Here is a 224769-nt window from a genome sequence, read left to right on the forward strand (position 1 = left end):
AGCAGGCCTTGTTCGACGAACGCTTCCAGCCATTGGTCGATCACGGCATCCAATTCATCCATGGACCAGCGAATGAACAGTTCCGATTGCAGGTACGGGTACAGCGCGCGGGTGTAGCGCAGGATCTGTTCGCGGCTCATGCGCGAGGCGCTCTGGAAGAAACTCGCCAGCAGCGCCGGCAACGCAAAGATGTGCAGGACGTTGTTGCGGTAGTAGGTCATCAGGACGGCGTTCTGCTCGTCCAGATACAAAATTTTGCCCAGAGCATCGCTCTGTTCGGACAGCAGATCCATGTCCTTCACATGTTCGATCAGTGTGCGACCGTCACCTTCGGGCAGCGTGGTGTGCGGCGAATACGGAACCTTGCGCAACAGCGCCAGATACAAATCGAGCACTCGTGCCATGGCGCGATCGTCCAGCGCCAGACGGCTGGTGGAGAGCAACGCCAGGGCCACCAGGTTCACCGGGTTGATCGCTGCCGCTTCGTTCAGATGCTGCGCGACTTTCTCGCCCAGGCGGTTAGTCGTTTCGGTGAGCCAGGCCGGTTTGAACTGCGGACCGAGTTCCTGTTGGCGCCAGTCCGGCTGTTCGCTGTCGAGGAATTCCGCCAGTTTGATTGGCTCGCCGAAGTTCACCGCCACTTGGCCGAAGCGTTGCTTGAGTGCGCCGATGACTTTGAAAATATCGAAGATCGATTCTTTTTTCTTGGTCGCACCACGCAGTTCGCCGAGGTAGGTCCGGCCTTCGAGCACGCGCTCGTAACCGATGTACACCGGCACGAACACGATGGGCATGCGCGACGAACGCAGGAAGCTGCGCAGGGTAATCGCGAGCATCCCGGTTTTCGGTTGCAGCATGCGCCCGGTACGCGAACGGCCACCCTCGACGAAGTACTCGACCGGGAAGCCTTTGGTGAACAGTATGTGCAGGTATTCGTTGAACACTGAGGTGTACAGCGGGTTGCCCTTGAACGTGCGGCGCATGAAAAACGCGCCGCCCCTGCGTAGCAGACTGCCGATCACCGGCATGTTGAGGTTGATCCCGGCGGCAACGTGCGGCGGGGTCAGGCCGTTGCGGAACAGCAGATACGAGAGCAGCAAATAATCGATGTGGCTGCGATGGCACGGCACGTAGATCACTTCGTGACCCTGGGCGACCTTCTGCACGCCTTCGATGTGGTTGACCTTGATGCCGTCGTAGATCTTGTTCCAGAACCAGCTCAGCACCACTTCCATGAAGCGGATCGCGGTGTAGGTGTAGTCCGAGGCGATCTCGTTGCCGTAGCGCAAGGCCTGGGCCTTGGCTTTTTCCGGGGAGATGTTTTCGCGCTCGGCTTCGTCGAGGATCGCTTGCTTGACCAGCGGCTGGTTGACCAGGCCCTTGACCAGGTTGCGCCGGTGGGAAATGTCCGGGCCGATGACCGCGGCTTTGAGGTTGCGAAAGTGTACCCGCAGGATCCGCTGGGCCATGCGCACGGTGCGCTCGTGGCCCTTGTTGTGATCGATCAGCTCGCGCAGGTGAATCGGCGCAGAGAACTGCACACGCGTCTTGCGCCCCAGCACGATGATACTGAGCAATCGACGCAGACGACCGGTGACGGCCCAGCTGTCGGCGAAGAGCAATTTCCACGGGCTCGATTCGCTGTCCGGCGACTGGCCCCAGAACACGCTGACCGGAATGATCTGCGCATCTTCGGCGGCGTTCTGGCTCAGGGCGCTGACCAAACGGGTGAGAGTCGGCGGCGCACCGCGTTTGTCCAGACGGCCGAGCCAGTCGGGCTCTGGTGTCAGGTAAAAGAACGCGGCAGGTTCCACCAACGTGCCCACCGAGACCGGCAACACCGGGCGGGGCAGGCCAGCCTTGCTGCATTCGGTGTCCACCACGGCGAGGTCGGTCAGCGAAGGGTTTTGCAGGACGTAGAACACCGGGCGACTGCGGTCGAGGTCAAGGGTGAACGACGACTGGTTGATCGTCTCCGAGCGAACCCAGAGATAGAGCAGTCGGCGCAGGGTGCCAAACACAAGACGGCGGAACGGGGAGCGGGTCATACGGCTTCTGCGTGAGTGAGTAAAACCGAGCAAATGCTCGGGCGGCCGATAGTGTGCCGTATTCATCGAAAATCGGCAAAAAAGCGCCTAAGTAAAGTGAGTTGAGAGTTTTGACGGCTGTCATATACTCGGCCGTTCAAAATAAAAACAAGGGGGTACTGATTCATGGCTACGCGCGAAACCGGCAACGTGAAGTGGTTCAACGACGCCAAGGGCTACGGTTTTATTCAACGTGAGGACGGTGTGGACGTGTTCGTGCACTACCGCGCGATTCGCGGCGAAGGGCACCGTTCGCTGGCTGAAGGTCAGCAGGTTGAATATGCCGTGGTGACGGGCGAGAAGGGCTTGCAGGCTGAGGATGTGGTGGGGCTCTAAACCCACTCTTCAGATCACACAAAATCAATGTGGGAGCGGGCTTGCTCCCACATTTGATCTGCTTCGTTTTTAAGCAGTTTTCCAGGTGATTTCTTCTTCACCGTCCGCGCTGATACGCATCCAGCGATCCGCAGTTTCTTCACCTTCTTCCTCGACCCACGTACCCGGTGCGCAACGCACTTCGATGTTCAGCGCGGCAAAGGCTGCGCGGGCGCAGGCGATGTCGTCTTCCCATGGGGTCTGGTCGCTGTCCAGGAACAGGCTGTTCCATTTGCCCACGGCTTTGGGAAGCCAGGTGACCGGCACATTGCCGGCCTTGCACTTGTACGTCTGACCTTTCTGAACCCAATCGGTGCACGGGCCCAAAGCAGTGCCGAGCCAGGCTGCGATGGCCTTGTAGTCGACGTCGGCGTCTTTCAGGTAAATCTCGATATCGGGTTGGCGCATGGATGTCCTCACTGCGGGTCTGAAAAATCCATTCGCGGATTTAGCCGGCCTCAAGCCGTTGCTCAAGACCAAAAAATTAAGATTGCTCTCTAACTATTACTGCAGTACGAAATAATCGTAGCGCATCGACACCGTGACCTCGAACGGCTCGGCCTGTTCGATGACCGCCGCGCGGCGTTCGGCACTGGCGCGCCAGCCATGGGGTGTCATGGCCAACAAGTTCGCGCGGTCCTGTCCCTTTGAAAGTGTCAGTTGGAATTCCAGGGTTTCGCTGTGTTGCAGCGCCATGCCTTCCGGCACCAACGCCAGATGCTTGTCGTCGGTGTATTCACGCACTTCGTCGTACAGCCGCTCGCGCAATTCCATCAGATGGCCGCTGGTCGGACCGACTTTCATCAAGCCGCCGCCGGGGCTGAGCAGACGTTTGGCTTCTTCCCAGTCGAGCGGGCTGAAAACACTCGCCAGAAACTGACAACTGCCCGAGGCCAACGGCACCCGCGCCATGCTGGCGATCAACCAGGTCAGTTGCGGGTTGCGTTTGCAGGCGCGTTTGACTGCTTCCCGGGAAATATCCAGCGCGTAACCGTCGGCGTTCGGCAAGGCCTCGGCGATTTGCGCGGTGTAGTAACCCTCGCCACAGCCGATGTCGAGCCAGCGTTGCGGCGCGTAGTGCGCCGCCAGTTCGGCCAGACGTTTGGCCACCGGCGCGTAATGGCCGGCGTTCAAGAAGTCGCGACGGGCTTCGACCATGGCCAGGTTATCCCCAGGGTCGCGGCTGTTTTTGTGCTGCACGGGCAACAGGTTCAGATAACCCTGGCGCGCACGGTCGAACCGATGCCCGGCGGGGCAAGCCACGCCGTTGTCCACCGCGTTCAGCGGTTCACTGCAGATCGGGCAAGCGAGCATCAGGCGAGCAACTTGATCAGAGTCTGGTAGTAAATTTCGGTCAGCACGTCGAGGTCCGCGGCCAGTACACGCTCGTTGACCTGGTGGATCGTCGCGTTGACCGGGCCCAGTTCAACCACTTGCGTGCCCATGGTCGCGATGAAACGACCGTCGGAGGTGCCACCGCTGGTGGAAGCCTTGGTTTCACGACCGGTAATGTCCTTGATGCTCGACGCAACCGCGTCCAGCAACGCACCCGGCTCGGTGAGGAACGGCAGACCGGACAGCGCCCAGTCGATGTGCCAGTCCAGGCCATGCTTGTCGAGCATCTCGGCGACGCGTTTTTGCAGGCCTTCAACGGTGGATTCGGTGGAGAAGCGGAAGTTGAACACCGCCACCAGGTCGCCCGGAATCACGTTGGTCGCGCCGGTACCGGAATTGACGTTGGAGATCTGGAAACTGGTCGGCGGGAAGAAATCGTTGCCGTGGTCCCAGTGCTCGGCGGCCAGTTCGGCCAAGGCCGGGGCGGCGAGGTGGATCGGGTTCTTGGCGAGGTGCGGATAGGCCACGTGGCCCTGCACACCGCGAACGGTCAGCTTGGCGCCGAGGGAGCCGCGACGACCGTTCTTGACCACGTCGCCCACCAGCGTGGTGCTCGACGGTTCGCCGACGATGCACCAGTCCAGACGTTCCTTGCGCGCGGCGAGGCGTTCAACCACAGCCTTGGTGCCGTGGTGCGCCGGGCCTTCTTCGTCGCTGGTGATGAGGAACGCGACCTTGCCCTTGTGATCCGGGTAATCAGCGACAAAACGCTCGGCGGCCACGGTCATGGAGGCCAGGCTGCCTTTCATGTCCGCTGCGCCACGGCCGCAGAGCATGCCGTGCTCGTCGATCAACGCGTTGAACGGGTCGATCTGCCAGGCGGTGACCGGACCAGTCGGCACCACGTCGGTGTGACCAGCGAAGCACAGCACCGGACCGTCGTGTTTACCGTGGGTCGCCCAGAAGTTATCCACATCTTCGATGCGCATCGGTTCCAGCATGAAACCGGCATCGCCCAGGCGCTGCATCATCTGCTTCTGGCAATCGGCGTCGACCGGCGTCACGGACGGACGGCGGATCAGGTCGATGGCGAGTTGAAGGGTCGGCGAAAGGTCGGCGTGGGCCGTCATGGAAAACTCCGGAAGCTAATTGTGTAGGAGCAAAGCTTGCTCGCGATGAACGATGATGAGGTCTTTCTGTTACACAGAGTCGCATCAATCGCGAGCAAGCTTTGCTCCTACAGGAATTGGTGCTGGGCGCGCAAAATGGCGGTTATCTTAAAGCAAAACGGCGACCATTGGCCGCCGTTTAGTGCATCTGTACAGATTTAGACGGCGGGTGCCGGCTCGGGCTCGGCGGCCGGTTTCGGCAGCGAAGACAGGAACGCCATGATCAGTGCCGCCAGGTACGGCAGCGACTGCACCAGCAACATGGTCACCCAGAAGCGCATATCGTTGCTCGGCAAGCCGTTCACCAGGAAGATCCCCAGCGCCGCGCCCCACAACAGCAGCATGATGAACATCTCTTCCCGCGCCTCCGAAATTGCCACCCAGAAGCCGTGGTTATCGGCGTTTTTCGGCGTGCGGAAGAACGGAATGCTGCTGGTGAAGAAACCGTACAGCACCGCTTTGGCGATGGTGTGCGACAACGCCAGCCCGGCCAGTGCCGCGCAGAATGCATCTTTCAGGTTCACGCCGACGGCACGGCGATAAAGGAAGATGATCTTGCCAACCTTGAACACGAACAGCGCCAACGGCGGGATCGCGAAAATCAGCAACGGCGGGTCGACCCGCTGCGGCACGATAATCATCGCCGCCGACCACAACAAGGCACCCACGGTGAAGAAGATGTTCATGCCATCCGCGACCCACGGCAACCAGCCCGCGAGGAAGTGATAACGCTGGCCACGGGTCAGTTCGGTGTCCTTGCCGCGCAGCAGGCTGGCGGTGTGACGCTTGATGATCTGAATCGCCCCGTAGGCCCAGCGGAAACGCTGTTTCTTGAAGTCGATAAAGGTATCGGGCATCAGGCCTTTGCCGTAGCTGGTGTGGTAATACGCCGCCGACAGGCCTTTCTCGAACACGCGCAGACCTAACTCGGCGTCTTCACAGATGCACCAGTCGGCCCAGCCGAGTTCCTCAAGCACCGAGCGCCGGGTCATGGTCATGGTGCCGTGCTGGATGATCGCGTCACGGTCGTTACGGGTGACCATGCCGATATGGAAGAAGCCTTTGTATTCCGCGTAGCAAAGCTTTTTGAAGGTGCTTTCGTTCTGATCGCGGTAATCCTGCGGCGACTGCACGACCGCGATTTTCGGGTTGGCGAAGTGCGGCACCATGTGCTTGAGCCAGTTCGGGTCGACGCAGTAGTCCGAGTCGATGACCGCGATGACTTCGGCATCCTTGGCGGTATGCGGGATCAGGTAGTTCAGCGCACCACCCTTAAAACCGGCCAGCGGTGCAACGTGGAAAAACTTGAAGCGCGGGCCGAGGGTTTCGCAGTAATCGCGCACCGGTTCCCAGACAGCCGGGTCCTTGGTGTTGTTGTCGATGATCAGGACTTCGAAGTCCGGATAGTCGAGGTTGGCCAGGGCGTTGAGGGTTTGTTTGACCATCTCCGGCGGCTCGTTGTAGCAGGGCACGTGGATCGAGACTTTCGGTCTGTAGTCCGAATCGCCCACCACCGGCAGGAATTCACGCCGGCGCTTGTGGGTCCACACTGCTTCGGCCAGTTCATGGGCCTCTGTCAGCAAAACGATAAAGACCCCGAGCGCGCCGAGCGCCAGGAGGAATCCGACCGTCAGGCTGAACCATGTGCTGTATTGCTGGCTGTAGTCGTAACCGATCCACACCAATACCGAACCGCAGAGGAACGCGATAAAGGTCAGGAAGGTGCGGCCACGCTGGCGCAGGGCCGAGCCGTCGATCATCAGCAGGGTCAGGGACAGCAACGCCAATACGGCCGAGCCGATCGCCAGCACCCGCCATTGCGGGATCGCAACCACCGGGCCTTCAAAGTTGAATTTCTGCTGGCGCGCGGCGTTGAACACGCCCCAATACGCGCCCACCGAGCCTTCGTCGCTGGCCTTCCACGGCTGGTCAAACGCTTCGATCACGAAGTAGTTGAAACCCTGGCGGTTGAGTTTGTTGACCAAGGTGCGCAGGTAGATCGCTTGATCCGCCGGGCTGGCATCAGTGCCGCCACGCATACGGCCGTTGCTCGGCCAGCCAACCTCCGAGAGCAGCAGCGGTTTTTTCGGGAACATCTTTTTCAGGTCGCGGGCGCGGTCGAGGACGAACTGGCCGGCCTTGTCCACCGGGATGAATTCCCAATAAGGCAATACGTGCGCGGCAATCAGGTCGACGTGTTTGGCCAGTTCCGGGTGTTCTTCCCAGACGTGCCACTGCTCGGACGTGGTCACCGGCACCTTCACGGCGGCGCGCACGCGATCCAGCAGTACGCTCAGTTCGGCGGCGGTAATTTCCTTACGGAAGATCGCCTCGTTGCCTACAACCACGCGAACCACGCTGCGGGAGGTGTTGGCGATTTCGATGGCACGAGTGATTTCGCGCTCATTGCGCTCCTGGTCCGGGCTGATCCAGATTCCCAGTGTCACGCGCAGGCCGAATTCTTCTGCCAGCTTGGGAATATCTCCCAGCGTACCGTCGACCGAGTAAGTACGGATGTTGTCCGTCAGCTTGCTCATGATCTCCAGGTCGCGACGCATTTGATCGTCGGTGGGGTATTGCTCTTTTTGTGGGTACTGGCCTTGCTGGAATGGCGAGTACGAGAAACCGGCGATCTGTTCAGGCCAGTTGGGGGCGGTGACCGGGCGATTGATCAGCGCCCAGAAGCCGGTAAACAAGGCTGCGATGGCGAGCACCACGACCAGGTTGAGTCCAAATTTGCGGGATGACATAGCTATTTCAGGTTCCAAAGACTGTGGAACGAAGGAACGGTTGGCGGTCGCCAAGGGGCGCGCATCCTACACCGGGCATTCTCTTTTCGTACAGCGGACAAGGAATTGCCGGACGTTGGGCAATTCGCTTTCACATAAGTTCTTACACTTGTAGATTGAAATTCAAAACTTGGCGCAGCGAAGCCCTATAATGCGCGCCGGTTTTTGGGGTATTGGTCATGAGCACAGAAGATCCGCGGTTTGCAGGCATCGCCCGTTTGTATGGCATCGAGGGGCTGGAGCGCCTGCGCGCGGCGCATGTGGCGATTGTGGGCGTCGGTGGTGTCGGTTCCTGGGCGGCAGAAGCCATCGCCCGGTGTGGTGTGGGCGAGATTTCGCTGTTTGACCTCGACGACGTCTGCGTCAGCAACGCCAACCGTCAGTTACACGCCCTGGACAGCACCGTCGGCAAACCCAAGGTCGAAGTGATGGCCGAGCGCCTGCGCGGGATCAACCCGGACTGCACGGTGCACGCGGTGGCGGATTTCGTCACCCGCGAGACCATGGCCGAGTACATCACACCGAACATTGACTGCGTGATCGATTGCATCGACAGCGTTAACGCCAAGGCAGCGCTGATTGCCTGGTGCAAGCGTCGAAAAATCCAGATCATCACCACCGGCGGGGCGGGTGGGCAGATTGATCCGACGTTGATTCAGGTGTGCGATTTGAACCGTACGTTCAACGATCCGTTGGCATCGAAAGTGCGCTCGACCTTGCGTCGCGATTATGGCTTCTCACGCACCGTGACCCGCCACTACAGCGTGCCGTGCGTGTTTTCCACCGAGCAACTGCGCTACCCGAAACCCGATGGCAGCATTTGTTTGCAGAAGAGTTTTGTCGGGGATGGCGTGAAGCTGGACTGTGCCGGCGGGTTTGGCGCGGTGATGATGGTGACGGCGACGTTCGGCATGGTCGCGGCGACCAAGGCTGTGGATAAGATTGTGGCGGGTGTTCGGCGCCCTTCGGATCGGGTTAAGCCTACGGCGTAGTTACAACCGTAGGAGCAAAGCTTGCTCGCGATGCAGGCGACGCGGTCCTTCAGGTAGATCGCGTTGATGCCATCGCGAGCAAGCTTTGCTCCTACGGGAGTGAGGCCAACTCATTCATCCGCTGGAGCACGGCATTCAGGCCATTACTGCGCGACGGCGAGAGCTGCCGCGAAAGCCCAAGCTGATTGAACCACTGCGGCAAGTCCACCTGCCGCAGCTCAGCCGCCGACAATCCGTTGACCCGCGCCAGCAGCAACGCCACCAAGCCGCGTATCAACCGCGCATCGCTGCTGGCACTGAATTGCCAATGACCCTCGTGCAGTTTTCCGATCAGCCACACCTGACTTTCACAGCCATGCACCCGGTTGGCGTCGACTTTATCCACATCGCTCAAAACAGGCAGGCGGTCGCCCCATTGCATCAACAATCGCGCACGCTGTTCCCAGCCAGCAGCATTCTGGAACGCATCGAGCGCCGTCACCGCATCGACAGGCAAACTCATCGCAACAGCTCCAGTGCCTGATCCAGCGCTTCAAAAAAACGCTCCAGATCTTCGGAGTCGTTGTACAGCGCCAGTGATACCCGAATCGCCCCGGCCAGCTCGAAGCTCTTGAGCAACGGCATGGCGCAGTGATGACCGGCACGCACGGCAATCCCCTGTTCCGTCAGCAGATGTGCCAGATCCGAGTTATGCACACCCTCGACGACAAAACTCGCCAGCGCCAGTTGCGGCTTGCCCAGCAGCCGAATGCCATTGCGCGCTTCAAGGCCTTTCAACAAATAATCATGCAACGCTGTTTCATGCGCAGATACTGCTTCCTGATCGAGGGCCGCCAGATAATCCAGCGTTGCGCCCAAACCAATCACACTGGCAATCGGCGGCGTTCCAGCCTCGAAACCCAGCGGGGCAGGGCGAAAGCGAGCACTGTGGTAATCCGCATCCAGCACCATTTCGCCGCCAAATTGCCAGTGGCGCAGTTGTTTCAGCGCTTCATTGCGCCCGTACACCACGCCGAGTCCGTCGGGACCGTAGAGCTTGTGACTTGAAAATACATAAAAGTCGCAACTCAGCGCCTGCACGTCATGCCGACCATGCACCACGCCTTGAGCGCCATCGACCACAGTCAATGCGTCGTTCGCCTTGGCCATCGCCAATAAAGCGGGCAACGGCTGCCAGGCGCCAAGCACGTTGGATAGCTGACTAACCGCCAACAGGCGGGTTTGCGGACCGATCAACTGCGCGGCGGCATTCAGATCGATCAAGCCGTCGGCATCCAGTGGCAGGATCACCAGTTTCAGCTCGCGCCGCTGGGCCAGTTGTTGCCATGGCAGCAAGTTGGCGTGATGCTCCAGGGCGCTGATGACAAGCTCATCGCCCGGATTGAAAAGAGGTTCCAGGCCATAGGCCAGGAGGTTCAGCGCAGAAGTCGCGCCGTGAGTAAAAATGATCTGCCCGCCATCGCCGGCATTCAGCCATTGGGCGACTTTGCTGCGGCTGGCCTCGAATGCCTGGGTGGCATGGGCGCCGGGCAAGTGTTGCGCCCGATGCACATTGGCGGCGCCGTTGGCGTAGTAATGCGTCAGTGCATCCAGCAGGGCTTGAGGCTTTTGCGTGGTGGCGGCGTTGTCCAGATAGGTCTGGCCTTGCCGTTGCAGAGCGGCGATGGCCGGAAAATCGGCGCGCCAGGGAGAGGGGATCATCATGTTATTCGGCCCTGGTAAACATGGGCGGGTGTACGCCTGACCCTGTAGGAGCAAAGTTTGCTCGCGATGCTTTTGGCGGCCTCATGGGCCCCATCGCGAGCAAGCTCTGCTCCTACACAGGTGAGCATTCGACGCTTAGTTGTGAGCGTGCAGTGCTTCGTTCAGTTCGATGGCCGATTTGTGGGTTTTGCATTCCACAGCACCGGTCTCCGAATTGCGGCGGAACAACAGGTCAGGTTGACCGGCCAGTTCACGCGCCTTGACGACTTTGACCAGCTTGTTGTGCTCGTCCAGCAGCGCCACTTTGGTGCCAGCGGTCACGTACAGGCCCGACTCAACGGTGTTGCGGTCGCCCAACGGGATACCGATACCGGCGTTCGCCCCGATCAGGCAGCCTTCGCCGACCTTGATTACGATGTTGCCACCACCCGACAGAGTGCCCATGGTCGAGCAACCGCCGCCCAGGTCCGAACCCTTTCCGACGAATACGCCTGCCGATACACGACCTTCGATCATGCCCGGGCCTTCGGTGCCGGCGTTGAAGTTGACAAAACCTTCGTGCATTACGGTGGTGCCTTCGCCCACATAAGCGCCCAGACGGATACGTGCCGCGTCAGCGATACGCACGCCAGCCGGAACCACGTAGTCGGTCATTTTCGGGAACTTGTCCACCGAGAACACTTCCAGCAACTCGCCACGCAGACGGGCTTCCAGTTGATGCTCAGCCAGTTCGGACAGGTCGATGGCACCCTGGCTGGTCCAGGCCACGTTCGGCAGCAACGGGAACACGCCGGCCAGGTTCAGGCCGTGCGGCTTGACCAGACGGTGGGACAGCAGGTGCAGCTTGAGGTAAGCCTCAGGCGTGGAAGTCAGCTGAGCGTCTTCGGCCAGAATGGTCGCGACCAGCGGCTTGTGGCTCTCGGCCAGACGGGTCAGCAGCGCGGCCTGGGCAGCGTCGACGCCTTTCAGGGCTTCAGCCAGTTGCGACGCTTGGGCGGTGCTGAACGCGATGGCCTGATTGCCTTCGGTGTAGCCCAGAACCGGCGCAATGGCCGCGACCAGTTCGGCCGAAGGATTGAGCAGTGGCTGTGCGTAAAACACTTCCAGCCATGCGCCTTGACGGTTTTGAGTACCAACACCAAAGGCCAGGCTAAACAGGGTAGTGGACATGTAAATAACCTCTAACAAAATTGAACGGGCTGGCTTACTTGAGCGCTGCCGCGTAGATATCTGGCTTGAAGCCAATCAGGGTTCGGTCACCGAGATCGAGCACCGGGCGCTTGATCATCGAGGGTTGTGCGAGCATCAGTTCAATGGCTTTCGGCTGGTCGAGATCGGCTTTGCGTTCGTCGTCGAGCTTGCGAAAGGTCGTGCCTGCACGGTTCAACACCACTTGCCAGCCGTGCTCGTCGCACCATTGGGTCAGGTGTTCACGGTCAATTCCGACCGTTTTGTAATCATGAAAGTCATAGCTGACAGCGTGTTCATCGAGCCAGGTGCGCGCCTTTTTCATGGTGTCGCAGGCTTTGATGCCGTGTATTGTATAAGTCATTGATTTAATTAGATTATTTCGGCTTCCCCAAAATATCCCCAATTCCTCCCCAAAACTGGATTCGAAATTATCCCTTATCCCAGCTGTTGGGGATAGGGCGAGCCGGGCTCGCAGTCGATTGCCTGCCAATAAATCCCCGCTAGCCAAGCCGATCTGTATGTCTTATGCTTCGTTTCTGTCAAAAACTGACGGATTATCGATTTAGCTGAGGTTCTAATGATTTATAGCTATGGTGCGCGCAATTACTTTTCCTTCAAGGAAGGTCTGAACGCTTCCTTCCAGCTCACAGCTAAAGTTCCCACCTCTATTTCGCAAGGTCGAAAGGTTGCGACTGTTCTTGGAATTAAGGGTGCGAATGCTTCTGGCAAAACTAATGTGCTTAAGTGTCTGACCTTTATCCGTCGTTTTGTTGCTGATTCCTTTGCGTTTGATGATCACGATAAAATCGATTTTGACCCATATTTTGATAATGAAAACGAGTCGGATTTTTATATAGATTTTAAAGTTGGTGATGTCAGATATATCTATGAGTTGACTGCTACGCGTGATGCCGTCATTCGCGAAGCGCTATATAAGAAACTTCAAAGAAAGACTTTGATTGTTGAGCGAAAAGGCGACGCGCTCTCTTACAGGTCAAACGAATATTCTGCTCTTGATTTGATTGAGCTTAAAACCCGTGCTTCGTTTATTTCTACTGTTGTTAAATATAAAATAAAAGAAATTCCTAGTGATTTTGATAATATCGTGGATTATTTTGGGGAGTTCTCCGGAAACGTATCAATGATGGGTGTTGTTCCTGATTCCGATATGTTCAAAAGAGAAAGTGCAACTTCATTTTATAACAAGGTTCCCGCAGCTTTCGAATTCGTTAAAGGTTTTATCAGAAAGTGCGATCTTGGTATCGTTGATATAGAAATACATAAACACGAATTGTCTGGTGGAAAGGTCGAATATTATCCGTTATTTTTGCATAAAATGGGTAGGACCGATGAAGTTAGGCGACTGACATCGTATGACGAGTCAAGCGGAACTATGGCCTTGTACAGGCGTTTGGCCATGTACTGGATGGTCCTCAAGGCAGGGGGAGTATTAATCATGGATGAGTTTGATCAAAACTGCCATCCTATGCTTCTTCCGCCACTGCTCGACCTGTTTAATAATAAAGAAACAAATCCCAATAATGCCCAGTTTATTTTTACAGCGCATAACTCTGATGTTATTGATGATTTAGGAAAATACAGGACAATTCTCGTAGCCAAGGAACATGGCGAAAGTTATAGCTACCGGCTTGATGAAATTTCTGGTGACTTGATTAGGAATGACAGGTCTATTGCTGCTCTTTATCGGGAAGGAAAGATAGGCGGGGTTCCGAGGCTATGAGCGGTAAATTTAATAATAAAAGAGCTAATGATTTCAAAAAAAATCTTCCTAAAAACAGCATGGAAAGCTCAGGCATCATTAAGCGAATAAAATTTAATCTACATTATCTGGATTTAGAACAGCCGCTTTTGTTAAAGGAAGAATTGTCGTTTGAGTTTCTGTCACTTCTATTGGAAAAGCTAAAGAATTTTAGCGAAGAGTCCTTGGCGCATTGGATCACAATGCCGGCCGGTAGAGGTAATGGTAATATTTATCAAATTTACGACAAGTTTCCATTGAAAAGCGAATTTGCCCATCCACCTTCAGTTCCGCACGATGCGGTATGGGGTCGGTTTAGGATTGATCGTACAATTCGCCTTGCAGGGTTTACCGTCCCCGCCGGCCTCAATCATCAGTTTTGCGAAAAAGAAAAATTTCGCTATTGCAGCAATACGTTTTATATCGTTTTCATTGATCTACATCATAAATTTTACGTGACTTAGTACCTAGGCTACGTCAGTCCATTCAGCGCCTCGATTATCTCGGTATAGGTCCGTCATGGTCGCTGAGCGATGACCGAGAAGTTTCTGGGCATCGCGGCCTTCGACCTCGTGAAGACGTGCGGCAAGCGAACGCTGTTCATGAAAGGACGGTGGTTGCCGCCCGAAAGTTATCCCCAGCTTCGCACCGGCCCTGTCTCGGGCTTCGGCAAATGCGGAGCTCAGTGTGTCCAGCACCACCGGCTGGCCAGCCTTGGCCCGCCCAGGGGCTTGCGCATGATGCACCAGGTGTTGTGACAGAACGCGGTCGCGGCATTGTTTGACTACGCCTGCGAGATCAAGGCCGACTGACTCAAGCCGAATGGCGGTGCTGATCCGGATCCGGGCGCCGGTCTTCGATTGCACGACATGCAGGAAGCCGTCGTGCACGTCCTTGAACAACATCGATGCGATATCGTCCCGCCGCTGGCCGGTAAGTACGGCCAGCTCCATTGCTCTGCGGAGCCACGGTTTCGTGGCCTCCTCGTAGATTGCCTTCCATAGCTCCAGCGTCAGCCGTTCGCGCTTGATGTTCACCCGCGCCGCCTTGGTCACCTCGACCGGGTTGGTGTCTGCCCAACCCCGAGCCTGAGCCTCAGCGAATGTGTCTCGCAAAAGCGAGCGCATTGCCCTGGCCATCTGCGCCTTTCCTTCTTTGGCCATACCAGTCAGGTAATCGGCCACATCCATCGTTGTGATGTCCTTGATCCCTTTAGAACCGAACACCGCATCCAGGCGGTTTATCCGCATGCCCACGTTTTTGTTACTGCTGGCCGAAAGCTTGCGCTCGGCGAACAGCTCGCGGTATTCATCCAGCCATTCCGAGAACAGCTTGCCCGGCGCTGGCGCCGGGGTGCTGATCCGTTCGGTGAGGGTTGGCTTGATGGAGTCGGCGTGGTTCGCGGCGACGGCCTCGCGAATGGCCGATTCCTTGTCTTTGCCCAGACCGAACACGCGACCACTGATTGGGTCGCGGTACGTGTAATAAGTGACGCCGTTGCGGGCATCGGTCTTGCGGTAGAGATTGGGCGGAAGATCCTTTGACCCGGTGTTACGCGGCCTGGGCGCCATTGCGTGCTCTCTCTATTCTGCTGACCAGGCTGCCGCCGACGATCCGGATTGGCTGCTGGTCAGGTTCTTGGTAGTGGGCGTCGGATTCTACATAGTAGTTGCGCCCGTGCTTGACCGGTACCGGAGCGATCCGGCCTTCTCGCGCCCATTTGCGCAAGGTGTTGGGGCTGGGCGGTGTCTTGAACTCGGCCGCCGCCCATTCGTCCAGGGTTACTTTGCTCATGAATGCTCCATGCCGCGCGTGGCGGCAGAAGGTGGTTATTGGGTGACTTTGGCGAGAGCGGCGTCTGCTACCTTCATCGCGGCTTGGGCATCGTTCACATAGGCCGGGTCGAACCCGCCACACAGGTGGATGGTTGCTTGGCAGGCGCGCAGGTTCTCGCGGGTGAGTTTCAGCGCCGCGGCCAACTCTTCGCACAGCGCACGTTCTTCTCGGCCGATATCCCAAAAGCGCTGCCCCCAATGCCAGGCCGGGGGCGGATTGCGGTTCTGCACGCCGAAGGCCATCGCACCCACGACGGAATCGAGCAAGTCGCGCTTATAAGCGTTGTCGCCGTCGATGCTCGCGCCCATGCGAGTGCAGACAGTGGCCGCTTCGTCGAGTCCGCAACTTCGTCCGTAGGCGATCAGCTTCTGGCGATCTTCTTGAAGGTCATCAGCCCGCTGATCCGCTGCGTTCAACGGCCTTGCCGTCGCATTCAGTGTCCGGATCACCGTCGAACACGTCGGTGGTGAAGTGCACGGCGCCCGGGTGATTCACGGTATGCATGCTGATCGCTTGGGGGCTGTGGTTTTTCGCGACATTCACCGCGCGACCCAAGCCCATTTCCAAGCCGGTACCAGCACCACCACCACCGCAAAAGAAGTCGACAACGATCTCATCGTCCTGAGTGCTGAAGCCGAGTCCGTATTGAGTTTTGAAATCGGTTACTCTTAAGTGGTAGGGGTTCATAAATTCAATTCTCTTTGGACTAAATATGGAAGATTTTGAAGTTGCTCTAGCGAAGGCAAACCGTTTGATCAACAGTTCGTTGATAATTGGGATGTTAATGTTGGGAGTTGGGTTCTTGGTTAGCGTTGGCTTGTATTTGCATACGTTTAACGGCGGACTCTCATATCAGTCAGCGGATTGGTCCGCGTTGGGATCTTTTTTTGGTGGGGTATTTGGTCCGATTATTTCAGTAGTCACTCTTATAGCTCTGCTTAAAACTCTTAAGCTTCAACATCAAACTCTAATGTCACAAAAAATTGACTCCGGGCGCGTAATAGCTTTGCAGGATCAGTCCTATCAGGCCCAAGCTGAGCAGCTGTTAATCGCCCAGGCAGAGTTAAAAAGTGCAAAAATAGCCGATTTCAAAAATTCAGTTATACGAGTTTTTGAACAGAGGATTTCTTATTACCAGCACTGCCAAGCTGACGCTTTAGGCAGAATGGACGTTATTAGGTCAATGGGCGAGACGGAAGATGTTTTCAATGGAATACAGGAAATGGCGAAGAAGTCTATTGCTTATAGAGCAGAGCTGGATAAGTTATTAAGGGCATCATTGTTACTTGCTGTTAAGGATTTTCAGTCAATTGAAGACGCGAAATCCTATGTAGCTGCACTGAAAATTCAAGATGCGGTCGCGTGAAACAGAGTTTTTTTAAAAAAAACGTTTGCGCTTCGGCCAGCGTTTTGTTTTACATATTTGTTTGGTGAGTGACCTGGAGCTCAGCGAACGCCTCAAGCTGTCGCGACCACTTTTCAGAAATAACGATTCCAGGTCGCGACATGCTGGCGAAGCGGGCGGATTCTTCGACGGGCACAGCGGCCAAGTTGATCAGGAACGTCGATACCGTCTCCTGCCATTCCTCAAAGTTGTGGCGCTCGCCCAGCACCTGAAGTGCATCAGCGAGCGCTTTCGACACAATCAGCGTGCGCTTCTCGGCGCCGATCCGGTCCAGCAGGGCTTTCTCCTTGGCGCGCTTGTCCCTCTGAATATCCGCGTTGCTCTTGGCCATGGCCTGTCTCTTCAATTCCGTGGGCTGGTAGATCCAGCCATGTTTGTCGTCGGCGCTGGCGCACCTGGTTGCTGATTCGTCTCACGGCGGGCCCGCGAACTTGATTTCGTTCTCACGGGCGATCAGCCTGGCGCGCTTTGTTTCCATGCCCATTTCCTTGGCGGCCTGGATCACTGTCTTGCCGGCGGCGGCGAGCTCCTTCAGGCGCGGCGCCTGCTTGTTGCGCTCGATCCGAAGCTTGTTACTGTGGGAGGTGCCGAACATGGCCTCCTTTTCACCAGATACGCCGGCGGCAATTTCCTGCACTGTGCGACCGGCTCCGAAGAACTGATCCAGCTGCTGGTTCAGGTTCCCGATGATCGAGTCTCGCGGGTTGGGCATTGGTACGCCGATCATTTCCGATCACCTGACAGCGAGAGCTTGATGCCATCGGCGCGCGCTTCCATCTGCTGGGCGAAATTGACTGCGGTCTTCCAGGTCCAGCGGAAACCTACGACCTTCTTGGTGGCGAGTTCGACGATGTGGTAAGCCTTGCCTTTGGCTTCAACCTGGTAGCGTATCTCTTGCACTGGCTGCTCCTTGCCGATCAGGGCGTAGAACGCGGCGGTGGCGATGGTTGAGCGAGCGTGCAGGGCAGCGACCCCGTCGACCCGCTGTTGTATTGATGGATGCATGGCGATTACCTCGATGGGGTTGCGTGTATTCGTCAGCACTCGGGCCGCCTGCTGGTTGCCGTTGGGCGCAGGGGAGAGTGCTGACGGATAAAGGCGACCAAAAAGAAAGGCCCGTTGGACGTTCGGGCCTTTCACAGATGCAGTGATCTTTGGGCTCTGGTCTATTGCATGATGGTCATCCTCCAATGCGCGCCGTTGGCATCTTGGCGGGCGCTCGCCGTTCTCTGGTTTGTTGTATGCAGGTGGCCGGCTTCACGGTATGGAGATGAAGCCGGCCGGAGCGACCATCAAACCGTTGCGAAAATTCCACGACCAATATCTGACAGTGAGCTATCACCGTGATCGAACTCTATCCGAGCAAGCTGGAAGGCCAGCCGCTGGAGCGCCACAAGACTGATTGCGTGATGACCATTGAAGGGTGGCTCGTCGCCTACGTGCCGAGTTACCAGGTACGTGAGTCGCCGCCAATCAGCATTGAGGTCAATGGCCTGTTTATCCATCCGTTGAGTTGGCCAAAGGTCGAGTTTGGACCCGCCGACACTGTCCGAATTTATCCTGAGCCGAAGGGTGTTGCCTTTGCAGCCTGGGCAGTCGTCGCCGCGATCGTTGCCGTCGGCGTGGTCATGCTCACACAGAAACCGCTGGTGACGCCTAGCTCGGCGAGCAATGCAGCATCAGGCAAGGCGCTCGGTTTGGCGAAGACCACCGCCAACAAGGTGAAGCTGGGCGATGTGATTCGCGAGTGCGCCGGCAAAAATGAGATTTTCCCCGATTACCTGACCCCAACGCGCCGTTACTTTGGCGACGACCCCAAGGTTCAATGGATTGAAATGCTGTTGTGCGTCGGCGTAGGCGAGTTCGACATCCCACCCGGTCAGGTCCGCATCGGAGGAACGCCGATCGCATCCTTTGGTAGCACGGCCCGTTACGCGATTTACGGCCCGGGCCAGTCGGTTGTGGCAGAGGATGCGTACTTGTGGTGGCACAACTCGGACGAGGTCGGCTCGACTTCAACCGGCAGTGCAGGCCTCACCCTGACGACCACCACCAGCATCGAGCAGCAACTCAACGCCGCAGCCGTACAGTTCAGTGACTATGTAGTATCCGTCCCAGTGGGGGCAGGGTGGTTTCCGGTGGGCTGGGATGCCGGACTGATCGCACGCATCGAGGTTCTGTATCCCTACCTGTTCACCGCGCCGGCAGATGGATCGGCGACCGTCATCAGCGGCGAACACGTAACGATGCTCAAGCCATTCGTTGGCATGAAGATCGAGATCACCGGCGCCAATGCTGGTGACTATGTGGTGGCGAGTTATGCGCCGTATGTGCCGGCCGTGCCAGCGGTAGCCGGTAGCGCGTCCATGGTCACTGGTAACGCCGCCCCGACGCGGTACGATTTCAATGTGACGCCACTGACGTTCACGGTAAGTCGGGGTGGGAGCACCTACTCGGTAACGCTGAACACGGCGACCACCAACCTTGCCGGTCTGGTGACAGCCGTAAACGCCAAGCTTGTCAGTACGGGCCTTACTGCCAGTGCCTCAGGCAGCTTTCTGCGGATCGCCGAGTCTGCGTCGCCGTTCAGCGGGGTGGCGCTCACGTTGGGTGGGTCTTCGTCGACAGTCTTCGGGTCGACACCGGTGTTCGTCACTGGAGTTAAGACAGTCACAGCCGCTGACGCCGTCTCTGCAAAAATCACCCTTGCTTACGATGGCGGGGCGCCTGCTATAGGGCTTCAGACCGGGACCTTATGGTCATGTATTGGCTACCGGGATCTGCGGTACAGAATTGCGTCGGTGTCGGGCGATGCGGTCGAGGATGACGAGGGCACGCCCGTAGATGAGGGGCACGGTCCGTCGTCGCTCACGGTTATTCGTCTGGATGATACCGGCGCCGAAGACACCGCATGGCTCGGGTTCGATGATATCCAAACCAATACGGCGAGCATCGTCCTTGACGGCTCGACCACCGAAGGTGATTGGGCGGGTCCCATCGCGGCCTGCCCGCTAGGTGAAGTGGTTCGGCGTATTGAGTTCGACTTTTTCTTTCCACAAGGCCTCGTCCGATATACTGAGAAAAACGGCAACATTCGCTCGCACTGGGCGAAGGTTGAAGTTCAGTACCGCGACATTGACACGGCGGGCGGCTGGACCAGTCACACATTCACTTACGAGGCGATGAGCCCGGACCAGCAGGGCTACACGGACTGGATCACCATACCGACCTATATGCGGCCCGAGGTTCGGGTGCGGAGGATCGGAGAGGAGTCTCCGGAAAACTTCAAGTTCAACCGGGTGCAGTGGTACGGGCTGCGCGGCCGAATTGATAAGGCACCGACCAAATACGAAGACTGCACAGTGATGGCGGTCTACGTTCGTGGCGGCGACAAGCTGTCAGCTCAGTCGCAAAGTCAGGTGTCGGTGATCGCCACAAGAAAGCTGCCAGTGCTATCTGGTGGCGCGTGGACCGCTCCCGTGGCCACGCGCGACATCGTGCCCTGGGTGAACTACGTCATGAAGTCGGCCGGGGGCACCGATGATGATTTGGATATCGAGGAATTCGGTCGCTATAACCCGATCTGGCAGAGCCGGGGTGACTACTTCGACTACGCGGTCGACGGTGACAGCACTGTCAAGGAGTGCATCAATGACGCGCTGCTCGCCGGATTTGCCGAATTCACGCTAGAACGCGGCCAGGTAACGCCAGTTCGCGATGAGCCAAAAACACAGTTTGGTCATATGTACACGCCACAGAACATGACCGAGCAGCTCAAGCGCAACTTCACTTTGCCGGCGCCCGACGACTACGACGGCGTTGATATCAAGTACATCGACGAGACGACCCACGCGATGGAAGTGGTCGAGTGCAGGCTGCCTGGCGATCAAGGATTGCGCGTTCAAGCGGTCACGCTAAAGGGGGTCACCAACCGCGATAAGGCGTGGCGAATCGGGATGCGCATGCGGCGAGCCCAGGTATACCGCAACAAAAGCTACAGCTGGAGCACAGAGTTTGACGCGTTGAACAGCGGCTATCTCAGTTACGACGCAGTGGCCGACGATATTCCTGGGTACGGGCAGAGCTCGATTCTGATGGATGTTACTGCCGGTAGTGGCTCTGTGATTCTGGAGAGCTCCGAGCTGCTGACCTGGAAGTCGGGCGTTTCTCATGTGGTTGGGCTAAGGCGTCCGGATGGCACCGTCAGCGGTCCATGGCCGGCAACGCGTGTCGACGACTTCAGGCTCAGCGTCCCTTCGCTGGATTTTGAACCTGATTTTTCATGGGATATTGATCCGCCACACCTGCTGTTCGGTGAATCGACACGCTGGTGTTACCCGGTGCTGATTACCTCAATTGACCCTGGCGACCACTCGGCGGACGTCGAGGCCGTTAACTACGACGTGCGCGTTTACGCGGACGACAACAACTTCGCCGACAACTAAGGAACGCGAATCATGCTGACAATGCCTGACGGCATTCCGCTGCCGTTGCGAGACGGTTACGGATTCAAGCCTACCAGCCCCATCGTCCGCACCCCCTTTGTCAGTGGCCGCGCCAGAAATAGGCGCCGCTACCGGAGCGTGCCGACTGAGGTTTCCGTTTCCTGGCTGTGCAATGCCGAGCAGGCCAAGTTGTTTGAGGGGTGGTGCAAGTGGGGGATTGGCTGGGCCGATTGGTTCATGTGCCCCATCAAGAGCCCGCTCGGCCTGATGCAGACGCAGGCCCAGTTCACGGACATTTACGACGGCCCGACGCTGGTGGGCGTCAACCTCTGGCGATACACCGCCGTTCTGTCGCTCTTTGAAATGCCGGTTGTCACCGAGGCCGAGCTGGTTGGGCTGATGTCCGGGATAGACATAGGCGTCATGAATTCCCGGCTGCGAACCCAGTTGCAGCACTGGTACACCAAGTCTTGGCCGGGCGCGTCATAGAGCCTCGATCCGCCAACCACTTTTCTTTCTATAGCCCGCCAACTGAGCGGGCTTTTTTTCGCCTGGAGTAAATATGAGCGGAGCAACTGATCTTGCCCGACTGACGGCAACGATCGACACAGCCAACGAACTGTTGCTGAGCGATCAAATCAAGATTATGGATGTGGGCGCCGGCGTCATGCGCCCAACCAACGCTAAGGTTCTAGCCGACCTCTCTACACAGATGAGCGGCGCAATGATCTACCTGACGACTGCGGCCGGCTTGAGTGGAACAGTCGTAGGCGGTTTCTTCAGTGTGCTCAGCGTCACCGCGGCCGGATACGTTGATCTTTATCAGAACGTCGCGAGCGCGGCAGTTTTCAAGAAGAGCTACCCGTCAACGGAAGCGGTCGCGGCGATTGACGCTGTCACTCAAGCCAATGTGTTGGCGTTGGCGAACCTGAATAAGCTGGTGCAGGACTTTCCCACCGAATCAGCTGAGGCAGAGATTCAGGTGATCACCGATCCGGAGGGTGGCGTATTTTCAACGCTCACAAACAGGCGCCTTCAGACCATTCCATTTGACATTATTTCGGAGCCAGGCCAAACGAGTATTGGGGATGGTGAGGGTGCCGCGCTGATCTATGCGGATGACGAAAGGATAGTTATTGGCGAACTGGAGATGCAGCATACTCCTTCGCCGGGAATTTATTTTACTGATGCGGAGGGCGGTGTTCTGCCGCTTGATGTGGCCGCGCCGAGCGAAGAGGAGCGATCACCATTCGACGGCGGGCTTCTGTTTTCTCCGATTATAGCAACGAGCGAGCTTCACGATTCTCGGATCTATGCGTCGGGTCTGCTTCCGCGCCGTGCGCAATCGAAAGAGGTTTCAGTCACGATTGCCAGTACCACCACCGCCGAGTCTCAGACTGGCGAGGTGGTGAGTGTCAGTGCAGCAAGATTGGGTGCCCAAGCGGTATTGAATGTTCGCTCTCTCGCCGAGCCTGACAAACGCAAGTTTCTCCCGGTAACGCTAAAACATGTACCGCTGCAATCGGTGCCAAGCAGTCCAAAAATTCTATTCATTGGTGACAGTATCGGGACCCGGCAAGGGGCTTTTTTACTTAAGGGTTTTTTAGAGGAGCTGGGGTTCACGCCTAAGTTTATTGGCACGATCCAGGGCTCCAAGTCACCGACAGATATTTGGAATAACCAGGGGCCGCTGGGCGAATGTCGTTCGGGTTGGCGTAGCGGTGACTTTACATACAGCTATGCGGATCGTGCTGTCATTGTTGAGCCTGGCGGTGAGGCCGCCTATCTCGCCCTCGATGTTCTCCCGCGCCGCGAGCGCAATGCCTTCTTGCGCTTGGCAACCGGTGCGGATTCGGCCGCCGTGATTCGTAATGGTTATGTGTTTGATCCGGCGTTCTACCAAGCGCGGTTTGGCCTCGAAACGCCCGACATCGTCATCAATGCCTTAGGCACCAATGATGCGGCGTTGGTCCCGGTCGCCAATATTTATGATGAGGTATTGAACAATGACAAACTTATTCATTCGCAACTAAAGGCCGCTTGGCCGCTGGCAAAAATCATCCGCACGCTGCCCACTAACGCCATCAGCGCGGTACACAACACGCGGTGGGAAACGCAATTCACCCCAGTGATTGCGGCCATGAAAGACGCGGCCGTCGCCGTCGCCAATAGCCGTTTAACCATCGCGCCCTTGTGGGCCATGACCAACGCTGAAAGCGGCTATGACTTTAGCCAGGTAACGCCTGATACGGATGGTTTTTACCCCGGCAACTGGACCGATGGCACCCACCCAATAGGCTCATCAAGAGCCGAACTGTATCGAACCATGGCGCCGTATGTTGCGGCTGCCGCACTCAATTTAATCTGAAAAGGATTCGTTTATGGGCGTCAAAATAATTGCAAATGATACTGTAGCACCGTGGAATTCCAAGGTTGTTCCGCCAGTAACAAGAGGGCTAGAGGCTTGGTTTACTTTTGATACTGATTCGGCTCGCTTTGCAGTGAATAGGGCGATTGGTAAACCAAATGCAGCGGTTGTAGGAACGCCAGCAGCTTTTGCTGGCTATGGCCGTTTTAAGGGCAACGCGGACTATCTGGTGACGCAAGTGAAGGACTCCGACGCGATCACCTTATTTGCGGTGGTGCGGGCCGCGGTTGCACCCACTAGCGATGCTGACGGCGTTGCTGTGGTCAGTACCTACGCGGGCTTTTCAGCGGTTCCCGAGCTTCCTGGGTATGCCGGTGGTACCAGTCTTTTGCTGCGTCAGCCGCTCGGTGTCGCGGCCGGCTCCCCCCGTTCTAGCGGTGGCGTGCCGACGTCCGCCGAAGTTATTGGGGTTTCCTCTGCCGGGGTGCCTACTACGTGGCGCCTGCTGGCCATGCGGACCAAAAGCGGTGACGTCACCAAGGCGTTTGACTTGACCAACAATCTGTCGGGTGTGGGTTCCAACATCACGCAGCGGCCTTTCATCAATGGTGTCTTCAGGATTGGCAGCCCTGCCTCAGCGCCGACTAACTTTATGGGCACCTCGGATATCTCCGCGGTCGCTATTTACTCGGCCTATTTGTCTGACACTGAGGTTGCGGCGGTGGCGGGCGCGATGCGCAAGCGCATGGCGCGGTTAGGCATCACTGTTTGACCTCCACCAAGGAATTCAGCGTGCCGCCATGAGCGGTTTTTTTTCGCCCCTGATTTTTATGGCCCGCCCAGTGCGGGCTTTTTTACGCACGGAGTAAAGCAATGAAAGCAACTGACAAAGACCGCGACATCCTCGCGCGAACGCTGTGGGGGGAGGCCCGTGGTGAGAGCGTGGCCGGCCAGATCGCCGTGGCCTGGACCATTCGCAACCGTGTGAACGATGGCAAGGACAAGTCGTGGTGGGGCGAGGGCTATGCCGGTGTCTGCCAGAAGCCGTACCAGTTCAGCTGCTGGAACAAGAACGACCCAAACTTCGCCTACTTGAGTGGAGCGAAGTCGATTCCGTTCCGCGAACTGGCTCAGGCACGGATCGCCGCTGACCAGGTGATCGACGGCAAGGTGCCGGATCCTACCGTTGGCGCCACGCACTATTACGCGACCACCATGAAGAAGGCGCCGACTTGGGTGAGGGAAGCCAATGAGACGCTGAGGCTCGGGCATCACGTCTTCTTTAAAGATGTGCCATGATCTATGCGGAGTCAGCGAAGAAATTCAAAAGTCGCGGGGCTTTATATGATCACGAATATAGGTCAGGTACTGCGATGCGTCGGATGCGAGAATTAATCAACGCTGCAAAGCTGGCACATCCAGATGACACGTTCTTTGATGGTCTAAGAAATACACTTAGCTATTCATCGCAGGCTCGCGCGGTCTACAGGGCGTACGACCGAGCGTTATCTTATTTAGATACAAACTCTTGGGGGATAATTTCTGATAAATCAATAGAGCACTTTTTAGATCATCGCGATGGGCAGTTGAAACAAGGATTCTTCAATCAATTGAATGAGGCTTTTGCTTACCAGTTTCTCGCTCGCAAAGGCTTCAATAATATCAATATTCTTAGAGAAGACGGGAGCAGAAAGCCAGATATTGGGTATTGCTGCGGAGAAGGTCGCAGGTACTGTGAGGTGAAGACGATCAGTGTGTCCAAAGAAGAGATTGACAGAATTTGTAACGCGGAGGCATTCGATACTTCTATATACAAGGATTTGTCAGTTGGTTTTCTCAATAAATTTACTGACACGCTAAATGTCGCGTATCGGCAGATTTGTAGTCAGCATGCTGAAGGTCTTATTTTTGTCATTGTTAAATTTGATGATTTTACTCTTGCTCACATTGATCGATATCAAGAGCAGATATCTCAACTATTGATTAGTCACGACGCCCCAGAAATATTTGTAAAGGTCGGCTTAATTGGTGGCAGATCGTTGCATAAAAGAAATCTCGAATCGACACATGATGTAGTGAGTCGATAGTTATGCAGTTGGAAACATTACCTATGGATCGGTCCGCCTTGAACGCCTCGGTCGTCTAGCCTTGGTGCATCACCATCTGCTCGGCGCGCTCCTTGGGCGTGGACGGGTCTAACCACTATCTAGCCAGCTAGAGCGTCAGATTAGATAGCGGTCTTCTTCGTGCCAGCTTGCAGTTCACGAATGATCCTGTTTTTTTGATCGAGGACCAGCGTCAGGCTTTGGATCTGGGAAAGCTGATCGCTGGTTTCTGCTTCAAGGTTTGCCATCCATGCCCGTTTCTTTTGGAGGTCAGCCGACAGCAGGTCATTCATTTCCACCAATCCGGAAATATTCTCCTGCGCCGCGCGGAGTTGTCGCTTCAGCTCTTGGATGTCTTCCTCAAGCATGCTTGCGTAATGTTTTACGGTTTCCAGCCTGGTCGGACTGCCGAGCCATTCACTGGTGTCTTCGATTTCGTAGGGGTCCACTGGTGGGTCTTCTCTGTACTGTTTTTATATACAGTATTCGAGATAAGGCTAGAGGGCGAGGTTGATTCGACGAACTGTAAGGAAGGGGATTTTGTGCGATCGGCAGAACGCCGGAGAGGGCTGGGCCAATTCTTGGGCCAATTGTTCGGGCGAGGTTGGGCGGATTCGGGGATTTAGAAGGGTTTGACGGCACTCGGTAGAAGGCTGAAACCCCGCATTCGCCCGAGTTGCCGTCATAATTAAATGTCGCGCCTTTCATGAGCGGGGGCCTGAAATGCAAAGCCCCGAAGGTTCGCGGCCCCGGGGCTTCTATTTTCGCCTGCATCCCTTAATGCCTGGCAAACGTGGCGGCGAGAATACCAGCGTTAGATCGGTGATTCACTACTGCGGTAGGGGATTATGTTCTATCAGCGGAAACGCCGTGAAGGGGGGAAATGCCGTCTAAAACTACCTCGACCTTGCTCGGTTTCATTGGCCCGAAAGGCGCCTATGTCGGGTTAGGGTTTTAGACAGTTGCCAGTGCATACCTTTGAAATACGTGACCTGTAGGCCAGTCCCGATAGTACTGCTGCATTATTGGTGTGTTGGATTTTGCAATGATCGGCAGGACGCCTGGAGTTTAGGTTTGGGTGGCCACGCCCGTGTACATGGCCTCCCTAGCCTTACAACATCGCCAAGACGACAGTAGCCCCAAGAGCCAGTGCAACAGCGGACACTGGATCAATGCCCATCAAGCCGAAGCCGATGGCCATGCTACCGAACGCACGAATGCGCTTGTGCAAAACTGCTGAACTAGCTTGTTTAGACATACCCATAGGTAATCCTCCCTCGCTTTTTCTCCCAGTCTCATACAGCAGCTGGCGGGGAGGGCTCAGACTTCATGCTGCCTATTCCCTGTTTACGGCCCATACAGGCAACCTCCAGCGAGGGGTGGCGGCAGCAACCCAACTGGACAGCCGCGAAAATGCCAGAAGACGAATCGGATTTCAACAGAAGTTTTAAGGTGGTAAGGGTGAGGTCGGCAGGACGCCGGCGGCGGGATTTGTAGCAGCGAGTTCTTCCCCAAAACGCAACCGTTTGAACCAATGTTTATTGGGTTTCAAAGAGTTGTAAAAGACACCGGTTTTCGTGGTTGTTTTTTGACTCAACGCCTTGATTATAAAGGCCTTTGGCGTTTTCTATGCGGCATCCCAGGCTTTGATGCCGAAAAGGTGCAACGTTTTGCTTGAAACGGTCAAGGAATTGCCCCCTTTGCAGGTGCTGGAAAAAAATGGTGACGGATTATGCCATGGAAGCGCAAAAGCTGTGGGAGCGAGCTTGCTTGCGATAGCGGCGGGGCAGTCAACATTGAGGGTGCATGTGGCATCGCAATCGCGAGCAGGCTCGCTCACACAAGGGTTGCGGTGTCTCGGGCGATGCGACATTGGTGCAATGCCCCCCGCAGTCTAAGTGGCTAATATGGCATTTCAATGCTGTCGATCGCCTGGGAGCCGCTGCCGATTGGCTGCAGCGGAATACGCTTGAAAGCGCTGCGGGCGCAGCGCTTTGGAGGTTTAACAGCCTGAACCGTCAGCAGCAGATCAGCGGTGACGTGCTGCGGGAGATGTGAAGTGAGCCGGATTTGACTGAGTTGAATCTGGGGCAGGTCAAATAGCGGCCTCCCGATTTTCCAGAAGCCGTTTAGAGATTCTTCCAAGGCACATCATTCGGATCTTCCGGATAAGAGCGTTTCGCCATTTTTATATCCAGCTCACTCAGTACGGTATTTTTGCCGACTTCCCACACACCGTCGGTCAGCTCTTTATCAACCTCGTAGTGCATGATGGAGTGTTTATCGTATTCGGTGTCGAATATCGTGCCCGAATAGGGCGTCAACACGTATTCATCTACGCGCTGTTTGTCCCATCCGTAATTCTCGAAATAATGTTCGTAAACTTTTTCTCGGTTCCAAGGGATGGTTGCGTCGCGGTGCAAGTGCTCGTGCAGGTAGCCAAGTGCATGTCCCATTTCATGGATCACGGTCGATTCAAAGTATTCGTCACTTGGGGTTGTTTCAAGGTACATCGTCGCTTCGTTTTGATTAAAAGTCAGGGCGTCGGTACCTATCAATGATTTGTTGTCTTCGCTGACAGTTGTGATTCGGATGTCTGCGTCGCCCTTGGATACTATTGAGAATGTTAGATTTACATGTTTTATCCAGTGGGTAATTGCCTTGGAAAAGTTTTGTAAGAAGCTTGATGAAACATCTTCAAGAAAGCGAATTTTCAGTTCGCGACCAGGTTTCCACAATTTTTGGTAGTCGCCAGTGCCTAATATGGATAATTCGTCGTTTGAGGCGTTGTTCGGATTTTCTGTAATGGCTGCTTTGTAGGATGCTAGTCGATCTTTTGGAGAAATTATAGAACAGGGTTTTGCGTTTTTCATTTTGGTTCGCATTAAATTTAAAGTCGTCTGGTTTGCTCGTTGTCCAGCGAAGCGGATCTTGGGTAAATCAAACAACTCTCCTTTAGTGGAAGGTTATTCGTTTTCCGCCGGGTAGGGATAAGCCTTCGCCATGAAGGCCTTGTCTTTTTCGCTGAGATCAAAGTTGAGAAAAATCTGGAAGTCGCCGTCGGTCCAGGATTGGTGGATGACGTAGTGCATGATCGACTTTCGGTCGTACTCTGAATAAATGCTTGCGTCGGGGTCTGCGCGATCCAGGTACCATTGGTGCAGTCTTTTTCGCGTCGTGCTGGCTTGGTAATCGTCTTCTTCAGGGTTATCGGTTATTCCATGTTTTGCATAAATGGCTGACGTGTTCCAAGGGATATGTGCTGTCGGATTGGTCTGCTCATGTTCTGCCCCCAGCATATGGCCGAATTCATGCATTACATTGGCTGCAAAATAACGGGCGTGGGTGGGTGGGTGTGGCCAGAGCGTCATTGTCGGCTCATCTGTAGATAACAGCGCGTCTGTGCCGACGTTAGACGAGAACATTCCTTCCTGGCTGAGTATGCGGATGTCGCCTTCCTCACCTTTGACGAATTCGAATTTTAAATTGATGTGCGGCAGCCAATTGTTGGCTGCTGAGATGGTCGCGGCCTTGAATTCTTCGGTGCCATTGAGAAAGGCGATGCGAAGAGTGCGGCCGGGAGTCCAGAATTTGGAAGGGTTTTTCTTGGCCCACATTACTCTGTTACTCCTGGGGAAAACTGAGCAGGGGGGTGCGCTGTAATTGCAAAGTTGCAGGGCGCTTCGAATTCTTTGGATGCTGTTATAGAAAAAGGTGCTGTGAAATACATGATTTAACTTCCTTGTTTTATTAGTGGGGTGGGCAGGTTTTTCTGCGGAAGTAGAATTTAGTGTTAATGCTGGGTTTGGTAAAGTGGGGAGCTTGCGGGATGTGTTACTTGGTGTTGTTAGAGTTGCCAGGCATTGCGCTCGGCAAGCAGTATGGCTTTATAAGAACTTCGGTGTCTTATAATGGAGTAGGGTTGGTTTTATTGAAGCAGGGTCTGATAATAAAAGTTGCCGTGCCAGATTGACTGGCACGGCAACTTGTATTACTGCTTGCGGGTAATAAACGCGCGAATACGTTCGGCGGCTTCCACGCATTCCGCCAGTGGCGCGACCAGCGCCATCCGCACCCGACCGGCACCCGGGTTGACGCCATCCACCTCTCGGGACAGGTAAGAACCTGGGACCACGGTCACATGCTCCTCGGCAAACAGATCTCGACAGAACGCTTCATCATCGCCGTCAACATCGGGCCACAAGTAAAAACCGCCATCCGGTCGCTGCACGTCCATCACCGGGCCGAGGATTTCCAGCACGGCATCGTACTTCTCGCGGTACAGCACACGGTTGGCGCGCACATGCACTTCGTCATTCCACGCGGCAACGCTGGCCAGTTGGGTCTGAACCGGCATCGCGCAACCGTGGTAGGTGCGGTACAGCAGGAAGCCTTTGAGAATATCGGCGTCGCCAGCCACGAAACCCGAGCGCAGGCCGGGCAAGTTGGAGCGCTTGGACAAGCTGTGAAACACCACGCAACGCTTGAAGTCCTTGCGACCCAGCTCCACGCAGGCGCTGAGCAGGCCGGCCGGCGGGGTTTGCTCGTCGAAGTACAGTTCGCTGTAGCACTCGTCGGCGGCGATCACGAAGTCGTATTCGTCGGCCAGGGCGATCAACTTCTTCAGGGTCTCAACCGGGATCAGTGCGCCGGTCGGATTGCCTGGCGAGCACAGGAACAGGATCTGGCAACGCTTCCAGATGTCCGGCGAAACGGCGTCGAAGTCCGGGTTGAAGCCGTTTTCATCCAGGCAGGGCAGGTAGTGCGGTTTGGCTCCGGCGAGAAATGCCGCGCCTTCGTAGATCTGATAGAACGGGTTCGGGCTGACGACCAAGGCGTCTTCGCCACGGTTGACCACGGTCTGGGTAAAGGCGAACAACGCTTCGCGAGTGCCGTTGACCGGCAGCACATTGCGCGCCGGGTCGAGCCAGCCGCTTGGGACGCTGAAACGGCGTTCACACCAGGCGGCGATGGTTTCACGCAGAGCCGGGATGCCGAGGGTGGTCGGGTACACGGCCATCTGATCCAGATTGCTGGCCAGCGCTTCGGCCACGAAGGTCGGCGAGCGGTGCTTTGGCTCGCCGATGGACAGCGCGATAGGGCGTTTGTCCGGGTTTGGCGTGACGCTACCGAGCAGGGCGCGGAGCTTCTCGAACGGGTAAGGCTGCAACTGGTTCAGAGCGTTGTTCATGGGGGCCTCGTTCAATGTGGGAGCCAGCTTTTGTGGGAGCCAGGCTTGCCCGCGATGCAGGCGCCTCGGTCTGTCAGGCGTACCGAGGTGATGCTATCGCGGGCAAGCCCGGCTCCTACATAAGCGCTTTCCCACAGGGGGATATTTGTTAGTTCAGATACTGAGTCGTGACAGTTTGATATCGGGCTCGTGGCTGACGCTCAGCTGCTCAACGATTGCATCCTGCAAGCGGCTGCACAGCAGCGGGTCGGACAACTGCTGGTTGTTGGCGTCGGTAATGAAGAACACGTCCTCCACTCGCTCGCCCAGCGTGGCGATCTTGGCGTTTTGCAGCGACAGGTCGAATTCCAGGAAAATCGTGCCAATGCGCGCCAACAGGCCCGGACGGTCGGGAGCTGTGAGTTCCAGCACGGTCACCGGGCGCTGGGCGTCGTTGTGGATCGTCACTTGTGGCGCAAAGGCGAAATGCTTGAGCTGGCGTGGCACACGGCGCTGGATGATGGTCGGGTAGTCAGCCGGGTTGCGCAGGGCTTCGGTCAGGCCGTCGCGAATCTGTTTGACCCGCGCCGGGTTGTCGCCAATCGAGTCGCCGTCAGTGTCGAGCACGATGTAGGTGTCGAGGGTGAACTGGCTACTGGAGGTGATTACCCGGGCGTCGTGAATGTTCAGGTTGAGTTGGTCCATCGCGGCCACGGTCACGGCGAAGAAATCGTGCTGGTCCGGCGCATAAATAAAGATCTGCGTGCCGCCCTCGAACTCGCGCTGGGTGGTTTCCTTGATCAGCACCAATGGCCCGCCGTCGGCCGGCTGCTGGAGAATCGCGTCACTGTGCCAGGCCACGTCGCCGGCGGTATGGCGCAGAAAATAGTCATCGCCCAATTGCGCCCACAATTGCTCGATATCGTCCGGGTCGGTGCCGCCGCGGACGAGGATGTCCAGCGCCGCGCTCTGGGTCTGGCGGATCTGCTCTTCGCGATCGACCGGGTTTTCCAGGCCGCGACGCAAGGCGCGCTTGGTCTCGGTGTAGAGCTGGCGCAACAGGCTGGCGCGCCAGGAGTTCCACAGGGTCGGGTTCGTGGCGTTGATGTCGGCGACCGTCAGCACGTACAGGTAGTCGAGACGGGTTTCGTCGACGACGGCCTGGGCGAAATCGTGGATCACCTGCGGATCGGACAAGTCCTTGCGCTGGGCCGTGGTCGACATCACCAGGTGATTTTGCACCAACCAGACGATCAGGCGGCTGTCCCAAACCGGTAACTGATGGCGCTGGCAAAAAGCTTCGGCATCCACTGCGCCGATTTCCGAGTGGTCGCCCAGCCGGCCCTTGCCGATGTCGTGGTACAGACCGGCCAGGTAAATTAGCTCGGGTTTGGGCAGTTTGCCCATGAGCTTGCTGGCCAGCGCGAATTTTTCTGACGCTTGTGTGTACTGCAATTTGCGCAGGTGTTTGATCAGGTTCAGGGTGTGAGCGTCGACCGTATAGATGTGGAACAGATCGTGTTGCATTTGGCCGACGATGAAACCGAACTCTGGCAAGTAACGCCCGAGAATGCCGTAACGGTTCATCCGGCGCAGGTTGCGGTGGATGCCGATCTTGCACTTGAACAGCTCGATAAACAGGCTGGTGTTACGAATGTCGTTACGGAAGTCGTCATCGATCAGGTGCCGATTTTCTCGCAGCAGACGGATGGTGTCGGCGCGCACGCCTTTGATTTCCGGCTGCTGGGCCATTAGCACGAAGATTTCGAGCATGGCGAACGGCGTGCGACGGAATACGTTGTCGTTACGTGCCTCGATGTAGCCGTCGTGCAACTGGAAACGCGAGTTGATCGGCTGCGGCGGCGCTTCATCTTCCGGGGCGAGGATGACTTCTTCGAAGTGCTGGATGATCAGGTCGCTGAGCTGGGCAATGCTCATCACCACCCGGTAGTACTGCTGCATGAAGTTTTCGATGGCTTGCTTGGCGTCATCGCCGACGAACCCCAGCAGCCCGGCAATCGAGCGCTGGTGATCGAACAGCAAGCGATCCTCGGCGCGACCGGCGAGCATGTGCAGCGCGTAACGGACTTTCCACAGAAATTCCTGGGACGAGGCCAACAGGGCGTTTTCGCTCTCGACCAGAAAACCTTCGCCAGCCAATGCGCGCAGGTTCAGGGTGCCGTATTCGCGACGGGCCACCCACAGAATCGTCTGGATATCCCGCAGGCCGCCGGGCGAGCCTTTGACGTTGGGTTCCAGGTTGTATTCGGTGTCGTTGTATTTGTGGTGACGGGCCTTCTGCTCGGCGCGCTTGGCCAGGAAGAAGTCCTTGCTCGGCCACATGTGCGCGGTGCTGGTGACGTCCAGCATGCGCTGGCGCAAGCGTTCAGGGCCGCAGATGGTGCGGCTTTCCATCAGGTTGGTAACAACCGTCAGGTCGGCGCGGGCCTCAACGGCGCATTCGTCCACCGAGCGAACGCTCTGACCCACCTCCAGGCCGATGTCCCATAGCAACGTCAGAAAACGCTCGATGGAATCGCGGAAAACTTCGTGGTCGGCGCTGTCCAGGAGGATCAGCAAGTCGATGTCGGAATACGGGTGCAACTCACCGCGACCGTAGCCGCCGACCGCGACCAGCGCGATGTCGGCGTCTTCACTCCAGTTGAACTGCTCCCAGGCCTTTTGCAGGATGTTATCGACGAACCAGGCGCGATCCTCGATTAACCGGCGAATGTCGCGGCCGCTGCGAAAGCGCCCGTCGAGCACCTCGCGGGCCTGGCGGATCGCCTTCTTGAAGGCCGCGATCGGGCTTGCCTTCAGGGCCAGTTCAGCCTGGAACTGGCCGCGGTCGAAGAGTTCGGGATCCACCTGCGGCATCGATTGGCTTTCCTGTCTGTCTATAACGCTGAGAGCGGTGCGGCTCGGCTCAGGCCGAGACGCGCGCGATGGTGTCGTCGGCGCGCAGGGTGAAGATCTCGTACCCGGTGTCGGTGACCAGCAGGGTGTGCTCCCACTGGGCCGACAGCTTGCGGTCCTTGGTGATTGCGGTCCAGCCATCGCCCAACACCTTGGTGTCGGCCTTGCCCTGGTTGATCATCGGCTCGATGGTGAAAGTCATGCCTGCTTTCAGTTCCATGCCGGTGCCGGCGCGGCCGTAATGCAGGATCTGCGGCTCTTCGTGGAACACCTTGCCGATGCCGTGACCGCAGAACTCGCGAACCACCGAGAAGCCGTTTTTTTCCGCGTGCTTCTGGATGATTTCGCCGATGTCGCCGAGGCGGCAGCCGGGTTTGACGATTTCAATCGCCTTGTACATGCATTCCTGGGTCACTTGCGACAGGCGCTCGGCCCAGACCGGCACGGTGCCGACGTGGAACATGCGGCTGGTGTCGCCGTGGTAACCGTCTTTGATGACGGTGACGTCGATGTTCAGGGTGTCGCCATCCTTCAACGGCTTCTCGTTCGGAATACCGTGGCAGACCACGTGGTTGATCGAGGTGCAGATCGACTTCGGGTAGCCTTTATAGTTGAGCGGGGCGGGAATGGCTTTCTGCTCATTGACGATGTAGTCGTGGCAGATGCGGTCCAGTTCTTCGGTGGTGATGCCCGGTTTGACATGTTCGGCAATCATTTCCAGCACATCGGCAGCCAGTTTGCCGGCGATGCGCATTTTTGCGATGTCCTCTGGGGTTTTGAGGGTGACGGTCATACAGGCTCTCTCTGCGCTCGATGGCGCTTGTTAAAACGAAATGGGCAGTGTGCGATCGATCTTTGCGGCCCTGAAAAACCTGATTCTATCAGACGATCAGCGCAAATCTGAGCCTCTGTGCGTCGCATCTCTCTATAGATAGGCGCATTCTTGAACGATTCCAGGGGGCAATTAAGGGCTCGCGTCAGGATTTGAGAATCCGGGTTCCGTTTTTTTCAGCCTTGTGGTATAAAATGCGCCGCTTTCCGGGGATACCCCGAAAGGCTTAAATCCACACACGTGTCGACACGATGACCTGGGTGCCTTCAGCTGATGCTGCTGGTTGGTCATTGGGATACGTGGAGGCCAAACCCGACTTATTAAGGAACTATCATGTCCCAAGTCAACATGCGCGATATGCTGAAGGCCGGTGTGCACTTCGGTCACCAAACCCGTTACTGGAACCCGAAAATGGGTAAGTACATTTTCGGCGCGCGTAACAAGATCCACATCATCAACCTTGAAAAAACCCTGCCAATGTTCAACGAAGCTCTGACTTTCGTAGAGCGTCTGGCCCAGGGCAAAAACAAGATTCTGTTCGTCGGCACCAAGCGTTCCGCTGGCAAGATCGTTGCTGAAGAAGCAGCACGTTGCGGTTCGCCGTACGTCGATCACCGCTGGTTGGGCGGCATGCTGACCAACTTCAAAACCATCCGTGCTTCCATCAAGCGTCTGCGTGACCTTGAAGTGCAAGCCGAAGACGGTACGTTCGCCAAGCTGACCAAGAAAGAGGCGCTGATGCGCACTCGCGATCTGGAAAAACTGGACCGTTCCCTGGGTGGTATCAAGGACATGGGCGGTCTGCCAGACGCTCTGTTCGTTATCGACGTTGATCACGAGCGCATCGCGATCACCGAAGCCAACAAGCTGGGCATCCCGGTTATCGGCGTGGTCGATACCAACAGCAGCCCGGAAGGCGTTGACTACATCATCCCAGGCAACGATGACGCAATCCGCGCTATCCAGCTGTACATGGGTTCGATGGCTGACGCTGTAATTCGCGGTCGCAACCACGTTGCTGGCGGCACCGAGCAGTTCGTTGAAGAAGCTCCGGTAGCAGCGGCTGAGTAATTGACGCCTTGGCGTTGACTCAGTAAGCAAAAAGGGGGCTTGGCCCCCTTTTTGCCACCTCGAAAACCGTTTGTCGGCCCCGCACTTGCAGAGCTGTAACGTGCAGCGGCTTACAACGGTGGTTCGGGAAGAATTGATCGCCCGTTCGATCGGGTGGAATGGTTGAAAACCTATCCAAGAGGATTTTGAAATGGCAGCAATTACTGCAGCGTTGGTTAAAGAACTGCGTGAGCGTACCGGCGAAGGCATGATGGATTGCAAGAAAGCCCTGGAAAAGGCTGACGGCGACATCGAAAAAGCCATTGATGATATGCGTGCTTCCGGCGCAATCAAGGCTGCCAAGAAAGCAGGCAACGTGGCTGCTGAAGGCGCTATCGCTCTGAAAGAAGACGGCAAATCTGCTGTTCTGCTGGAAGTAAACTCGCAGACTGACTTCCTGGCCCTGCAGGACGACTTCAAGGCATTTGTTGCTGCTAGCGTTGAAAAAGCGTTCGCCGACAAACTGACTGACGTCGCTCCGCTGATCGCCGCTCAAGAGGCTGATCGCCTGGTACTGGTTGGCAAAGTTGGCGAAAACGTCAACATCCGTCGCCTGGTACGCGTTGAAGGTGATGTTGTTGGTGGTTACCTGCACGGCAACAAGATCGGTGTTGCAGTTGTCCTGAAAGGCGGCAACGTTGAACTGGCCAAAGACATCGCTATGCACGTAGCGGCCAGCAACCCGGAGTTCCTGCTGCCTTCGGAAGTTTCTGCCGAAGCGATCGAGCGTGAAAAAGCTGTGTTCCTGCAGCTGAACGAAGAAAAAATCAAAGGCAAGCCAGAAAACATCGTTGAAAACATGGTCAAAGGCCGTATCAGCAAGTTCCTGGCCGAAGCCAGCCTGGTTGAGCAGGCGTTCGTCAAGAACCCTGAAATCAAGGTCGGCGAGCTGGCCAAGAAAGCCGGTGCTGAAATCGTTTCCTTCACCTACTTCAAAGTAGGCGAAGGCATCGAGAAGCCAGTAGACAACTTCGCTGAAGAAGTTGCTGCCCAGCTGGCTGCTGCCAAGTCGTAAGACGGTTTTTTAAACTGTCGCCCTGAAGAGGCTGCCCGCTTACGCGCGCAGCCTCTTTTCAGATGGGCTGCCAATTTTTTAATTGGTTTCCCTTTGGAACTGGCTTACAAAGCCATGTTCCGATGGCGTTGAAGCAGCGCCAAGCTAGAGTGAGCGCAGCTGTAAACAGCTCGCAAAGAATTTTTAAAATACGCCGCAGGAGAGATTCGCAATGGCTCAGCAGGGCAGTGGTTATCAGGCTCGCTATAAACGCATTCTACTCAAGCTTAGCGGCGAGGCCCTGATGGGCTCGGAAGAGTTCGGGATCGATCCGAAAGTTCTGGATCGCATGGCGCTGGAAGTCGGCCAACTGGTCGGTATCGGTGTTCAGGTCGGTCTGGTGATCGGTGGTGGTAACCTGTTTCGCGGTGCAGCGCTGAGCGCGGCCGGCATGGATCGGGTGACTGGCGACCACATGGGCATGCTGGCCACTGTGATGAACGCCCTGGCCATGCGCGATGCGCTGGAACGTGCCAATATCTCGGCCATCGTGATGTCGGCGATTTCCATGGTGGGCGTGACCGATCACTATGATCGTCGCAAAGCCATGCGCCACCTGAACGCCAAGGAAGTCGTGATTTTCGCGGCCGGTACCGGTAATCCGTTCTTCACCACGGATTCGGCGGCTTGCTTGCGTGCAATCGAAATCGATGCCGATGTCGTGCTCAAGGCGACCAAGGTCGATGGCGTCTACACCGCTGACCCGTTCAAAGACCCGCATGCCGAGAAGTTCGATCATCTGACTTATGATGAAGTGCTGGATCGCAAGCTGGGCGTGATGGATCTGACGGCCATTTGCCTGTGCCGCGACCACAAGATGCCATTGCGCGTCTTTAACATGAACAAGCCCGGCGCCCTGCTGAATATCGTGCATGGCGGCGCTGAAGGGACCCTGATCGAGGAAGGCCAACAATGATCAATGAAATCAAGAAAGACGCTAAAGAGCGTATGCAGAAATCCGTCGAATCGCTGATGCACAACTTCGGCCGTATTCGTACCGGTCAGGCGCACCCAAGCATTCTTGAAGGCGTGATGGTGCCGTATTACGGTTCCGACACCCCGATCAAGCAGGTGGCGAACATCACCGTCAAAGACGCCCGTACCCTGCAAGTCGTCGCCTTTGAACGCAACATGCTGGGTGCCGTCGACAAAGCCATCGGCAGTGCTGGTCTGAACCTGAACCCGACCAACCTGGGTGAGTTGTTGCTGATCTCCATGCCGGCCCTGACCGAGGAAACCCGTAAGGGCTTCACCAAGCAGGCTCGCGATGTCGCTGAAGATGCCCGTGTTGCGGTTCGCAATATCCGTCGTGATGCGAACAGCCAGCTCAAGGATCTGGTCAAGGAAAAGGAAATCAGCGAAGACGAAGAGCGTCGCGCTACTGGCGAAATAGATGATCTGACCAAAAAGTACGTGGCTGAAATCGACGCGAATTTGGCGCAGAAAGAAAAAGACCTGATGGCCGTATAAGGGTCAATCTTTCATGGAAAAGACCAAGCAGACTGTGTCGTCCGCGGTGCCGCGCCATGTCGCGATCATCATGGATGGTAATAATCGCTGGGCGAAAAAACGCTTTATGCCGGGTGTCGCCGGGCATAAAGCGGGCGTGGATGCGGTTCGTGCGGTGATCGAGGTGTGTGCCGAGGCCAAGGTCGAAGTGTTGACCCTGTTTGCCTTCTCCAGTGAGAACTGGCAGCGTCCCGCAGATGAAGTCAGTGCCTTGATGGATTTGTTCTTCAAGGCATTGCGTCGCGAGGCCAAGCGCCTCAATGACAACAACATCAGTCTGCGCATCATCGGTGATCGCTCGCGCTTTCATCCCGAGCTTCAGGCTGCCATGCGTGAAGCTGAGGCGATGACCGTCGGTGCCAACCGCTTTGTCTTGCAGATCGCCGCCAATTACGGCGGTCAGTGGGACATCGCGCAGGCCGCTCAGCGTCTGGCACGGGAAGTTCAGGCCGGGCATCTGCGTCCGGAAGACATCACCCCTGAATTGCTGCAAACCTGTCTGGCCACCGGCGATCTGCCGTTGCCGGACTTGTGCATCCGTACCGGTGGCGAGCACCGCATCAGCAACTTCCTGCTGTGGCAGCTGGCTTACGCCGAGTTGTACTTCTCCGACCTGTTCTGGCCGGACTTCAAACACGACGCCATGCGAAACGCGCTGGCCGATTTCGCTTCTCGCCAGCGCCGCTTCGGTAAAACGAGCGAGCAGGTCGAGAATGGAGCCCGGGTTTAATGCTTAAACAACGAATCATCACCGCCCTGATCCTGCTGCCGATCGCTTTGTGCGGGTTTTTCCTGCTCGAAGGTTCCAACTTTGCGTTGTTCATCGGGTTTGTAGTGATGCTCGGCGCTTGGGAATGGGCGCGGCTGGCCGGCTTCACTGCTCAGCCGATTCGCGTTGCCTATGCCGTTTTCGTCGCGTTGATGCTGTTTGTCATGTACATCCTGCCGGGGTTGGCGCCTTGGGTGTTGGGCGCTTCAGTACTCTGGTGGGGTGTGGCGACTTATCTGGTGCTGACGTACCCGCGCTCGAGCGAGCACTGGGCCAGCGCCGCCAGCAAACTGGTGATCGGTTTGCTGATCCTGTTGCCGGCCTGGCAAGGCTTGGTCCAGATCAAGCAGGAGCCCTTGGGGAACTGGTTGATCATGGCAGTGATGGTGTTGGTCTGGGGTGCCGATATCGGTGCGTACTTTTCCGGCCGGGCCTTCGGCAAGCGCAAGCTGGCGCCGCAGGTCAGCCCCGGCAAGAGCTGGGAAGGCGTGTACGGCGGTTTACTGCTGAGTCTGCTGATCACGGCGATTGTCGGTTTAGTGCGCGACTGGAGTTTCGCCCAGATGCTGATGGGGTTGATCGGTGCGGCAGTGATCGTCTTCATCTCGGTGGTGGGCGACCTCACCGAGAGCATGTTCAAGCGTCAATCGGGCATCAAGGACAGCAGCAACCTGCTGCCGGGGCATGGTGGTGTCCTGGATCGAATCGACAGCCTGACGGCTGCGATTCCAGTATTCGCTGTGCTGTTGTGGATGGCCGCACCGTGAGCCGCCCACAACAGATTACTGTCTTGGGGGCGACCGGTTCGATTGGTCTGAGCACCCTCGACGTGATTGCTCGTCATCCGGCGCGTTGCCAGGTTTTCGCCTTGAGCGGGTTCACTCGCCTGAGCGAGTTATTGGCTTTGTGCGTGCGTCATACGCCGCGGTTTGCTGTTGTGCCGCAAGCGAGCGCGGCCCGAACCCTGCAGGACGATTTGCGCGCAGCTGGTCTGTCGACTCGTGTTCTGGTGGGGGAGGAGGGGTTGTGTCAGGTTGCTTCTGACCCTGAAGTTGATGCGGTCATGGCAGCCATCGTTGGCGCGGCGGGCTTGCGTCCGACCCTGGCGGCAGTCGAGGCCGGCAAGAAAATTCTGCTGGCTAACAAAGAAGCGCTGGTGATGTCCGGAGCGCTGTTCATGCAGGCCGTACGCAAAAGCGGTTCGGTACTGCTGCCGATCGACAGTGAGCACAATGCGATTTTCCAGTGCATGCCACAGGATTTCGCCCGTGGGCTTGGCGCGGTCGGCGTGCGTCGGATTCTTCTTACCGCCTCTGGTGGTCCGTTCCGACAGACACCAATGGCCGAACTGGCGCATGTTACGCCTGACCAGGCGTGTGCTCATCCGAACTGGTCAATGGGGCGCAAAATTTCGGTGGATTCCGCCAGCATGATGAACAAGGGGCTCGAGTTGATCGAGGCCTGCTGGCTGTTCGACGCCAAGCCGTCCCAAGTCGAAGTCGTGATTCACCCTCAGAGCGTGATTCATTCTCTGGTCGACTACATCGATGGTTCAGTGCTGGCCCAGTTGGGCAATCCGGATATGCGCACGCCGATCGCAAACGCCCTGGCCTGGCCGGAACGTATAGACTCGGGCGTGGCGCCGCTGGACCTGTTTGCCATTGCGCGTCTGGATTTCCAGGCCCCCGATGAAGAGCGTTTCCCTTGCCTGCGCCTTGCGCGTCAGGCTGCGGAGGCTGGCAATAGTGCACCGGCGACGCTCAATGCTGCGAATGAAGTGGCTGTCTCGGCGTTTCTCGACGGGCGGGTTCGCTACCCGGAAATCGCGAGTATTATCGAGGAAGTGTTGAACCTCGAGCCTGTCGTTGTGGTGGAAGATCTCGAGGCGGTGTTTACGGCCGACGCGAAGGCGCGAGTTCTGGCCGGGCAATGGTTGAGTCGTCACGGGCGGTAAGTGCTGCAATACGTTGGCCCATGCGGCACTGAATAGGATTGCGGAGAAAGTAGATGAGCGCGCTCTATATGATTGTCGGCACCCTGGTGGCTTTGGGTGTGCTGGTTACCTTCCACGAATTCGGCCATTTCTGGGTCGCACGTCGCTGTGGGGTCAAAGTGCTGCGTTTCTCCGTAGGCTTCGGCATGCCGTTGCTACGCTGGCACGACAAGAAAGGTACTGAGTTCGTCGTGGCTGCCATTCCATTGGGCGGCTACGTGAAGATGCTCGATGAGCGGGAAGGCGAAGTGCCGGCCGATCAGATCGAGCATTCCTTCAATCGCAAATCTGTCCGTCAGCGTATCGCTATCGTGGCCGCAGGTCCGATTGCCAATTTCCTCTTGGCAATGGTGTTTTTCTGGGTGTTGGCGATGCTCGGCAGCGAGCAGGTGCGGCCAGTCATCGGCGCCGTCGAGTCCGGCAGTATTGCCGCCAGGGCCGGATTGAGCGCTGGTCAGGAAATCATTGCCATTGATGGCGAGCCAACTTCCGGCTGGGCGGCGGTGAATCTGCAGCTGGTTCGTCGTCTTGGTGAGAGTGGTTCACTTCAATTATTGGTGCGTGAGCAGGGCTCCACGACGGACTCTCCTCGCGAGCTGGCGCTGGATAAATGGCTCAAGGGTGCTGACGAGCCGGATCCGATTCGTTCGTTGGGTATTCGTCCCTGGCGTCCGGCGCTGCCTCCTGTGTTGGCCGAAATTGATCCGAAAGGGCCGGCGCAGACTGCGGGTCTGAAGACCGGTGACCGGTTGCTTGCTCTCGATGGCAAGGCGCTGGATGACTGGCAGCAGGTGGTCGACACCGTTCGTATGCATCCGGATACCAAAATCATGCTGCGCGTTGAGCGTGATGGTGCACAAATCGACGTCCCTGTTACGTTGGCTGCTCGCGGCGAGAGCAAGGCACCTACCGGTTATATGGGGGCCGGCGTGAAAGCGGTCGATTGGCCGCCAGAGATGATTCGCGAAGTCAGTTACGGTCCTGTGGCCGCGATTGGAGAGGGTGCGCGACGCACCTGGACCATGAGCGTACTGACCCTCGATTCTCTCAAGAAAATGTTGTTCGGTGAGCTCTCGGTAAAAAACTTGAGTGGACCGATAACCATTGCTAAAGTGGCGGGCGCTTCTGCCCAGTCGGGCGTTGCTGACTTCCTGAATTTCCTTGCATATCTGAGTATTAGCTTGGGGGTTCTGAATTTGTTGCCCATTCCTGTACTGGATGGGGGGCATCTGTTGTTTTATCTGATCGAGTGGGCGCGTGGTCGTCCCTTGTCGGATCGGGTGCAGGGTTGGGGGATACAGATCGGTATCAGTTTGGTGGTCGGGGTGATGTTGCTCGCTCTGGTCAATGATTTGGGCCGTCTGTAACACTTCGCTGAATTGCGAATCTGCCGCATTTTGCGGCAGTTTGTTTATTGCCAGTTGGAATAAGAAAGGACTTCATGAAACGTCTGCTGCTAACTGCGGTTCTCACCGTATTGATGATCGCCGAAGTTCACGCCGAGTCCTTCACTATCTCTGATATTCGCGTCAATGGCCTCCAGCGGGTCTCCGCGGGTAGCGTCTTTGGTGCTTTGCCGTTGAACGTCGGTGAACAGGCGGACGATCGTCGCCTGGTGGAATCCACTCGTGCGTTGTTCAAAACCGGGTTCTTTCAAGATATCCAGCTGGGCCGCGATGGCAACGTCCTGGTCATCACGGTAGTCGAGCGCCCGTCTGTCGCCAGTATTGAGATCGAGGGTAACAAGGCGATCTCTACTGAAGACCTGATGAAAGGCCTCAAACAATCCGGTCTGGCTGAAGGCGAGATCTTTCAGCGTGCCACGCTCGAAGGTGTGCGTAACGAACTGCAGCGCCAATACGTCGCCCAGGGTCGCTACTCTGCCACCGTCGACACCGAAGTGGTGCCGCAACCTCGTAACCGTGTCGGGTTGAAGGTCAACATCAACGAAGGCACCGTCGCTGCTATCCAGCACATCAACGTGGTGGGTAACACCGTCTTCCCTGAAGAAGACCTGATCGACCTGTTCGAACTGAAGACTACCAACTGGCTGTCTTTCTTCAAGAACGACGACAAGTACGCGCGTGAAAAGCTTTCCGGTGACCTGGAGCGTCTGCGCTCCTACTACCTGGACCGTGGCTATATCAATATGGATATCGCTTCGACGCAGGTGTCCATCACCCCGGACAAGAAGCACGTCTACATCACTGTCAACGTCAACGAAGGCGATAAGTACACCGTTCGTGACGTCAAGCTGAGCGGTGACCTGAAAGTCCCTGAAGATCAAATCAAGTCCCTGCTGCTGGTTCAGAAAGGCCAGGTGTTCTCGCGCAAGCTGATGACCACCACCTCGGAATTGATCACCCGTCGTCTGGGTAACGAGGGTTACACCTTCGCCAACGTCAACGGCGTGCCTCAGCCTCATAATGAAGACCACACAGTCGACATCACCTTTGCTGTGGATCCGGGCAAACGTGCTTACGTTAACCGTATCAACTTCCGTGGCAACACCAAGTCCGAAGACGAAGTGCTGCGCCGCGAAATGCGCCAGATGGAAGGCGGCTGGGCTTCGACCTATCTGATCGATCAATCCAAGACGCGTCTTGAGCGCCTGGGCTTCTTTAAAGAAGTCAACGTCGAAACCCCGGCTGTGCCAGGTGTCGATGACCAGGTTGACGTGAACTACGGCGTTGAAGAACAGGCTTCCGGTTCGATCACCGCCAGCATTGGCTTCGCACAAAGTGCCGGCCTGATCCTCGGTGGTTCGATCACTCAGAACAACTTCCTGGGTACCGGTAACAAGGTCAGCATCGGCTTGACCAAAAGCGAATACCAGAGCCGCTATAACTTCGGTTATGTCGACCCGTACTGGACTGCTGACGGTGTGAGCCTGGGTTACAACGCTTTCTATCGCACCACCAACTACGATGATCTTGATGTCGACGTAGCAAGCTATGCCGTAGACAGCCTGGGTGCTGGTGTGAGCGTCGGTTACCCGATCAGCGAGACATCGCGTCTGACCTTTGGTCTGACTGCACAGCAAGACAAGATCAAGACTGGTCAATATACCGTCGACGAGATTTTCGACTTTGTTAACACTGAAGGTGATGAGTATCTGAACTTCAAGGCGTCGGCTGGCTGGTCCGAATCCACCCTGAACAAAGGTGTATTGGCGACCCGTGGTCATTCTCAAAGCTTGACGGCGGAAGTCACCACACCGGGTAGTGACCTGTCGTTCTTCAAGCTCGATTACCGTGGCCAGTTGTTCCAGCCTTTGTCTGAAAATTACACCATGCGCCTGCACACTGAATTGGGTTATGGCGATGGGTATGGTTCGACCAACGGCTTGCCGTTCTATGAAAACTACTTTGCTGGTGGTTTCAACTCGGTTCGTGGTTTCAAGGACAGTACACTGGGCCCGCGCAGTACGCCGAGTCGCGGTCAGCCAGTCACGGGTAACGCCGGGACAATTCAAGACCCGGATCAGGATCCACTGCCATTCGGCGGCAACGTTCTGATTCAAGGTGGTGCAGAGGTTCTGTTCCCGCTGCCGTTCGTCAAGGATCAACGTTCCCTGCGCACTTCGGTATTCTGGGATGTGGGTAATGTGTTTGACTCCAAGTGCGAGCAGACCACCAATACCAACCCTCAGTCGAAGTCCAATACGCAATGTAACGATATCAGCTTCAACGACATGGCCAGCTCCGTGGGTGTTGGTGTTACATGGGTAACTGCACTGGGGCCGCTGAGTTTCGCACTGGCCTTCCCGGTAAAAGAACCGGATAACGCTGAGACTCAAGTGTTCCAATTCTCTCTTGGCCAGACGTTCTAAGCGTCTGACCCAAAATAACGACAATGGATTTTGTAGGAGTGCATCGTGCGTAAGTTGACTCAATTGGTTCTCCTCGCAACCGTACTGGTAGCAGGTCCGGCTTTTGCCGATATGAAAATCGCCGTTCTGAACTATCAGATGGCTCTGCTGGAATCCGACGCGGCCAAGAAATACGCCGTGGATGCCGAGAAGAAGTTTGGCCCGCAACTGACCAAGCTCAAGACGCTGGAAAGCAGCGCCAAAGGCATTCAGGATCGTCTGATGGCCGGTGGCGACAAGATGCAGCAAGGCGAGCGTGAGCGCCTTGAACTCGAGTTCAAGCAAAAGGCCCGTGACTTCCAGTTCCAGTCCAAGGAGCTGAACGAAGCCAAAGCCGTTGCCGACCGTGAAATGCTGAAGCAGCTCAAGCCGAAACTGGACAGTGCTGTGGAAGAAGTTATCAAGAAAGGTGCTTTTGACCTGGTCTTCGAGCGTGGCGCAGTGATTGATGTCAAACCTCAGTACGACATTACTCGCCAGGTTATCGAGCGCATGAATCAGCTGAAGTAATCATGACAGCGACTATAAAGCTCGGCCAGTTGGCCGAGTTCCTCGGCGCCACGCTACGTGGCGACCCGGCGAAAGAAATTACTGGGCTGGCCACTTTGCAAGAGGCTGGCCCAGCTCAGTTGAGCTTTCTCGCAAACCCTCAATACCGTAAATACCTGGCAGACAGCCGGGCCGCAGCACTGTTGCTGAAGGCCGCTGATGCCGAAGGTTTCGCCGGTAATGCGCTGGTGGTGCCTGATCCGTATCTGGCCTACGCGCGTATTTCCCACCTGTTCGATCCAAAGCCGAAAGCGGCTGCCGGTATTCACCCGACAGCAGTTGTGGCCAAGGATGCGGTGGTTGACCCGGCTGCGAGTATTGGTGCCTTTGCGGTGATCGAAAGCGCGGCACGTATTGCTGCCGGCGTGACCATCGGTGCCCATTGCTTCATTGGCGCGCGCTGTGAAATCGGCGAGGGCGGCTGGCTGGCCCCGCGGGTCACGCTGTACCACGACGTACGCATCGGCAAACGTGTGGTCATTCAGTCAGGTGCCGTGCTCGGTGGCGAAGGTTTCGGTTTTGCCAACGAGAAAGGTGTCTGGCAGAAAATCGCCCAGATCGGTGGTGTGTTGGTCGGTGACGATGTGGAAATTGGTGTGAATACCGCTATTGATCGCGGTGCGTTGGCCGATACCATTCTTGGCAATGGTGTGAAGCTCGACAACCAGATCCAGATCGCCCACAACGTTCAGGTCGGTGATCACACCGCCATGGCCGCCTGTGTGGGAATCTCCGGCAGTACCAAAATCGGCAAGCATTGCATGCTCGCTGGTGGCGTAGGGCTGGTGGGACATATCGAAATTTGCGACAACGTTTTCATCACCGGGATGACCATGGTGACCCACTCGATTACCGAAAAGGGTTCCTATTCTTCCGGTACGGCAATGCAGCCAGCAGCCGAATGGCGCAAAAGCGCGGCTCGCATCCGTCAGCTCGATGACATCGCGCGACGTCTGCGACAGCTGGAAAAGCGTGTAGGGGAAGTGACCCCTGACGGTAATGCTTCATCAGATGGCTGATACCATTTCCATATCAAGTGTGCACAGCCGTTAGACTGCTTGCTTGATTTGCTAGAGGGGCGCGTGTCAGTCGCGCGCTCCCAATCTTTACATAGGCTTCCCCCCGAAATGATGGACATCAACGAGATTCGCGAATACCTGCCTCACCGTTACCCGTTCCTGCTGGTGGACCGGGTCGTGGATCTGGATGTGGAAGGCAAGCGCATTCGCGCCTACAAGAATGTCAGCATCAACGAACCGTTCTTCAATGGTCACTTCCCTGCGCATCCAATCATGCCGGGCGTACTGATCATCGAGGCGATGGCTCAGGCTGCCGGGATCCTTGGTTTCAAAATGCTCGACGTGAAACCGGCGGACGGCACCCTTTACTACTTCGTGGGCTCTGACAAGCTGCGCTTCCGTCAGCCAGTGCTGCCGGGCGACCAGTTGATCCTTGAAGCCAAGTTCCTGAGCTGCAAGCGTCAGATCTGGAAGTTCGAATGCCAGGCTTCGGTCGACGGCAAACCAGTCTGCTCCGCTGAAATCATCTGTGCGGAACGCAAGCTATGAGTTTGATTGACCCTCGCGCAATCATCGATCCGACGGCCGTTCTGGCCGACGACGTCGAGGTCGGCCCATGGTCGATCGTCGGCGCAGGTGTGGAAATCGGCGAGGGAACAGTGATCGGGCCGCACGTGATTCTCAAGGGCCCGACCCGAATCGGTAAGCACAACCGCATCTATCAGTTTTCGTCGATAGGTGAGGACACGCCCGATCTGAAATACAAAGGTGAAGAAACCCGTCTGGTCATCGGTGACCACAACGTCATCCGTGAAGGCGTGACGATTCACCGCGGGACCGTTCAAGACCGTTCGGAAACGACCCTGGGCGATCACAACCTGATCATGGCCTATGCCCATATCGGCCACGACAGCGTCATTGGCAACCACTGCATCCTGGTCAACAACACTGCGTTGGCCGGGCATGTGCACGTTGAAGACTGGGCGATCCTCTCCGGTTTTACCCTGGTTCACCAGTATTGCCACATTGGCGCCCACAGCTTTTCCGGTATGGGGACTGCCATCGGCAAGGACGTTCCGGCGTACGTCACGGTGTTCGGCAACCCCGCCGAGGCCCGCAGCATGAACTTCGAGGGCATGCGCCGTCGTGGTTTCAGCGAAGACGCGATCCACGCACTGCGTCGTGCCTACAAGGTGGTTTATCGCCAGGGCCTGACGATCGAACAAGCGCTCACCGAACTCGCCGAACCCTCGGACCAGTTCCCGGAGGTCGCGGTATTCCGTGACTCCATCCAGTCTTCGACTCGCGGCATCACCCGTTAATCATGGCTAATCTGCGTATTGCGCTGGTAGCGGGTGAGGCTTCCGGTGACATTCTGGGCGCGGGCCTCATGCGTGCACTCAAGGCTCAGCATCCGGCGGTGGAATTCATAGGTGTCGGTGGCCCGTTGATGCAGGCCGAAGGGTTGACCTCGTACTTCCCCATGGAACGGCTATCGGTCATGGGCCTGGTGGAAGTGTTGGGGCGACTGCGTGAACTGCTGGCGCGTCGCAAAAAGCTGATCGCCGACCTGATCGCCGAAAAACCGGACGTGTTCATCGGTATCGATGCCCCGGACTTCAATCTCAATATCGAACTCAAGCTGCGTCAGGCTGGAATCAAGACCGTGCATTACGTCAGTCCGTCGGTGTGGGCGTGGCGTCAGAAGCGCGTGCTGAAGATTCGCGAAGGCTGCGACCTGATGCTGACGCTGTTCCCGTTCGAAGCGAAATTCTATGAAGAGAAGGGCGTGCCGGTGCGGTTTGTCGGGCACTCCCTGGCCGATGCGATTCCACTTGAGGCTGATCGAGCCGCCGCGCGGGCTGAGCTTGATTTGCCGGACGGCCCGCTGGTTGCACTGATGCCTGGTAGTCGTGGTGGTGAAGTGGGCCGGCTCGGCGCGTTGTTCCTCGACACCGCCCAGCGCCTGCGCGCCCTGCGTCCGGGCGTGCGATTCGTCATGCCGTGCGCCAGCCCCGAACGCCGCGCACAGCTTGAAGAACTGCTGGCCGGTCGCGATCTGCCGCTGACCTTGCTCGATGGCAAGTCTCATCTGGCCTTGGCAGCCTGCGACGCGGTGCTGATCGCTTCCGGTACGGCGACCCTTGAAGCGCTGCTGTATAAGCGGCCGATGGTGGTGGCGTATCGACTGGCGCCCCTGACGTTCTGGATTCTCAAGCGGATGGTGAAAAGTCCTTACGTTTCCTTGCCGAACCTGCTGGCCCAGCGCCTGTTGGTGCCCGAGTTGCTGCAGGACGACGCAACGGTCGAGGCCCTGGCTCAAACACTTTCACCCTTGATCGAAGGTGGCGAGGAACAGACTCGCGGCTTCGACGAAATTCACCGTACCTTGCGCCTGGATGCCTCCAATCAGGCGGCGGACGCAGTACTGAACCTGATCGGCAAACCACAATGAGCAAAACCAGCATTCAGATGGGCCTGGACTTCACCCTGGTCGCCGAAGTCGAAGACCTCGTGGCCGGTGTCGACGAAGTCGGTCGCGGCCCGCTCTGCGGTGCAGTGGTGACGGCTGCGGTGATCCTCGATCCAAACCGCCCGATCCTCGGCCTGAACGACTCAAAGAAGCTCACTGAAGCCCGCCGTGAAAAGCTCTATGACGAGATCTGCGAAAAAGCCCTGAGCTGGTGCATCGCTCGGGCCGAAGTCGAAGAAATTGATGAGCTGAACATCCTGCACGCCACCATGCTGGCGATGCAGCGCGCGGTCGAAGGCCTGCACATTCAGCCCAAACTGGCGATGATCGATGGCAATCGTTGCCCGAAACTGTCCATGCGCGCTGAAGCGGTAGTGCAGGGCGACGGCAAGGTCCCGGCCATTGCCGCAGCATCGATTCTGGCCAAGGTCAGCCGCGACCGCGAAATGGCCGCATTCGAACTGATTTACCCGGGTTTCGGCATCGGTGGCCACAAAGGCTACCCGACGCCCGTTCATCTGGAGGCGCTGGCCCGCTTGGGGCCGACGCCGATTCACCGTCGCTCGTTCGCCCCGGTGCGTCTGGCGTATGAGGCGCGGGAAAGTCTGACCGAGAATTAGTCGCAAGGCTGATGTTTTACTCAAGGCCCGGTACAATCCGGGCCTTGTTGTTTTCACGTTTACAGACAGGATCACTATGCCGGCTTCATTCGTTCACCTACGCCTGCACACTGAGTATTCCCTGGTCGACGGTCTGGTGCGGATCAAACCGCTGGTCAAGACCCTGGTCGGCATGAACATGCCTGCTGTAGCGGTCACCGATCAGAACAACATGTGTTCCCTGGTCAAATTCTATAAAGCCTCCATGGGTGCCGGAATCAAGCCGATCTGCGGTGCCGACTTGTGGCTGTCGAACAAGGATCCGGACAACGCCCTCAGCCGGATCAGTCTGCTGGCCATGAACGCTGTCGGCTATCGCAACCTGACCGAACTGATTTCCCGTGGCTTCATCGATGGCCAGCGCAATGGCTCGGTGATCATCGAGCGCGAATGGGTCGCCGAAGCCAGCGAAGGCCTGATCATGCTGTCGGCGGCGAAAGAGGGCGAAATCGGCCTGGCCATGCTCAGTGGCAACCCTGCTGAAGCTGAAAACCTCGCGCGCGAATGGATGGCGGTGTTCCCGGATCGTTTTTATCTGGAAATCCAGCGCACCAGTCGCCCCAACGACGAAGAACAGCTGCACGGCGCCGTGGCCCTGGCCGAGAAAATCGGCGCGCCGCTGGTCGCAACCAACGACGTGCGCTTCATCAAGCAGGAAGACTTCGCTGCACACGAAACCCGCGTTTGCATCGGTGAGGGTCGCGCCCTCGACGATCCGCGGCGTTCGAAGAATTACAGCGACCAGCAATACCTCAAAAGCGCCGAGGAAATGGCCGAGCTGTTCAGTGACCTGCCCGAGTCGCTGGAAAACACCGTCGAGATCGCCAAGCGCTGCAACATCGAAGTGAAGCTGGGCAAGCACTTCCTGCCCAACTTCCCGATTCCCGATGGCATGACCATCGACGAGTATTTTCGCAAGGTGTCCTTCGATGGCCTGGAAGAGCGTCTGACCGTTCTGTTGCCCAAAGACACCACGGAAGACTATGAAGCCAAGCGTCAGGTCTACGTCGACCGGCTGAATTTCGAGCTGGATATCATCATCCAGATGGGCTTCCCCGGGTACTTCCTGATCGTGATGGACTTTATCCAGTGGGCCAAGAGCAATGGCGTGCCGGTAGGTCCGGGCCGGGGGTCGGGTGCCGGATCGCTGGTGGCCTACGTACAGAAGATCACCGACCTCGATCCACTGGAATATGACCTGCTGTTTGAACGTTTCCTTAACCCGGAACGGGTATCGATGCCCGACTTCGACGTCGACTTCTGCATGGACGGTCGCGATCGGGTCATTGAGTACGTGGCCGAAAAATACGGTCGCAATGCGGTAAGCCAGATCATCACCTTCGGTTCCATGGCGGCCAAGGCTGTGGTCCGGGACGTGGCGCGGGTGCAGGGCAAGTCCTACGGTCTGGCGGATCGTCTGTCGAAGATGATTCCGTTTGAAGTCGGCATGACCCTGGAAAAAGCCTATGAGCAGGAAGAGATCCTGCGTGACTTCATCAAGGTCGATGAAGAGGCCGCCGAAATCTGGGAAATGGCGCGCAAGCTTGAAGGTGTCGTGCGTAACGTCGGCAAGCACGCCGGTGGTGTGGTTATCGCGCCGACCAAGTTGACTGACTTCTCGCCGATCTATTGCGATGAGGCCGGTGATGGTCTGGTAACCCAGTTCGACAAGGATGACGTTGAAGCCGCCGGTCTGGTGAAGTTCGACTTCCTCGGTCTGCGGACTCTGACGGTTATCGACTGGGCGCTGAAAACCATCAACCGTGACCGCGCAAAGGTCGATCAGCCGCCGCTGGACATCGCGTTCATTCCGCTGGACGACAAGCCGACCTATACGCTGCTGCAAAAAGCCGAAACCACGGCGGTGTTCCAGCTCGAATCCCGCGGCATGAAGGAGCTGATCAAGAAGCTCAAGCCCGACTGCCTGGAAGACTTGATCGCACTGGTGGCCCTGTTCCGTCCGGGCCCGTTGCAATCGGGCATGGTGGACGACTTCATCAACCGTAAGCACGGTCGCGCCGAACTCGCGTACCCGCACTCGGATTACCAGTACGAAGGCCTCAAGCCGGTACTGGCACCGACTTACGGCATCATCCTGTATCAGGAACAGGTGATGCAGATTGCTCAGGTCATGGCCGGTTACACCCTTGGTGGTGCGGACATGCTGCGTCGCGCCATGGGTAAGAAAAAGCCCGAAGAAATGGCCAAGCAGCGCGGCGGCTTCATTGAAGGTTGCGCGTCCAACAATATCGACGCCGACCTTGCCGGCAACATTTTCGACCTGGTAGAGAAATTCGCCGGTTACGGCTTCAACAAATCCCACTCCGCGGCGTACGGCCTGGTGTCGTACCAAACCGCGTGGTTGAAAACGCATTACCCGGCGCCGTTCATGGCGGCGGTGCTGTCGGCGGACATGCACAACACCGACAAGGTCGTGACCTTGATCGAAGAAATTCGCAGCATGAAGCTGCGTCTCGACGCACCGGATGTGAATGCCTCCGAGTTCAAGTTCACGGTGAATGACGAAGGCCGGATTATTTACGGCCTCGGCGCAATCAAGGGTGTGGGCGAAGGTCCGGTGGAAGCGATCACCGAGGCGCGCCAGGACGGTCCGTTCAAGGATCTGTTCGATTTCTGCGCCCGTGTCGATCTCAAACGTATCAACAAACGCACCCTGGACGGTTTGATCCGCAGCGGTGCGCTGGATCGTCTAGGGCCTTATTTCCATGACGAGCCAAAGGCTTATCAGGCGAGCATCGACCAGAATCGCGCGGTGTTGCTGGCCGCGATGGAAGGGGCGATCAAGGCCGCCGAACAAACCGCACGCACCCAGGACAGCGGCCATGCCGACTTGTTTGGCGGGTTGTTTGTCGAGGAAGACGCGGACGTCTACGCCAGTCATCGCAAAGCCAAGGAATTGACGCTCAAGGAGCGGCTAAAAGGGGAGAAAGACACCCTCGGCCTGTACCTGACCGGTCACCCGATAGATGAATACGAAGGTGAAATCCGTCGCTTTGCCCGTCAGCGCATCATCGATCTGAAGCCCGCCCGCGACACCCAGACGGTCGCCGGCATGATCATCGCCCTGCGCGTGATGAAGAACAAAAAGGGCGACAAGATGGGGTTCATCACCCTCGATGACCGCTCCGGACGGATCGAGGCTTCACTATTTGCAGAAGCGTTCCATTCTGCGCAGTCGCTGTTGCAGACTGATGCGATGGTGGTGGTCGAAGGTGAGGTCAGCAATGACGACTTCTCCGGAGGTCTGAAGCTGCGGGTCAAGCGCGTGATGAGCATGGAAGATGCGCGTACCAACCTTGCCGAAAGCCTGCGCCTGAAGCTGCAGACCAAGGATTTGAAGGGCGATCAGCTACGCTGGCTGGGTGAATTGTTCAAGCGGCATCGTGGCGCATGCCCGATCACCATGGAGTACACGAGCCCCGATGCGAAGGCCTTGCTGCAGTTTGGCGAGACGTGGCGAATCGATCCGGCGGATGCGTTGATTCAAGCCTTGCGTGACCAGTTCGGGCGAGACAACGTCTTCCTCCAATACCGTTGACGGTCAGGTGCCATTTCTTGTCATGAAGAGTGCGCCCTGATCTCGACCTGAATTTTTAATCTCGACCTGAACGCGCCTCTCCCTTAAGGTAGGGCGCGAATAGACAACCGGCCGGCCCAAGCTCTCTTGGACGTCGACCCAAGACGGACGCCTATGAACCCGAATTTTCTAGATTTCGAACAGCCGATCGCCGACCTGCAAGCCAAGATCGAAGAGTTGCGCTTGGTCGGTAACGACAATTCGCTGAATATCGGCGATGAGATCTCCCGCCTGCAGGATAAAAGCAGCACGCTGACCGAAGACATCTTCGGCAAGCTGACCAGCTGGCAGGTCGCACGTCTGGCGCGTCACCCGAAACGTCCGTATACCCTGGACTACATCGAACACATCTTCACCGAGTTCGACGAGCTGCACGGTGACCGTCACTTCTCCGATGACGCGGCCATCGTCGGCGGCATTGCTCGTCTGGACGACCAGCCGGTGATGATCATCGGTCACCAGAAAGGCCGTGAAGTGCGCGAGAAAGTTCGCCGCAACTTCGGCATGCCGCGTCCGGAAGGCTACCGCAAGGCGTGCCGCCTGATGGAAATGGCCGAGCGCTTCAAGATGCCGATTCTGACCTTCATCGACACCCCGGGTGCCTACCCGGGTATCGACGCTGAAGAGCGTAACCAGAGCGAAGCGATTGCCTGGAACCTGCGTGTCATGGCTCGCCTGAAAACCCCAATCATCGCCACAGTGATCGGTGAAGGTGGTTCCGGTGGTGCTCTGGCAATCGGTGTTTGCGATCAACTGAACATGCTGCAGTACTCGACCTACGCGGTGATCTCGCCGGAAGGTTGCGCATCGATCCTGTGGAAAACCGCCGATAAAGCGCCGGATGCCGCTGAAGCCATGGGCATCACCGCCGAGCGGCTGAAAGGCCTGGGCATTGTGGATAAGGTCATCGGCGAGCCATTGGGCGGCGCACACCGCAATCCAGCGGTTGCTGCGGCATCGATCCGTGCCGAGCTGACCTCGCAATTGGCGATGTTGAAGAAGTTCGACAATGACGCGCTGCTGGCCCGTCGTTACGCGCGATTGATGAGCTACGGTCTCTGATCGAACGCTCCTGCATCCTGTAGGAGCAAGGCTTGCCCGCGATTGGAGCGCCTCGGTTTATCAGACCGACCGCGTTATCGTTCATCGCGAGCAAGCTCTGCTCCTACAGGTTTTGGTGCGTCATGACTCTTTGCGCAACACTTCTCAAGCAACTTGCACCGTGGCGTAACGCGTCAACCTGGCGCATCGCCTTCAGCGGTGGTCTCGACTCCACTGTCCTGCTGCACCTGCTCGCCCACCTCGCAAAAAACCAATCCCTGCCAGCGCTCAGCGCCATTCATGTCCACCACGGCATTCAGGCGGCGGCTGATGCGTGGCCGGAACATTGTCAGGCCGTCTGTGATGCCTTGTGTGTGCCGTTAGAGGTGATTCACGTTCAGGTTCAGCCCGGCGCCAGCCTTGAGCGTGCCGCTCGGGATGCGCGTTACGGCGCATTCGTTGAAGCCACTCAGGCCAATGAACTGCTGCTGACCGCCCAACACCGTGACGATCAGGCAGAAACCCTGTTGTTTCGATTGGTGCGCGGGGCAGGGGTGAGAGGTTTGTCGGGGATGCCGAGCCAGCGCCCGCTGGGGCGGGGACATCTGCTGCGCCCATTGCTGGACGTCAGTCGCGCCGAACTTGAAGCCTATGCAACAGCCCGGCAGCTGAGCTGGATCGAAGACCCTTCGAACCAGGATCGGCAGTTCTCTCGCAACTACTTGCGGCATCAGGTGTTCCCGGTGTTGACCGAGCGTTGGCCTCAAGCAGTGGCGACCATGGCCCGTAGCGCTGCGCACTTGAGCGAAGCGCAGGCATTGCTTGATGAGTTGGCACAGATCGATCTGGCCGAAGCGACCACGGTCAATGATTTCGACTGGCTGGGCGTGCCCTCTCTGGAGCTGGCTTCCCTTGCAAGGCGCTCCGCCGCTCGTCAACGCAACGCGCTAAGCCACTGGCTCGCATCGCTGACGAGGTTGCCTGACAGCGACCATTGGTCGGGTTGGGAGGATTTGCGCGATGCCTCCGGTGATGCTCGCCCGGTCTGGCGATTGGCGGATGGCGAACTGCATCGTTCGGCGGGGCGGATTTGGTGGCTGTCGGGCTGTTGGCTATGCAGTCCGCCGCCTGCGGTCCAATGGGCTGATCCTTCGAAGTCGCTGGCGTTGCCGGAGAACGGCGTGCTCACGCTCACCGGGCAAATCCCCGATGGTCCGCTGCAAATCCGCTATCGTGAGGGAGGTGAGGTCATGGCTCTACCTGATCGCGGCCACCGCGACTTGAAGCGTTTGCTCAATGAGCGCGGTGTTCCGGGCTTCGCCCGTGGCAGATTGCCGCTGGTCTATCGCGACGGGCAATTGCTGGCGGTGGCCAACGTACGGGGCTTGAATGGCAGTAGGCAGGAAGGCTGGCATTTGCATTGGCTGCCACCGAGCGAAGATCAAGGTTTGAGCTGAAAGGGGCTTTCCGGTAGACTACGCTCCCTTCTTGATACAACTTCTGTGGATTCGCCTGAATTGCAGGAGTTGCCGATTACCAAGCAGTCTTTGCTGGGCGATTCCAAAAAATGTGTAGCGAGCAACGTACCGGTGTTTCATCTGCCGGTCTGTCCCAACGCGGCGGTTTTTTTGAAAGGTGCACTGTGATTAATGCAGGTGATCGGGGGCTTCGGCCTTCCTTCGCTTTCCCCGGCGGCTCGGACCGCTTTAACGCAGACTTCTAGGGTTTTTCATGACGCGCTACATATTCGTCACGGGCGGTGTTGTTTCTTCATTGGGGAAAGGCATTGCCTCGGCTTCATTGGCGGCCATCCTGGAGGCGCGGGGACTTAAGGTCACCATGCTGAAGCTGGACCCGTACATCAACGTTGACCCGGGCACGATGAGCCCGTTCCAGCACGGTGAAGTGTTCGTCACCCACGACGGCGCCGAGACCGACCTGGACCTGGGCCACTACGAGCGGTTCATCCGCACGACCATGACCCAGAACAACAACTTCACCACTGGCCGTGTCTACGAGCACGTGCTGCGCAAAGAGCGCCGTGGTGATTACCTGGGCGCCACCATCCAGGTGATCCCGCACATCACCGACGAAATCAAACGCCGGATCATCAAGGGCGCCGGCGATGCCGACGTGGCGATGGTCGAGATCGGTGGCACCGTGGGTGACATCGAATCGCAACCGTTCCTGGAAGCGATCCGCCAATTGCGTTTCGAAGTCGGCGCCAAGCGCGCGATGCTGATGCACCTGACACTGGTGCCGTACATCGCCACGGCCGGTGAAACCAAAACCAAGCCGACTCAGCACTCGGTCAAGGAACTGCGTTCCATTGGCCTGCAACCAGACGTGCTGGTCTGCCGCTCCGATCACCCGATCGACATCTCTTCGCGCCGCAAGATCGCGCAGTTCACCAACGTTGAAGAACGTGCGGTGATCGCGCTGGAAGACGCCGACACCATCTACAAGATCCCGGGCATTCTGCACTCCCAGGGCCTGGATGATTTCGTCGTCGAGCGTTTCGGCCTGCAATGCGGCAGCGCCGACCTGTCCGAGTGGGAAGCCGTGGTTGACGCCAAGCTGAACCCGGAGCACGAAGTCACCATCGCGATGGTCGGCAAGTACATGGAGCTGCTGGACGCCTACAAGTCGCTGATCGAAGCGATGAGTCACGCTGGCATCAGCAACCGCACCAAGGTCAACCTGCGCTACATCGATTCCGAAGACATCGAAAACCAGGGCACTGCGCTGCTGGAAGGTGTTGACGCGATCCTCGTGCCGGGCGGCTTCGGTCTGCGTGGCGTGGAAGGCAAGATCACCGCCGTTCAATACGCTCGCGAAAACAAGGTTCCGTACCTGGGCATCTGCCTGGGCATGCAAGTGGCCGTTATCGAGTTCGCTCGTAACGTGCTGGGCTGGAAAGATGCCAACTCCACCGAGTTCGATCGTGCCAGCGGCCATCCGGTCGTGGGTCTGATCACCGAGTGGGAAGACGCTACCGGCGCGGTCGAAACCCGTACCGAGTCGTCCGACCTGGGCGGCACCATGCGCCTCGGCGCTCAGGATTGCCTGCTGGAACCGGGTTCGCTGGTGCATGACTGCTACGCCAAAGACGTCATCGTCGAGCGTCACCGTCATCGCTACGAAGTGAACAACAACCTGCTGCCGCAGATCATGGCGGCCGGCCTGAAAATCTCTGGTCGTTCCGGTGATGGCGCGCTGGTTGAAGTGGTTGAAGCACCGGATCATCCATGGTTCGTCGCTTGCCAGTTCCACCCTGAGTTCACCTCGACGCCACGCGACGGTCACCCGTTGTTCAGCGGTTTCGTTAAAGCAGCTTTGGTTCAACACCAGAAGAAGGCGTAAATTTGATGGCGCAGAAAATCATCCGCGTAGGCGATATCGAGATTGCCAACGACAAGCCAATGGTGCTTTTCGGTGGCATGAACGTGCTGGAAAGCCGCGACATGGCGATGCAGGTCTGCGAAGAGTATGTAAAGGTCACCGAGAAACTCGGTATCCCTTATGTGTTCAAGGCCAGCTTTGACAAGGCCAACCGATCCTCCGTGACCTCTTACCGTGGCCCCGGCCTGGAAGAGGGCATGCGCATTTTCCAGGACATCAAGCAAGCCTTCGGCGTGCCGATCATCACTGACGTCCACGAGCCTGATCAGGCCGCGGTCGTGGCTGAAGTGTGCGACATCATTCAGTTGCCGGCCTTCCTGTCGCGCCAGACCGACCTCGTGGTCGCTATGGCCAAGACCGGCGCGGTGATCAACATCAAGAAAGCCCAGTTCCTCGCACCGCACGAGATGAAACACATCCTGAGCAAGTGCGTGGAAGCGGGCAACGATCAGTTGATCCTCTGCGAACGCGGTTCGAGCTTTGGCTACAACAACCTGGTCGTCGACATGCTCGGCTTCGGCATCATGAAGCAGTTCGAATACCCGGTGTTCTTCGACGTGACCCACGCGCTGCAAATGCCCGGTGGTCGCTCTGATTCCGCCGGTGGTCGTCGTGCCCAGGTGACGGACCTGGCCAAGGCTGGCATGAGCCAGTCCCTGGCCGGCTTGTTCCTCGAAGCCCACCCGGACCCGGACAACGCCAAATGCGACGGCCCTTGCGCCTTGCGTCTGGACAAACTGGAGCCATTTCTGGCCCAGCTCAAAGCCTTGGACGAACTGGTGAAGAGTTTTCCGACGGTAGAAACCGCGTAATCCTCATTTCTCCGGTAAAGTACCGCACGAATTAATGCTCAGGCCCGCTGGCCGCACTGCTCTTGTAGGAGCATGGCTTGCCAGCGATGGCGTCCTTGAGGGCCCCATCGCCGGCAAGCCGTGCTCCTACAGCGTTTTCGTCAACTTTGGAGTGTTTACAACAATGGCAAAAATCGTCGACATCAAAGGTCGTGAAGTTCTCGACTCCCGTGGCAATCCCACCGTGGAAGCGGACGTGCTTCTCGATAACGGCATCATCGGCAGCGCCTGCGCGCCATCCGGTGCTTCCACTGGCTCGCGTGAAGCACTCGAGCTGCGTGATGGCGACAAGAGCCGTTACCTGGGCAAAGGCGTGCTCAAGGCCGTCGCCAACATCAACGGTCCGATCCGCGACCTGTTGAAAGGCACCGACCCAAGCGACCAGAAAGCGCTGGATCACGCGATGATCAAGCTCGACGGTACTGAAAACAAAGGCTCCCTGGGCGCTAACGCGATCCTCGCCGTTTCCCTGGCCGCGGCCAAGGCAGCAGCACAGGACCAGGACCTGCCGCTGTACGCTCACATCGCCAACCTGAACGGCACCCCGGGTGTCTACTCGATGCCGGTTCCGATGATGAACATCATCAACGGTGGCGAGCACGCCGATAACAACGTCGACATCCAGGAATTCATGGTTCAGCCGGTTGGCGCCAAGTCTTTCTCGGAAGGTCTGCGCATGGGCACCGAGATTTTCCATCACCTCAAAGCTGTTCTGAAGGCCCGTGGTCTGAGCACTGCTGTCGGTGACGAAGGTGGTTTCGCGCCGAACCTGGCTTCCAACGAAGACGCTTTGAAAGTGATCTCCGAAGCCGTTGCCAACGCCGGTTATAAACTGGGCACCGACGTGACCCTGGCGCTGGACTGCGCCGCTAGCGAATTCTACGAAGACGGCAAGTACAACCTGTCCGGCGAAGGCCAGGTGTTCACCGCTGAAGGTTTCGCCGATTACCTGAAAGGCCTGACCGAGCGCTACCCGATCATCTCGATCGAAGACGGCCTGGACGAGTCCGACTGGGCTGGCTGGAAAATCCTCACCGACAAAATCGGCGAGAAAGTCCAACTGGTGGGCGACGACCTGTTCGTGACCAACACCAAGATCCTGAAAGAAGGCATCGATAAAAAGATCGCCAACTCGATCCTGATCAAGTTCAACCAGATCGGCACCCTGACCGAAACCCTGGAAGCCATCCAGATGGCCAAGGCCGCTGGTTACACCGCCGTGATCTCGCACCGCTCCGGCGAAACCGAAGATTCGACCATTGCCGACCTGGCTGTGGGCACCTCGGCTGGCCAGATCAAGACCGGTTCCCTGTGCCGTTCGGACCGCGTGTCCAAGTACAACCAACTGCTTCGTATCGAAGAGCAGTTGAACGGTAAAGCCAAGTACAACGGTCGTGCCGAGTTCCGCGGTTGATAGAGTGCCGTGCCTCGCCAATACTGCGCCTTTTTGACGGTGCCTGTTGTCGTCATACTGCGTTGCCGCTCCTCGCCATAGCCAGCTATGACTCGTCGCGGCGCCTTGTCTGACAACAACAGTCACTCGTCAAAAAGGCGCGTATTGGTGAGGCACGGCACTGCATGGTAAAAAGACACCGGATTGTGTCGGAAAAATCGCTACAGCGACGTTTTTGCCACTAATCTGATGCCTTATAAGCACAAGCCTGGATTTTCCAGGCTTCGTGCTATCAGAAGCTTCAAAGTTTTTGCATGGCTGTCTTTTTTCACTGGAAACCTGATATTCGATGCGCAGTCCCAATTGGTTGTTCCTCGTCTTGCTCTTGTTGCTGGCTGGCCTGCAATACCGCCTGTGGGTGGGTAATGGCAGTCTGGCGCAAGTGGCTGAGCTGACTCAGCAGATCAAGGATCAACAGGCTGAGAACGAAGGATTGCTGGAGCGCAATCGGGTCATGGACGCCGAAGTCAGCGAGCTGAAAAAAGGTATGGAGACTGTTGAAGAACGGGCTCGCCATGAGTTGGGCATGGTCAAGGACGGCGAAACCCTTTTCCAGTTGGCTCAATGAATTCCTCGTTACCGGCCTTCTGGGCCGTGATTCCTGCAGCGGGCGTCGGTGCCCGTATGGCCGCAGACCGTCCCAAGCAATACCTGCAACTGGGCGGACGCACTATTCTCGAACACAGCCTCGGCTGTTTCCTTGATCATCCTTCCCTGAAAGGGTTGGTGGTCAGTCTTGCTGTTGATGATCCTTACTGGCCAAGCCTGGCCTGTGCTGTCGATGCGCGAATTCAGCGGGTTGATGGCGGCGCCGAGCGTTCCGGGTCGGTGCTGAATGCGTTGCTGCATTTGCATGCGCTGGGTGCCGATGATGAGGATTGGGTGTTGGTTCACGATGCTGCCCGGCCGAATCTTAGCCGTGATGATCTGGACAAGTTGCTGGGTGAATTGGCTGATGATCCGGTGGGTGGCCTGCTGGCGGTTCCTGCGCGGGACACGCTCAAGCGGGTCGACAAGCGTGGGCGGGTGGTTGAAACCGTGGATCGCAGCGTGATCTGGCAGGCCTATACACCGCAGATGTTTCGCCTTGGCGCACTGCATCGGGCGTTGGCCGACAGCCTGGTGGCTGACGCGGTCATCACTGACGAAGCTTCGGCGATGGAGTGGTCAGGTCTGGCGCCACGATTGATCGAAGGTCGGTCTGACAACCTCAAGGTTACGCGTCCCGAAGATCTCGAATGGCTTCGTCAGCGTTGGGCGAATCGCCGCTGAATTGCTCGTCGGCCGTGCAGGCAGCGCATAAGTTAAGTTCGATACTCCGGCCGTTCAGCCAACCCTTCCTTCAAATAATCCACCAACTTTCGCACCTTCGGCGACAGATGCCGTTGCTGTGGATAAAGCGCCCAAACAGCCGTATTGGGTGGTTGATGCGCATCCAACAACGACATCAATGCGCCGCTTTTCAAATGCTTCAGCACGTAATAGTCCGGCAACTGACACAACCCCACGCCCTGTAGCGCCGCATCCAGCACCGCTTGCCCACTGTTGCAGCGCCAGTTTCCCTGGACCCGCTGCGAAAATTCCCGCCCGTTCTGTTCCAGTTGCCACAGGTCCGAGCTGCCAATGAGGCAGTTGTGGCGGCTCAGTTCCGACAAGCTGTGCGGCCGGCCATAGCGTTCCAGATAGGAGGGCGATGCGCACAGGTACATGCGTCGTGGTGCCAGACGGGTAGCGACCAGCCTTGAGTCTTGCAAACGACCGAGTCGGATCGCCAGGTCCAGGCCTTCATGCACCAGGTCGAGCGGGCGGTTGCTCAGTTCGATGTCGACACGCAGTTGCGGGTAGAGCCCCATGAAGCGCGTTACCAGCGGCACGATAAAGCGCTCGCCATACGCCACGGCGCAGGTCATGCGCAGCATGCCTTTGGGTTCGCTGGTCAGGTCGCCCACTGCGCGCAAGGCTTCTTCGCGACCGTCCTGTAGGCGCTGGCAATGTTGCAGGAAAGTTTGCCCGGCTTCCGTCAGCGTCACACGACGGGTGCTGCGGTAAAGAAGGCGGGTCTGAAGGCGCTCTTCAAGGCGTACGATTTGTCGACTGATGTGAGAGGAAGAAACCCCAAGGCGTTCGGCAGCGGCCGTGAATTGGCTGCATTCGGCCACGGCGACGAATTCGTCGATCCCTTCCCAGCGGCTCTCGGACATCGATGATTATCCCTGTATGGCAATAATGTTTTGCTTTTGTCCGGATTATTCATCGTAAGGCGCTGTATTACACTCCCTGTCTCGTTTTTTATTCATCGGAGAATCCACATGATCAAGTCGCGCGCTGCCGTTGCCTTCGAGGCCAAGAAACCCCTCGAGATCGTCGAAGTCGATGTCGCCATGCCCAAGGCCGGTGAAGTTTTGCTGCGTGTGGTTGCCTCCGGTGTTTGTCATACCGATGCCTACACGCTGTCGGGCGCTGACCCGGAAGGTATCTTCCCGTCGATTCTCGGTCACGAAGGCGGTGCGGTGGTTGAGGCGATTGGCGAGGGCGTGACGTCGGTGGCAGTGGGCGATCATGTGATCCCGCTTTACACCCCGGAATGCCGTCAGTGCAAATTCTGTCTGTCGGGCAAAACCAACCTGTGTCAGGCGATTCGCGCGACCCAGGGCAAAGGATTGATGCCAGATGGCACTTCGCGCTTTTCCTACAAGGGCCAGCCGATTTTCCACTACATGGGCACTTCGACGTTTTCCGAATACACCGTGTTGCCGGAAATTTCCGTCGCCAAGATTGCTAAAGAAGCGCCGCTGGAAAAAGTCTGCCTGCTGGGCTGCGGTGTCACCACCGGTATTGGCGCGGTGCTCAATACGGCCAAGGTGAAACCGGGGGATACCGTGGCCATTTTTGGTCTCGGCGGCATTGGTCTGTCGGCGGTTATCGGCGCGGTAAAAGCCAAGGCTGCACGCATCATTGCCATCGACATCAACCCGGCCAAATTCGAGATCGCCAAGCAGCTGGGTGCAACCGATTGTGTGAACCCGAAAGACTTCGACCGTCCGATCCAGGAAGTCATCGTCGACATGACCGATGGCGGCGTCGACTTTTCCTTCGAGTGCATCGGCAATGTGCAATTGATGCGCGCTGCACTTGAGTGCTGTCACAAAGGCTGGGGTGAGTCAGTGATCATCGGTGTCGCCGGTGCCGGTCAGGAAATCGCCACCCGTCCATTCCAGCTGGTCACCGGTCGCGTCTGGCGCGGTTCGGCGTTCGGCGGCGTGCGCGGCCGTACCGAGTTGCCAAGCTACGTCGAAATGGCCGCAACCGGCGAAATCCCACTGGATACGTTCATCACCCACACCATGGGCCTGGAAGATATCAACAAGGCGTTCGACCTGATGCACGAAGGCAAAAGCATCCGTTCTGTCATTCATTTCTGAGGTCGGTCATGAGCCTGGAAAATATCTCCTGCCAGAAAAGCTTCGGCGGCTGGCACAAACGCTACCGGCATCGCTCCGATGTGCTCGGCTGCGACATGGTGTTTGCCGTGTACCTGCCGCCGCAAGCGGAGCAGGGCGGCAAACTGCCGGTGTTGTACTGGTTGTCTGGCCTGACCTGCACAGACGAGAACTTCATGCACAAGGCCGGCGCCCTGCGCATGGCTGCCGAGCTGGGTTTGATCATCGTCGCGCCGGACACTAGCCCGCGCGGTCCTGATGTGCCGGGTGACCCAGATGGCGCCTGGGACTTCGGTCTCGGCGCCGGGTTCTACCTGAATGCCACCCAGGAACCCTGGTCGCGTCACTATCGGATGCACGACTATGTCGTGCAGGAATTGCCGGCATTGGTCGAGGCCCATTTTCCTGCGTCGGATAAGCGTGGCATCAGTGGTCACTCTATGGGTGGCCATGGCGCGCTGGTCTGTGCGCTGCGCAATCCGGGTCGTTATCAATCGGTGTCGGCGTTCTCGCCAATCAACAATCCGATGGACTGCCCGTGGGGTCAGAAGGCCTTCACGCGTTACTTGGGAGAGGACCGTTCGAAGTGGCGCGAATGGGATGCTTGCGCGTTGATCGCCGAGGCTGAAGAGAAGCTGCCGTTGCTGGTCGATCAAGGCGATCGCGATGATTTTCTTGCGACCCAGCTCAAGCCTGAAGCCTTGCAACAAGCCGCCAAGCTGGCCGGTCATCCTCTGTCGTTGCGCCTGCAACCCGGCTACGACCACAGCTATTTTTTCATCGCCAGCTTCATCGACGACCACCTGCAGCATCATGCGCATGCTCTAGGCGCCTAATGTCCGACAAAGCAGGTAGAATCACGCCCTGACAAAAATCGGGGCGTTTTTTTATGCGTATTGGCCACGGCTATGATGTGCACCGTTTCGCTGAAGGCGATTTCATTACTCTGGGCGGCGTGCGCATTGCACATGGCTTCGGGCTGCTCGCTCACTCCGACGGTGACGTCCTGCTGCACGCCTTGAGCGATGCCTTGCTCGGCGCGGCCGCGTTGGGTGATATCGGCAAGCATTTCCCGGACACCGATCCGACATTCAAGGGTGCTGACAGCCGGGGTCTGCTGCGCCACGTCGTCGCGCTGATTCACGCCAAAGGCTGGAAAGTCGGCAACGTTGATAACACCATCGTCGCCCAGGCGCCGAAAATGGCCCCGCATATCGAATCGATGCGCGCGCTGATTGCCGCGGATCTTCAAGTTGAGTTGGATCAAGTGAACGTGAAAGCTACCACCACCGAAAAGCTTGGCTTTGTCGGTCGCGAAGAAGGCATTGCCGTGCACTCCGTTGCCTTGTTGCTGCGCGCATGAACGAATCGCAATTGCTCGGCCCGCGGGCCTATGGCGAGGCGCTTGGCAGCGCCGTTCTGAAAGCCACGGCAGAAGATTTTCAGGTCGATGAAGTGCTCAATATTCCCCTTAGTGGTGATGGCGAGCATTTGTGGATCTGGGTGGAAAAGCGCGGTCTCAATACCGAGGAAGCGGCACGGCGGATCGCCAAGGCGGCGGGCGTGCCATTGCGCACCGTCAGTTATGCCGGGCTCAAGGATCGTCAGGCGCTGACGCGCCAATGGTTCAGCGTGCAACTGCCGGGCAAGGCTGACCCGGATTTGTCGGCGGCGGAAAACGACACGCTGAAAATCCTCAAGACCGGTCGACACAAACGCAAGCTGCAACGCGGTGCTCACTCGGCTAATGGCTTCACCTTGCGCCTGACGCAATTCGCTGGAGACAAAGCGGCGATTGAAGAGCGGCTTCAATTGATCGCCAAGCAAGGTATTCCCAATTATTTCGGCGCCCAGCGTTTCGGCTTTGACGGCGGTAACGTCGTCGATGCACGTGCCTGGGCAGCGCGCAAAGCGTTGCCGGAGCAGCGCAACGTGCGCTCGCGTCTGCTCTCCACGGCACGCAGTTTTCTGTTCAATCAGGTGTTGGCTGCACGGGTTGCCGATGGCAGTTGGCAGCGTGCTCAGGTCGGCGATCTGCTGGCCTTCACCGACAGCCGCAGTTTCTTTCCGGCCGGTGAAGCGGAATGCAGCGACCCGCGACTGGCGATTCTCGATCTGCACCCGACCGGCCCGCAGTGGGGCGAAGGTGACTCGCCAGCGACCGGCGTTGTCCATGTACTGGAGCAGGACATCGCCGCTCGCGAAGCGGACTTGCGAGATTGGTTGATTAACGCCGGTATGAGCCACGAACGTCGCATCCTGCGGCTGCCCATTGGTGGGTTGACGTGGCATTATCCCGAGCCTGACATTCTGCAACTGGAATTCGTCCTCCCGGCCGGATGCTTTGCCACCGTATTGGTGCGCGAGCTCGTTGATCTGGTGCCGGTGGGGCAGACGGACAGCCCATGCGTATTCTGATTTCTAATGACGATGGGGTAACTGCACCCGGTCTCGCCGCGCTTTATGCTGCGCTGGCGGATTACACCGAGTGTGTGGTTATCGCCCCGGACCAGGACAAAAGCGGCGCCAGCAGCTCGCTGACGCTCGACCGTCCGTTGCACCCGCAAACGCTGACCAATGGCTTCATCAGCTTGAACGGCACACCCACCGATTGCGTGCACCTGGGCTTGAACGGCTTGCTGGAACGCGAGCCGGACATGGTCGTTTCGGGGATCAACCTGGGCGCTAACCTGGGCGATGACGTGTTGTATTCCGGCACCGTGGCGGCCGCCCTCGAAGGGCGCTTCCTTGAGCGTCCTTCGTTTGCTTTTTCCTTGGCCTCACGCCAAGTAGAGAACCTTCCCACAGCCGCCTACTTTGCACGCAAGCTGGTCGAAGCCCATGGCGATCTCGACCTGCCGCCGCGCACGGTACTGAATGTGAACATTCCCAATTTGCCGCTGGACCATATCCGCGGTATTCAGCTGACCCGCCTCGGACATCGCGCACGCGCTGCGGCGCCGATGAAGGTGGTCGATCCGCGGGGCAAATCCGGTTACTGGATCGCCGCCGCCGGGGATGCAGAAGATGGCGGCCCGGGCACCGACTTCCATGCAGTCATGCAGGGCTATGTTTCAATCACTCCGCTGCAACTGGATCGCACCTTCAATGATGCCTTCAGAAGTCTCGATGGCTGGCTGGAGGGGCTGCGCTAATGACTCGTGAACAAGACGATATGCTGCGCCGTGGCATCGGGATGACCTCTCAAAGGACTCGCGAGCGCCTTATTCAGCGCCTGTATGAAGAGGGCGTTTCCAGCGCCAAGGTGCTGGAAGTCATTCGCCGGACACCGCGTCACCTGTTCGTTGACGAGGCGCTTGCCCACCGCGCCTACGAAGACACGGCGCTGCCGATCGGGCACAACCAGACCATCTCCCAGCCTTACATGGTGGCTCGCATGAGCGAGTTGCTGCTGGAGGCAGGTCCCTTGGACAAGGTGATGGAGATTGGTACCGGCTCGGGCTACCAGACGGCCGTGCTGTCACAGTTGGTCGAGCGGGTGTTTTCCGTAGAGCGCATCAAGGTTTTGCAGGACCGGGCCAAGGAACGCCTGGTGGAGCTGAACCTGCGCAACGTGGTGTTTCGTTGGGGCGATGGTTGGGAGGGCTGGCCAGCACTGGCGCCTTACAACGGCATCATCGTCACGGCAGTGGCCACGGATGTGCCTCAGGCCTTGCTCGATCAGTTGGCTCCGGGCGGGCGGCTGGTGATCCCGGTCGGCTCCGGCGAGGTACAGCAATTGATGCTGATCATCCGCGAAGAACAAGGCTTTTCCCGACGTGTTCTGGGGGCGGTGCGTTTCGTGCCATTGCTCAACGGGCCACTGGCTTGAGCATTTGTTTTTACGCGCTGAATTCTCTTCGATTGGCCTTGTCTTACAGCGGCATCGAATGGTTAAACGGTATTTATCGTCAGTAGGCAAACGTGTGCGCGAAGCGATTTTGCTTCATTAAAGGTAAAGCCGGTTCGGCCCGTATACTTGCGACATCTCGAGCCGGAACACGGCAATCCACAATTTCAGCCACCACATAGGGAGCGGCGGGTGAGTCTCACAGTCATTGCGCAGCGTATGAGTACAACGAGCTTTCAGCGCCTGGTGACTGGCCTCGTCTTGAGCACCTTGCTGGTCGGTTGCTCCAGCACCAAGTCGAGTAGCGTAGGCGTCGTCGAACGCAACAAGGCTGCGCCGCAACGTCCGGTAGTGACCACGGGTCAGTATGTCGTTCGACCAAAAGACACCCTGTTCTCGATCGCTTTTCGCTACGGCTGGGACTACAAAGCCCTCGCCGCACGCAACAACATTCCTACGCCCTATACGATCCATCCGGGTCAGATAATTCGCTTCGATGGTCGCACCGGATCAACGCCGACAGCGGTAGCCAATACGTCCGATTCGGCGCCTTCGTCGTCGCTGAAAACCACGGTAATCCGGCGCCAGCCGAATGGCGCAACCACGACAACAGAGGTGGTTACACCGTCCGTCGCCAGCAAGCAGCCCCCCGCTCCGTTGCCGCCTGCTGGTCCCGCCCCGACCGGCTGGGGATGGCCATCTAATGGTATTTTGATTGGAAAGTTCTCATCAAACGGTAGTTTGAATAAAGGAATTGATATCGCCGGAGATTTGGGACAGCCTGTTTTAGCTGCGTCTGATGGGACGGTGGTATACGCCGGGAGTGGCTTAAGGGGCTACGGCGAATTAGTCATCATCAAACACAGCGAAACCTACGTCAGTGCCTACGGACATAACCGCAGGCTTTTGGTTCGGGAGGGGCAGCAGGTCAAGGTCGGACAGACAATTGCCGAAATGGGGTCAACGGGTACAGACCGGGTGAAACTGCATTTTGAGATTCGCCGTCAAGGTAAACCTGTAGATCCACTGCAATTCCTGCCACGTCGTTGATTTGTTAGCCAGCTTGTTCCGTCACGTAGAGGGAACAAGCTCCAGCGTTGCCAAGGATAAAGGCGCCGCTTGAGCTTGAGGTCGAACTCACCAAAGGACTATAACAATGGCTCTCAGTAAAGAAGTGCCGGAGTTTGACATCGACGATGAGGTTCTCCTGATGGAGACCGGTATCGAGACGGATTCGATGTCGAATGATGAAGGGGCGGCTCCACCTTCTTCCGTTCGTGCCAAATCCAAACACTCCGCTTCGCTAAAACAACACAAGTACATCGATTACACGCGGGCACTTGATGCCACGCAGTTGTACCTCAATGAAATCGGCTTTTCCCCATTGCTCTCCCCGGAAGAAGAAGTTCATTTTGCGCGTCTGTCGCAAAGTGGCGATCCGGCCGGGCGCAAACGCATGATTGAAAGCAACCTGCGGCTGGTAGTGAAAATCGCCCGTCGTTACGTCAATCGTGGGCTGTCGCTGCTGGACCTGATCGAAGAGGGCAACCTCGGCCTGATCCGGGCAGTGGAGAAATTCGATCCTGAACGCGGCTTCCGCTTTTCGACCTACGCAACCTGGTGGATTCGTCAGACCATCGAGCGCGCGATCATGAATCAGACCCGGACCATCCGGTTGCCGATCCATGTGGTCAAGGAGCTTAACGTGTACCTTCGGGCTGCACGGGAGCTGACGCAAAAACTCGATCACGAACCCTCACCCGAAGAAATCGCCAACCTGCTGGAAAAACCAGTGGGAGAGGTCAAGCGCATGCTCGGCTTGAATGAGCGGGTTTCTTCGGTCGACGTCTCGCTGGGTCCGGATTCGGATAAAACCCTGCTGGACACCCTGACTGATGACCGTCCAACCGACCCCTGTGAGCTGCTTCAGGATGACGACCTGTCGCAAAGTATCGATCAATGGCTATCGGAGTTGACGGACAAACAACGCGAAGTGGTGGTACGCCGTTTCGGCTTGCGCGGACACGAGAGCAGTACGCTTGAAGACGTAGGCCTGGAGATCGGCCTGACCCGGGAGCGGGTCAGACAGATTCAGGTGGAAGGCCTGAAGCGTCTTCGGGAGATTCTCGAGAAGAACGGCCTGTCGAGCGAGTCGCTGTTTCAATAAGCGACAGGCTCAATCGGCAGTAAAAGACCCCGCTTGGTTCGGGGTTTTTTATTGCCTGCAAAGTGGGTAAGGATTGCCGCAGGTTTGTCGTCTTGCGCTGTAAGTCTTCGCTTACTCTTTCGTAAGTATTCACTATTTTACAAGATGCTAGTCGTACATTTTCCTACGCAGCCGCATGCTATCTACATGATTTATATGCATATTTTATTTTATCAAGAACGTATGACACACGTTTTTGACGATCCAGGCCAGTTGCTCTTGGTAGGGAACTCTCTAGTATCTGAACGGTGTCGACGGACAGGCACGCCCTTCAAGGATGAGGGGAACGGACATCGCAGGAGGCGATTCATCAGGACGATGAAAAGGAACATAGGAATAGGGAAAAAATGTGGGCGGGTCAAACCGCCCCTTTTTTTGCCTTCAGAAAAGCAAAAAGGCCCGCTAGGGGCCTTTTCGGGAACACGCGGAAAATCAGCGTTCGAGGTCTTTGATCTTGCCTTTGACGCCATCCCACTCTTCAGCGTCTGGCATCGATTCTTTCTTCTCAGTGATGTTGGGCCAGATTTCGGCCAGTTCAACGTTCAGCTGAATGAATTCCTGCATACCTTCCGGAACTTCATCTTCGGAGAAGATGGCCACGGCAGGGCATTCTGGTTCGCACAGTGCGCAGTCGATGCACTCATCCGGGTGAATCACCAGGAAGTTCGGGCCTTCGTAAAAGCAGTCCACCGGACAGACTTCTACGCAGTCGGTGTACTTGCACTTGATGCAGTTGTCGGTGACGACGAAGGTCATTTCTAATTTTCTCCTCAGGCGGCGGCAGCGGAGCCCCTTCACGTTGGGGTCGCCAGGTTTGGGAGCGATAGTCTGCTGGCCAGGCTATTAGCCAGCAGCATCCCAAACCGCGCGAGATTCTAACAGCTTGTAGGCAAGTGCGTTAGATCCGGTTCTTTAGTGCATAGAGCATTTCGAGCGCACGACGTGGCGTCATGTCGTCCAGATCCAGCTTGGCGAGATCATCCAGCACCGGATGCGGCAGGCTGGCGAACATGTCGCTTTGCTGCGGCGCGGCCGGCTTGCCCTTGGCAATCACAGGAACTTCATGGGGTAGGGCGGTGGCTTCCAGTCGACCGAGATGCTCACGCGCACGCACGATTACCTCGCTCGGCACGCCAGCCAACTGCGCCACTGCCAGACCGTAACTCTGGCTGGCAGGCCCGGGCAGCACGTGGTGCAGGAACACGATGCGTTCGTTGTGCTCGGTGGCATTGAGGTGAACGTTGGCCACCAGCGGTTGGGCCTCCGGTAGCACCGTCAGCTCAAAGTAGTGGGTGGCGAACAGCGTGTAAGCGCGCAGATGTGCCAATCGCTCGGCAGCAGCCCAGGCCAGGGACAGACCATCGAAGGTGCTGGTGCCGCGACCGACTTCGTCCATCAGCACCAGGCTGCGTTCGGTAGCGTTGTGCAAAATGTTCGCGGTTTCGCTCATTTCAACCATGAAGGTCGAACGGCCGCCCGCCAGGTCATCGCTGGAGCCGATCCGGGTAAAAATCCGGTCCACCAGGGACAGTTCACAACTGGCCGCCGGCACGAAACTGCCGATATGCGCGAGCAAAACGATCAGCGCGGTCTGACGCATGTAGGTGGATTTACCGCCCATGTTCGGACCGGTGATCACCAGCATCCGAGTGTTATCGTCGAGGCTCAGGTCGTTGGCCACGAACGGCGTGCTCAGCACTTGCTCCACCACCGGGTGACGACCCTGGGTGATGCGCATGCAGGGCTCGCTGACGAAACGCGGGCAGTTCAGGTCGAGGTTCAGGGCGCGTTCGGCCAGGTTGCTCAAAACGTCCAGCTCGGCCAGCGCAGCGGCGGTGTCCTGCAGCGGAGGCAATTGGCCGATCAGGTCTTCGAGCAGCGCTTCGTAGAGCATTTTCTCCCGGGCCAGCGCACGGCTCTTGGCCGACAGTGCCTTGTCCTCGAATGCCTTGAGTTCCGGGGTAATGAAACGCTCGGCACCTTTCAGCGTCTGGCGGCGGATGTAGTCTGCCGGCGCGGACTCAGCCTGTTTGCTCGGCAACTCGATGAAGTAACCGTGAATGCGGTTGTACCCGACTTTCAGGTGCGACAGACCGGTGCGCGCTTTTTCGCGAGCTTCCAGATCAATCAGGAACTGCCCGGCGTTTTCGCTCAGCGATTGCAGATCGTCGAGTTCGTTGTCGTAGCCGGTTTTCAACACGCCACCGTCACGGATCACCGCCGGCGGGTTGTCGATAATGGCTTTTTCCAGCAGCGCCGCCAGTTGCGGATAGGTGCTGGTGGTCTTGGCCAGTTGAATGATGTGCGGCGCTTCAAGCTCGGTCATCGCCACCTGCAACTCAGGCAACGCACCCAGCGCATCGCGCAGACGAGCGAGGTCACGAGGGCGGGCATTGCGCAGGCCGATCCGCGCCAGAATCCGCTCGATGTCGCCGATTTCCTTGAGTTGCGGTTGCAGTTTCTCGAAGCGGTAGCCGTCGAGCAGGCACGTGATCGAGGTCTGGCGCGCCAGCAATACGGTTAGATCCCGCAACGGACGGTTCAACCAACGGGTCAGCAAGCGGCTGCCCATGGCGGTCTGGCAACGATCGACCACCGATTGCAGGGTGTTGTCGCGGCCACCGGCCAGGTTGGTGTCCAGTTCCAGGTTGCGACGGCTGGCGCCGTCCAGCACCACGGTGTCATCCAGGCGCTCGTGACGCAGGCTGCGCAAGTGCGGGAGGGCGGTGCGTTGAGTTTCCTTGGCGTAGCTGAGCAGGCAACCGGCGGCGCCGATGGCCAGGGTCAGGTTCTCGCAGCCAAAGCCTTTCAGGTCCTGGGTAGAGAACTGCTGACAAAGACTTTTCAGCGCCGAGTCGCGCTCAAAATCCCACGGCGCGCGGCGACGAACCCCACGACGTTTTTCCGCCGGCAGGTCCTTTGGCCAATCGTCCGGGATCATCAGCTCGACCGGATTGACCCGCTCCAGCTCCGCCAGCAGGTTTTCCCAGCCCTTGATTTCCAGCACCGTGAAGTTGCCGCTGGTGATGTCCAGCACGGCCAGGCCGAACAGACGCTCGTCACCCAGCACCGCCGCGATCAGGTTGTCCCGGCGCTCATCCAGCAGCGCTTCATCACTGACCGTACCTGGCGTGATGATCCGCACCACCTGACGATCCACCGGCCCTTTACTGGTCGCCGGATCACCCACCTGCTCACAAATCACCACCGACTCACCGAGCTTGACCAGTTTCGCCAAGTAGCCTTCCGCCGCATGGTAAGGAATCCCACACATCGGAATCGCCTGACCCGCCGACTGCCCACGGGCGGTCAGGGTGATGTCCAGCAACTTGGCGGCTTTCTTCGCGTCTTCATAGAAGATCTCGTAGAAATCGCCCATGCGGTAGAACATCAGCTGGTCAGGGTGCTGGTTCTTCAGGCGCCAGTACTGCTGCATCATTGGCGTGTGGGAAGACAGATCGGAGATGGCTTTATTCATCGGAAATTCAGGAAAACTCGTTGAAAGGTGTAGGGCAAAGGAGGGGCATTGGCCCGGCTTTTCCGCAATGGGCGCAAGATTACCATGGGCGGTCCGCTCGACGCAGGCATGAAAGCCCTGCGGCACATTTCTGCTGGATATGCGTCGGATATGCAAAACAGCATTTGTTTTCGGCAAAAAGAACACGCACTATGCGCAGTATGCAAAAACGCAATGTTTCTACCGTCTTAAGAGCGCTGCTCGATCAACACGGGATCTCCCCCACGGAGCTTCACCGTCGCACCGGCGTGCCTCAATCCACACTCTCGCGGATCCTCGGCGGGAAGATCGTCGATCCTTCGGATAAACACATCTCGAAGATTGCCGAGTACTTCGCCGTCAGCACTGATCAGTTGCGTGGCCGCACGGATGTGTCGGTGAGCGCCAATAAGGGGCGCGAAGCAGTGCATTCCGAACTCAAGGATATAAGTCTGTGGGACGACGATACGCCCGTCGATGACGATGAGGTGTCGGTCCCCTTTCTTCGCGAGGTTGAATTGGCTGCGGGATCAGGAAGATTCGTCATCGAAGAGAGCGAACGCTCTAGTCTGCGCTTCGGCAAGCGCAGTTTGCGCCACAATGGCGTGCAATTCGATCAGGCAAAATGCGTGACGGTGCGCGGCAACAGCATGTTGCCCGTGCTGCGCGATGGCGCAACAGTTGGCGTGAACGCCGGCAAGTGCGGGATTGGCGACATCGTTGATGGCGACCTTTATGCGATCAACCATAACGGTCAGTTGCGCGTGAAACAGCTTTATCGCCTGCCGATCGGGATCCGCCTGCGCAGCTTCAATCGCGATGAACACCCGGACGAGGACTACACCTTCCAGGAAATCCAGGAAGAGCAGATTGTCATTCTTGGTCACGTCTTCTGGTGGGGCATGTACGCCCGCTAACCTCACCGCTTTCAGACAAAAACCGCCATTCAGCGGTTTTTTTTCGCCTGTCGAAAACCGCCAGCGCCTTTGTTTGTTGTATTTTTATGCATTGGTGCATTCTCTGCGAACAGGCAAATGCATTTACGCATTGACTGTGTATGCATCCATGCATATTCTTCCTCTCAAGCCGCTCAACAAGGCAGCGCTGAACCGGCCTCAACGGTTCAGATGGGTGGCTACTGAACGTTTGAAAGAACCCCTTATCACTCACATCAGGAGGCGAGACATGACGATCGAGCAACAAGCGTTGCTGGACATGCCGAGCTGGCTCGTCATCGTCCTAGCACTGGTGGGCGGGGTGTCTGGCGAAATGTGGCGTGCCGACAAGGACGGTGCTCGCGGCTGGTCACTGCTGCGGCGTCTGGCATTGCGCTCGGGGGCCTGCATGATCTGCGGGATCTCGGCCATCATGTTGTTGTATGCCGCTGGCTTGTCGATCTGGGCCGCAGGGGCTTTTGGATGCCTCACCGCCATGGCCGGGGCAGACGTCGCCATCGGGCTTTATGAGCGCTGGGCTGCCAAGCGGATTGGCGTTTGCGAAGTGCCGCCGCGCGATTCTCGTCCTGATCAACAGTGAACGGGCATCGCTGACCGCGGACTGATTGCCTTGCAGGCTTATCACGCCTATATCAGAGCCTTCGCACCCTCACATTTTGATTAATCCTGCGCCTTGCAAGCGCGATACGCTCGTGTACGGTAGTTCTAATTCCGCTTCCGTTCGCTCAGGAGATGACCGTGAAAGAAATCACCCAACTGGCCGCTGAACTGGGCAGACGCATGCAGGTTCTCAATGCTCACGTCACGGCGGCCGAGTCCTGTACCGGCGGCGGCATCTCGGAGGCGATCACTCGCATTCCGGGGAGTTCGGCGTGGTTCGAGGCCGGTTATGTCACCTACTCCAACCGGCAGAAAACCAAGCAATTGAACGTTCCGGTCGAGTTGTTTTCCACCTTGGGCGCGGTCAGTCGCGAGGTGGTTGAGGCGATGGTGCGAGGTGCGCAGGAAAAGAGCCGGGCGCATTTTGCCGTGGCGGTCAGCGGTGTGGCGGGGCCGGATGGCGGTTCTCCGAGTAAGCCGGTGGGCACGGTCTGGCTGGCCTGGGGGGTTGGCGAGCGGGTGTTCAGCGAGGAGCAACACTTCGCCGGTAATCGCGATGAGGTCCGCCGACAAACGGTGAAGGCCGCGCTAGAGGGGCTGCTGCGCCATGCCGCCACAGAAATCTCAAATCAGGGGTAGGCGATCCTGAAACGCTGTGGAATAATACTGGCTACTTATACAGGTGTTGGCCGTCAGGCCTTATTGATTACGTGAGGACTTTAATGGACGACAACAAGAAGAAAGCCTTGGCTGCGGCCCTGGGTCAGATCGAACGTCAATTCGGCAAGGGTGCCGTAATGCGTATGGGCGATCAGGACCGTCAGGCGATCCCGGCTATCTCCACTGGCTCTCTGGGTCTGGACATCGCGCTCGGCATTGGCGGTCTGCCAAAAGGTCGTATCGTTGAAATCTACGGTCCTGAATCCTCCGGTAAAACCACTCTGACACTTTCCGTGATCGCCCAGGCTCAAAAAGCCGGCGCGACCTGCGCATTCGTCGATGCCGAACACGCCCTTGATCCTGAGTACGCCGGCAAACTGGGTGTCAACGTCGACGACCTGCTGGTTTCCCAGCCGGACACCGGCGAGCAGGCCCTGGAAATCACCGACATGCTGGTGCGTTCCAACGCCGTTGACGTAATCATCGTCGACTCCGTGGCTGCTCTGGTGCCAAAGGCCGAAATCGAAGGCGAAATGGGCGACATGCACGTCGGCCTGCAAGCCCGTCTGATGTCCCAGGCGCTGCGTAAAATCACCGGTAACATCAAGAACGCCAACTGCCTGGTGATCTTCATCAACCAGATCCGTATGAAAATCGGCGTGATGTTCGGCAGCCCGGAAACCACCACTGGTGGTAACGCGCTGAAGTTCTACGCTTCGGTTCGTCTGGACATCCGTCGTACCGGTGCGGTGAAAGAAGGTGATGAAGTCGTCGGTAGTGAAACCCGCGTCAAAGTCGTGAAGAACAAAGTGGCTTCGCCGTTCCGTCAGGCCGAGTTCCAGATCCTTTACGGCAAAGGCATCTACCTCAATGGCGAGATGATCGACCTCGGTGTTCTGCACGGTTTCGTTGAGAAATCCGGCGCCTGGTACGCCTACAACGGCACCAAGATCGGTCAGGGCAAGGCCAACTCGGCCAAGTTCCTGGCGGACAACCCGGAAATCGCCGCGACGCTTGAGAAGCAACTGCGTGACAAGTTGCTGACCCCGGCGCCGGACGTCAAAGCATCGCCAGTCAAAGAGACTGCTGATGACCTGGCTGACGCTGATATCTGATTGATCCGATGACCGCCGTACTCGATACACTCGTCGCGGTGCGGCGAACCGCAATGGACCTGCTCGCACGACGCGAGCATGGTCGAGTTGAGCTGACGCGTAAACTGCGTCAGCGCGGCGCCCTCCCTGAAATGATCGACACCGCACTCGACCGCTTGACGGAAGAGGGCCTGCTGTCCGAATCCCGTTACCTCGAAAGCTTTGTTTCCTACCGTGCCCGTTCCGGTTATGGCCCTTTGCGTATTCGTGAGGAGCTTGGCCAGCGCGGCCTGCAACGTGCCGATATTGAACTCGCGTTACGCGAGAGCGGTATCAACTGGCAGGAGCAACTGGAGGATACCTGGCGGCGTAAATTTTCCGGACATCTGCCGATAGACGCTCGGGAGCGTGCCAAGCAGGGGCGCTTCCTGAGTTATCGGGGATATTCCATGGAGATGATCGGCCGCTTGTTCAGTGGCCGGGGAATGGATGATTGATAAAAAGTGGCCCGCTATTTCGATAGCGGGCCATTTTTTTTGCCTCAAATCACTTTTGAGGGCTCTCGCGTGCGCTGTTGCGCATGAGGTTTGGAGTGGGCCCAGTTTTCCGGCAGGTTGATGTAGTCCACCAGTTCGCGCAGCCGACCATGATCACGCGCATTGAAGTTGAACGCCAGTCGCGCCAGGTGGCTGAACTGCGCTTCGTCGTGCTCCTCGCCGCTGTAGGCGTGCTGATGAAAACGATCGCTCAGGCGCAGGTCGGCAAATGCCTCCTGCATGTGATCGAGCGCCTGGTCGCTGAGTGTGTGGTTCATGCGAATCACGAACTGATGCTTGAGCCAGCGGCTGGAGTGGAAGTTGCTGTAGAACTGGTTGATCTGCTCCACTGCTTCTTCGGCGCTGTAGACCAGGCTCACGAGCTTCATGTCGGTCGGCAGGATGTAGCGATTTTCCTCCAGTTGATGGTGAATGAAGTCCAGCGCGCCTTGCCAGAATTTGCCGCCCGGCGCGTCCAGCAATACCACCGGCACCAAGGGGCTTTTGCCGGTCTGAATCAATGTCAGCACTTCCAGCGCCTCATCCAGGGTGCCAAAACCGCCGGGGCACAGGACCAGCGCATCGGCTTCTTTGACGAAGAACAGCTTGCGGGTAAAAAAGAAGTGGAAGGGCAACAGATTCGCGGTGCCTTGCACGGTGGGGTTGGCATGTTGCTCGAAGGGTAGGGTGATGTTGAAGCCCAGGCTGTGCTCCCTGCCGGCCCCTTCGTGCGCCGCCGCCATGATGCCGCCGCCAGCGCCGGTGATGACCATCAGGTCCGAGCGCGCCAGCGCGGCGCCCAGTTCTCGGGCCAGACCATACAACGGGTGTTCGATGGGTGTTCGGGCCGAGCCAAACACGGTGACTTTGCGTCGGCCGCGGAACTGCTCGAGTACACGGAAGGCGTGCTCCAGTTCACGCAGGGCTTGGAGGGTAATCTTGGCATTCCAGCGGTTGTGATCTTCCTGGGCCATGCGTAGCACGGTCAGGATCATGTCGCGGTAGATGGGGATATTGGGGCTGTTGGGTGAAACCAGGTTGAGTTGTTCTTCGACCTTGCTGGTGAGGTCGTGGCCGCTTTCTTCAAAATGACGGCTTAGCAGGTCATTCGGTTGGTAAGGCATCAATTTCTCCTTCCATACAGGCTGTGTTTTCCCTTGATGCAGGAAACCTTCGCACAAATCGCACAACAAGACGCGTCGCAGCCGGCTCCTTTCCAGTCCGTAAAAGTGAATGGGAACACTATGAATCTAGACCCTCGCGAAGGTTTGCGCTGCCTTGATCATTGCGCCGCAAAGTCTTTCCTGGCAACCGCTTATTGACGATTTGCAAGGTGATTTCACCGCTCGTCTGAAGGCAGGCGGAGTGTCCAGCGCTCTGATTTACTAAGCTAAAGGTGTGACACGACAACTTTGCGTCAAGAGCAGGACGCGCGACTCAAGAAGTTGAAGGATTTTCGCTCAAGCAGGGCGAGGAGCAAGGAGGCGGGACGCTATGACCAGGGTCATTCTGGAGATCGATACGCAACTGTATCGATCGCTCAAGTCATCAGCCGAGACTCATCATGTGAGTCTCGAAGAGGAGTGCTGCCGACGCCTGGAGGAGACCAAGCGACGATCAAGTTACTTGCAGGCTTTGCTGGCAGAACTGCGCGCCGAGGATGAACAGCGGCGCGCCAATTCCGAGTGATTACTTTTTCTTGGTCGGAGCTGCTTTCGGGCAGTCCGATTCCTGATAGCTGGCGGAGCCGACCGCCTTGTTGGTTTTCACTTCCGTGAAGTCGTAACGCATAATCGCGCCCTTGGCCATCAGTTTGCGGTACGACGGGTTGTTGCAAACGGAGGCGCCAAGCTGGAAATACACGGCTTTCGGATCAGCACGCATCTTGTTGGCGTGGCTGCTCTGTACGCTCAGGTGGTTGATCAGCGTTTTGCCTTCGACGGTGTAGCCCTGATCAAGAATGTCTTCGTTGATCGCCCGTGGAGTGCCAACACTGCTTTGTGTGGCGACGTTTTGCAGCTCTCTGTTGAGATTCTGCTCACTCAAGGACGCAGCCTGAGCGCTGAAGGACGACGCCAGCAAAATGGCAGCGGTGGGGACGATAAGGCGCAGCATGAAACTCTCCTGGTTCAGTGACTGGTGCTTCGACCCGTCACATGACTGTGCGTTCAGTGGCGGCGAATTATAGGGGAGGAGCTCCGGACGGTACAGGCTTGCGCCGGCTGCTCTGATAAACTGGCGCCACTTTTTGCCCTGCCGAGTGCTTTTCGTGTCGATTTACTTTCCCTGCCGGCGCTGCCTGCGATGATCCCTGCCACCCCACACTTTGCTGCCAACGCCGTGGCCCGCTTGCGCGATGCGCGAGAGGAAGAGGGTATCAAGCCGATTCAGGCCCGAGGCTGGAGGGCGTCGCGTTGCCGTGCCTGCCGCGTGATCGAGAGCCATTGCCTGTGCGCCTGGCGCCCGCACGTCGAGGCACGCTCTGGTGTGTGCCTGATCATGACCAACAAGGAAGTGTTCAAACCGAGTAACACCGGTTGGCTGATTGCCGATGTGGTGCGCGACAACCATGCGTTTATCTGGTCGCGTAAAGAGGTTGATGAACAACTACTGGCGCTGCTGGCCGACCCGCAGTGGCAGCCGTATCTGGTGTTTCCGGGCGAGTACGTCGAACCGGAGCGTGTCACCAACAGCGTCGACACGGACAGTTCAAAGCGTCCACTGTTTATTCTGCTGGACGCCACCTGGACTGAAGCTCGAAAGATCTTCCGCAAAAGCCCCTATTTCGATCGCCTGCCGATCCTGAGCCTGCTGCCCGAAAAGTTGTCGCGGTACCGGCTGCGCAGATCGACCCGTAGCGAGCATTTGTGCACCGCAGAAGTGGCAGCACTGTGTCTGGATCTGGCGGGCGACACGGCAGCGGCATCGGCACTGGACGCCTACTTTGACGTATTCAGTCAGCATTACCTGGACGCAAAACATCAGCTGGACATGAACGTTGCAACACCCGCTCACGCCGAACTGATGCCCTTCGTGCAAAACACTGCGCCGGCCATCTGCCCGGAGACGCCCATACTGTAGAAAAATTGGGCCATTGGTCTAACGCCGCGCAGCTTGACCACCCCGGTTTCGCTGGGCATGCTTGGCGCCGATTGGGGCGCGGCCATGTTTGATACGCCGTGTTTTTACTTGAACAGCTATGTGATTGGCGTTGAACGTGCCCCGTGGGTACAGCTCCGTGGCTGTGCCTTGAGTTGTTTGAAAAAACAGGATCATTTGAAAAATGGCCACATACGAAATCCTGATTGCCGACGATCACCCGCTGTTTCGTAGCGCGCTGCACCAGGCCGTCACCCTGGGCCTGGGCCCGGATGTTCGTCTGGTGGAAGTCGCGAGCATTGCCGAGCTGGAAGCCCGACTGGGTGAAAAGTCTGATTGGGATCTGGTGCTGCTGGACCTGAACATGCCCGGCGCCTACGGTTTTTCCGGGCTCGTGCTGTTGCGCGGTCAGTACCCGCAAATTCCAGTGGTGATGGTCTCCGCGCAGGAAGAAGCGTCGATCATGGTCAAGTCCCGTGAGTTCGGCGCCAGTGGGTTCATTCCAAAATCGAGCGACCTGAGTGTCATCCAGAAAGCCGTACGCGCGGTGCTCGACGGCGATGTATTCTGGCCTCCTCAGGCGTTTGAAGCGGTCAGTGTTTCCGATGAGGCCAAGGCTGCCAGCGAGGGCCTCGCGAGCCTGACGCCTCAGCAGTTCCGGGTGTTGACCATGGTCTGTGAAGGCTTGCTGAACAAACAGATTGCTTACGAACTGAGCGTCTCCGAAGCGACGATCAAGGCCCACGTTACAGCGATTTTCCGCAAGCTGAATGTGCGAACCCGGACTCAGGCAGCGTTACTCCTGCAACAACTTGAGTCAATTGCGAGCCACTAAACGGCTACCTGTTCACGCTTTTTTAACCTTGCTTCATCTAGCGTTCCCATTCCTATCTGGTCAGTTGCCTACTCTATGTCACCTTTCAAAGGCCAAACCGGCCTAAAACGCATCCTCAACGCCTCCGGTTATTCGCTGGATGGCCTGCGCGCAGCTTTCACCGGTGAAGCGGCTTTTCGGCAACTGGTGTTGCTCAACGTCATCCTGATTCCGGTTACGTTCTTCTTGAATGTCAGCCGCGTCGAACAGGCGCTGCTGATCGCTGTCTGCCTGCTGGCGTTGATCGTCGAGTTGCTGAACTCGGCAGTAGAAGCGGCCATCGATCGCATCTCTCTTGAATTGCACCCGCTGTCGAAAAACGCCAAGGACATGGGCAGCGCCGCTCAATTCGTGGCGTTGACCATGATCGCGCTGGTCTGGGCCGTCATCCTGCTTTAAGCGATGCTCGGCAAAACGATCTCGTCGCTGCGCTGAACCCCGGCGGTGAAAGCGCGGCACAGATCGAGGAACTCGCGCATCGCCGACGTTTGATATTTCTGTTTGTGCCAGATGAAATAGAACTGCCGCGCCAGGTCCAGATCCGGTGTCTCCACCGGCACCAGGCTGCCACGGCGGAACGCATCGCGCAGTGCCAGCCGTGAAATACAGCCAATCCCCAATCCCGACTCCACCGCGCGCTTGATCGCTTCGGTGTGTTCCAGTTCGAGCCGGATATTCAATGCGCTGCGATGGTGACGCATGGCCTGGTCGAAGGTCAGCCGCGTGCCAGAGCCTTGCTCTCGCAAGATCCACGCCTCGTGACTCAGCTCCTCCATGGTCGCAATGCCGCGTTTGGCCAGTGGATGCTGGGGTGCGCAAAACACCACCAGTTCATCCTCGACCCAACTCTGCACTTCGATGTCCGGATGGCTGCAGTCGCCTTCGATCAGACCCAGATCAATTTCGTAGTGGGCGACTTGTTGCACGATATTGGCGGTGTTCTGTACGTGCAGCTTCACCTGGCTTTCCGGGTGGCGCTGCATGAAGCTGCCGATCAGCAGGGTGGCGAGGTAATTGCCGATGGTCAGGGTCGCGCCGACCGCCAGCGAGCCGAAACCGGACTTGCCGTTGAGCAGGTCTTCGATTTCCTTGGACTGATCGAGCAATGCCACCGCTTGTGGCAGCAACTGTTTGCCCAAGGCGTTAAGGCTCAGCCGTTTGCCGGCGCGGTCGAACAGCTGGCAGCTGGACTGGCGCTCCAGTTCGGTGATCGAGGTGCTCGCCGCCGATTGCGACAGGTTCAGCAAGCCCGCAGCACGGGATACGCTTTCCTGCTGGGCGACGGCGACGAATACTTGAAGTTGACGGAGAGTAAATCGCATATCTATATAACCGATAACCCTTATCTTAATAATCCATTTAACAGATATTGTCTCTGCCTTTAGAATGCGATGCAATTGCGCACATCGATGGCGCAGGCAAAATCTCCAGGAGTCCCACGTACATGAGCAACATGAACCACGAGCGTGTCCTCAGTGTTCATCACTGGAACGACACTCTGTTCAGCTTCAAGTGCACCCGCGATCCGGGCCTGCGCTTCGAGAACGGTCAGTTCGTGATGATCGGCCTGCAACAGCCCAACGGCCGCCCGCTTATGCGCGCTTACTCGATTGCCAGCCCGAACTGGGAAGAACATCTCGAGTTCTTCAGCATCAAGGTGCCTGATGGCCCGCTGACTTCCCAGTTGCAGCATCTGAAGGAAGGCGACGAGATCATCATCAGCAAGAAGCCTACCGGCACGCTGGTGCTGGATGACTTGAAGCCTGGCAAACATTTGTACCTGCTCAGCACCGGTACCGGTCTGGCGCCGTTCATGAGCGTCATCCAGGACCCGGAAACCTACGAGCGTTTCGAAAAAGTGATCCTGTGCCACGGCGTGCGTTACGTCAACGAAGTCGCTTACCGCGAATTCATCACCGAGCACCTGCCGCAGAACGAGTTCTTCGGCGACGCGCTGCGTGACAAGTTGATCTACTACCCGACCGTGACCCGCGAGCCGTTCGAGAACGAAGGTCGCCTGACCGACCTGATGCGCAGCGGCAAGCTGTTCAGCGACATCGGCCTGCCGCCGATCAACCCGCAGGACGACCGCGCCATGCTGTGTGGCAGCCCGAGCATGCTCGACGAGACCAGCGAAGTGTTGAACAGCTTCGGCCTGAAAGTTTCGCCGCGGATGCGCGAGCCGGGTGATTACCTGATCGAGCGTGCGTTCGTCGAAAAGTGACCGTAGGTCATTTGCAGGAGCTGGCTTGCCAGCGAAGACAGTCTGTCAGTAGGCGATAATGCCGGCAGACAAACCGCTATCGCTGGCAAGGTCTCTGTAGGAGCACGGCTTGCCGGCGATGGCGGTCTGGAGATCGCCATCGCGAGCAAGCTCAGCTCCTACAGAATTGATACCGGAATGACTTCGAGGACGCGAATCACTCCTGCCTCGGGATAATGCCAACGCACATCCAGGTCCCAGAACTGCGCGCCATATTCCCGTTCAGGCGTAGGAATCTGGTAGGCCGGGCGTGGGTCCTGTGCCAAACATTGTTCGATCAACGCCACCAAGGGCTCTTCAAGGCGCTGAGCATGGCCATGAGCCTGTTGCAGCGCTGTATCCGTCCACTGCACGGGAATCAGCTGCGGCGCGGCGCTGGCGATGCTGTTGGAGGCGGTGTCGATGATGTCGGCGTAAGGCACGTAGGGTTTGATGTCGAGAATCGGCGTGCCGTCCAGCAGGTCGATGCCGGATATCCACAGTCGATTGGCTTCGACCTTGTCCAGCTTGACCACGGATTGACCGATGCCATTGGGTCGATGCGTGGCGCGGGTGGCGAACACGCCCACGGATTTGTTGCCGCCGAGGCGAGGCGGGCGAACCTTCAAACGCGGCTTTTCCTCCAGAGCCTGATGAAACAGGAACAGCAACCAGACGTGACTGACCTGCTCCAGGCCTTGCACTGCGTCACCCTGATCAAACGGTGCGACCAACTCCAGAACACCGCGAGCGGCCGGGGCCAGTTGCGGCTGGCGCGGGATGGCGAACTTCTCCTTGAAGCAGGAACGCACGAAGCCGATGGGGGAAACGCTGTAGGTCATGGTTTGGGATCGAGGCGGGGTGAGAGGCGGGCATGATAACCCGACCGGCCTCTGAATCGGTGGTGGCAGGAAGGACCTCTTCGCGAGCAAGCCCGCTCCCACAGGAGATTTTCTGTGTTCACAAATGGCGTGACCACCATAGATCCAATGTGGGAGCGGGCTTGCTCGCGAAGGCCGCGCCGCCGATCTAGAGACTAAACCCACCATCCAAAGGAATAATATTCCCGGTCATATACGCCCCCGCCGTACTCGCCAGGCTGATCGCCAGCGCCGCCATCTCTTCCTCCCGACCCCAACGCTTCATCGGAATCAGCGCCGTATCCTCTGCCAACGCCTGTTCATCATTGCCAATGTGCTGGGTCATTTTGCTCGGGAAACGTCCCGGCGCAATCACGTTGACGTTGATGTGCTGGCTCACCAGCTCCCGCGCCAGAATCCGCGACAATTGGTGCAAGGCCGCTTTACTCGGGCCGTAGGCATAAGCCTGTTCACCAAAGGAAGAAATCCCGGCCACCGAGCCGATGTTGATGATCCGCGCTGGATTGGCCTCAGAACCGGCTTTGCGCAACAGCGGTAAAAACTGCTGAATGCAGTTGAACACTGACGTCACGTTGAGCTGCATGACCTTTTCCCAGCCCTTGACCGGGTAGCTTTCCAGCGGCGCACCCCAAGTGGTGCCGGCATTGTTCACCAGAATATCCAGATGAGTGATCTGTTCGCCTAGTCGCGTAGCCAGCTCAAGTACGCCTTCTTCGGTCGCCAGGTTGGCCGCCACCCCGTGGCAACGCCCGAATGCGCTCAACTCGTCAGCCGTTTGCTGGCAGGCTTCAGCATCCCGGGCGCAGACGTACACGGTAGCGCCGGCTTCGACATAAGCCTTGGCGATCATTTTGCCGATACCACGGGTGCCGCCGGTCACCAGTGCGGTGCGGCCTTGCAGGGAAAAATACGGGTGCATGGCGAATCCTGAGAGCTGAGGGTGAATACACCCTAGTCGTCTGCCTCCGTCAGCGGAGCCACTATTTTTGCGAGGAATGAGGGTCTATACAGCCTGACCTGCGGCAGCCTCTGTAGGAGCACAGCTTGCTGACGATGGCGATCTTCAAAACGCCATCGCCAGCAAGCTGTGCTCCTACAGGGGGCGGGGCGCTTACTGCGGGCGAACGCGCAGGGTCAGGCCTTTGAGGAAGTTGCGCAACAACTGGTCGCCACAGGTGCGGTAGTTGGTGTGGCCGAACTTGCGGAACAGCGCGCTCAGTTCAGGCTTGGACACCGGGAATTCGGCGGCCTTGAGGATCGCGTGCATGTCGTCTTCTTTCAGTTCGAAGGCCACGCGCAGTTTTTTCAGGATGATGTTGTTGGTCACCGGGATTTCGATCGGCTGTGGCGGACGGCTTTCGTCCTTGCCGCGCTTGAAGATCACCAGGCCATCAAGGAAATGCGCCATGACGTCGTCCGGGCAGCGGACGAAGCCTTCCTCGTCTTCTTCTTTCTTGTCGAGGTAAGTCAGCAGGTCGGCGAGGGTCACGTCCATGCCGCCGAGCTTGATGATCTCGATGACTTTCTTGTCGCTGATGTCCAGCATGTAGCGAACGCTGCGCAATACGTCGTTGTGAATCATGGTGTGCAATCCTGATATTCAGCAGTGGGCGCCGCATCAGACAGCGGCGCCGGAATGTGTGGCGGCGGGAGAAGTCTTAGAACTTCTCTTTGCCGGACAGGTAGCGCCATTGCCCCAGCGGCACTTTGCCGATGGATACGCCGCCGATGCGGATGCGGCGGATGGCGACGACCTTCAGGCCGACGGCCTGGCAAAACAGGGCGATCACACCCGGTTGCGGGTTCTTCATCGCAAAACGCAGGCGGTTTTCGTTCTGCCAGCTGGCTTTGACTGGCGGCAGTTCCTTGCCCTTGTAGGTCAGACCGTGGTTCAGGCGGTTGAGACCGTGTGCCACCATCTCGCCTTCAACCTCGACCACATACTCTTGCTCGATCTTGCTGGCATCGGCAGTAAGCTTGCGCAGGATCTTCCAGTCCTGGGTGAACACCAGCAACCCACTGGCATTGGCCTGCAGGTCGGTGCTGGCGGTCAGGCGCAGGAAATGGCCCTTGAGCGGACGTTTGCTGAAGCGATGTTCTTCGCTCAGGGTCTCGGCGCTCAGGGTGGCCATGGCGGTGTCCGCGTCCATGCCCACGGGCACGTTCAACAGGAGGGTCACCGGTTCTGGCGCAGTGGCTTTGGCCTCTGGATCAAGCTCGACTTTTTGAGTGTCGACCTTGAACTGCGGCTCGTCGATGACTTCACCGTCCACGGTCACCCAGCCGCCCTCGATGAACAGCTCAGCCTCCCGACGGGAACAGCCGACGAGTTCGATGAGGCGTTTGGAGAGACGAATCGGGTCAGTCATGACAGGGCCGTAACAAAAAAAGGGGTGGGCATTGTACCTGCCTGGCGCCGGTTAATCCCGGCTCCATTTCAGTGCGGCGGCATTTAGTGTAGGAGCTGGCTTGCCGGCGAAGAGGCCCGGGAGTCTTGCGGCGATCAATCGGACGCCTTCGCTGGCAAGCCAGCGCCTACACAAGCCAGTTCCTACAGTTGTTCTGTTTTGTATCAACCATGCCGCGAATGTTGCTGACTTTGGCGCAAACGCATGTGCAACAGCGGATAAGGCTGGCCCATGCCATCAAACTCGGAGCGGCCGATCACTTCGAAGCCTTGTTTGAGATAGAACCCCAGCGCTTGTGAGTTCTGTTCGTTGACGTCGAGCTTATCGGCATTCAGGTGTTCCAGGGCATAGCGTAGCAACTGTTTGCCCAGACCCTGGCCGCGATGAACCGGATCAATGAAGAGCATTTCGATTTTGCCGGCGGCGACCCCGGCGAACCCGGTGATGCGCTGGCGCGGGTCTTTGGTGCAAATCAGCATCACGGCATCGAGGAAGCGGGTCAGCACCAGTTCCTTGAGCAACTCAATGTAACTGTCCGGCAGAAAATCATGGGTGGCGCGCACCGAGGCTTCCCAGACTCGGGTGAGTTCTTCGTAGTCACTGTGTTTCGGTGTGTGGATGACCGAATGATGGCGCATGGCCGGATGCCCTATGTGCGGTTAATTATGCGAGTCCTTTCTCCCCCAAACGATAGACGTAAAAAAGCCCCGCATCTCGTCAAGAGAGCGGGGCTTTTCGTATTTTTTGCGTTTAGATCTGTTCAGCCCACAGGTCGTATTCGTCGGCGTCGGTCACTTTGCACCAGACTTTATCGCCTGGTTTCAGGTTGCTGCCGTTGTCGATGAACACGTTGCCGTCGATTTCCGGGGCATCGAAGAAGCAGCGGCCGACCGCGCCTTGCTCGTCGACTTCATCGACCAGCACTTCGATTTCACGGCCGACGCGCATTTGCAGGCGCGCCGAGCTGATGGCCTGTTGGTGCGCCATGAAGCGGTCCCAACGGTCCTGCTTGACATCGTCCGGCACGATGGCCGCGTCCAGCAGGTTGGCCGGTGCGCCTTCGACTGGCGAATACTGGAAGCAGCCGACGCGATCGAGTTGCGCTTCGGTCAGCCAGTTCAGCAGGTATTGGAAGTCTTCTTCGGTTTCGCCCGGGAAGCCGACGATGAAGGTCGAACGGATGATCAGGTCCGGGCAGATCTCGCGCCAGTTCTTGATGCGCGCCAGAGTCTTGTCTTCGAAGGCCGGGCGTTTCATCGCTTTGAGGACTTTCGGGCTGGCGTGCTGGAACGGGATGTCCAGGTACGGCAGGATTTTCCCGGCGGCCATCAGCGGGATCAGCTCGTCGACGTGCGGGTACGGGTAAACGTAGTGCAGACGCACCCAGACGCCGAGGGTGCTCAGGGCTTCGCAGAGTTCGGTCATGCGGGTTTTCACCGGCGCGCCGTTCCAGAAACCGGTGCGGTATTTCACGTCGACGCCGTAAGCGCTGGTGTCTTGCGAGATCACCAGCAGCTCTTTGACGCCGGCCTTGACCAGGCGCTGAGCCTCATCGAGCACGTCACCGACCGGGCGGCTGACCAGTTTGCCGCGCATCGATGGGATGATGCAGAAGCTGCAGCTGTGGTTGCAGCCTTCGGAAATCTTCAGATAGGCGTAGTGGCGCGGGGTCAGCTTGATGCCTTGTGGCGGCACCAGGTCGATCAGCGGGTTGTGATCCTGACGCGGCGGCACGGCGTCGTGCACGGCGTTGACCACTTGCTCGTACTGCTGCGGACCGGTCACGGCCAGCACGCTCGGGTGTATCTTGCGGATGTTGCCTTCTTCGACGCCCATGCAGCCGGTCACGATGACCTTGCCGTTTTCCTTGATGGCTTCGCCGATCACTTCCAGCGATTCAGCCTTGGCCGAGTCGATGAAGCCGCAGGTGTTGACCACCACGACATCAGCGTCCTGATAGGTGGACACAACGTCATAGCCTTCCATGCGCAGCTGGGTAAGGATGCGCTCGGAGTCGACCAGTGCTTTGGGGCAACCCAGGGATACGAAGCCAACTTTTGGATTGGCCGGCGCAGGAGTGGTGGACATGTCTAACCTCGGTATTTGTGACGCCTCCAGCCGAAGACGGCAAGGCGACAAACGGGCGCTTGGCGTCCTGCCTCGTGAATACGCTGCTTTTTGACGAGAGACTGTTGTTGCCAGGCAAGGCGCCGCGCCGAGTCATAGCTCGCTATGGCGAGAAGCGGCAACGCAGCATGGCAACAACAGGCACCGTCAAAAAACAGCAGTGATTCGCGAGGCAGGACGCTTTGCCTCTGATCAAAAAGTGCGCAATTCTAGCGATGAGTCGCTCACTTGACCAGCTTTATGCAGGGAAATACGACGAGTGCTGCGCTATGCTTCGCGCCGTTAGGCTTTATCGAATTTTTACAGTCAACAAAACGTCTGTAACCATAGGTAAAACAGCGCATGCTGCGTGGCAAAGCATAGTGCTTCTTCCAAAGAAGTCCGGTCTGGGTAGTAGGAGTGGTGGATGGGTCAGGCAAGTAGTCAGGCAGCTAGCGCGGAGCATTCGGCGACGAAGCCGATCGGCATGCTGGTCGCGGCGGTTGGGGTGGTTTACGGCGATATCGGCACGAGCCCGCTGTACACCCTCAAAGAGGTGTTCTCCGGCGGTTACGGTGTGCCGGTCAACCATGACGGCGTGTTGGGGATTCTGGCGCTGATCTTTTGGTCGCTGATCTGGGTTGTCTCGATCAAGTACATGATGTATGTCCTTCGCGCCGACAACCAGGGTGAAGGCGGGATCATGGCCTTGACCGCGCTGGCTCGACGGGCCGCGGCGGGGCATCCGAAGTTGCGAGGTTTTCTGGTGGTCTGCGGGCTGATCGGTGCGGCGCTGTTCTATGGCGACAGCATGATCACCCCGGCGATCTCCGTGCTCTCGGCGATTGAAGGCCTGGGGCTGGCCTTCGAAGGCATCGACCATTGGGTCGTCCCGCTGTCGTTGATTGTGCTGGTGGCGCTGTTTCTGATCCAGAGTCACGGCACCGCGCGCATCGGCATTCTGTTCGGGCCGATCATGGTCACCTGGTTTGTAGTGCTGGGGGCGCTGGGCGTCTACGGCATCCTGCAACACCCCGAAGTGCTGCAAGCGATGAACCCGGTCTGGGGCGTGCGCTTTTTCATGGACCATCCGGGCATGGGCGTGGCGATTCTCGGTGCGGTGGTGCTGGCACTGACCGGCGCCGAAGCGCTGTACGCCGACATGGGCCACTTTGGTCGCAAGCCGATTGCCCGCGCCTGGTTCATCCTCGTGTTACCGGCGCTGGTGCTGAACTACTTTGGTCAGGGTGCGCTGCTGCTCGGTGACCCGGAAGCCGCGCGTAACCCGTTCTACCTGTTGGCGCCAAGCTGGGCGCTGATTCCGTTGGTGGGCTTGTCGACACTGGCCACGGTGATCGCCTCGCAAGCGGTGATTTCCGGTGCGTTCTCCCTGACCCGTCAGGCAATCCAGCTCGGCTACATTCCACGTATGCACATTCGCCACACCTCCAGTGCCGAACAAGGCCAGATTTACATCGGTGCGGTGAACTGGGCGCTGATGGTCGGTGTGATCCTGTTGGTGTTGGGCTTCGAATCCTCCGGTGCCTTGGCTTCGGCCTACGGCGTGGCGGTGACTGGCACGATGCTGATGACCACGATCCTGGTATCGGCGGTGATGCTGCTGCTGTGGAAGTGGCCACCAGTGCTCGCGGTGCCGCTGTTGCTCGGTTTTCTGCTCGTCGACGGTCTGTACTTCGCCGCCAACGTGCCGAAAATCGTCCAGGGCGGTGCGTTCCCGGTGATCGCCGGTATCGTGCTGTTTGTGCTGATGACCACCTGGAAACGCGGCAAGCAACTGCTGGTCGAACGCATGGACGAAGGTGGGCTGCCCCTGCCGATTTTTATCAGCAGTATCCGCGTGCAACCGCCGCATCGCGTGCAAGGCACCGCCGTGTTCCTGACCGCGCGCCCGGACGCTGTGCCGCACGCGCTGTTGCACAACCTGCTGCATAACCAGGTGCTGCATGAGCAAGTGGTGCTGCTGACCGTGGTCTACGAAGACATCCCGCGCGTACCGCCTACCCGACGCTTCGAGGTCGACTCCTACGGCGAAGGGTTCTTCCGGGTGATCCTGCATTTCGGCTTCATCGACGAACCGGACGTGCCGCAAGCGTTGAAACTGTGTCACCTCGATGACCTGGACTTCAGCCCGATGCGCACCACCTACTTCCTCAGCCGCGAGACGGTCATCGCCTCCAAGCTCGAAGGCATGGCGCGCTGGCGAGAGGGGCTGTTTGCGTTCATGTTGAAGAATGCCAATGGCAACTTGCGGTTCTTCAATTTGCCGTTGAACCGGGTGATTGAGCTGGGTACTCAGGTAGAAATGTAAGCCCCAACAAAAAGCCCCCGTTGCCGTGAAGGTAGTGGGGGCTTTTTTGTGCCCGAACACATAACTTGAAGTCGACGGAGACTCAATGTGGGAGCGGGCTTGCTCGCGAATGCGGTGAGTCAGTCGATATCAATGTTGAATGTAAATCCGCCTTCGCGAGCAAGCCCGCTCCCACATTAGATTTGCGGTGTCTGGGGACTTACTTGCTTCGGGGCAACTCTTCTTCGGATTCGGTCTTCGTCCGGGCAGGTCGCGGGGTTAACACCTTCAGCACATCATCAATGACTGCCTTACCCATCGCCGTAAGGTAATGCGCCGCCGAGGCGTGGCGGTCGGTGTCTTTTGCGTAGGCGGCATCCTCGGCGAATGATTTGCCGAGGAAGAGGAGGTCGGAGGCTTGGGCTAATGCTTCGACGATGGGGACGCCGGCGCGGACGTTGAATAGGGCTTGATCCGAGCAGTAGATGAGAGGGGTGAAGCCGATGGTTTTTAGTTCTGAAATCGCGGAAGCATCAATTTTAGTCATGTCTATTCCCTAAGCTTGAGGAGCTGCCACGTTCGTTTCCAAGCGAATGGGTGGCAGCTGTGCGCAGGTTGGAAAACCGGGAGCCTAGGAAACCGGCACGTCCGAAGACGTCCCACGCACAGCCACCATGACACTAGATTGCAGCCGTGAAGGTCTGCGGTCATGTTGGGCACGTTGTTGCTATTCGCTCGTCGGGTTTCCAATCCCGATCGCTGAATGGTCAGCGACGTCCGGAGAGTATCCCGTCGAAGAAAAGCGCAACAAGGCGGCAAAGTGCCCAAAAGCGAAATTCGGAGTTTGCCTACAAGGTCTGCGGGCGTCATCCGATATTGCGACACGATAAGTTAAACGAAACTAAACGTGGTGAGGGATTAGATAAGTCGCTGCAGTTTCGCGTTGATGCAAATATCGAAAGGTCTTGACGGTTCAATATTTCCAATGAGACAAGTGTCCACGTTTTATGGAATGTGGACACTTGGAGTTCCTGGCTTCATGAAGAGTCAAGACATTTTGCTTTTGTTCAAGATGGTCAGCCTGCACGCCCAGGAAGAAAATCTCTTGGGGAGGATGGAGTCTGAGTCGAATTCGAACACGGTTGAGGAGTTGTTGAAGCCCCAGCAGATAAATCGAATGACGGCAGGTGGGCGAGTGGGGCAGTCGCTAGTCACCTACCCCGCTGAGGGTCAAGAAACTGCATTCCACCGCCAGGCGCCCGACTCATCCTTGGGTGATGAGGATGGCTGGGAAGGGTGGTCGGAGTCTGTGCCTTCTGCATCGCTGGCGAGCTGGAGCGAAGGCTACTCGTTGCGTGCGTTGTCTGCGTCTCTTGGGTTAAGCAAAAGCGAGGTTTCAAACGCTATAGCCAGGTGCCGTGAGTCCGGATTGCTCTCCAATGACTACGACACCGGGCTCCCGAAAGTTAATCGGCGGGAATTGCTGAAAATAACCGAGCATGCTCTGAAATACTTTTTTCCCGTGAAACCGGGCGCGATGGTTCGCGGGATTCCAACCGGCTTCGCTGCCCCTGCGCTGTCCAAAAGCATCAAGAGCGCTGGCGGGTTGATTCCGGTTTGGCCTGATGCACTCGGAGCTGAGCGTGGTCAGGCGATAGAGCCTCTCTACAAGACGGTGCCGGAAGCGGTGAAGCGGGACAGGATCCTTTATCACTATCTTGCGCTGGCTGATGCGATCCGTCTTGGTGGTCCGCGAGAGTGCGGTGTCGCGATTAACATTCTAAAAGCAGGGATGGGTCTGAAATAACATGTCATCAAACGCTGATCACAACTACGAGCTCATCGAATTTGTTGCAGACGGCTTGGGGGCGGCGTTTCTCTCTGAGGTTGCTTTTGTCGGCGGTTGCACCACAGCCATGCTGGTTACTGATACTGCTGTGCTGGACGACATTCGTTTCACCGATGATGTTGACTTGGTGATCGAACTGGCAGGCATTAGCGCCTGGCAACACCTGATCGAGCGGCTGGCAGCCAAGAACTTCAAGATCACTGGTGAGGATGAAGTTAACTGTCGTTTCCGCTTCAACGACGTCGTCGTTGATGTGATGCCTTCTGACCCCGCGGTTCTCGGATATGCCAACCGTTGGTTCGTGGAGGGGCTGGCGAAAGCCGAGAAATTTGCGTTGCCCAGTGGGACCGTCATCCAGATATTTAAACCGACCTACTTTCTTGCGACGAAACTAGAGGCGTTTAGCGGTCGCGGTGGGGGCGACCCTTATCACAAAGATGTTGAAGACATCCTCATCTTGATTGATGGTCGTACAGAGCTTTTGGAAGAGGTTCGCCAGGCTGAGCCTGAGCTCAAGGGATTCATCACCTCTGGAATTCGAGAACTCATGGTGCTCCGTGGTATCGACTACGTGATTGAAAGTTCGGGCTCGGTGCAGGCCAATCCGGATAGAGGTCGGATCATTTACATGCGTATGAAAGACCTGAGCAACGCATGAGATACATCACCAGATCGGTGACAGGACAGACCAGGAACGCCAATCATGATTCTGCTGGCGCTCGCTGTGACGGTGGTAGTGGGCTGTTCGTCGTTACGGATGGTACGTCGAAGCCCGGCAGCGGCCAGTTGGCTGAATGCTTCGTAAATGGTGTTTTAGCGGCCTACCCGAAACACATGGATCGAGGGGGCGACCTCACTGAGTACGGAGCAGTTGAGCAGCTACTTGGTTCTGTGCTGACGGAGCTTCACCCCACGTTGTTTGCGAAACAGACCGGGAGCATGTGTTACCTGATCGGTTTCGCTGCTCATGGAAAGCTCACGCTGGCGTATGAGGGTGACTGTTCGTGCGGTGTAGTGACATCGGCAGGCGCAATTGATTGGATTACGCAGCCCCACTGCAAGGCCAATTGGAGGCGTGACCGTTCGCACCGTGAGTTGGCGCAAGATCCCGCTCGAAACCGGGTAACCCGATGCCTGAAGCAAAATCGTGCCCCGGACCCTGACTTTGTATTTCACCCATTGGCTGTCGGTGAGCGACTGGTGTTCGTAACCGATGGTTTCTGGGCGGAGTTAACGGAGTCGCAGCAAAGCAGCTTGTTGGCAGCACCGGATAGCGACTTTATCGCTGTTGAAGATGACGTAACGTGGATAGATGTTCAGCTTTAATCTGGAAGTACTTCACGTCTGTAAATGTGAAAAAAAGCCCCCGCAACCAAACAGCTGCGGGGGCTTTTTTGTGCGCGACGCTCAGATTACTCCTGAACCGTCGCCTCTACCTTGGCCTGCCGCTTGACGATGATATCCACCAACCGCTGTGCCAGTGCCGGATAGTTCTCGTCGAAGTGATGGCCGCCAGGCAGTTTCATTGCTTCGCCCACGGCGGTCTTGTCAGTGCAGCCGCTCTCGTCGACTTCTTCTTCACCGTAGATGCACACCACTTTCTCAGGTGGCAGCTTGGCCATTTCCGGGCCGGTGCCGGCTTCTTTGCCGGCGTTGCCGAGCCAGCCTTCGACTTCGATTTCGAAGCTGCCGGTGCGGGCGAAGGCCAACAGGATAATGGCGTCGACGCGTTGCTGTTCCGATTCGGCCAGGCGGTTGTAGATCGCCGGCAGTACGTCGGCGCCGAACGAGTAGCCGGTCAGGATGAAGCGCTTGGTGCCCCATTTCTGCCGGTAGTGCTGCATCAGTTCGGCGAGGTCCAGAGCGCTTTGCTCAGGGCTCTTGTGCTGCCAGTAGTAGCGCAGGGTGTCGATGCCGACCACCGGATAACCGATCTTGGCCATCTCGCCCGCTACGTCACGGTCAAGGTCGCGCCAGCCGCCGTCACCGGAGAGGAACAGGGTGACGGTGTCTTTGGCTTGGCCAGCCGGTACTTCGACAACAGGGATTTGCAGGCCGCCGGCGGCTTTGTCGCCGCCGACGAGGATTTTGCGCAGTTCGTTGTTCAGGACTTGCGGCAGGTTGATGTCGTAGTCGCTGATGCTGGTTTCGGCGTTGGGTTGATCGCGCACGAAGCCGGCGCTGGTGTCGTCCGGGTTGTCGTTCCACGCCACCAGCCAGTGGCCGTGAGCAGCGGTTTTCGGCAGCAAGTGGGTGCAGCCAGGTTTTTCCAGGGCCAGGTCGACGGAGATGGCCTGAGCCTTGTCATTCTTCTGTTCGGACAACCAGCGCCAGGCCAGCACGGCGCCGGGGCCGATACCGCTGACCAAGGTTGCCGGGCCTTTGAGTTCTCTCAAGCCCGATTGCAATGCGCGGCTTTGCAGCAGGCAATCTTTGGGCAGAATGACTTGAACAATCTGCGCCGAACCGGAGCGGCTCAATGTCATTAGCTGTTGATCGCTGAGCTTCTGGTCTTCGTTGACCGCCACCAGCACTTGAGCCTTCGGCGTGGTGCCGGGAATCACGCGGGTCATCGCGGCGCCATCGGCCGGCGTCAGCTGTTCGAGCGTCGGTGCCGGTGCCGGGCGTTTCAGGTACCAGAAACCGCCACCGAGAATCAGGGCCAGCACTACCAGTGTGGCCAGTACGTACCGCAAGGAGCGTTGAATCATCAGCGTTTCACCAATCCAGTCAAGCCGCCCGCAATCAGGGCAGCAGTATCGGCCAGGGCAACCAGCGGATCGAGTCCGGCGGGCACGGCCATATAACGGGGTTCCCAGTCAGGCTGGAACTTGTCTTTGAAGCGGCGCAAGCCTTGGAAGTTGTAGAGCTGCTCACCACGGCGGAACACCATCGAGCCCAGACGCTGGGTCAGCGGTGCACCACGACGGGGTTGCAACCCCGACAACGGCACCATGCCCAGGCTGAAGCGCGCGTATCCATGTTTTTTATAATGTTGAATCAGGCCGACCATCATGAATTCCATGGTCAGCTTCGGCGCGTCCGGGTGTGCACGCATCAGGTCGAGGCTCGCCAGGTCATGGCCGTAGGTCTCGAGCAGATTGGCGAATGCCACCGGGCGTCCTTCGAAACGGATCACCGCGATGCGGAAGTGCTTGAGGTAGTCATCGCTGAAACGGCCGAGCGAAAAGCCTTTCTCGCGCACGTTCTTGCCGGTCAGCCAGGCATCGGAAATGACCTTGAGTTCATCCATCGGGGCGTGGCCCGGCTCAAAGATCTCCAGCGACAAGCCATCGCGGGTGCCACGGTTCCAGGTGTAACGCAGGTCTTTCATCTCTTTGCCCTTGGCTTCGAGATCAAAGCGATGCAGATCGACCCGGGCTTCTTCGCCGAGCTTGATCGCGGTCAGGCCGATGTCCATGTAGTACGGCAGGTTCTCGGCGCGCACTTGATAGAACACGGGGCGGGCGTGGTGGACGTCGCAGAGGTCGCGGAACTGCCAGATCATCTCGGCCCGTTGTTGCGTCGGACCAATCGGGTCGTACAGCGCCACCAGGCTGCGTCCACGGCGGGCGTACATCAGAAACGCCTCGTCGTTAGGGTGGAACAGCAGCGCCTTGTCACCGGTCAGGGCCAGGCCACCATCCGGTTGGGCGGAAGCCATGAGGATTTTTACAGCGCGGTCCAGTTCATCCGGTGTCGGCAGGTGAATGACTGGGCGGGCGGTGCGCAGCAGCCACGTCAGGGACACCACGACCAGCAGCACGGCGGCACCCAGCAGCGAGCGCAAACCACGCGGCGCATCGGCATCGAGGGTGAACTGCCACCAGAGTTGATGGCTGTACGGAACGTCCTGATACGCAAACAGCAGCAACCAGATCGAGGCGCCCAGCACGCACAGGCTGGACACCAGATACAGCGGCGAGAACGGCAGTTCGGTGAGGCGGCTCGGGCGATAGAACGAGCGACGGAACACCCCCAGCAGGCTGGCGGTGAGGGTCATCAGGCAGGCTTCTTCCCAGTCAAACCCCTTGAGCAGGGAGAGCAGGGCGCCAACCAGCAACAAAATAGTGGTCAGCATCCAGGCGGCAGACAGGCGTCGACGCAGGCCTTGAGCCAGCAACAGGCACAGCACGCCGATCAGGCTGGCGCCGAAGTGCGAGGCATCGACGAGGCGATGGGGGATCAGAAAACCGACGTGTTCCAGGCGGGTGTCGATTTCCGGGGTCACGCCAGAAAACAGCAAGACCACGCCGGACAGGAACACCAGCAACGCCAGAATCGGTGCCGCGAGGCCGGACGCTGCGCGCAGGGACTGACGCGACTGAAACAGGCGCTGGCCTTCGTTGATCAGCAGGAACAGGCAGGCCACCAGCAGGGGCAACACCACATAGATCAGTCGATACAACAGCAGGGCGGCGGCCAGTGGTGCCGCGCCGAGCGAATCGGCAAAGGCGGCCAGCAGGATCGCTTCGAATACGCCGACCCCGCCCGGCACGTGGCTGAGCACGCCCGCGGCCAATGCCAGCAAGTACACCAGCAGGAAGGCGCCGAAGGGCGGTGCTTCTGGCAGTAACAGATAGAGCACGGTCGCGGCGGCAGCCACGTCCAGGGCGGTGATGATCAGTTGCAGGAAAGTCAGGCGGCGGCCGGGCAGGCGCAAGGTGCGGCGGCCGACTTTGACCAGCAAGTTGTCAGGTGAGGGCTGTTCCGGCAGACGACGGCGGTAGATGCCGATGGCCAGGACGCTGAAGAGCAGCAGGACTGCCGCCGCAATCGCACCGAGCAATGTCTCGGACAGCCCCAAGGCAGTAGAGGCTGCAGTCAGGTTGCTGAGGGTTGCCAGGGCGGCCAGCGGTGGCAGGGCGCAACCGAGCGACAGGCTGGCAAACAACGTCATGTGAGCGACTTCTGAAGCCCCCAGTCCATGACGTGCATATAAACGGTAACGAACCGAGCCACCCGAAAGCATTGAAAGGCCAATGGCATTGCCGATCGCAAAGGCCGTGAACCCCCCGAGCGCCAAAATTCGAGGCGCCAGCGTCACGCCCGCATAGCGGCTGGCCGACCACTCGTAACCCAACAGAATAATGAAGCCGGCCACGGTCGCACCCAAGGCGCCCAGCAATGCCGGTTTCGGGACTTCCAGAATCGAGTCATGCAAAGCGTACAGATCGAGTTCGCTCAACAGGTGACGGCAGGCAATCAGCGCGATAGCGAACAACAGCAGAGTGACCGCCAGGCCGATGGGCTGACGATATTTGCTGATCAGATCGAGCAGGCGCAAGCGCTCGGCCTTGATCGGCTGTGTCGCTGTGACGGTGTCTTGTGGATCAGACGAGTTGGCGCGCATCAATCACCTCTTGGATCGTGCGCGACAGGATGGAGGTATCGAGCCAAGTTACCAATCCCTGTAGATAAAAATAATCACGAATATTAATGCCTCTCACCGGGTTCCGGCGATGGTGCGTCTTGAGTCGTAGAGGGGGGGCTGCCTGAGTTCCAGCATAGTCTGGACTCAGCAGTTTGAAGATCCCTGACGCTTCCCGGCACTGTGACAGCTCATTGTTGCGAAAGGACTTTTTCGGCAGATACAAAAAAGGCCACTCTTTCGAGTAGCCTTTTTTGATGTTTGGTTGCGGGAGCCGGATTTGAACCGACGACCTTCGGGTTATGAGCCCGACGAGCTACCAGACTGCTCCATCCCGCGTCTGTGTGGCGGCATTCTACAGGCGAACGGCGGAGTGTCAACCGTTAATCCCAAGATGGGTCAAATAAGTGTAAATGAGCGGCGAACGGTCGTAGGGGAGAGCTAAGTTTCGGAAATGAAACGATTTCTCATTTCGGGTCGCTTAAGCGTAAGTGCGTCATTTCTTCGCGCGTGCCTACAAAACAGGCACGCACAAAAAAGGCCACTCTTTCGAGTAGCCTTTTTTGATGTTTGGTTGCGGGAGCCGGATTTGAACCGACGACCTTCGGGTTATGAGCCCGACGAGCTACCAGACTGCTCCATCCCGCGTCTGTGTGTCGGCATTCTACAGAGGATCGCTGGGGTGTCAACCTCCAATATTGGAAAAACATGTTCCTGTTCAACCGCTTAGCTTGAAAACTGGGTGAGGTGAATGGCTGTAAGGCAGGCGTGGCAAGGCTTTCAGATCTATTGGCAGGTTGCGTTCGATTGAAAAAATAAATGCATGGCGTACTTTCCTACGGGTGAAAAAGAACATTCCGAGTACTGGTGCTATATACAGGTGTCGGTGAGATACTGCCTATCTGACTCGCCAACGCTCCTTTTCTTCGTCACGAACTGCGCTTTTATATGACCCAGCGAAAAATCATCCACGTCGACTGTGACTGCTTCTACGCCGCCATCGAGATGCGTGACGACCCGCGCCTGGCCGGTAAACCGTTGGCAGTGGGTGGTTCGGCGGATCGACGGGGGGTGATCGCGACCTGTAACTATGAAGCGCGGGCCTATGGCGTACGTTCGGCCATGTCTTCCGGGCATGCGTTGAAGCTGTGCCCGGACCTGACCATCGTCAAGCCGCGCATGGAGGCTTATAGAGAAGCGTCGAAGGAAATTCACACGATCTTTCGCGATTACACCGACATGATCGAACCGCTGTCCCTCGATGAGGCCTACCTCGACGTATCGGACAGCGCGCATTTCGGTGGCAGTGCTACGCGTATCGCCCAGGACATTCGTCGGCGAGTGTCCAATCAATTGCACATCACCGTGTCGGCCGGTGTGGCGCCGAACAAGTTTCTGGCCAAGATCGCCAGTGACTGGAAAAAGCCCAACGGCTTGTTCGTCATCACCCCGGATCAAGTGGAAGACTTTGTCAGCGGCTTGCCGGTGAGCAAGTTGCACGGTGTGGGTAAAGTCACTGCCGACAAGCTAGGCAGGCTCGGCATCGTTGAATGCTCGCATTTACGCGAGTGGGACAAATTGGCGCTGGTGCGCGAATTCGGCAGTTTCGGCGAACGACTCTGGAGCCTGGCCCGTGGGATCGATGAGCGTTTGGTCCACAACGACAGTCGTCGGCAGTCGATCAGTGTTGAAAACACTTATGACGTGGACCTGCCGGATCTGGTGAGCTGTCTGGATAAATTGCCCGAACTGTTGGAAACCCTCGCGGGCCGCATGGCGCGAATCGACAGCAGCTATCGGCCGGGCAAGCCGTTCGTCAAAGTGAAATTTCATGACTTTACCCAGACCACGCTGGAGCAGGCCGGGGCAGGGCGGGATTTGGGGAGTTATCAGTTGCTGCTGACCCAGGCGTTTAATCGCGGCGGGAAACCGGTGCGGTTGTTGGGGGTTGGGGTCAGGCTTGAGGATTTGCGGGGTGGGTTTGAGCAGATGGAGTTGTTTGAGCGGTAGTGGCAGGTTTTGATGTCTGGGTGAATGTCAGGCCGCCTTCGACTTGCTCGCAAAGGCGTTCCGACGAAGCTTTTAGCATTTGCTTTTAATTCGGTCCTGGATCAGCTACCAAGCGCCCGGCATTCTTGGTCAACGACTTGAGGAATTCGGTCTGCAACTCGGGGTCGTTGCGCGTCAGTTCGATCAGGCTTTGCTCCAGCTCGCTGGCTTCTTCTTCCAGACCCAGCTCCGACAGGCGCTTGACCCGGTGTACCCACTGGCTCACTTCGTCGTCTTCGAGATCGTCGTAAATCAGCCCGTGGGCTTCGAGCAACTTGCCACGCAAAGAACTACTGACTTCCAGGGATGTGTTGGTGTGCACATCGTCGTTGCCATCTTCGACGCTGATCAGCAGGCGGGTTAAATGGTTGATGTCATGTTCGGCGAACGGGCTGTCCAGCAGATTCACGCGCAAAACGCCGTTTTTGTCGGTGCTCAACTCGAACGTTTCCTTGCCGGCCTTGACCTCCACCGGACGCTCGCTCCATGGCAGGCTCGAATATTCGGTGCGTTTGTCGAGCTGAACTTCGTCGATGCCGGCCAGGTTTTGTTGCGCACGACCGTGAGACTGCACGTTCATGAACGGGTTGAGCCCGGCGAAACCGTAGCTCAGCCAATCCTTGGTCACGCTGTCCGGCAGGTTGCCAAGCGTAAACACGTTGACCACGTTCGCGCCGACACCGGCCACTACAGCCACCGCGCCCAGCGGGATCTCATAGACCTCCCGCCAGGGTTGGTAAGGTGTGTAGCGATCATAGTGGCGAGTGACTTCGAATTCGGTGACTTCGAAGGTCTTTTGCTCGTGGATTTTCACCCGACGTTGCGGCAGATCAAGCACCTTGGGATCACCGACATCGATCTGCAGGCTGTGATCGAGCAATTTGCGCTCGACACGTTCCTCGTGCTCGCTGCGTTGCGACATCTGATTGGCGCAGCCGCTGACCAGCAGGGTGCCGCACAGGGCGGCACCACCGAGGCCTAAGGTGTTTCGCTTGAACATGACTTCTCTATCTGGTGTCAGCGGCGGATACGGGCCTGGAGGAAAGACAGCACGTCGGCGACCGGCAGCGCATGCGCTTCAGGTTCGGTACGGCTCTTGTATTCCAGATTGCCTTCGGCAAGGCCACGATCGCTGACCACGATCCGGTGAGGAATGCCGATCAGCTCCATGTCCGCGAACTTGATGCCCGGGCTGGTCTTCTTGTCGCGGTCGTCCAGCAGAACTTCGAAGCCGGCTGCAGTCAGTTCTGCATAAAGCTTGTCGGTGGCTTCGCGAACCTGTTCGGTTTCGTAGCGCAGTGGCACCAGCGCAACCTGGAACGGCGCAAGCGTGTCGCTCCAGATGATCCCGTTGGCGTCGTTGTTCTGCTCGATGGCGGCCGCCACCACGCGGGAAACGCCGATGCCGTAGCAACCCATTTCCAGGGTGACCGGCTTGCCGTTCTCGCCCAGCACTTCGCACTTCATCGCTTTGCTGTACTTGTTGCCCAGCTGGAAGATGTGCCCGACTTCGATGCCACGCTTGATTTCCAGCGTGCCCTTGCCATCCGGGCTTGGGTCGCCGGCTACCACGTTACGCAGGTCAGCGACGGTCGGAACAGGCAGATCACGCTCCCAGTTCACGCCGAAGTAGTGCTTGTCGTCGATGTTGGCACCAATGCCGAAGTCGCTCATCAGCTCGACGGAGCGGTCGATGATGATCGGCAGTGGCAGGTTCAACGGGCCCAGAGAGCCAGCGCCGGCGCCAATGGCGTCGCGCAGTTCGCTTTCGGACGCCATGACCAGTGGGCTGGCAACGCCTGGCTGGTTGGCCGCCTTGATTTCGTTCAGTTCGTGGTCGCCACGGATGATCAGGGCAATCAGCTTGCCTGGCTCTTCAGCGTGAACCACCAGGGTCTTGATGGTCTTTTCGATCGGCAGGTTGAAACCTTCGACCAGTTGCGCAATGGTCTTGGCGTTCGGGGTGTCGACCAGGCGCAGCTCTTCGGCAGGCAGTGCGCGCGAGGTTTCGCGTGGTACCGCTTCGGCTTTTTCGATGTTCGCCGCGTAGTCGGAGCCGTTGCTGAAGACGATGTCGTCTTCGCCGGATTCGGCCAGTACGTGGAATTCGTGGGAGCCGGCACCGCCGATGGAGCCGTTGTCGGCTTCTACGGGGCGGAACTTCAGGCCCAGACGGGTGAACACGTTGCAGTAAGCCTGGTGCATGCGGTCGTAGGTGACTTGCAGCGAAGGCTGGTCAGCGTGGAACGAATAGGCGTCCTTCATGATGAATTCACGACCGCGCATCAAACCGAAGCGTGGGCGGATTTCATCGCGGAATTTGGTCTGGATCTGGTACAGGTTGATCGGCAGCTGTTTGTAGCTGCTCAATTCGTTGCGCATCAGATCGGTGATCACTTCTTCGTGGGTCGGGCCCGCGCAGAAATCACGACCATGGCGATCCTTGAAGCGCAGCAATTCAGGGCCGTATTCTTCCCAGCGACCGGATTCCTGCCACAGCTCAGCCGGTTGTGTGCTCGGCATCAACACTTCAAGAGAGCCCGCGGCGTTCATTTCTTCACGAACGACGGCTTCGACCTTGCGCATCACTCGCAAGCCCATCGGCAGCCAGGTGTAGAGGCCCGAGGCGAGTTTGCGGATCATGCCGGCGCGCAGCATCAGCTGATGGCTGATCACGACCGCGTCGGAAGGCGTTTCTTTCTGTGTGGCGAGCAAAAATTGACTGGTGCGCATGGTTGGCCGTTGTCGGTTGCTGATGACGAGAAATGACGGAGCATTGTACGGGCGAGATCCGCTGGCGTACAGGCATGCGGTCGGTGGTGTGGCAGGAGGGTGGGAATCACACCGCCCTTTGCGATGACTCCTGTGATTCCTTCCCGATCTGGGTCGGAGCCGGCTCTGGCGTCGGTGTCGGGCCTGCGCGACGGCTCTCCTGGTACCAGTGGAGGGCGATCAAGAGCAGTGTCGGAACGCCGAGCAGGGCGGTGATCAAGAAGAAATTGTGATAGCCGAACTTCTCTACCATGACCCCCGAGTAGCCGCCGATCAGGCGAGGCAGCAGCAGCATGATCGAGCTGAGCAGGGCGTACTGGGTGGCGGAGAACTTGAGGTTGGTCAGGCTCGACAGGTAGGCGACGAACGCCGATGTGGCAAGGCCCGAGCTGAAGTTGTCCAGGGAAATGGTGAGGATCAGCATGTTCAGGTTGGCGCCCATGTCGGCCAGCATCAGGAACAGCAGGTTGGTGCCGGCTGACGAAATGCCACCGATCAGCAGGATCGGCAGAATACCGAAGCGCACAATCAGCAGGCCGCCCATGCCAGCGCCGACCAGGGTCATGATCAGGCCGAAAACTTTACTGACCCCGGCAATCTGATCCTTGGTGAAGCCCTGATCGATATAGAACACGTTGGCCATGACGCCCATGACCGTATCGGACATCCGGTAGGTGGCGATCAGCCCCAGCAGCAGGAAAGCTTGCCAGCGATACCGCGTAATGAAGTCGTTGACCGGTGTCAGCACCGGTGCCAGACCGCGACGGCCCAGGGTCGACAGACACATGGCGGTCAGCAGGATGTAGAGGATCGCCCGCAGGAGTGCCCGGTCTTCGAGTACCAGGTCGAGCAGGCTCACGCCTTCGAACAGGACACTGGCGAAGTCGGTGTAGTAGAGCTGAGTGAACATGGCGGGCACGGACACCAGTAACACGATCAGCACAAACACGGACGCCAACTGATGCGCAAAGCTGTAGCGGCCGGCCTGAAGCTGAGTGCGCAGCGGCACGGGTGGTTCGCGCATGAACAGCGAGGTGATCAAGGCCGGAAGCATCAGCGCGCCGAACAGCACGTAGGTACCCGCCCAGGCCGAATGCTGATAATTGAAACCGGTGGAGCCGAAACCCTCGGCGAAGAACAGTGCGCCGGCCGTCGCAAGCAGCGCGGCGATCCGATAGCCCGACATGTAGCTGGCGGCGAGTGCCGCCTGGCGACTGTCTTCGGCGATTTCCAGACGATAGGCATCGACCGCAATGTCCTGCGTCGCCGAGGCGAAGGCGACGACCACCGCGATGGCGATCAGCCAGGACAAATGCTTTTGTGGGTCGCAAAAGCCCATGCCTACCAGGCCGAGGATCACCAGCGCCTGCGATAGCACCAGCCAGGAGCGTCGTCGCCCCAGCTTGCCGAGAAATGGCAGGCGCCATTGATCGAGCAGGGGGGACCAGACCCATTTAAAGGCGTAGGCCAAGCCAATGAGACTTGCATAACCAATGGTTTCACGAGCTACACCTGCCTCGCGAAGCCAGACGGAAAGCGTCGAAAACACCAGCATGTAGGGCAGGCCGGCGGCGAAACCAAGCAGCAACAACACGAGCGTCGATGGGCTGGCATAGGCGGCGAGCGCGGCGCGCCAGGTTTTACGGGGCATGGGCTGGAGTCTGCCTCAAGAATTACGGAAACAAAGCGCGCACTCTAACCGCTGTGCTCTACCGGGCGCCAGCCATGGCGCTGAATATCAACACGATTGTTCTGGATACTGACACCTTCCGAGCGCAATCGCGCGCGCTGCTCATCCCCTGAAGGGCTGCCCACAGGCAGGCTGATCCGACCGCCGGCACCGAGAACCCGATGCCAGGGCAGTTTGGTGTCACCTGGCAATTGGCTCAGCGTGCGTCCGACCCAGCGGGCAGCGCGACCGAGTCCGGCCAGCTCCGCAAGTTGACCATAGCTCACCACTTTGCCTTCAGGTACCTGTGCCAGTGTCAGGTAGAGAGCCGTGCGTCGGATTTGCGCCGCACTTTCGGTTTCAGAGGTTGGTTCGGTCACGTCCGCAATTCCTGAAAAAGGTCGCATTGCCGTTTGTAGAATAAATCCCGGATCACTGTTTGAGAAATGAACTCAATAGAAATAGTCGGGTCAGTCCTTGCTAGGGTCTTATTCCTGAGGATAATGCCGATTTTTTTCGCAAACTTGAGCCTGTTTTTGCTTATGTTGTCCAGAACCCTGCTTTGCCTCGCTGTCCTGAGTGCTTCCACACCCTTGCTCGCCGATACCGTGTGGTTGAAAAACGGTGACAAGTTGAGCGGCAAGATCACGTTATTCGATGGCGGCAAATTGGTAATCCAGACCGAGTACGCCGGCGCGGTCCCGATTGACTGGAAACAGGTCAAAACCCTGGAAAGCGATCAGGAGTTGCTGGTCAAGCAGGATGCGTACACGGGCGAGAAGGCCAAGTCGCTGCATGCGGCAGGCGAGGGCAAGGTAACGCTGGAAAATGGCGAGGCTCCCAAGACGGTGGAACTGGCCAGTATTCAGCAGATTCTCAAGCCCAAGCCGGTAGTCGAAGATCTGGTGTGGAAGGGGAACATCGACGCAGCGCTGGATTACCAGCGGGCGGAAAACGATACCGATGACTACAACATCGACTTCAAGACAACTGCGCGCCATGGCAAATGGCGGCACACGGCGGAAGGCGAATACAACCGCGAATTCCAGGATGACGTCGTTACGACTGACAACTGGCGGGCTGAATACTCGCTCGACCGCTTCTTGACCGAGAAATGGTTCTGGCAAGGCCGGGCAGTCTATAAGCGTGACAAAGTCGAAACCCTTTCCCGTCAGCGCACCGTCGGTACCGGTCCGGGTTACCAGTTCTGGGATGACGAATTAGGCGCATTCTCCCTGGGCTCGCTGGTCAACCGCACGGACTACGAGTTCACGGACGGCGGCAAGGACAACTTCTATGCGCTGGCAATGACGTGGGATTACAACCGTTACCTGATCGGCAAGAAGGTGGAGCTCTTCACCAATGGCGAAGTGGGCAAGCCGTTGTCAGGCGTGGCCAATTACGCACTCGATGCTGAATTGGGCTTGCGCTACAAGGTGACCGAATGGGCGTCGCTGAACCTGAAGGCTGAGCGAGACGTCGTCAGCGGTACCGAAGAAGCTGATTTGGACCAGGTCCGCTACACCGCCGGGTTTGGCGTAGCCTGGTAAGGCATAAAAAAATCGCAGCCATGGGCTGCGATTTTTTTTTGCCTGCAAAACAGTCGGGCACAAAAAAGCCCCGCTTTTAAGGGCGGGGCTTTTTACTAAAGCAAGTACAAGTTAGATAACTTGAACTTCTTCAGCTTGCATGCCTTTCTGACCGCGGGTAGCGATGAAAGAAACCTGTTGGCCTTCTTTCAGGCTTTTGAAGCCGTCGGATTGGATAGCTTTGAAGTGAACGAACAGGTCGTCACCGGATTGTGGAGTGATGAAGCCGAAGCCTTTTTCATCGTTGAACCACTTAACGGTACCGGTTTGGCGATTAGACATGGTGTAACTCCTTGAACAAAGATAACTGCGACTCAGGAAGAACCCTGGCCGAGACTGAGTGCAAAGAGCAGGAAAAATTCTTGTAGATGGTTGGATCGAAATTCAACATATCGTGTAGAGATTCTCAGTGACACAAGCAGCACAGTGGCGCCACCTTAACCCTTTTTCCCGAACGTGCCAATGCTTCTTGTGAAGGTTTCTCTGATTTCAGGACTGACGGTCCATAAAATTTGGGAAAAGGCCCTGAATTCAGGGGGGGGCGGGAGAATTGTGCCCCGGACTTTGAACCCGGAGCGCGCGCCCGGTAAGATGCCGGACAGAATTTTTCCACCTCGCTATTCAGGACACCCGCCATGAGCATCAAATCGGACAAGTGGATTCGCCGCATGGCGCAAGAGCACGGCATGATCGAACCCTTCGTTGAGCGCCAGATGCGCGGCGAAGGCGCCGAGCGCGTTATTTCCTACGGTGTTTCGAGCTATGGCTACGACGTGCGCTGCGCCGATGAATTCAAGGTGTTCACCAACATCAATTCGGCAACCGTTGATCCGAAGAATTTCGACGAGAAGAGCTTCGTCGACGTTAAAAGCGATGTTTGCATCATTCCGCCAAACTCCTTCGCCCTGGCTCGTACCGTGGAATTCTTCCGCATTCCACGCAACGTGCTGACCATCTGCCTGGGTAAAAGCACCTACGCGCGCTGCGGCATTATCGTCAACGTGACGCCGCTTGAGCCTGAGTGGGAAGGGCACGTAACGCTGGAGTTCTCCAACACCACGACACTGCCGGCGAAAATCTACGCCAACGAAGGCGTTGCACAGATGCTGTTCTTCGAATCCGACGAAGAGTGCGAAGTGTCCTATAAGGACCGTGGCGGCAAATATCAGGGCCAGCTCGGCGTCACCCTGCCGCGCACCTGATCCGTTCATCTGGACAGTCAGCGGGAATTCTGGAGCGGGTAGACACTCTATGGGGTGTACTGCCCGGTTCGCGCACAGCGACGGGGCCTTCGCCCAGGAGTGCTTTATGAAGATCGATCCGCGAATAAGTGCCGAACTGGCAAGGCTTGAGCCCAATCAGGTTGGCGTTTTGGCCTGGTCCTTGTTGGCACATCCGCCCGTCAGCATGGCGGGGGGCATCCCGGGTCAACCAGACCCCGATACCCCGAACGAACAGCCAACGGAACCCGGTGAACCCACCTTGCCGGATGAGCCGCCTCCGGCGCCCGTAGCCTGATACCCAAACGCGTGTAAGAGCAAAGCTTGCTCGCGATGAACGATAACTCGGTCGTTAATGGACCGAGTCGCCTTCATCGCGAGCAAGCTTTGCTCCTGCCGGGGGATGGATTATTTCAGATTGCCGCTTAGGAACTGCTTCAGCCGTTCACTCTTCGGATTGGCCAGCACGTCTTCAGGCGCGCCTTCTTCTTCCACCAGCCCTTTGTGCAGGAATAGCACCTGGCTGGAGACTTTGCGGGCGAAGCTCATTTCGTGCGTCACCATGATCATGGTCCGGCCTTCTTCGGCCAGGCCCTGGATCACTCGCAATACTTCACCCACCAGTTCCGGGTCGAGCGCCGACGTGGGCTCGTCGAACAGCATGACTTCCGGTTCCATGGCCAGCGCCCGGGCAATGGCGACCCGCTGTTGCTGGCCACCGGACAGGAACGCCGGGTACTGGTCGGCAACCCGCGCGGCCAGACCAACCTTGTCCAGATACCGTCGGGCGCGGTCTTCGGCCTCTTCCTTGCTGCAACCCAACACCCGGCGCGGAGCCATGGTGATGTTTTCCAGCACGGTCATGTGGCTCCACAGGTTGAAGTGCTGGAACACCATGGCCAGGCGGGTGCGGATCCGTTGCAGTTCATTGGCATCGGCCACGTGCATGCCGTGACGATCCTTGATCATGCGGATGTTCTGTCCGTCGAGGCTCATGGCGCCGTCGTTGGGTTGTTCAAGAAAGTTGATGCAGCGCAAAAAGGTACTTTTACCCGAGCCGCTGGCGCCGATCAGGCTGATGACGTCGCCGGTGTTGGCCTTGAGCGAAACGCCTTTGAGGACTTCATGATCGCCATAGCTTTTATGCAGGCCTTCGATGGTCAGTTTGTACATGGGGCATGCATCCTCAAGGCGAAAGTAGGTAGCCGCTGCGATAGGCTTCGGCGCCCGCGACGTGCGCGATCACCATGCCGGCAGTGGCCATGCGACGCAGCGAGCGGGCGTACATCAGCCCGGCGGCGGTGCAATGAACGGGGGTGACGCGATCATTGATCGGGTCAATGATTTCGGCGATCAGTTGCCCGGCTTCCAGGTACTCCCCCGGCAGCGCGGTGAACACCAGCAAGCCACCGACAGGAGTGGCTACAGGTTCCACGCCCGCCAGCGGCGTGGCCGGGTAGGGTAGGTCGGGCATTAGCGCCGGTTCGCCGGCAATGGCGCCGAAGTGAATCAGGTAATCGATCAGCGCCTGGCAATCGAGGCTGGCCAGCGGATGATTGACGTCACCCTGACCGCGCAATTCGACCGTCACCGAAAAACTGCCCAGCGGAATGTCGAAGCGTTCGCCGAAGCGCTCCTTCAACTGCCACCAGAGCAGGGTGAAACATTCATCGAATGATTGGCCGCCGGAGTCGGTGGCCAGCAAACTCGCCTCGGCACCGATGTATCGCGCCAAGGGCTCGACGTGCGGCCAGGCTTCCGGCGTGGTGTAAAGGTGCGCGACAGCTTCGAAATCGCAATGCAGGTCCAGCACCATGTCCGCATCGCAGGCCAGGCGTTGCAGGGTCAGGCGCTGGGATTGCAGTTGAGTGCTGGCGGTTTGCTTGGCCAAGGCGTTGCGCAAACTGTCGCGGATCAGCCCGAGGTTACGTTGCGGATCGTCACCGAGTTGGCCTTCGATCTCATTGCCGACCGCTTCGCTCACATCGACGAACCAGCGATTGAAGTTCTGACCGCTTTCGAGCTCGAAGCGCCCCAGCGGAACTTCCAACAATACTTGTTCCAGTCCGATCGGATTGGCCACCGGCACCAATACGATCTCGCTGCGCAGCCGGCCGGCGGCTTCGAGTTCGGCCAAGCGTTTCTTGAGGTGCCAGGCCACCAACATGCCAGGCATCTCGTCGGCATGCAGTGACGACTGGATGTAGATCTTGCCTTTGGCCGACGTGGGGCCGTAATGAAAACTGTGAATCTGTCGTGCGGTCCCCGGCAGCGGGGCCAGCAGGTCATGAATCTGGTGGCGCATGTCTCTTTATTCCTAAAGCGGGTCCTAGTGGGTCGGCCCGAGGAAGGCCAGCCATCGCCGTTCGGCGAGACGGAACAGGCCAACCAGTGCAAAGGTCACGGTCAGGTAGATCAGTGCCGCAATGCCGAACGACTGAAAGGTCAGGAAGGTCGCCGAGTTGGCGTCCCGAGCGACTTTCAAGACGTCCGGAATGGTCGCGGTGAACGCCACGGTCGTCGAGTGCAGCATTAGAATCACTTCGTTGCTGTAATAAGGCAACGAGCGACGCAGGGCCGACGGCATGATGACGTAGGCATACAGCTTCCAGCCGGTCAGACCATACGCTTTGGCGGCTTCGACTTCATCGTGGTTCATGCTGCGGATCGCCCCGGCGAAAATCTCCGTGGTGTAGGCGCAAGTGTTGAGGGCGAAGGCGAGGATGGTGCAGTTCATCGCATCGCGAAAGAACGCATCCAGTACCGGTTGTGCACGGATGGCGGCCAGGCTGTAGATGCCGGTGTAGCAAATCAGCAGCTGAATATAGAGCGGCGTACCACGGAACAGATAGGTGTAGAACTGCACCGGCCAGCGGATGTAGAAGTGCGGCGACACCCGAGCGATGGACAGCGGGATCGACACCAGGAAACCGATGACGATCGAGGCGGTCAGCAGCCACAGGGTCATGGCCAGGCCGGTGATGTTGTTGCCGTCGGTATAAAGGAAGGGTTTCCAGTATTCCTGCAAGAGTTCGATCATCGTACGGCCTCCCGGGAACCGGCGGCATAGCGGCGTTCGAGCCAGCGCAGGACAAAGTTGGAGGCGCTGGTGATCAGCAGGTAAATCACGGCAGCCAGCACCAGGAAATAGAACAGTTGATAGGTGCTTTTGCCGGCGTCCTGAGCGGCCTTGACCAGGTCGGCGAGGCCTATGATCGACACCAGCGCAGTGGCCTTGAGCATCACCATCCAGTTATTGCCGATCCCCGGCAGGGCAAAACGCATCATTTGCGGGAACACCACGATCCAGAAACGCTGGCCACGCTTTAGGCCATAAGCGGTTGCGGCTTCGACCTGGCCACGCGGGACCGCGAGAATCGCGCCACGGAAGGTTTCGGTGAAGTACGCGCCATAGATGAAGCCCAGGGTGATGACCCCGGCGCTGAACGGGTTGATCTCGATGTATTCCCATTCCATGAAGTCGGTGAACGACGTCAGCCAGGTTTGCAGGCTGTAGAAAATCAACAGCATCAGCACCAAGTCCGGCACGCCGCGAATCAGCGTGGTGTAGACCTGCGCCGGCACGCGCACCAGTTTGACTTTGGACAGTTTGGCACTGGCGCCCAGCAAGCCGAGCAAGACGGCCACCAAGAGCGACAACGCCGATAATTTGATGGTCATCCAGGTGCCTTCCATCAGCAACGGACCGAAGCCCTTGAGGCTGAAGGCAGAGAGCCCCAGATTTTGTAATAGGTTTTCGAACATAAATCAGCAACCTGATCGGATAAAAAAAGCGCCCATCGCGAGATGGGCGCCGGGCATTATTTGCCGCTGTACAGATTCAGATCGCCAAAGTGTTTCTTTTGAATCTCGGCGTATTTGCCATCATCGTGTAACGCTTTGATACCTTTATCCAAAAGCGCTTTCAGCTCGGTGTTACCTTTCTTAATACCGACAGCCGTTTTGGCCGGCAGCAAAGCGTTGTCGACTGGCTTGCTGACATCGTAATCGGTACCCTGTGGCGACTTCAGAAAGCCCAGTTCGGCTTGCAGCATGTCCTGAATCCCTGCGTCGAGACGACCGGACGTCAAGTCGGCATAGACCTGATCCTGGTTGGCGTAGGCCTGGGTTTTAACGCCGGCCTTGTCCAGTACGGCTTTGGCATAGGCTTCCTGGATCGTGCCTTGTTCGTAGCCGACGGTCTTGCCCTTGAGCGAGGCGACGTCTTCAGTCACGCCAGAACCTTTTTTGAACACGTAGGCGGTCGGGCCGGAGAACAGCTCGCTGGAGAAGTCGATGACTTTTTCGCGGGCTTCGGTGACGGTCATCGAAGAGATCACACCGTCGAATTTATTGGCCTTGAGGCCCGGAATCATGCCGTCGAAATCGCTTTCGACCCATTTGCACTTGACCTTCAGCTCGGCGCAGATCGCGTTCCCCAGATCGATGTCGAAGCCGACCAGGCTACCGTCGGCCGCTTTGGACTCGAACGGTGCGTAGGAAGGGTCAACGCCAAAACGCAATTCTTTGTATTCCTTGGCCAGTGCGGAGCCCGCAGCCATGCACAACGCCAGTGCAGAAAAGGTCAGCAATGCTTTTTTCATTATTCAATCCCTAAGAACCAATATGAGCGCTTGTGGCGCAGAATTATTGTTACTGGAAAGCGTAAGACCTGATGAAAGTAGCAATTTCCGAACCAGAGTCCCGAACAAGCGTTTTAAAAGGTCATACAAGAAATGACGGCGCAGGGATTGTGCACGAAAACGGGCGCGTTGAGTTGGGCGCACCAATGTGGTTCAGGTTGACACAAGCACTGTAGGAGCCGAGCTTGCTCGCGATGGCGCCGGGTCAGTACCAAAGGGCGGCTCACAGGGCCCCATCGCGAGCAAGCTCGGCTCCTACAGGGAATCGGGTTAGCTGAGCAGATTTTGCAATGTGCCGAGGTCGTCAGCCTCTTCAACCGTCTTGTCCTGACGCCAGCGCAGCATTCTCGGAAAACGCACGGCGATCCCGCTCTTGTGGCGTTTTGACAGGGCGATGCCTTCAAACCCCAACTCAAAGACCAGGCTCGGTTTCACGCTGCTGACCGGGCCGAATTTCTCCACGGTGGTTTTGCGCACAATGTTGTCGACCTGACGGATCTCTTCATCCGTCAGCCCGGAATAGGCCTTGGCGAAGGGCACCAGGTTGCGTTCGCTGGCATCGGGCGGCGCGTCCCACACCGCGAAGGTGTAGTCGCTGTAGAGACTGGCCCGGCGTCCATGTCCGCGTTGCGCATAGATCAGCACCGCGTCGACACTGAACGGGTCGACTTTCCATTTCCACCACACGCCCATGTCCTTGGTTCGGCCGACGCCGTACAGCGCATCTCGCGCCTTGAGCATCATGCCTTCGACGCCGAGACGGCGGGAGGCTTCCCGTTGGCGGGCGAGGTCGAACCAGTTTTCGCCGGTCAGTACCGGTGAGACGAGTAATGCCGGGCTGTTACAGGTGGTGACGACCGTTTCCAGCTGAGTGCGACGTGTGGCCTGCGGTTGATTGCGCCAGTCGGCGCCTTGCCATTCCAGCAGGTCGTAAGCGAGGACCACCACGGGTACATCGTCGAGGATTTTTTTGCTGAGGATTTTGCGTCCGATGCGCTGTTGCAACAGGGCAAACGATTGCACGGTTGGCGTGGCCGGTACGGTTGGGTCAAATGCATCCTCGGTGTCGGGTCGGGTCGTTTTCCAGGCAACGATTTCGCCGTCGATCACGGTGCCGTCGGGCAAACCATGCACCAGATGCTCGAGCTCGGGGAAGCGCTCGGTCACCAACTCTTCACCCCGCGACCAGATCCACAGACGCCCGTCGCGCTTGACCACCTGGGCACGGATACCATCCCATTTCCATTCCACCAGCCATTGGCTCGCGGGGCCGAGCAGCGCTTCGAATTGCTCGACCGGCTGCGACATCGCATGAGCCAGGAAAAACGGATAAGGCTGCCCTCCACGCTGGGCGTGTTCATCACCGGATTCAGCCGCGATCAATTTCAGGTAACTGGCAGCGCTCGGGCGATGGGACAGGTCGGTGTAACCGACCATTCGCTGGGCCACGCGCTTGCTGTCGAGCCCGGCCATGGCCGCCAGGGCACGGGTCACCAGCAGCTTGGAGACGCCCACTCGAAAACTGCCGGTGATCAGTTTTATGCAGAGCATCAGACTGGTGCGGTCCAGCTGCGACCAGAGTGTGGGCAATTGTTCGGCGAGCACTTCGGGGGACTCGCCTCGCAAGGGCAGCAGCTTGTCTTCAATCCATTGCGCCAATCCGTCGGTGGAACGATGCGGTGATTCGGGCAGCACCAGCGAGATGGTTTCTGCGAGATCGCCCACTGCCTGATAACTCTCTTCGAACAGCCAGGGTTGAAGGCCCGAAAACTCAACGGCCAGCTCTCGTAGCATGCGCACGGGCACTAATTGCCGGGGCCGTCCACCGGACAAAAAATAAACCGCCCACGCGGCGTCTTGCGGTGCGGCCTGCGCAAAGTAATCTTGCATGGCGGCCAGTTTGGCGTTGCTCGACGTGGTGGCGTCGAGTTCGGCATACAACTCGGCGAAGGCCTTCATGGCAACACCTTGTCTTGCTCGGGTTCGGCCTTGGCGTTTTCTTCCTCTTCGTCGCCGTACTCGGTGTTGAAACTCTGTGCATCCAGCCCCTGTTCACGCAGATGGCGCACCATGACGGCGACCGAACCGTGGGTCACCATTACCCGCTCAGCGCCGGTTTGTTCAATGGCCCAGAGCAGACCCGGCCAATCGGCATGGTCGGACAGCACAAATCCGCGGTCGACACCGCGTCGACGGCGGGTGCCGCGCACGCGCATCCAGCCGCTGGCGAAGCCGTCGCTGTACTCGCCGAAACGACGCATCCAGGTACTGCCGCCCGCTGACGGCGGCGCGATGACCAGCGCTTTGCGCATCATCGGGTCACTCTTTTGAACCTCACCGGCATAGATCGTTGGCGGCAGGTAAACGCCGCTCTGGCGGTACACCTGATTGAGCGGTTCTACGGCGCCATGCACCAGAATGGGGCCGAGGCTGGCGTCGATGCCGTGGAGAATTCGCTGCGCTTTGCCGAACGAGTAGCAGAACAGCACGCTGGCCATGTCAGCGGCGGCGTTGGCCAGCCACCACTGATTGATCTCGGCAAATACTTGCGCTTGAGGTTGCCAGCGATAAATCGGCAGGCCGAAGGTCGATTCGGTGATGAAGGTGTGGCAACGCACCGGCTCGAAGGGCGCACAGGTGCCGTCGGCTTCGGTCTTGTAATCCCCCGAGGCGACCCAGACCTCGCCACCCAATTCCAGTCGCACCTGAGCCGAACCGAGCACATGGCCGGCGGGGTGAAAACTCAGGGTGACGCCATGATGGTTGAGGGTCTGAGCGTACGGCAGGGTTTGCAGGTTGATGTCTGCACCGAGGCGAGCACGCAGGATGCCTTCGCCGGCTGATGCCGCCAGGTAGTGTTGATTGCCGCCGCGGGCATGGTCGCTGTGAGCGTGGGTGATGACCGAGCGTTCGACAGGCCGCCACGGGTCGATGTAGAAATCCCCGGCCGGGCAATACAGACCTTCAGGACGCGCGATAACAAGATCCATGTCGTTGCCAAGATGGAGGGACTTGTTAGCTATGAGGTTGGCGTGAAGCCAGAAGTTCTATCGAAAGTTCATAGAACAATCACATTCGCATGTGGGAGCGAGCCTGCTCGCGATGAGGTCGTGTCAGCACCATGTTTGGTGACTGTCACACCGCTATCGCGAGCAGGCTCGCTCCCACAGTAGGGCGGGGTTACTTGCCGGGTGTCAGGGTCAATTGCGTCTTGCCGTACACCTTGTCCAGGTTCTGCGGCTGCATCGGCAGGCTCATGTATTGCCCTTTGAGCCAAGGCTCGATGCTGTTGAGGTAGTTCGGGCTGGCAGGGTTGCCCGACTGACCGGTGCTGTTCTGGCCCATCAGCGGCTCGGCCTGGCCAAAGTCGACGATAAAGCGCATGGCCGGCGCCAGTGTGGTGTTGAAGTCCTGACCCCAAGCGAAGGCCGCCGTGTTCAGCGTGGTGTGGTCACCGCCCGCCGCGACTGGCCCGCGAACGGTCTGGCCGTTGGCGTTTTTCCATTCGTAGCGGTGCAGATTGCCCCACTGCCAGGCTTTGTGATCGCCGCCCAACTGACTGTCGCCTGCGCTGATCGCCGCTGCCAGACTGCGAGCGAGGATCGCCGGCTTGTCTTCTTTCTGCGGCGTGCGCGCGTCATCCCAGAACGGGCTGTCTTCGCGCCCCAGCAGATGATCGGCTTGAGCGGCGTAGGACAACTTGCCGTTGGCCACGAAGGCTTTCCACGCCGGGCTGCTTTGCGGGCCGAGTTCGTCGAGGAAGATTTGTTTCATGCTTTCCTGCAGAAACAATTCATACATCGCTGCATCGGCGGAAGTCGCGGCGAGCTTGCCGTCGAACGCCATCAGGCGCGTATACGCCTCGTGAGCCTTGGCTCGATCGGCAACTGGCAACGCTTCAATCGCCTGCTTGAGTGGCTGGGCCATGCCCGGTGCTTCAAACATTTTCTTCAGTTTGGCGGCGAAAGTGGTGGTCTGGTCATACTGCATCGCGATCACGCTGCGTGTGTCGTGTTTACCCGCGCCCGCCAGTTCGGCCAGGCGTTCGCCACGCTCCGGTGCCGCCCAGGAATTGGACAATTGCATGCCGTAGCCATGGGGAATGACACGCTGGTTGGCGGTGCCGAGCCAGCCTTGGGCCGGGTCCTGATCGTAGGGGTGCAGCATCGGATCGGCGTAACCGTCCCAATCGTATCGACCTTCCCAGCCCGGCGACGGCAGCAGGCCTTCGCCTTCGCGGCGGTTCGGGTAGCGGCCGGTGACTTGCCAGGCGATGTTGCTGGCATCGGCGAAGACCAGGTTCAGTGCGATGGCGCGGATTTCGCGGCTGGCGTCCGACGCTTTCTCGACGGTCTGGGCCCGGGACAGGTCGAAAAACGCGTCCAGGGTTTTATCGTCGGTGAAGTTCGGCATTTGCAGGGCCAGGCCGAAACCGTTCGCCAGTGTCGTGCCTTGGGCACTGTTGAGCAGCGGACCGTGACGGGTTTCGTACACCACTTCGCGAACTGGCCGCTGGCCTTTGACGAAGTAGGTTTCGTTGCGCACGACTGCGGGCTGCCATTTGCCGGCCACTTCGTACGTGAGGCCGTTGCCCTGGCGTTTGATCTTTTCCAGGAACAGGTCCTGGTTGTCGCCCATGACCGCGGTCATGCTCCAGGCCACTTTGCCGTTGAAACCTGCGAGCACCATCGGCAAACCGGCAATGGTCACGCCCGAGGCCTGATATTTCGGCGCGCGGATCTGCACGTAACTGAACAATGACGGCACACCGAGCGAGCCGTCACTGTCGCTGGCCAGCAGGCTTTTGCCACTGCGGCTGCGTTGCGGGCCGATCGCCCAGTTGTTCGACGAGCTGGCGCCCAACAGATTCAGGTCGGACAGTTGGCCCGTGGCTTTGTTGATCTCGGCCAACCCGGGGATGGCCCCGTTGAGCTTGATGCCTTGCAGTTTTTCGGCTTCAGCCAGCGGCAGCTTTTCATCGGGCGCGGACGGCGTCAGCCAGGCAAGTTTGTCGGTGGTGACGGTCTGAGCCAGCATCAACGAGGAAATTTCTTCCGGCAGGTTGGCTGATTGGCTGAAGTTCAGCAGGCAGAAAATCAGCGCCGAATCTTCCGGTTTCCAGTATTGCGGCTTGTAACCGGTGGCCGCGAGGTCCGCCGGCAGCTTGTCGCGGTAGCGGAACAGGTAGGCGTTGACGCCGCGAGCATAGACTTCGAAGAAGCGTTTGAGGCGCGGCGAAGAAGCTTTATACAGCTCGCCGGCATTTTTTTTCAGGTTGACCGCGCGCATATAGCGGTCGGCATCCAGCATGTCAGCGCCGGACATTTCCGCCAGACGTCCTTCGGCCAACAGGCGCAACGTCACCATTTGCGTAATGCGGTCGCTGGCGTGGACGTAACCCAAGGCGAACAACGCGTCGTGGAAGCTGTTGCTTTCGATCAGCGGCATGCCCATGGCATTGCGACGTACCGAAACGTTCTGCGCCAAGCCCTTGAGTGGCTGCACGCCGGAGGTGGGCGGGAGGGTGTCCTGAGCGTTCATGGTCTGACAACCGGTCAGACTCAAAACACTGGCCACTGCTGCGGCAACGCCGAACCGGGGAAGAAAATGTGTAAGGGCTGGCGAGGCCATGGCAAAGCTCCTGCGGGGGTAAAGGCGCAATAAAGGCGCTACGTTAGTGAGCAGGAGGAGGGCGCGCAAGCGGCGGGCGGGGTTATTTCAAGATTTGTCTGAAAAACCCCAAAGTCACGGCCATTGAGGTCATTGAGGTCATTGAGGTCATTGTGGCGAGGGGGCGCCGTCGTTCTCAGGATTCTGGAGTGATTGAGCCCACGCAATAGATTCGGGAAGTCCTCCAGCGTTCGATGACTTGCCTGTTAGAGGAGGTGATGCTGAAGTGCGTGAAACTCAACGACCCTGCATGAGAGAAACCAGCATGGAGCTCAAGACCCACGCAGCGCTGATCATCATTGATCAACAAAAAGGCATTCTGCATCCCCGACTCGGTCGCCGAAATAATCCACAGGCCGAGGAACGAATCCTTGAGTTGTTGGTGTTTTGGCGTCGAACCGGGCGACCGGTGATTCATGTGCAGCACCTGTCGCGCTCACCGGATTCAGTGTTCTGGCCGCAGCAATCCGGCGTGGAATTTCAGCAACGGTTTGAGCCATTGACTGGCGAGCAGCTGATTCAGAAACAGGTGCCGGATGCTTTTTGTGGGACGGGGCTGGAAGCGCGTTTGCGCGAGGCAGGAATTGATCAATTGGTGATTGTTGGCGTGGCAACGAACAACTCGGTGGAGTCCACGGCGCGAACGGCCGGAAACCTGGGGTTTGAAACATGGGTGGCGGAGGATGCGTGCTTTACCTTCGACAAGGCGGATTATTTTGGTAATGCCCGATCAGCCGAAGACGTGCATGCTATGTCGCTGGGGAATTTGCACGGGGAATATGCGACGGTTGTCAGCACTGCGCAGATTCTGGCTTGAAGGTGACTTCATGGGCCTCTTCGCGAGCAAGCTCGCTCCTGCATTCGATTGCATTCTTCCTGGAAGAACTCGTTTAAATGTGGGAGCGAGCCTGCTCGCGATAGCGATTCAACAGGCGGAAAATATCTTCGCCCGAAGCATCAAGCGCCGTGGCACTTCTTGAATTTCTTGCCGTTGCCGCATGGGCATGGGTCGTTGCGGCCGACGTCTTTCAGGGCGTTGCGCACCGGTTCCTGGGGAGCGTGGCCACAGTTCGGGCCGTGAACATGGCCATGGTCGTGATCATGGTGGTCGTGATGGTCATGATCGTGGTTGCAGTCAGGGCCATGGACGTGGGGTTGCTGGGTCATTGGGTGTGCTCCGGAATTAAATCGGCGGGGATTATCACGCCATTGCGCGCCAGGTGCACGTCATGAGGGATGAAAAAACCGGTTTTCAGTTCACCTTCCAGACGATAGGGAATGGGTTGGTCGGGTTTTTTCAGCATTTTCACCAGGTCTCGTACCTTGGGCCACAGGTTGGTACGAATAGGCACTTTTAAGTAGGCGCTGTGTTTGGGGCCGATCGTGAACCAGTTGTCGTACTCGCCTTCAGTCAGCAGGATGTCACCCAAGTGAATCCGGTATTCGAGGCTGCGCACGGTCAAGTCGCTGTCGTTGGGGTTGTCGATGCGAAAGTGCAGGAGAAATTTCTGTTCCAGCAGTTTTGCCCGCACGACTTCAACCTTGACCAGATGCACCTCGGGGTCCGGCTCATCGTCATCGAACCAGGACGCACAGCCGGTGAGCCCCAAAAACAGAAACAGGCTGAGCAGATAAAGTGCGTGTCGCCGGGTGATCATGGTCGTGTATCTCCCTTCAACCTGCTACAGGGGCGTCACCTCAATTGCTGAAATAACCTGCACAACACTTCTTGAATTTTTGCCCGCTGGCGCATGGGCAAGCGTCATTGCGCCCGGCCTTGAGTTGCACGGTGGGGTCGATGAAGTACCAGTGGCCGGCGTTCTGCACGAATGACGAGCGCTCGCGGTGGCTGTGTTCGCCGCTGCCATCGTGCCAGCGCGCGGTAAAGGTCACGAAGGCGTGTTCCGGCTGGCCGCCAAAGACTTCGGAGCTTTCGACTTCCAGACCCAGCCAGGTGCTTTGCGCACTCCAGTCGCTGATGGACTGACGATTGAGGCCGGTTTGTTGCGCAGGCAGGGTGGTCGCCACCAGATAGTCGATCAGTCCCAACACGTAGGCGCTGTAGCGCGAACGCATCAAGGCTTCGGCGCACGGCGCCGGATGCCCGGCATGGTAATGACCGCAACAGGCATCGAGCAGGGTGCCGCTGCCACAAGGGCAAATGGATGTACTCATTGCATTACCACCAATATTTCCCGAAGTTTTCCGGATTGGCCCAAAAGCGTGAGTTGAGCCAGTCGGGTACTTGCTTGTATTCAAGCAGATCATAGGTGAACAGGGTCAACACTTGCTCGTCACGCTGGAAGCGCTCGCTCGCTTGCAGGGCCAGGGAGAAAAAATCCGTCTCCTGCCAGCCACTGGCCGACAAGTCCGCCAGCACGGCAATGCGGCTGGCGTTGAGGTTGCGGATCCCGCCGAGCAGGTTCAGGCCATCGCGCTTGGGCAGATGTTCGAGGCAATCGACCGCCAGCGCCAGGTCAAACCGGCGCGCCGCCAGTTCTGCCGGCAATGGCCCTGGTGCCGCATGGGCCACACACGTATCCGGGTGGGCAAGCTTGAATGCCTCCAGTGCGGGGAACTCACTCGCGCCGATCAGCAAGAGCTGCGCGGGGGCGTAACGGTCCAGCAAAGCAGCCAACGCCTGCTGCGGCGTGCGCGAAGAAATACCTGCAATCATCAAAGATCCTCAATCAGAGCGCCAAGACTAGCCTGCCTGAACGTGCGGGCCTAGCGCAGGTTTACAGCAAATACGTCAATCCGTGGTGAACACGTTTACAACAGCCATGGCCTGTTGCTGGCGCAGATTAATACTCGGGTCTTTACTACCAGAATCGGTTCTAAGCCGATCCCTCAGGAGAAAACTAGATGAGCATAGTTCGGACAGCATTACCCTTGGTTCTGCTAACCAGTGTGTTGACTGGTTGCGCAGGTTTGCAGAAAACCGACTGGCCGACCTGTGCGGCTGTCGGTGGTGTCGTGGGTGCGGGTCTCGGCGCGACCGAGAGCTCCGCATGGGCAGGCTATGGTGCGCTGCTCGTCGGCGGCACGGCAGCGGCCTATTGCTGGGTTCACGGTGATGGCGACGAAGATGGCGATGGTGTACCGGACAGCCGCGACAAGTGCCCAGGCACACCTCACGGCGTGAAAGTCGATGCCAACGGTTGCCCTCCACCTGCGCCAGTGGTCGAGGAGGCCGTTGTGGTCAAGGAAGAAACGATCGTCATCCGCGATGTTCACTTCCAGTTTGACAAAGCCACGCTCACCGAATCCGACAAGGAGGTACTCGACAAGATTGCCACTCGCTTGAAAGCGGAAGCATCTACTGCTCAATTGACCGTTACCGGTTATACCGACAGCGTGGGCAGCGACGCCTACAACCAGAAACTGTCGGATAGACGCGCTCACTCGGTAGTTGAATACCTCATCGAGGAAGGCGTGCCACGCAGCAGCTTCGTGTCTGTGGCCGGTGCTGGTGAAAGCAATCCGGTCGCCGATAACAGCACCGCTGACGGCCGCGCGCAGAACCGTCGCACGGAAATCAAAATCAACCGCTAAGCCCCCTCCGCTCCGCGGCTTGTGTAGTCGCGGATGCGGGTCTTTACTCCTGTGTAACCGGTATAAGCCGGTAACACAGGAGCTTTCAATATGAGCGTTCTCACAAGGACCGTCTTGCCGGTTCTGCTGCTTGGCAGCCTGTTGACCGGTTGCGCAACTCACAGTGATGGCACTGCCCCTCTCAATCAAGAAAACTGGCCGATCTGCAGCGTTATTGGCGGTCTGGTGGGCGGAGGATTGGGCGCCATCGAAAGTGGTGCATGGGCGGCCGGAGGCGCAGCGCTCGGAATCTTGACCGGCGGCTTGATCTGTTACGCCCAGGATGGCGATCAAGATGGCGATGGTGTCTTCGATCGACGTGATCGTTGCCCCGATACCCCTGCCAATACGCCCGTCGAACATCACGGTTGTCCGCGGCCGCAATACCCGGGCGGCGTGAAAGAACCTGTTGTCCAATCGGAAGTCATCACCCTCAGCGATGCGGGCGATGTACTGTTTGCTTTCAACCAATCTGACCTGACCCCCGCAGCGAAGAGTCAGCTGGATGCCTTGATGTCCAGGTTGCAAGGCGCCGATGTGTTGAGTATCAAGGTGGTCGGCCATACCGACAACGTCGGCTCCGATGCCTACAATCAGGCGCTTTCGGAACGTCGCGCCAACAGCGTGTCGGACTACTTGCTGAGTCAGGGCGTGGCGCCGAACAAAGTCACCAGTGAAGGCAAAGGCGAAAGTGAGCCTGTGGCTGATAACAATACCGATGAAGGGCGCGCGAAAAACCGTCGCGTGGATTTGCACATCAATTTGACCTGAATCACGAAATAGAGCCGTCGACCACCCGCACGGCGGGACCGACGGCCATTCGGCGGTCTTCATGAAGATTTTTCTGTTGCCCTCTGGCGTATTCCTCGTGGAAGCCGCTACTGTGCTCGCAAAGAATAATGATCAGTGGGGGAGCGTATGAAGGTGTTTTGGGGGCTGGGGAAGTTATTGACCCTGCTGTTCTGGTTGGTGGTGCTGGTCAATCTGCTCGCGCCGTTTATCTATCCGCTGCACTCGTTGGTCGATCTGGCCGGAGGCGTGCTGGCACTGTTCCATCTTCTGGAGCTGGTGTTCTGCAACCGCAGCCTCAAAGGCCGCGCCCATCCTTGGCGTGATCGCCTTCAGATTGCCATTTTCGGCGTGTTTCACCTGCAAACCATTCCGGCTCCCTCCGTATCTAAGGCTTCCCATGCGTAATCTCTGTCTGCTCGCCGCCTTTATCAGTCCACTGGCCTGCGCTCAGGTTGTCAGCGTCGAAACCAACTCGTTGATGCGCCTGCCCAACACGGCCAGCACCTTGCAACTGGAACGGCTGGTAGTCGCCGATTACGGCACCTTGTTGATTCCTTCGAATGTGACCCAAGTGACGGTGGGCGAATTGCATCTGGGGCATGAGGCGCGAATTGCCATCGTGCCGAGTGAGCAGGCGCTGGAATTGAAAGTCCTGCGCGCCGAGTTGTCTGAGGGCAGCCAGATCACCGCGAGGGGCGCGCCAGGCAGCTTCCAGAAAGCTGCACGGTCGGGGCGTAACCTGAACTTGCAGATCAAGGCACTGAACGCACCGCAATTGTCGGTAGATGCTCGCGGCGGCGCGGGCGCACCGGGGTTTTTCGGTCTAGATGGCGGCAATGGCCAGGCACCGGGTTGCACCTGGGGGCAGGCCGGTCGCGGTGCCGATGGCAACGATGGCAGTGATGGTCAGCCGGGTGCTTCCGGTGCGCAGGTAAGGCTGGAAGTGCCGCGCGAATACCCGACGGATAAAATCAAGGTGCAGGTGGCGGGAGGTGCCGGTGGACTTGCAGGTCCTGGCGGCAAACCAGGGGCCGGCGGCAAGGCCAAGGGCTGTCTCGTGTACACCACCGAGGGTGGCCAGAGTGGCCGACCGGGTGCTGATGGCCAGCCAGGCCCTGCCGGTGCGGCGGGTTCGGTGACGGTTCAGCGGTTGTAAGCAGTTTTGATCGTTCCCACGCAGAGCGTGGGAACGATCAAGGGTTCAGAACATCGGTCGCGCCGCAGCAACCGCCACCAGCAACAAACCCACCAGCAGATTAATTCCCACCAACCGCCGAATTCTCCCTAGCACCGCCGCCCCTGCCGGCCAATCCTGCGCGGTCACCGCCGTGCGTAACTCCGGCAACATCAGCGCCTGAATCCGGATAAACAGCGCCGTCATCACCACGTATAACCCCATCATCACCTGCACATAGCGCGGCGCGGTCTCGAACCCGATGTGTTGCAGATGAATCATGCCGACACCGCTGATCGGCAACAGCACCACCGCAACCCAGACCCAGCGGAAAAACCCTTGAAACACTTCCACCCACAGCTTCAACCGTGCGGGGCCCTCCAGCGCCGTCATTGCAGCGGGGCGCAAGACCATCCAGGCGAAAAACATGCCGCCCACCCACACCAGGGCGGACAGGACATGCAGGGTATAAACGATGCCAAAAGGTGTCATTGGGGTACTCCGTTCTGCGCGGGATTAATTAGCGGGGTATGATAGCGGCCGAACCGAACCACTGAAAATTTATCCAGCGTTTTTTGCGCCCGACAATCCATGATCAGCACCGAACTCAAAACCACGATCCAGGGCGCCTACTCGCGTTTTCTCGAAGCCAAGAGCCTCAAGCCGCGCTACGGCCAACGCCTGATGATCGCCGAAATCGCCAAAGTCCTCGGTGACATCGACACCGACGACGAAGGCCGGCGCAGTGGCGACCCCGCGATTGTTGCGGTGGAAGCCGGCACCGGTACCGGCAAAACCGTGGCCTACAGCCTGGCGGCGATCCCGACCGCCAAGGCTGCGGGCAAACGCCTGGTGATTGCCACGGCCACCGTGGCCCTGCAAGAGCAGATCGTCTACAAGGATTTGCCTGACCTGATGCGCAACAGCGGGCTGAATTTCAGCTTCGCGTTGGCCAAGGGACGTGGGCGCTACATGTGCCTGTCCAAGCTCGACATGCTGCTGCAGGAAGGCCACGCACAAACCGCTACCGCGCAGTTGTTCGAAGAAGAAGGCTTCAAGATCGAGGTCGACGAGGCCAGTCAGAAGCTGTTCACCAGCATGATCGAAAAACTCGCCGGCAATAAATGGGACGGCGACCGCGACAGTTGGTCCACGGCACTGGAAGACGCCGACTGGGCGCGTCTGACCACCGATCACAGCCAATGCACCAACCGTCATTGCCCGAACTTCGGCCAGTGTGCCTTCTATAAGGCCCGCGAAGGCATGGGCAAGGTCGACGTCATTGTCACCAACCACGACATGGTGCTGGCCGATCTGGCCTTGGGCGGCGGCGCCGTGTTACCGGACCCGCGCGACACCATTTACGTATTCGACGAAGGTCACCACCTGCCGGACAAGGCCATCGGCCACTTCGCCCATTACACGCGCCTGCGCTCCACCGCCGACTGGCTGGAAACCACCGCGAAAAACCTCACCAAATTGCTCGCCCAGCACCCGCTGCCCGGCGACTTGGGCAAGCTGATCGAGCAAGTGCCGGAGCTGGCCCGCGAGATCAAGACCCAGCAGCAATTCATGTTCACCGCCTGTGAACAGGCTGCCGATTTCAAACCCGGCGAAGACGTCGAAGGTCGCGAGCGGCCGCGTCACCGATTCGTTGGCGGGGTGATTCCCGAGCACATGCGCGAGATGGGCATCGAGTTGAAGAAGGGTTTTGCCCGTCTGACCGACCTGTTCACCCGGCTCACCGAGTTGCTCAAGGAAGGCATGGACGGCGAGGTCAACATCGGCATCGCCAGCAATCAGGCCGAAGAGTGGTATCCCCTGTTCGGCAGCCTGTTGTCCCGTTCTTCGGGCAATTGGGAATTGTGGGGCGCGTTCACTGCGGAAGACCCGGAAGACAACCCGCCCATGGCCCGTTGGCTGACCCTGGCCGAAAGCGGTTCGCTGTTCGACATTGAGGTCAACGCCAGCCCGATCCTCGCGGCGGAAATGCTCCGTCGCAATTTGTGGAACGTCGCTTACGGCGCATTGGTGACCTCGGCAACGCTGACCGCCCTCGGCACCTTCGACCGTTTCCGCATGCGCGCCGGTCTGCCAAAAAAGGCCGTGACCGCCGTGGTTCCGAGTCCCTTCCACCACGCCGATGCCGGCGTGCTGCGAGTGCCGGACCTGAAAGCCGACCCGCGTGATGCACCGGCCCACACTGCCGCGATCATTCGTGATCTGCCGCAACTGGTTGAGGGCTCGCGGGGTACGCTGGTGTTGTTCTCTTCCCGCAAGCAAATGCAGGACGTGTTCGACGGCCTGGACCGCGACTGGCGCAAGCAAGTGTTCATTCAAGGCAACCTGTCGAAGCAGGAAACATTGAACAAGCACAAGGCACGCGTCGATGGCGGGGACTCCAGTGTGCTGTTCGGCCTCGCGAGTTTCGCCGAAGGGGTCGACTTGCCGGGCGCGTACTGCGAGCACGTGGTGATCGCGAAGATCCCGTTCTCGGTGCCGGACGATCCCGTCGAAGCGGCTCTGGCGGAATGGATCGAGGCCCGTGGCGGCAATCCGTTCATGGAAATCTCCGTGCCCGATGCCTCGCTGAAACTGGTCCAGGCTTGCGGTCGCTTACTGCGCACCGAAGAAGACCGCGGCACCATCACCTTGCTGGATCGACGTCTGGTTACCCAGCGTTACGGCAAAGCCATCCTCAATGCGTTGCCGCCATTCCGTCGCGAAATTTCCTGATACACCGGTGGGCACATTTGCCCACCGCGTTGTCTATCTCTCTACCATCGCTTTTCCACTGACCCTTGAAGGTCGTTAGGGAGAACCACGTTCCTATGATTCGCCGTTCGTTGCCCGCTGTATTTGCCCTGATGTTCGCAGCCCCTTTGCTGGCAGCCCCCGCCGGCCAACAAACGCTGTTCAACTTTGTACGCCCTGCCGACGTGGTCCAGGTGACGACTCAGGATGCCAGCCTGCCGCAATCCAACGCGGAGCAAACAGCCGAAGGCGAAGTGTTGCGCCGGGTTACTTTCAATCCGGTTGCCCAGCCGAGTCTGCGACTGACCCCGCAAACCGGCGCCTGGGACTGGTCGCAGTCGGGTGTCATGAGCCTGCGGATTCAGAGTGCGATGGACTGGGCCGTGACCCTTTACGTAAAAATCCAGAGCAATGACGGTAAGACACTGTTCAGTCGCGTCGATTTGCCGGCCGGCCCTGCGCAGACCTTGCTGGTGCCGTTGGTGGCAAGCTCACCCTTGAACCAGGGCATGAAAGCCGGGCCGCCCATGCCGATGACGGTCGACGGGCAGCGTATTTTGCTGGCCAGCAGCGCTGGGCAACTGGATCGCGGCCAAGTGGTGTCGGTGACCTTGTCGATGGATCAACCGAAAGTTGCCCAAAACATTTTGCTGGAACGTTTTGGCGTGCAGGACGGCGAGGCTGTGATCCAGGCGGTTTATGGCGGATTGGTGGATGCTTACGGCCAGTCGACCCGGGCCAAATGGCCGGAAAAGGTCAGCAGTGATGAGCAGCTCAAAAGCGCTGCCGCCAAGGAACAGCAACAACTGAAAACCTGGCTGGCCGAGCGCGAAAAATCATCCCTGGACACCTTCGGTGGCTGGACCAAAGGCCCGACGTTCAAGGCTAGCGGTTTCTTCCGGACCGAAAAGCGCGACGGTCGCTGGTATCTGGTGACCCCGCAAGGGCATCCGTTTTATTCGCTTGGGGTCAACACCGTGACCCCGGACGTTAACCAGACCTACGTCGCCGGTCGCGAGTGGATGTTCGAGTCCCTGCCGAAACCTGACGAAGCGCTGGCCAATCATTTTGGTGAAGGTAACAACCGTGGGGGCAATGGTGCCGATCAGGGCCGTAGCTACGACGCCGGTCGCTGGTACGACTTTTACGGCGCCAACTTGCAGCGTTTGTATGGCGAACCCTGTGCATTGGGCAGCGACACCAAGGCCGGCGTCGCCACAGCGGCCAAGGCTGACGCGGTCGAAGCGACGGTCGAGAAGACCGCCGAGCCAACTGTGATCCCGTCGACCGCTGAATCCGGCGTCGCCGAAGCCGCCAAGACCGGCGCCGTCGAAGCGACTGTCGCGAAAGCGGCTGAGCACACCCCCGCCGAACCCTGCAAAGCGATGGTGGATGAACAACGCTGGACCGGCCACACCCTGGATCGCCTGCAAGCCTGGGGTTTCAACACCATTGGCAACTGGAGCGCTGCGGCGCTAGGCAATGCTGATCGCGTGCCCTACACCTTGCCGCTGTCGATTGTCGGCGATTACGCGAGCATCAGCACCGGCACCGACTGGTGGGGCGGCATGCCCGACCCGTTTGACCCACGGTTCGCCATGGCCACCGAACGTGCCGTGGCCATTGCCGCCCGCGACCACCGTGACGATCCGTGGCTGATCGGCTACTACGCCGACAACGAATTGGCCTGGGCCGGTCCCGGTGATGACCCGAAAGCCCGTTACGCCTTGGCTTACGGCACCTTGAAAATGACAACCGACGTACCGGCCAAACGCGCGTTTCTCAAGCAACTGCGAGACAAATATCGCAATCAGGCCGGTCTGTCCAAAGCCTGGGGCATCGACTTGCCTGCGTGGGAATTGATGGAAGACCCGGGCTTCGTGCCGCCGCTGCCAAGCGCCGACCACCCGGAAATCGAGGCCGACTTCAAATACTTCCAGAAGGTCTTCGCTGATACCTATTTCAAAACCATCTCCGATTCGCTCAAGTGGCATGCGCCGAACCAGCTGTTGCTGGGCGGCCGCTTCGCTATCAGCACCCCGGAAGCCGTGGACTCCTGCGCCCAGTATTGCGACGTGTTGAGCTTCAACATGTACACCCTGCAACCGCAGGACGGTTACGACTTCGCCAAGTTGCGCAGCCTCGACAAACCGGTGCTGATCACCGAATTCAACTTCGGCTCGGCGGATCGCGGCCCGTTCTGGGGCGGTGTGACACAACTGGCCAAGGAAGAAGACCGTGGGCCGGCCTACGCGAACTTCCTTAAACAGGCGCTGAGCGAACCTTCGATTGTCGGTGTGCACTGGTTCCAGTACCTGGACCAACCCGTGACCGGACGTTTGCTGGACGGCGAGAATGGGCACTTTGGTCTGGTGGGCATCACCGATCTGCCGTTCCAGGGTTTTGTCGAGTCTGTGCGCAAGAGCAACCTGGCGACTGTCGACCAGTTGGGCAAAGAGGTCGCGAAAGCGGCGGCCGAGGCAGACAAAACCAGCCACGATGCCGAAGGCGGCAGAAAGGCTGAGGCCGGCAAAGGCCCGGGGAAGGGCGCCGGACATGCGGGTGGGCATTCGGGTAATGGTCATTAAGGACTGAAACCGCGTCATCGTTCATCGCGAGCAGGCTCGCTCCCACCCTGGACCTTGGCCACACCCAAGATCCCCCGGTAGGAGTGAGCCTGCTCGCGATGGCGTCCGCCAAGACATATTGAATGTCTGATCCAATCCATGGGCGAACGACCGCCCGGCCCAACCCTGTTCCCAAATCCCTCTAGGGCTGGAACAATGCGGGCCACTTTGTACAGCGATTATCCGGGAGCAATGCGGGTGCAGATTCAGGGTCATTACGAGCTCAAGTTCGAAGCGGTGCGCGAAGCGTTTGCGGCGCTGTTCGACGATCCTCAGGAACGTGGCGCAGCCTTGTGCATCCAGGTCGGCGGCGAAACCGTCCTCGACCTCTGGGCCGGCACCGCCGACAAGGACGGCAGCGAAGCCTGGCACAGCGACACCATCGCCAACCTGTTCTCCTGCACCAAGACGTTCACCGCCGTTACGGCCCTGCAATTGGTCGCTGAAGGCAAGTTGCAACTGGACGCGCCGGTTGCCCGCTACTGGCCCGAATTTGCAGCGGCTGGCAAAGAATCCGTGACCTTGCGTCAGTTGCTCTGCCATCAGGCAGGCTTGCCGGCGTTGCGCGAATTGCTGGCGCCGGAAGCCCTTTACGATTGGCAAACCATGGTCGATGCCCTGGCGGCCGAAGCACCGTGGTGGACGCCGGGTCAAGGCCACGGCTACGCCGCGATCACTTATGGCTGGCTGGTGGGTGAGTTACTGCGCCGCGCCGACGGTCGTGGGCCGGGCGAGTCCATCGTGGCGCGGATTGCGAAGCCATTGACGCTGGATTTTCACGTCGGCCTCGCCGATGAAGAGTTCCATCGCGTGGCGCACATCGCCCGTGGCAAGGGTAACGTCGGCGATGCCGCCGCCCAGCGCTTGTTGCAAGTGACCATGCGCGAACCGACTGCAATGACCACCCGCGCCTTTACCAATCCGCCGTCGATCATGACCAGTACCAACAAACCCGAATGGCGGCGCATGCAGCAACCCGCCGCCAACGGCCACGGCAATGCGCGCAGCCTTGCCGCGTTCTACGCCGGTCTGCTCGATGGCAGCCTGCTGGAAAGCGAAATGCTCGACGAACTGACCCGCGAACACAGCCTCGGCGACGACAAGACATTATTGACCCGGACCCGATTCGGCCTGGGTTGCATGCTCGATCAACCGGACGTACCTAACGCCACTTACGGCCTCGGCCCACGTGCGTTCGGTCATCCGGGCGCTGGCGGCTCCATCGGTTTTGCTGACCCGGAACGCGATGTAGCCTTCGGTTTTGTGACAAATACCCTGGGGCCGTACGTCTTGATGGATCCACGCGCGCAAAACCTTGCGCGAGTACTGGCCACTTGTCTGTAAAACCGGCTACCGGGTTCCAGAGGGGAACCCGGCAGCCTTTTCTGTTTCAAAGCGTCAGTTTGTGCGGGCCGATCTGGTCTGACTTTTCATTACTTCAATTTTGTGGATATCCAATGTCATCCAAACCAACGCTCGCCCTGGCCCTGTGCTTCGCTATCACCGGTTGCGCACAGACCCCACAAAGTGATTCCGATGGCAGCAGCTGGTGGCCGTTCGGTTCGTCCGACAAAGTCGCCGCTAAAGAACCGACCCCGGCCCCAGCCCCTCTGAAACCTGCCGCCACAGCCCCCGTCGCCGCTACACCCGTTGCCAAAAGTGAAAGCACCAGCCCTTGGTATTGGCCGTTTGGTTCCGATGGCGCCGCTGAAATGACTAATGCAGAGCTTGCAGTAAAACCTGCAGCCAAGCCGGCTCAAGTGGCCAAGGCTGATGCCGACGCGGGTAGCAAGTGGTACTGGCCGTTCGGTGGTGAAGAGAAGAGCAGCGCCAAAGCCGTGCCGATGCCAGACCCTAAAGTCACCCAGGCCTGGCTCGATGACTACGAGCCGCGCCTGCGCGAAGCGATCAAGGACAGCAACCTGAAACTTGAGCGCCGTGAAAACGTGTTGGTGGTCATCGCGCCGGTAGAAGGCTCGTTCAACCCGGATCGTCCGTCCATGCTGCTGCCTGTCACCCTCGGCCCGTTCACCCGTGTCGCGAAAATCCTCGAAGTCGACCCGAAAACTGCCGTGCTGGTCCTGGGCCATAGTGATACGTCGGGCGCCGCACCGGCCAACGTGAAACTGAGCCAGGAGCGTGCGCAAGCAGTTGCCGCGATTTTCCGTCTCAGCGGTTTGCAGCGTGATCGCCTGATGCTCCGCGGTATGGGCGGTGACGCCCCGCGTGCGGCTAACGACAGTGTCGAAGGTCGTGCCTTGAACCGTCGCGTGGAATTGCTGGTGACCCCGCAAAACACCATGGTGGCGCTGCTGGCCAAGTACAACATGCCGGCCCCGGCGCCAGTGACCATGGTCGTTGCCAAGGACATCAAGCCAGTGGCCACACCGGCCACACCGGTCACCCCGGCGCCTGCCGCGAAGAAAGCGGCTGTACCTGCCGCGAAAAAGGCCCCGGCCAGCAAAGCCACCGCCAAGAAAGCGCCGGCTAAAACAGCTACACCGGCGAAGAAGACTGCGCCGGCCAAAGCGGTTGCCGACACCAAGAAAGCCGATGTCGCCGCTGAAACCACCAAGAAATGATTCATTAACCAAAAGGAATGCGCCATGACCCAGCGCCTGGCTGATATGCGTCGTGACTACACCCGTGATGGCCTGACCGAGGCTCAAGCCCCGGCAGAGCCGTTCGGGTTGTTCCACCAGTGGTTTGCCGACGCGGTGAAAACCGAGCAAGCGCCGGTGGAGGCTAACGCCATGACCTTGGCGACGGTCGATCAGGACGGTCGGCCACATTGCCGCATTCTGTTGCTCAAAGGTCTGGACGCGCAGGGCTTTACGTTCTTCACCAACTACGAAAGTGCCAAGGGACAGCATCTGGCGGCGAATCCGTTCGCGGCCATGACCTTTTTCTGGCCGGCCCTGGAGCGCCAGGTGCGCATCGAAGGTCGAGTGGTGAAGGTCACGCCTGAAGAGTCCGACGCCTATTTCCAGGTCCGTCCGCTGGGCAGCCGACTCGGTGCCTGGGCATCCCCGCAGAGCCAGGTGATTGCTGATCGTGCGGAGCTGGAAGCGCTGCTCAAAAACACCGAGCAACGTTTCAGCGACACAGCGCCGCACTGCCCGGATCACTGGGGCGGTTACCGCTTGCTGCCGGAGCGCATCGAGTTCTGGCAAGGCCGCGCGAGCCGCCTGCACGATCGCCTCAACTTCCGTCTACAGGGCGCTGACTGGATTCTTGAACGTCTGGCACCTTAGGCAGTCTACCGTTCGGGATACCCTGCAGCAGCGGCTTCAAGCCACTGCTGCAGGTCCCGACGCTTGATTTTCTGTGCTTGAGCGTTTGCCAGTTGCTGGAGCATGAACGCTTTTTTCTGCTCGTCCTCCCCAGCCTGGGCTAACGCCAGGTCGCGATCCATCCAGCGTTTTATTCGCACGTACAGCCACCCATGGAAGTACAGACCCGCGATGGTCGTGACGACAATGATGAAGTAGTCCATGAAAATCCTTGGGGCGGCATGGATTGCGGAAGTTGCCGCTAAGCGGTTGGTGAGTTTTTCGGGGCGCCTGTACCGGTCCTGAATCAAACCACTTTTATCCGGGCGATGCCGTGACACGCGTCAAGCTGCGGGGTTTAATGAAGACCTGTCCTTTGGAGTCGATGTTATGCGTAAGTCTGTTTTGTTGGTTGCTTCCTTTTCCACGATGGCGATGTTGCTCACTGGCTGCCAATCGAGCCTGACCGGTGACGCCTACTCCCGTGATGAAGCGCGTCGTGTTCAAACGATTCGCATGGGCACCATCGAAGCGCTGCGCCCAGTGAAAATCGAAGGCACCAAAACCCCAATTGGCAGCGGTGCAGGTGCAGTGGTCGGCGGTGTAGGTGCTAGCGCCATCGGTCAAGGCAAAGGCAGCATCGTTGCTGCGGTAATCGGCGCAGTCGCTGGCGGCCTGGTAGGCGCGGCGGCCGAAGAAGGCCTGACCCGCACCCAGGGTGTTGAAATCACCGTACGCGAAGACGACGGCAGCATGCGCGCCTATGTTCAACAGGTTCAGGAGAATGAAGTGTTCCGCGTTGGCGAGCGGGTGCGGATTGCTACTGTTGATGGGACCAGCCGCGTTTCGCACTAAGCGGGAATGGGAAAAGGAAAACCCCGATCAGGTGACTGGTCGGGGTTTTTATTTGAAATGAAAATTGAGCGCAGATGTATCTAAACGTTGCAGGTCAGCTGAAATAGATAGGCAGGATCATAAATTTTCTTGCCGAGTATTCCTTCCAACGCACCAAGCTGCTCGGTGGTGAGGTTGTATCCCTCCCAGCCTTGTTGGTCCGCCGTCCATCCCATAATTTCTTTCAGTTCCTTTTCGTAGCCGCTCGGCAATTCTTCTTCGAATGCGATGAACTCGGTTTTTTTATCAAATGCTTCTATGACGTAAATCATGGTTCCACATTCCTAGTCTTATCTGCAGGTTTGGTCTGCTCGCCAGTGGTTGGATCATATTCACCGAGATGGCGGCCACGTTTGTCGTACATCTCGACAGCTCCGTGCTGTGAGTACCATTCGAAAATTATCCCTTTTGGGTTTTTCCATCGCTTCCGAAGACCGCCACCGCCTTTTACGGAAGTCTTGCGATTTGATTTTGTCGCGTCAGGAAAAGCAGTAAGGCCTGTCGGTGCCGGATGGTAATTGTGATCAGAAACACTGACCACAATGTAAACCGGCTTCACCCCAGAGTCCGCCGGAAACACAAGAATGAAATCCTTGTACTCAGGCGGATACACCGGGTTCACGATAATGCTGTCCGCCGCCGGCGTCGGCGGATACACCCAGATATGCGGCGCTTGCGGTGCAGCCTCCAGCGCTGGAATGCCGAGGATGTCTGAACCATCCACCGCTGGCGTCCAGATCAGCTCAACGCCATCGCCGAGATCCGCCACCTGCTGACTACCGCGCAGTGTGAACTGCACGACATCGACCATTTCCCAATCGCGGTTCTTCCCGGTGTAAAAGCCGTATCCCTTGAGACTGCCGTCAGCCTGTTGCTCGACCTGTAGCCGAACGCGCGTTCGCGCCTGTTTCAGGGCTCGCAGTTGGTCTTCGGTATAGAGCGCGCTGTCACCCAGGCTCGGCGTCCAGAACAGTGCGACGACACCGGCCAATGTGGCGGCTGCGGCAGCTTCAAGTGCCAGGGCCGGAGCAGCGAGAGCCGGGGCGTGTAGTGCAAGACGGCCAATGCCGAGCGAGACGGTACTGCCACTGATGATTTCGAGATTCAGCAGCCCGGCGTCGTCTGCTTTGCGAGCACCAAGCCAGGCGATTTCGCCGTAGTCCTTGAGACTGTCAGTCGGAACGACGCCCGAAGGATTCGAGTAATCAATGATGGCGTCAGGAAGTTTGCAGGACTTGGCGAAGACGCATCCCGCACGAGCGATTTCGGTCTTTTTCGCACAGACCTGAAGACGATCTTCAAAAGCCTGCTGCCGGGCGAGCATGGCCTCGTAGGCGCTTTGTCGCGCATCGCGCTCGGCCAGTTCGGTGGCCGTCATGAAGCGGTAGGTGACGTGGTGACCGTCACCGGAGGGTGGGTTTTTAACCTTGGGAACGTCCTTGTTGCCAGCCACTGATCTTCCTTGCGTTCGTCCGTCGACAGCTCCCGAAGAGGAGCTGTGCGACGTTAACGAACGAGGTTAATCGTGGCTGTAGGACGAATCCTGAATGCTGCTAAGAGAGTTCTCTATCGCTCAGGATTACAGCACGGCGCTCTTGCGACTCGCCATCGCCGTCACTGCATAACCGATCAAGGCCGCGAGAATCGAACCGGTCAGAATCCCCATCCGGTCCATCCCGGCGTACTCGCTGACGCCCGGCTCAAACGCCAGTGAGCCGACAAACAGACTCATGGTGAAACCAATCCCGCAGAGGATCGCCACACCCAGCACATGGCCCCAGTTGGCGCCTTGCGGCAGGGCAGCGATGCCGATTTTCACGGCCAGCCAGGTCAGGCCGAACACACCAACGGTTTTACCCAGCAACAGGCCCGTCGCAATGCCCATCGGTACGTGGTGGGTGAAGCTTTCAACGGTGACGCCGCTCAGGGACAGGCCGGCGTTGGCGAAGGCGAACAGCGGCAGGATGCCGTAAGCCACCCACGGGTGCAGGGCATGTTCAAGGGATAGCAGTGGCGAGGTCTCGGCGTTTTTGGTGCGCAGCGGTATGCAGAAGGCCAACGTCACGCCGGCGAGGGTCGCGTGGACGCCGCTCTTGAGCACACAGACCCAGAGGATCAAGCCGATGATCATGTACGGCCCAAGCTTCACCACGCCGAGCCGGTTCATGGCAATCAGCGCGATGATGCAGGCGGCAGCCAGTGCCAGCGACAGCGTCGACAGCGTCCCGGAATAGAAGATGGCGATGACGATGATCGCGCCCAGGTCGTCAATGATCGCCAGGGTCATCAGAAACAGCTTCAGCGACACCGGCACCCGCTTGCCCAGCAAGGCAAGTACGCCGAGGGCAAAGGCAATGTCGGTGGCCATCGGGATGGCCCAGCCACCCAGGGCTGCCGGGTCGTCACGGTTCAGAAACCAGTAGACCAACGCCGGCACGACCATGCCGCCAATCGCCGCGGCGCCGGGCAGGACGATCTGCGAGGGCTTCGACAACTGGCCGTCGAGGACTTCGCGCTTCACTTCCAGGCCGATCAGCAGGAAGAACATCGCCATCAGGCCGTCGTTGATCCACAGCAGCAACGGCTTGGCGATTTTCAGCGCGCCGATCTGAGCCACGACAGGGGTGTCCAGCAGCCCGCTATAGAGCCACGACAGGGACGAGTTGTTGATGATTAAAGCCAGGGCTGCAGCGGCGATCAGTAACAGACCGCTGGCAGCTTCCAACTGAAAGAAACGCGTGAAAGTGCTACGCAGAGGCAAGGTCGCTCTCCATCGATGAATTCAAAAGGTGGCACACCCTAACCCGTACCGTTAGTTGTTAAAACAAAAGTTATATTCTTTTTTGTTATATACCGTAACAACGTGAAGGACGGGGCTAGGTTTGAGCCTAGCAGTTGCCGGCCGTATTGAACGTCAGCTGTACCTGTGCGTGCTGTAGGTTTTTTCCTAAGCTTGAAGGCTGAGCCTTGCAAATAAGGCCGACTCAACGAGAAAACCATCATGAGCGACAACCGACAGTGGGCCCGCGAAGCCATCCGGATCATCGAAGCGGACTTCCAGCGCAGCGCCGATACCCACCTGATCCCCTTGCCGCTGCCGGGTTTTCCGGGCATCGAGTTGTATTTCAAGGATGAATCCAGCCACCCCACCGGCAGCCTGAAGCACCGCCTCGCACGCTCATTGTTCCTCTATGCCTTGTGTAATGGTTGGTTGAAGCCCGGTGCGCCAGTGATCGAGGCGTCCAGCGGTTCGACGGCGATTTCCGAGGCGTACTTCGCCAGCTTGCTGGGTTTGCCGTTTATTGCGGTGATGCCGGCGACCACCTCGAAAGAGAAGATCGCGCAAATTGCTTTCTATGGTGGCCAGAGTCATCTGGTCGACGACCCGACCCAGATCTACGCCGAGTCCGAACGGCTGGCGCGCGAGCATGACGGTCATTTCATCGATCAGTTCACGTACGCCGAACGCGCCACTGACTGGCGGGCAAACAACAACATCGCCGAATCGATCTTCCATCAAATGCGTTTCGAGCAGCACCCAGAGCCGAGCTGGTTGATTTCCAGCCCCGGCACTGGCGGCACCACCGCGACGCTGGGCCGTTACGTACGTTATCGCCAGCATTGCACCCGTGTGCTGTGCGCCGATGCCGAACGTTCGGTGTTTTTCGATTACTACCAGACCGGCGATGCCAGCCTGCGCCTGGACTTTGGATCGCGGATTGAAGGCATCGGCCGGCCACGGGTGGAAGCGTCGTTCCTGCCCAAGGTGATTGATGCCATGGTCAAAGTGCCCGACGCGTTGTCTCTGGCGGCCATGCACTACTTGGCACAGCGTCTGGGGCGACGGGTTGGCGGATCGAGCGGGACCAACCTGATCGGCGCCTTGATGGCGGCTCAGCAAATGGCGGCGGCGGGGGAGTCGGGGTCGATCGTGGCGATTCTGTGTGATGGCGGCGAACGCTATGCCACCACCTATTACGATCAGGATTGGCTCAAGGACCAGGGGTATGAATTGAGTGGTTTGATGGAGGTCGTCGCGGAGAGTGTCGAGCGCGGTGAACCGCTTCCGTCCAGCGTGCTTCGCGCCAATATCTGAAATCTTTCAATCACTGACTACCCCTGTGGGAGCCGGCGGTGCGGCGATCCGACTTGCCCGCGATGACGGACTCAAATTCAACAGAGATGTTGACTGATCCACCGCTATCGCGGGCAAGCCCGGCTCCCACAGGGTTTTCTGCTGTGTCAAATAATGCGTATCAGGCTTCCAGGCCAAGGATGTCGCGGGCCACGGCTTCGGCAATGCGAATACCATCCACACCCGCCGATAAAATCCCACCCGCATAACCCGCGCCTTCACCCGCCGGGAACAAGCCCTTCACGTTCAGGCTCTGCATCGACTCGTTACGGGTAATGCGCAATGGTGACGAGGTGCGTGTTTCGATCCCGGTCAATACCGCATCATGCAGCGAGTAACCGCGAATCTGCTTCTCGAACGCTGGCAACGCTTCACGAATTGCTTCGATGGCGAACGCCGGCAAGGCCAACGCCAGATCACCCAATGCAACGCCTGGTTTGTAGGACGGTTCAACGCTGCCCAGTTCAGTCGACGGCTTGCCGGCAATGAAGTCGCCGACCAGTTGCGCCGGTGCTTCGTAGTTGCTGCCGCCGAGCACAAAGGCGTGGGATTCCAGGCGTTCCTGCAATTCGATGCCGGCCAGCGGACCGCCCGGGTAATCGACTTCCGGGGTGATGCCGACGACGATCCCGGAGTTGGCGTTACGTTCGTTACGCGAGTACTGGCTCATGCCGTTGGTGACCACGCGGCCCGGCTCGGACGTCGCCGCGACCACGGTACCGCCCGGGCACATGCAGAAGCTGTAGACCGAACGACCGTTCTTGGCGTGGTGCACCAGTTTGTAGTCGGCCGCCCCGAGTTTCGGGTGGCCGGCGTACTTGCCCAACCGCGCGCGGTCGATCAGAGACTGCGGGTGTTCAATGCGGAAACCCACCGAAAACGGCTTGGCTTCCATGAACACGCCACGGCCGTGGAGCATGCGGAAAGTGTCTCGGGCGCTGTGGCCGAGGGCCAGAATCACGTGTTTGGAATGGATCTGTTCGCCACCATTGAGTTCGACGCCGACCAGTTGGCCGTCCTCGATCAACAGATCGGTGACGCGTTGCTGGAAGCGTACTTCGCCGCCCAAGGCGCGAATCTGTTCACGCATGTTTTCCACTACACCGGTCAGACGGAACGTACCGATATGCGGCTTGCTGACGTAGAGAATCTCTTCCGGTGCACCGGCTTTGACGAACTCGTGCAGGACTTTGCGACCGATGAATTTCGGGTCCTTGATCTGGCTGTAGAGTTTGCCGTCGGAGAAAGTCCCCGCGCCGCCTTCACCGAACTGCACGTTGGATTCGGGGTTGAGCACGCTTTTGCGCCACAGGCCCCACGTGTCCTTGGTGCGCTGACGCACTTCGGTGCCGCGCTCAAGGATGATCGGCTTGAAGCCCATTTGCGCGAGCAGCAGCCCGGCGAAAATCCCGCACGGCCCGAAACCGACGACGACAGGGCGTTGCTGCAGATCGGCGGGCGCCTGGCCGACCACTTTGTAGCTGACATCCGGTGCCACGTTGACGTTACGGTCATCGGCGAACTTGAGCAGCAACGCCGCCTCATCCTTGGCGGTGAGGTCGATGGTGTAGATGAAGCACAGTTCGGAGGACTTTTTGCGCGCATCGTAGCTGCGCTTGAACAAGGTGAAATCGAGCAGGTCATCGCTGGCGATGCCCAGGCGCTGCACGATGGCAGGGCGCAGGTCTTCTTCGGGATGGTCGATCGGCAACTTGAGTTCAGTGATTCGTAACATGGCAGGACCCGGTTCGCGGGGCGCACAACTGCGCCAAGGCGTTTGAAACCGGTGATTATAAGCCTCAAAGGAGGATTCCCGTGAGGCTTAAACGATCAGTCGTTACGCGAACCGCCGAAATACCCGCAACCGCGCTGTACCTGACCATTGATGCGCAGTTCGGCGCTCATGTGCTGGACGCTGCCGGTGGTGCTGTCGACGCACCGTTGCGGCGTGACCCACAGCTCGATGTGCTGGTTATTGGCTTCGGTGCCGAGGTTGAAACGGCCATCGCCCAGCTGTTCTTCCACGTACGGTAGGGCCAGAGGCGGTTGACCGGCGCGATCAATCACCATGCCTTTGCCGCTGACCTTGACGTTCCACTCAGGCGAGTGACCGGCCGCGCGCAAAATCTGCAGTTTGAAATTGGGATCGTCGCATGCGGTGCCCGAGCGTTCGACGCGGTACAGCTGCTCAAGATCGAGACGGCTGTCGACGATGCGTCCGCGCACGTCGGCGAACACCTTGCCCTTGGTATCGGCCAGTGACGCGGCCTGTTGCAGCACGCTGGTGTTGCCGGTGTCGTTGACCACGAAGCTGCATGTTTCATTGCACGGCTGGAACAGCAATTTGCCGTCCGCCGCTGTCAACTGGCCTTGCATGCGGGTCTGGCCCACGAGGGAAGAACTTTCACGCGGGCCGTCAAACAACTGACAGGCGGCAAACAGCGGCAGCAGGGCAACGACGACTAAGGAACGGGCAACACGCATCTTTGGCTCTCCAGACAAGTGCCGCCACGTTACTCAGGCACGCTCGTGATCACAAGGCTTGTGTGCCGGGGATTGAGTTGCCGGGTGCGTCCCAGCATAGTGGCGCCCTTGTCCAGGATCGGGCCCACTTGCGCATGAACCAACACCTGTCTGTTTTTCCCAAACGGTTGTACGCACTGGATGCGCTGCGCGGTGTCGCGGCGTTGGCGGTGGTGTTCTGGCATTGGCAGCACTTCTTTTTTCAAGGGGCGTTGCCTGGCCCGCTGCAAACCGAACAGCAACCGTTTTTCAGCATGTTTGCCTTGTTTTATCGACACGGTGGCGATGCGGTCGCGTTGTTCTTCAGCTTGTCCGGGTTCATCTTTTTCTGGTTGTTCGGTCACGCCGTGGCGCGAGGGGATCTGACCGCAAGACAGTTCTTCGTCGAGCGTTTCAGCCGCATCTATCCGCTGCATCTGGCGACCTTCGCCGCTGTTGCGCTGTTGCAGATGGCCTACACACGGTACACGGGCAACGCCTTTGTTTATCCGTTCAACGATCTCTATCACGGCGTGTTGAACGTGTTTCTCGCCCCAGCCTGGGGATTGGAACAAGGTTGGTCATTCAACGCCCCGGCCTGGTCGATTTCGGTTGAGGTGCTGCTCTACGCGGCGTTTTTCCTGCTGTGGCGCTATTCGCCCCTGCCCATGCTGACCAGCCTTTTCTTGATCGCCGTGGCCGCTTACGTGTTTCCTGCGCAGTACAAAATCACGCTGGGCGTGTTCAGTTTTTTCTGCGGTGGCGTTGGCTATGTGTGGGTGGGCCGGCTGCTGCATCGGTTGCCCCCGCGCTGGGTGGGAACGGGGTTGACGATCGGGTGTGTGGCGGGGTGGTGGTTGTTCGGCGCTGATCAGCCGTTGATCAAGTTTGCGTTGTTGTTCCCGCTGACGATCATGGCCATTGCAGCCTGTCATCAGGTACTGGAACCAGTTGCCCGACGCTTGGCGTGGCTAGGGGATATCAGCTACGCCTCCTATTTGCTGCATTTCCCGCTGCAAATTATCGCCGCGCTGTTGGCCGATAAATTCTTTCCAGGGCGAAGCGTCTTTTACCAGCCGTGGACGTTGCTGCTGTTCTTTGTGGTGCTGATCGGTGCCAGCCTGATCTGCCATCGCTGGTTCGAACGGCCAATGCAACAGTGGCTGCGCCAATTTGGGGGCAAGCGTCTGGCGAGCGGCGTGATCGCTCGCCAGTAACGCCTGTCAGAAAGGACGGTCAGCCGACGTGAAAGGTCTGACCTGTCTGCAAGCCTTCTACGCTTTTGGCGTAGGCCAATGCCACATCGGCTGCGGGAACCGGTTTGAATCCACGGAAGTAAGGCGCGTATTTGCCCATGGCTTCCAGCAGCACATTCGGGCTGATCGAGTTCACGCGCAGGCCGCGAGGCAGTTCGATGGCGGCGGCGCGCACGAAGCTGTCCAGTGCACCGTTGACCAGCGCTGCCGAGGCGCCGCTGCGAATCGGATCATGGCTGAGTACGCCCGTGGTGAAGGTGAACGAGGCGCCGTCGTTGGCGAACTCGCGGCCGATCAGCAGCAAATTGACCTGGCCCATCAGCTTATCTTTCAGACCCAGCGCGAAGCTGGCTTCGGACATTTCATCCAGTGGCGCGAAGGTCACGTTACCCGCCGCGCAGATCAGCGCATCGAACTTGCCGGTCTGTTCGAACAGCTTGCGGATCGAGGCGCTGTCGCTGATATCAACGTTGAAATCGCCGCTGTTACGACCGATGCGGATAATTTCGTGACGCTGCGACAGCTCTTTGTCGACCGCTGAACCGATGGTGCCGCCTGCGCCTATCAAAAGAATTTTCATCGTGCTGTTCCTCGAAGTGGTTGAACGAGGTTGCAGTCTAGAGTGGTTTTTTCCGTTGATAAGCGCGCTAATAGGCAACTTTTGGTTTTCAAATGGAAACAATCAATGAGCGAGATGGATGATCTTGCGGCGTTCGCGGTGTTGATCGAAGCAGGCAGTTTCACCCTGGCGGCGCAGCAGTTGGGTTGCAGCAAGGGGCAGTTGTCCAAGCGCATCAGCTTGCTGGAAACACGGTTTTGCGTGGTCCTGCTGCAACGCACCACTCGCCGCTTGAGTTTGACGGCGGCGGGCGCGGCGTTGTTGCCACAAGCTCAGGCGCTGGTGGTACAAGTCGAAAAGGCGCGTCAGGCGTTGGCGCGATTGAAGGACGACATGGCCGGGCCGGTGCGTATGACAGTTCCGGTCTCGCTGGGGGAAACCTTCTTCGATGGCTTGTTGCTGGAGTTTTCCGGCAAGTACCCCGAGGTGCAGATCGAGCTGGACCTGAGCAATCAGTATCACGACTTGTCACGGGATGGCTTCGATCTGGCGATTCGCTCCGAGGTGGGCAAGGATGAGCGTCTGGTGGCGCGGCCGTTGCTGGCCTGGCACGAAATGACCTGCGCCAACCCCGCGTATCTTGAACGGTTCGGCGAACCGCTGACGCCACAGGCATTGGCCGAGCATCGTTGCTTGCTCAACAGCCATTACAGTGGTCGCGAAGAATGGCTCTATCACCAGCAACACGAGTTGCTGCGGGTGCGGGTGTCGGGGCCGTTCGCCAGCAACCACTACAGCTTGCTGAAAAAAGCCGCATTGGCGGGTGCCGGTATCGCCCGTTTACCGTCGTATTTGCTGCAAGCAGAACTGGCTGACGGGCGTTTGCGCTGGCTCCTGCGCGACTATCAGACGCGGCGCATGCCGATGTACCTGGTTCACCCATATCAGGGCGGCCTGCCGAAACGCACGCAAGTGTTAGCGGATTACCTGATTGGCTGGTTCAAGCGCAGCGGTGAGGCGCTGGATCGCCTTCAGCGCTAGCGGCTCACCATCAATCCCCTGCGAGAGTTTGCTCCGGGCGGCGTTCCGACGATGACGGTGTGACATTCAGTATTGATGCTGGCTGACACTCCGCTAACGCGAGCAGGGGGAAAGTCATCGTCGATGGGTTTGTGGCAGGCACAAAAAACGGCCCGAAGGCCGTTTTTTGTTTACCGCAAAGACTCAACCACCCAGATACGCTTCGCGCACTTTCGGATCAGTCAGCAGCGCTTCACCCGTGCCTTGCATCACCACCCGGCCGTTCTCCAGAACGTACGCGCGGTCAGCAATTTTCAGCGCCTGGTTGGCGTTCTGCTCTACCAGGAACACGGTCACGCCATCCTTGCGCAGTTGTTCGATGATGTCGAAGATCTGCTGGATGATGATCGGTGCCAGGCCCAACGAAGGTTCGTCGAGCAGCAGCAGCTTGGGTTTGCTCATCAGCGCACGGCCGATGGCGAGCATTTGCTGTTCACCGCCGGACATGGTGCCGCCGCGCTGGGCGAAACGTTCTTTCAGGCGTGGGAAAAGTCCGAGAACCTTGTCCATCTGTTCCTGATAGTCGCCCTTGTCGGTGAAGAAGCCGCCCATGGCGAGGTTTTCTTCCACGGTCAGACGGGCAAACACCCGACGACCTTCCGGAACCACGGCGATGCTTTTGCGCATGATCTGCGACGAGCTCTGGCCGACCAGTTCCTCACCCATGTAGCGGATGCTGCCGCTGTGAGCTTGCGGCGAACCGCAAAGCGTCATCAGCAGGGTCGACTTGCCGGCACCGTTGGCGCCGATCAGGGTCACGATTTCGCCCTGACGGACTTCGACGTTGACACTGTGCAGGGCCTGGATCTTGCCGTAGAAAGTGGAAACGTTTTCGAATTGCAGCATTTACGCTTCCCCCAGGTAGGCTTTGATCACTTCGGGATTGTCGCGGATCTGTTCCGGCGTGCCGCTGGCCAGGGGCGTGCCCTGGTTGATCACGACGATGTGGTCGGAAATGCTCATGACCAGTTTCATGTCGTGTTCGATCAGCAGCACGGTGACGTTGTGCTCTTCACGCAGCATGCTGATCAGCGCCTTGAGGTCCTCGGTTTCCTTCGGGTTCAGGCCGGCGGCCGGTTCGTCAAGCATGAGGATCCGCGGGCGGGTCATCATGCAACGAGCGATCTCCAGACGACGTTGCTGACCGTAAGCCAGGGTGCCGGCCGGACGGTTGGCGAAGGCCTTGAGGTTGACCTTGTCCAGCCAGTACTCGGCGAATTCCATGGCTTCGCGTTCGCTTTTGCGAAAGCCCGGGGTCTTGAACAGGCCGGACAGGAAGTTGGTGTTCAGGTGACGGTGCTGCGCGATCAAGAGGTTCTCGACCGCGGTCATGTCCTTGAACAACCGTACGTTCTGAAAGGTGCGCACCACGCCTTTGAGGGCGATCTTGTGACCCGGCAGGCCTTCGATCGGCTCGCCGTCCAAAAGGATGCTGCCACCACTCGGCTTGTAGAAACCGGTCAGGCAGTTGAACACCGTGGTTTTGCCGGCGCCGTTAGGGCCGATCAGTGCAACCACTTGTTTTTCTTTCACGGTCAGGGCCACGCCGTTGACCGCCAGCAAACCGCCGAAGCGCATGCTCAGATTTTCGACTTTAAGGATCTCGCGGCTCATTTGCGCAGCTCCATGTGAGGACGTTGCATGGGCAGCAGGCCTTGAGGACGCCAGATCATCATCAGCACCATCAAGGCGCCGAACATCAACATGCGGTATTCGCTGAACTCACGCATCATTTCCGGCAGCAGGATCATCACTACGGCAGCGAGTATCACGCCCAGCTGCGAGCCCATGCCACCCAATACGACGATGGCGAGAATGATCGCCGACTCGATGAAGGTGAAGGACTCCGGTGTCACCAGGCCCTGACGGGCAGCGAAGAAGCTACCGGCAAAACCGGCGAAGCTAGCACCCAGGGTGAAGGCCGACAGCTTGATGACCGTAGGATTGAGACCCAGCGCACGGCAGGCGATTTCGTCTTCACGCAACGCCTCCCAGGCACGGCCGATGGGCATGCGCAGCAAACGGTTGATGACGAACAACGCGCCGAGGGCCAGCAACAGAGCAACCAGGTACAGGAAAATCACCTTGTTGATCGAGTTGTATGCAATGCCGAAGTACTCGTGGAATGTCTGCATGCCTTCGGCGGCTTTACGTTCGAAGGTCAGGCCGAAGAACGTTGGTTTTTCAATGTTGCTGATGCCGTTCGGGCCACCGGTGAGACCGGTCAGGTTACGCAGGAACAGACGGATGATTTCACCGAAGCCCAGAGTCACGATGGCCAGGTAGTCACCGCGCAAACGCAAGACCGGGAAGCCCAGCAGGAAGCCGAACGTGGCCGCCATCAAGCCGGCAATCGGCAGGCAGATCCAGAAGCTCAGACCGTAGTAGTGCGACAGCAGCGCATAACTATAGGCACCGACGGCATAGAAACCGACGTAACCCAAGTCGAGCAGACCGGCCAGGCCGACCACGATGTTCAGGCCCAGGCCCAGCATCACGTAGATCAGCACCAGCGTCGCGATGTCCACCGCCCCGCGCGAACCGAAGAACGGCCAGATCAGCGCACCGGCAATCAGCGCAATGATGACCCAGCGCTGGGTGGTCGGCAGGGTCAGGAAGTTACTGGCCTTGGCCGGAATCAGCGGCATGCTTGGCGAAGAACGCCAGGCCGAGCTGATCTGCTGATCGAACAACACGCGCAGGAACATCAATACCGAACACACCGCGATGGTGATCAGCGTTGCATTGCTGGTGCCATGGACTTCGAGGTTGATGCCGACGATGGTCAACTTCAGACCCAGTACCGGGTAGGCAACAGCCCACACCAGCAAGGCGCTGAACAACGCCTGTTTAAGATTCCTAGTCATACTTTCTCAACCTCCGGACGGCCCAGCAGGCCGGTTGGCCGGAACAACAACACCAGAACCAGCAGGCCGAACGCCACAACGTCCTTGTACTGGTCGCCGAAGATATCGGCACCGAAGGCTTCCGCGACACCGAGTACCAGCCCGCCGAGCATGGCACCAGGGATGCTGCCGATACCGCCCAGTACCGCGGCCGTGAAGGCCTTGAGGCCGACGAGGAAACCGGCGTTCGGGTTGATCACGCCGTATTGCATGCTCAACAGCACGGCCGCGATGGCCGCCAGTGCAGCACCGATGACGAAGGTCAGGGCGATGATGTTGTTGGTGTTGATACCCAGCAGGTTGGCCATCTTGATGTCTTCGGCACAGGCGCGGCAGGCGCGACCCAGGCGAGAGCGGGAGATGAACAGCGTCAGGCCGAGCATGGCGAGCAACGTCACCACGAACACCACGATTTGCATGTAGGAAATCAGCACTTCATGTGCGCCACCTGGCCCGAAAGCAATGTTGCCCGGAATCAGGTTGGGGATGGATTTGTCCTTGGAGTCTTGCGCCAGCAGAACCGTGTTCTGCAGGAAGATCGACATGCCGATGGCGGAAATCAGCGGGATCAGACGGTTGCTGCCGCGCAGGGGGCGGTAGGCGATCCGTTCGATGCTGTAACCGTAGGCACTGGTCACGACGATGGTCGCGAGAAAAGCGGCGGTCATCAACAGTGGAACACTGTCGAGTCCCAGCATGGCCAGCCCGGCGATGGCGATGAACGCCACGTAGGAGCCGATCATGTACACCTCGCCGTGGGCGAAGTTGATCATTCCAATGATGCCGTAAACCATCGTATAGCCGATGGCGATCAGGGCATACGTGCTGCCAATGGTCAGACCATTAACCAGCTGTTGGAAAAAGTGATAGATGTCAGGCATTACAGCGCTCCTAAAAACCTGATACGCATTTCACTGGTGGAGTCATTTTCCCGCTCGAGCCCCGTGGATCTGCATCCACTTCGAATTCGAGGTTTGCCAGCGAACCGCTGATGACGGTTTTGAGATTTTCAGGTGGGGAGACTGGCGGATCACGCCAGCGCGGCCCAAAACGTTCGTAAAACAAAGCCCACGGCACGCCGTGGGCTTTATTGGCAGTCAGTATGGCAAAGCCTTACTGAGGCGAAGCTTCAGTTTTTGGTTTGCCGAAGTGCCACTCGTAAACCACAAATTTGAAGTCTTTCAGGTCGCCCTTGTCGTCGAAAGCCAGGTGGCCGGTCGGAGTCTTGAACGTGCCTTTGTGGATAGCTTCAGCCACTTTGGCAGTGTCTTCGGACTTGGCAGCGGTGATGCCGTCAGCGATCACTTCTACAGCCGAGTAGGCCGGGAACACGAACGGACCGCTCGGGTCTTCTTTCTTAGCTTTGAACGCGTCAGCCAAGGCAACGTTGGCCGGATCCTGGTCGAAGGATTTCGGCAGCGTTACCAGCAGACCTTCGGAAGCGTCTTTGGCGATCTGCGAAATGGAGTCGTTACCCACGCCTTCCGGACCCATGAACTTGGCTTTCAGGCCTTTTTCCTGGGATTGACGCAGGATCAGACCCAGCTCCGGGTGGTAGCCGCCGTAGTAGACGAAGTCGACGTTGGCTTGCTTGAGCTTGGCGATCATCGACGAGAAGTCCTTGTCGCCGGCGTTGACGCCTTCGAACACGGCAACCTTGACGCCTTTCTTCTCGAGAGTCTGTTTAACGGCGGTGGCGATGCCTTCACCGTATTGCTGTTTGTCGTGCAGCACAGCAACGATTTTCGGTTTTACGTGATCGGCAATGTAGTTACCGGCGGCAGGGCCCTGGGCGCTGTCCAGACCGATGGTGCGGAACACCATTTTGTAACCACGAGCGGTGATGTCCGGGCTGGTGGCAGCCGGGGTGATCATGATCACGCCTTCGTCTTCGTAAATGTCCGAAGCCGGTTGAGTGGAGCTGGAGCACAGGTGGCCAACCACGAACTTGACGCCGTCGTTGACGACTTTGTTCGCGACCGCAACCGCTTGTTTCGGATCACAGGCGTCATCGTATTCAACGGCTACGAGTTTCTTGCCGTTGACGCCGCCCTTGGCGTTGATCTGTTCGATGGCCATTTTGGCGCCACTGAACTGCATGTCGCCGTATTGGGCTACAGGACCGGTTTTAGGGCCGGCGATGCCGATCTTGATCTCGTCAGCTGCGAACGAATGGCTGGCAACCCCGGCCAGAACCATAGCGGCAAACAGTTTGGAAATCTGCTTAGTAGCCTTAGTCATAGTGCTCCACTCTTACTGTTGTAGTTTTTATAGTCCTGGCGCCGTAGCAGCAGAACCGGGTCAGATATCTTCGATACCTTCCGGAAAATGCCCCCGACAACTGTACCGGTACAGTGTAGAGCGCCAATTGTTAGCCTGGGAAGCTGGCGCAAGGGGGCAAAACCAGAGGGTGTCGCTTTTTTGAAAGAAAAAGACAGAATCACAGCGGGATGTTAGCTGGCTAATTGCTTGATTCAGCAGCATTCCTTGGCTTTCCTGCGTTTTTTCAATCGGTGACTCAATTGCATCCGGGTTTTTCTGACGGACCACCAACGTTATCATTCGCGTCGATTTCTTTTCCGGACAGGACCCATGACTCAAGAACCTAGCACCCTCTATGCCAAGCTGCTTGGTGAAACCGCATCTATTACCTGGAAGGAGCTGGAGCCGTTCTTCGCCAAGGGTGCCCTATTGTGGGTCGACCCTGGTCTGGATTTGATCGCCGCCGCCGAAGCCGTGGCCCAGGATGAAGGCGAGAAAGTGGCTGCCTGGCTGGCCGCCGATCAAGTCGCCAAGCTCTCTGAAACGCGGGCGCTGGATCTTTTTGAACGCGATCCGCAGCTATGGGCGGTAGTGGTTTCACCGTGGATTCTGATCCAGGAAAGGGCGACGAGCTGAGTCTCTGCACTTCATTGGTGCGCCTTGTTGGCGGCCAAAAGTGTGTAGGTGAGTAGCGTGATGGCATGTTGCCGTAGAGAAAGGCCACAGGGGGGCCAGTATCACGGTGACGTAAACGTAACGGGAACAGTTCAGTGAGCAGCCGAACGGCTGCTTAATTGTTTCTGGATGTGGATTTGTGGCGAATCTGACGCCGCCATCGCGGGCAAGCCCGGCTCCTACAGGGTTCGGTGGCGTTCACAAATTTTGTGATCGACATCGTCCCTGTAGGAGCCGAGCTTGCTCGCGATTGGCCACGACGCGGTATTGCGCCGAGTCTTAGGCGGTCTTGCCAGTATGGTTATTGAGGGAAATAACCTTGGTCTTGCCAATCCGGTGACGGTAAATCTCACGCAGGTACTTGATCGCCTTCTTCACGCAATCACGTGACAAGCGAATGTCGTTGATCGAGACAAACTTGTCCTTGTCATTGATCAGTTCGCGGTACTTCTTCTCGTACATCGGTTTGATCGCGTACCAGTTGGTATCGAGGATCTTCGCCGGGTTCTCGAATTCGTTGAGCAAGTCGTCGATCCGGTCTTCGTCGAATTCTTCATTGATGATGAAGTCGAGGATAGAGTTGTCCAGCGTCTCGTCGAAGCGGTACGGGTTTTTCGCAAAGCAGCGTTTGATGAACGCGACGATCAGCGTCAGGAAGTCGTCCGACAGGCACGGGCTCTTGGCGATCAGGGTGGTCAGCGACAAGTTGGCCGATGCGCCGATTACCAGTGCGTAACGCTTGAGCGTGGTGTTCGGGAACAGGCTGTTGAGGTGGGTCTTCAACCGGTTCAGGTCCATGTAGGACAGCTTGTAGTCTTTCGGCAACGAAACAATCGACACCACCGACGAGCAGTTCTTGAAGAAGTGCAGGTCGTGCAACGCCGCCGCGTCGTAACCGGAATTCTTGTACTGCTCCAGCGAGGCGCGATAGCGCTTGGACTCGATCGGCAGCAGGCTGATGCCTTCAATCGCCTGGGTCACTTTGTTGAAGTGCGGCAGGTCGATGGAGCGGAAGAACAAATCGTCGATGTTCAGGCGCTGTGGTTCTTTCTCGAAGACCTTGAACTTGTCGCTGCTTGGCGGCGGTGTTTCCGGTACCACGGACTCGGCGTAGGCAATCGCCACCGGGCCGGCGAGGCTCATGAACAGGTCGTTGGCATCCAGGCGAATGGTTTCGCCGATGTCGATGCCGGCGCGGCGGAAATAGTTCTGGTCGTAGTCCGTCGTGACCGCTTGTGCTGTCAGGATGTTGAAGATCTGTTGCGAGATGTATTGGTTGGCGTGTTTTTCCATCGCATTGACGTCAATGTTCTGGATGTTGCCGTCATCGCTTTCTTCGGCATAACGCATGATGTCGTTGGAGATCAGCATCATGGCGTTCCATGGGCGGATACGCCCCATGACGCTGGCTTCGCTGCTGTCTTCGTTGGCGAAGTTGTAGGAGAAGTCCCACTCTTCCGACAAGTATTTACATAGCAGGCGACCGGCGTTGATGTGCAGCGCTTCGGACATTTCGCTGCGATGATCGGAAATGTTCGGCAGTACGCAAATACCGCTGGTGAAGATCGGCTCGAAGACGAAGGAATGACCGCTCTTGCTGTCATGCTCGTCCATCGGCTTGGTGTCGAACGTTTTGTTCATGTACGAGTGCTGCTGAGCCAGGCCGAACTCGGAAGCCATGCCCGAACCGGTACCGCCGCCGGCGCTGAAAATCGAGAAATACAGGCGCGACTGGTTGGCCTTGATCCCGCAACTGTCGATCAGGTACGAGTGAATCATCTTCCAGTCCGGGCTTGAGAAACGCTGGGTGTCCTTGTTCAGGATGATCTTGGCCAGGTACTGACCGAGAATCGGCGCGTTACCGGCACCACCGGCGTGGACTTCCGACAAGTCCATGATTTTCATTTTGCTGTAGTCGCGCAGGAAGCCGCTTTTTTCGCCCTTGCGCGAGAAACGGATGCGACCGGCAATGTCTTTGTCGAGGTCGCCGAGCATGACCAGCGGTTCCACCAGGAACACCGGTTTGGCGCCCTTGTTGGTACCCAGGCGCAGGTTGTTACGAATCCATTGTGCCGGGCTGTAGCCCTTTTCCGCATAGCGTTTGTCCGGCGACAGACGGTCTTCATTATTGAATTCGTTGAGATAAAACTTGCGGGCGTTGTACACCAGCTCCGCGACATCCAGCGCGATGTTGGAGCCGCAGCGGCCCAGACCAATCAGGCACACCGACGGGAATTCCTGGACGCTGTGCTGCTCGCTGGCGCCTTCCAGATGGGGCGGGCGCGGGAACACCATGTCGCGCAGGCCGTCGAGGTTATCGAGGATGCGGTCGGTATTGGTTTCGGTGAAATACAGGTATTGCTGAGTGGCCAGCGGGCGCGCCGGGGTCAATGGCTTCAACGGTGATGGGCTGTTCGCCGCAGGGCTCAGAAGCAGATCGGAGACCGCAGTGGCCGGGTTATTTTTAGAAGTCATTGTGCGCCGTCTACCTGGACTTGTTGGTTGAGCGACATCTGTCGTCGAACCATTCACGGAATGGGGGAGTCGCGTCTTTTTTGCGCGTATTTGGCCCAAGTCTCAGGGACTTGCCTGAGCAGCAGTGGGGGAATCCTTTCCTTAGTCAGGATGAATCGGCCACTATTCGCCGTTCTTTAATCAAAGGGAGGCTAAATGATGTCAACGCTACCTTCGTTGGGGTTCGCCGGGATCGGTCTGATGGGCCTGCCAATGTGCCGGCGCCTGTTGGCGGCGGGCTATCCGTTGACCGTGTGGAATCGCAATCCGGCCAAGTGCGCGCCGCTGGTTGAGGCTGGTGCCCGACAAGTGGCAACACCCGCTGAACTGTGTCAGCACGCCGACATTGTCATGCTGTGCCTTGCGGACACCGCAGTGGTGCGTGAAGTGGTTTTTGGCCCGGCCGGGGTGGCTGTGGGGGCGAATAGCGGTCAGTTGCTGGTGGACTTTTCCAGCCTGGAGCCCAGTGCCACACGAGAAATGGCCAAGCAGTTGATCGACACCACCGCCATGAGTTGGCTGGATGCGCCGGTGTCCGGCGGCGTGGTCGGCGCCGAGGCCGGCAGCCTGGCGATCATGGTGGGTGGTGAGGCTGGGGATCTGCAGCGAGTGCGTCCGCTATTGCTGACCCTGGGCCAGCGTGTCACCCACATGGGCGGTGTCGGGGCCGGGCAGGTGACCAAGGCGTGCAATCAGATGATCGTGGCGTGTAATGCGCTGGTCATTGCCGAAGTGGTGGCGCTGGCCGAGTGTTCCGGGGTTGATGCTCGACTGATCGCCGAGGCCCTCGCCGGTGGTTTTGCCGATTCAAAACCGTTGCAAATCCTGGCCCCGCAAATGACCCACAGCCAATTTGAACCAGTGAAATGGCATGTGCGTACGCTGCTCAAAGACCTCGACAGCGCCGTGAAGTTTTCCCGCGAACAGGGTTCGGCCACGCCACTCAGTGGGTTGGCAGCCCAGCTGATGCGACTGCATGGGAGCCAGGGTTTCCTGGAAAAGGATCCGTCGACGTTAGTGCAGATGTACCGCGAGCCAGATTCAAAGGCATGACGTTGCACGTAGGCTTGCGCTGGTTGATTTCGTTCAGTACCGAGCGCAACTCAACCAGTGGCACAGGGCGGCTGAGCAGGTAACCCTGAACAAAGTCGCAGCCAATGCGTTCGAGAAAGTCGTACTGCTCAAAGGTTTCGACGCCTTCGGTGACTACCTGTAAATGCAGGGTGTGGGCCATGATGATGATGGCGTGGACGATTTCCATGTCCTGGGTTGCGTTGGGGATGTCCTGGATAAACGTGCGGTCGATCTTCAGTGTGTTCAGTGGCAGGCGCTTGAGGTAAGCCAAGGAGGAATAACCGGTTCCGAAGTCATCGATCGACAAGGAAACCCCAATGGCTCGAATCTGGCGCAGCAGCAGCAACGTGTTGGCCAGGTTGCCTATCAGCGCATTTTCGGTGACTTCCAGCTCCAGCCGCTGCGGCGCAACTCCAGAGGCGTGCAGCGCGAATTTGATTTCATCAGCCAGCTCTTCACGCGCAAGGTTCAGCGGTGAACAGTTCACGGCGATCTTGAGTTCCTCGCAACCTTGGCAGGACAGTTCACCAAGGTCCTCGCAGGCTTTGCGCAGCACCCAGTTGTCGAGCTCGCGGATCAGACCGTTAGCCTCGGCAATGGCGATAAACCGATCGGGGGCCAGCAAGCCATGCACTGGATGTTGCCAGCGAATGAGGGCTTCGAGTTTGCTGACCTGGCCGGTTTTCAGGTCGTAGATCGGCTGGTAATACAGCATCAGCTCATCGTCTTTATGCAATGCGTGCCGCAGTTCTTCTTCTAGCTGGAGCTCAAGCGTGGCGCGGGTCTTGAGATTGGAGCTGAAAAAATGCAGGCTATTGCGGCCAGCGCCCTTGGACTGATACAGCGCCAGGTCGGCGTTCTTCAGCAATTCTTCACAGGTCGTGCCGTCTTGCGGGAACAGGCTGATGCCTATGCTGGTGGTCATGACCATATTGCGACCGGAGAGCTCGATGGGCTCCTTCATTTTCAACATGATGCGCTGGGCCACGAGCTGCGCTTCTTCAGGATCTTTCAGGTCGATGAGGATGCAGAATTCGTCCCCCCCAAAGCGGGCTATGACATCTTTGTGGCTGCGTACCGAACTTTTGATGTAACCGGCCAGTACCTTGAGCAGTTCATCGCCGGCGTCATGGCCAAGGCTGTCGTTGATACGCTTGAAGTGGTCGATGTCGAGGAATATCACCGCCAGCATCCCACATTCATTAGTCTTCTCGATCAGCTTCTCGGCGAATATCTGATTGAAGCCACGACGGTTGATCAAGTTGGTCAAGGCATCGTAATGCGCCACTTGTTGCAGCGACAGACGCGCCTGATCCAGTTGGCTGAGCAGTGAGTTGACTCGCTGCAGATCACGCTCTTTGTGCTGCAGCTTTTTGTCCGCCAGTGCCGCGCTGATGCTGCTGCCGATAATCAGCACCGTCATGACCGCCACCGTCAGCGCCAGTTGCAGGTGACCTTGCTCGCCGCCATGCATCATGTCGCTGTCGTTGGGCAGTGCCAGATTGAAGGCTGCCATGCCGGTGAAGTGCATGCTCAGGATGCCAGCCCCGAGGAGCAGGCAGGCGCTGTACTTGCGCAGTTGATGAAACATGCCAGAGCCATCGCGCAAAAATCTGGCAATCAATAGCGCCGCCAGACTGGCACCCATCGCGATGACAATGGACAAGGCGAACAACGCCGGTTGGTAGTAAACCGTGGCACTTGAATGCATCGCGGCCATGCCTACGTAATGCATGGTGGTAATGCCTAGCCCGATCCACACTGAGGCCTTGAGGCAATGCCAGACATTCAAGACAGGGAGGCTGAGAGTGTGCATCGCCAGCCATGAGGTGCACAGGGCGATCAACAGTGAGAGGAGGGTGATGGGAAGTTGGTAGTGAAGTTCGATCGGTGCCTGAAACGCCAGCATGCCGATAAAGTGCATGGCCCAGATTCCGCCCGCCAGGCATCCGCTACCCACCCAGCGCCAAATCCGTTGCGAAGCAGGACTTTCTGCATGAGCTACACGCTCAGCCATATCCAGCGTGGCGAAGCAGCCGACACAAGCGACCACATAAGCCAACAGCACCAGAAAAGGATCATGCGTGCAATTGAGTATGAATTGCCCGTTCTCGGGTAGCTCGGTAATCAAATGCAGACCAAGCCACTCCATCGCACGCCCCATTGTTGGCATCTTGGCCAGCGCAATGAGCGCTGGCGAATGTCATGCAGTATAGAGTCGGTGTATGGAGTGCAAGGGATGATGGCAAAATGGTCACATATTATTTTGGCATAATACTGATTTCTTTTAGTACTAAATCTCAGGTGCTTTGTTCGTAGGGCAAATCGAACTCCGGTTGCAAGGCGGCAAGGCCGAACGCTGCCCGGGCCGCGTCGCAATCCATATTAGCCTCGCCATTGGCCCAGGAAGCCTCGAACTCACGGCACGTGCTGGAACGTTCGTTGTAAATCGAGCATTTGACCTCGCTGCCGACTTCTCCCACCAGGCTGACACAGCGGGTGGGTTTGCAGTCGGTGCCGAGCATCGCCACCCGACTGGGGCTGATCGACGCGACCAGGTCGTCAGGCACCGTTCCCCCGGCCGAGGTGCATTCACCCCAGAAAAAAGACACACGGAAATGAGAACAGCAGGCACCGCAATTCAGACATGGACTGACTTCGGACATGGGCTTTTATCTAAGGAAGAGTGGGCACGCAGGGGGGGCGAGCAAGGTCGCTATTCTAGGCTTCGCAACGGGCTTTGGAAGAGGGTGCGAAAGGTATTTTTCAACGACGGACGGCACCGTGAAAACACCAGCCCGATGCCTGTGAAACCTGGGCCTGGCGGTCAGCCGGTCTGCTTGAATGCCATGGACTGATATCAGCCTTACAAATAATGACAGACAGTGTTGACGGGCCTGTCTAGATTGACGGTTCCGGGGACAGTGAGACCCCAATAACAATAAAAGAGACGGACCCCATGCAGAACTCGACCCAAGCGGCGAATGCCTGGCGCATTCTGTTCCTGTTGTTTCTGGCCAACCTGTTCAACTTCTTCGATCGCACCATCCCCGCCATCATTATCGAGCCGATCCGCATGGAATGGCACCTCAGCGACTTTCAGCTGGGGATCGTCGGCACCGCTTTCACCCTCGTTTATGCAATAGCCGGCTTGCCTTTGGGGCGGATGGCCGACACCGGTTCGCGCAGCAAGTTGATGGGATGGGGCCTGGCGGTTTGGAGCGGGCTGACGGCGGTCAACGGGCTGGTGGGCAGCTTCTGGAGTTTCCTGATCGTGCGCATGGGCGTCGGTATCGGTGAAGCCAGTTATGCACCCGCCGCCAACTCACTGATCGGCGATTTGTTTCCGGCGCATCGCCGGGCGCGGGCGATGGGTATCTTTATGCTGGGCTTGCCGTTGGGGTTGCTGCTGGCCTTCTTCACCATCGGCGCAATGGTCAAGGCGTTCGACAGCTGGCGCGCGCCGTTCTTTATCGCTGCGGTCCCGGGGCTGATCCTGGCGGTCTTCATGTTCTTCATCAAAGAGCCGAAACGCGGCGCAGCAGAAACAGTGCAGGTGTCCCAGGAACGCATAGACCGGCCGATCCGCCGGGTGCTGGCGGTGCCGACTTTCCTGTGGCTGGTGATGGCGGGGCTGTGTTTCAACTTTGCGACCTACGCCTGCAACTCATTCCTGGTGCCGATGCTGCAGCGCTACTTTCTGATGCCATTGCAGGAGGCTGCGGTGGCAACGGGTGTGATCGTCGGCGTCACCGGCCTTTTCGGCCTGACGCTCGGCGGTTGGGTCGCCGACAAGATTCACCAGCGGGTGGCCAACGGGCGGCTGTTGTTTGCAGCGTTCAGTCTGATTATCTCGACCCTGTGCACGGCGTGGGCGCTGCACTCCGGGCGAATCGAGATCGGCGTGTTTGTGGCGGTCTTCAGTGTGGGCTGGTTGTTTGCCTACAACTTCTACACCTGCGTCTACACCGCGATTCAGGACGTGGTCGAGCCACGTTTGCGCGCCACGGCAATGGCGCTGTTCTTTGCCGGCCTGTACCTGCTGGGCGGTGGATTGGGGCCAGTGGTGGTGGGTGGTTTGTCCGACCACTTTGCGCACACGGCGATGCTGGCCGCTGGTGCCGAGCAGATGACCGAGGCATTCAAGGCGGTCGGCTTGCATGACGCGATGTACCTGATCCCGGTGGCGTTGTTCTTCACCATGGTGTTTCTGTTTATGGCATCGCGGTGTTTTGTGCGGGATGCGAAGCGGATGAAGGAAGGGTTGGTGGCAGTGGTTGAGCCTGGAGTTGTTGTGGCGACTGCCTAAAGGGGTTCACTTTTGGTTTTGTCTGCTACCCGCTTAGGGGTGGCAGACACTAGCAGCCCGATTACACATAGATAAAGAATAATTCCCGCAATGCCAGCAATCGTATCGTATACGAATCCGGCGATCACCAGTATGCCCAGCAATGATGAGATAAATATCATTAAATTTGATGCCAGATAAACGAACAGCCTCAGGCCAAATGACCGGGGTCTGATAAATATTGAAGTAAGCATTCCTACAACTACGCAGGCGATTGCTAGAATTCCGATGCCTTGGAGTGCCACCGTAAGCATAATTGCCACGGACAACCCTTCTTTGTCCGATAAGTCTTCTATATTGGGGGGGGCTTGGACCGCTACTGAGAATAAGCAGAACCAAGCTCCTATAAATAGAGCGATAGCTGTCAGTAAGCGTTGATACGGGCGCATAAAAATCCTTGTTAGAAATGCGTTGCCGGTCGCGCAGCCTGCACGCGACCGATTTGAGTTAAAGTTAGTTTCCGATACAGCTAAATGGCAATCGGATCTATTTTGTAATTAAGTGTTGTTGATGCTAACGATCAATGGTGATTACGTGGGTTCCCTTGATTTTTTGGACTCTGGAACGGACCCTGCTTTGAAGTTGTTAGTTGCATAATGCAATGCTTGAGCAGGCGACAAATTCGGATTCAAGCAAATATAGTTGTCAGCAAATGGAATGGCTTGCATGTCACGGATTATGGATTGAACTATGCTGGTGGCAACTCCGTTTTTAATATAGGGCTTTTGTTCGTCAGTGATCTTTATGATCATTTCGCGCCACATGCCTTGGCTGTAGAAAACATTGCGCTCCTGTTGTTGAGCGGTGAAAACCAGTGCAGGGTTTGGCGATGGCCAAGTGACTCCTCGTGTTGATGAGGAATATCCTGGTGCAAAAGCGGTAATATCGAGGGAAGGGAGAGTTAATCCATTACTCATTGTATAATCCTAAAATATTCTATGGTTGTCAGTAGCGGGTGCTACGTGTGTCGCTCGTGCTTGGTGCGGTGGTCTGTGTTTTTATACTAGTGTGTTATTAGTAGGAGTGGGTCTGAGAGTGGAGTAGGAAAGTTCTTTTCGGGCGTGGAGATCAGGCGGCGTTAAACGTATTTTCTGCTGTTTTATGGATTTAACGAATTCTCCTATTTGGATGTTCGAAACGTCCTGCGTAATTATTAGAAAGCTCCGCTTGGAAGTATTAAATCCTGACCTGACAAGACCAAAAATCCGTCCAATAAAAAAGGCCCGCATCGCTGCGGGCCTTTTTTATTGGCGGGAGTAGAAGCGGGAGATTAACCCGCCACTAACACCCGAATCGCTTCCAGTCGCAACGCAGCCTTTTCAAGCATGGCCAACCCTTGCTCGCGCTGTTTACGCAGGGCAACCAGTTCGCTGTCGCGTACCGTCGGGTTGACGGCTTGCAACGCCGTCAGACGAGCCAGTTCTTCGTCGGTGTCAGCCGCCAGACGACGCTGCGCTTCGGCAACACGCTCGGCGTGACGCGGGAAGATCTTCTCTTCGCCAGAGTTGATCCGTGGCGTCAACTGATCACGCTGAGCCTGGATGAACTTGTTGGCGCTGGCACGCGGTACGCTTTCCAGTTGATCGTTCAAGGTCTCGAACGACACGCGGGCCGAGAGGTCATTGCCATTGGTATCGAGCAGGCAGCGCAGGGCGGCCGGTGGCAGGTAACGGCCCAGTTGCAGCGAGCGCGGAGCAACCACTTCGCTGACGTAGAGCAGTTCCAGCAACACGGTGCCAGGTTTGAGCGCCTTGTTCTTGATCAGCGCCACGGCGGTGTTGCCCATCGATCCGGACAAGACCAGGTCCATGCCTCCCTGAACCATCGGGTGCTCCCAGGTGATGAACTGCATGTCTTCGCGAGACAGCGCCTGGTTGCGGTCGTAGGTAATGGTCACGCCTTCGTCGTCGCCCAGCGGGAAGCTGGCGTCGAGCATTTTTTCGCTCGGCTTGAGGATCAGCGCGTTTTCCGAATGGTCTTCGCTGTCGATGCCGAACGCGTCGAACAGGGTTTCCATGTAGATCGGCAGGGCGAACTGATCGTCCTGCTCAAGAATGTCTTCAACCAGTGCGTCGCCTTCACCGGCACCGCCGGAGTTGAGTTCCAGCAAGCGGTCGCGGCCGGTGTGCAAGTCGGCTTCCAAGCGCTCACGCTCAGTGCGGGCTTCGTCGATCAGCGCTTGCCACTCGCCGTCGTCAGCCTCTTCGAGCAGCGGCAGCAGGCGCGGGCCGAACTGATGCTGCAAGGCGTTGCCGGTCGGACAGGTATTGAGGAAAGCGTTCAGCGCTTCGTGATACCACTGGAACAGGCGCTCTTGCGGGCTGGTTTCCAGATACGGTACGTGCAGTTCAATGGTGTGCTTCTGGCCGATCCGGTCCAGACGACCGATACGCTGCTCCAGCAAATCCGGGTGCGACGGCAGATCGAACAGCACCAAGTGGTGCGAGAACTGGAAGTTGCGACCTTCACTGCCGATTTCCGAGCAGATCAGCACTTGCGCACCGAACTCTTCATCGGCGAAGTAAGCGGCGGCGCGGTCACGTTCGAGGATGTTCATGCCTTCGTGGAACACCGTGGCCGGAATCCCGGAACGTACGCGCAGGGCGTCTTCCAGGTCCATGGCGGTTTCGGCGTGGGCGCAGATCACCAGTACCTTGGTGCGCTTGAGCATCTTCAGGGTGTCGATCAGCCATTCGACGCGCGGGTCAAACTTCCACCAGCGTTCTTCTTCGTTGGCGTCCGGCTGGGCCTGGAAGCTGACTTCCGGGTACAACTCGGCATGATCGCCCAGCGGCAGTTCGAGGTATTCGTCAGGGCACGGCAGCGGGTACGGGTGCAGTTTGCGCTCCGGGAAACCCTGCACGGCGGCGCGGGTGTTACGGAACAGCACGCGGCCGGTGCCGTGGCGATCCAGCAGTTCGCGCACGAGGCGGGCGCTGGCTTCGGTGTCGCCGTCGTTCACGGCGGCCAGCAGGGCTTCACCTTCGTTGCCGAGGAAACCGTGAATGGTCTTGTGTGCTTCAGGCGACAGGCGCCCCTTGTCCAGCAGCTCCTGAACGGCTTCGGCCACCGGGCGATAGTTTTCGCTCTCGGCGCGGAAGGCGGCCAGGTCATGGAAACGGTTCGGGTCGAGCAGGCGCAGACGGGCGAAGTGGCTGTCCTGACCCAGTTGTTCCGGGGTCGCGGTCAGCAACAGCACGCCCGGAATGGTCTCAGCGAGCTGTTCGACCAGGGTGTATTCCGGGCTGGCGTTGTCTTCATGCCACACCAGATGGTGGGCTTCGTCGACGACCAACAGGTCCCAGCCGGCGGCAAACAGCGCATCCTGAGCCTTTTCGTCTTCGACCAGCCACTCAAGTGCGACCAGCGCGAGCTGGGTGTCTTCGAACGGGTTGGCGGCATCGCTTTCGATGAAGCGTTCTTCGTCGAACAGCGCGACTTGCAGGTTAAAGCGGCGGCGCATCTCGACCAGCCACTGGTGCTGCAGGTTCTCGGGAACCAGGATCAGCACGCGGTTGGCGCGGCCCGAGAGCAGTTGGCGATGGATCACTAATCCGGCTTCAATGGTTTTACCCAGGCCTACTTCGTCCGCCAGCAGAACACGCGGTGCAATGCGGTCGGCGACTTCACGGGCGATGTGCAATTGGTGCGCGATCGGTTGCGCACGTACGCCACCGAGGCCCCAAAGAGCGGACTGCAATTGGCGGCTGGTGTGTTCCAGGGTGTTGTACCGCAGGGAGAACCATGCCAGCGGGTCGATCTGCCCGGCGAACAAACGGTCGCTGGCCAGACGGAACTGAATGAAGTTCGACAGCTGGGTTTCCGGCAGGGTCACCCCTTCGTTGTGCGCGTTGAGGCCGTGGTAGACCAGCAGGCCATCGATATCGTCGACTTCCTGGACGGTCAGTTTCCAGCCTTCGAAGTGAGTGATCGAGTCGCCGGGCGAAAACCGCACGCGGGTGAGGGGCGCATTCCGTAACGCGTACTGGCGAGTTTCGCCAGTGGCCGGGTAGAGCACGGTCAACAAGCGGCCGTCCTGTGCCAGAACGGTGCCTAAACCCAGCTCGGCTTCGCTGTCACTGATCCAGCGTTGCCCCGGTTGATACTGCTGCGCCATGCTGCCTGACTCCCACCTTGAAAAAGCGGGCTATCTTAACGGAATGAGACCTTCAGGGCCAAAGGACTCTCATAAAAACTCGCAGTCTTACGTTAGCCCAACGAAACCATGCCCGCAGGCCAGGGCACCCATTCGTGTCAAACGGGTCACAGTTTGCGACCGATGGCTCAAGTCACCATCCTCGCGGCCGACAGCCTGCTGACAGGAGACTAATAATTATGCTGCCACCGATGCTCCCCTTGAGTGCCGTGCCGATCACCTCACAGCAGGACCCGATACGCCAGCGCCCGGATATTCCGCCGGTGGTGCCGGTGCAGGAAAGCTCCAAAGAAAGCACGATCGACTTGCAGCAGCGCGATCCCGAGGAAGCCGCTTTTCAGCTGCGCGAGGAACAGCGTCGCAAGCTGGAACGCGAGCGTCGCCGTCGCGAGGCCGATGAAGACCCGGAGGAACATCTTGCGATTCCCGGTGACGAACTGAATGCCGACAACACGGTGCCGGTGGTGCCGTTGATGGAAGATCAGCCGCGTCAGGGCTTGTGGGTCGATATTCAGATTTGAGGTTGCGGCTGGTCAGCGCGGCCGTCAGACCGCATTATTACGACAACCCTGTCAAACGATGCACAGAGCACCATGAGCCAAGACGATAAGCTGATTGATCTCAATTCTGAACGCGCCAAGCGGGTTCACGACCTTAATGAAAAACGTCTGAACGAAGTTCGTCAGGCGTTTGAGCAGGCGATGCCATTGGGTAAAACCAAAAAGAAACCGAAGAACAAGCCGAAAAAGCGTTGAAGTACCCTGCATCTTTTGATGCAGGTCAGTTATTTCCCCTCCTTTACGTCCGGTCTCGGGCGACATTGATCCAGGTCAATTTTCTAATCTGCCTGTTTGGTTAACTTAGCCCTATCGCAACAGAGCAAGTCCTGGAGGCCAGTCATGTTTTTCGACAACGTGGTGTTCGCCGGAGTGCTGACTGTCAGCCTCATGGTTATGTTTTTCGCAGGATTAGGAGTTTTTATCTGGAAAGATTCGCACAAGCGCAAATCGTAGTTCTTTCCAGATGTAATGAGCACGCAAGGCATTTTGGGCAACTTAAGGTTGCCCTTTTTTTGTGCCTGAAAATCTATCGGAATACGCCGACCTATTGTAGGAGCCGAGCTTGCTCGCGATGGGGCCATAACATCCAACATCCATGTTGCCTGTAAGGCCGCTATCGCGAGCAAGCTCGGCTCCTACAGGTTCTGTGGAGTTTGTACGTTTCCGGCAGACATAAAAAAGGCGCGAACCTCACGGAACGCGCCTTTTCATTTAGCAGCGATGTATCAGCTGCCCAGTGCCTTTGATGCCAGCCAGAACAGGCCGGCCGACAGGGTCACCGTCGCAGGCAGCGTCAGGACCCAGGCCAGCAGGATGGTTTTCACCGTGCCGCCTTGCAGGCCGCTTTTGTTAGCGACCATGGTGCCGGCTACGCCCGAGGACAGCACGTGGGTGGTGGACACCGGCAGGCTGAAGATGTTGGCCAGGCCGATCATGCACGCGGTGGTGATCTGCGCCGACATGCCTTGGGCGTAAGTCATGCCTTGCTTGCCGATCTTCTCGCCGATGGTCAGTACCACGCGCTTCCAGCCAACCATGGTGCCCAGGCCCAATGCCAGTGCAACCGCCAGAATCACCCAGAACGGGGCGTATTCGGTGGTGGTCGTCAGGTCTTTGCGCAGTTTGTCCAGGTCAGCCTTTTCACGGGCATTGAGGGTAGGCAACTTGCCGACTTTCTTGGCCGTGTCATCCAGGCAGAGCAGGTAGCGACGCACTTCGATGCGGCTTTCCGACGACAGCGAGTGGTAGTCCGATACACCTTTAAGGGTGCCGAGCAGGGCAGTGATGGTCGGTTCGGTCTGTTGCGGGTTGCAACGGAATTTCTCCGGAAGATCACCTTCTATGCTTTTGCCCAGCGCCAGGTACTCACCCAAGGTGTCGGCGTTGCGCTTGTAGAACTGGCTCAGGTGCAGGGTCGCATCGCGGGTCCGTTCGATCTGGTACGTCGTGCTGCTCAGGTCGAGGACGAACTGCGCTGGCACGATACCGATCAGCACCAGCATGATCAGACCGATACCTTTCTGACCATCGTTGGAGCCGTGCACGAAGCTCACGGCCATGGCCGAGATCACCAGGACCAGACGGTTCCAGAACGGTGGGTGCTTCTTGTCGTCGAGCTTGCGGCGCTGGTCCGGTGTCTTGTGCATCTTGGACAGTGGACGCCACCATTTAAGGCCGATCAACACCAGCGCCGCGACAAGGAAGCCGGCCATTGGCGAGAACACCAGGGAAGCACCGATGTCGATCGCTTTCTGCCAGTTCACGCCATCCGCCAGCGGAATGTCGTTGATCAACGCGTTGGCCAGGCCGACACCGAGGATCGAACCGATCAGGGTGTGGGAGCTGGAGGCCGGGATACCGAAGTACCAGGTGCCCAGGTTCCAGGTGATGGCGGCAGCGAGCAGCGAGAACACCATGGCCAGTCCGTGACCGGTGTTCACATTGATCAGCAGTTCTACCGGCAGCAGGTGGACGATGGCGTACGCCACGCCAACACCGCCCAGCAGCACGCCGAGGAAGTTGAACACACCGGAAAAGAACACGGCCAGATGAGGTGGCATGGCTTTGGTGTAGATAACAGTGGCCACCGCGTTTGCGGTGTCATGAAAGCCGTTGATGAACTCGAAGGCGAGGACAAAGGCCAGGGCGAGCAAGAGGCTCACAAGCACCCAAGCATCAAGTCCGCTGAATAAATCGATCATGAAGGTTTTCTGACCCGGTCGTAAGGGGGCGCGATTATGCCAGAAAAGACTGCTAATCAATGCACTTGCTGCTCATCGGTAACATTCTTCAACGAATTAATTTGTGGCGACAGCCTATCTCCCAGTGTTTTGCCGGGTTTTGCAAGTCGTTGAATTCATGGGGAAATGCAGCAGCTACAAGGGTTTCTCCCGTGAAGTCGAGAGGTTTAAACGCCTGTGGGAAATATCTGAGAAGAGGGTCAGAAAGGAGCCATTTACCTCATCCGATGGGTAAGGTAGCCGCTGCCCGCTTGTAGCGGGCGCGAAAGGCGTCATCAATGCAACCCGCTTTTAACGGGAGCAGACGCAGACCCTTGAAAGGATTTGGACCGAGACGGTCAAGGCTCTTCGGCTTTGAGTTCCTTTTCCATCTTCTGCAATTCCTGAGTGAACGCCTGATCCTGAACGGTGGCGCGTTTACGCCAGGGTTTACGTTCCGGTTCGGGCTGGGCGGCGTAGGTGGTGACTTCCCCGCCGTAAACTTCCTTGTAACGTTGTTCCTGGCGCTCAAGTTCCGCGCGCAGTTCGTCTTTCGTCACAGTGCTACCTGTATGAGTTGAGATTAATTCTGGTGAAACGCGCTGCATCGAATCTATTGACCACACTCGCGGAAGGGACAATGCCAAAAGCATCGTTTTACGGCATGCGAACAATACTTCCATGTTGCAGGCGGCCACGGCACCAGAGAAAAACAGCTGACGTAGCATCAGTTACCTGTTTCAGCGAGGGCGTTGGCGGAGCATATGAATGAGCGCCAAGCGCTTGCTGCGGGCAGCAACGGTAGAATACCGGGCTGTCCAGTGGCGCAACCGGTACATAAAAACAGGGTTGCCACTGAGGTGCATTATAGCGGTCGATTCGAAGAACACTATCATTTGAGAGTTAAAAGTAGTTCTTTGTGTGTGACGGTTTTGTTAATCGCAACTTTCTACGTTAATAAGGTGGCCGATGATGTCACTTTGCAGTGATGTCTTTCTGGCGCCATGAAGTCGATAAGTCAGGCCGAATACATGACTTTTCAAGTCCGTGATTGAACACGATTAAAAACATCTAGTGGTCAGCGCGAAAATCAGCGGTGAACAGGCTGGCCCGTGTGCAGGGTTGATTGCGATTATCGGTCTGTGGTTCGATAATCGCCCAATCTCGACGATCCCTGTCTTGTGTGATGAAGCAGGGGCCGGATGTAATAACCGCTGATCCGCCTCGGAAAGGACCTGTCATGAACGATCAATTGCGCAACTCTTTCACTTCAGTCGCGCCGCCGATTGTCGCCTCACCCGCCAAGCGAATTCAGGCCTTGACCGGCGATCCCGATTTCATGACCTCTCTGGCTCGTGGCCTGGCGGTGGTACAAGCGTTTCAAGAGCGCAAGCGGCATCTGACCATTGCCCAGATCAGTCATCGCACGGAAATCCCCCGCGCGGCCGTGCGACGTTGCCTGCATACCTTGATCAAACTTGGCTACGCGACCACCGATGGTCGCACCTATTCGCTATTGCCCAAAGTGCTGACCCTGGGCCATGCCTACGTGTCTTCGACGCCTTTGGCGGTGTCAGCCCAGCCGTACCTGGACCGCATGAGTGAGCAACTTCATGAGGCGTGCAACATGGCCACGCTGGAAGGGGACGACATTTTATACATCGCCCGTTCGGCAACGACTCAACGGCTGATTTCCGTCGACCTTTCAGTGGGCGGCCGCCTGCCGGCCTATTGCACTTCAATGGGGCGGATTCTTCTCGCCGCGCTGGATGACACCTCGCTGCACGAATACCTCGATCATGCAGAGTTGCAAGCCAAGACCAGCCGCACCCTGCATACGCCCGAGGCGTTGCTCGAATGCCTGCAAGAAGTGCGGCAACAAGGCTGGTGCATCGTCGATCAGGAACTGGAACAGGGCCTGCGCTCGATTGCCGTGCCGGTGTACGACGCTTCTGGCCAGGTGGTGGCCGCCTTGAACGTCAGCACCCACGCCGGCCGTGTCAGTCGCAACGAGCTGGAACAGCGATTCCTGCCAGGACTGCTCAGCGCCAGCCGCGACCTCAGCGCGCAGCTCTTCGCCTAAGCCCCCGGACCAAGCCCTTCCTCTAAGTTGTTCGATAAACGCACAGACTTGCGTTTATCGAATTGACGCACTTTCCCCAGGATCATTACTGTCGCGGCAGCGCCGGCCCAGGCTGGCAAATGTCCGACTGCGTTCTTGTGTGGAATAAAAATAATGAACCAGCCCCAGTCTGCTGTAGGTAACTGCCTCGACGTGCAGTCCTTCATCAATGCTCAACCCATTTCGCGCTATCAGTGGCGAGTGGTGATCCTGTGTTTCCTGATTGTCTTTCTTGATGGACTCGATACGGCGGCCATGGGCTTTATTGCGCCTGCGTTGTCCCAGGATTGGGGCATCGACCGCGCCAGTCTCGGGCCGGTCATGAGTGCTGCGTTGATCGGCATGGTCTTCGGCGCACTGGGTTCCGGCCCGTTGGCGGACCGCTTCGGACGCAAAGTCGTCTTGGTCGGCGCGGTGTTGTTGTTTGGTGCCTTCAGTCTGGCGTCGGCCTACAGCACCACTGTCGATCAACTGCTGGTGCTGCGTTTTCTCACCGGTCTGGGCCTTGGCGCCGGCATGCCGAACGCCACGACATTGCTGTCGGAATACACCCCGGAGCGCAAAAAGTCCCTGCTGGTGACCAGCATGTTCTGCGGCTTCAACCTCGGCATGGCCGGCGGCGGGTTTATCTCGGCCAAGTTGATCCCTGCGTTCGGCTGGCACAGCCTGCTGCTGATTGGCGGGATTCTGCCGCTGATTCTCGCGGTCGTCTTGTTGTTCTGGCTGCCCGAATCGGCACGCTACCTGGTCGTCCGTAATCGTGGTACCGACAAAGTGCGCAAGACCCTGGCGCCCATCGACCCGACCATCGTCGCTCAGGCTTCGAGCTTCAGCGTGCCGGAATTGAAAACCGTAAAAGCGCGCAATGTGTTCGCGGTGATCTTCTCGGGCACCTACAGCACCGGCACCTTATTGCTCTGGCTGACCTACTTCATGGGCCTGGTGATTGTGTACCTGCTGACCAGTTGGCTGCCGACGTTGATGCGCGACAGCGGTGCGAGCATGGAGCAAGCCGCGTTCATTGGCGCACTGTTCCAGTTTGGTGGTGTGCTGAGTGCGGTGGGCGTGGGTTGGGCGATGGACCGGTTCAATCCGCACAAAGTCATCGGCATTTTCTACCTGCTGGCCGGGGTGTTTGCCTACGCGGTGGGGCAGAGCCTGGGCAACATCACGCTGTTGGCGACGTTGGTGCTGGTGGCGGGCATGTGCGTCAACGGTGCGCAATCGGCGATGCCATCGCTGGCGGCGCGGTTTTACCCGACGCAAGGGCGGGCGACCGGCGTGTCGTGGATGCTGGGGATTGGCCGTTTCGGCGCGATTCTCGGTGCGTGGATGGGCGCGACATTGCTGGGGCTTGGCTGGAATTTCGAGCAAGTACTGACAGCGCTGGTGATTCCGGCGGCGTTGGCGGCCACGGCGGTGGTGATCAAGGGCATGGTCAGTCATGCGGATGCGACTTGAGGGGCTGATCCAGATTTTTTGCTGAGCTTGGCGGCCTCTTCGCGAGCAGGCTCGCTCCCACAGGTATTGCGTGATCCCTGTGGGAGCGAGCCTGCTTGCGATGCTTTTGGGGATAGGTAGGCAGGCAACAATATGTTCGATAAACGAACACATAGTCGATTATCGGATTGTTTGGCGTTTTTCAGGGGCTTAATCTTTAGGCACTCCGGCGCTGCGCATCGCGCCTTTTTCTTTCACTGTCGGTTCACAACAAAACGGGAGCCTGCCCCATGGCTGAAATCCTTTCGCTGCACGACGCGGTGAAGCAATTCGTAAATGACGGCGATACCGTCGCGCTCGAAGGCTTTACTCACCTGATCCCTACGGCGGCGGGTCATGAAATCATTCGTCAGGGCAAGAAAGACCTGACACTGGTACGCATGACCCCGGACCTGATCTACGACCAGTTGATCGGCGCCGGTTGTGCTCGCAAGTTGATTTTTTCCTGGGGTGGCAACCCGGGTGTAGGTTCGCTGCACCGTCTGCGTGATGCCGTCGAAAAGCAGTGGCCGCACGCGCTGGAGATCGAAGAACACAGCCACGCCGACCTGGCCAATGCCTACGTCGCTGGCGCCTCCGGCCTACCGTTCGCGGTACTGCGGGCCTACGCCGGTTCCGACCTGCCAAAGGTCAATCCGCTGATCAAAACCGTCACCTGCCCGTTTACCGGAGAAGTGTTGGCAGCCGTGCCTTCGGTGCGCCCGGACATCACGGTCATTCACGCGCAGAAAGCCGACCGCAAAGGCAACGTGCTGCTGTGGGGCATTCTCGGCGTGCAGAAAGAAGCCGCACTGGCTGCCAAGCGTTGCATCGTTACTGTCGAGGAAATCGTCGACGACCTCAATGCACCGATGAACTCCTGCGTTCTGCCGACCTGGGCCTTGAGCGCGGTCTGCCACGTCCCAGGTGGCGCGCATCCGTCCTACGCTCACGGTTACAACGAACGTGATAACCGTTTCTACCAAGCCTGGGACCCGATTGCCCGCGACCGTGAAACCTTCACGGCGTGGATCAACGAATACATCCACGGCTGCGCTGACTTCAGCGAGTTCCAGGCCAAACTGGCCGCTGCTTCGGAGGCCAAGAAATGACTTACACCACCAATGAAATGATGACCGTTGCCGCCGCTCGCCGTTTGAAGAACGGTTCGGTGTGTTTCGTCGGCATCGGCCTGCCATCGAAAGCGGCCAACCTGGCACGTCTTACTTCCTCGCCAGATGTGGTCCTGATCTACGAATCGGGTCCGATTGGCGCCAAGCCAAGCGTACTGCCGCTGTCGATTGGTGACGGTGAGCTGGCGGAAACCGCTGACACTGTAGTCCCGACCGGTGAGATTTTTCGCTATTGGCTGCAGGGCGGGCGCATTGACGTCGGCTTCCTCGGCGCTGCGCAAGTCGACCGTTTCGGCAACATCAACACCACCGTGGTTGGCGATTACCATGCGCCGAAAGTTCGTCTGCCGGGTGCCGGTGGCGCACCGGAGATTGCCGGCTCGGCCAAAAGCGTACTGATTATCCTCAAGCAGTCAGCGCGTTCGTTTGTCGACAAACTCGACTTCATTACGTCGGTCGGCCATGGCGAGGGCGGTGATTCACGCAAGCGTCTCGGTCTGCCGGGCGCCGGTCCTGTCGGCATCATTACCGACCTGTGCATCATGGAGCCGGAAGCCGGCACCCATGAGTTTGTGGTCACCGCGCTGCACCCAGGCGTCACCCGTGAGCAAGTGGTCGCCGCCACCGGTTGGGCGATTCGCTTCGCTGACACGGTTGAAAACACGGCCGAGCCAACTGAGGTCGAACTCACTGCTCTCAGAGATCTTGAAGCCCGCACCGCTGCCGCCCACGGCCAAGCACCCGGAGAAGCCTGATGCGTGACGTTTATATCTGCGACGCCATTCGCACCCCCATCGGCCGTTTCGGCGGCGGTCTGTCGGCGGTTCGCGCTGACGATCTGGCCGCTGTGCCGCTCAAGGCGCTGATGGAACGCAACCCGTCGGTGGACTGGAACGCGGTGGACGAGGTGTTCTTCGGCTGCGCCAACCAGGCCGGCGAAGACAACCGTAACGTCGCCCGCATGGCGTTGCTGCTGGCCGGGCTGCCGGAATCCATTCCGGGCGTCACGCTCAATCGTCTCTGCGCGTCGGGTATGGATGCCATCGGTACCGCATTCCGCGCCATCGCCAGCGGCGAAATGGAGCTGACGATTGCCGGCGGTGTCGAATCGATGTCCCGCGCGCCGTTCGTGATGGGAAAGGCAGATGCAGCGTTCTCGCGCAACATGAAGCTGGAAGACACCACCATCGGCTGGCGCTTCATCAACCCGTTGATGAAAGCGCAATACGGCGTGGATGCGATGCCGCAGACCGCCGACAACGTGGCCGACGATTACGAAGTGTCTCGTGAAGACCAGGACGCTTTCGCACTGCGCAGCCAGCAGCGCACAGCCGCCGCGCAAGCCGCAGGATTTTTCGCTGAAGAAATCATTGAAGTGCGGATTGCCCACAAGAAGGGTGAAACAGTCGTTACGCAGGACGAACATCCTCGCGCCGACACCACCCTGGAGATGTTGGCCACACTCAAACCGGTCAACGGCCCCGACAAAACTGTCACTGCCGGCAACGCTTCGGGCGTGAACGATGGTGCGGCGGCGTTGATTCTGGCGTCTGCTGAAGCGGTGAAAAAACACGGTCTGACCGCCCGCGCCAAAGTGCTGGGTATGGCGAGCGCCGGCGTTGCGCCTCGGGTCATGGGCATTGGCCCGGTCCCGGCGGTGCGCAAACTGACCGAGCGTCTTGGCTTGACCGTCAGCGATTTCGACGTGATCGAACTCAACGAAGCCTTTGCCAGCCAGGGTTTGGCGGTGCTGCGTGAACTGGGGCTGGCGGACGACGCGGCTCAGGTCAACCCGAACGGTGGCGCCATTGCCTTGGGCCATCCGCTGGGCATGAGCGGTGCGCGTCTGGTACTGACCGCGCTGCATCATCTGGAAAAAACCGGTGGCAAGAAAGGTCTGGCGACCATGTGCGTCGGCGTGGGCCAGGGTCTGGCGCTGGCGATCGAGCGCGTCTGACACGCCGCGTCGACAAATAAAAACAGAGGAAAGCGAAATGACTGACAAGCCTGGTTACCGTCGCCCGCAGGAAGGCACCCAGCCGGAATACCTGCACCCGACGTATCAATCCACCAACCTTCGCTCGCCGTCCAAACCGTTGGTGTTTCTGCCGCACTCGCTCTCGGAAATCACCGGCCCGACCATCGGCGCCGAACGCGTCAACGAGAAGGACAGCGACCTGACCGCTCAACACCAGGGCGAGCCACTGGGTGAACGCATCATCATTCACGGCCGCGTGCTGGATGAAAACGGTCTGCCGGTGCCGGGGATTCTGGTGGAAATCTGGCAGGCCAACGCCGCCGGCCGCTACAACCATGCGCGCGACTTGCACGACGCGCCGCTGGACCCGAACTTCACCGGCACCGGCCGCACCGTGACCGACGCCGATGGCTGGTATCAGTTCCAGACCATCAAGCCCGGCGCCTACCCGTGGGGCAACCACCACAACGCGTGGCGCCCGGCGCACATCCATTTCTCGCTGTTCGGACCGAGCATTCTGACGCGCCTGGTCACGCAGATGTATTTCCCGGGCGACCCGTTGCTGGCCTACGACCCGATCTACAACTGCGTGCCCGATACCAGCGCCAAAGAGCGTCTGATCGCGACCTTCGATCTGGAAAAAACCATCCCTTCCTATGCCCTCGGTTATCGCTGGGACATCGTCTTGCGCGGCCGCGACGCCACGCCGATGGAGAAATAAGATGACGCTGAACGCGACCACGTCCCACACCGTCGGGCCGTATTACCACATCGGCCTGACCTGGCTGAACCGCGAAGACCTGACCGTTGCACAAACCCTCGGCGAGCGAGTGGCGATTACCGGGCAAGTCGTCGATGGCAACGGCGATGTCGTCAACGACGCGATGCTGGAAGTCTGGCAGGCCAATGCCGCCGGCAAGTACGACCATCCGGAAGACGATCAGGACAAACCGCTGGACCCGAACTTCGAAGGCTTTGGCCGGGTGCCGGTGGATGCCGAAGGGCGTTTCCGTTTCACTACCATCAAGCCGGGCACGGTTGAAGGCCTGAAAGGCTCGACCCAGGCGCCGCACTTGGTGGTGCTGGTGTTTGCGCGCGGGTTGGTCAAGCACTTGCTGACGCGGATTTACTTCGATGGGGAACCGGCCAACGTGGCAGATCCGCTGCTGGAATGTGTGCCGGCCGAGCGCCGCAGTACCTTGCTGGCGAAGAAAGATGCGTCGGGTGTCTATCAGTGGAATGTGATTTTGCAGGGCACTGATGCGGAGACGGTGTTCTTCGATTACTGAAAACCCCGCAAATCCCTGTAGGAGCGGGCTTGCCAGTGAAAGCGGTGTGTCAGTCAATATAGATGTTGCCTGGCACACCGCTTTCGCTGGCAAGCCAGCTCCTACAGGGGATCTGTGTTGCTGATGTATTTGCGGAACAGGACTGTTTCGAAGTGTGTCTAGACTCTCACTGTCCCCATTGAGTGAATAAAACAATGACAACGCCAACGGCTATTACAGCTCACTACACCGGTGAAGAACGCAGTAAGCGGATCTTTGCCATTGTTGGTGCTTCGTCCGGCAACCTCGTGGAATGGTTCGACTTCTACGTCTATGCCTTTTGCGCAATCTACTTCGCGCCGGCCTTTTTCCCGTCTGACAACCCCACGGTGCAGCTGGTCAATACCGCTGGCGTATTCGCCGCCGGGTTCCTGATGCGCCCCATCGGCGGCTGGATTTTCGGTAGGTTGGCGGACAAGCACGGGCGCAAGAGCTCGATGATGATTTCGATTCTGATGATGTGCTTCGGTTCGTTGCTCATCGCTTGCCTGCCGACCTACAAGGACATCGGCGTCTGGGCCCCGATCCTGCTGCTGTTCGCGCGTTTGATTCAAGGTTTGTCGGTGGGCGGGGAGTACGGCACCACCGCCACCTACATGAGTGAAGTCGCGCTCAAGGGCCAGCGCGGCTTTTTCGCCTCGTTCCAGTACGTGACGCTGATTGGCGGGCAGTTGCTGGCGGTGTCGCTGGTGGTGGTCCTGCAGCAGTTCCTCAGCGAGGATGAGTTGCGTGCCTACGGCTGGCGGATTCCGTTTGTGGTCGGTGCGCTGGCCGCGCTGATTTCGCTGTTCCTGCGCCGTTCGCTGAAAGAAACCAGCAGCAAGGAAATGCGCGAAAACAAGGACGCCGGCAGCATCAGTGCGCTGTTCCGCGACCATAAAGCCGCGTTCATTACCGTGCTCGGTTATACCGCCGGTGGCTCGCTGATTTTCTACACCTTCACCACGTACATGCAGAAGTATCTGGTGAACACTGCCGGCATGCAGGCCAAGACCGCCAGTTACATCATGACCGGCGCGCTGTTCCTTTATATGTGCATGCAGCCGTTGTTCGGCATGCTCGCCGACAAGATTGGCCGCCGTAACTCGATGCTCTGGTTCGGCGCCCTCGGGACGTTGTGCACCGTGCCGATTCTGTTGAGCCTGAAAAGCGTCAGCAGTCCGTTCCTGGCCTTTGTACTGATTACCGTGGCACTGGCGATCGTGAGCTTTTACACCTCGATCAGTGGCCTGGTAAAAGCCGAAATGTTCCCGCCAGAGGTGCGCGCCCTGGGTGTCGGCTTGGCCTACGCGGTGGCGAATGCGATCTTCGGTGGTTCGGCGGAATACGTTGCCTTGAGCCTCAAAGCCGTGGGCATGGAAAACTCGTTTTATTGGTACGTCACGGTGATGATGGCGGTGGCGTTCCTGTTCAGTTTGCGTCTGCCGAAACAGGCAAAGTATTTGCACCACGACCTTTGATCTTTACGCGCGGGCCTGACGGGCCCGCGCCTCCAGGGACTGTTTATGAACGAGCGACCGGGCAATCAATTGTTCGATGCCTATTTCACTGCGCGCGATATGCGTGAGGTGTTCTGCGATCAAGGCCGCGTGCAGGCCATGCTCGATTTCGAAGCTGCACTGGCCCGGGCCGAGGCGCGTGTCGGGCTGATTCCGCAAACCGCTGTCGCGCCCATTGAAGCGGCGTGTCAGGCCGGGCATTACGATTTCGCGGCCCTCGGTGAGGCGATTGCCACCGCGGGCAATTCTGCCATTCCCTTGGTCAAGGCATTGGGCAAGCAGATCGCCGCCAGTGATGCCGAAGCCGAGCGCTATGTGCATTTGGGCGCGACCAGCCAGGACGTGATGGACACCGGGCTGGTGTTGCAATTGCGCGGGGCGCTGGTGCTGATCGAAAGTGATCTGGCGCAACTGGGCGACACCCTCGCGATGCAAGCCAAACGTTATGTCGCCACACCCTTGGCCGGCCGCACTTGGTTGCAGCATGCAACACCGGTCACCCTCGGCATGAAAATCGCTGGTTGGCTGGGTGCGGTCACTCGCAGCCGTCAACGCTTGCAAGAGCTCAAGCCTCGTCTGTTGGTGCTGCAATTCGGCGGCGCCTCCGGAACCCTGGCGGCCCTCGGTGCACAGGCGATGCCGATTGCTGAAGCCTTGGCCGAGGAACTGCAACTGACCTTGCCGGATCAGCCTTGGCACACCCAGCGTGATCGTCTGGTGGAGTTTGGCTCGGTGCTGGGATTGATCGCCGGCAGCCTGGGCAAACTCGGCCGCGACATCAGCCTGTTGATGCAAACCGAGGCGGGCGAAGTCTTCGAACCGTCAGCACCGGGCAAGGGCGGTTCCTCGACCATGCCGCACAAGCGCAACCCGGTGGGTGCAGCAGTGCTGATCGGTGCGGCGACGCGTGTGCCGGGCTTACTCTCGACACTCTTCAGCGCGATGCCGCAGGAACACGAACGCAGCCTCGGTCTATGGCATGCCGAGTGGGAAACCCTGCCAGAGATTTGTTGCCTGGTGTCCGGCAGCCTCAAGCAAGCATTGCTAGTGACGCAGGGGCTGGAAGTGGACGCGAATCGCATGGCTCGCAACCTCGATTTGACGCAAGGCCTGGTACTGGCCGAAGCGGTTAGCATCGTCCTCGCCCAACGGGTCGGGCGCGACACCGCGCATCATCTGTTGGAACTCTGTTGCAAACGTGCGGTGGCTGAACAGCGTCAACTGCGCGCCATCCTCGGTGACGAACCGCAAGTGACCGCCGAGCTTTCTGCTGCTGAGCTTGATCGTCTGCTGGACCCCGCCCATTACCTCGGCCAGGCCCATACCTGGGTCGAGCGGGCGGCGGCTGAACATTCTGCGTTAACTGCCTGAAGGAGATTACTGTGGCATTTGTACAACTCGCCGAGGGCGAACTGCACTACCAAATTCAAGGGCCGCAACTCGATGGGCCTGTGGATGCGCCGGTGCTGGTGCTGTCCAACTCGCTGGGCACCGACCTGCACATGTGGGACGCACAGATTGCAGCGTTCACCGAACACTTCCGTGTGTTGCGTTTTGACACCCGTGGCCACGGACAATCGCTGGTGACACCGGGCCCGTACAGCATCGAGCAACTGGGCCGCGACGTCTTGGCGCTGCTGGATGCGTTGCACATTGAACGCGCGCATTTCTGTGGTCTGTCGATGGGCGGTTTGATCGGCCAGTGGCTGGGGATCAATGCCGCTGATCGATTGAACAAACTGGTGGTGTGCAACACCGCCGCGAAAATCGGCGACCCGTCGATCTGGAACCCGCGCATTGAAACCGTACTGCGCGACGGTCCGGCCGCCATGGTCGCGCTGCGCGATGCCTCGATTGCGCGCTGGTTTACCCCGGACTTTGCCGTAGCCAATCCATCCGCTGCGAAGCAGATCACCGACATGCTCGCCGCGACTTCGCCTCAAGGCTACGCGGCTAATTGCGCTGCGGTGCGTGATGCCGACTTCCGTGAGCAATTGTCTTCGATCAAGTTGCCGCTGCTGGTGATCGCCGGCACCGAAGACGCGGTCACGCCGCCGTCTGGCGGACACTTCATTCAAGAACATGTGCCAGGCGCCGAATACGCCGAGTTCTACGCTGCGCACTTGTCCAACGTCCAGGCCAGTGCCGCTTTCAGCGAGCGGGTCTTGGCGTTTTTGAACGCTCATTAAGGGGATTGTTGTGGACGAGAAACAACGTTACGACGAGGGCATGAAAGTCCGTCGCGCAGTACTCGGCGACCCTCACGTCGACCGCAGCCTGAACGCGCTGACCGAGTTCAACTCGGAATTTCAGGAGATGATCACTCGCCACGCCTGGGGCGACATCTGGACCCGCCCGGGACTGCCGCGCCACACCCGCAGCCTGATCACCATTGCCATGCTGATCGGCATGAACCGCAACGAAGAACTCAAATTGCACCTGCGCGCCGCCGCCAACAACGGCGTGCCCCGTGGCGAGATCAAGGAAGTGATCATGCAGAGCGCGATCTACTGCGGCATCCCGGCAGCGAATGCGACGTTCCACTTGGCGGAGTCGGTTTGGGATGAGTTGGGGGTTGAGTCGCGGGAGTGATCTCGGGATTTGATGGTGCCTGAACTGACGCCATCGCGGGCAAGCCACGCTCCCACAGGGGAATGCGTTTCAACTGTAGGAGCGAGCCTGCTCGCGATGGCGATGCCATGGCCTACACAGTGGCCACAATGAAAACCCGTTTGAACGGAAACAACGTATGCCCATCCCCCTCCTGCGGGTAATGCATATGCACCCGCATCATGAAGTGATAGACGAACCGCGCCTGTTCGTCATCCTTCAACCCCTGCATCACCGCCCGTAACGCCGACACCTTGATCCAGTCATAAATCGGCGACTTGCCATCGACGATCTGTAGCTGCTCGGTTTCCCAGATATCCAGCGTGGCGCAGAGCGGCGCCAGCAAACGGTAGTAGTCCTCCAGCGACAACAGCGGCCGCCGCGCCATGCTTTCACGTAGCTGCGGTGTGCCCAGCGGTTGACCGTTGTGGCCGCCGCTGTCGAGGGTGTCGAGCATCAGCTGATACCACACCGCATCGCGCCAATCGGGCATGTGCGCCGCCAGACAACCGCCCGGGTTCAAGTGCTTGAGCAATCGAGGCAACAGCTGTGGATGATCGTCGATGAAATGCAGCACGGCGGCGGCAAACAGCAGATCGGCGGGCTGTTCGGGCTGCCAGTTCTGTAGGTCGCACTGCTTCCATCGGGCCTTGATCGGCAAACACCTGGCCTCCTGCAGCATTTGCTCCGAGCTGTCGATGCCCATCAGGTGCGATCGAGGCCAGCGCTTTGCGAGAACTTGCGTCGCAATGCCTGTGCCGCAACCCAGGTCGTAGATGCGTTTTGGGTTTTTGATGTCGACACGGTCGAGCAATTCGTTGACCGGTCGTTGTCTGAGGCGGGAGAACTGCTGGTACGACTTGGCGTCCCAGTCGCCTTGGACGGGAGCCGCTTGCAGTGGGGGGATCATGAGGTGGTCCTCTGGTGATCAAGTGGTGTCTTCCGATGACAACCTGGCTCAAGTCTTGCGGACCAACATCAACAGATAACGGAAGTGGGGTGGGTTGGATATCGCCTGAATCCTGTCAGGTTTTGTCACTGTAATTGACCGTTGCCAAAGCGCCAGCCAGTCTGACAGGCGGCGCCGATCCAGTGCAGCAGCGGGCTTGCTCCGGGCGGCGTGCCGACGAAGGCGGTGTATCAGTCACTTTTCTGTTGGATGTGCCGACGCCTTCGCGAGCAAGCTCGCTCCTACCTTTTGATCGGTGTCTACAAGAGGCTGATCGGATAGTTGATGATCACCCGGTTCTCGTCGAACTCGTTGGTGCTGAAGCTCTTGCGGATGCTCGCGTTGCGCCATTTGACGTTGAGGTTCTTCAATGGACCGCTTTGTATGGTGTAGGCCAGTTCCGACTCGCGGCCCCATTCCGTGCCGTCAGTGATGGTGCCGGTGTGCACATTATCGCCGCTGATGTAGCGGTTCATCATCGTCAGGCCCGGCACGCCGAGGGCGACGAAGTTGTAGTCGTGGCGCACTTGCCAGGATTTTTCCTGGGCGTTGTCGTAGCTGGAGTTGTAGCTGTCGTTGGCCAGGGTTCCGCCGCTGGTGCCGTTGACGCGCATCCATTGATCGTCACCGGTGAGTTTTTGCAGGCCAACGTAGAAGGTGCTGCCGCCGTATTTGGCCGAGAGCATGGCGAACCCGGTTTTGTTGTCGAGGTCGTCGGCCAGGGCGCTGCCGTTTTCTTTGCCGATAAAATAGCCAAGGTTGGCGCCGAGGACCCAGTCGCCAATCGGCTGGCTATGGTTCAGGTTGTAATACTGTTGCTGGTAGAGGTCGCTGAGTTCTGCATACCAGGCACCGACCTGGGTGCGTTTGTCGTTGAACGTGTATTCACCGCCACCGAAGTTGAAACGGTCCGAAGTGAAGGCCGCGGATTTGCCGTTCATGAACATGTCTTCCATGCTCGCATCGTTACGCGGACTGTTCTGGCGGAACTGGCCGCCGTAGATCGTCAGGCCGCTGATCTCGGTGGACGTCAGCTGGCCACCCTGGAAGGTTTGTGGCAGTGAACGGCCATCGTCGGAACGCAGGATGGGCAGTACTGGCATCCACTCGCCGACCTTCACTTCGGTTTTACTCACTTTCATCTTCCCGGCCACCGCCAGACGGCCGAAGCTGTCAGCAGGGCGACCGTCGCTGTCAATCGGCAGCAGCTGGGTGCCGCCCGAGCCTTTACCGCCATCGAGCTTGACCGACAGCAGTCCCAGCATATCCGCGCCGAACCCCACCGGGCCTTGGGTGAAACCGGACTTGGCGTCGAAAATGAAGCTCTGCGTCCACTCCTCGGCCTTGCTCTGCGGGTAAGCCGGGTTGGTGTAGTTGCGGTTGATGTAGAAATTGCGCAGGTTCAAGTTGACCTTGGCGCCTTCGACAAAACCTGATTCCTCGGCTTGGGCGGGGAGGGCCGCAGTGGCTATGGCGATGGCAATCAGGCCGGGGAACAAATACTGCGCGGAAGAAGACGTCATGGGCTCGGGTCTCTCTAATTTTTGGGGATGAAACAGGGCGCTGCCGCAACGTCGGGTTGCAGTCAAAAGAACGGATTGGTTAAACGGAGTGGAATCAGCCGGACAGGGTAGGGCGCGGGGGCATAGGGTGAACCTGATGTTGTTGGTCTTGTGCGGAGGATGGTGCGGGGAATGTAGTGGATGGTTCAATTGGTGAAAGTGGGATTTGGGCGATTATCGAACGCAAGATGGGGCCAGGGATTTGTGTTGTCTGATGCGGCCTCATCGCGAGCAGGCTCGCTCCTACAGGGGATTTTCAGTGAACTCACGATTGATGAACCACAGAGATCAATGTGGGAGCAAGCCTGCTCGCGATGAGGCCAGTGATCACACCACACCTTTTCCCGCTGCCAACAAAAAGCCCACCAAAAAGGTGGGCTTCATTGTTTTCACCGCACTATCAGAACAACTTCATCTTCGGCGCTTCTTCTTTCAGCGGTTCGACCTTGGCGGTCTGCTGGTTCCAGCCACCACCCAAGGCCTTGTACAGGTTGACCGCGCTGACCAGTTGCGCCAGACGGTCGGTGATCAGCACTTGTTGGGCGTTGAACAGCTGACGCTGGGCATCGAGGAAGGTCAGGTTGCTGTCGACACCGATGAGGTAACGACGCTGGGCCAGACGGTAGTACTCCTGGTTGGCGGTGACGAAGTCGCGCTGCGCCTGCAACTGGTCGGTGTAGGTTCGGCGGGCGGCCAGGCCGTCGGCGACTTCCTGGAAGGCCGTTTGAATGGACTTCTCGTAGTTCGCCACGCCAATGTCTTTCTGGATTTTCGAATAATCCAGGCTGGCGCGCAGGCTGCCGGCATTGAAGATCGGCAAGTTGATTTGCGGCTGGAACAACCAGGTGCCCGAACCGCCCTTGAACAGACCGGACAAGTCCGGGCTCAGGGTGCCGGCGTTGGCCGTCAGGCTGATGCTCGGGAAGAACGCCGCCCGTGCCGCGCCGATGTTGGCGTTGGCGGCCTTGAGGTTGTATTCGGCCTGGAGAATGTCCGGACGACGTTGCAGCAAGTCCGATGGCAGGCCGGCTGGCACGTCGCTGAGCAAATCGTCAGACAACGGCTTGGCGGCTTGCAGGTTGGCCGGGATGCCGGTGCCGAGCAGCAGCACCAGACTGTTCTCATCCTGAGCGACCTGGCGGGTGTACTTCGCCAGTTGCGCCCGTGCGTTTTCCACTGAGGTGCGCGACTGGGCGACGTCCAGCGCCGACGCCACACCGACTTCGGCACTGCGCGCGGTGAGCTTGTAGCTCTCCTCGAACGCACCGAGGGTGTCCTGGGTGACTTTCAGCAGTTCCTTATCGGCTTGCCAAGCCATGTAGGCGTTGGCCACGCTGGCTACCAGACTGATCTGTGTGCTGCGTCGACCTTCTTCAGTAGCGAAGTACTGTTGCAGCGCTGCTTCGCTGAGGCTGCGAACCCGACCAAACATATCGAGTTCATAGGCACTGATACCGACCGTGGCCGAGTAGGAACTGACGATACCTGACTGGCCGGTCTGCGTAGCGTTTTCCGGAACGCGCTGGCGATTGCCGGTGCCATTGGCCGAGACGGCCGGGAACAGGTCGGCACGCTGGATGCGGTATTGAGCCGCAAAGGCATCGATGTTCAGCGCCGCGACACGCAGGTCACGGTTGTTTTCCAGCGCGACCTGAATCAGCTGTTGCAGTGCCGGGTCATGGAAAAACTGCTTCCAGCCTTGCTCAGCCGCAGCCTGGCTCGGCGCCTGGGCCGGCGAGTACGCCGGGCCCTGCGGGTATTGGCCTGCCACTGGTGCCTCAGGCTGTTGATAATCGGGTATCAGCGAGCAACCACCAAGCACAAACGCGGCGACGGCTAGGGAGAGTAGCGACTTGCTCATTGGCCAGCCTCTTTAGGAGTTTCAGTGGCGTCATCCTGGTCGACTTTTTTACGCTGACCGATGGACGACACGGTGACGAAGAACAGTGGGACCCAGAAGATCGCCAGAACGGTGGCGGTGATCATACCGCCAATCACTCCGGTGCCGATGGCATGCTGGCTACCCGAACCTGCACCGGTGGAAATGGCCAGGGGCACCACACCCAGGACGAAGGCGAGCGAGGTCATGATGATCGGTCGCAAACGCATCCGGCTGGCTTCAATCGCTGCATCGCGCAAGCTACGCCCTTGCTCATGCAGCTCCTTTGCAAATTCGACAATCAGAATGGCGTTTTTCGCCGCCAGGCCGATGGTCGTCAACAGGCCCACCTGGAAGTACACGTCGTTGGACAGGCCGCGCAGGCTGGTCGCCATTAGTGCACCGATGATTCCCAAAGGCACCACCAGCATCACCGCAATCGGGATCGACCAGCTTTCATACAGCGCCGCCAGACACAGGAACACCATCAGCAGCGACAGGGCGTACAGCGCTGGCGCTTGCGAACCGGACAACCGTTCCTCGTACGACAGGCCGGTCCAGGAAATACCGACACCCGGCGGCAGTTTGGCGGCAATGGCTTCGACTTCGGCCATGGCTTCACCGGTGGAATAACCCGGCGCCGGGGAGCCGAGGATTTCCATCGCTTCGACGCCGTTGTAACGGGCCAGCTTCGGCGACCCGTAAATCCACTCACCCTTGGCAAACGCCGTGAACGGAACCATGGTGCCGGCGCTGTTGCGCACATACCATTTCTTCAGGTCTTCAGGGCTCATACGGGAGCCGGGCTGGCCTTGTACGTAAACCTTCTTCACTCGACCACGGTCGATGAAGTCGTTGACGTAGCTACTGCCCAGCGCGATCGACAGTGTGTTGTTGATGTCGGCGATGGTAATGCCCAGGGCACTGGCCTTCTCGTCATCGATTTCCAGTTGGTATTGCGGTTCGTCGTTCAGGCCGTTCGGACGGACCTGGGTCAGAATCTTGCTTTGCGCTGCCATGCCGAGGAACTGGTTGCGTGCTTGCATCAGTTTTTCGTGACCGATACCGGCACGGTCCTGAAGGAACACGTCGAAACCGGTGGCGTTACCCAGTTCCAGTACCGCCGGTGGCGCGAAGGCAAACACCATGGCATCACGGAAGGTGAAGAAGTGCTGCTGGGCACGGGCCGCCACCTTGAACACGTTGTTGTCGGCGTTACGTTCGTCCCATGGCCGGAGCATGATGAACGCCATACCCGAGCTCTGGCCACGACCCGCGAAGTTGAAACCAGTCACGGTAAACACCGAGTTCACAGCATCGCCTTCACCGCCATCCTTGCCCGGACGCAACAGGAATTCACGCATCTCGTCCACGACCACCTGGGTACGCTGGGCGGTTGAACCGGCCGGCGTCTGCACCTGGGCGAACAGTACGCCCTGGTCTTCTTCAGGCAGGAACGCCGTCGGGATACGGGTGAACAACCAGATCATGCCGACAATGATGATGAGGTAGGCCAACAGGTACGGCGCCTTTTGCGTGAGCATGCTACCCACGCCGCGCTCGTAGCTTTTGACGCCCCGGTCGAAGTTGCGGTTGAACCAACCGAAGAAGCCGCGCTTGGGTGTGCCGTGCTCACCCTTGGGAATGGGCTTGAGCATGGTGGCGCAGAGCGCCGGGGTGAAGATCAGCGCAACCAGTACCGACAGGGCCATGGCCGAAACGATGGTGATCGAAAACTGCTTGTAGATCACGCCGGTGGAGCCGCTGAAGAACGCCATTGGCAGCAGAACCGCCGACAGCACCAGGGCGATACCCACCAGCGCGCCCTGGATCTGGCCCATGGATTTCTTGGTGGCTTCCTTGGGCGACAGGCCTTCTTCACTCATCACCCGTTCGACGTTTTCCACCACAACGATGGCGTCGTCCACCAGCAAGCCGATGGCCAGGACCATACCGAACATGGTCAGTGTGTTGATGCTGAAACCGGCTGCCGCAAGGATGCCGAACGTACCCAGCAACACCACCGGCACGGTCATCGTGGTGATGATGGTGGCGCGGAAGTTTTGCAGGAACAGGAACATCACCAGGAACACCAGAGCGACAGCTTCGACCAGGGTGTGAACCACGCCTTTGATCGACTCGGTCACCACCGGGGTGGTGTCATACGGGAACACCACTTCCATCCCTTCCGGGAAGAACGGCTTGAGGCTGTCGATGGTCTTGCGCAGCGCTGTGGCGGTATCCAGAGCGTTGGCGCCAGTGGCCAGCTTTACCGCCAGACCAGAAGCCGGGGCACCGTTGAACTGGGCATTGATGCTGTAGTTTTCACCACCCAGACCGACATCAGCGACATCTTTCAAGCGAACCTGCGAGCCATCCTTGTTGACCTTGAGCAGGATCTTTTCGAACTGCTCGGCAGTCTGCAGGCGGGTCTTGCCGATGATCGTGGCGTTCAGCTGTGTGTCGGGCAGGGCAGGCAAGCCGCCAAGCTGGCCGGACGACACCTGGACGTTCTGTGCGGCGATGGCGGTTTTGACATCGATCGGGGTCAGGTTGTAGTTGTTCAACTTGGCCGGGTCGAGCCAGATACGCATGGCGTACTGGGAGCCGAACACCTGGAAGTCACCGACACCGGCCGTCCGCGAGATCGGGTCCTGCATGTTCGACACGATGTAGTTGGACAGGTCGTCCTTGGTCATGCTGCCGTCACGCGAGACCACACCGATCACCAACAGGAAGTTCTTCACAGCCTTGGTGACGCGGATACCTTGCTGCTGCACTTCTTGTGGCAGCAACGGGGTGGCCAGGTTCAGTTTGTTCTGGACCTGAACCTGCGCGGTATCGGAGTTGGTGCCTTGCTCGAAGGTCGCGGTGATGGTCATGGTGCCGTCGGAGTTACTTTCCGAGGACACATAACGCAAGTGGTCGATACCGTTGAGCTGTTGCTCGATCACCTGCACCACGGTGTCCTGTACCGTTTGTGCCGAGGCACCCGGGTAGGCCACGGAGATGGCGATCGCCGGAGGCGCAATGCTCGGGTATTGGTTGATCGGCAGCTTGAGGATCGATAGTGCCCCGACCAACATGATCACCAGGGCTATCACCCAGGCGAAAATCGGACGGTCGATAAAAAATTTCGACATGGTTTACTCCCCTTTGCCGCTGGAAGCTTTGTCAGCTGCCTGTGCGGGGGCCGGGTTCTGTGCGCCAACGTTAGTCGCTTCACTGGCTTTGACTTCGATGCCAGGTTTGACAAATTGCAGACCTTCGGTGATCAGGCGATCACCTGCCTTCAGACCGTCCTCGATCAGCCATTGGCTCCCGACAGTGCGGTTAGCCTTTAGATGACGCAGTTCGACCTTATTGTCAGGGCCGACGACCAGTGCAGTCGGTGTGCCTTTAAGGTCGCGGGTCACACCTTGTTGCGGCGCCAGAATCGCTGCCGCGTTCACACCGGCCTGCAATTGAGCGTGAACAAACATGCCCGGCAGAAGGGTGTGCTCAGGGTTCGGGAACACGGCGCGCAGGGTAACGGAACCGGTGGTCTGATCCACCGAGATTTCGGAGAATTCCAGCTTGCCGTCCAGCTTGTACTGGCTGCCGTCTTCGAGGGTCAGCTTCACCGCCGCCGAATTGTCGCCAGCCTTTTGCAGACGACCGCTTTCCAGTTCGCGGCGCAGTTGCAGCAATTCCACCGAGGACTGGGTCACGTCGACATAGATCGGGTCGATTTGCTGGATCACCGCCATCGGATCAGCCTGGCCGCTGGTCACCAGCGCACCTTCTGTCACGTTGGAGCGACCGATACGACCGGTCAGCGGTGCGTAAACCTTGGTGTAGCGCACGTTGATCTGAGCGGTTTGCAGGGCGGCTTCCGACTGCATCCGGTTGGCCACGGCCGTGTCGTATTCCTGACGGCTCACCGCTTGTTCGGCGACCAGTTGCTTGTAGCGGTCGGAGATCGACTTGGTCTGTTGCAGGTTGGCTTCTGCACTTTTCAAGGTGGCGTCATAGACCGACGAATCGATCTGATACAGCTGCTGGCCAAGTTTGACGTCGCCGCCTTCCTTGAACATGCGCTTGAGAATGATGCCGTTCACCTGAGGGCGAACTTCGGCGATGCGGTATGCGCTGGTACGGCCTGGCAGGTCGGACGTCAGGGTGAAGGCTTGAGTTTGCAGGGTAACAACGCCGACCTGAGGAGGCGGTGCGGCTGGTGCGGCTTCTTCCTTTTTGCATCCGCTGAGCAGCGATGCCAAGGCGACGGCAGTGACCAGAGCGGTAACAACTGGCTTGAATTGCATGAAAATCCTCGGGTCAGGCGCGCACAATGCGCACGAGAAAGGTGGAAGGGTAAAAATGGGGGGCTGAGTGGATAAGTAGCTTGCTAATTAATATACTTACGTTCATGGTTGTTTGTAAACACCTTGGCTGTGTACTCACTTCGCTACCAAAGCCGTTCAAAGGTTTGAATTGTAAGACGGGGACGGCGCCCAAGAGCGCTCGCTCCACTTTTATTCAGCTGATGTTCAGACATCACTGAAGCACCCTGATTGAGGTTTTACTGCCATGGTCCGTCGCACCAAAGAGGAAGCTCAAGAAACCCGCAGCCAGATACTCGAAGCGGCAGAGAAAGCCTTTTATGAAAGGGGCGTGGCGCGTACGACGTTGTCGGACATCGCTACCCTGGCCGGCGTGACTCGCGGTGCTATCTATTGGCATTTCAGCAATAAGGCCGATCTGGTGCAGGCCATGCTCGATACCTTGCATGAGCCGCTGGATGAGATGGCCAAGGCCAGTGAAAGCGAAGATGAACTCGATCCGCTCGGCTGCATGCGCAAGCTGCTGATTCATTTGTTCCATCAAGTTGCGCTGGATCCAAAGACCCGACGTATTAATGAGATTTTGTTTCATAAGTGCGAATTCACCGATGAAATGTGCGACCTGCGCCAGCAGCGCCAAACGGTCAGCCTGGATTGCAATGTGCGAATCGCCCTGGCCCTGAGTAATGCCGTGAATCGGGGACAAATGCCTGAAGACCTCGACACGGCGCGCGCTGCCATCAGTCTGCATGCGTATGTCGATGGCATCCTGTACCAGTGGTTGCTGGCGCCCGACAGTTTTCAATTGCACACCGATGCCGAGCGTTGGGTGGAGACAGGGTTGGACATGCTGCGCTTGAGCCCAAGCCTGCGCAAATGAAACAAAAAGCGTATTTGGTTTCGTTTATGTCAGCTGTCAAGGCGGGCGCTGACGCCTTCGGCGCTCGCCTGATGACGTTGGGGTGCTTTTATATACGCACGTTCGCCAGGATGACAGGTAGCGAGCTACGTAATTTGTAGGAAATTTGTGTCTCGGGTGTGAATGCGTGTGCACGTCACTTGAAAACAACAAAGCCCCGGCTCTCACGAGTCGGGGCTTTTTTGTATTGCGGTGTTTGACGCTTACATCACCGGGTAGTCGATGTAACCCACCGGGCCTTTGCCGTAGAACAGTTCTGGGCGCGCTTCGTTCAACGGCGCATCGGCCTTCAAACGTGCAGGCAAGTCCGGGTTGGCAATGAACGGCACGCCGAAGGCGACCGCATCGGCCTTGCCGCTGGCCAGCCAGGCGTTGGCGCTGTCCTTGGTGAAGCGTTCGTTGGCGATGTACGGGCCACCGAAGGCTTCTTTCAGTTGTGGGCCAAGGCTGTCGCCGGCTTCTTTTTCACGCGAGCAGATGAACGCGATACCACGCTTGCCCAGTTCCCGAGCGACGTAGGTGAAGGTTTCGGCGAGGTTGTCGTCGCCCATGTCATGGGAGTCGGCGCGTGGTGCCAGGTGCACACCGACACGGCCGGCGCCCCAGACCTCGATGGCCGCGTCGGTCACTTCCAGCAACAGGCGTGCACGGTTTTCCAGAGAGCCGCCGTAGTTGTCGGTGCGCTGGTTGGTGCTGCTTTGCAGGAACTGGTCGAGCAGGTAACCGTTGGCACCATGGATTTCCACGCCGTCAAAACCTGCGGCCTTGGCGTTCTCGGCACCCGTACGGTAAGCGTCGACGATGTCGGCGATTTCAGCGGTTTCCAGAGCCCGCGGGGTTGGGTAATCCGCCAATGGGCGAACCAGGCTGACGTGACCTTTTGGCTGGATGGCGCTCGGTGCGACCGGCGCTTCGCCGTTCAGGTACGACGTGTGAGAAACCCGACCGACGTGCCACAGTTGCAGGAAGATCTTGCCGCCCGCGCCGTGGATGGCTTTGGTCACGTTAGCCCAGCCGCGGACCTGGTCGTTGGACCAGATGCCCGGGGTGTCCGGGTAGCCGACGCCCATCGGCGTGACCGACGTGGCTTCGCTGAGGATCAGGCCAGCGGAGGCGCGCTGGACGTAGTACTCGGCCATCAGCGCGTTTGGAACGCGGCCTTCGTCAGCCCGGCAGCGGGTCAGCGGCGCCATGATGATGCGGTTGGCCAACTCGATGTCGCCCAGTTTGATCGGATCGAAAATAGTCGTCATGAATGCACCCTCGTGAGGTCTCGGTGGTTTAGTGAGTCGCTGGAGCCAGTTCGGGATTGCCGCTCTGACGGAAAGTAATCAGGGTCACCAGCAGGGCGAGCACCGCCAGTGCGGCGGCCGCGAGGGGCACGCTGGTCAGGCCATAGCCGTGGGCGATCACGCTGCCGCCGACCCAGGCACCGAGTGCGTTGCCGATGTTGAAAGCGCCGATGTTCAGGGTCGACACCAGGTTTGGTGCCGCTTTGCCAAAGGTCACCACGTTCACTTGCAGGGCAGGGACGGCGGCAAAACATGCCGTGGCCCAGAGGAACAGGGTGATTTCGGTCGGGATCAGCGCGACGCTGGTCCACGTCAGTACGGTGGACACCACCGCCATGCTGATGAACACGCCGATCAGCGTCGCGGCCATGCCTTTGTCCGCCAGTTTGCCGCCGATAATGTTGCCGACGGTCAGGCCCAGGCCGATGAGCATCAGGGTCCAGGTCACGCCACGTGGCGAGACACCGGTGACTTCGCCCAGCAGCGGAGCGACGTAGGTGAACAGGGTGAAGACCGAGGCGGCGAACAGCGCAGTCATGCTCAGGGACAGCCAGATCCCGGCGCCCTTGAGTGCGGCCAGTTCGGCGCGCATGTCGAGTTTTTCTTCATCACGCTTGGCCGGCAGAAAACGGATCAGGCCAATCAAGGCGATCACACCGATCACGGTCACGGCCCAGAAGGTCGAACGCCAGCCGGCTTGCTGACCGAGCGCGGTGCCCAGTGGAACGCCGAGCACGTTGGCCAAGGTCAGGCCGGTAAACATCAATGCCACAGCCGAAGCGCGTTTGTTGGCCGGCACCAAACCTGCCGCCACCACCGAACCGATACCGAAGAAGGCACCGTGGCAGAGCGCCGTGACGACTCGTGCAAACATCAACACGTTGTAGTCACTGGCCAGAGCGCAGAGCAAGTTGCCGACGATGAAAATACCCATCAACGCAACCAGTGCAGCCTTACGCGGCAGCCGGGCGGTGGCCAGTGCCATGAATGGCGCCCCGATGGCCACGCCCAGGGCGTAACCGGTCACCAGCCAGCCGGCACCGGGGATCGACACACCGAGGTCCGCCGCCACATCAGGCAGCAGGCCCATGATGACGAACTCGGTGGTGCCGATGGCGAAGGCGCTCAAGGCCAGAATGAGGAGCGAGAGGGGCATTGTTGATTCCTTGTCGGCTGACTGACGTTAAGGGTCAGAGCTCTTTGCTGAAGGTCTTGAGGAACTCCTGAATGGTTTCCTCATTACGTTTGAAAAAATGCCACTGGCCGACTTTGCGGCTGCTGATGAGGCCGGCGCGCTGCAGGGTCGCCAAGTGCGCGGAAACGGTGGACTGCGACAAGCCGCAACGTTGATCGATCTGCCCGGCGCAAACGCCGTGCTCGTTGCTGTGGGGCTGGTCAGGGAATTCGACGTCCGGGTTTTTGAGCCAGTGCAGGATTTCTCGCCGTACTGGGTGTGCCAGGGCTTTTATTATTTCGTCGAGGTCGATGTTCATGGCTTGGGAGCTCGTGATTAGTAAAACGCTATATCGCGATGAGGCGAACTTTAAATCGGTATTTCGCGATATACCAATATGATTTTGCTCTGACGACCGCGTAAATCGGTATATCGGGTTATAACGATGCGTGGGTGTAAAGAAACAAAGGTGCAGTGCTAAGCTGCGCCCATGAACTATCTCGCACATCTTCACCTCGGTGGCCAGCGTCCCGGTCAATTGCTCGGCAGTCTGTATGGCGATTTCGTCAAGGGACGGCTGCAAGGGCAATACGATCCGGAAATTGAGGCCGCCATCCAGCTGCACCGCAGCATCGACGTGTTTACTGATCGCCATCCCTTGGTGGATGTTTCGTTGTCGCGGTTTTCCACGACGCGTCGGCGTTACGCCGGGATCGTGCTCGACGTGTTTTTCGACCATTGCCTGGCACGCGACTGGATGCTGTACGCCGACCGGCCACTGGCATTGTTCACGTCAGATGTGTACCGGGTACTGACGGCCGAGCCGCAATTGCCGGAGCGTTTGGCAAAGGTCGCGCCGCACATGGTGGCGAATGACTGGTTGGGTTCCTACCAGGAGTTCGAGGTGCTGGAGCAGGTGTTGCGGGGGATTTCGCGGCGGTTGACCCGGCCTGAGGAACTGGCGGGGGCGATGCAGGAATTGCGGGTGTTGTATGAGCCGTTGAGCGAAGACTTTCGGTTGTTCTATCCACAGCTTCAAGATTTCGCGCAGAACTACCAAACACCCTAACCCCCCTGTTGGAGCGGCGGTGCGGCGATCCGACTTGCCCGCTCCCACGGGGGATGTGTGTTTAAGCGGCGATTGCGGGGCGCATTGGCGCTTCCTGCTTCTCTGGAATCGCCCCAAACAACGCTTTCTGCACCGATTGCTGCGCCTCGAACGCCAGCGCGGCACGCTCCCGGCCTTCGCAAGCAATCGGCTTGAGCAGGTGGATCTCCACATTCCCCTGGTCATTGGCAAACAAACGCATCAAGTGCGACAGCAAATCATCGTCACCAATAAACGGTGCCAGCGAATCAAGCTTGCCACCGCGCAGGTAACGAATAGCCACCGGTTGCAGCTGCACCTCTGAATCAATCGCCGCCGACAGCAAGCGCCCATGAAACGTGCGCAACGAACGGCCATCGGTGGTGGTGCCTTCCGGGAACATCAGCAGCGGATGGGCCTGTTCCAGGTGGCGGGTCATTTGTTTGCGAATCAGCTGACTGTCGCCCGACCCACGACGGATAAACAGACTGCCGGCCTTGGCCGCCAACCAGCCCGCCACCGGCCAGGTACGCACTTCGGCCTTGGACAGAAATGACAGCGGCGTGAGCATGCCCAGCAGAGGGATGTCGGTCCAGGACACATGATTGCTGACCCAGAGCATCGGCGCTTTAGGCAACTCGCCATGCACGGTGACTTGGAAGGGCAGGGCATTGCTCAACCGCGCCATGAAAAATCGCGACCAGCGCTGGCGGCGGACCATCGAGTGGGCGATGCCCATCCGCTCGAACAATCCGAACACGCCGGCCATGCTCAAACCCAGTGCGACCACCACCAGCACTCGCGCAATCCGCGCGTACACCCGCAAGCGGTTCATCACATGGCCGCCTTGAAGTGCTTGGCGTAACGCGGGCAGAGCTCGTCGCGCTTGAGCAGGATGAACACGTCGGCGACCTGGAAGTCTTCGTCCCAGCACGGCTCGCCGCAGATCTTCGCGCCGAGGCGCATGTAGGCCTTGAGCAGCGGCGGCATTTCGGCGATGACGTTGGAGGGGATATCCAGGCTCGGCAGCGGCTTTTTCGGTTCGGCGCGCAGGTGTTCGGTGCACAGGTAGCGTTCGCGCAGACGCTGCATGATCGCGTGGGCCTGAATGCCGCCGTCCTGCATCGGAATGCTCGCGCACCCCATCAAATAGCTGTAGCCGCCCTGATTCAACACCTCAGCCAGTTCACCCCAGAGCACGGCGATGGTGCCGCCGTTACGGTAGGCCGGGTCGACGCAGGTACGGCCGATTTCCAGAATCGGGCCTTTGAGGTGCACCAGGCCGTGCAGGCTGAATTCTTCTTCGCTGTAGAACTTGCCCAGGCTGCTGGCCGCCGTGTGGTCGAGCAAACGGGTGGTCGCCACCAGACGACCGGTGTTCAAGTCACGCACACCGATGTGGGCGCAGTGAACATCATAGTCATCCATGTCCAGACCCAGCTCGGCGCCCTTCAGTCTGGCGTTGAATTCGCCACTGAACACGTTGAAGCGCAAGGCCTGAGCTTCCTGCAAGGCCTTGCTGCCGATCAGTCGTTCGGCTTGCAGGCGGCGGTCGTTGCCGGTGTCGCTGATGCGGGCGATCTGAGTCATTGCAAATCTCCTTGCGGGCTGTTCACCTGACGTGGGTTACAGCGGATCGACTTTCTTTATGTGGCCGTTTTGTGCAAGGTCAGGCTAAGTAGCCCCAGTGTCATCGCCATTAAGCTTTGGTGATGCTTATATGACAGCCCACGAGGAGCCTCTTATGCCCTGGCAAACCCTGTTGAAGCGCCGCGAACGCCTGCCCGCCAACCCGGACCTGGCGGAAGGTTTCGCGACCTTGTTGAATCAATTGGGCACGGTGACGCCGTTCGAGTTGGCAGTGGCGGGCGCACGCCTGATGGCCACGCCGGGGCTGGCGTTTCTGGTGGGGTATCAGGCGGCGCTGCGGATGCTCTGGCCGAGCGCGCCGCTGAGCCTCGGCGCGTTGTGCGCGACCGAACAGCGCAGCCTGCGGCCGGCAGACATGCAAACCCGCCTCACCGATTTGCGCCTGAGCGGGCGCAAGGATTTCGTCACCGCCGGTGATGCCGCCGAGTGGCTGTTGATCGCCGCCCGCAGCGAAGCGCCCGGCGAGGCTGCGCGCCTGAGCCTGGCGGTGGTCTACCCCGATGAACCGGGCGTGCGCCTGGAAAAACTCCCGGCCGTCGCACTGATACCGGACATCAGCCACGGCCGGTTGTTTCTCGACAATGCCCTGTGCGAGTTGTTGGCGGGGGACGGTTGGGATGCTTACGTCAAACCGTTCCGCACCCTTGAAGATGTGTACGTATTGAGCGCCCTGACCGCGTGGCTGTATGGCATTGGTCAGGACAGCGACTGGCCGCAAGCCTTGCAACTGCGGTTACTGGCGCTGCTGGCCGGGTGCGCGGAAGTCAGCCGTCAGGCACCGAACAATCCTGCCGGGCATGTGTTACTGGGTGGGTTATTTGCCCAGTTCGAGGGGCTCAAGGCCGAGATTGATCAGGCGCTGGCCGACGGGCCGCCGCATTGGGCGGCAATGTGGCAGCGCGATCGGCTGGTGATGGATTTGGCGGCGGGCGCCAGGGGTAAGCGATTGGACAAAGCGTTGGCGGTGATCTGACTGGCCCCTTCGTCGGAACGCCGCCCGGGGCAAGCCCGCTCCTACAGTTTGAAATGCATTCCCCTGTAGGAGCTGGCTTGCCAGCGAAGGCGGTCTGACAGACAACACAAACTCCAAAACTGTCATCAACCTCAACTAGGCTCTGCACGTTAATCCCTCCGAGCCCACGCCATGTTCAAAGGCTTGTCCCTGATTGTCCTGCTGCTGCTCAGTCTCACAGCCCACGCCGAAAACTGGCCGGCCGAGCAATGGACCATCGGCCCGAAAAGCACCGGGCCAGCGCTCCAGGCCCTGGAAACCTTCGCCTTCCCACTCCGCGATGACAGCACCCGAAAAGGCATCCGCACTGACGCGTTGCTGGTGATCCGCGACGGCCAGTTGATCTACGAACGCTACGCCGGCCCGACCACCGCCGACACACCACACCTGACGTGGTCCATCAGCAAAAGCCTCATGGCCACGGTGCTGGGGGTGGCGTATGGCGAAGGCCTGTTCAAACTCCAGGATTCGGTGCAGACGTTTTATCCACCGATGCAAAAACACCCCGGCATCACCATGGCCGACCTGTTGCATTGGGCCTCGGGCCTGGACTGGCAGGAAGACTACGAATATGCGCCGTTAAAGTCCTCGGTGGTGGCCATGCTCTACACCCGTGGACATCAGGACATGGCCGCCTTTACTGCCGATCACGCCGAGTACACTAAACCCGGTCAGGCCTTTCGGTACTCCAGCGGTGACAGCAATCTGCTGTCCGCCGCGCTGAAAAACATCGTCGGTCCGGCACGTTATCCGGACTATCCATGGACCGCGTTGTTCGAGCCATTGGGCATCCGTCATGCCGTTTGGGAAACCGATGCCACGGGCACCTTCGTTGCTTCGTCCTACGCCTACCTCACGGCTCGGGATCTGGCGCGAGTCGGTTTGTTGATGGCGCGCGACGGGCGCTGGCAGGACCGCCAATGGCTGCCCAAAGACTGGATCGCCTTCAATCGCGAACCGTTCGCCCACTATCAAGCCCATCAGGATGACGCCGTGCCCGGAGGTCAATGGTGGCTCAACCGCGCGGTGGAAGGGGCGGCACAACCCTGGGCCGACGCGCCTGCCGATACCTTCGCGGCGCTGGGCCATTGGGGCCAGGCGATGTATGTGATCCCCAGTGAAAACCTGGTGATCGTGCGCTACGGCGATGATCGCGACGGCAGCTACCAGCACAACGATTTGCTCAGGCTCGCGCTCAAGGCGTTTGCTCCAAGGGTGCAGCCATGAGTCTTCTTCGACGTAGACCGTTCAGCGCGTTGTTCCTGGTATTGCTGGTCGCGTTGCTCGGCTGGATCTGGCAGGAGGGGGTGGCGCTGTGGGCCTTCCCCGACATCATCAGCGCCTACACCGCCAAGGAATATTGCTCGTGCCGGTATGCGATGAACAACGAGGCCGGGTATTGCCACAGCTATGTAAAGCAGTGGCTGCCCACCAGCCGCTTTGTCGATGACGCCGCCAGCAAACGCGTGACGGTCAGTGGCATGGGCCGCAGCAACAGCGCCGCGTGGGTCGGCGAACGCCAAGGATGCCGCCTGATCCCGTAGCAAGTTTGCAATTGGCTCACGTGCGGTTAAGGTTCGTGCAGGTTTATCTGCCCCACGAGTCTCTATGTTCAACCGCTCCCTGCGCAAAACCCTCACGTTCCTGCTGTTGGCCGGCACCACGCTGTCGGCCCATGCCGATTGGTATCTGGACGGCGAGTCCTCGCGGCTGTCGTTCATCAGCACCAAAAACACCAACATCTCTGAAGTGCAGCGCTTTCTGGTGCTGCATGGCAAAGTCGATGCCAATGGCCTGGCCGAGGTGCAAGTCGAACTGGAGTCGGTCAACAGTGGCATCCCGTTGCGCGATGAACGCATGCGCAAGGAGTTGTTCGAGATCCAGACCTTCCCCGAAGCGTTGATCACCACGCAGATTGATCTACGCCCCATCAACGACCTCGCGCCTGGCGCGCAGTTGGAATTGCGCTTGCCGCTGACCGTCAACCTGCATGGCAAGCAACACTCATACAACGCCGAACTGCTGGCGACGCGTCTCGACGATCGACGCTTTCAGGTGGTAACGCTCGAGCCACTGGTCATCAATGCCGAAGACTTCGATTTGGCACCTGGACTGGAAGCATTGCGCAAGGTCGCCGGTTTGTCGGCCATCAGTCTGTCGGTGCCGGTGGGTGCGGTATTGATTTTCACGGCGCGCTGACATGGCCGGCGCAATCTTTCCCTGGCGTGAAGGCAACCATTTTGAACTGCTGGTCGACGGTCCGCAGTTCTTCCCGCGCATGCTGGTAGCAATTGCCCGCGCCGAAGAACAGGTCGAACTGGAGCTGTATCTGGTGGAGGCGGGCGCCTGCGCCGAGGCCATGGTGCAAGCATTGGTTTCGGCGGCTGAGCGCGGTGTGCGTGTGCGCTGCCTGTTCGATGACTATGGCAGCCTGGCGTTCACCCTGACCTTGCGTCAGCGCCTGATGGCGGCCGGGGTCGAACTGCGTTTCTACAATCGCCTGAGCTGGCGCCGTTGGGTCGGCAACTTTTACCGCGATCACCGCAAGCTGTTGCTGGTGGATCAAAGCCTGGCGGTGGTCGGTGGCACGGGCGTCACCGATGAGTTCTGGACGCCGGGTGAAGACACCAGCGAATGGCACGAGGTGATGGTGGAGATCACCGGGCCATTGGTCATTGACTGGCAATTGTTGTTCGACCGCCAGTGGATCGCCAACCGCCATCGGCGAGCCTGGAAGCCTGCCTCGCACTTCGGCTTGCCGCGCCTGCCGCGAGTGCCGTCGATGGGTGAGGGCATGGGCCGGGTGGCCTATGCCGACGCCCGCCAGCACCGCGACATTCTGCAATCGCTGGTTCGCGCGTTGAACAGCGGCCAGCAACGGATCTGGCTGGCGACGCCGTACTTCCTGCCGACCTGGAAAGTCCGCCGCTCACTGCGTCGTGCCGCCAGTCGAGGCGTCGATGTGCGCCTGCTGCTGACCGGGCCGCGCACCGATCACCCATCGGTGCGCTACGCCGGGCATCGCTATTACCCGCGACTGCTCAAGGCCGGGGTGAAAATTTTTGAATACCAGCCGTGTTTCCTGCACCTGAAAATGGTCTTGATCGATGACTGGGTGAGCATCGGCTCATGCAATTTCGACCATTGGAATTTGCGCTTTAACCTGGAAGCCAACCTTGAAGCGCTGGACCCAGGGCTGACGCTGGCAGTGGCGGGGAGTTTCGAGCGCGACTTTGCGCAGAGCCAGGAGGTCAGCCTGGAGGCATGGCAACGCCGACCGCTGTGGCGGCGGGTCAAGCAACGGATCTGGGGATGGGTGGATCGGCTGGTGGTGAACCTGCTGGATGGCCGCAGATAGCCGTAACACCAAAAAAAACACTGTGGGAAAACCACTGTGGGAGCCGAGCTTGCTCGCGATGGCGGTGTACCAGTCAACATAGGTGTTGGATGATATGGCCTCATCGCGAGCAAGCTCGGCTCCCACAGTGGGTATGCGTTGCCTGGGGGATTACAGCAATTCAAAGCTCTGCTGTGTCACGTCCTGGGAATCCAGGCCGATCTGCACATTGAACTTGCCCGGCTCGGCAGCATACTTGAGCTGGGTGTTGTAGAACTTCAGGTCATCCTCAGTGATGGTGAAGTGCAGGACTTTCTGTTCGCCGGCCTTGAGCATGACTTTCTGGAAGTTCTTCAGTTCTTTGAGCGGTCGGATCATCGAGCCGGTCACGTCCTGGATGTACAACTGCACCACGGTTTCGCCGTCACGCTTGCCGGTGTTTTTCACCGTGACGCTGGCGTCGAGCTTGCCGGTCTTGTTCAGCGTGGTCGACGACAGGGCCATATTGCTCAGGCTGAAGTCGGTGTAGCTCAGACCGAAGCCGAACGGGAACAGGGGGCCGGTGGTGTCATCGAGATACTGCGAGGTGTAGTTGCCCGGTTTGCCCGGCGTGAAGGGCCGGCCGATGCTCAGGTGGTTGTAGTAGGTCGGAATCTGACCCACCGAGCGCGGGATGGTGATCGGCAGTTTGCCCGATGGGTTGTAGTCGCCAAACAGCACGTCGGCGATGGCGTTGCCGCCTTCGGTGCCGCTGAACCAGGTTTCCAGAATCGCGTCAGCCTGTTCGTTCTCTTCGAGAATCGACAGCGGACGGCCATTCATCAACACCAGCACCAGCGGTTTGCCGGTGGCTTTCAAGGCGCGGATCAGTTCACGCTGGTTTTGCGGAATGTTGATGTCCGTGCGGCTCGACGATTCGTGGGACATGCCACGGGATTCGCCCACCGCTGCCACCACGATGTCAGCGTCTTTGGCGGCTTTCACCGCTTCGTCGATCAGCACGTTGGCCGGACGCGGATCATCCACCACTTCCAGGGCGTCGAAGTTGAGGAAGTTCAGGTAATCCAGGATCTTCTTGTCGCTGGTGATGTTTGCGCCACGGGCGTAGATCAGCGTCGATTGCGCGCCCAGTGCGTTGGTCATGCCGTCGAACAGGGTCACCGATTGCGCCGGTCTGCCATTAGCAGCCCAGCTGCCCATCATGTCGATAGGCGCTTTGGCCAGCGGGCCGACCAAGGCGATTTTTGCGCTTTTCTTCAGCGGCAGGGTTTCGTTCTGGTTCTTCAGCAACACCATGCTGCGGCGCGCGACATCGCGGGCCTCGGCGCGGTGCAGACGGCTGTCGGCGTTGGTGTCGGCCGGATCATCTTCAGCCTTGCCGATGCGCAGGTACGGGTCCTTGAACAGGCCCATGTCGTACTTGGCGGCGAGCACTTCACGCACGGCGTTGTCGATGTCGCGTTGCTCGATCTCGCCCGACTTCAACAGCCCCGGCAGCTCTTTGCCGTACAGGGTGTCGTTCATGCTCATGTCGATGCCGGCCTTGATCGCCAGCTTCGCGGCTTCGCGACCGTCAGTGGCGACGCCGTGCTTGATCAGCTCGAATATCGCCCCATGGTCGCTGACGGCCAGGCCTTTGAAGCCCCATTCCTTGCGCAACAGGTCGTTCATCAGCCAGGTGTTGGCGGTGGCCGGCACGCCGTTGATCGAGTTCAGGGCAACCATTACCCCGCCGGCACCGGCGTCAATCGCCGCACGGTAAGGGGGCAGGTAGTCCTGGTACATTTTGACCGGGCTCATGTCGACCACGTTGTAATCGCGACCGCCCTCGACCGCGCCATACAAGGCAAAGTGCTTGACGCTGGCCATGATGCTGTCGGCTGCGTTGGCACCGGTGCCCTGGAAGGCCTTGACCATGACGCCGGCAATGCGCGACACCAGGTAGGTGTCTTCACCGAAGCCTTCGGAAGTACGGCCCCAACGCGGGTCGCGGGAGATGTCGACCATCGGAGCGAAGGTGAGGTCGACGCCGTCCGATGAGGCTTCCTTGGCGGCGATGCGCCCGGACAGGGCAATGGCGTCCATGTCCCAGCTCGAGGCCAGGGCCAGCGGGATCGGGAAAATGGTGCGGTGGCCGTGGATCACGTCATAGGCGAAGAACATCGGGATCTTCAAGCGGCTGCGCATGGCCGCGTCCTGCATCGGACGGTTTTCCGGGCGGGTGATCGAGTTGAACGTGCCGCCGATGTTGCCGGCCGCGATTTCCTTGCGGATCAGCTCGCGTGGCATTTCCGGGCCGATGCTGATCAGGCGCAACTGGCCGATCTTTTCATCGAGGGTCATCTGCTCCATCAGGTTGCTGATGAAGGCGTCCTTGTTCTCTAGAGGTGCGGGCATCGTGGCGGCCAATACGTTATGACTGGCCAGGCTGACGAGCAGGCCCAGCAAACACAGCTTCTTCATGAATGGTTTTCTCAAAAGCCTAAACGGCCGTGAATACGCGCCGATCAGCCAAAAGTTAGGGAGCGACTATTGTTGTTCAAGTAAATGCATGCACACTTGCGCAGTGTCTTGCGCTGGGGGCATCTTTTAGCCCATTGGCTCGATGCAATCCAGTGGCGGCGGCAGATTATGCCCCAAGTGCCCAGTCAGAAGGGTACAGGTTGTTTTTCAACGGAATGTGCCAGGGAGTGACCCAGATGAATGCAAGACACCACTATCGCTCAAGCCTGCAGGTTGCAGCCTTGATGTTGCTGACCACATTGCTCGCGGGCTGTGGCATCAACACGATTCCGACCCTCGACGAACAGGCCAAAGCCGCGTGGGGCCAGGTGCAAAACCAGTATCAGCGCCGCGCCGATTTGATCCCCAATCTGGTGGAAACCGTCAAAGGCTACGCCAGGCATGAAGAAGAAACCCTGACCGCAGTGATCGAAGCACGGGCCAAGGCGACGTCCATTCAAGTGGACGCCAAGACGCTGGATAACCCGGAAAAACTCAAACAGTTCCAGCAAGCCCAGGATCAACTGACCGGTGCCTTGAGCCGTTTGATGGTGGTTTCCGAACGTTATCCGGACCTCAAGGCCAACCAGAACTTCCTCGCATTGCAGTCGCAACTTGAAGGCACCGAGAACCGCATCGCCGTGGCGCGGCGTGATTTCATCCTCGCGGTGCAGAAATACAACACTGAAATCCGCACCTTTCCCGGTCGCCTGTGGCACACCTTGATGTACAGCGATTTGCCGATCCGCGAAACCTTCGAGGCGACCACGCCGGATGCCGACAAGGCGCCCGAAGTGAAATTTTGATCGGCTGAAGCATCACCACGGATGAGGTCGTCAATGCGCGTGTTGAAAGTGGGGCTGATGCTGGCGCTCTGGGTGTGTGCCCTGACGGCGCAGGCCGAGTTGAAGTTTCCGTCACTGACCGGGCGGGTGGTCGATAACGCCCAGATGATCGAGCCGTCGGTGCGCGAGCAGCTGACCCAGCAACTCAAGGCCCATGAAACCGCCACCGGCGAGCAGTTGGTGGTGGTCACGCTGCCGGACTTGCAAGGCGCCGATATCGCGGATTTTGGCTACCAACTAGGTCGAGCATGGGGCATTGGCCAGAAAGATAAAAATAACGGCGCGCTGCTGATCGTCGCGCGCGATGAGCGTAAATTGCGCATCGAAGTCGGGTATGGCCTCGAAGACCGCCTGACCGACGCGCAAAGCTCGGTGATCATCAATCAGGTAATCACCCCCGCGTTCAAGGCCGGCAACTTCAGTAAAGGCATCAGCGACGGGGTCGCGGCGATGCTGGTGGTGTTGGGTGGCAGTTCGCTGGATGAACCGTCGACGGTCTATGAGCCGCGAGGTGATGAAAACAGCGACTTCGTTGCGCGGCATCCCGGTGTTGTTGTGTTTCTGGTGATGCTGTTCATCCTGACTTTTTTTGTCTTGCAGATGCTCGGAATTCTGCCCGCCGGCCGAGGAGGGTCGGGCGGTTCAAGCGGTGGTTTTGGCGGCGGTGGTTTTGGTGGTGGCGGCGGTGGAGGCGGGGGCTTCAGCGGCGGCGGGGGCAGTTTCGGGGGCGGCGGTTCGTCGGGCGGCTGGTGATAACAATAATGAGCAGGCACTTTTCAACATGGCATTACTGACTGAACACGAACAACGCAAAGTCGCCGAGGCGATTGCCCGGGTCGAGCGCGACACCGACGCCGAACTGGTGACTGTGCTTGCCGCCCGCGCCGACGACTATGCGTACATTCCGCTGCTGTGGGCCAGCCTGCTGGCGCTGATGGTGCCGGGTATCGTGCATTACCTGACCGGCTGGCTGACCCTGCACAGTTTGCTGCTGGTGCAATGGATCACCTTTGTCGTGCTGTGCCTGGTGTTCCGCCTCCCCAAAGTCACCACGCACCTTGTTCCGCGTTCAGTGCGGCACTGGCGCGCCTCGAACCTGGCGCGCCGGCAATTCCTGGAGCAAAACCTGCACCACACGGTTGGCAGCACCGGGATGCTGATTTTTGTCTGCGAGGCGGAGCGCTATGTGGAAATCCTGGTGGATGAAGGAATTTCCCAACGGCTGGACAACAAAAATTGGGATTCGATTGTGGCGGTGTTCACCCAGCAGGTGAAACAGGGGCAGACGTTGCAAGGGTTTGTGACCTGCATCGAGGCGTGTGGCGAATTGCTCAAAGTGCATGTGCCGGTGACGCAGGTGCGCAATGAACTGCCGAATCGATTGGTGGTTTTAGGCTGAGTCTTGGCCGCTACACATTCCTTGTAGCCGCTGGCGACGCCTGCGCCAGCGGCTACAGATCGCGCCGTTCGGGAAATTCCCCGTGCCCTGCATCCACATCCCCCCTAAAATACCCGCCATTCCCCGATCCGCTCCGCCCGAGGCCGTTTTTCCATGTCTGTCACCGTCACTCCCGCCAGCCTCGCGCCGGATCACCACGCCCAGTTCATCGACTTGCTGCAAACCAGCCTCGACGCCAACGCCTTCATCAAACTGGTACTGGCCAAGTACGTCGGCACTGAAACCGATTTGCAGCGCCTGATCATCAAGCAGCTGACGGTCAAGGATCAGCCTTGCCTGTCCTTCGTCTACCGTTACAAAACCCGCGACATCACCAAAAACTTGCCGCTTGAAGAGGGCGTCGCGACTATCGCTGCGTTGCTGCCAGTCTCGTTCAAAAATGCGCATTTACTGTCATTGACCGACGAAGCCCAGCTTGAATACAGCAAAAAGGGCAAGTCTTCGCTGTTCAAGAGCAAACCTCAGCAATTGCGTGAAGTGCCGTCCGCCGAGCATAACCGCGAGAAAAACCGCTTCCTCGACCTGAGCCGGCCGTTCCTCGCAGACCTCGGCGTGACCAATAGCAAGCACGAGCTGATCCCGGCGATGTCGCGCAAGTGGAAGCAGATCAACAAGTTCATCGAAGTCTTCAGCCATGCGCTGACCACTTCTCCGCTGGCGCTGGACAAGCCGGTGCAGGTGGCGGATTTCGGGTCGGGCAAGGGTTACCTGACGTTCGCCATCCACGACTACCTGCGCAACACCTTGAACGCCGAAGGCGTGGTGACGGGTGTTGAGCTGCGCGAAGAAATGGTCAACCTGTGCAACGCCGCTGCCGCGAAGCTTGAGCACCCGGGGCTGGTGTTCAAGTGCGGTGACGTGCGCAGCGTGGCGCCGAGCGAACTGGACGTGATGATCGCGCTGCATGCCTGCGACACCGCCACCGACTACGCGATCCACACCGGCATCCGTTCCGGCGCCTCGATCATCATGTGTTCGCCGTGTTGCCACAAACAGATCCGCCTGCAAATCCAGAGCCCGGCCCTGCTCAAGCCGATGCTGCAATACGGTTTGCACTTGGGTCAGCAAGCAGAAATGGTTACCGACAGTTTGCGCGCGTTGTTCCTCGAAGCCTGCGGTTATGAAACCAAGGTGTTCGAGTTCATCTCGCTGGACCACACCAACAAGAACAAGATGATCCTGGCGGTCAAACGCGCCGAGCCGGTTGATCCGGCCCAGCTGTTGGTGAAGATTCAGGAACTGAAGGATTTCTACCACATCAGCGAACACTGTCTCGAAACCCTGCTCCGTTCCGACGGCTACCTCTAAACACCGAAGTTCTGCAGGAGCCCGGCTTACCGGCGATGGCGATTTCGAGTACGCCATCGCCGGCAAGCCGGGCTCCTACAGTTTAGGCGGTGGCAATGCGTGCGGGTTTAACCGCGGTCTTGCGCCCCAGCATTACCGTCACAATCACCCCGGCAGCAAACAGCCAGGTGATCGGCTCGATGTGTTCGCCGAAGAACAGCGCCGAGAAGGCGATGGTGAAGAAGATCTGCAGCAGCTGAATCTGGCTGACCCGAGCAATCCCGCCCATGGCCAGCCCTGCGTACCAGGCGAAGAAGCCGAAGAATTGCGAAAACAGCGAAACGTAACCAAACGCCCACCAGGTCTTGGCCGAAATCTCGCCCTGATGTTGTAGCGCCAGGTACACCACCGGCCCGATCAACAGCGGCGTCGACAGCACCAGCGCCCAGCAGATCACCTGCCAGCCGCCCATCTCCTTGGCCAGGCGTCCGCCCTCGGCGTAGCCCAAACCACCCACCGCAATCGCCCCGAGCATCAGCAAATCACCGGTCTGAATACTGCCCGCACCGCTGATCAGCGCATAACCGAGCACCAACGCACTGCCCAGCGCGGCGCAGGCCCAGAAGGCTTTTGACGGTCGTTCATGGGACAACCACGCGGCGTACAGAGCCACGCACAGCGGTTGCAGACCATTGACCAAGGCACCATGGGACGCCGGCAAGGTTTGCATGGCCCACGCCGACAACACCGGAAAACCCAGAATGACCCCGGCGATCACCAACGTCAGGCCTTTGACTTGTTTCCAGCTCGGCCATTTCTCACGTCGCCACAGCAACAGCATCGCCGCCGGCACCGCCGCAAACAACGCACGACCGAGGCCGTTGAGCAGCGGATGCAATTCCTGCACGACGATGCGTGTGAAGGGCAGGGTGAGGCTGAAAATCACAACACCGAGCAGGCCGAGGGCCATGCCGGTGTTTTCGCGCGAGGACATGATGGCAACCAGAATTCAGAGTGGGGGAAGAGTCTTCATCTAGCCACAAACCGCGCCGGCTGCGCTGTTACAGCTACGCGCAGAGTTATCCGTACAGTTTGAGGACGCTCCCACATTAGATTTGTAAACACAGATCCACTGTGGGAGCGTGCGATGCGGCGATCCGACTTGCCCGCGATGAACGATGACGCGGTCCATCAGGTAGTAGCAGGTTATTACCCGACCCTCTGGATAAGGACTACCTTGAATATTCCTGCGAATGTTCCCCCAGAGGAGTCCTCCCCATGGCTGCTAAAAAAATCCTGATGCTGGTCGGCGATTACGTCGAAGACTACGAAGTGATGGTGCCGTTCCAGGCACTGCTGATGGTCGGTCATACCGTCCACGCCGTTTGCCCGGACAAAACCGCGGGCCAGACCGTGCGCACGGCGATCCACGATTTTGAAGGCGACCAGACCTACAGCGAAAAGCCCGGCCACTTGTTCGCCCTGAACTTCGACTTCGCCAAGGTCGCTGAAGCCGACTACGACGCGCTGCTGATCCCCGGCGGCCGTGCGCCGGAATACCTGCGCCTGAATGAAAAAGTTTTGGATTTGGTGCGCGCCTTCGACAAGGCCGGCAAGCCGATTGCTGCCGTGTGTCATGGCGCGCAACTGCTGGCGGCGGCCGGCGTTCTCGAAGGGCGAGAGTGCAGCGCTTACCCGGCCTGTGCCCCGGAAGTGCGACTGGCCGGCGGTACGTTCATCGATATCCCGGTGACGCAGGGCCACGTTCAAGGCAATCTGGCCACTGCCCCGGCCTGGCCGGCGCACCCCAGCTGGCTTGCCGGTTTCCTCGGGTTGCTGGGCACCAAAATCACGCTGTAACGAGGGACCTGTCCATGTGCGAGCTCTATGTCAAGGCCGATCCGATCCTCTACGAATCGCGCTCCCGCTCGCTGCGCATCTGCGGGGTGGTCACCACCCTGCGGTTGGAGAATCAGTTCTGGGACATCCTCTGCGAAATCGCCGAAGTCGACGGTATGACCACTAATCAGCTGATCGCCAAGCTGTATGAGGAGGTGATGGATTATCGCGGGGAAGTGGTGAATTTTGCGTCGTTTTTGCGGGTGAGTTGTATGCGCTATCTGAGTCAACGGCGGGTGCAATCGCCGGAGTTGTCGGTGGTTCGGGCGGTGGCGAAGTAGGGTGTTTTTGCTGCGACCCTGCCCGCGATGAGGTCGGTACAGGCGACAGATTTCCCTGGCTGGTCTTTACTCTGAAGCGCGAAGCCTCTCAATTGCCAAGGAGAAAGAGCATGTCCGGTTGGTACGAAGTGAGCAAAACCAGCAGCGGCCAGTTTCGGTTTGTCTTGAAGGCGGCCAATGCCGAAACCATTCTGTCCAGCGAGCATTACACCACCCGCAGCGCGGCCGACAACGGCATTGCCTCGGTGCAAAAGAACAGTCCGCTGGATGAACGCTACGAGAAAAAGACCACCAAGGATGGCCATCCTTACTTCAACCTCAAGGCCGCCAACCACGAAATCATCGGCAGCAGCGAAGCCTATTCCTCCGATGCCGCACGGGAAAAAGGCATCGCCAGTGTGAAGGCCAACGGGCCGACCACGGTGATCAAGGACAAGACCTTGCCGGTGCTCTGAACCAAACCACCGCTCCCACTTTCGACCGCATTTGTCCTGGATGAACGCGATTAAAGGTGGGAGCGACGGTGCGACGATTCGACCTGCTCGCGATGAGGCCAGCCGCGTCGCTACTAAACCTCGACTGGAACAGCCAGCTTCGGACTACCCAGCACATGCGTCTTCGAATCATAAAACCGCAATTCTGATCCGGTCCCCTCAAACACCTTCGCGTAATGCCGCTTCTGATGCTGAATAAACGCTTTGCTGCGCGGATAAATCGAAATCGCCACCACCGTTGGTTTTGCCTGGCGCAGCGCATGTACGATATGGCTGTCCTGCTCGCCCAACGCATGACCAAAGACACACAACCCGTCGCCATGCCCCAATAACTGGTCATAACAAAACGACAGATAATCCGAGCTGCGAATGGTCTTGAGCTTGTCCTGGGCCGGCCCTTCGTTCACAAACAGCGGCACGTCGTCCAGCGTCTTGATCGTATTGTTGATCGCGAAACTGCCGAGCAACGTGCCCTCGGTCGACATCAGTTTGCGCGCCGTGCCGTCCTGATTGCGCACCAGATGCAGCCCACCGTGCAAGTACAACAAACGGGTTTTATCGGTCGCCGTGGCGCTCAGGTCAAAGCCCGGCTCGGTGCCTTGGAACAGGTCGGTGATCGCGTCCGGCTGGTGCTGGATGGACCAGTAATTGAGCAAGTCATAGTTGGTGGTAAACACCGTCCGATAGTTGCCCAGTTCCTGGCTAATAGTCGCCAGGGTCGACGGCACCACCAGCCGCCATGGAATATGCACGGCGTGCACGGTGTTGATCAGCGCTTCCTTGATCGCGTAATAGCGATTGCGCGGTGCGGCCGAGCTGACGGCCAGCGCCTTGTTGACCCGGCTGGTGGTTTTCAGCGCGCTCAGGACTTGTTCGAAACTGCGCGTCTGCATCGCCTCGAACACGCTCAGCTCGGATTGGCTCAGGGGTTTTTCTTCGACGATGCGCGCATTCTCGAACAGCGAGTCGTAACCAAAATCGTCCCACACGGCGCGGCTGGCGCCGTTGCCTACCAGCAAACCGCTGAAAGAGGCGGTGGCGCGCAAGGCGTTCCAGTCTTCAAGTTGGGCATCAACATCCTGGAAATCGGTCATTGCGGTGGTCGTCTCGAAGCAAAGGGGCTAATGGGCGGCGACTTTATCACGGCCGGGCATCGAGTCAGATCAACATGTAGGTTGGCGACCCGGCGCGAGCATTACGCAGAGCATCGCGCCCACTGCCAGCAACGTGCACAACAGCGACAGTGGCCACGCCTGCGGACTGGCAATCAGGCTGGCGATCCCGCCAATCACGGCCGCCATCAGTTGATGAATAAAGCCGCTCAGGGCCATCGCATAGGCGCCGCCGACCGGTGAGCCGTCGTTGGCCAGCGACAGGCTGATCGGGTAGGTCAGCGACTGCCCGAATACCGCCACGCAATAGGGCAACCAGAACAGCAACGCAATGGCGGTGCCGGCGACGCTGCCCAATAACATCACCGCGCTGCCGGCCAGCACCAGCCCGACGCCGGCCGTCATCAATCGGCGCTGACCGGTGCGCAATACCAAGCCATTGACCCCCAACGCCCCCAAAAAATACGCCGCGCTGATCGGCCAGCCCAGCAGCCCGTATTCCACAGCCGACCAATTGAACGGACCTTGCAGAATCAACGGCGCGGCGGTGTTGAAGGCGACGATCACCCCATAACCGAGGCCGCCGGTGAGGGCCGGTAGCAGGAAGGCTCGATTGCGCAGAATGCGCCAGTAGCTTGGCCACGCAGACGACTGCACATTGTCCTCGGTCAGCAGCGCAAACGGGACCCGCGCCACAACCGTCGCCATCAACAGGCTCGCGCCCCCCAACAGATAGAAGATCGCTGACCAGCCTAGCGCCACCTGAATAATCGACCCCAGGTACTGGCCGATTCCCAGCGCCACCACGAACGAAATCGAAATCCACGACAACGCCTTCGCCAGCAGATCGCCGCGAAAGCTGTCGCGTATCAGCACCCGGGCCATCACCGAAATTCCGCTGGCGCCGATGCCCTGAATCAGTCGAAACATCAGGAATGATTCAAGGGTCTGACCCAGCGGCAGTGCAAGATTGCCCAGCCCATAAATGCCGAGCGCCGCGAGCAATACCGGCTTGCGACCGATGCGCTGACCGAGGCTACCCCAGAACAACATCGGCAGCGCCATCCCGATCAAGTACACCGCCAAGCCCCAGGACACTTGCGAGGCGTCGGCGGACAGATACCGAGCCATCTCCGGCAGCGCCGGCAAGTAAATACTCATGCCCAGTTGAGCAAGAAAAACCGTGCTGCAAGTGACGAGGAGGGTGGTGCGGCTCTTCATGACATCTTCCTTGGTGTTCAGTCGCCGACATCCCCGGCGGTTGTGCATAAAAGCTCAGTGACGAGCTCACAAAAATGGCGGATCAGCATGGGTTCCATGTCGGCCCGTAAAGTGATTTTCAGAGCAGCCTTGCCTTGTGCGACCACCGGAAAAAACACCGCCGAGGTAAAGAAGCCGAGATTGGCCAACTCGATGGCGATGCGGTTGGCCAGCGTCGCTTCACCGCAGTGGATCAAGCGAATCGCCATGTTGCTGCCGTGCTGTGCGGTTCGGATCAGGCTGTCAAAGAGCCGGATATTAACCTGAAGTTTTTCCTGCAACGCGGCAAATGCCGGCGTTTGATGCAACTGGATGGAGGCTATGCCCGCACCGATGGCCGCGCTGTTCAGGCTTTGCGACCAATTGCTGGGGCCGCCGTAGCGTTGAATCAGCTTTTTCTGCCGTTCATTGCCCAGCATCACCAGCCCGCCGCTGGCGCCAAAAGACTTGGCCAATGAGGCAACGATCAGGCCGTCATCTTCCAGCGCCTGAAACCTGGGGCGCACCAGGCCGGCACCGAATGTGCCAACGGTGGACAGCGCATGGGAGTCGTCGAGGTAGAGAAACAACCCATAACGGTCCTTCAGGTACAAAAGACTGTCCATGTCGGCGACCCCGCCCATGCTGTACGCACCGTCGGCAACGTACGCGACCCTGGTGTTTTGCTGGCACTGGGTTTCCAGAAAGTCCATGTCGTTGTGCGGACTGGTCACGACCCTGGTTTCATCGGCGCAGGCGGCTTTGAGGTGATTCATCGAGTAGTGCGCCAAGCGGTCAAACACCATCACCGGCGGCCGGTTCTCGGTGAACACGCCGCTGGCCAGCAGCGGCAGGATGCCGGCACTCGCCGCGCTGCACGACAAGGTGCTCAGGCAGGTGGCGCCGAACAACGCTGACAGCTCGGTTTCGTACTGTTCGAGGATCGCCAGTTTGCAGCGGTTTTTTGAGTTGGCGACGCGCAGGGTGCCGGTTTCCCACAAGGTGGTCATGGCGCCGTCGAGCAGATCGGGATGGTGATCCAGGCCCAGGTATGAGGTGGTGCAGAAGTGATGAAACGCGCGTCCGTGCTGGTCAACCATGCGGTTGCTGCTTCTGATGTCGACATTCAGTCCCGCGACTTTCCCGGTTTCTGCGACCTCCCAGTCGTGATCGGCCAGCGCGATCAGTTTTCGATAGTTGGTGAAGGTATTTGCCGCGTGCGTTGTCTGGTCCATTTGAAGTGTCTGTCCTTGAGTGGTGAAGCCGTCCGTGTGTGTTGCCAGACTTTACAGAGTGCGACATTGACGCTGAATCGGCCGTTTCCGCTTCGGTTGAGTGTTACAAGAGATTTATGTGTAGGGCGATGGCGGTGTGGATGTGGGGCAAAACCCGGTTATCCTGCCCATTCAGCCGCACAGAAGTCATCGAGCCCTCCATGCTGCAAAAAAGCCTGATCCGCCGTCTCGACCTGATCACCCTCCAGCTGTTCGTCGCCGTCCACGAAGAAGGCACGCTGACCCGTGCCGCCGTGCGTGAAGCCATCGCGGTGTCGGCGGCCAGCAAGCGCTTGATGGAGTTGGAAGAGGTGCTGGGGATCAGCCTTTTCGTGCGCCAGGCCAAAGGCATGACCCTGACGCCGGCCGGCGAAACCTTGCTGCACCATGCCCGACAGATGCTGTTCAACGTTGAAAAAATGGGCCTTGAACTGGGCGAACACCGCCACGGCATTCGCGGCTATGTGCGCATGCTCGCCAACCTGTCGGCGATCATTCAGTTTTTGCCCGAAGACTTGCGGGACTTTTCCGAGCGCCATCCGCAGGTCAAGACTGACCTTGAAGAACGCCCCAGCGGCGGGGTGATTCAGGGGGTGCTGGACGGTGTGGCGGACCTCGGTATTTGCTCCATCGACAGCGACATCAAAGGTTTGCACAGCGAGCTTTACCGGCAGGACAAGCTGGTGGTGTTGATGCTGCCTGATCATCCGTTAGCCAGCCGTTCGAGCCTGGCGTTTGCGGACACGCTGGACAGCGATTACGTCGGTTTACATGCCGCCAGTTCGATCAACATGCGCACCCATGCCGCGGCGCGCCAGGCGGGCAAAGTGTTGCGGTTGCGCATTCATGTGCCGGGTTTCGATGCAATGTGCCGGATGGTCCAGGCCAATATGGGTATCGGGATTTTGCCGCAGAAGGCTTATGAGTTGTTTGGCCGGGCGTTGGGGCTGCACGCGGTGCCGCTGACGGATGAGTGGTCGGATCGGGCATTGATCATTGTGGTGCGGGATGAAGCGGGTTTGTCGCCGGTGAGTCGGATGTTGTTTGAGCAGTTGCGCGGGGCGGTCTGAGATTATCGTTGGTAGGGCCGGCCTCATCGCGGGCAAGCCCGGCTCCCACATTGGATCTCCAGTGTTCACAAAACCACTGTAGGAGCAGGGCTTGCCCGCGATGGCGGACCTGAGGTCGCGGCAATCTCCCGGAGCGTTCGCATTTCACGAACGCCCGTTGCCAACTGAAGGTTGGATTCCTCACCCCACGCTCCTCTAGCCTTGGCACCTATTCCAAGAACAAGAGGTACCCCGCGATGACTGCCCCACTGAGCGCCATCAAAGTGATCGAGATCGGCACATTGATCGCCGCACCTTTCGCCGCGCGCATGCTGGCCGAGTTCGGCGCCGAGGTGATCAAGATCGAAGCCATGGGCCAGGGCGATCCCCTGCGCAAGTGGCGAAAGCTGCACGAAGGTACGTCGCTGTGGTGGTACCTGCAATCGCGCAACAAGAAGTCGCTGGCGCTCAACCTCAAATCCCCCGAAGGTATCGAACTGGTCAAGCAACTGGCGACCAGTGCCGACGTGCTGATCGAAAACCTGCGCCCTGGCGCGCTGGAAAAACTGGGCTTGGGCTGGGACGTGTTGCACGCCCTCAATCCCAATCTGACGCTGGTGCGGATTTCCGGTTATGGCCAGACCGGCCCCTACCGTGATCGGCCGGGTTTCGGTGCGATCGGCGAGGCCATGGGCGGAATTCGCTACACCACTGGCACCCCCGGTTCACCGCCAGCGCGGGTGGGCGTCAGCCTCGGCGATTCCCTCGCGTCGCTACATGCGGTGATTGGCGCCTTGATGTCGTTGCTGCGGGTCAAGACCGGGCAGGGCGGTGGGCAAGTGGTCGATGTGTCGCTGGCCGAAAGCGTATTCAATGTCATGGAAAGCCTGGTGCCGGAATACGACATGCTCGGCCATATTCGCGAGCGCAGCGGTGGCGCCTTGCCGGGCATCGCCCCGTCCAATACCTACCTGACGGCCGATGGCGCTTATGTGGTGATCGCTGGCAATAGTGACCCGATCTACAAGCGCTTGATGGAGGTCATCGGTCGGCGCGATCTGGCTGATGCAGCGGAGTTCGCCCATAACGATGGCCGTGCGTTGAAAAGTAATGTGCTCGACGCCGCGATCACCCACTGGACCAGCAGCCTGCCCATCGACGCTGTGTTGTCGGCGCTGGAAGCCGCCGAAGTCCCCGCCGGGCGCATCTATTCGGTGGCCGATATCGTCGCCGATCCGCATTATCAGGCGCGGGACATGTTGCTCAGTGCCGACCTGCCGGGCGGCGCCAAAGTGAAGATGCCGGGCATCGTGCCAAAGCTTTCGGAAACCCCCGGAGGGGTGAACTGGTCGGGGCCAAGCCTGGGTCAGCACACCGACGGGATTCTCGCTGGGCTGGGCCTGACGGACTCCGATATCGAACGCCTGAAAACTGAAGGGGTGGTGCAATGATCACTGACTTTTCCCAAACCCTGATTGTTCAAGAAGTCTCACCGCGCGACGGTTTGCAGATTGAGCCGACGTGGGTCGAAACCGCCGACAAGATTGCCCTGATCGATCAGCTGTCGCTGGCCGGTTTCAGCCGTATCGAAGCCGGCTCGTTCGTGTCGCCCAAAGCCATTCCGGCGTTGCGCGATGGCGAGTCGGTGTTCAAGGGCATCACCCGGCAACCGGGGGTGATCTACGTCGCGTTGATCCCAAATCTCAAGGGTGCGCAACGGGCATTGGCGACGCAAGCCGATGAGCTGAACCTGGTAATGTCCGCCAGCCAGACCCACAACCTGGCAAACATGCGCATGCGCTGCGAAGACTCGTTGGCCGCGTTCGGCGAGATTGTGCACTACATAAAGGGCATTCAGGTGCGACTCAACGGCAGCATCGCCACCACCTTTGGCTGCCCGTTCGAAGGCAAGATTGATGAGGATCGCGTGCTGCAAATCGTCGATGCCTATCAGGAACTCGGGATTCAAGGCATTACCTTGGCCGACACCACTGGCATGGCTAATCCGCGACAGGTTGACCGCTTGGTCCGTCGAGTCTTGCAACGGGTTGCGCCTGCGGATTTGACCCTGCATTTTCACAACACTCGCGGCCTTGGCTTGTGCAACGTGCTGGCGGCCTACGAGGCCGGTGCCCGACGGTTCGACGCGGCGCTTGGCGGGCTCGGTGGTTGCCCGTTCGCGCCGGGTGCTTCGGGCAATATTTGTACCGAAGACTTGGTCAACCTGTGCGATGAAATTGGCATCCACACCGGCATCGATCTGCCGCTGCTGCTGCGCTTGTCCCGAGGATTGCCCAAGCTGCTGGGCCATGAAGTGCCCGGCCAACTGGCCAAGGCCGGACGCAATTGCGACCTGCACCCAACGCCCTCCTGACCACACCGAAATCCCTGTAGGAGCCGAGTTTGCTCGCGATGACAGAGACACATCCAACATTGATGTCGACTGAACGACCGTTATCGCGAGCAAGCTCGGCTCCTACGCAACTCAACCAGACAACAAAAACAATCGGACACCCACGGGAAGTCCGCCTGGAGAACCACCATGAGCCTCAATGTACTGGAGGCGGGCGCGAGCCCGTCCGTTAGCCACGACGAAGAAAAAGCCCTGGTCAGCAAGGTCGCCTGGCGCTTGATGCCACTGATCATGGTCTGCTACCTGTTCGCATTTTTCGACCGCATCAACATCAGCTTCGCCAAGTTCCAGCTGCAAACCGACCTGAGCCTGAGCGACACCGCTTACGGCCTCGGCGCCGGGCTGTTTGTGGTCGGTTACGTGCTGTTCGAAGTGCCGAGCAACATGATGCTGTACAAGGTCGGTGCGCGGCGCTGGATCGCCCGGATCATGATGTCCTGGGGCCTCGCCACTGCCGCCATGGTCTTCGTCAACAGCGAATGGCAGTTCTACGCGCTGCGCTTTGTGATTGGCGCGATGGAGGCCGGTTTTGCGCCGGGGGTGCTGTATTACCTGACGCTGTGGTTCCCGCAGCACTATCGCGGACGCATTACATCCATGCTGTTTTTGTCCTCGGCGTTTGCCGGTCTGGTCGGCGCACCGTTCTCCGGGTTGGTGCTGCAACACCTCGATGGCTTCCTCGATATGCGCGGCTGGCACTGGCTGTTCCTGCTCGGTGGCGTGCCGTGCATCGGCCTCGGCTTACTGGTGTTGACGTTGCTCAAGGATCGCATCGAAGACGCCCATTGGCTGACGCCGTCAGAGAAGACGCTGCTGGCCAGCCGCATTGCGCAACATGAGCCGCACAAGAGTGGCGGCTCGCTGCTTGCCGCGCTGCGTATTCCGGGTTTCCTGACGCTGGGGTTGATCTACTTCCTGATTCAAGTGGCGTCCTACGGCTTGAATTTCTGGGCCCCGCAACTGATCCGCAGTGCGGGCACCGAAAGCCCGGTGATGATCGGTTTGCTGACTGCCATCCCTTACATTTGCGGCGCGATCAGCATGGTAGTGATCGGGCGCTTGTCAGACTCCACGGGTGAGCGTCGCAAGTTTGTCGCAGGGCTGGTGGCGGTGGGCGCGGTAGGGTTCTTCTGCGCCGGGATCTTCGCCAACCACACGACCTTCCTGATTGTTGCGCTGGGCTTGCTCGGAGCCGGGATCATTGCGTCAATCCCGAGCTTCTGGACCCTGCCGCCAAAATTGCTGGCCGGTGCCGGCGCAGGGGCTGCGGGCGGGATTGCGGTGATCAACACCCTCGGTCAGTTCGGCGGCATCGTCAGCCCGGTGATGGTCGGACGGATCAAGGACCTGACCGGCAGCACCACTCCCGCGCTTTACGTAATCGGCGTTGCCGCGTTGATCGCCGTTGCGTTGTTGATGTGGGGGTTGCCGCAGAAGCTGCGCACGCTCGACAAGTTCTAAAATCTGCGGTGCTAGGTAGACCGCTTTCGCGGGCAAGCTGCCCGCGAAGACGGACTGAAAGCCGACATTCTACTGTCAGTTGTCCCCTTCAACCCGCCGCCACCAAACCCTTGGCCGGCGTCCCACTGAACTGAATCAGCGCTACCCCCGCGACCAACAAAACCGCCCCAATCACCTGCGGCAATGTCATCTGCCGCTCCACCAACCCAAACAACCCAAAGTGATCCAGCACCAACGACGCCACCACCTGTCCCGCCAGCGCCAAAGCAATAAATCCCGACGCCCCGAGCTTGGGCAACAGCATCAGCGCCAACGAAATAAAACACACCCCAAACGCCCCTCCAGCCCACATCCACAGCGGCGCCTTGGTGATGAACGCCAGCGATGGCAATGGCAATCGCAGCGCCACAATAATCGGCAACAACACCACAATACTCACCAGCAATGACGCGAGCGTCGCCCACAACGGATGGCCCAAACCGCGCGTGAGGTTGGCGTTGATCGCGCTCTGAAAGGGCACCACCGCCCCGGCAATCACGGCCAGCAGCAACAAACCGGCCCAATGCAACGTACTCATGATCGTTCTCCAACAGGTTTTGCTGGACTCTAGAGTATTCGTCGCGCAGATTTAAATTCCAAATTGCTATCCAGAACATGCATCAGATGAATGATCTACGGCGCATTGACCTTAACCTGCTGGTGATCCTCGACGCCTTGCTCAGCGAGCAGCACGTGACCCGCGCCGCCGAGCGCCTGCACCTGAGTCAGCCTGCGGTCAGCCACGCCCTGGCGCGGTTGCGCGACATGCTCGGCGATCCATTGCTGGTGCGCGCGGGGGCAGGTCTCGTTGCCACTCCGCGAGCATTGGAGCTCGTCGCCCCGTTGGCCGAAGCGCTGGCCCAGGTGCAATCGCTGTTGGCGCCGAACACCTTCGATCCGGCTACCGCCAAGCGCAGCTTTCGCCTGGCGATGTCGGACTACGGCGCCGCGATTGTCTTGCCAGGGCTGATTCGAACCTTGCGCCGGGAAGCGCCCGGTATCGACCTGCAAATCAGCCACGCCAGCCGCGAAGGCATGCTTGATGGCGTGCTCAACGGCGACATCGACGTCGCGGCGGGCGTCTTTCCAGAGTTGCCGAACGAGTTACGCAGCACCCCGCTATTCGAAGAGCACTACGCCTGCCTCGTCGACCGCAACAGCCTGCCCGCTGACGGAGTCCTCGACCTGCCAACCTACCTCGCCCGACCGCATGTCTTGCTGGAAATGCGCGGCAGCGGCACCCCGGAAATCGAACGGGCTCTGACGGCATTGCGCGAGCGCCGTCGCGTCGCCATTAGTCTGCCGCACTGGAGCGTGGCGCCGGAATTCATCAGCGGCACGGATTTGATTCTGACTGTGGCGTCGCGTGGGCTGCGCGACATTGATGAGCGGTCGTTGGTGGTGGTGCCACCACCGTTTCATATTCCATCGTTTACGTTTGTGCTGGCGTGGCACAAGCGGCGGGGCGGGGATCAGGCGTTGAATTGGTTGAATGGGCGGATTGGGGACGTGATAGCGCGCAGTTGATGATTGTGGCGCGGGCTGGGATAGACTGGCGCCCATTCACCAAATAGTTCAAAAGGACTTCCCATGACCCCATCGCTGCTAATGGCTGTTCTCGCCTCGGGCTTCATCTACGGCATCACGCCGGGGCCAGGTGTGTTGGCGGTGTTCGGCATTGGCGCGGCGCGCGGTCGGCGGGCTGGGGCGGGGTTTTTGTGCGGGCATTTGCTTGGTGATGTGGTCTGGTGCAGCACCGCGTTGATCGCGATTGTCGGTGCGAGGGAAATCGGCAGCACGGCGTTCGATGTCTTGGGCGTGCTCAGCGGTCTCTATTTGTTCTGGCTCGGTTTGCGCGCCGTGCGGGCGAAACGCAGCAGTGCCGAGGCGCCTCAAGGCCCGGCTCGCCAGCCGTTCTGGCACGGCATTCTGTTCGGTCTGACCAATCCCAAGGCTTACCCGGTGGCGGTAGCCACGTTCACGGCGCTGCTGTCGAGCCGCGCGGAGCTGTTGCACTGGTCGATGCTGCCGTGGCTGATTGTCCTGAGCTTCGTCGGTGGCCTGATCGCCTACGCTATTCTCATCGGTATCGTTGGTGCGCGGCAGGTTCGCACCCTGTATCAACGCCACGAACTGGCGATCACCCGGTTGTGCGGGGTCATGTTTATCGGTTTTGCCATTAACGCCCTGGCGCACGCGTTGCCGGGGCTGGTCACGAACAAGGCTTGAGGCCACATGCAGGGCACCATGGCAAACAGAAACTCCGCGCCGTTGGCGAGCTACATCGACCTGTTGCTGGACGCCGTTTGTGCGGTCGACAAGCAAGGTCGCTTCGTTTTTGTCAGTGCGGCGTGCGAGCGCATTTTCGGCTACACCCCCGACGAACTGATCGGCCAGCCGATGATCGACATGGTGCATCCCGGCGACCGCCAGCGCACCCTCGACGCCGCTCGGGAAATCATGGGCGGCGAGCCCAAACTCAACTTCGAAAACCGCTACCTGCGCAAGGACGGCCAAATGGTGCATATCCTCTGGTCGGCGCGCTGGTCGGAAGTCGATCAGTTGCGCATCGCCGTGGCCCGGGACATCACCGAACGCAAGCAGGCCGAATCTCGGCAAGCGGCGTTGTATGCAATCTCCGAGGCGGCCCACGCGGCGGAAGATTTACTGACGCTGTTCAAACGCGTTCACTTGATCATCGGTGAATGGCTGCCCGCACTGAGTTTCTCCGTGGCGCTGTATGACGAACACTGCGCGCAGCTGAATTTCCCTTATCACGTCGACGACGATGAACTGCAACCCGAGCAGCCTGGCACCATGACCGGGCGCCTGTGTGCGGAAGTGATCCGCAGCGGTCAGCCGATTTTACTGTCCTCGGAACAGGACCATTCGCACGCAGGCTTCGAGACGTCAGTTGAAGGCCCGAATTCGCCGTGCTGGCTGGGTGTGCCATTGAACTCGAAAAACGGCACCATCGGCGCGCTCATCGTCAAAAGCGTACCGGGGGGCGAGCGCTATACGGAGCAGGACAAGGAACTGTTGCAATACGTCTGCGCTCAGGTCGCGACCGCCATCGAGCGCAAGCAATTGCATGCCAGACTGCAGCAAATGGCGCAGTACGACCAGCTGACTCAACTGCCCAATCGCGGGCTGCTGCGTGATCGTCTCAAGGCTTCATTGGCGCTGGCTCGGGCAGAGGGCGGGCGCATGGCGTTGCTGTACGTCGACCTCGATCGTTTCAAGGACGTCAACGACACCCACGGCCATACGGTGGGCGACATGCTGTTGCAAGCGGTGGCCAATCGACTAAAGGGTTGCGTACGTGAAACCGACACCGTGGCACGCATCGGCGGCGACGAGTTTGTGGTGTTGTTGCACAGCATCCACGCTTCGGAAGACGCCGACAGGGTGTCGGAAAAAATCCATCAGGTGCTGGCGCAGCCGCTGCGTCTGGACGGGCACAGCCTGAACATCCTGATCAGCATCGGCGTCGCTCATTTTCCCGAACACGGCACCGAAGAACAGCAGTTGCTAAGGCATGCCGACGAGGCCATGTACACAGCCAAACGCCAGCATCATCTGCGGCTCGAAGTCTGAAACTGCGCCGCCGTTCGTCGCGGCGTTTTCAGCTTTTCTAAACCTTTTGGGGCTCCTCGATTCTGATTTTATGCGGGCTGTTGCTCGCCTGGATCATAACCAAGAGGTAGAGAATCATGCCTAACTCAAGAAACTCGAACTCGGGAAACTTCGCCAACGATCGAACGAAAGCGTCTGAGGCCGGTCGCAAAGGTGGGAAAACTACCACCACGACTGTTGATAAAGACTCTTCGAAACCCGAAATGGGCCGCAAAGGTGGTCAGAAAACCAAGTAGTGGTGTTAATTGAGAGGCGGGGGTGAAAGCTCCCGCTTGAATTTTTTTACAAGGAGGGCGCGACCATGAACAGGATGGCCACCCGAATACGTCATGCAGGTTTTGTCACGTTACTGGGCCTGTATGCCAGCAGTGCTTTTGCCCAGTCCCCCGCAGAATTCATCAACGATGCCTCGGCCCAAGGCATGGCCGACATTGAAGCCAGTCGACTGGCACATCAGAAAACCGAATCCAAAGAGGTCAAGGACTACACCGTCGTCGTCATCAATGACCGCACTACCGCCAACCAGCACCTGGCGAAAATCGCCAAACAACTGGATTTGCCAGTGGCCCCGCGGGAAGCAGTGGTCGACAAGGCCAAAGCCTTGATGCCACAAGTGATGGACGGTGCAACCTTTGATCAGGCCTACGCCGCGAATCAGGTGAAAACCACCCAGGCAGCCATCAAACAACTTCAGCAGGAAGCGCAGACCACCGACGTTCCGGAAATCAAAGCCTTCGCTGAAGAAACCCTGCCCAAACTGCAAGACCATCTGCAAATGGCCAGGGCGTTGCGGGCCGGTCGCTAGTGGCATTTAAAGCAAACGGCGCGTGACTCACATCACGCGCCGTTTTATTTTGCTCAGCACTCATTCAAATTCTGTTTGCGCTGGCTCGACGTCGCCAGCCCCGCCAGGTCATGCACCTCTTTTTCGCCCATGGCGCGATAGTGCTTACGCAGTGCCTCCAATTGTTTGAGGTCCAGTACCTCCAGCCCCAGCATCGCGTTCTGCGCCTCCTCGTTCACCCGCAACAATTCATCGATTTTCAAATGCAGGATGTCGGTATCGCGGTTCTGCGTGTTCTGGATAAGGAACACCATCAGGAACGTGATGATCGTGGTGGACGTGTTGATCACCAGTTGCCAGGTGTCATTGAAACCAAAAATCGGCCCACTCAAGCCCCATAGAACAATAAGAAGCAACGCCGCCATAAATGTCTTGGGACTGCCGGCCCACAGGGCGAGTTTCTGCGAGATTTTTGCGAATTTCATTGCCGTGTTCCTTATAGGGATGCGCCTGAATTTCAGACAGCGACGGCATGTTGAAAATTCTACTTACGTTTCCATATTCGGCGGCGATACGTTTTTTTTAGCAGCTGGCGAAGCCTGCGTCTGGCTGCGCAGCAGTCGTGAAATCATGCGACGCGGTACTTCAGTAACACCGAGAGCTCAGGTTTTACGACTGCTTCGCAGCCGAACGCAGCTTCGCCAGCTGCTACAAGTTGCGTTTATTCATAGGGTAATTTCAACCGCCCAACTGAAGTAACCCAACGCCTCGCAGCTTGTATTGATCAGCATGAAGTTCAGCTCACACGCCTCCACCCCGGAGGACAGTCGCGTGCATTCCCAATAATGGTCGTCAGCCTGATGGCGACCCGGCTCGGTCGGGTTTGCAGGGTCTGGTGCAGGCACCGTAAGGTTGCCATGGACCACCAATTTCGGCGCTGACAGTACACCGGCATCGCCCACCGACATTTCGTAAAACACCACGCTGTGTTCGGCGAGCAAACTGACGGTTCTTCCACGGATATGGAACGTTGTCCCGTTATCCGTGTTTAACGTCATATTGCTGTCATTACTGGTACTTATCTGGCCGCCGATCCCGAAGATAAAACCGTCCTCGATCACTGTCGGCAGTTGCGGTTTGAGGCTGGGTTGCGGATAGCGTGAAAGTAACGATTCGGCATCGACGATCAGCAATACGTTGTTCGCGGTCACGACGCTGGATGAAGGGGATTTGATCGGTTCGGAAGTCATCATGGATTCCTTTCATGATGTTGGCACATGAAGGCAGCCGCTTCGGTTCATGCAAGACATCCCGTTCCTGTCGAGGCGGCAACTTGCGTGGCAAGCCCCTTGTTGCCAAGGGGCCAGACTCTCGTCAATTACGAATGGTAATGAACGGGTCCCACGAACAGCAGCCGACGATCTTGCAATCGCGGTCCACGATCAGGAAGTGGAAGTGATAGGTGACACTGCCGCACGAAAGCGTTTCCGAAGACCAGTAATGGTTATCGACTTTCTGGCAGCTTGGCACAGACGGGTTGCTGGTATTGGGGACGGCGACGCAGGCGGTAGCCTTGCGCGGCGTGGGTGTGGAGATCAGTTCGTTGCCGACGTTGCCAATGAATTTGTAGAAAATCACGGCGGTCTCGAAGCTCTGCGACAGGCTGGTTTCACGCCAGCGAATCAAATCGCCCACCTGGGCTTTCAAGTTGAGTTCACCACCGGCCTGGCCATTTATCACGTTGTCCCGGTTGGTGACCATGTACACATGATTGACGTCGATCAGCGTGGGTGAGGCAGGGTTTTTGCTGATGTTCGGGTAGTTTTTCAGGATGGTTTCAGTGTCGATTGAAACCAGTACATCCGTAACTCGAGACATAGTGAAGCTCCTTTTTCATAGTGAACGCCTGGCATCTTTCCAGGCTCAACAACGATTGTTTGCCTTGCGGTCGTTGCGCAAACACTACGGGCGGAATCCACCTGTCACGGGCATGAGCTGGCCTTGCTCCTTGCGTGCAAACCAACAGGTTCGGGTTCCTTCCGACGGGCCGCGATTGGACTATAGATGCGATATTCTGACTGTCAAAATCGCGTTATGGCTGGATCGACGAGCGGTCGATGTGTTGTGTTGGTCCAAGGTCGGGATAGAGCCGCGCGCCCCGGTCGAGGTATCGTGTCGAACCGGTTGTCTGCCTCTGGCTACAACAACGCACCGACAGGAGAACGCAATGAGTTGCTCCGCCAAACAATACGTCGCTTTTGAAGATGAACGCACACGCCCGGCACGAGACCTGCTCGCCGCTATCCCGCCCGTGGACGCGCGCTCGGCCATCGACATCGGTTGTGGCCCCGGTAATTCGACCGAGTTGCTGGTCGAGCGCTTCTCCAGCGCCACGGTGCGTGGCGTCGACAGTTCGACCGACATGATCGAAGCCGCTCGCAAGCGCTTGCCAAACGTGCGATTCGACACCGTTGATATCGGAACCTGGAACGATAGCGGCCCGTTCGACGTGATATTCGCCAATGCAGTGTTGCAGTGGCTGCCTGATCACGCGACGTTACTGCCGTCGTTGGCCGCCAAATTAACCCAGGGCGGCAGCTTGGCCATTCAGATGCCCGACAACCTCAACGAGCCGTCCCATCGCCTGATGCGCGAAGTGGCCTCCGAGGGGCCGTGGGCCAGCAAGCTGGCGGACGCCGCGGGGCAACGCACGGAAATGGCGAGTGCCAGCGATTACTACTCGATGCTGCGACCGCACTGTGCGCGCGTCGATGTGTGGCGCACCACCTACCATCATCCCTTGGCGGGCGGTGCGTCGGGCGTGGTCGAGTGGTTCAAGGGCAGCGGTTTGCGGCCGTTTCTTGAGCCGCTGGATGATGCGGAAAAGGCGCAATACCTCAAGCAATACCATGCTGCGATAGAGCAGGCTTATCCGGCGTTGAGCGATGGTTCGGTGCTGTTGCCGTTTCCGCGGTTGTTTATTGTCGCGACTCGGTAAGAACACACTGAACCTGTGGCGAGGGAGCTTGCTCCCGTTGGACTGCGTAGCAGTCCCCTTCTTTTTGGGTGAAGAGGGGGCCGCTTCGCAGCCCAGCGGGAGCAAGCTCCCTCGCCACAGTGATACATCACAATAGTCGGCCATGAAACGCAAAGGGCGCCCCGAAAGGCGCCCGCTATCACGTCTGGATGGTTCCGCATCCATGCGTCGAGCGATGACATCCAGCACATCGCAACCGTCGCGCAAGGGCACGCAGCAGAGCAATGCAAAATCGCTGAGGATGACCGAGTCAGTCGTGATGTCACCTTGCATTGCGAGGTTTTCGAGGACCTGCGTCACGGCCCGAATTCTGTAATTGGCCGTGCTGAGCAGTGCCGGAGCACGTCGACTGGACCTAAAGCTAACTCGAAAAACCTAAACTCAAACTCCATGAGTTGGGCCCTTTTTAGGGGGCTTCCCAAAGTGATGCCTGACAGCTTTGTGCCAAGGTCTTCAAAGGCTCCTCAGAGCCGCCTGTAGCGTATGAGATATTGAATAGCCATCATCGGCTGTGTTTAACTTATCGCTCGTGGGCGTGCATCAATACCACGAAAAATCGCGGTGGATCGCCGAAGATGATGGGAAGGAACCTGCAGTAAGGTCCGGCTTCGCCTATTCGAAGGCCGCAATCTGCCGCCGCATCCATTCAGAAAGAACTAAGGAAAGATATGCTAGCCAGCTTCAACATGTCGGACGAACGGGCGATCATCGGTGGTTACAAATCGCAAGGCTTGACAGACGCTGACGCGATCTACTCGCAGAAGCAAATGTTGCTCAAAGCTTTCAAGATGACCAAAGTGTTTGCTTGGTTCTTCATCGTATTCGGTGTGCCACTGCTGATCTTCATCATTCCAGGCATCTTTTTTATTGGTGCCGGTATTTTCATGCTGTTGCGCGCCAACAAGAAGATCAAACTGATCGAACAGGCAACTGAGACATATTGCCGCGAAATCGGTGTGCAACCGGTCTAACAATTTACACAACATTAGCGTCCCTTAGTTTTTGTATAGCTTCCAAGCCACATGCCCGCTGTATTGCGGGCATGTGAGCGCGGCTGCCTCCCAACTAAAAAACGTCAACAATCACTGTGACTCTTTTCAGGAATCTCTCAGATGCGCTTCAAAACGCTCTCTGTATTGGCATTGGCTATCACCCTCGCTGCCTGCGGGGACAAAGAAGACGAACACTCCAAATCCGCCGCGCATTCGCCTTCCCAGCCCATGACTCAAGCGGAAATAAACAAAGAGAAAGCCCGAAGAGTATATAACCCTACCCCCGAAGAGCGCGCTCAAGACGAAGCTGAACGTATGCAACGGGAGGCGAAGTTGCATGAGGATGACCCCGTAAGCTGGGCGCTGCCGTCGCCGAACAGCCAGCCCGACTTCAGTCAGTATGTAGAGCTGAAGTCCGGGACACAAATGCTCTACATCTACAATGGCAACAAAGAAACTCCGGATGATGCGCTGACCCTCGCCAATTCCTTTCGCTACGACCTGCGCGAGCAATACGACCTGGGCGATGAAAACCTCAGAAACATTTTGCAGAAGTTCGCGAGCACAAATGACCAGTTCAGCCAACGCGACATTGCTAAAAGTCTAGAGCCAATTTTCAGCAAACATATCCGCGATAGCCTCAACACCCGTTACGTAATGCTCGATATGCCACAAGCAATCCCGCTGTCGCAGTATGATTTCGACAAAAATGGATTCAGCTACGCACCAAGCGCTTTTAACGCCGTCAACACCCAATCGGCACATGAGCAATCCAGTTCTTACGCTTACGGCAACGAAGTAAAGAACAGGGGCGACATAAAGTTCGGAGATAACTCCTCCTACGCACTAACTTTCAGCAATGGTCAACAATTCAACTTCATCCCGGTTGAAGACGAAGCCGCCGCGCGAGTGCTCGAAAGCTATGTGAAACAACGCAAACCTTACACGGTCAAGGTATATGGCTACGTCGATTCGTTGATTCAAGGCAATGACAAAAAAACCGATCGCCAACGCACCACTGTTGTAGCTATTCAAAAGCTAGTGGTTGTAGATGCGGAACATCCGAGTACTGTGTTAGCGACCTTGAGTCACTGAACCGTGCGCTGAAGCCTTAATCAGGCACCCTGCTTACCATTCATTGCGTCATCGAGCGCCTGCTTCGGATTGTCGTTGCATCAACCGTTCTTGTAGATCGTCCAGGCCGGCTCATTGAGTTGGCCCGTCGGCCAGGCGATGTAGCGCACCTCAATACCCTTGGTCTTGAAGTCAGGCAAAGGGGGCGGCTCATGCGCAGCGCGCTGCGTTCTAGGTACCTCTCCAGGCCCTTAGCTGATTCAGACCACTGAAATGCGGGCCGATCACCGTGTCATTGAAAATTGATAGATCCCGAAATGCCGCTTTTAACAACTGACGTCCAAGCAGGGTTAAGTCAGCGGCGAATTTATCAATCAAAAGCCGGTGGTTTATGTCGGTGCCATTGATGTGCCACTGCTGGTGTGGTGAAATCAAATCACTTGTGAGTTCAGCTAATTTATTCGTACCAGCTACTGAGATGGATCTATTCAATTTCACACTAACTTAGGCAGCTTAGCCATTGTCAAGTTGAGATGTACTTTTCTTCAAGCTCAACTAAATACAAGTGGTTTGCTGAAATACTCAACCTACAATTTCGGAGGCGCGACTTTCGCGCAACATGGATGATTTTACCAAAAAGTTCGTTCTGCCTAGCTGGTCTCGGTCTTGTCGCAATTCTTGGTCTCACTTCACCGCCTGCCCAAGCTGAAGGTTTCGGCAGCTTCCTTTCTGAATTGACCCAGCCACCGGTACCCAAGCCGGCCCCTCAATTTCGGTTTTATCGGGATGCCCTGGGAACGCTGAAGGCGGAAGACTATATCTCCTTCAGTCCATCCAATCCCAAGGCACACGTCTATGTGTTTGCCGACGCCACCTGTCCGTATACTCGAGAACTGCACAAGTCGGTGCAGGAGATCAACGCCCGGGGTGTTGAGGTGCGTTACCTCGCTGCGCCGTCGGGGGAACTTAATGGTCCGGCCTGGACGCTTTACAAGAACATCTGGTGCAGCGACAACCCGAAGCAGGCGTTCGATGACGCTATGAAGGGTAAGCCTGTGAGGGCGCAGACTTGCAGCAAAAACGACTTGCGCACACTAGGTGCTCAGGATAACGCCCGTAGGACTATTAACATTGCCAAAACCCCAACGACTTTCTTCCAAGATGGTGTTTGGTCGATAGGCTCAGAGGCCGCCAAAGGTTTACCAGAACGTGCCATCCTGGGGGCCAGGATAATGGCAAATCAGCACTAACTCGGCTAAAGCTTACATGCGTTAAACAGAATAAAATTTCCACAAGCCGTGCTGACGCACGATGTCGTCCACGCCACCGAAACGCCGGTACAAATGCTGGCGCCTGGCGCAAATAAAGCGCATCGCGCTTACGTCTGGCCATGTTCGGTTTATCGCTCACCCCTTCGAAGACACGGCTGATTGAGTTTGGTCGTTTTGGTGGTTTTCGTTCAGCGGTCTGCCGTCTAAGGCGGCAAGCCCTCAAACGGCGCAGCCAGCGTAATAGGCTTCAATGGTCACGCTACGGACGCCTTGAGTGACAGGCGCCCCAAAAAAAGCCCCCATTCAATGGGGGCTTGGCTTAGGTTTTTGGTGACAGTTTTCGATACATTCGACGCGCCCAATATTGACCGGCAGCGGGATATCTAATTAACGCAATAATCAGCGCCCAACCCCAGATTTTCGGAACCATAACTCCCACGGCTGTAAGCGTCATCATCACTTCAACAACCTGGCTATAGGACGTCACATTTTCGAAGTTTAATCCTGCGTATGACGCCGGGAAAATCGCCATTAAGAAAGCGAGTATGACCATGCCTGGAATGGACAGAACAAGGCTTGCCATGACGTTTTTATTCCAATCCCAGAGGCGGGGGAAAAGAAGCGGAAGCGCAATTTTGTTGAATAAAATTGCACAAAATGGAAACAGCAGGGCTTGGAAGGGCCACGTATTGTATTGGTACTGGTAGTACATCCACTTGAATGGATGGATGAATTTTTGAAAGACGAACATCGGATTTTTAAGTACCTCGCTGAGGCTCAAAATCCGTGCTTCCTTCTTCCACTCCCCTAAAGGTGGCATATCAGATGCAATGTAGGCCACCAAGTAAAGCGTGAAAAGAAGGAGCGTTAATATCAAACTGAATTGGAAAATTCGTCCCGGATTGAAGATCTTTTGATTCTCTTCGATGTAGGTTTTGGCTTTCGCCCGCCCGTTTAAGAATTCAGTGGCTTGGTCTTCACTGATCACACCGCGCCGCACCGGTGTCGACGCAAACACCGGGTAAATCCCTTGCTCCACTTCAGTAATGAGCTCTCGAGCAATGTTGTTGCGTGATGCCTTTCCGACTGTACTAATTTTCTTCGAATCGGAAACGCCATCAATCGACTTCTGGAATTCCCCGGAAAGGACCCCGTCCAAATAGACCGGGATCAACGACTCCCCAATAAATTTACATTGTCCAACAGCCCCCTGGTACCCGACCGTTGCTTCGGAACCTATTGCATAACCTTTCCCAACGAAAATGTTTGGTTGGTCATATTTAGTCTCGTAGGTGGTGACATGGAAAACAGAATCCATCTCAGTTTTGTTGACTGCTTCCTTAAGAGAGGTCCGAAACCAATCCGGAATTGCACTACCCCAAGAGTAATCCACTGAAGTGCTTGCATAGACGTCCAGATGATACTCATACGACAAATCGCGGGCACCCTGACAAGTGCCGCAAGTGACCTGGCCACGTTTGCATGCGGTGCAGGGTAGCCGAGTAGTACCGCTACACCTGTCACAAGATCTCTTGCCAGTGGTTCCGCATGAGCCGCAAGGCGAGCCAGGTTTTCCTGTGCCATTGCAGCTACGGCAAAAAAGTCCGTCGCGCATGCCATTACCAGAACAATTATTGCAAGATGAACGACACGCTGTGTTTCCATATCCAGCGCATGTGGAACACGTAACCTTTCCGTCAGAGCAGTTTTTGCACGAAACCTTGGCTGTTCCACGACAAGTGGAGCAATCGCAGGTGCCTTGTCCGGAACACCCGTGGCAGGTCTCATTGCAATAAAAATTCTGGTCGTCACGTAGTAACGCGAAAGTACGTTCCTTTTTGAACAAGGCAGGCTCATCTACCAAACGGCCTAACATTTGCTCTCGGTAGGCCTTTCCTGGGTCGAGAAGCAGATAATTTTTTCGGGCGGCCAGTGCACGATGAAGATCTTCCTTGGAATAGGCGCCAACTGAGGCCCTACCAGATGGTTTACTCTCAATTTTGGTGGAGTATTCCGCAGTTACCGTGTAGGTCAGGTCCGCTTTGTGCGTCTGTATGTTCTCAACAGTAAATGGACCGGTAGGTGGTGCGTTGTAAGCATCCTGAACCTTGGCTTTCAGAACGTTGATGATTGCCTGCCCTGTGATGGGGGACTGTGTGCCCATTTTCTATCCTTAATGAGTAATACAGTGTAGTGGCATTGTGTCAGCAGTGGCGTTTTGAGCTTTTACCCGAAAGTGGCGGGTTATTCACTAGGAAAGTGATATCGACTGCTTGTATTTTTTGAGTGCGCGAAGTCGCTCCCACGCATTGCTTTACCGATGGCAGGACCGCTCAGGCCCCGCTCAACAAACGGATTCGCCAGAACTGTTCGTGCCTCCTCAGCCGCGCCTAGTAGATAAGTCCTCTGTGGATATTCACGGTCCTCGAAGCCTGCCCCCCACGCCTCCATCTAGCATGCGGCAACGAACGACTCCAGCTGTGCTGGGTTGTTGATGAGCTGGCCGGCGACCAACAGTC

General features: G+C 58.3%; 214 protein-coding genes, 2 tRNA genes and 4 pseudogenes (2 of these 220 cut by a window edge). 120 read left to right on the plus strand and 100 right to left on the minus strand.

The window, feature by feature from the left end; all coding sequences use genetic code 11:
* A protein-coding gene (gene plsB, locus ACA048_RS05545; RefSeq protein WP_497628270.1) for a glycerol-3-phosphate 1-O-acyltransferase PlsB crosses the window boundary here: on the minus strand, positions 1 to 2048 show its 5' portion. 436 nt of this gene lie to the left of the window's left edge; the window shows 2048 of its 2484 coding nt (coding positions 1–2048); the start codon lies at positions 2046 to 2048; its stop codon lies off the left edge, out of view.
* Between the two features lie 165 nt (positions 2049 to 2213).
* Here plsB and ACA048_RS05550 point away from each other — a divergent pair, with 165 nt between their 5' ends.
* Complete coding sequence (locus ACA048_RS05550; RefSeq protein WP_010462862.1) at positions 2214 to 2423, plus strand: cold-shock protein; 210 nt, start codon at positions 2214 to 2216, stop codon at positions 2421 to 2423.
* Positions 2424 to 2492: 69 nt separating this feature from the next.
* Here the strand turns inward: ACA048_RS05550 and ACA048_RS05555 are convergent, their stop codons facing one another.
* The 4 genes from ACA048_RS05555 to ACA048_RS05570 all read right to left on the minus strand — a co-directional run bounded on the left by ACA048_RS05555 (position 2493) and on the right by ACA048_RS05570 (position 7716).
* Entirely contained in the window at positions 2493 to 2870 is a 378-nt protein-coding gene (locus ACA048_RS05555; protein ID WP_497628271.1) for a hypothetical protein, read from the minus strand.
* 96 nt (positions 2871 to 2966) lie between these two features.
* On the minus strand, positions 2967 to 3776 hold the full coding sequence (locus tag ACA048_RS05560) for a putative RNA methyltransferase (protein ID WP_497628272.1): 810 nt from the start codon (positions 3774 to 3776) through the stop codon (positions 2967 to 2969).
* Complete coding sequence (gene dapE / locus ACA048_RS05565; RefSeq protein ID WP_497628273.1) at positions 3776 to 4927, minus strand: succinyl-diaminopimelate desuccinylase; 1152 nt, start codon at positions 4925 to 4927, stop codon at positions 3776 to 3778. Before dapE ends, ACA048_RS05560 begins: the two co-directional genes overlap by 1 nt.
* Positions 4928 to 5124: 197 nt before the next feature.
* On the minus strand, positions 5125 to 7716 hold the full coding sequence (locus ACA048_RS05570) for a glycosyltransferase (RefSeq protein WP_497628274.1): 2592 nt from the start codon (positions 7714 to 7716) through the stop codon (positions 5125 to 5127).
* Between the two features lie 218 nt (positions 7717 to 7934).
* Between ACA048_RS05570 and tcdA the strand changes: the two genes are divergently transcribed.
* The gene (gene tcdA, locus ACA048_RS05575; protein WP_497628275.1) at positions 7935 to 8747 is read left to right on the plus strand and encodes a tRNA cyclic N6-threonylcarbamoyladenosine(37) synthase TcdA; all 813 of its coding nucleotides are present in this window, start codon (positions 7935 to 7937) and stop codon (positions 8745 to 8747) included.
* Between the two features lie 91 nt (positions 8748 to 8838).
* On the opposite strand, the gene ACA048_RS05580 is transcribed toward tcdA, so the two are convergent.
* From ACA048_RS05580 to ACA048_RS05595, 4 genes are all read right to left on the minus strand, one after another.
* A complete protein-coding gene (locus tag ACA048_RS05580; protein WP_497628276.1) occupies positions 8839 to 9249 on the minus strand; it encodes a SufE family protein in 411 nt (136 codons plus the stop codon).
* Positions 9246 to 10451 carry an aminotransferase class V-fold PLP-dependent enzyme gene (locus ACA048_RS05585; RefSeq protein WP_497628277.1) on the minus strand — a complete coding sequence of 402 codons (1206 nt, stop codon included), beginning with the start codon at positions 10449 to 10451 and terminating at the stop codon, positions 9246 to 9248. The genes ACA048_RS05580 and ACA048_RS05585 overlap by 4 nt, the downstream gene beginning before the upstream one ends.
* A 135-nt stretch (positions 10452 to 10586) precedes the next feature.
* The gene (gene dapD, locus ACA048_RS05590) at positions 10587 to 11621 is read right to left on the minus strand and encodes a 2,3,4,5-tetrahydropyridine-2,6-dicarboxylate N-succinyltransferase (protein WP_223511932.1); all 1035 of its coding nucleotides are present in this window, start codon (positions 11619 to 11621) and stop codon (positions 10587 to 10589) included.
* A gap of 34 nt (positions 11622 to 11655) precedes the next feature.
* Positions 11656 to 12003, minus strand: coding sequence for an ArsC family reductase (locus ACA048_RS05595; protein ID WP_497628278.1), 348 nt, complete (start codon positions 12001 to 12003; stop codon positions 11656 to 11658).
* Between the two features lie 216 nt (positions 12004 to 12219).
* Here ACA048_RS05595 and ACA048_RS05600 point away from each other — a divergent pair, with 216 nt between their 5' ends.
* Both ACA048_RS05600 and ACA048_RS05605 read left to right on the plus strand, forming a co-directional pair.
* Entirely contained in the window at positions 12220 to 13383 is a 1164-nt protein-coding gene (locus ACA048_RS05600; RefSeq protein WP_497628279.1) for an AAA family ATPase, read from the plus strand.
* Complete coding sequence (locus ACA048_RS05605; protein ID WP_497628280.1) at positions 13380 to 13865, plus strand: hypothetical protein; 486 nt, start codon at positions 13380 to 13382, stop codon at positions 13863 to 13865. The genes ACA048_RS05600 and ACA048_RS05605 overlap by 4 nt, the downstream gene beginning before the upstream one ends.
* 3 nt (positions 13866 to 13868) lie before the next feature.
* On the opposite strand, the gene ACA048_RS05610 is transcribed toward ACA048_RS05605, so the two are convergent.
* From ACA048_RS05610 to ACA048_RS05625, 4 genes and pseudogenes are all read right to left on the minus strand, one after another.
* Positions 13869 to 14972, minus strand: a complete 1104-nt coding sequence (locus ACA048_RS05610; protein WP_497628281.1) for a phage integrase Arm DNA-binding domain-containing protein — start codon at positions 14970 to 14972, stop codon at positions 13869 to 13871.
* Positions 14953 to 15195, minus strand: coding sequence for an excisionase (locus ACA048_RS05615; RefSeq protein ID WP_497628282.1), 243 nt, complete (start codon positions 15193 to 15195; stop codon positions 14953 to 14955). The genes ACA048_RS05610 and ACA048_RS05615 overlap by 20 nt, the downstream gene beginning before the upstream one ends.
* Before the next feature lie 35 nt (positions 15196 to 15230).
* Positions 15231 to 15602, minus strand: coding sequence for a hypothetical protein (locus ACA048_RS05620; protein WP_497629803.1), 372 nt, complete (start codon positions 15600 to 15602; stop codon positions 15231 to 15233).
* A gap of 49 nt (positions 15603 to 15651) precedes the next feature.
* Positions 15652 to 15924, minus strand: a pseudogene (locus ACA048_RS05625) (DNA cytosine methyltransferase); the annotation flags it as partial.
* Positions 15925 to 15949: 25 nt separating this feature from the next.
* Here ACA048_RS05625 and ACA048_RS05630 point away from each other — a divergent pair.
* On the plus strand, positions 15950 to 16603 hold the full coding sequence (locus tag ACA048_RS05630) for a hypothetical protein (protein ID WP_497628283.1): 654 nt from the start codon (positions 15950 to 15952) through the stop codon (positions 16601 to 16603).
* 49 nt (positions 16604 to 16652) lie between these two features.
* Here ACA048_RS05630 and ACA048_RS05635 read toward each other — a convergent pair whose 3' ends face one another.
* The 3 genes from ACA048_RS05635 to ACA048_RS05645 all read right to left on the minus strand — a co-directional run bounded on the left by ACA048_RS05635 (position 16653) and on the right by ACA048_RS05645 (position 17647).
* Positions 16653 to 16973: a hypothetical protein gene (locus ACA048_RS05635; protein WP_497628284.1), complete on the minus strand. Its 321-nt coding sequence runs from the start codon at positions 16971 to 16973 to the stop codon at positions 16653 to 16655.
* Positions 16974 to 17054: 81 nt separating this feature from the next.
* A complete protein-coding gene (locus ACA048_RS05640; protein ID WP_497628285.1) occupies positions 17055 to 17369 on the minus strand; it encodes a hypothetical protein in 315 nt (104 codons plus the stop codon).
* Positions 17366 to 17647, minus strand: coding sequence for a hypothetical protein (locus ACA048_RS05645; protein ID WP_497628286.1), 282 nt, complete (start codon positions 17645 to 17647; stop codon positions 17366 to 17368). Before ACA048_RS05645 ends, ACA048_RS05640 begins: the two co-directional genes overlap by 4 nt.
* Before the next feature lie 338 nt (positions 17648 to 17985).
* Between ACA048_RS05645 and ACA048_RS05650 the strand changes: the two genes are divergently transcribed.
* The 6 genes from ACA048_RS05650 to ACA048_RS05675 all read left to right on the plus strand — a co-directional run bounded on the left by ACA048_RS05650 (position 17986) and on the right by ACA048_RS05675 (position 25542).
* Positions 17986 to 21087, plus strand: coding sequence for a host specificity factor TipJ family phage tail protein (locus ACA048_RS05650; protein WP_497628287.1), 3102 nt, complete (start codon positions 17986 to 17988; stop codon positions 21085 to 21087).
* Between the two features lie 12 nt (positions 21088 to 21099).
* Positions 21100 to 21576 (plus strand): hypothetical protein, encoded by a 477-nt coding sequence (locus ACA048_RS05655; RefSeq protein WP_497628288.1) that lies wholly within the window; start codon positions 21100 to 21102, stop codon positions 21574 to 21576.
* Between the two features lie 73 nt (positions 21577 to 21649).
* Positions 21650 to 23455: a hypothetical protein gene (locus ACA048_RS05660; protein WP_497628289.1), complete on the plus strand. Its 1806-nt coding sequence runs from the start codon at positions 21650 to 21652 to the stop codon at positions 23453 to 23455.
* A gap of 13 nt (positions 23456 to 23468) precedes the next feature.
* Complete coding sequence (locus ACA048_RS05665; protein WP_497628290.1) at positions 23469 to 24227, plus strand: hypothetical protein; 759 nt, start codon at positions 23469 to 23471, stop codon at positions 24225 to 24227.
* A 101-nt stretch (positions 24228 to 24328) separates the two neighbouring features.
* A complete protein-coding gene (locus ACA048_RS05670) occupies positions 24329 to 24754 on the plus strand; it encodes a cell wall hydrolase (RefSeq protein WP_497628291.1) in 426 nt (141 codons plus the stop codon).
* Positions 24751 to 25542: a hypothetical protein gene (locus ACA048_RS05675; protein WP_497628292.1), complete on the plus strand. Its 792-nt coding sequence runs from the start codon at positions 24751 to 24753 to the stop codon at positions 25540 to 25542. Before ACA048_RS05670 ends, ACA048_RS05675 begins: the two co-directional genes overlap by 4 nt.
* 140 nt (positions 25543 to 25682) lie before the next feature.
* Here ACA048_RS05675 and ACA048_RS05680 read toward each other — a convergent pair whose 3' ends face one another.
* The 8 genes from ACA048_RS05680 to map form a co-directional block, all read right to left on the minus strand.
* Positions 25683 to 26009: a hypothetical protein gene (locus tag ACA048_RS05680; RefSeq protein ID WP_497628293.1), complete on the minus strand. Its 327-nt coding sequence runs from the start codon at positions 26007 to 26009 to the stop codon at positions 25683 to 25685.
* A 662-nt stretch (positions 26010 to 26671) separates the two neighbouring features.
* Entirely contained in the window at positions 26672 to 26818 is a 147-nt protein-coding gene (locus ACA048_RS05685; protein WP_497628294.1) for a hypothetical protein, read from the minus strand.
* 644 nt (positions 26819 to 27462) lie between these two features.
* Complete coding sequence (locus ACA048_RS05690; RefSeq protein ID WP_497628295.1) at positions 27463 to 27705, minus strand: hypothetical protein; 243 nt, start codon at positions 27703 to 27705, stop codon at positions 27463 to 27465.
* Positions 27690 to 28433 (minus strand): M12 family metallopeptidase, encoded by a 744-nt coding sequence (locus ACA048_RS05695; protein ID WP_497628296.1) that lies wholly within the window; start codon positions 28431 to 28433, stop codon positions 27690 to 27692. The genes ACA048_RS05690 and ACA048_RS05695 overlap by 16 nt, the downstream gene beginning before the upstream one ends.
* Before the next feature lie 93 nt (positions 28434 to 28526).
* The gene (locus ACA048_RS05700) at positions 28527 to 29177 is read right to left on the minus strand and encodes a zinc metalloprotease (protein ID WP_497628297.1); all 651 of its coding nucleotides are present in this window, start codon (positions 29175 to 29177) and stop codon (positions 28527 to 28529) included.
* 374 nt (positions 29178 to 29551) lie between these two features.
* Complete coding sequence (dapC, locus tag ACA048_RS05705; RefSeq protein ID WP_497628298.1) at positions 29552 to 30751, minus strand: succinyldiaminopimelate transaminase; 1200 nt, start codon at positions 30749 to 30751, stop codon at positions 29552 to 29554.
* 153 nt (positions 30752 to 30904) lie between these two features.
* Entirely contained in the window at positions 30905 to 33607 is a 2703-nt protein-coding gene (locus ACA048_RS05710; RefSeq protein WP_497628299.1) for a [protein-PII] uridylyltransferase, read from the minus strand.
* A gap of 49 nt (positions 33608 to 33656) precedes the next feature.
* Positions 33657 to 34439, minus strand: a complete 783-nt coding sequence (map, locus tag ACA048_RS05715; RefSeq protein ID WP_140666356.1) for a type I methionyl aminopeptidase — start codon at positions 34437 to 34439, stop codon at positions 33657 to 33659.
* Between the two features lie 372 nt (positions 34440 to 34811).
* Between map and rpsB the strand changes: the two genes are divergently transcribed.
* From rpsB to ispD, 23 genes are all read left to right on the plus strand, one after another.
* Positions 34812 to 35549, plus strand: a complete 738-nt coding sequence (rpsB, locus tag ACA048_RS05720) for a 30S ribosomal protein S2 (RefSeq protein ID WP_003219330.1) — start codon at positions 34812 to 34814, stop codon at positions 35547 to 35549.
* 190 nt (positions 35550 to 35739) lie between these two features.
* Entirely contained in the window at positions 35740 to 36603 is an 864-nt protein-coding gene (gene tsf / locus ACA048_RS05725; RefSeq protein ID WP_007949329.1) for a translation elongation factor Ts, read from the plus strand.
* A 211-nt stretch (positions 36604 to 36814) separates the two neighbouring features.
* Positions 36815 to 37558: a UMP kinase gene (gene pyrH / locus ACA048_RS05730; protein ID WP_003172271.1), complete on the plus strand. Its 744-nt coding sequence runs from the start codon at positions 36815 to 36817 to the stop codon at positions 37556 to 37558.
* The gene (gene frr, locus ACA048_RS05735; RefSeq protein WP_008028968.1) at positions 37555 to 38112 is read left to right on the plus strand and encodes a ribosome recycling factor; all 558 of its coding nucleotides are present in this window, start codon (positions 37555 to 37557) and stop codon (positions 38110 to 38112) included. Before pyrH ends, frr begins: the two co-directional genes overlap by 4 nt.
* A gap of 13 nt (positions 38113 to 38125) precedes the next feature.
* Positions 38126 to 38881 carry a polyprenyl diphosphate synthase gene (gene uppS / locus ACA048_RS05740; RefSeq protein ID WP_497628300.1) on the plus strand — a complete coding sequence of 252 codons (756 nt, stop codon included), beginning with the start codon at positions 38126 to 38128 and terminating at the stop codon, positions 38879 to 38881.
* Complete coding sequence (locus ACA048_RS05745; protein WP_497628301.1) at positions 38881 to 39687, plus strand: phosphatidate cytidylyltransferase; 807 nt, start codon at positions 38881 to 38883, stop codon at positions 39685 to 39687. Before uppS ends, ACA048_RS05745 begins: the two co-directional genes overlap by 1 nt.
* The gene (gene ispC, locus ACA048_RS05750; RefSeq protein ID WP_497628302.1) at positions 39684 to 40874 is read left to right on the plus strand and encodes a 1-deoxy-D-xylulose-5-phosphate reductoisomerase; all 1191 of its coding nucleotides are present in this window, start codon (positions 39684 to 39686) and stop codon (positions 40872 to 40874) included. The genes ACA048_RS05745 and ispC overlap by 4 nt, the downstream gene beginning before the upstream one ends.
* 53 nt (positions 40875 to 40927) lie before the next feature.
* Positions 40928 to 42280, plus strand: a complete 1353-nt coding sequence (gene rseP, locus ACA048_RS05755) for a sigma E protease regulator RseP (protein ID WP_497628303.1) — start codon at positions 40928 to 40930, stop codon at positions 42278 to 42280.
* A 74-nt stretch (positions 42281 to 42354) separates the two neighbouring features.
* Positions 42355 to 44745: an outer membrane protein assembly factor BamA gene (gene bamA / locus ACA048_RS05760; protein ID WP_497628304.1), complete on the plus strand. Its 2391-nt coding sequence runs from the start codon at positions 42355 to 42357 to the stop codon at positions 44743 to 44745.
* 45 nt (positions 44746 to 44790) lie between these two features.
* A complete protein-coding gene (locus ACA048_RS05765) occupies positions 44791 to 45294 on the plus strand; it encodes an OmpH/Skp family outer membrane protein (RefSeq protein WP_008028980.1) in 504 nt (167 codons plus the stop codon).
* Positions 45295 to 45296: 2 nt separating this feature from the next.
* Positions 45297 to 46352 carry a UDP-3-O-(3-hydroxymyristoyl)glucosamine N-acyltransferase gene (gene lpxD / locus ACA048_RS05770; protein ID WP_497628305.1) on the plus strand — a complete coding sequence of 352 codons (1056 nt, stop codon included), beginning with the start codon at positions 45297 to 45299 and terminating at the stop codon, positions 46350 to 46352.
* Between the two features lie 108 nt (positions 46353 to 46460).
* Positions 46461 to 46901 (plus strand): 3-hydroxyacyl-ACP dehydratase FabZ, encoded by a 441-nt coding sequence (gene fabZ / locus ACA048_RS05775; RefSeq protein WP_007907157.1) that lies wholly within the window; start codon positions 46461 to 46463, stop codon positions 46899 to 46901.
* The gene (gene lpxA, locus ACA048_RS05780) at positions 46898 to 47674 is read left to right on the plus strand and encodes an acyl-ACP--UDP-N-acetylglucosamine O-acyltransferase (protein ID WP_497628306.1); all 777 of its coding nucleotides are present in this window, start codon (positions 46898 to 46900) and stop codon (positions 47672 to 47674) included. Before fabZ ends, lpxA begins: the two co-directional genes overlap by 4 nt.
* A 2-nt stretch (positions 47675 to 47676) precedes the next feature.
* A complete protein-coding gene (gene lpxB / locus ACA048_RS05785) occupies positions 47677 to 48807 on the plus strand; it encodes a lipid-A-disaccharide synthase (RefSeq protein WP_497628307.1) in 1131 nt (376 codons plus the stop codon).
* Between the two features lie 11 nt (positions 48808 to 48818).
* On the plus strand, positions 48819 to 49445 hold the full coding sequence (gene rnhB / locus ACA048_RS05790) for a ribonuclease HII (RefSeq protein WP_497629804.1): 627 nt from the start codon (positions 48819 to 48821) through the stop codon (positions 49443 to 49445).
* Positions 49446 to 49521: 76 nt separating this feature from the next.
* Entirely contained in the window at positions 49522 to 53043 is a 3522-nt protein-coding gene (dnaE, locus tag ACA048_RS05795; RefSeq protein WP_497628308.1) for a DNA polymerase III subunit alpha, read from the plus strand.
* A gap of 153 nt (positions 53044 to 53196) precedes the next feature.
* Entirely contained in the window at positions 53197 to 54144 is a 948-nt protein-coding gene (locus tag ACA048_RS05800; RefSeq protein WP_497628309.1) for an acetyl-CoA carboxylase carboxyltransferase subunit alpha, read from the plus strand.
* A 122-nt stretch (positions 54145 to 54266) separates the two neighbouring features.
* On the plus strand, positions 54267 to 55580 hold the full coding sequence (tilS, locus tag ACA048_RS05805) for a tRNA lysidine(34) synthetase TilS (RefSeq protein ID WP_497628310.1): 1314 nt from the start codon (positions 54267 to 54269) through the stop codon (positions 55578 to 55580).
* Positions 55581 to 55854: 274 nt separating this feature from the next.
* Positions 55855 to 57486 (plus strand): CTP synthase, encoded by a 1632-nt coding sequence (pyrG, locus tag ACA048_RS05810; RefSeq protein WP_007949349.1) that lies wholly within the window; start codon positions 55855 to 55857, stop codon positions 57484 to 57486.
* 5 nt (positions 57487 to 57491) lie between these two features.
* On the plus strand, positions 57492 to 58337 hold the full coding sequence (kdsA, locus tag ACA048_RS05815) for a 3-deoxy-8-phosphooctulonate synthase (RefSeq protein WP_007949350.1): 846 nt from the start codon (positions 57492 to 57494) through the stop codon (positions 58335 to 58337).
* Positions 58338 to 58500: 163 nt separating this feature from the next.
* Positions 58501 to 59790, plus strand: a complete 1290-nt coding sequence (eno, locus tag ACA048_RS05820) for a phosphopyruvate hydratase (protein ID WP_410921440.1) — start codon at positions 58501 to 58503, stop codon at positions 59788 to 59790.
* Between the two features lie 328 nt (positions 59791 to 60118).
* On the plus strand, positions 60119 to 60397 hold the full coding sequence (gene ftsB / locus ACA048_RS05825) for a cell division protein FtsB (protein WP_007949352.1): 279 nt from the start codon (positions 60119 to 60121) through the stop codon (positions 60395 to 60397).
* Complete coding sequence (ispD, locus tag ACA048_RS05830; protein WP_497628311.1) at positions 60394 to 61101, plus strand: 2-C-methyl-D-erythritol 4-phosphate cytidylyltransferase; 708 nt, start codon at positions 60394 to 60396, stop codon at positions 61099 to 61101. The genes ftsB and ispD overlap by 4 nt, the downstream gene beginning before the upstream one ends.
* Before the next feature lie 32 nt (positions 61102 to 61133).
* Here the strand turns inward: ispD and ACA048_RS05835 are convergent, their stop codons facing one another.
* Positions 61134 to 62030, minus strand: coding sequence for a LysR substrate-binding domain-containing protein (locus ACA048_RS05835; protein WP_497628312.1), 897 nt, complete (start codon positions 62028 to 62030; stop codon positions 61134 to 61136).
* Positions 62031 to 62138: 108 nt separating this feature from the next.
* Between ACA048_RS05835 and ACA048_RS05840 the strand changes: the two genes are divergently transcribed.
* The 8 genes from ACA048_RS05840 to rpoS all read left to right on the plus strand — a co-directional run bounded on the left by ACA048_RS05840 (position 62139) and on the right by rpoS (position 69286).
* A complete protein-coding gene (locus ACA048_RS05840; protein ID WP_007949355.1) occupies positions 62139 to 63251 on the plus strand; it encodes an S-(hydroxymethyl)glutathione dehydrogenase/class III alcohol dehydrogenase in 1113 nt (370 codons plus the stop codon).
* Between the two features lie 8 nt (positions 63252 to 63259).
* Positions 63260 to 64105, plus strand: coding sequence for an S-formylglutathione hydrolase (fghA, locus tag ACA048_RS05845; RefSeq protein ID WP_497628313.1), 846 nt, complete (start codon positions 63260 to 63262; stop codon positions 64103 to 64105).
* A 53-nt stretch (positions 64106 to 64158) separates the two neighbouring features.
* Positions 64159 to 64632, plus strand: a complete 474-nt coding sequence (gene ispF / locus ACA048_RS05850; protein ID WP_007949357.1) for a 2-C-methyl-D-erythritol 2,4-cyclodiphosphate synthase — start codon at positions 64159 to 64161, stop codon at positions 64630 to 64632.
* Entirely contained in the window at positions 64629 to 65687 is a 1059-nt protein-coding gene (gene truD / locus ACA048_RS05855; RefSeq protein WP_497628314.1) for a tRNA pseudouridine(13) synthase TruD, read from the plus strand. The genes ispF and truD overlap by 4 nt, the downstream gene beginning before the upstream one ends.
* A complete protein-coding gene (surE, locus tag ACA048_RS05860) occupies positions 65675 to 66424 on the plus strand; it encodes a 5'/3'-nucleotidase SurE (RefSeq protein WP_497628315.1) in 750 nt (249 codons plus the stop codon). Before truD ends, surE begins: the two co-directional genes overlap by 13 nt.
* Positions 66425 to 66465: 41 nt before the next feature.
* Positions 66466 to 67101 carry a protein-L-isoaspartate(D-aspartate) O-methyltransferase gene (locus ACA048_RS05865; protein ID WP_497629805.1) on the plus strand — a complete coding sequence of 212 codons (636 nt, stop codon included), beginning with the start codon at positions 66466 to 66468 and terminating at the stop codon, positions 67099 to 67101.
* Positions 67102 to 67311: 210 nt separating this feature from the next.
* Positions 67312 to 68169 (plus strand): peptidoglycan DD-metalloendopeptidase family protein, encoded by an 858-nt coding sequence (locus ACA048_RS05870; RefSeq protein ID WP_497628316.1) that lies wholly within the window; start codon positions 67312 to 67314, stop codon positions 68167 to 68169.
* A 106-nt stretch (positions 68170 to 68275) separates the two neighbouring features.
* Positions 68276 to 69286, plus strand: a complete 1011-nt coding sequence (gene rpoS, locus ACA048_RS05875) for an RNA polymerase sigma factor RpoS (RefSeq protein WP_223512322.1) — start codon at positions 68276 to 68278, stop codon at positions 69284 to 69286.
* A gap of 471 nt (positions 69287 to 69757) precedes the next feature.
* Here the strand turns inward: rpoS and fdxA are convergent, their stop codons facing one another.
* Together fdxA and mutS are read right to left on the minus strand one after the other, a co-directional pair.
* Positions 69758 to 70081 carry a ferredoxin FdxA gene (gene fdxA, locus ACA048_RS05880; RefSeq protein WP_007949364.1) on the minus strand — a complete coding sequence of 108 codons (324 nt, stop codon included), beginning with the start codon at positions 70079 to 70081 and terminating at the stop codon, positions 69758 to 69760.
* A gap of 142 nt (positions 70082 to 70223) precedes the next feature.
* Entirely contained in the window at positions 70224 to 72791 is a 2568-nt protein-coding gene (gene mutS / locus ACA048_RS05885; RefSeq protein ID WP_497629806.1) for a DNA mismatch repair protein MutS, read from the minus strand.
* A 212-nt stretch (positions 72792 to 73003) separates the two neighbouring features.
* Between mutS and ACA048_RS05890 the strand changes: the two genes are divergently transcribed.
* From ACA048_RS05890 to recX, 5 genes are all read left to right on the plus strand, one after another.
* On the plus strand, positions 73004 to 73738 hold the full coding sequence (locus ACA048_RS05890) for an XRE family transcriptional regulator (protein ID WP_497629807.1): 735 nt from the start codon (positions 73004 to 73006) through the stop codon (positions 73736 to 73738).
* A 268-nt stretch (positions 73739 to 74006) separates the two neighbouring features.
* Positions 74007 to 74357: a phage holin family protein gene (locus ACA048_RS05895; RefSeq protein ID WP_223512318.1), complete on the plus strand. Its 351-nt coding sequence runs from the start codon at positions 74007 to 74009 to the stop codon at positions 74355 to 74357.
* Positions 74358 to 74515: 158 nt separating this feature from the next.
* Complete coding sequence (locus ACA048_RS05900) at positions 74516 to 75016, plus strand: CinA family protein (RefSeq protein WP_497628317.1); 501 nt, start codon at positions 74516 to 74518, stop codon at positions 75014 to 75016.
* Positions 75017 to 75099: 83 nt separating this feature from the next.
* Positions 75100 to 76152 carry a recombinase RecA gene (gene recA, locus ACA048_RS05905; RefSeq protein WP_007947175.1) on the plus strand — a complete coding sequence of 351 codons (1053 nt, stop codon included), beginning with the start codon at positions 75100 to 75102 and terminating at the stop codon, positions 76150 to 76152.
* An 8-nt stretch (positions 76153 to 76160) separates the two neighbouring features.
* Positions 76161 to 76628, plus strand: coding sequence for a recombination regulator RecX (gene recX, locus ACA048_RS05910; RefSeq protein WP_223512315.1), 468 nt, complete (start codon positions 76161 to 76163; stop codon positions 76626 to 76628).
* Positions 76629 to 76672: 44 nt separating this feature from the next.
* Here the strand turns inward: recX and ACA048_RS05915 are convergent, their stop codons facing one another.
* On the minus strand, positions 76673 to 77791 hold the full coding sequence (locus ACA048_RS05915; protein WP_497628318.1) for an LOG family protein: 1119 nt from the start codon (positions 77789 to 77791) through the stop codon (positions 76673 to 76675).
* A gap of 370 nt (positions 77792 to 78161) precedes the next feature.
* Between ACA048_RS05915 and ACA048_RS05920 the strand changes: the two genes are divergently transcribed.
* Complete coding sequence (locus ACA048_RS05920) at positions 78162 to 78356, plus strand: hypothetical protein (protein WP_497628319.1); 195 nt, start codon at positions 78162 to 78164, stop codon at positions 78354 to 78356.
* Here the strand turns inward: ACA048_RS05920 and ACA048_RS05925 are convergent, their stop codons facing one another.
* Positions 78357 to 78782, minus strand: a complete 426-nt coding sequence (locus tag ACA048_RS05925) for a PA3611 family quorum-sensing-regulated virulence factor (protein ID WP_497628320.1) — start codon at positions 78780 to 78782, stop codon at positions 78357 to 78359. It lies immediately after the preceding gene.
* Between the two features lie 189 nt (positions 78783 to 78971).
* Between ACA048_RS05925 and ACA048_RS05930 the strand changes: the two genes are divergently transcribed.
* The 3 genes from ACA048_RS05930 (at position 78972) to ACA048_RS05940 (ending at position 81039) form a co-directional block, all read left to right on the plus strand.
* Complete coding sequence (locus tag ACA048_RS05930; protein ID WP_497628321.1) at positions 78972 to 79748, plus strand: tRNA-uridine aminocarboxypropyltransferase; 777 nt, start codon at positions 78972 to 78974, stop codon at positions 79746 to 79748.
* Between the two features lie 202 nt (positions 79749 to 79950).
* Positions 79951 to 80601, plus strand: coding sequence for a response regulator transcription factor ErdR (gene erdR / locus ACA048_RS05935; RefSeq protein ID WP_497628322.1), 651 nt, complete (start codon positions 79951 to 79953; stop codon positions 80599 to 80601).
* 75 nt (positions 80602 to 80676) lie between these two features.
* Positions 80677 to 81039, plus strand: a complete 363-nt coding sequence (locus ACA048_RS05940) for a diacylglycerol kinase (protein ID WP_223512309.1) — start codon at positions 80677 to 80679, stop codon at positions 81037 to 81039.
* On the opposite strand, the gene ACA048_RS05945 is transcribed toward ACA048_RS05940, so the two are convergent.
* Complete coding sequence (locus ACA048_RS05945; protein ID WP_497628323.1) at positions 81036 to 81962, minus strand: LysR family transcriptional regulator; 927 nt, start codon at positions 81960 to 81962, stop codon at positions 81036 to 81038. The two genes, ACA048_RS05940 and ACA048_RS05945, sit on opposite strands and share 4 nt — an antisense overlap.
* A 122-nt stretch (positions 81963 to 82084) precedes the next feature.
* Between ACA048_RS05945 and fpr the strand changes: the two genes are divergently transcribed.
* Entirely contained in the window at positions 82085 to 82864 is a 780-nt protein-coding gene (gene fpr, locus ACA048_RS05950) for a ferredoxin-NADP reductase (RefSeq protein WP_008054100.1), read from the plus strand.
* Positions 82865 to 83022: 158 nt separating this feature from the next.
* On the opposite strand, the gene tsaA is transcribed toward fpr, so the two are convergent.
* The 6 genes from tsaA to rimO form a co-directional block, all read right to left on the minus strand.
* A complete protein-coding gene (tsaA, locus tag ACA048_RS05955) occupies positions 83023 to 83724 on the minus strand; it encodes a tRNA (N6-threonylcarbamoyladenosine(37)-N6)-methyltransferase TrmO (protein ID WP_497628324.1) in 702 nt (233 codons plus the stop codon).
* A gap of 187 nt (positions 83725 to 83911) precedes the next feature.
* Complete coding sequence (locus ACA048_RS05960) at positions 83912 to 84682, minus strand: SDR family oxidoreductase (protein WP_497628325.1); 771 nt, start codon at positions 84680 to 84682, stop codon at positions 83912 to 83914.
* Between the two features lie 192 nt (positions 84683 to 84874).
* Entirely contained in the window at positions 84875 to 85345 is a 471-nt protein-coding gene (locus ACA048_RS05965) for a YehS family protein (protein WP_223512306.1), read from the minus strand.
* A gap of 76 nt (positions 85346 to 85421) precedes the next feature.
* Positions 85422 to 86132 carry an rRNA pseudouridine synthase gene (locus tag ACA048_RS05970; RefSeq protein WP_497628326.1) on the minus strand — a complete coding sequence of 237 codons (711 nt, stop codon included), beginning with the start codon at positions 86130 to 86132 and terminating at the stop codon, positions 85422 to 85424.
* A gap of 203 nt (positions 86133 to 86335) precedes the next feature.
* Positions 86336 to 86809, minus strand: a complete 474-nt coding sequence (locus tag ACA048_RS05975; protein WP_497628328.1) for an acetyltransferase — start codon at positions 86807 to 86809, stop codon at positions 86336 to 86338.
* A 112-nt stretch (positions 86810 to 86921) separates the two neighbouring features.
* On the minus strand, positions 86922 to 88259 hold the full coding sequence (gene rimO, locus ACA048_RS05980) for a 30S ribosomal protein S12 methylthiotransferase RimO (RefSeq protein WP_497628329.1): 1338 nt from the start codon (positions 88257 to 88259) through the stop codon (positions 86922 to 86924).
* A gap of 445 nt (positions 88260 to 88704) precedes the next feature.
* Between rimO and ACA048_RS05985 the strand changes: the two genes are divergently transcribed.
* On the plus strand, positions 88705 to 90606 hold the full coding sequence (locus ACA048_RS05985) for a potassium transporter Kup (protein WP_497628330.1): 1902 nt from the start codon (positions 88705 to 88707) through the stop codon (positions 90604 to 90606).
* Between the two features lie 199 nt (positions 90607 to 90805).
* Here the strand turns inward: ACA048_RS05985 and ACA048_RS05990 are convergent, their stop codons facing one another.
* On the minus strand, positions 90806 to 91132 hold the full coding sequence (locus ACA048_RS05990) for a DUF3077 domain-containing protein (protein ID WP_497628331.1): 327 nt from the start codon (positions 91130 to 91132) through the stop codon (positions 90806 to 90808).
* Positions 91133 to 91624: 492 nt separating this feature from the next.
* Between ACA048_RS05990 and ACA048_RS05995 the strand changes: the two genes are divergently transcribed.
* Genes ACA048_RS05995 through ACA048_RS06005 form a run of 3 tightly spaced genes read left to right on the plus strand, consistent with a single transcriptional unit; the run spans position 91625 to position 93760 of the window.
* The gene (locus ACA048_RS05995; protein ID WP_497628332.1) at positions 91625 to 92392 is read left to right on the plus strand and encodes a MarR family transcriptional regulator; all 768 of its coding nucleotides are present in this window, start codon (positions 91625 to 91627) and stop codon (positions 92390 to 92392) included.
* Position 92393: 1 nt separating this feature from the next.
* A complete protein-coding gene (locus tag ACA048_RS06000; protein ID WP_497628333.1) occupies positions 92394 to 93092 on the plus strand; it encodes a hypothetical protein in 699 nt (232 codons plus the stop codon).
* On the plus strand, positions 93089 to 93760 hold the full coding sequence (locus ACA048_RS06005; protein ID WP_497628334.1) for a PP2C family protein-serine/threonine phosphatase: 672 nt from the start codon (positions 93089 to 93091) through the stop codon (positions 93758 to 93760). Before ACA048_RS06000 ends, ACA048_RS06005 begins: the two co-directional genes overlap by 4 nt.
* A gap of 86 nt (positions 93761 to 93846) precedes the next feature.
* Here the strand turns inward: ACA048_RS06005 and ACA048_RS06010 are convergent, their stop codons facing one another.
* The 4 genes from ACA048_RS06010 to ACA048_RS06025 all read right to left on the minus strand — a co-directional run bounded on the left by ACA048_RS06010 (position 93847) and on the right by ACA048_RS06025 (position 98453).
* A complete protein-coding gene (locus tag ACA048_RS06010) occupies positions 93847 to 95145 on the minus strand; it encodes a virulence factor family protein (RefSeq protein WP_497628335.1) in 1299 nt (432 codons plus the stop codon).
* Positions 95145 to 97787: a bifunctional lysylphosphatidylglycerol flippase/synthetase MprF gene (gene mprF, locus ACA048_RS06015; protein ID WP_497628336.1), complete on the minus strand. Its 2643-nt coding sequence runs from the start codon at positions 97785 to 97787 to the stop codon at positions 95145 to 95147. Before mprF ends, ACA048_RS06010 begins: the two co-directional genes overlap by 1 nt.
* Before the next feature lie 280 nt (positions 97788 to 98067).
* Positions 98068 to 98144 (minus strand) — tRNA-Met (locus tag ACA048_RS06020).
* 232 nt (positions 98145 to 98376) lie between these two features.
* Positions 98377 to 98453: transfer RNA gene (locus ACA048_RS06025), tRNA-Met, on the minus strand.
* Positions 98454 to 98753: 300 nt separating this feature from the next.
* Here ACA048_RS06025 and dinB point away from each other — a divergent pair.
* Positions 98754 to 99815, plus strand: coding sequence for a DNA polymerase IV (dinB, locus tag ACA048_RS06030; protein WP_497628337.1), 1062 nt, complete (start codon positions 98754 to 98756; stop codon positions 99813 to 99815).
* Positions 99816 to 99900: 85 nt separating this feature from the next.
* Here the strand turns inward: dinB and ACA048_RS06035 are convergent, their stop codons facing one another.
* The 4 genes from ACA048_RS06035 to ACA048_RS06050 all read right to left on the minus strand — a co-directional run bounded on the left by ACA048_RS06035 (position 99901) and on the right by ACA048_RS06050 (position 104702).
* Positions 99901 to 100854 (minus strand): hypothetical protein, encoded by a 954-nt coding sequence (locus ACA048_RS06035; RefSeq protein WP_497628338.1) that lies wholly within the window; start codon positions 100852 to 100854, stop codon positions 99901 to 99903.
* A gap of 17 nt (positions 100855 to 100871) precedes the next feature.
* A complete protein-coding gene (locus ACA048_RS06040) occupies positions 100872 to 102587 on the minus strand; it encodes a proline--tRNA ligase (protein WP_497628339.1) in 1716 nt (571 codons plus the stop codon).
* Positions 102588 to 102693: 106 nt separating this feature from the next.
* Positions 102694 to 104277 carry an AmpG family muropeptide MFS transporter gene (locus ACA048_RS06045; protein ID WP_497628340.1) on the minus strand — a complete coding sequence of 528 codons (1584 nt, stop codon included), beginning with the start codon at positions 104275 to 104277 and terminating at the stop codon, positions 102694 to 102696.
* A 44-nt stretch (positions 104278 to 104321) separates the two neighbouring features.
* Positions 104322 to 104702 (minus strand): MGMT family protein, encoded by a 381-nt coding sequence (locus ACA048_RS06050; protein WP_497628341.1) that lies wholly within the window; start codon positions 104700 to 104702, stop codon positions 104322 to 104324.
* A gap of 135 nt (positions 104703 to 104837) precedes the next feature.
* Between ACA048_RS06050 and ACA048_RS06055 the strand changes: the two genes are divergently transcribed.
* A complete protein-coding gene (locus ACA048_RS06055; protein WP_497628342.1) occupies positions 104838 to 105845 on the plus strand; it encodes a DUF481 domain-containing protein in 1008 nt (335 codons plus the stop codon).
* 111 nt (positions 105846 to 105956) lie between these two features.
* Here the strand turns inward: ACA048_RS06055 and ACA048_RS06060 are convergent, their stop codons facing one another.
* Entirely contained in the window at positions 105957 to 106166 is a 210-nt protein-coding gene (locus tag ACA048_RS06060; RefSeq protein ID WP_002554837.1) for a cold-shock protein, read from the minus strand.
* 353 nt (positions 106167 to 106519) lie between these two features.
* Between ACA048_RS06060 and dcd the strand changes: the two genes are divergently transcribed.
* Both dcd and ACA048_RS06070 read left to right on the plus strand, forming a co-directional pair.
* Positions 106520 to 107086, plus strand: a complete 567-nt coding sequence (dcd, locus tag ACA048_RS06065) for a dCTP deaminase (RefSeq protein WP_090187649.1) — start codon at positions 106520 to 106522, stop codon at positions 107084 to 107086.
* 106 nt (positions 107087 to 107192) lie between these two features.
* Complete coding sequence (locus ACA048_RS06070; protein ID WP_008060697.1) at positions 107193 to 107402, plus strand: hypothetical protein; 210 nt, start codon at positions 107193 to 107195, stop codon at positions 107400 to 107402.
* Between the two features lie 110 nt (positions 107403 to 107512).
* Here ACA048_RS06070 and ACA048_RS06075 read toward each other — a convergent pair whose 3' ends face one another.
* From ACA048_RS06075 to ACA048_RS06110, 8 genes are all read right to left on the minus strand, one after another.
* Positions 107513 to 108277, minus strand: a complete 765-nt coding sequence (locus ACA048_RS06075) for an ABC transporter ATP-binding protein (protein WP_497628343.1) — start codon at positions 108275 to 108277, stop codon at positions 107513 to 107515.
* A 13-nt stretch (positions 108278 to 108290) separates the two neighbouring features.
* Positions 108291 to 109409, minus strand: coding sequence for a succinylglutamate desuccinylase/aspartoacylase family protein (locus ACA048_RS06080; protein WP_497628344.1), 1119 nt, complete (start codon positions 109407 to 109409; stop codon positions 108291 to 108293).
* A 24-nt stretch (positions 109410 to 109433) separates the two neighbouring features.
* Entirely contained in the window at positions 109434 to 110144 is a 711-nt protein-coding gene (locus ACA048_RS06085; protein WP_497628345.1) for an ABC transporter permease, read from the minus strand.
* Positions 110141 to 110869 (minus strand): ABC transporter permease, encoded by a 729-nt coding sequence (locus tag ACA048_RS06090; protein ID WP_033058975.1) that lies wholly within the window; start codon positions 110867 to 110869, stop codon positions 110141 to 110143. Before ACA048_RS06090 ends, ACA048_RS06085 begins: the two co-directional genes overlap by 4 nt.
* A gap of 56 nt (positions 110870 to 110925) precedes the next feature.
* Positions 110926 to 111708: a transporter substrate-binding domain-containing protein gene (locus ACA048_RS06095; protein WP_497628346.1), complete on the minus strand. Its 783-nt coding sequence runs from the start codon at positions 111706 to 111708 to the stop codon at positions 110926 to 110928.
* Between the two features lie 309 nt (positions 111709 to 112017).
* A complete protein-coding gene (locus ACA048_RS06100) occupies positions 112018 to 113706 on the minus strand; it encodes an ATP-dependent DNA ligase (RefSeq protein ID WP_497628347.1) in 1689 nt (562 codons plus the stop codon).
* The gene (locus tag ACA048_RS06105) at positions 113703 to 114737 is read right to left on the minus strand and encodes a ligase-associated DNA damage response exonuclease (RefSeq protein WP_497628348.1); all 1035 of its coding nucleotides are present in this window, start codon (positions 114735 to 114737) and stop codon (positions 113703 to 113705) included. Before ACA048_RS06105 ends, ACA048_RS06100 begins: the two co-directional genes overlap by 4 nt.
* Positions 114738 to 114927: 190 nt before the next feature.
* On the minus strand, positions 114928 to 117378 hold the full coding sequence (locus tag ACA048_RS06110) for a penicillin acylase family protein (RefSeq protein ID WP_497628349.1): 2451 nt from the start codon (positions 117376 to 117378) through the stop codon (positions 114928 to 114930).
* Between the two features lie 304 nt (positions 117379 to 117682).
* Here ACA048_RS06110 and ACA048_RS06115 point away from each other — a divergent pair, with 304 nt between their 5' ends.
* Positions 117683 to 118234 carry a cysteine hydrolase family protein gene (locus tag ACA048_RS06115; RefSeq protein ID WP_497629808.1) on the plus strand — a complete coding sequence of 184 codons (552 nt, stop codon included), beginning with the start codon at positions 117683 to 117685 and terminating at the stop codon, positions 118232 to 118234.
* Positions 118235 to 118374: 140 nt separating this feature from the next.
* Here ACA048_RS06115 and ACA048_RS06120 read toward each other — a convergent pair whose 3' ends face one another.
* From ACA048_RS06120 to ACA048_RS06135, 4 genes are read right to left on the minus strand one after another with little or no spacing between them, the layout of a single operon-like run.
* Complete coding sequence (locus tag ACA048_RS06120; protein ID WP_150780435.1) at positions 118375 to 118584, minus strand: SEC-C metal-binding domain-containing protein; 210 nt, start codon at positions 118582 to 118584, stop codon at positions 118375 to 118377.
* On the minus strand, positions 118581 to 119075 hold the full coding sequence (locus ACA048_RS06125) for an LEA/WHy family protein (protein WP_497628350.1): 495 nt from the start codon (positions 119073 to 119075) through the stop codon (positions 118581 to 118583). The genes ACA048_RS06120 and ACA048_RS06125 overlap by 4 nt, the downstream gene beginning before the upstream one ends.
* 40 nt (positions 119076 to 119115) lie before the next feature.
* Positions 119116 to 119592 (minus strand): YchJ family protein, encoded by a 477-nt coding sequence (locus tag ACA048_RS06130; RefSeq protein WP_497628351.1) that lies wholly within the window; start codon positions 119590 to 119592, stop codon positions 119116 to 119118.
* A gap of 4 nt (positions 119593 to 119596) precedes the next feature.
* Entirely contained in the window at positions 119597 to 120094 is a 498-nt protein-coding gene (locus tag ACA048_RS06135) for a DUF6231 family protein (RefSeq protein ID WP_497628352.1), read from the minus strand.
* A 188-nt stretch (positions 120095 to 120282) separates the two neighbouring features.
* Between ACA048_RS06135 and ACA048_RS06140 the strand changes: the two genes are divergently transcribed.
* From ACA048_RS06140 to ACA048_RS06155, 4 genes are all read left to right on the plus strand, one after another.
* Entirely contained in the window at positions 120283 to 120972 is a 690-nt protein-coding gene (locus ACA048_RS06140) for a PA1041 family peptidoglycan-binding anchor lipoprotein (RefSeq protein ID WP_497628353.1), read from the plus strand.
* Between the two features lie 90 nt (positions 120973 to 121062).
* Positions 121063 to 121782, plus strand: a complete 720-nt coding sequence (locus tag ACA048_RS06145) for a PA1041 family peptidoglycan-binding anchor lipoprotein (protein WP_497628354.1) — start codon at positions 121063 to 121065, stop codon at positions 121780 to 121782.
* A gap of 147 nt (positions 121783 to 121929) precedes the next feature.
* The gene (locus ACA048_RS06150; RefSeq protein WP_497628355.1) at positions 121930 to 122208 is read left to right on the plus strand and encodes a DUF1145 domain-containing protein; all 279 of its coding nucleotides are present in this window, start codon (positions 121930 to 121932) and stop codon (positions 122206 to 122208) included.
* Entirely contained in the window at positions 122201 to 122959 is a 759-nt protein-coding gene (locus ACA048_RS06155) for a collagen-like protein (protein WP_497628356.1), read from the plus strand. Before ACA048_RS06150 ends, ACA048_RS06155 begins: the two co-directional genes overlap by 8 nt.
* Before the next feature lie 45 nt (positions 122960 to 123004).
* Here the strand turns inward: ACA048_RS06155 and ACA048_RS06160 are convergent, their stop codons facing one another.
* The gene (locus ACA048_RS06160; protein WP_497628357.1) at positions 123005 to 123469 is read right to left on the minus strand and encodes a CopD family protein; all 465 of its coding nucleotides are present in this window, start codon (positions 123467 to 123469) and stop codon (positions 123005 to 123007) included.
* A gap of 99 nt (positions 123470 to 123568) precedes the next feature.
* Here ACA048_RS06160 and dinG point away from each other — a divergent pair, with 99 nt between their 5' ends.
* The 5 genes from dinG (at position 123569) to pdxH (ending at position 131612) form a co-directional block, all read left to right on the plus strand.
* Positions 123569 to 125713, plus strand: coding sequence for an ATP-dependent DNA helicase DinG (gene dinG, locus ACA048_RS06165; RefSeq protein WP_007947234.1), 2145 nt, complete (start codon positions 123569 to 123571; stop codon positions 125711 to 125713).
* A gap of 95 nt (positions 125714 to 125808) precedes the next feature.
* The gene (locus ACA048_RS06170; protein WP_497628358.1) at positions 125809 to 128319 is read left to right on the plus strand and encodes a beta-agarase; all 2511 of its coding nucleotides are present in this window, start codon (positions 125809 to 125811) and stop codon (positions 128317 to 128319) included.
* A gap of 237 nt (positions 128320 to 128556) precedes the next feature.
* Positions 128557 to 129702, plus strand: coding sequence for a serine hydrolase domain-containing protein (locus tag ACA048_RS06175; protein WP_497629809.1), 1146 nt, complete (start codon positions 128557 to 128559; stop codon positions 129700 to 129702).
* 113 nt (positions 129703 to 129815) lie between these two features.
* Positions 129816 to 130940 (plus strand): OmpA family protein, encoded by a 1125-nt coding sequence (locus tag ACA048_RS06180; RefSeq protein WP_497628359.1) that lies wholly within the window; start codon positions 129816 to 129818, stop codon positions 130938 to 130940.
* 24 nt (positions 130941 to 130964) lie between these two features.
* Positions 130965 to 131612: a pyridoxamine 5'-phosphate oxidase gene (pdxH, locus tag ACA048_RS06185; RefSeq protein WP_497628360.1), complete on the plus strand. Its 648-nt coding sequence runs from the start codon at positions 130965 to 130967 to the stop codon at positions 131610 to 131612.
* A 5-nt stretch (positions 131613 to 131617) separates the two neighbouring features.
* Here the strand turns inward: pdxH and ACA048_RS06190 are convergent, their stop codons facing one another.
* Positions 131618 to 131854, minus strand: coding sequence for a hypothetical protein (locus ACA048_RS06190; RefSeq protein ID WP_497628361.1), 237 nt, complete (start codon positions 131852 to 131854; stop codon positions 131618 to 131620).
* A gap of 166 nt (positions 131855 to 132020) precedes the next feature.
* Here ACA048_RS06190 and ACA048_RS06195 point away from each other — a divergent pair, with 166 nt between their 5' ends.
* Positions 132021 to 132485 carry an outer membrane lipoprotein gene (locus ACA048_RS06195; RefSeq protein WP_497628362.1) on the plus strand — a complete coding sequence of 155 codons (465 nt, stop codon included), beginning with the start codon at positions 132021 to 132023 and terminating at the stop codon, positions 132483 to 132485.
* A gap of 80 nt (positions 132486 to 132565) precedes the next feature.
* On the opposite strand, the gene ACA048_RS06200 is transcribed toward ACA048_RS06195, so the two are convergent.
* From ACA048_RS06200 to nhaA, 3 genes are all read right to left on the minus strand, one after another.
* A complete protein-coding gene (locus tag ACA048_RS06200; protein WP_452625184.1) occupies positions 132566 to 132796 on the minus strand; it encodes a DUF7683 domain-containing protein in 231 nt (76 codons plus the stop codon).
* The gene (locus tag ACA048_RS06205) at positions 132793 to 133977 is read right to left on the minus strand and encodes a colicin E3/pyocin S6 family cytotoxin (protein ID WP_497628363.1); all 1185 of its coding nucleotides are present in this window, start codon (positions 133975 to 133977) and stop codon (positions 132793 to 132795) included. The genes ACA048_RS06200 and ACA048_RS06205 overlap by 4 nt, the downstream gene beginning before the upstream one ends.
* 126 nt (positions 133978 to 134103) lie before the next feature.
* Complete coding sequence (nhaA, locus tag ACA048_RS06210) at positions 134104 to 135285, minus strand: Na+/H+ antiporter NhaA (protein ID WP_497628364.1); 1182 nt, start codon at positions 135283 to 135285, stop codon at positions 134104 to 134106.
* Positions 135286 to 135522: 237 nt separating this feature from the next.
* On the opposite strand from nhaA, the gene ACA048_RS06215 reads away from it, so the two are divergent.
* On the plus strand, positions 135523 to 136620 hold the full coding sequence (locus ACA048_RS06215; protein WP_497629810.1) for a PLP-dependent cysteine synthase family protein: 1098 nt from the start codon (positions 135523 to 135525) through the stop codon (positions 136618 to 136620).
* 160 nt (positions 136621 to 136780) lie between these two features.
* Here ACA048_RS06215 and ACA048_RS06220 read toward each other — a convergent pair whose 3' ends face one another.
* The gene (locus ACA048_RS06220; RefSeq protein WP_497628365.1) at positions 136781 to 138394 is read right to left on the minus strand and encodes an NAD(P)/FAD-dependent oxidoreductase; all 1614 of its coding nucleotides are present in this window, start codon (positions 138392 to 138394) and stop codon (positions 136781 to 136783) included.
* 95 nt (positions 138395 to 138489) lie between these two features.
* Positions 138490 to 139143 (minus strand): COG3650 family protein, encoded by a 654-nt coding sequence (locus ACA048_RS06225; protein ID WP_497628366.1) that lies wholly within the window; start codon positions 139141 to 139143, stop codon positions 138490 to 138492.
* A 134-nt stretch (positions 139144 to 139277) separates the two neighbouring features.
* On the opposite strand from ACA048_RS06225, the gene ACA048_RS06230 reads away from it, so the two are divergent.
* Positions 139278 to 140378, plus strand: a complete 1101-nt coding sequence (locus ACA048_RS06230) for an acyltransferase family protein (protein WP_497629811.1) — start codon at positions 139278 to 139280, stop codon at positions 140376 to 140378.
* Positions 140379 to 140397: 19 nt separating this feature from the next.
* Here ACA048_RS06230 and ACA048_RS06235 read toward each other — a convergent pair whose 3' ends face one another.
* Positions 140398 to 140997, minus strand: a complete 600-nt coding sequence (locus tag ACA048_RS06235; protein WP_497628367.1) for a short chain dehydrogenase — start codon at positions 140995 to 140997, stop codon at positions 140398 to 140400.
* A 105-nt stretch (positions 140998 to 141102) separates the two neighbouring features.
* On the opposite strand from ACA048_RS06235, the gene ACA048_RS06240 reads away from it, so the two are divergent.
* Positions 141103 to 142017, plus strand: coding sequence for a LysR family transcriptional regulator (locus ACA048_RS06240; RefSeq protein ID WP_497628368.1), 915 nt, complete (start codon positions 141103 to 141105; stop codon positions 142015 to 142017).
* Positions 142018 to 142200: 183 nt separating this feature from the next.
* On the opposite strand, the gene ACA048_RS06245 is transcribed toward ACA048_RS06240, so the two are convergent.
* The 5 genes from ACA048_RS06245 to ACA048_RS06265 all read right to left on the minus strand — a co-directional run bounded on the left by ACA048_RS06245 (position 142201) and on the right by ACA048_RS06265 (position 147203).
* Positions 142201 to 142902, minus strand: a complete 702-nt coding sequence (locus ACA048_RS06245) for an ABC transporter ATP-binding protein (protein ID WP_497628369.1) — start codon at positions 142900 to 142902, stop codon at positions 142201 to 142203.
* Entirely contained in the window at positions 142903 to 143670 is a 768-nt protein-coding gene (livG, locus tag ACA048_RS06250; RefSeq protein WP_497628370.1) for a high-affinity branched-chain amino acid ABC transporter ATP-binding protein LivG, read from the minus strand. It abuts the gene before it with no gap.
* The gene (locus ACA048_RS06255; protein WP_497628371.1) at positions 143667 to 144923 is read right to left on the minus strand and encodes a high-affinity branched-chain amino acid ABC transporter permease LivM; all 1257 of its coding nucleotides are present in this window, start codon (positions 144921 to 144923) and stop codon (positions 143667 to 143669) included. Before ACA048_RS06255 ends, livG begins: the two co-directional genes overlap by 4 nt.
* Complete coding sequence (gene livH / locus ACA048_RS06260; RefSeq protein ID WP_497267864.1) at positions 144920 to 145843, minus strand: high-affinity branched-chain amino acid ABC transporter permease LivH; 924 nt, start codon at positions 145841 to 145843, stop codon at positions 144920 to 144922. The genes ACA048_RS06255 and livH overlap by 4 nt, the downstream gene beginning before the upstream one ends.
* A 232-nt stretch (positions 145844 to 146075) precedes the next feature.
* The gene (locus ACA048_RS06265) at positions 146076 to 147203 is read right to left on the minus strand and encodes a branched-chain amino acid ABC transporter substrate-binding protein (protein WP_497628372.1); all 1128 of its coding nucleotides are present in this window, start codon (positions 147201 to 147203) and stop codon (positions 146076 to 146078) included.
* Between the two features lie 351 nt (positions 147204 to 147554).
* Between ACA048_RS06265 and ACA048_RS06270 the strand changes: the two genes are divergently transcribed.
* Positions 147555 to 147860, plus strand: coding sequence for a DUF2288 domain-containing protein (locus tag ACA048_RS06270; RefSeq protein ID WP_497628373.1), 306 nt, complete (start codon positions 147555 to 147557; stop codon positions 147858 to 147860).
* A 318-nt stretch (positions 147861 to 148178) separates the two neighbouring features.
* Here the strand turns inward: ACA048_RS06270 and ACA048_RS06275 are convergent, their stop codons facing one another.
* Positions 148179 to 150374: a hypothetical protein gene (locus tag ACA048_RS06275; RefSeq protein ID WP_497628374.1), complete on the minus strand. Its 2196-nt coding sequence runs from the start codon at positions 150372 to 150374 to the stop codon at positions 148179 to 148181.
* A 195-nt stretch (positions 150375 to 150569) separates the two neighbouring features.
* On the opposite strand from ACA048_RS06275, the gene ACA048_RS06280 reads away from it, so the two are divergent.
* Entirely contained in the window at positions 150570 to 151466 is an 897-nt protein-coding gene (locus ACA048_RS06280; RefSeq protein WP_497628376.1) for an NAD(P)-dependent oxidoreductase, read from the plus strand.
* Here the strand turns inward: ACA048_RS06280 and ACA048_RS06285 are convergent.
* Both ACA048_RS06285 and ACA048_RS06290 read right to left on the minus strand, forming a co-directional pair.
* Positions 151357 to 153639, minus strand: a complete 2283-nt coding sequence (locus ACA048_RS06285) for a putative bifunctional diguanylate cyclase/phosphodiesterase (RefSeq protein WP_497629812.1) — start codon at positions 153637 to 153639, stop codon at positions 151357 to 151359. The two genes, ACA048_RS06280 and ACA048_RS06285, sit on opposite strands and share 110 nt — an antisense overlap.
* 148 nt (positions 153640 to 153787) lie before the next feature.
* Positions 153788 to 154153: a YkgJ family cysteine cluster protein gene (locus ACA048_RS06290; protein WP_497628377.1), complete on the minus strand. Its 366-nt coding sequence runs from the start codon at positions 154151 to 154153 to the stop codon at positions 153788 to 153790.
* 293 nt (positions 154154 to 154446) lie between these two features.
* Between ACA048_RS06290 and ACA048_RS06295 the strand changes: the two genes are divergently transcribed.
* A complete protein-coding gene (locus tag ACA048_RS06295; protein ID WP_497628378.1) occupies positions 154447 to 155796 on the plus strand; it encodes a spinster family MFS transporter in 1350 nt (449 codons plus the stop codon).
* On the opposite strand, the gene ACA048_RS06300 is transcribed toward ACA048_RS06295, so the two are convergent.
* The 3 genes from ACA048_RS06300 to rapA all read right to left on the minus strand — a co-directional run bounded on the left by ACA048_RS06300 (position 155793) and on the right by rapA (position 159952).
* The gene (locus tag ACA048_RS06300; RefSeq protein ID WP_497628379.1) at positions 155793 to 156224 is read right to left on the minus strand and encodes a hypothetical protein; all 432 of its coding nucleotides are present in this window, start codon (positions 156222 to 156224) and stop codon (positions 155793 to 155795) included. The two genes, ACA048_RS06295 and ACA048_RS06300, sit on opposite strands and share 4 nt — an antisense overlap.
* 141 nt (positions 156225 to 156365) lie before the next feature.
* Positions 156366 to 156752, minus strand: coding sequence for a lipid II-degrading bacteriocin (locus ACA048_RS06305; protein WP_497628380.1), 387 nt, complete (start codon positions 156750 to 156752; stop codon positions 156366 to 156368).
* 353 nt (positions 156753 to 157105) lie between these two features.
* Positions 157106 to 159952 carry an RNA polymerase-associated protein RapA gene (gene rapA, locus ACA048_RS06310; protein WP_497628381.1) on the minus strand — a complete coding sequence of 949 codons (2847 nt, stop codon included), beginning with the start codon at positions 159950 to 159952 and terminating at the stop codon, positions 157106 to 157108.
* A gap of 218 nt (positions 159953 to 160170) precedes the next feature.
* Here rapA and ACA048_RS06315 point away from each other — a divergent pair, with 218 nt between their 5' ends.
* The 3 genes from ACA048_RS06315 (at position 160171) to ccoM (ending at position 161004) form a co-directional block, all read left to right on the plus strand.
* Positions 160171 to 160512: an aspartate-semialdehyde dehydrogenase gene (locus ACA048_RS06315; RefSeq protein ID WP_497628382.1), complete on the plus strand. Its 342-nt coding sequence runs from the start codon at positions 160171 to 160173 to the stop codon at positions 160510 to 160512.
* Between the two features lie 72 nt (positions 160513 to 160584).
* Positions 160585 to 160746, plus strand: a complete 162-nt coding sequence (locus tag ACA048_RS06320; protein WP_223512222.1) for a hypothetical protein — start codon at positions 160585 to 160587, stop codon at positions 160744 to 160746.
* A 144-nt stretch (positions 160747 to 160890) separates the two neighbouring features.
* Complete coding sequence (gene ccoM, locus ACA048_RS06325) at positions 160891 to 161004, plus strand: cytochrome c oxidase subunit CcoM (RefSeq protein ID WP_497628383.1); 114 nt, start codon at positions 160891 to 160893, stop codon at positions 161002 to 161004.
* Positions 161005 to 161276: 272 nt separating this feature from the next.
* Here ccoM and ACA048_RS06330 read toward each other — a convergent pair whose 3' ends face one another.
* Both ACA048_RS06330 and ACA048_RS06335 read right to left on the minus strand, forming a co-directional pair.
* Positions 161277 to 162752, minus strand: a complete 1476-nt coding sequence (locus tag ACA048_RS06330; protein WP_497628384.1) for an inorganic phosphate transporter — start codon at positions 162750 to 162752, stop codon at positions 161277 to 161279.
* A 377-nt stretch (positions 162753 to 163129) separates the two neighbouring features.
* Complete coding sequence (locus ACA048_RS06335) at positions 163130 to 163330, minus strand: hypothetical protein (RefSeq protein WP_007935837.1); 201 nt, start codon at positions 163328 to 163330, stop codon at positions 163130 to 163132.
* Between the two features lie 680 nt (positions 163331 to 164010).
* On the opposite strand from ACA048_RS06335, the gene pcaR reads away from it, so the two are divergent.
* The 11 genes from pcaR (at position 164011) to pcaC (ending at position 174901) form a co-directional block, all read left to right on the plus strand.
* Positions 164011 to 164853 carry a pca regulon transcriptional regulator PcaR gene (gene pcaR / locus ACA048_RS06340; RefSeq protein ID WP_497628385.1) on the plus strand — a complete coding sequence of 281 codons (843 nt, stop codon included), beginning with the start codon at positions 164011 to 164013 and terminating at the stop codon, positions 164851 to 164853.
* A gap of 153 nt (positions 164854 to 165006) precedes the next feature.
* Entirely contained in the window at positions 165007 to 166353 is a 1347-nt protein-coding gene (pcaK, locus tag ACA048_RS06345) for a 4-hydroxybenzoate transporter PcaK (protein ID WP_497628386.1), read from the plus strand.
* A 269-nt stretch (positions 166354 to 166622) separates the two neighbouring features.
* Complete coding sequence (locus tag ACA048_RS06350; RefSeq protein WP_497628387.1) at positions 166623 to 167483, plus strand: CoA transferase subunit A; 861 nt, start codon at positions 166623 to 166625, stop codon at positions 167481 to 167483.
* Positions 167480 to 168259, plus strand: a complete 780-nt coding sequence (locus tag ACA048_RS06355) for a CoA-transferase subunit beta (protein ID WP_007947286.1) — start codon at positions 167480 to 167482, stop codon at positions 168257 to 168259. The genes ACA048_RS06350 and ACA048_RS06355 overlap by 4 nt, the downstream gene beginning before the upstream one ends.
* Positions 168256 to 169461 carry a 3-oxoadipyl-CoA thiolase gene (gene pcaF / locus ACA048_RS06360; protein ID WP_497629813.1) on the plus strand — a complete coding sequence of 402 codons (1206 nt, stop codon included), beginning with the start codon at positions 168256 to 168258 and terminating at the stop codon, positions 169459 to 169461. Before ACA048_RS06355 ends, pcaF begins: the two co-directional genes overlap by 4 nt.
* Before the next feature lie 37 nt (positions 169462 to 169498).
* Positions 169499 to 170203 (plus strand): protocatechuate 3,4-dioxygenase subunit beta, encoded by a 705-nt coding sequence (gene pcaH / locus ACA048_RS06365; RefSeq protein WP_497628388.1) that lies wholly within the window; start codon positions 169499 to 169501, stop codon positions 170201 to 170203.
* Between the two features lies 1 nt (position 170204).
* Positions 170205 to 170771, plus strand: a complete 567-nt coding sequence (pcaG, locus tag ACA048_RS06370; RefSeq protein WP_497628389.1) for a protocatechuate 3,4-dioxygenase subunit alpha — start codon at positions 170205 to 170207, stop codon at positions 170769 to 170771.
* 194 nt (positions 170772 to 170965) lie between these two features.
* The gene (locus ACA048_RS06375; RefSeq protein WP_497628390.1) at positions 170966 to 172270 is read left to right on the plus strand and encodes an MFS family transporter; all 1305 of its coding nucleotides are present in this window, start codon (positions 170966 to 170968) and stop codon (positions 172268 to 172270) included.
* Between the two features lie 45 nt (positions 172271 to 172315).
* Positions 172316 to 173680, plus strand: coding sequence for a 3-carboxy-cis,cis-muconate cycloisomerase (locus ACA048_RS06380; RefSeq protein WP_497628391.1), 1365 nt, complete (start codon positions 172316 to 172318; stop codon positions 173678 to 173680).
* Between the two features lie 11 nt (positions 173681 to 173691).
* On the plus strand, positions 173692 to 174498 hold the full coding sequence (gene pcaD, locus ACA048_RS06385) for a 3-oxoadipate enol-lactonase (RefSeq protein WP_497628392.1): 807 nt from the start codon (positions 173692 to 173694) through the stop codon (positions 174496 to 174498).
* Positions 174499 to 174508: 10 nt separating this feature from the next.
* Positions 174509 to 174901, plus strand: a complete 393-nt coding sequence (gene pcaC / locus ACA048_RS06390; protein ID WP_497628393.1) for a 4-carboxymuconolactone decarboxylase — start codon at positions 174509 to 174511, stop codon at positions 174899 to 174901.
* A 112-nt stretch (positions 174902 to 175013) separates the two neighbouring features.
* Here pcaC and ACA048_RS06395 read toward each other — a convergent pair whose 3' ends face one another.
* From ACA048_RS06395 to ACA048_RS06415, 5 genes are all read right to left on the minus strand, one after another.
* Positions 175014 to 175829 (minus strand): methyltransferase domain-containing protein, encoded by an 816-nt coding sequence (locus ACA048_RS06395; RefSeq protein ID WP_497628394.1) that lies wholly within the window; start codon positions 175827 to 175829, stop codon positions 175014 to 175016.
* 299 nt (positions 175830 to 176128) lie between these two features.
* On the minus strand, positions 176129 to 177391 hold the full coding sequence (locus ACA048_RS06400; RefSeq protein WP_497628395.1) for an OprD family porin: 1263 nt from the start codon (positions 177389 to 177391) through the stop codon (positions 176129 to 176131).
* A gap of 439 nt (positions 177392 to 177830) precedes the next feature.
* The gene (emhC, locus tag ACA048_RS06405; RefSeq protein ID WP_497628396.1) at positions 177831 to 179291 is read right to left on the minus strand and encodes an efflux RND transporter outer membrane subunit EmhC; all 1461 of its coding nucleotides are present in this window, start codon (positions 179289 to 179291) and stop codon (positions 177831 to 177833) included.
* On the minus strand, positions 179288 to 182452 hold the full coding sequence (gene emhB, locus ACA048_RS06410; protein WP_497628397.1) for an efflux RND transporter permease subunit EmhB: 3165 nt from the start codon (positions 182450 to 182452) through the stop codon (positions 179288 to 179290). Before emhB ends, emhC begins: the two co-directional genes overlap by 4 nt.
* A 3-nt stretch (positions 182453 to 182455) precedes the next feature.
* On the minus strand, positions 182456 to 183613 hold the full coding sequence (locus ACA048_RS06415; protein ID WP_497628398.1) for an efflux RND transporter periplasmic adaptor subunit: 1158 nt from the start codon (positions 183611 to 183613) through the stop codon (positions 182456 to 182458).
* A 265-nt stretch (positions 183614 to 183878) separates the two neighbouring features.
* Here ACA048_RS06415 and emhR point away from each other — a divergent pair, with 265 nt between their 5' ends.
* Entirely contained in the window at positions 183879 to 184511 is a 633-nt protein-coding gene (gene emhR / locus ACA048_RS06420) for an efflux system transcriptional repressor EmhR (RefSeq protein WP_497628399.1), read from the plus strand.
* Positions 184512 to 184753: 242 nt separating this feature from the next.
* On the opposite strand, the gene ACA048_RS06425 is transcribed toward emhR, so the two are convergent.
* Genes ACA048_RS06425 through ACA048_RS06435 form a run of 3 tightly spaced genes read right to left on the minus strand, consistent with a single transcriptional unit; the run spans position 184754 to position 187335 of the window.
* The gene (locus ACA048_RS06425) at positions 184754 to 185803 is read right to left on the minus strand and encodes an alkene reductase (RefSeq protein WP_497628400.1); all 1050 of its coding nucleotides are present in this window, start codon (positions 185801 to 185803) and stop codon (positions 184754 to 184756) included.
* Between the two features lie 28 nt (positions 185804 to 185831).
* Positions 185832 to 186998: an MFS transporter gene (locus tag ACA048_RS06430; RefSeq protein ID WP_497628401.1), complete on the minus strand. Its 1167-nt coding sequence runs from the start codon at positions 186996 to 186998 to the stop codon at positions 185832 to 185834.
* Positions 186999 to 187032: 34 nt separating this feature from the next.
* Positions 187033 to 187335, minus strand: coding sequence for an ArsR/SmtB family transcription factor (locus tag ACA048_RS06435; RefSeq protein WP_497628402.1), 303 nt, complete (start codon positions 187333 to 187335; stop codon positions 187033 to 187035).
* A 171-nt stretch (positions 187336 to 187506) separates the two neighbouring features.
* Between ACA048_RS06435 and ACA048_RS06440 the strand changes: the two genes are divergently transcribed.
* Complete coding sequence (locus tag ACA048_RS06440; protein WP_497628404.1) at positions 187507 to 188085, plus strand: acyl carrier protein phosphodiesterase; 579 nt, start codon at positions 187507 to 187509, stop codon at positions 188083 to 188085.
* Between the two features lie 61 nt (positions 188086 to 188146).
* Here ACA048_RS06440 and ACA048_RS06445 read toward each other — a convergent pair whose 3' ends face one another.
* Both ACA048_RS06445 and olsB read right to left on the minus strand, forming a co-directional pair.
* Positions 188147 to 188938: a lysophospholipid acyltransferase family protein gene (locus ACA048_RS06445; RefSeq protein WP_497628405.1), complete on the minus strand. Its 792-nt coding sequence runs from the start codon at positions 188936 to 188938 to the stop codon at positions 188147 to 188149.
* Positions 188938 to 189693 carry an L-ornithine N(alpha)-acyltransferase gene (gene olsB, locus ACA048_RS06450; protein WP_497628406.1) on the minus strand — a complete coding sequence of 252 codons (756 nt, stop codon included), beginning with the start codon at positions 189691 to 189693 and terminating at the stop codon, positions 188938 to 188940. The genes ACA048_RS06445 and olsB overlap by 1 nt, the downstream gene beginning before the upstream one ends.
* A 154-nt stretch (positions 189694 to 189847) precedes the next feature.
* Between olsB and ACA048_RS06455 the strand changes: the two genes are divergently transcribed.
* The 5 genes from ACA048_RS06455 to ACA048_RS06475 all read left to right on the plus strand — a co-directional run bounded on the left by ACA048_RS06455 (position 189848) and on the right by ACA048_RS06475 (position 194123).
* Entirely contained in the window at positions 189848 to 190726 is an 879-nt protein-coding gene (locus ACA048_RS06455; protein WP_497628407.1) for an acyl-CoA dehydrogenase middle domain-containing protein, read from the plus strand.
* A 171-nt stretch (positions 190727 to 190897) separates the two neighbouring features.
* Entirely contained in the window at positions 190898 to 191992 is a 1095-nt protein-coding gene (locus ACA048_RS06460) for a serine hydrolase domain-containing protein (RefSeq protein ID WP_497628408.1), read from the plus strand.
* On the plus strand, positions 191989 to 192309 hold the full coding sequence (locus ACA048_RS06465; protein ID WP_497628409.1) for an amidase: 321 nt from the start codon (positions 191989 to 191991) through the stop codon (positions 192307 to 192309). Before ACA048_RS06460 ends, ACA048_RS06465 begins: the two co-directional genes overlap by 4 nt.
* Before the next feature lie 64 nt (positions 192310 to 192373).
* Entirely contained in the window at positions 192374 to 192964 is a 591-nt protein-coding gene (locus ACA048_RS06470; protein ID WP_497628410.1) for a YceI family protein, read from the plus strand.
* Position 192965: 1 nt separating this feature from the next.
* Entirely contained in the window at positions 192966 to 194123 is a 1158-nt protein-coding gene (locus ACA048_RS06475; RefSeq protein ID WP_497628411.1) for a phospholipase D-like domain-containing protein, read from the plus strand.
* A gap of 150 nt (positions 194124 to 194273) precedes the next feature.
* On the opposite strand, the gene bglX is transcribed toward ACA048_RS06475, so the two are convergent.
* Positions 194274 to 196565: a beta-glucosidase BglX gene (bglX, locus tag ACA048_RS06480; protein ID WP_497628412.1), complete on the minus strand. Its 2292-nt coding sequence runs from the start codon at positions 196563 to 196565 to the stop codon at positions 194274 to 194276.
* A 236-nt stretch (positions 196566 to 196801) separates the two neighbouring features.
* On the opposite strand from bglX, the gene ACA048_RS06485 reads away from it, so the two are divergent.
* The 4 genes from ACA048_RS06485 (at position 196802) to ACA048_RS06500 (ending at position 200216) form a co-directional block, all read left to right on the plus strand.
* Positions 196802 to 197410: a LemA family protein gene (locus ACA048_RS06485; RefSeq protein WP_497628413.1), complete on the plus strand. Its 609-nt coding sequence runs from the start codon at positions 196802 to 196804 to the stop codon at positions 197408 to 197410.
* A 33-nt stretch (positions 197411 to 197443) separates the two neighbouring features.
* A complete protein-coding gene (locus ACA048_RS06490; RefSeq protein ID WP_497628414.1) occupies positions 197444 to 198202 on the plus strand; it encodes a TPM domain-containing protein in 759 nt (252 codons plus the stop codon).
* A gap of 28 nt (positions 198203 to 198230) precedes the next feature.
* Entirely contained in the window at positions 198231 to 198848 is a 618-nt protein-coding gene (locus tag ACA048_RS06495; RefSeq protein WP_497628415.1) for a TPM domain-containing protein, read from the plus strand.
* Positions 198849 to 199001: 153 nt separating this feature from the next.
* Positions 199002 to 200216 carry a class I SAM-dependent methyltransferase gene (locus ACA048_RS06500; RefSeq protein ID WP_497628416.1) on the plus strand — a complete coding sequence of 405 codons (1215 nt, stop codon included), beginning with the start codon at positions 199002 to 199004 and terminating at the stop codon, positions 200214 to 200216.
* Positions 200217 to 200298: 82 nt separating this feature from the next.
* Here the strand turns inward: ACA048_RS06500 and ACA048_RS06505 are convergent, their stop codons facing one another.
* On the minus strand, positions 200299 to 201189 hold the full coding sequence (locus ACA048_RS06505) for a DMT family transporter (protein WP_497628417.1): 891 nt from the start codon (positions 201187 to 201189) through the stop codon (positions 200299 to 200301).
* A gap of 284 nt (positions 201190 to 201473) precedes the next feature.
* Between ACA048_RS06505 and ACA048_RS06510 the strand changes: the two genes are divergently transcribed.
* From ACA048_RS06510 to ACA048_RS06520, 3 genes are all read left to right on the plus strand, one after another.
* Positions 201474 to 202055: a DJ-1/PfpI family protein gene (locus ACA048_RS06510; RefSeq protein ID WP_452625238.1), complete on the plus strand. Its 582-nt coding sequence runs from the start codon at positions 201474 to 201476 to the stop codon at positions 202053 to 202055.
* A 14-nt stretch (positions 202056 to 202069) separates the two neighbouring features.
* A complete protein-coding gene (locus ACA048_RS06515) occupies positions 202070 to 202375 on the plus strand; it encodes a ribbon-helix-helix domain-containing protein (protein WP_497628418.1) in 306 nt (101 codons plus the stop codon).
* Between the two features lie 110 nt (positions 202376 to 202485).
* Positions 202486 to 202830, plus strand: coding sequence for a YegP family protein (locus ACA048_RS06520; RefSeq protein ID WP_452625240.1), 345 nt, complete (start codon positions 202486 to 202488; stop codon positions 202828 to 202830).
* Between the two features lie 113 nt (positions 202831 to 202943).
* Here the strand turns inward: ACA048_RS06520 and ACA048_RS06525 are convergent, their stop codons facing one another.
* The 3 genes from ACA048_RS06525 to ACA048_RS06535 all read right to left on the minus strand — a co-directional run bounded on the left by ACA048_RS06525 (position 202944) and on the right by ACA048_RS06535 (position 206455).
* Positions 202944 to 203963: a DUF4917 family protein gene (locus ACA048_RS06525; RefSeq protein ID WP_497628419.1), complete on the minus strand. Its 1020-nt coding sequence runs from the start codon at positions 203961 to 203963 to the stop codon at positions 202944 to 202946.
* Positions 203964 to 204032: 69 nt separating this feature from the next.
* Positions 204033 to 205202, minus strand: a complete 1170-nt coding sequence (locus ACA048_RS06530) for a multidrug effflux MFS transporter (RefSeq protein WP_497628420.1) — start codon at positions 205200 to 205202, stop codon at positions 204033 to 204035.
* Between the two features lie 17 nt (positions 205203 to 205219).
* Complete coding sequence (locus tag ACA048_RS06535) at positions 205220 to 206455, minus strand: aminotransferase class I/II-fold pyridoxal phosphate-dependent enzyme (RefSeq protein WP_497628421.1); 1236 nt, start codon at positions 206453 to 206455, stop codon at positions 205220 to 205222.
* A 200-nt stretch (positions 206456 to 206655) separates the two neighbouring features.
* On the opposite strand from ACA048_RS06535, the gene ACA048_RS06540 reads away from it, so the two are divergent.
* From ACA048_RS06540 to ACA048_RS06555, 4 genes are all read left to right on the plus strand, one after another.
* Positions 206656 to 207564: a LysR family transcriptional regulator gene (locus tag ACA048_RS06540; protein ID WP_497628422.1), complete on the plus strand. Its 909-nt coding sequence runs from the start codon at positions 206656 to 206658 to the stop codon at positions 207562 to 207564.
* A 236-nt stretch (positions 207565 to 207800) separates the two neighbouring features.
* Complete coding sequence (locus ACA048_RS06545; protein ID WP_497628423.1) at positions 207801 to 208994, plus strand: CaiB/BaiF CoA transferase family protein; 1194 nt, start codon at positions 207801 to 207803, stop codon at positions 208992 to 208994.
* Entirely contained in the window at positions 208991 to 209917 is a 927-nt protein-coding gene (locus ACA048_RS06550; RefSeq protein ID WP_497628424.1) for a hydroxymethylglutaryl-CoA lyase, read from the plus strand. Before ACA048_RS06545 ends, ACA048_RS06550 begins: the two co-directional genes overlap by 4 nt.
* A 168-nt stretch (positions 209918 to 210085) precedes the next feature.
* Positions 210086 to 211417, plus strand: coding sequence for an MFS transporter (locus ACA048_RS06555; protein WP_497628425.1), 1332 nt, complete (start codon positions 210086 to 210088; stop codon positions 211415 to 211417).
* Between the two features lie 88 nt (positions 211418 to 211505).
* Here ACA048_RS06555 and ACA048_RS06560 read toward each other — a convergent pair whose 3' ends face one another.
* A complete protein-coding gene (locus ACA048_RS06560; RefSeq protein WP_497628426.1) occupies positions 211506 to 211994 on the minus strand; it encodes a DMT family transporter in 489 nt (162 codons plus the stop codon).
* A 77-nt stretch (positions 211995 to 212071) separates the two neighbouring features.
* Between ACA048_RS06560 and ACA048_RS06565 the strand changes: the two genes are divergently transcribed.
* From ACA048_RS06565 to ACA048_RS06585, 5 genes are all read left to right on the plus strand, one after another.
* Positions 212072 to 212983, plus strand: coding sequence for a LysR substrate-binding domain-containing protein (locus tag ACA048_RS06565; RefSeq protein ID WP_497628427.1), 912 nt, complete (start codon positions 212072 to 212074; stop codon positions 212981 to 212983).
* Positions 212984 to 213046: 63 nt separating this feature from the next.
* Complete coding sequence (locus tag ACA048_RS06570; RefSeq protein WP_150782166.1) at positions 213047 to 213685, plus strand: LysE family translocator; 639 nt, start codon at positions 213047 to 213049, stop codon at positions 213683 to 213685.
* A gap of 18 nt (positions 213686 to 213703) precedes the next feature.
* On the plus strand, positions 213704 to 215053 hold the full coding sequence (locus tag ACA048_RS06575) for a sensor domain-containing protein (protein WP_497628428.1): 1350 nt from the start codon (positions 213704 to 213706) through the stop codon (positions 215051 to 215053).
* 116 nt (positions 215054 to 215169) lie between these two features.
* Positions 215170 to 215328: a KGG domain-containing protein gene (locus tag ACA048_RS06580; protein ID WP_497628429.1), complete on the plus strand. Its 159-nt coding sequence runs from the start codon at positions 215170 to 215172 to the stop codon at positions 215326 to 215328.
* Between the two features lie 65 nt (positions 215329 to 215393).
* On the plus strand, positions 215394 to 215897 hold the full coding sequence (locus ACA048_RS06585; RefSeq protein WP_497628430.1) for a DUF4142 domain-containing protein: 504 nt from the start codon (positions 215394 to 215396) through the stop codon (positions 215895 to 215897).
* A 53-nt stretch (positions 215898 to 215950) separates the two neighbouring features.
* Here ACA048_RS06585 and ACA048_RS06590 read toward each other — a convergent pair whose 3' ends face one another.
* From ACA048_RS06590 to ACA048_RS06600, 3 genes are all read right to left on the minus strand, one after another.
* Positions 215951 to 216361 carry a low affinity iron permease family protein gene (locus ACA048_RS06590; protein WP_497628431.1) on the minus strand — a complete coding sequence of 137 codons (411 nt, stop codon included), beginning with the start codon at positions 216359 to 216361 and terminating at the stop codon, positions 215951 to 215953.
* A gap of 240 nt (positions 216362 to 216601) precedes the next feature.
* On the minus strand, positions 216602 to 217126 hold the full coding sequence (locus ACA048_RS06595; protein WP_497629814.1) for an AidA/PixA family protein: 525 nt from the start codon (positions 217124 to 217126) through the stop codon (positions 216602 to 216604).
* A gap of 124 nt (positions 217127 to 217250) precedes the next feature.
* The gene (locus ACA048_RS06600; protein WP_090181110.1) at positions 217251 to 217754 is read right to left on the minus strand and encodes an inclusion body family protein; all 504 of its coding nucleotides are present in this window, start codon (positions 217752 to 217754) and stop codon (positions 217251 to 217253) included.
* Positions 217755 to 218103: 349 nt separating this feature from the next.
* On the opposite strand from ACA048_RS06600, the gene tam reads away from it, so the two are divergent.
* The gene (gene tam, locus ACA048_RS06605; protein ID WP_497628432.1) at positions 218104 to 218874 is read left to right on the plus strand and encodes a trans-aconitate 2-methyltransferase; all 771 of its coding nucleotides are present in this window, start codon (positions 218104 to 218106) and stop codon (positions 218872 to 218874) included.
* A gap of 186 nt (positions 218875 to 219060) precedes the next feature.
* Here the strand turns inward: tam and ACA048_RS06610 are convergent.
* Positions 219061 to 219249, minus strand: a pseudogene (locus ACA048_RS06610) (short-chain dehydrogenase); the annotation flags it as partial.
* Between the two features lie 332 nt (positions 219250 to 219581).
* Between ACA048_RS06610 and ACA048_RS06615 the strand changes: the two are divergent.
* From ACA048_RS06615 to ACA048_RS06630, 4 genes and pseudogenes are all read left to right on the plus strand, one after another.
* Positions 219582 to 219884: a hypothetical protein gene (locus tag ACA048_RS06615; protein WP_497628433.1), complete on the plus strand. Its 303-nt coding sequence runs from the start codon at positions 219582 to 219584 to the stop codon at positions 219882 to 219884.
* 141 nt (positions 219885 to 220025) lie between these two features.
* The gene (locus ACA048_RS06620) at positions 220026 to 221000 is read left to right on the plus strand and encodes a hypothetical protein (protein ID WP_497628434.1); all 975 of its coding nucleotides are present in this window, start codon (positions 220026 to 220028) and stop codon (positions 220998 to 221000) included.
* A gap of 512 nt (positions 221001 to 221512) precedes the next feature.
* A complete protein-coding gene (locus ACA048_RS06625) occupies positions 221513 to 222229 on the plus strand; it encodes a thioredoxin fold domain-containing protein (protein WP_497628435.1) in 717 nt (238 codons plus the stop codon).
* Between the two features lie 42 nt (positions 222230 to 222271).
* Positions 222272 to 222367: pseudogene (locus ACA048_RS06630) on the plus strand (IS66 family transposase); the annotation flags it as partial.
* A 202-nt stretch (positions 222368 to 222569) separates the two neighbouring features.
* On the opposite strand, the gene ACA048_RS06635 reads toward ACA048_RS06630, so the two are convergent.
* A complete protein-coding gene (locus tag ACA048_RS06635) occupies positions 222570 to 224414 on the minus strand; it encodes a hypothetical protein (RefSeq protein WP_497628436.1) in 1845 nt (614 codons plus the stop codon).
* Between the two features lie 326 nt (positions 224415 to 224740).
* On the opposite strand from ACA048_RS06635, the pseudogene ACA048_RS06640 reads away from it, so the two are divergent.
* Positions 224741 to 224769, plus strand: a pseudogene (locus tag ACA048_RS06640) (hypothetical protein) (its annotated part continues 243 nt past the right edge of the window); the annotation flags it as partial.

This window comes from Pseudomonas sp. LBUM1659, from assembly GCF_059716045.1.

What these genes read in the sequence shown, in the direction of transcription:
- ACA048_RS05550 (WP_010462862.1), top strand. Translation starts at nt 2,214, where the DNA reads ATGGCTACGCGCGAAACCGGCAACGTGAAGTGGTTCAACGACGCCAAG.
- ACA048_RS05555 (WP_497628271.1), bottom strand. Translation starts at nt 2,870, where the DNA reads ATGCGCCAACCCGATATCGAGATTTACCTGAAAGACGCCGACGTCGAC.
- ACA048_RS05560 (WP_497628272.1), bottom strand. Translation starts at nt 3,776, where the DNA reads ATGCTCGCTTGCCCGATCTGCAGTGAACCGCTGAACGCGGTGGACAAC.
- dapE (WP_497628273.1), bottom strand. Translation starts at nt 4,927, where the DNA reads ATGACGGCCCACGCCGACCTTTCGCCGACCCTTCAACTCGCCATCGAC.
- ACA048_RS05570 (WP_497628274.1), bottom strand. Translation starts at nt 7,716, where the DNA reads ATGTCATCCCGCAAATTTGGACTCAACCTGGTCGTGGTGCTCGCCATC.
- tcdA (WP_497628275.1), top strand. Translation starts at nt 7,935, where the DNA reads ATGAGCACAGAAGATCCGCGGTTTGCAGGCATCGCCCGTTTGTATGGC.
- ACA048_RS05580 (WP_497628276.1), bottom strand. Translation starts at nt 9,249, where the DNA reads ATGAGTTTGCCTGTCGATGCGGTGACGGCGCTCGATGCGTTCCAGAAT.
- ACA048_RS05585 (WP_497628277.1), bottom strand. Translation starts at nt 10,451, where the DNA reads ATGATGATCCCCTCTCCCTGGCGCGCCGATTTTCCGGCCATCGCCGCT.
- dapD (WP_223511932.1), bottom strand. Translation starts at nt 11,621, where the DNA reads ATGTCCACTACCCTGTTTAGCCTGGCCTTTGGTGTTGGTACTCAAAAC.
- ACA048_RS05595 (WP_497628278.1), bottom strand. Translation starts at nt 12,003, where the DNA reads ATGACTTATACAATACACGGCATCAAAGCCTGCGACACCATGAAAAAG.
- ACA048_RS05600 (WP_497628279.1), top strand. Translation starts at nt 12,220, where the DNA reads ATGATTTATAGCTATGGTGCGCGCAATTACTTTTCCTTCAAGGAAGGT.
- ACA048_RS05605 (WP_497628280.1), top strand. Translation starts at nt 13,380, where the DNA reads ATGAGCGGTAAATTTAATAATAAAAGAGCTAATGATTTCAAAAAAAAT.
- ACA048_RS05610 (WP_497628281.1), bottom strand. Translation starts at nt 14,972, where the DNA reads ATGGCGCCCAGGCCGCGTAACACCGGGTCAAAGGATCTTCCGCCCAAT.
- ACA048_RS05615 (WP_497628282.1), bottom strand. Translation starts at nt 15,195, where the DNA reads ATGAGCAAAGTAACCCTGGACGAATGGGCGGCGGCCGAGTTCAAGACA.
- ACA048_RS05630 (WP_497628283.1), top strand. Translation starts at nt 15,950, where the DNA reads ATGGAAGATTTTGAAGTTGCTCTAGCGAAGGCAAACCGTTTGATCAAC.
- ACA048_RS05635 (WP_497628284.1), bottom strand. Translation starts at nt 16,973, where the DNA reads ATGGCCAAGAGCAACGCGGATATTCAGAGGGACAAGCGCGCCAAGGAG.
- ACA048_RS05640 (WP_497628285.1), bottom strand. Translation starts at nt 17,369, where the DNA reads ATGATCGGCGTACCAATGCCCAACCCGCGAGACTCGATCATCGGGAAC.
- ACA048_RS05645 (WP_497628286.1), bottom strand. Translation starts at nt 17,647, where the DNA reads ATGCATCCATCAATACAACAGCGGGTCGACGGGGTCGCTGCCCTGCAC.
- ACA048_RS05655 (WP_497628288.1), top strand. Translation starts at nt 21,100, where the DNA reads ATGCTGACAATGCCTGACGGCATTCCGCTGCCGTTGCGAGACGGTTAC.
- ACA048_RS05660 (WP_497628289.1), top strand. Translation starts at nt 21,650, where the DNA reads ATGAGCGGAGCAACTGATCTTGCCCGACTGACGGCAACGATCGACACA.
- ACA048_RS05665 (WP_497628290.1), top strand. Translation starts at nt 23,469, where the DNA reads ATGGGCGTCAAAATAATTGCAAATGATACTGTAGCACCGTGGAATTCC.
- ACA048_RS05670 (WP_497628291.1), top strand. Translation starts at nt 24,329, where the DNA reads ATGAAAGCAACTGACAAAGACCGCGACATCCTCGCGCGAACGCTGTGG.
- ACA048_RS05675 (WP_497628292.1), top strand. Translation starts at nt 24,751, where the DNA reads ATGATCTATGCGGAGTCAGCGAAGAAATTCAAAAGTCGCGGGGCTTTA.
- ACA048_RS05685 (WP_497628294.1), bottom strand. Translation starts at nt 26,818, where the DNA reads ATGTCTAAACAAGCTAGTTCAGCAGTTTTGCACAAGCGCATTCGTGCG.
- ACA048_RS05695 (WP_497628296.1), bottom strand. Translation starts at nt 28,433, where the DNA reads ATGAAAAACGCAAAACCCTGTTCTATAATTTCTCCAAAAGATCGACTA.
- ACA048_RS05700 (WP_497628297.1), bottom strand. Translation starts at nt 29,177, where the DNA reads ATGTGGGCCAAGAAAAACCCTTCCAAATTCTGGACTCCCGGCCGCACT.
- dapC (WP_497628298.1), bottom strand. Translation starts at nt 30,751, where the DNA reads ATGAACAACGCTCTGAACCAGTTGCAGCCTTACCCGTTCGAGAAGCTC.
- ACA048_RS05710 (WP_497628299.1), bottom strand. Translation starts at nt 33,607, where the DNA reads ATGCCGCAGGTGGATCCCGAACTCTTCGACCGCGGCCAGTTCCAGGCT.
- map (WP_140666356.1), bottom strand. Translation starts at nt 34,439, where the DNA reads ATGACCGTCACCCTCAAAACCCCAGAGGACATCGCAAAAATGCGCATC.
- rpsB (WP_003219330.1), top strand. Translation starts at nt 34,812, where the DNA reads ATGTCCCAAGTCAACATGCGCGATATGCTGAAGGCCGGTGTGCACTTC.
- tsf (WP_007949329.1), top strand. Translation starts at nt 35,740, where the DNA reads ATGGCAGCAATTACTGCAGCGTTGGTTAAAGAACTGCGTGAGCGTACC.
- pyrH (WP_003172271.1), top strand. Translation starts at nt 36,815, where the DNA reads ATGGCTCAGCAGGGCAGTGGTTATCAGGCTCGCTATAAACGCATTCTA.
- frr (WP_008028968.1), top strand. Translation starts at nt 37,555, where the DNA reads ATGATCAATGAAATCAAGAAAGACGCTAAAGAGCGTATGCAGAAATCC.
- uppS (WP_497628300.1), top strand. Translation starts at nt 38,126, where the DNA reads ATGGAAAAGACCAAGCAGACTGTGTCGTCCGCGGTGCCGCGCCATGTC.
- ACA048_RS05745 (WP_497628301.1), top strand. Translation starts at nt 38,881, where the DNA reads ATGCTTAAACAACGAATCATCACCGCCCTGATCCTGCTGCCGATCGCT.
- rseP (WP_497628303.1), top strand. Translation starts at nt 40,928, where the DNA reads ATGAGCGCGCTCTATATGATTGTCGGCACCCTGGTGGCTTTGGGTGTG.
- bamA (WP_497628304.1), top strand. Translation starts at nt 42,355, where the DNA reads ATGAAACGTCTGCTGCTAACTGCGGTTCTCACCGTATTGATGATCGCC.
- lpxD (WP_497628305.1), top strand. Translation starts at nt 45,297, where the DNA reads ATGACAGCGACTATAAAGCTCGGCCAGTTGGCCGAGTTCCTCGGCGCC.
- fabZ (WP_007907157.1), top strand. Translation starts at nt 46,461, where the DNA reads ATGATGGACATCAACGAGATTCGCGAATACCTGCCTCACCGTTACCCG.
- lpxA (WP_497628306.1), top strand. Translation starts at nt 46,898, where the DNA reads ATGAGTTTGATTGACCCTCGCGCAATCATCGATCCGACGGCCGTTCTG.
- lpxB (WP_497628307.1), top strand. Translation starts at nt 47,677, where the DNA reads ATGGCTAATCTGCGTATTGCGCTGGTAGCGGGTGAGGCTTCCGGTGAC.
- dnaE (WP_497628308.1), top strand. Translation starts at nt 49,522, where the DNA reads ATGCCGGCTTCATTCGTTCACCTACGCCTGCACACTGAGTATTCCCTG.
- ACA048_RS05800 (WP_497628309.1), top strand. Translation starts at nt 53,197, where the DNA reads ATGAACCCGAATTTTCTAGATTTCGAACAGCCGATCGCCGACCTGCAA.
- tilS (WP_497628310.1), top strand. Translation starts at nt 54,267, where the DNA reads ATGACTCTTTGCGCAACACTTCTCAAGCAACTTGCACCGTGGCGTAAC.
- pyrG (WP_007949349.1), top strand. Translation starts at nt 55,855, where the DNA reads ATGACGCGCTACATATTCGTCACGGGCGGTGTTGTTTCTTCATTGGGG.
- kdsA (WP_007949350.1), top strand. Translation starts at nt 57,492, where the DNA reads ATGGCGCAGAAAATCATCCGCGTAGGCGATATCGAGATTGCCAACGAC.
- eno (WP_410921440.1), top strand. Translation starts at nt 58,501, where the DNA reads ATGGCAAAAATCGTCGACATCAAAGGTCGTGAAGTTCTCGACTCCCGT.
- ftsB (WP_007949352.1), top strand. Translation starts at nt 60,119, where the DNA reads ATGCGCAGTCCCAATTGGTTGTTCCTCGTCTTGCTCTTGTTGCTGGCT.
- ispD (WP_497628311.1), top strand. Translation starts at nt 60,394, where the DNA reads ATGAATTCCTCGTTACCGGCCTTCTGGGCCGTGATTCCTGCAGCGGGC.
- ACA048_RS05835 (WP_497628312.1), bottom strand. Translation starts at nt 62,030, where the DNA reads ATGTCCGAGAGCCGCTGGGAAGGGATCGACGAATTCGTCGCCGTGGCC.
- ACA048_RS05840 (WP_007949355.1), top strand. Translation starts at nt 62,139, where the DNA reads ATGATCAAGTCGCGCGCTGCCGTTGCCTTCGAGGCCAAGAAACCCCTC.
- fghA (WP_497628313.1), top strand. Translation starts at nt 63,260, where the DNA reads ATGAGCCTGGAAAATATCTCCTGCCAGAAAAGCTTCGGCGGCTGGCAC.
- ispF (WP_007949357.1), top strand. Translation starts at nt 64,159, where the DNA reads ATGCGTATTGGCCACGGCTATGATGTGCACCGTTTCGCTGAAGGCGAT.
- truD (WP_497628314.1), top strand. Translation starts at nt 64,629, where the DNA reads ATGAACGAATCGCAATTGCTCGGCCCGCGGGCCTATGGCGAGGCGCTT.
- surE (WP_497628315.1), top strand. Translation starts at nt 65,675, where the DNA reads ATGCGTATTCTGATTTCTAATGACGATGGGGTAACTGCACCCGGTCTC.
- ACA048_RS05865 (WP_497629805.1), top strand. Translation starts at nt 66,466, where the DNA reads ATGACCTCTCAAAGGACTCGCGAGCGCCTTATTCAGCGCCTGTATGAA.
- rpoS (WP_223512322.1), top strand. Translation starts at nt 68,276, where the DNA reads ATGGCTCTCAGTAAAGAAGTGCCGGAGTTTGACATCGACGATGAGGTT.
- fdxA (WP_007949364.1), bottom strand. Translation starts at nt 70,081, where the DNA reads ATGACCTTCGTCGTCACCGACAACTGCATCAAGTGCAAGTACACCGAC.
- ACA048_RS05890 (WP_497629807.1), top strand. Translation starts at nt 73,004, where the DNA reads ATGCAAAAACGCAATGTTTCTACCGTCTTAAGAGCGCTGCTCGATCAA.
- ACA048_RS05895 (WP_223512318.1), top strand. Translation starts at nt 74,007, where the DNA reads ATGACGATCGAGCAACAAGCGTTGCTGGACATGCCGAGCTGGCTCGTC.
- recA (WP_007947175.1), top strand. Translation starts at nt 75,100, where the DNA reads ATGGACGACAACAAGAAGAAAGCCTTGGCTGCGGCCCTGGGTCAGATC.
- recX (WP_223512315.1), top strand. Translation starts at nt 76,161, where the DNA reads ATGACCGCCGTACTCGATACACTCGTCGCGGTGCGGCGAACCGCAATG.
- ACA048_RS05915 (WP_497628318.1), bottom strand. Translation starts at nt 77,791, where the DNA reads ATGCCTTACCAACCGAATGACCTGCTAAGCCGTCATTTTGAAGAAAGC.
- ACA048_RS05920 (WP_497628319.1), top strand. Translation starts at nt 78,162, where the DNA reads ATGACCAGGGTCATTCTGGAGATCGATACGCAACTGTATCGATCGCTC.
- ACA048_RS05925 (WP_497628320.1), bottom strand. Translation starts at nt 78,782, where the DNA reads ATGCTGCGCCTTATCGTCCCCACCGCTGCCATTTTGCTGGCGTCGTCC.
- ACA048_RS05930 (WP_497628321.1), top strand. Translation starts at nt 78,972, where the DNA reads ATGATCCCTGCCACCCCACACTTTGCTGCCAACGCCGTGGCCCGCTTG.
- erdR (WP_497628322.1), top strand. Translation starts at nt 79,951, where the DNA reads ATGGCCACATACGAAATCCTGATTGCCGACGATCACCCGCTGTTTCGT.
- ACA048_RS05940 (WP_223512309.1), top strand. Translation starts at nt 80,677, where the DNA reads ATGTCACCTTTCAAAGGCCAAACCGGCCTAAAACGCATCCTCAACGCC.
- ACA048_RS05945 (WP_497628323.1), bottom strand. Translation starts at nt 81,962, where the DNA reads ATGCGATTTACTCTCCGTCAACTTCAAGTATTCGTCGCCGTCGCCCAG.
- fpr (WP_008054100.1), top strand. Translation starts at nt 82,085, where the DNA reads ATGAGCAACATGAACCACGAGCGTGTCCTCAGTGTTCATCACTGGAAC.
- tsaA (WP_497628324.1), bottom strand. Translation starts at nt 83,724, where the DNA reads ATGACCTACAGCGTTTCCCCCATCGGCTTCGTGCGTTCCTGCTTCAAG.
- ACA048_RS05960 (WP_497628325.1), bottom strand. Translation starts at nt 84,682, where the DNA reads ATGCACCCGTATTTTTCCCTGCAAGGCCGCACCGCACTGGTGACCGGC.
- ACA048_RS05965 (WP_223512306.1), bottom strand. Translation starts at nt 85,345, where the DNA reads ATGATTCACAACGACGTATTGCGCAGCGTTCGCTACATGCTGGACATC.
- ACA048_RS05970 (WP_497628326.1), bottom strand. Translation starts at nt 86,132, where the DNA reads ATGACTGACCCGATTCGTCTCTCCAAACGCCTCATCGAACTCGTCGGC.
- ACA048_RS05975 (WP_497628328.1), bottom strand. Translation starts at nt 86,809, where the DNA reads ATGCGCCATCATTCGGTCATCCACACACCGAAACACAGTGACTACGAA.
- rimO (WP_497628329.1), bottom strand. Translation starts at nt 88,259, where the DNA reads ATGTCCACCACTCCTGCGCCGGCCAATCCAAAAGTTGGCTTCGTATCC.
- ACA048_RS05985 (WP_497628330.1), top strand. Translation starts at nt 88,705, where the DNA reads ATGGGTCAGGCAAGTAGTCAGGCAGCTAGCGCGGAGCATTCGGCGACG.
- ACA048_RS05990 (WP_497628331.1), bottom strand. Translation starts at nt 91,132, where the DNA reads ATGACTAAAATTGATGCTTCCGCGATTTCAGAACTAAAAACCATCGGC.
- ACA048_RS05995 (WP_497628332.1), top strand. Translation starts at nt 91,625, where the DNA reads ATGAAGAGTCAAGACATTTTGCTTTTGTTCAAGATGGTCAGCCTGCAC.
- ACA048_RS06000 (WP_497628333.1), top strand. Translation starts at nt 92,394, where the DNA reads ATGTCATCAAACGCTGATCACAACTACGAGCTCATCGAATTTGTTGCA.
- ACA048_RS06005 (WP_497628334.1), top strand. Translation starts at nt 93,089, where the DNA reads ATGAGATACATCACCAGATCGGTGACAGGACAGACCAGGAACGCCAAT.
- ACA048_RS06010 (WP_497628335.1), bottom strand. Translation starts at nt 95,145, where the DNA reads ATGATTCAACGCTCCTTGCGGTACGTACTGGCCACACTGGTAGTGCTG.
- mprF (WP_497628336.1), bottom strand. Translation starts at nt 97,787, where the DNA reads ATGCGCGCCAACTCGTCTGATCCACAAGACACCGTCACAGCGACACAG.
- dinB (WP_497628337.1), top strand. Translation starts at nt 98,754, where the DNA reads ATGACCCAGCGAAAAATCATCCACGTCGACTGTGACTGCTTCTACGCC.
- ACA048_RS06035 (WP_497628338.1), bottom strand. Translation starts at nt 100,854, where the DNA reads ATGTTCAAGCGAAACACCTTAGGCCTCGGTGGTGCCGCCCTGTGCGGC.
- ACA048_RS06040 (WP_497628339.1), bottom strand. Translation starts at nt 102,587, where the DNA reads ATGCGCACCAGTCAATTTTTGCTCGCCACACAGAAAGAAACGCCTTCC.
- ACA048_RS06045 (WP_497628340.1), bottom strand. Translation starts at nt 104,277, where the DNA reads ATGCCCCGTAAAACCTGGCGCGCCGCGCTCGCCGCCTATGCCAGCCCA.
- ACA048_RS06050 (WP_497628341.1), bottom strand. Translation starts at nt 104,702, where the DNA reads ATGCGACCTTTTTCAGGAATTGCGGACGTGACCGAACCAACCTCTGAA.
- ACA048_RS06055 (WP_497628342.1), top strand. Translation starts at nt 104,838, where the DNA reads ATGTTGTCCAGAACCCTGCTTTGCCTCGCTGTCCTGAGTGCTTCCACA.
- ACA048_RS06060 (WP_002554837.1), bottom strand. Translation starts at nt 106,166, where the DNA reads ATGTCTAATCGCCAAACCGGTACCGTTAAGTGGTTCAACGATGAAAAA.
- dcd (WP_090187649.1), top strand. Translation starts at nt 106,520, where the DNA reads ATGAGCATCAAATCGGACAAGTGGATTCGCCGCATGGCGCAAGAGCAC.
- ACA048_RS06070 (WP_008060697.1), top strand. Translation starts at nt 107,193, where the DNA reads ATGAAGATCGATCCGCGAATAAGTGCCGAACTGGCAAGGCTTGAGCCC.
- ACA048_RS06075 (WP_497628343.1), bottom strand. Translation starts at nt 108,277, where the DNA reads ATGTACAAACTGACCATCGAAGGCCTGCATAAAAGCTATGGCGATCAT.
- ACA048_RS06080 (WP_497628344.1), bottom strand. Translation starts at nt 109,409, where the DNA reads ATGCGCCACCAGATTCATGACCTGCTGGCCCCGCTGCCGGGGACCGCA.
- ACA048_RS06085 (WP_497628345.1), bottom strand. Translation starts at nt 110,144, where the DNA reads ATGATCGAACTCTTGCAGGAATACTGGAAACCCTTCCTTTATACCGAC.
- ACA048_RS06090 (WP_033058975.1), bottom strand. Translation starts at nt 110,869, where the DNA reads ATGTTCGAAAACCTATTACAAAATCTGGGGCTCTCTGCCTTCAGCCTC.
- ACA048_RS06095 (WP_497628346.1), bottom strand. Translation starts at nt 111,708, where the DNA reads ATGAAAAAAGCATTGCTGACCTTTTCTGCACTGGCGTTGTGCATGGCT.
- ACA048_RS06100 (WP_497628347.1), bottom strand. Translation starts at nt 113,706, where the DNA reads ATGAAGGCCTTCGCCGAGTTGTATGCCGAACTCGACGCCACCACGTCG.
- ACA048_RS06105 (WP_497628348.1), bottom strand. Translation starts at nt 114,737, where the DNA reads ATGGATCTTGTTATCGCGCGTCCTGAAGGTCTGTATTGCCCGGCCGGG.
- ACA048_RS06110 (WP_497628349.1), bottom strand. Translation starts at nt 117,378, where the DNA reads ATGGCCTCGCCAGCCCTTACACATTTTCTTCCCCGGTTCGGCGTTGCC.
- ACA048_RS06115 (WP_497629808.1), top strand. Translation starts at nt 117,683, where the DNA reads ATGGAGCTCAAGACCCACGCAGCGCTGATCATCATTGATCAACAAAAA.
- ACA048_RS06120 (WP_150780435.1), bottom strand. Translation starts at nt 118,584, where the DNA reads ATGACCCAGCAACCCCACGTCCATGGCCCTGACTGCAACCACGATCAT.
- ACA048_RS06125 (WP_497628350.1), bottom strand. Translation starts at nt 119,075, where the DNA reads ATGATCACCCGGCGACACGCACTTTATCTGCTCAGCCTGTTTCTGTTT.
- ACA048_RS06130 (WP_497628351.1), bottom strand. Translation starts at nt 119,592, where the DNA reads ATGAGTACATCCATTTGCCCTTGTGGCAGCGGCACCCTGCTCGATGCC.
- ACA048_RS06135 (WP_497628352.1), bottom strand. Translation starts at nt 120,094, where the DNA reads ATGATTGCAGGTATTTCTTCGCGCACGCCGCAGCAGGCGTTGGCTGCT.
- ACA048_RS06140 (WP_497628353.1), top strand. Translation starts at nt 120,283, where the DNA reads ATGAGCATAGTTCGGACAGCATTACCCTTGGTTCTGCTAACCAGTGTG.
- ACA048_RS06145 (WP_497628354.1), top strand. Translation starts at nt 121,063, where the DNA reads ATGAGCGTTCTCACAAGGACCGTCTTGCCGGTTCTGCTGCTTGGCAGC.
- ACA048_RS06150 (WP_497628355.1), top strand. Translation starts at nt 121,930, where the DNA reads ATGAAGGTGTTTTGGGGGCTGGGGAAGTTATTGACCCTGCTGTTCTGG.
- ACA048_RS06155 (WP_497628356.1), top strand. Translation starts at nt 122,201, where the DNA reads ATGCGTAATCTCTGTCTGCTCGCCGCCTTTATCAGTCCACTGGCCTGC.
- ACA048_RS06160 (WP_497628357.1), bottom strand. Translation starts at nt 123,469, where the DNA reads ATGACACCTTTTGGCATCGTTTATACCCTGCATGTCCTGTCCGCCCTG.
- dinG (WP_007947234.1), top strand. Translation starts at nt 123,569, where the DNA reads ATGATCAGCACCGAACTCAAAACCACGATCCAGGGCGCCTACTCGCGT.
- ACA048_RS06170 (WP_497628358.1), top strand. Translation starts at nt 125,809, where the DNA reads ATGATTCGCCGTTCGTTGCCCGCTGTATTTGCCCTGATGTTCGCAGCC.
- ACA048_RS06180 (WP_497628359.1), top strand. Translation starts at nt 129,816, where the DNA reads ATGTCATCCAAACCAACGCTCGCCCTGGCCCTGTGCTTCGCTATCACC.
- pdxH (WP_497628360.1), top strand. Translation starts at nt 130,965, where the DNA reads ATGACCCAGCGCCTGGCTGATATGCGTCGTGACTACACCCGTGATGGC.
- ACA048_RS06190 (WP_497628361.1), bottom strand. Translation starts at nt 131,854, where the DNA reads ATGGACTACTTCATCATTGTCGTCACGACCATCGCGGGTCTGTACTTC.
- ACA048_RS06195 (WP_497628362.1), top strand. Translation starts at nt 132,021, where the DNA reads ATGCGTAAGTCTGTTTTGTTGGTTGCTTCCTTTTCCACGATGGCGATG.
- ACA048_RS06200 (WP_452625184.1), bottom strand. Translation starts at nt 132,796, where the DNA reads ATGATTTACGTCATAGAAGCATTTGATAAAAAAACCGAGTTCATCGCA.
- ACA048_RS06220 (WP_497628365.1), bottom strand. Translation starts at nt 138,394, where the DNA reads ATGTTACGAATCACTGAACTCAAGTTGCCGATCGACCATCCCGAAGAA.
- ACA048_RS06225 (WP_497628366.1), bottom strand. Translation starts at nt 139,143, where the DNA reads ATGCGTGTTGCCCGTTCCTTAGTCGTCGTTGCCCTGCTGCCGCTGTTT.
- ACA048_RS06230 (WP_497629811.1), top strand. Translation starts at nt 139,278, where the DNA reads ATGAACCAACACCTGTCTGTTTTTCCCAAACGGTTGTACGCACTGGAT.
- ACA048_RS06235 (WP_497628367.1), bottom strand. Translation starts at nt 140,997, where the DNA reads ATGAAAATTCTTTTGATAGGCGCAGGCGGCACCATCGGTTCAGCGGTC.
- ACA048_RS06240 (WP_497628368.1), top strand. Translation starts at nt 141,103, where the DNA reads ATGAGCGAGATGGATGATCTTGCGGCGTTCGCGGTGTTGATCGAAGCA.
- ACA048_RS06245 (WP_497628369.1), bottom strand. Translation starts at nt 142,902, where the DNA reads ATGCTGCAATTCGAAAACGTTTCCACTTTCTACGGCAAGATCCAGGCC.
- livG (WP_497628370.1), bottom strand. Translation starts at nt 143,670, where the DNA reads ATGAGCCGCGAGATCCTTAAAGTCGAAAATCTGAGCATGCGCTTCGGC.
- ACA048_RS06255 (WP_497628371.1), bottom strand. Translation starts at nt 144,923, where the DNA reads ATGACTAGGAATCTTAAACAGGCGTTGTTCAGCGCCTTGCTGGTGTGG.
- livH (WP_497267864.1), bottom strand. Translation starts at nt 145,843, where the DNA reads ATGCCTGACATCTATCACTTTTTCCAACAGCTGGTTAATGGTCTGACC.
- ACA048_RS06265 (WP_497628372.1), bottom strand. Translation starts at nt 147,203, where the DNA reads ATGACTAAGGCTACTAAGCAGATTTCCAAACTGTTTGCCGCTATGGTT.
- ACA048_RS06270 (WP_497628373.1), top strand. Translation starts at nt 147,555, where the DNA reads ATGACTCAAGAACCTAGCACCCTCTATGCCAAGCTGCTTGGTGAAACC.
- ACA048_RS06275 (WP_497628374.1), bottom strand. Translation starts at nt 150,374, where the DNA reads ATGACTTCTAAAAATAACCCGGCCACTGCGGTCTCCGATCTGCTTCTG.
- ACA048_RS06280 (WP_497628376.1), top strand. Translation starts at nt 150,570, where the DNA reads ATGATGTCAACGCTACCTTCGTTGGGGTTCGCCGGGATCGGTCTGATG.
- ACA048_RS06285 (WP_497629812.1), bottom strand. Translation starts at nt 153,639, where the DNA reads ATGGAGTGGCTTGGTCTGCATTTGATTACCGAGCTACCCGAGAACGGG.
- ACA048_RS06290 (WP_497628377.1), bottom strand. Translation starts at nt 154,153, where the DNA reads ATGTCCGAAGTCAGTCCATGTCTGAATTGCGGTGCCTGCTGTTCTCAT.
- ACA048_RS06295 (WP_497628378.1), top strand. Translation starts at nt 154,447, where the DNA reads ATGCAGAACTCGACCCAAGCGGCGAATGCCTGGCGCATTCTGTTCCTG.
- ACA048_RS06300 (WP_497628379.1), bottom strand. Translation starts at nt 156,224, where the DNA reads ATGCGCCCGTATCAACGCTTACTGACAGCTATCGCTCTATTTATAGGA.
- ACA048_RS06305 (WP_497628380.1), bottom strand. Translation starts at nt 156,752, where the DNA reads ATGAGTAATGGATTAACTCTCCCTTCCCTCGATATTACCGCTTTTGCA.
- rapA (WP_497628381.1), bottom strand. Translation starts at nt 159,952, where the DNA reads ATGGCGCAGCAGTATCAACCGGGGCAACGCTGGATCAGTGACAGCGAA.
- ACA048_RS06315 (WP_497628382.1), top strand. Translation starts at nt 160,171, where the DNA reads ATGCTGCCACCGATGCTCCCCTTGAGTGCCGTGCCGATCACCTCACAG.
- ACA048_RS06320 (WP_223512222.1), top strand. Translation starts at nt 160,585, where the DNA reads ATGAGCCAAGACGATAAGCTGATTGATCTCAATTCTGAACGCGCCAAG.
- ccoM (WP_497628383.1), top strand. Translation starts at nt 160,891, where the DNA reads ATGTTTTTCGACAACGTGGTGTTCGCCGGAGTGCTGACTGTCAGCCTC.
- ACA048_RS06330 (WP_497628384.1), bottom strand. Translation starts at nt 162,752, where the DNA reads ATGATCGATTTATTCAGCGGACTTGATGCTTGGGTGCTTGTGAGCCTC.
- pcaR (WP_497628385.1), top strand. Translation starts at nt 164,011, where the DNA reads ATGAACGATCAATTGCGCAACTCTTTCACTTCAGTCGCGCCGCCGATT.
- pcaK (WP_497628386.1), top strand. Translation starts at nt 165,007, where the DNA reads ATGAACCAGCCCCAGTCTGCTGTAGGTAACTGCCTCGACGTGCAGTCC.
- ACA048_RS06350 (WP_497628387.1), top strand. Translation starts at nt 166,623, where the DNA reads ATGGCTGAAATCCTTTCGCTGCACGACGCGGTGAAGCAATTCGTAAAT.
- ACA048_RS06355 (WP_007947286.1), top strand. Translation starts at nt 167,480, where the DNA reads ATGACTTACACCACCAATGAAATGATGACCGTTGCCGCCGCTCGCCGT.
- pcaH (WP_497628388.1), top strand. Translation starts at nt 169,499, where the DNA reads ATGACTGACAAGCCTGGTTACCGTCGCCCGCAGGAAGGCACCCAGCCG.
- pcaG (WP_497628389.1), top strand. Translation starts at nt 170,205, where the DNA reads ATGACGCTGAACGCGACCACGTCCCACACCGTCGGGCCGTATTACCAC.
- ACA048_RS06375 (WP_497628390.1), top strand. Translation starts at nt 170,966, where the DNA reads ATGACAACGCCAACGGCTATTACAGCTCACTACACCGGTGAAGAACGC.
- ACA048_RS06380 (WP_497628391.1), top strand. Translation starts at nt 172,316, where the DNA reads ATGAACGAGCGACCGGGCAATCAATTGTTCGATGCCTATTTCACTGCG.
- ACA048_RS06395 (WP_497628394.1), bottom strand. Translation starts at nt 175,829, where the DNA reads ATGATCCCCCCACTGCAAGCGGCTCCCGTCCAAGGCGACTGGGACGCC.
- ACA048_RS06400 (WP_497628395.1), bottom strand. Translation starts at nt 177,391, where the DNA reads ATGACGTCTTCTTCCGCGCAGTATTTGTTCCCCGGCCTGATTGCCATC.
- emhC (WP_497628396.1), bottom strand. Translation starts at nt 179,291, where the DNA reads ATGAGCAAGTCGCTACTCTCCCTAGCCGTCGCCGCGTTTGTGCTTGGT.
- emhB (WP_497628397.1), bottom strand. Translation starts at nt 182,452, where the DNA reads ATGTCGAAATTTTTTATCGACCGTCCGATTTTCGCCTGGGTGATAGCC.
- ACA048_RS06415 (WP_497628398.1), bottom strand. Translation starts at nt 183,613, where the DNA reads ATGCAATTCAAGCCAGTTGTTACCGCTCTGGTCACTGCCGTCGCCTTG.
- emhR (WP_497628399.1), top strand. Translation starts at nt 183,879, where the DNA reads ATGGTCCGTCGCACCAAAGAGGAAGCTCAAGAAACCCGCAGCCAGATA.
- ACA048_RS06425 (WP_497628400.1), bottom strand. Translation starts at nt 185,803, where the DNA reads ATGACGACTATTTTCGATCCGATCAAACTGGGCGACATCGAGTTGGCC.
- ACA048_RS06430 (WP_497628401.1), bottom strand. Translation starts at nt 186,998, where the DNA reads ATGCCCCTCTCGCTCCTCATTCTGGCCTTGAGCGCCTTCGCCATCGGC.
- ACA048_RS06435 (WP_497628402.1), bottom strand. Translation starts at nt 187,335, where the DNA reads ATGAACATCGACCTCGACGAAATAATAAAAGCCCTGGCACACCCAGTA.
- ACA048_RS06440 (WP_497628404.1), top strand. Translation starts at nt 187,507, where the DNA reads ATGAACTATCTCGCACATCTTCACCTCGGTGGCCAGCGTCCCGGTCAA.
- ACA048_RS06445 (WP_497628405.1), bottom strand. Translation starts at nt 188,938, where the DNA reads ATGAACCGCTTGCGGGTGTACGCGCGGATTGCGCGAGTGCTGGTGGTG.
- olsB (WP_497628406.1), bottom strand. Translation starts at nt 189,693, where the DNA reads ATGACTCAGATCGCCCGCATCAGCGACACCGGCAACGACCGCCGCCTG.
- ACA048_RS06455 (WP_497628407.1), top strand. Translation starts at nt 189,848, where the DNA reads ATGCCCTGGCAAACCCTGTTGAAGCGCCGCGAACGCCTGCCCGCCAAC.
- ACA048_RS06460 (WP_497628408.1), top strand. Translation starts at nt 190,898, where the DNA reads ATGTTCAAAGGCTTGTCCCTGATTGTCCTGCTGCTGCTCAGTCTCACA.
- ACA048_RS06465 (WP_497628409.1), top strand. Translation starts at nt 191,989, where the DNA reads ATGAGTCTTCTTCGACGTAGACCGTTCAGCGCGTTGTTCCTGGTATTG.
- ACA048_RS06470 (WP_497628410.1), top strand. Translation starts at nt 192,374, where the DNA reads ATGTTCAACCGCTCCCTGCGCAAAACCCTCACGTTCCTGCTGTTGGCC.
- ACA048_RS06475 (WP_497628411.1), top strand. Translation starts at nt 192,966, where the DNA reads ATGGCCGGCGCAATCTTTCCCTGGCGTGAAGGCAACCATTTTGAACTG.
- bglX (WP_497628412.1), bottom strand. Translation starts at nt 196,565, where the DNA reads ATGAAGAAGCTGTGTTTGCTGGGCCTGCTCGTCAGCCTGGCCAGTCAT.
- ACA048_RS06485 (WP_497628413.1), top strand. Translation starts at nt 196,802, where the DNA reads ATGAATGCAAGACACCACTATCGCTCAAGCCTGCAGGTTGCAGCCTTG.
- ACA048_RS06490 (WP_497628414.1), top strand. Translation starts at nt 197,444, where the DNA reads ATGCGCGTGTTGAAAGTGGGGCTGATGCTGGCGCTCTGGGTGTGTGCC.
- ACA048_RS06495 (WP_497628415.1), top strand. Translation starts at nt 198,231, where the DNA reads ATGGCATTACTGACTGAACACGAACAACGCAAAGTCGCCGAGGCGATT.
- ACA048_RS06500 (WP_497628416.1), top strand. Translation starts at nt 199,002, where the DNA reads ATGTCTGTCACCGTCACTCCCGCCAGCCTCGCGCCGGATCACCACGCC.
- ACA048_RS06505 (WP_497628417.1), bottom strand. Translation starts at nt 201,189, where the DNA reads ATGTCCTCGCGCGAAAACACCGGCATGGCCCTCGGCCTGCTCGGTGTT.
- ACA048_RS06510 (WP_452625238.1), top strand. Translation starts at nt 201,474, where the DNA reads ATGGCTGCTAAAAAAATCCTGATGCTGGTCGGCGATTACGTCGAAGAC.
- ACA048_RS06515 (WP_497628418.1), top strand. Translation starts at nt 202,070, where the DNA reads ATGTGCGAGCTCTATGTCAAGGCCGATCCGATCCTCTACGAATCGCGC.
- ACA048_RS06520 (WP_452625240.1), top strand. Translation starts at nt 202,486, where the DNA reads ATGTCCGGTTGGTACGAAGTGAGCAAAACCAGCAGCGGCCAGTTTCGG.
- ACA048_RS06525 (WP_497628419.1), bottom strand. Translation starts at nt 203,963, where the DNA reads ATGACCGATTTCCAGGATGTTGATGCCCAACTTGAAGACTGGAACGCC.
- ACA048_RS06530 (WP_497628420.1), bottom strand. Translation starts at nt 205,202, where the DNA reads ATGAAGAGCCGCACCACCCTCCTCGTCACTTGCAGCACGGTTTTTCTT.
- ACA048_RS06535 (WP_497628421.1), bottom strand. Translation starts at nt 206,455, where the DNA reads ATGGACCAGACAACGCACGCGGCAAATACCTTCACCAACTATCGAAAA.
- ACA048_RS06540 (WP_497628422.1), top strand. Translation starts at nt 206,656, where the DNA reads ATGCTGCAAAAAAGCCTGATCCGCCGTCTCGACCTGATCACCCTCCAG.
- ACA048_RS06545 (WP_497628423.1), top strand. Translation starts at nt 207,801, where the DNA reads ATGACTGCCCCACTGAGCGCCATCAAAGTGATCGAGATCGGCACATTG.
- ACA048_RS06550 (WP_497628424.1), top strand. Translation starts at nt 208,991, where the DNA reads ATGATCACTGACTTTTCCCAAACCCTGATTGTTCAAGAAGTCTCACCG.
- ACA048_RS06555 (WP_497628425.1), top strand. Translation starts at nt 210,086, where the DNA reads ATGAGCCTCAATGTACTGGAGGCGGGCGCGAGCCCGTCCGTTAGCCAC.
- ACA048_RS06560 (WP_497628426.1), bottom strand. Translation starts at nt 211,994, where the DNA reads ATGAGTACGTTGCATTGGGCCGGTTTGTTGCTGCTGGCCGTGATTGCC.
- ACA048_RS06565 (WP_497628427.1), top strand. Translation starts at nt 212,072, where the DNA reads ATGCATCAGATGAATGATCTACGGCGCATTGACCTTAACCTGCTGGTG.
- ACA048_RS06570 (WP_150782166.1), top strand. Translation starts at nt 213,047, where the DNA reads ATGACCCCATCGCTGCTAATGGCTGTTCTCGCCTCGGGCTTCATCTAC.
- ACA048_RS06575 (WP_497628428.1), top strand. Translation starts at nt 213,704, where the DNA reads ATGGCAAACAGAAACTCCGCGCCGTTGGCGAGCTACATCGACCTGTTG.
- ACA048_RS06580 (WP_497628429.1), top strand. Translation starts at nt 215,170, where the DNA reads ATGCCTAACTCAAGAAACTCGAACTCGGGAAACTTCGCCAACGATCGA.
- ACA048_RS06585 (WP_497628430.1), top strand. Translation starts at nt 215,394, where the DNA reads ATGAACAGGATGGCCACCCGAATACGTCATGCAGGTTTTGTCACGTTA.
- ACA048_RS06590 (WP_497628431.1), bottom strand. Translation starts at nt 216,361, where the DNA reads ATGAAATTCGCAAAAATCTCGCAGAAACTCGCCCTGTGGGCCGGCAGT.
- ACA048_RS06595 (WP_497629814.1), bottom strand. Translation starts at nt 217,126, where the DNA reads ATGACTTCCGAACCGATCAAATCCCCTTCATCCAGCGTCGTGACCGCG.
- ACA048_RS06600 (WP_090181110.1), bottom strand. Translation starts at nt 217,754, where the DNA reads ATGTCTCGAGTTACGGATGTACTGGTTTCAATCGACACTGAAACCATC.
- tam (WP_497628432.1), top strand. Translation starts at nt 218,104, where the DNA reads ATGAGTTGCTCCGCCAAACAATACGTCGCTTTTGAAGATGAACGCACA.
- ACA048_RS06615 (WP_497628433.1), top strand. Translation starts at nt 219,582, where the DNA reads ATGCTAGCCAGCTTCAACATGTCGGACGAACGGGCGATCATCGGTGGT.
- ACA048_RS06620 (WP_497628434.1), top strand. Translation starts at nt 220,026, where the DNA reads ATGCGCTTCAAAACGCTCTCTGTATTGGCATTGGCTATCACCCTCGCT.
- ACA048_RS06625 (WP_497628435.1), top strand. Translation starts at nt 221,513, where the DNA reads ATGTACTTTTCTTCAAGCTCAACTAAATACAAGTGGTTTGCTGAAATA.
- ACA048_RS06635 (WP_497628436.1), bottom strand. Translation starts at nt 224,414, where the DNA reads ATGGGCACACAGTCCCCCATCACAGGGCAGGCAATCATCAACGTTCTG.